This window comes from Acinetobacter sp. CAU_H_56 (genome assembly GCF_058599425.1).
Window position 1 is genome coordinate 402,856 of the sequence record NZ_CM178654.1, and the last position, 230,686, is coordinate 633,541.

At 43.7% G+C, this 230,686-nt stretch carries 223 protein-coding genes, 9 tRNA genes, 6 rRNA genes and 5 pseudogenes (1 of these 243 cut by a window edge); 129 read left to right on the forward strand and 114 right to left on the reverse strand.

What is annotated here, in order from left to right:
- From AC4MCC_RS01915 to hemF, 5 genes are all read right to left on the reverse strand, one after another.
- On the reverse strand, positions 1–150 hold the 5' portion of the coding sequence (locus AC4MCC_RS01915) for a cold-shock protein (RefSeq protein WP_004786992.1). 60 nt of this gene lie to the left of the window's left edge; the window shows 150 of its 210 coding nt (coding positions 1–150); its start codon is at positions 148–150; its stop codon lies off the left edge, out of view.
- A gap of 359 nt (positions 151–509) precedes the next feature.
- The gene (locus AC4MCC_RS01920) at positions 510–2,333 is read right to left on the reverse strand and encodes an acyl-CoA dehydrogenase C-terminal domain-containing protein (RefSeq protein ID WP_166135889.1); all 1,824 of its coding nucleotides are present in this window, start codon (positions 2,331–2,333) and stop codon (positions 510–512) included.
- 386 nt (positions 2,334–2,719) lie between these two features.
- On the reverse strand, positions 2,720–3,508 hold the full coding sequence (gene aroE / locus AC4MCC_RS01925) for a shikimate dehydrogenase (RefSeq protein WP_491876497.1): 789 nt from the start codon (positions 3,506–3,508) through the stop codon (positions 2,720–2,722).
- A gap of 98 nt (positions 3,509–3,606) precedes the next feature.
- The gene (locus tag AC4MCC_RS01930; protein WP_491885628.1) at positions 3,607–3,813 is read right to left on the reverse strand and encodes a hypothetical protein; all 207 of its coding nucleotides are present in this window, start codon (positions 3,811–3,813) and stop codon (positions 3,607–3,609) included.
- A gap of 150 nt (positions 3,814–3,963) precedes the next feature.
- A complete protein-coding gene (gene hemF, locus AC4MCC_RS01935; RefSeq protein WP_491885629.1) occupies positions 3,964–4,911 on the reverse strand; it encodes an oxygen-dependent coproporphyrinogen oxidase in 948 nt (315 codons plus the stop codon).
- A gap of 242 nt (positions 4,912–5,153) precedes the next feature.
- Here hemF and hemN point away from each other — a divergent pair, with 242 nt between their 5' ends.
- Positions 5,154–6,527: an oxygen-independent coproporphyrinogen III oxidase gene (gene hemN / locus AC4MCC_RS01940; RefSeq protein ID WP_491885630.1), complete on the forward strand. Its 1,374-nt coding sequence runs from the start codon at positions 5,154–5,156 to the stop codon at positions 6,525–6,527.
- A gap of 121 nt (positions 6,528–6,648) precedes the next feature.
- Here hemN and ribA read toward each other — a convergent pair whose 3' ends face one another.
- Positions 6,649–7,251 carry a GTP cyclohydrolase II gene (gene ribA, locus AC4MCC_RS01945; protein ID WP_004786979.1) on the reverse strand — a complete coding sequence of 201 codons (603 nt, stop codon included), beginning with the start codon at positions 7,249–7,251 and terminating at the stop codon, positions 6,649–6,651.
- A 311-nt stretch (positions 7,252–7,562) separates the two neighbouring features.
- Here ribA and dxs point away from each other — a divergent pair, with 311 nt between their 5' ends.
- The 8 genes from dxs (at position 7,563) to AC4MCC_RS01985 (ending at position 16,419) form a co-directional block, all read left to right on the forward strand.
- Positions 7,563–9,473 carry a 1-deoxy-D-xylulose-5-phosphate synthase gene (dxs, locus tag AC4MCC_RS01950; RefSeq protein WP_491885631.1) on the forward strand — a complete coding sequence of 637 codons (1,911 nt, stop codon included), beginning with the start codon at positions 7,563–7,565 and terminating at the stop codon, positions 9,471–9,473.
- A 114-nt stretch (positions 9,474–9,587) separates the two neighbouring features.
- On the forward strand, positions 9,588–10,418 hold the full coding sequence (locus AC4MCC_RS01955; protein ID WP_004786976.1) for an inositol monophosphatase family protein: 831 nt from the start codon (positions 9,588–9,590) through the stop codon (positions 10,416–10,418).
- 529 nt (positions 10,419–10,947) lie between these two features.
- Positions 10,948–12,780, forward strand: coding sequence for a DEAD/DEAH box helicase (locus AC4MCC_RS01960; RefSeq protein ID WP_180011177.1), 1,833 nt, complete (start codon positions 10,948–10,950; stop codon positions 12,778–12,780).
- Positions 12,781–13,190: 410 nt separating this feature from the next.
- Positions 13,191–14,009, forward strand: coding sequence for an ABC transporter ATP-binding protein (locus AC4MCC_RS01965; protein WP_159122639.1), 819 nt, complete (start codon positions 13,191–13,193; stop codon positions 14,007–14,009).
- Entirely contained in the window at positions 14,006–14,785 is a 780-nt protein-coding gene (gene mlaE, locus AC4MCC_RS01970; RefSeq protein WP_004786970.1) for a lipid asymmetry maintenance ABC transporter permease subunit MlaE, read from the forward strand. The genes AC4MCC_RS01965 and mlaE overlap by 4 nt, the downstream gene beginning before the upstream one ends.
- Positions 14,785–15,462 carry an outer membrane lipid asymmetry maintenance protein MlaD gene (gene mlaD, locus AC4MCC_RS01975; RefSeq protein WP_491885632.1) on the forward strand — a complete coding sequence of 226 codons (678 nt, stop codon included), beginning with the start codon at positions 14,785–14,787 and terminating at the stop codon, positions 15,460–15,462. The genes mlaE and mlaD overlap by 1 nt, the downstream gene beginning before the upstream one ends.
- Positions 15,463–15,480: 18 nt before the next feature.
- Positions 15,481–16,116 (forward strand): MlaC/ttg2D family ABC transporter substrate-binding protein, encoded by a 636-nt coding sequence (locus tag AC4MCC_RS01980; RefSeq protein WP_004786965.1) that lies wholly within the window; start codon positions 15,481–15,483, stop codon positions 16,114–16,116.
- Between the two features lie 12 nt (positions 16,117–16,128).
- Positions 16,129–16,419, forward strand: a complete 291-nt coding sequence (locus AC4MCC_RS01985) for an STAS domain-containing protein (RefSeq protein WP_491876502.1) — start codon at positions 16,129–16,131, stop codon at positions 16,417–16,419.
- Positions 16,420–16,768: 349 nt separating this feature from the next.
- On the opposite strand, the gene AC4MCC_RS01990 is transcribed toward AC4MCC_RS01985, so the two are convergent.
- Positions 16,769–17,782: a CorA family divalent cation transporter gene (locus AC4MCC_RS01990; protein ID WP_159122636.1), complete on the reverse strand. Its 1,014-nt coding sequence runs from the start codon at positions 17,780–17,782 to the stop codon at positions 16,769–16,771.
- Between the two features lie 152 nt (positions 17,783–17,934).
- On the opposite strand from AC4MCC_RS01990, the gene AC4MCC_RS01995 reads away from it, so the two are divergent.
- Both AC4MCC_RS01995 and AC4MCC_RS02000 read left to right on the forward strand, forming a co-directional pair.
- Complete coding sequence (locus AC4MCC_RS01995; RefSeq protein ID WP_180003288.1) at positions 17,935–18,525, forward strand: LOG family protein; 591 nt, start codon at positions 17,935–17,937, stop codon at positions 18,523–18,525.
- Positions 18,526–18,553: 28 nt separating this feature from the next.
- On the forward strand, positions 18,554–18,955 hold the full coding sequence (locus AC4MCC_RS02000; RefSeq protein ID WP_491885633.1) for an NUDIX hydrolase: 402 nt from the start codon (positions 18,554–18,556) through the stop codon (positions 18,953–18,955).
- 1 nt (position 18,956) lies between these two features.
- Here the strand turns inward: AC4MCC_RS02000 and AC4MCC_RS02005 are convergent, their stop codons facing one another.
- Positions 18,957–19,592: a ComF family protein gene (locus AC4MCC_RS02005; RefSeq protein ID WP_419374495.1), complete on the reverse strand. Its 636-nt coding sequence runs from the start codon at positions 19,590–19,592 to the stop codon at positions 18,957–18,959.
- The gene (gene recG / locus AC4MCC_RS02010; RefSeq protein ID WP_491876505.1) at positions 19,579–21,624 is read right to left on the reverse strand and encodes an ATP-dependent DNA helicase RecG; all 2,046 of its coding nucleotides are present in this window, start codon (positions 21,622–21,624) and stop codon (positions 19,579–19,581) included. The genes AC4MCC_RS02005 and recG overlap by 14 nt, the downstream gene beginning before the upstream one ends.
- Positions 21,625–21,657: 33 nt before the next feature.
- Here recG and AC4MCC_RS02015 point away from each other — a divergent pair, with 33 nt between their 5' ends.
- Complete coding sequence (locus tag AC4MCC_RS02015; RefSeq protein ID WP_491885634.1) at positions 21,658–22,455, forward strand: NAD(P)H-binding protein; 798 nt, start codon at positions 21,658–21,660, stop codon at positions 22,453–22,455.
- Positions 22,456–22,728: 273 nt separating this feature from the next.
- Here AC4MCC_RS02015 and plsB read toward each other — a convergent pair whose 3' ends face one another.
- Positions 22,729–25,296, reverse strand: a complete 2,568-nt coding sequence (plsB, locus tag AC4MCC_RS02020) for a glycerol-3-phosphate 1-O-acyltransferase PlsB (protein ID WP_419374492.1) — start codon at positions 25,294–25,296, stop codon at positions 22,729–22,731.
- Positions 25,297–25,578: 282 nt separating this feature from the next.
- Between plsB and AC4MCC_RS02025 the strand changes: the two genes are divergently transcribed.
- Both AC4MCC_RS02025 and AC4MCC_RS02030 read left to right on the forward strand, forming a co-directional pair.
- On the forward strand, positions 25,579–26,451 hold the full coding sequence (locus AC4MCC_RS02025) for an acyl-CoA thioesterase (protein WP_004786947.1): 873 nt from the start codon (positions 25,579–25,581) through the stop codon (positions 26,449–26,451).
- 144 nt (positions 26,452–26,595) lie between these two features.
- A complete protein-coding gene (locus AC4MCC_RS02030; RefSeq protein ID WP_491885635.1) occupies positions 26,596–27,834 on the forward strand; it encodes a dicarboxylate/amino acid:cation symporter in 1,239 nt (412 codons plus the stop codon).
- Here the strand turns inward: AC4MCC_RS02030 and AC4MCC_RS02035 are convergent.
- From AC4MCC_RS02035 to AC4MCC_RS02060, 6 genes are all read right to left on the reverse strand, one after another.
- Positions 27,831–28,265 (reverse strand): VOC family protein, encoded by a 435-nt coding sequence (locus AC4MCC_RS02035; RefSeq protein ID WP_491885636.1) that lies wholly within the window; start codon positions 28,263–28,265, stop codon positions 27,831–27,833. The genes AC4MCC_RS02030 and AC4MCC_RS02035 overlap by 4 nt on opposite strands.
- A gap of 97 nt (positions 28,266–28,362) precedes the next feature.
- The gene (locus tag AC4MCC_RS02040) at positions 28,363–29,307 is read right to left on the reverse strand and encodes a metal-dependent hydrolase (protein ID WP_491885637.1); all 945 of its coding nucleotides are present in this window, start codon (positions 29,305–29,307) and stop codon (positions 28,363–28,365) included.
- A 102-nt stretch (positions 29,308–29,409) separates the two neighbouring features.
- A complete protein-coding gene (yihA, locus tag AC4MCC_RS02045; RefSeq protein ID WP_034701440.1) occupies positions 29,410–30,327 on the reverse strand; it encodes a ribosome biogenesis GTP-binding protein YihA/YsxC in 918 nt (305 codons plus the stop codon).
- 93 nt (positions 30,328–30,420) lie between these two features.
- Positions 30,421–30,861 carry an RrF2 family transcriptional regulator gene (locus tag AC4MCC_RS02050; RefSeq protein WP_419364151.1) on the reverse strand — a complete coding sequence of 147 codons (441 nt, stop codon included), beginning with the start codon at positions 30,859–30,861 and terminating at the stop codon, positions 30,421–30,423.
- Between the two features lie 89 nt (positions 30,862–30,950).
- Positions 30,951–32,159 (reverse strand): NO-inducible flavohemoprotein, encoded by a 1,209-nt coding sequence (gene hmpA / locus AC4MCC_RS02055; protein ID WP_491880290.1) that lies wholly within the window; start codon positions 32,157–32,159, stop codon positions 30,951–30,953.
- Between the two features lie 152 nt (positions 32,160–32,311).
- Complete coding sequence (locus tag AC4MCC_RS02060; protein ID WP_491885638.1) at positions 32,312–33,862, reverse strand: helicase HerA-like domain-containing protein; 1,551 nt, start codon at positions 33,860–33,862, stop codon at positions 32,312–32,314.
- Positions 33,863–34,111: 249 nt separating this feature from the next.
- Between AC4MCC_RS02060 and AC4MCC_RS02065 the strand changes: the two genes are divergently transcribed.
- Entirely contained in the window at positions 34,112–35,812 is a 1,701-nt protein-coding gene (locus AC4MCC_RS02065) for a vWA domain-containing protein (RefSeq protein ID WP_228154820.1), read from the forward strand.
- A 56-nt stretch (positions 35,813–35,868) separates the two neighbouring features.
- Here the strand turns inward: AC4MCC_RS02065 and AC4MCC_RS02070 are convergent, their stop codons facing one another.
- Positions 35,869–37,056: a PLP-dependent transferase gene (locus AC4MCC_RS02070; protein WP_491885639.1), complete on the reverse strand. Its 1,188-nt coding sequence runs from the start codon at positions 37,054–37,056 to the stop codon at positions 35,869–35,871.
- A 162-nt stretch (positions 37,057–37,218) separates the two neighbouring features.
- On the opposite strand from AC4MCC_RS02070, the gene AC4MCC_RS02075 reads away from it, so the two are divergent.
- The 30 genes and pseudogenes from AC4MCC_RS02075 (at position 37,219) to AC4MCC_RS02220 (ending at position 53,483) form a co-directional block, all read left to right on the forward strand.
- Positions 37,219–37,953, forward strand: coding sequence for a type 1 glutamine amidotransferase (locus AC4MCC_RS02075; protein ID WP_180025508.1), 735 nt, complete (start codon positions 37,219–37,221; stop codon positions 37,951–37,953).
- A gap of 274 nt (positions 37,954–38,227) precedes the next feature.
- Positions 38,228–38,539 (forward strand): 30S ribosomal protein S10, encoded by a 312-nt coding sequence (gene rpsJ / locus AC4MCC_RS02080; RefSeq protein ID WP_000070912.1) that lies wholly within the window; start codon positions 38,228–38,230, stop codon positions 38,537–38,539.
- 60 nt (positions 38,540–38,599) lie between these two features.
- Entirely contained in the window at positions 38,600–39,238 is a 639-nt protein-coding gene (gene rplC / locus AC4MCC_RS02085) for a 50S ribosomal protein L3 (RefSeq protein ID WP_005233737.1), read from the forward strand.
- Positions 39,239–39,249: 11 nt separating this feature from the next.
- Positions 39,250–39,852, forward strand: a complete 603-nt coding sequence (rplD, locus tag AC4MCC_RS02090; RefSeq protein ID WP_004786925.1) for a 50S ribosomal protein L4 — start codon at positions 39,250–39,252, stop codon at positions 39,850–39,852.
- Positions 39,849–40,169 (forward strand): 50S ribosomal protein L23, encoded by a 321-nt coding sequence (gene rplW / locus AC4MCC_RS02095; protein WP_004786923.1) that lies wholly within the window; start codon positions 39,849–39,851, stop codon positions 40,167–40,169. The genes rplD and rplW overlap by 4 nt, the downstream gene beginning before the upstream one ends.
- 11 nt (positions 40,170–40,180) lie before the next feature.
- On the forward strand, positions 40,181–41,005 hold the full coding sequence (rplB, locus tag AC4MCC_RS02100) for a 50S ribosomal protein L2 (RefSeq protein ID WP_005233738.1): 825 nt from the start codon (positions 40,181–40,183) through the stop codon (positions 41,003–41,005).
- Between the two features lie 19 nt (positions 41,006–41,024).
- Positions 41,025–41,300, forward strand: coding sequence for a 30S ribosomal protein S19 (gene rpsS, locus AC4MCC_RS02105; protein ID WP_004673001.1), 276 nt, complete (start codon positions 41,025–41,027; stop codon positions 41,298–41,300).
- 11 nt (positions 41,301–41,311) lie between these two features.
- Positions 41,312–41,641 carry a 50S ribosomal protein L22 gene (gene rplV, locus AC4MCC_RS02110; protein WP_001982638.1) on the forward strand — a complete coding sequence of 110 codons (330 nt, stop codon included), beginning with the start codon at positions 41,312–41,314 and terminating at the stop codon, positions 41,639–41,641.
- A 1-nt stretch (position 41,642) separates the two neighbouring features.
- A pseudogene (gene rpsC, locus AC4MCC_RS02115) lies at positions 41,643–42,459 on the forward strand (30S ribosomal protein S3).
- A complete protein-coding gene (gene rplP / locus AC4MCC_RS02120) occupies positions 42,399–42,812 on the forward strand; it encodes a 50S ribosomal protein L16 (RefSeq protein WP_004786917.1) in 414 nt (137 codons plus the stop codon). The pseudogene rpsC and the gene rplP overlap by 61 nt, the downstream one beginning before the upstream one ends.
- Complete coding sequence (rpmC, locus tag AC4MCC_RS02125; protein WP_004786915.1) at positions 42,812–43,009, forward strand: 50S ribosomal protein L29; 198 nt, start codon at positions 42,812–42,814, stop codon at positions 43,007–43,009. The genes rplP and rpmC overlap by 1 nt, the downstream gene beginning before the upstream one ends.
- On the forward strand, positions 43,006–43,263 hold the full coding sequence (rpsQ, locus tag AC4MCC_RS02130; protein ID WP_004786913.1) for a 30S ribosomal protein S17: 258 nt from the start codon (positions 43,006–43,008) through the stop codon (positions 43,261–43,263). Before rpmC ends, rpsQ begins: the two co-directional genes overlap by 4 nt.
- A gap of 91 nt (positions 43,264–43,354) precedes the next feature.
- On the forward strand, positions 43,355–43,723 hold the full coding sequence (rplN, locus tag AC4MCC_RS02135; RefSeq protein ID WP_001982634.1) for a 50S ribosomal protein L14: 369 nt from the start codon (positions 43,355–43,357) through the stop codon (positions 43,721–43,723).
- 9 nt (positions 43,724–43,732) lie between these two features.
- Positions 43,733–44,050, forward strand: coding sequence for a 50S ribosomal protein L24 (rplX, locus tag AC4MCC_RS02140; RefSeq protein WP_004786911.1), 318 nt, complete (start codon positions 43,733–43,735; stop codon positions 44,048–44,050).
- A 16-nt stretch (positions 44,051–44,066) separates the two neighbouring features.
- Positions 44,067–44,603 (forward strand): 50S ribosomal protein L5, encoded by a 537-nt coding sequence (rplE, locus tag AC4MCC_RS02145; RefSeq protein WP_004786908.1) that lies wholly within the window; start codon positions 44,067–44,069, stop codon positions 44,601–44,603.
- Positions 44,604–44,612: 9 nt separating this feature from the next.
- Entirely contained in the window at positions 44,613–44,918 is a 306-nt protein-coding gene (gene rpsN / locus AC4MCC_RS02150; protein ID WP_004786907.1) for a 30S ribosomal protein S14, read from the forward strand.
- A gap of 12 nt (positions 44,919–44,930) precedes the next feature.
- The gene (gene rpsH / locus AC4MCC_RS02155) at positions 44,931–45,326 is read left to right on the forward strand and encodes a 30S ribosomal protein S8 (protein WP_004786905.1); all 396 of its coding nucleotides are present in this window, start codon (positions 44,931–44,933) and stop codon (positions 45,324–45,326) included.
- A 13-nt stretch (positions 45,327–45,339) separates the two neighbouring features.
- Positions 45,340–45,873, forward strand: coding sequence for a 50S ribosomal protein L6 (gene rplF, locus AC4MCC_RS02160; protein ID WP_004786903.1), 534 nt, complete (start codon positions 45,340–45,342; stop codon positions 45,871–45,873).
- Positions 45,874–45,887: 14 nt separating this feature from the next.
- Positions 45,888–46,238, forward strand: a complete 351-nt coding sequence (gene rplR, locus AC4MCC_RS02165) for a 50S ribosomal protein L18 (RefSeq protein ID WP_004281497.1) — start codon at positions 45,888–45,890, stop codon at positions 46,236–46,238.
- Positions 46,239–46,240: 2 nt separating this feature from the next.
- A complete protein-coding gene (gene rpsE / locus AC4MCC_RS02170; protein WP_004786901.1) occupies positions 46,241–46,738 on the forward strand; it encodes a 30S ribosomal protein S5 in 498 nt (165 codons plus the stop codon).
- A 6-nt stretch (positions 46,739–46,744) separates the two neighbouring features.
- Positions 46,745–46,921: a 50S ribosomal protein L30 gene (gene rpmD, locus AC4MCC_RS02175; RefSeq protein ID WP_004786899.1), complete on the forward strand. Its 177-nt coding sequence runs from the start codon at positions 46,745–46,747 to the stop codon at positions 46,919–46,921.
- A gap of 3 nt (positions 46,922–46,924) precedes the next feature.
- Entirely contained in the window at positions 46,925–47,365 is a 441-nt protein-coding gene (gene rplO, locus AC4MCC_RS02180) for a 50S ribosomal protein L15 (protein WP_004786897.1), read from the forward strand.
- Positions 47,366–47,410: 45 nt separating this feature from the next.
- The gene (gene secY, locus AC4MCC_RS02185) at positions 47,411–48,730 is read left to right on the forward strand and encodes a preprotein translocase subunit SecY (RefSeq protein ID WP_171065444.1); all 1,320 of its coding nucleotides are present in this window, start codon (positions 47,411–47,413) and stop codon (positions 48,728–48,730) included.
- Positions 48,731–48,750: 20 nt separating this feature from the next.
- Positions 48,751–48,867 (forward strand): 50S ribosomal protein L36, encoded by a 117-nt coding sequence (rpmJ, locus tag AC4MCC_RS02190; RefSeq protein ID WP_000867907.1) that lies wholly within the window; start codon positions 48,751–48,753, stop codon positions 48,865–48,867.
- 107 nt (positions 48,868–48,974) lie between these two features.
- Positions 48,975–49,331, forward strand: a complete 357-nt coding sequence (gene rpsM / locus AC4MCC_RS02195) for a 30S ribosomal protein S13 (RefSeq protein WP_180179429.1) — start codon at positions 48,975–48,977, stop codon at positions 49,329–49,331.
- Positions 49,332–49,350: 19 nt separating this feature from the next.
- Positions 49,351–49,737, forward strand: coding sequence for a 30S ribosomal protein S11 (gene rpsK, locus AC4MCC_RS02200; protein ID WP_001040166.1), 387 nt, complete (start codon positions 49,351–49,353; stop codon positions 49,735–49,737).
- A gap of 12 nt (positions 49,738–49,749) precedes the next feature.
- Complete coding sequence (rpsD, locus tag AC4MCC_RS02205; RefSeq protein ID WP_004786890.1) at positions 49,750–50,376, forward strand: 30S ribosomal protein S4; 627 nt, start codon at positions 49,750–49,752, stop codon at positions 50,374–50,376.
- A 16-nt stretch (positions 50,377–50,392) separates the two neighbouring features.
- Complete coding sequence (locus tag AC4MCC_RS02210) at positions 50,393–51,400, forward strand: DNA-directed RNA polymerase subunit alpha (protein ID WP_004786889.1); 1,008 nt, start codon at positions 50,393–50,395, stop codon at positions 51,398–51,400.
- An 18-nt stretch (positions 51,401–51,418) separates the two neighbouring features.
- Positions 51,419–51,784 carry a 50S ribosomal protein L17 gene (gene rplQ / locus AC4MCC_RS02215; protein WP_004786886.1) on the forward strand — a complete coding sequence of 122 codons (366 nt, stop codon included), beginning with the start codon at positions 51,419–51,421 and terminating at the stop codon, positions 51,782–51,784.
- Between the two features lie 208 nt (positions 51,785–51,992).
- Positions 51,993–53,483, forward strand: coding sequence for a flavin-containing monooxygenase (locus tag AC4MCC_RS02220; protein ID WP_491885640.1), 1,491 nt, complete (start codon positions 51,993–51,995; stop codon positions 53,481–53,483).
- Between the two features lie 53 nt (positions 53,484–53,536).
- On the opposite strand, the gene AC4MCC_RS02225 is transcribed toward AC4MCC_RS02220, so the two are convergent.
- A complete protein-coding gene (locus AC4MCC_RS02225; RefSeq protein WP_491880286.1) occupies positions 53,537–54,709 on the reverse strand; it encodes an acyl-CoA dehydrogenase family protein in 1,173 nt (390 codons plus the stop codon).
- A 182-nt stretch (positions 54,710–54,891) separates the two neighbouring features.
- On the opposite strand from AC4MCC_RS02225, the gene AC4MCC_RS02230 reads away from it, so the two are divergent.
- From AC4MCC_RS02230 to AC4MCC_RS02250, 5 genes are all read left to right on the forward strand, one after another.
- The gene (locus AC4MCC_RS02230) at positions 54,892–55,149 is read left to right on the forward strand and encodes an FAD assembly factor SdhE (RefSeq protein WP_034590267.1); all 258 of its coding nucleotides are present in this window, start codon (positions 54,892–54,894) and stop codon (positions 55,147–55,149) included.
- Positions 55,142–55,528, forward strand: a complete 387-nt coding sequence (locus tag AC4MCC_RS02235; RefSeq protein WP_104425690.1) for a hypothetical protein — start codon at positions 55,142–55,144, stop codon at positions 55,526–55,528. Before AC4MCC_RS02230 ends, AC4MCC_RS02235 begins: the two co-directional genes overlap by 8 nt.
- A gap of 545 nt (positions 55,529–56,073) precedes the next feature.
- The gene (locus tag AC4MCC_RS02240; RefSeq protein ID WP_419364172.1) at positions 56,074–57,114 is read left to right on the forward strand and encodes a hypothetical protein; all 1,041 of its coding nucleotides are present in this window, start codon (positions 56,074–56,076) and stop codon (positions 57,112–57,114) included.
- Positions 57,115–57,186: 72 nt separating this feature from the next.
- Complete coding sequence (gene rrtA / locus AC4MCC_RS02245) at positions 57,187–57,759, forward strand: rhombosortase (protein ID WP_005233757.1); 573 nt, start codon at positions 57,187–57,189, stop codon at positions 57,757–57,759.
- 177 nt (positions 57,760–57,936) lie between these two features.
- The gene (locus AC4MCC_RS02250) at positions 57,937–60,219 is read left to right on the forward strand and encodes a TRAP transporter large permease subunit (protein WP_419374481.1); all 2,283 of its coding nucleotides are present in this window, start codon (positions 57,937–57,939) and stop codon (positions 60,217–60,219) included.
- A 48-nt stretch (positions 60,220–60,267) separates the two neighbouring features.
- On the opposite strand, the gene AC4MCC_RS02255 is transcribed toward AC4MCC_RS02250, so the two are convergent.
- From AC4MCC_RS02255 to rnr, 6 genes are all read right to left on the reverse strand, one after another.
- Complete coding sequence (locus tag AC4MCC_RS02255; RefSeq protein WP_341120256.1) at positions 60,268–61,143, reverse strand: DMT family transporter; 876 nt, start codon at positions 61,141–61,143, stop codon at positions 60,268–60,270.
- Positions 61,144–61,203: 60 nt separating this feature from the next.
- Positions 61,204–61,623 carry a hypothetical protein gene (locus AC4MCC_RS02260; RefSeq protein ID WP_419364177.1) on the reverse strand — a complete coding sequence of 140 codons (420 nt, stop codon included), beginning with the start codon at positions 61,621–61,623 and terminating at the stop codon, positions 61,204–61,206.
- Positions 61,624–61,637: 14 nt separating this feature from the next.
- A complete protein-coding gene (locus tag AC4MCC_RS02265) occupies positions 61,638–61,850 on the reverse strand; it encodes a YheV family putative zinc ribbon protein (RefSeq protein ID WP_171064841.1) in 213 nt (70 codons plus the stop codon).
- 40 nt (positions 61,851–61,890) lie between these two features.
- Complete coding sequence (locus tag AC4MCC_RS02270) at positions 61,891–63,930, reverse strand: M3 family metallopeptidase (RefSeq protein ID WP_491876518.1); 2,040 nt, start codon at positions 63,928–63,930, stop codon at positions 61,891–61,893.
- A gap of 83 nt (positions 63,931–64,013) precedes the next feature.
- Entirely contained in the window at positions 64,014–64,595 is a 582-nt protein-coding gene (locus tag AC4MCC_RS02275) for a hypothetical protein (protein ID WP_419374479.1), read from the reverse strand.
- Between the two features lie 78 nt (positions 64,596–64,673).
- Positions 64,674–67,121, reverse strand: coding sequence for a ribonuclease R (rnr, locus tag AC4MCC_RS02280; protein ID WP_491885641.1), 2,448 nt, complete (start codon positions 67,119–67,121; stop codon positions 64,674–64,676).
- Positions 67,122–67,381: 260 nt separating this feature from the next.
- On the opposite strand from rnr, the gene AC4MCC_RS02285 reads away from it, so the two are divergent.
- The 5 genes from AC4MCC_RS02285 to AC4MCC_RS02305 all read left to right on the forward strand — a co-directional run bounded on the left by AC4MCC_RS02285 (position 67,382) and on the right by AC4MCC_RS02305 (position 68,716).
- A tRNA-Ser gene (locus AC4MCC_RS02285) sits at positions 67,382–67,471 on the forward strand.
- 13 nt (positions 67,472–67,484) lie between these two features.
- A tRNA-Arg gene (locus AC4MCC_RS02290) sits at positions 67,485–67,561 on the forward strand.
- 48 nt (positions 67,562–67,609) lie between these two features.
- Positions 67,610–67,686, forward strand: a tRNA-Arg gene (locus AC4MCC_RS02295).
- A gap of 117 nt (positions 67,687–67,803) precedes the next feature.
- Positions 67,804–68,409, forward strand: a complete 606-nt coding sequence (locus AC4MCC_RS02300; protein WP_491885642.1) for a dihydrofolate reductase family protein — start codon at positions 67,804–67,806, stop codon at positions 68,407–68,409.
- Positions 68,410–68,639: 230 nt separating this feature from the next.
- Positions 68,640–68,716: transfer RNA gene (locus AC4MCC_RS02305), tRNA-Arg, on the forward strand.
- 100 nt (positions 68,717–68,816) lie between these two features.
- On the opposite strand, the gene AC4MCC_RS02310 is transcribed toward AC4MCC_RS02305, so the two are convergent.
- Positions 68,817–70,118 carry an SRPBCC family protein gene (locus AC4MCC_RS02310; RefSeq protein ID WP_491885643.1) on the reverse strand — a complete coding sequence of 434 codons (1,302 nt, stop codon included), beginning with the start codon at positions 70,116–70,118 and terminating at the stop codon, positions 68,817–68,819.
- 160 nt (positions 70,119–70,278) lie between these two features.
- On the opposite strand from AC4MCC_RS02310, the gene AC4MCC_RS02315 reads away from it, so the two are divergent.
- The 3 genes and pseudogenes from AC4MCC_RS02315 to AC4MCC_RS02325 all read left to right on the forward strand — a co-directional run bounded on the left by AC4MCC_RS02315 (position 70,279) and on the right by AC4MCC_RS02325 (position 72,640).
- A complete protein-coding gene (locus AC4MCC_RS02315) occupies positions 70,279–70,776 on the forward strand; it encodes a YcxB family protein (protein ID WP_419364187.1) in 498 nt (165 codons plus the stop codon).
- A 26-nt stretch (positions 70,777–70,802) separates the two neighbouring features.
- Positions 70,803–71,444 (forward strand): fumarylacetoacetate hydrolase family protein, encoded by a 642-nt coding sequence (locus AC4MCC_RS02320; protein WP_491885644.1) that lies wholly within the window; start codon positions 70,803–70,805, stop codon positions 71,442–71,444.
- Between the two features lie 258 nt (positions 71,445–71,702).
- Positions 71,703–72,640, forward strand: a pseudogene (locus AC4MCC_RS02325) (DMT family transporter).
- 131 nt (positions 72,641–72,771) lie between these two features.
- Here the strand turns inward: AC4MCC_RS02325 and AC4MCC_RS02330 are convergent.
- On the reverse strand, positions 72,772–74,019 hold the full coding sequence (locus AC4MCC_RS02330) for a YihY family inner membrane protein (RefSeq protein ID WP_180104114.1): 1,248 nt from the start codon (positions 74,017–74,019) through the stop codon (positions 72,772–72,774).
- A gap of 114 nt (positions 74,020–74,133) precedes the next feature.
- On the opposite strand from AC4MCC_RS02330, the gene wrbA reads away from it, so the two are divergent.
- Positions 74,134–74,730 (forward strand): NAD(P)H:quinone oxidoreductase, encoded by a 597-nt coding sequence (gene wrbA / locus AC4MCC_RS02335; RefSeq protein ID WP_419364190.1) that lies wholly within the window; start codon positions 74,134–74,136, stop codon positions 74,728–74,730.
- A 50-nt stretch (positions 74,731–74,780) separates the two neighbouring features.
- Here the strand turns inward: wrbA and AC4MCC_RS02340 are convergent, their stop codons facing one another.
- Positions 74,781–75,188 carry a hypothetical protein gene (locus AC4MCC_RS02340; protein WP_491885645.1) on the reverse strand — a complete coding sequence of 136 codons (408 nt, stop codon included), beginning with the start codon at positions 75,186–75,188 and terminating at the stop codon, positions 74,781–74,783.
- A 533-nt stretch (positions 75,189–75,721) separates the two neighbouring features.
- Here AC4MCC_RS02340 and AC4MCC_RS02345 point away from each other — a divergent pair.
- Positions 75,722–76,252, forward strand: a pseudogene (locus tag AC4MCC_RS02345) (IS982 family transposase); the annotation flags it as partial.
- Here AC4MCC_RS02345 and AC4MCC_RS02350 read toward each other — a convergent pair.
- The 4 genes and pseudogenes from AC4MCC_RS02350 to AC4MCC_RS02365 all read right to left on the reverse strand — a co-directional run bounded on the left by AC4MCC_RS02350 (position 76,253) and on the right by AC4MCC_RS02365 (position 79,942).
- Positions 76,253–77,410: pseudogene (locus AC4MCC_RS02350) on the reverse strand (IS3 family transposase). It lies immediately after the preceding pseudogene.
- A 312-nt stretch (positions 77,411–77,722) separates the two neighbouring features.
- On the reverse strand, positions 77,723–78,298 hold the full coding sequence (locus AC4MCC_RS02355; protein WP_005233791.1) for a xanthine phosphoribosyltransferase: 576 nt from the start codon (positions 78,296–78,298) through the stop codon (positions 77,723–77,725).
- 90 nt (positions 78,299–78,388) lie between these two features.
- Positions 78,389–79,048: a DUF3108 domain-containing protein gene (locus AC4MCC_RS02360; protein WP_373686180.1), complete on the reverse strand. Its 660-nt coding sequence runs from the start codon at positions 79,046–79,048 to the stop codon at positions 78,389–78,391.
- A 207-nt stretch (positions 79,049–79,255) separates the two neighbouring features.
- A complete protein-coding gene (locus tag AC4MCC_RS02365; protein WP_491885646.1) occupies positions 79,256–79,942 on the reverse strand; it encodes a hypothetical protein in 687 nt (228 codons plus the stop codon).
- A 262-nt stretch (positions 79,943–80,204) separates the two neighbouring features.
- Between AC4MCC_RS02365 and AC4MCC_RS02370 the strand changes: the two genes are divergently transcribed.
- Positions 80,205–81,062, forward strand: coding sequence for an energy transducer TonB (locus tag AC4MCC_RS02370; protein ID WP_419364231.1), 858 nt, complete (start codon positions 80,205–80,207; stop codon positions 81,060–81,062).
- Here AC4MCC_RS02370 and AC4MCC_RS02375 read toward each other — a convergent pair.
- From AC4MCC_RS02375 to miaB, 5 genes and pseudogenes are all read right to left on the reverse strand, one after another.
- On the reverse strand, positions 81,059–81,460 hold the full coding sequence (locus tag AC4MCC_RS02375) for a hypothetical protein (protein WP_491876523.1): 402 nt from the start codon (positions 81,458–81,460) through the stop codon (positions 81,059–81,061). The two genes, AC4MCC_RS02370 and AC4MCC_RS02375, sit on opposite strands and share 4 nt — an antisense overlap.
- Before the next feature lie 158 nt (positions 81,461–81,618).
- A pseudogene (locus tag AC4MCC_RS02380) lies at positions 81,619–81,916 on the reverse strand (antibiotic biosynthesis monooxygenase family protein).
- Positions 81,917–82,008: 92 nt separating this feature from the next.
- Complete coding sequence (gene ybeY / locus AC4MCC_RS02385) at positions 82,009–82,491, reverse strand: rRNA maturation RNase YbeY (RefSeq protein ID WP_419374470.1); 483 nt, start codon at positions 82,489–82,491, stop codon at positions 82,009–82,011.
- 34 nt (positions 82,492–82,525) lie between these two features.
- Positions 82,526–83,602, reverse strand: coding sequence for a PhoH family protein (locus AC4MCC_RS02390; protein ID WP_004786823.1), 1,077 nt, complete (start codon positions 83,600–83,602; stop codon positions 82,526–82,528).
- Positions 83,603–83,640: 38 nt separating this feature from the next.
- Positions 83,641–85,098, reverse strand: a complete 1,458-nt coding sequence (gene miaB, locus AC4MCC_RS02395) for a tRNA (N6-isopentenyl adenosine(37)-C2)-methylthiotransferase MiaB (protein WP_419364202.1) — start codon at positions 85,096–85,098, stop codon at positions 83,641–83,643.
- A 334-nt stretch (positions 85,099–85,432) separates the two neighbouring features.
- On the opposite strand from miaB, the gene AC4MCC_RS02400 reads away from it, so the two are divergent.
- The 6 genes from AC4MCC_RS02400 (at position 85,433) to AC4MCC_RS02425 (ending at position 90,339) form a co-directional block, all read left to right on the forward strand.
- On the forward strand, positions 85,433–87,367 hold the full coding sequence (locus tag AC4MCC_RS02400) for a lytic transglycosylase domain-containing protein (protein ID WP_491885843.1): 1,935 nt from the start codon (positions 85,433–85,435) through the stop codon (positions 87,365–87,367).
- 34 nt (positions 87,368–87,401) lie between these two features.
- Positions 87,402–88,040 (forward strand): ribonuclease T2 family protein, encoded by a 639-nt coding sequence (locus tag AC4MCC_RS02405; protein WP_179992790.1) that lies wholly within the window; start codon positions 87,402–87,404, stop codon positions 88,038–88,040.
- 172 nt (positions 88,041–88,212) lie between these two features.
- A complete protein-coding gene (locus AC4MCC_RS02410) occupies positions 88,213–89,199 on the forward strand; it encodes a malate dehydrogenase (protein WP_491880277.1) in 987 nt (328 codons plus the stop codon).
- A gap of 159 nt (positions 89,200–89,358) precedes the next feature.
- Positions 89,359–89,637: a DUF2789 family protein gene (locus AC4MCC_RS02415; RefSeq protein ID WP_419374469.1), complete on the forward strand. Its 279-nt coding sequence runs from the start codon at positions 89,359–89,361 to the stop codon at positions 89,635–89,637.
- Between the two features lie 63 nt (positions 89,638–89,700).
- On the forward strand, positions 89,701–89,955 hold the full coding sequence (locus AC4MCC_RS02420; RefSeq protein ID WP_151205357.1) for a DUF2789 family protein: 255 nt from the start codon (positions 89,701–89,703) through the stop codon (positions 89,953–89,955).
- 117 nt (positions 89,956–90,072) lie between these two features.
- The gene (locus AC4MCC_RS02425) at positions 90,073–90,339 is read left to right on the forward strand and encodes a DUF2789 family protein (protein ID WP_419364207.1); all 267 of its coding nucleotides are present in this window, start codon (positions 90,073–90,075) and stop codon (positions 90,337–90,339) included.
- Positions 90,340–90,399: 60 nt separating this feature from the next.
- Here AC4MCC_RS02425 and AC4MCC_RS02430 read toward each other — a convergent pair whose 3' ends face one another.
- A complete protein-coding gene (locus tag AC4MCC_RS02430; protein WP_419364209.1) occupies positions 90,400–90,927 on the reverse strand; it encodes a hypothetical protein in 528 nt (175 codons plus the stop codon).
- Between the two features lie 60 nt (positions 90,928–90,987).
- Positions 90,988–91,590 carry a 2OG-Fe(II) oxygenase gene (locus AC4MCC_RS02435; protein WP_491885647.1) on the reverse strand — a complete coding sequence of 201 codons (603 nt, stop codon included), beginning with the start codon at positions 91,588–91,590 and terminating at the stop codon, positions 90,988–90,990.
- Between the two features lie 117 nt (positions 91,591–91,707).
- On the opposite strand from AC4MCC_RS02435, the gene AC4MCC_RS02440 reads away from it, so the two are divergent.
- From AC4MCC_RS02440 to rrf (AC4MCC_RS02475), 8 genes are all read left to right on the forward strand, one after another.
- Positions 91,708–92,565: a 23S rRNA (adenine(2030)-N(6))-methyltransferase RlmJ gene (locus tag AC4MCC_RS02440; protein WP_419364212.1), complete on the forward strand. Its 858-nt coding sequence runs from the start codon at positions 91,708–91,710 to the stop codon at positions 92,563–92,565.
- A 37-nt stretch (positions 92,566–92,602) separates the two neighbouring features.
- Positions 92,603–93,424 (forward strand): CDP-diacylglycerol--serine O-phosphatidyltransferase, encoded by an 822-nt coding sequence (gene pssA, locus AC4MCC_RS02445; RefSeq protein ID WP_005233819.1) that lies wholly within the window; start codon positions 92,603–92,605, stop codon positions 93,422–93,424.
- A 24-nt stretch (positions 93,425–93,448) separates the two neighbouring features.
- Positions 93,449–94,528 carry a DUF6670 family protein gene (locus AC4MCC_RS02450; RefSeq protein WP_491885648.1) on the forward strand — a complete coding sequence of 360 codons (1,080 nt, stop codon included), beginning with the start codon at positions 93,449–93,451 and terminating at the stop codon, positions 94,526–94,528.
- Positions 94,529–94,964: 436 nt separating this feature from the next.
- Positions 94,965–96,502: ribosomal RNA gene (locus AC4MCC_RS02455) — 16S ribosomal RNA — on the forward strand.
- A gap of 61 nt (positions 96,503–96,563) precedes the next feature.
- Positions 96,564–96,640, forward strand: a tRNA-Ile gene (locus AC4MCC_RS02460).
- Positions 96,641–96,706: 66 nt separating this feature from the next.
- Positions 96,707–96,782: transfer RNA gene (locus AC4MCC_RS02465), tRNA-Ala, on the forward strand.
- Positions 96,783–97,224: 442 nt separating this feature from the next.
- Positions 97,225–100,116 (forward strand): 23S ribosomal RNA (locus tag AC4MCC_RS02470).
- Between the two features lie 202 nt (positions 100,117–100,318).
- Positions 100,319–100,433: ribosomal RNA gene (rrf, locus tag AC4MCC_RS02475) — 5S ribosomal RNA — on the forward strand.
- The 16S, 23S and 5S rRNA genes sit together here with 2 tRNA genes alongside, the layout of an rRNA operon.
- Before the next feature lie 118 nt (positions 100,434–100,551).
- Here the strand turns inward: rrf (AC4MCC_RS02475) and AC4MCC_RS02480 are convergent.
- The 4 genes from AC4MCC_RS02480 to AC4MCC_RS02495 all read right to left on the reverse strand — a co-directional run bounded on the left by AC4MCC_RS02480 (position 100,552) and on the right by AC4MCC_RS02495 (position 104,162).
- Positions 100,552–101,940 (reverse strand): dihydrolipoyl dehydrogenase, encoded by a 1,389-nt coding sequence (locus tag AC4MCC_RS02480; RefSeq protein ID WP_491885649.1) that lies wholly within the window; start codon positions 101,938–101,940, stop codon positions 100,552–100,554.
- A gap of 82 nt (positions 101,941–102,022) precedes the next feature.
- Positions 102,023–103,213 carry a hypothetical protein gene (locus tag AC4MCC_RS02485; RefSeq protein WP_075168317.1) on the reverse strand — a complete coding sequence of 397 codons (1,191 nt, stop codon included), beginning with the start codon at positions 103,211–103,213 and terminating at the stop codon, positions 102,023–102,025.
- Between the two features lie 198 nt (positions 103,214–103,411).
- Positions 103,412–103,834 carry a protein tyrosine phosphatase family protein gene (locus tag AC4MCC_RS02490; protein ID WP_034598149.1) on the reverse strand — a complete coding sequence of 141 codons (423 nt, stop codon included), beginning with the start codon at positions 103,832–103,834 and terminating at the stop codon, positions 103,412–103,414.
- Positions 103,827–104,162, reverse strand: a complete 336-nt coding sequence (locus AC4MCC_RS02495) for a protein tyrosine phosphatase family protein (protein WP_491876530.1) — start codon at positions 104,160–104,162, stop codon at positions 103,827–103,829. The genes AC4MCC_RS02490 and AC4MCC_RS02495 overlap by 8 nt, the downstream gene beginning before the upstream one ends.
- Before the next feature lie 125 nt (positions 104,163–104,287).
- On the opposite strand from AC4MCC_RS02495, the gene AC4MCC_RS02500 reads away from it, so the two are divergent.
- From AC4MCC_RS02500 to AC4MCC_RS02510, 3 genes are all read left to right on the forward strand, one after another.
- Positions 104,288–105,184, forward strand: a complete 897-nt coding sequence (locus AC4MCC_RS02500) for an alpha/beta hydrolase (protein ID WP_491885650.1) — start codon at positions 104,288–104,290, stop codon at positions 105,182–105,184.
- Positions 105,185–105,619 carry a thioredoxin TrxC gene (trxC, locus tag AC4MCC_RS02505; protein ID WP_004783672.1) on the forward strand — a complete coding sequence of 145 codons (435 nt, stop codon included), beginning with the start codon at positions 105,185–105,187 and terminating at the stop codon, positions 105,617–105,619.
- Between the two features lie 75 nt (positions 105,620–105,694).
- Positions 105,695–106,066 (forward strand): acyl-CoA thioesterase, encoded by a 372-nt coding sequence (locus AC4MCC_RS02510; protein ID WP_171523022.1) that lies wholly within the window; start codon positions 105,695–105,697, stop codon positions 106,064–106,066.
- 58 nt (positions 106,067–106,124) lie between these two features.
- Here the strand turns inward: AC4MCC_RS02510 and AC4MCC_RS02515 are convergent, their stop codons facing one another.
- Both AC4MCC_RS02515 and AC4MCC_RS02520 read right to left on the reverse strand, forming a co-directional pair.
- Positions 106,125–106,628 carry a DUF4442 domain-containing protein gene (locus tag AC4MCC_RS02515; RefSeq protein ID WP_395526840.1) on the reverse strand — a complete coding sequence of 168 codons (504 nt, stop codon included), beginning with the start codon at positions 106,626–106,628 and terminating at the stop codon, positions 106,125–106,127.
- Positions 106,629–106,655: 27 nt separating this feature from the next.
- A complete protein-coding gene (locus AC4MCC_RS02520; RefSeq protein ID WP_004783667.1) occupies positions 106,656–107,144 on the reverse strand; it encodes a YajQ family cyclic di-GMP-binding protein in 489 nt (162 codons plus the stop codon).
- A 91-nt stretch (positions 107,145–107,235) separates the two neighbouring features.
- Here AC4MCC_RS02520 and AC4MCC_RS02525 point away from each other — a divergent pair, with 91 nt between their 5' ends.
- Complete coding sequence (locus AC4MCC_RS02525) at positions 107,236–107,550, forward strand: rhodanese-like domain-containing protein (protein WP_005233835.1); 315 nt, start codon at positions 107,236–107,238, stop codon at positions 107,548–107,550.
- A 150-nt stretch (positions 107,551–107,700) separates the two neighbouring features.
- Here the strand turns inward: AC4MCC_RS02525 and mnmC are convergent, their stop codons facing one another.
- Genes mnmC through AC4MCC_RS02545 form a run of 4 tightly spaced genes read right to left on the reverse strand, consistent with a single transcriptional unit; the run spans position 107,701 to position 111,105 of the window.
- On the reverse strand, positions 107,701–109,608 hold the full coding sequence (gene mnmC, locus AC4MCC_RS02530; RefSeq protein ID WP_491885651.1) for a bifunctional tRNA (5-methylaminomethyl-2-thiouridine)(34)-methyltransferase MnmC2/FAD-dependent 5-carboxymethylaminomethyl-2-thiouridine(34) oxidoreductase MnmC1: 1,908 nt from the start codon (positions 109,606–109,608) through the stop codon (positions 107,701–107,703).
- A gap of 39 nt (positions 109,609–109,647) precedes the next feature.
- Positions 109,648–110,157 carry an SH3 domain-containing protein gene (locus tag AC4MCC_RS02535; RefSeq protein ID WP_419365681.1) on the reverse strand — a complete coding sequence of 170 codons (510 nt, stop codon included), beginning with the start codon at positions 110,155–110,157 and terminating at the stop codon, positions 109,648–109,650.
- A gap of 5 nt (positions 110,158–110,162) precedes the next feature.
- Positions 110,163–110,465, reverse strand: coding sequence for a YciI family protein (locus AC4MCC_RS02540; protein WP_491885652.1), 303 nt, complete (start codon positions 110,463–110,465; stop codon positions 110,163–110,165).
- A 28-nt stretch (positions 110,466–110,493) separates the two neighbouring features.
- Entirely contained in the window at positions 110,494–111,105 is a 612-nt protein-coding gene (locus AC4MCC_RS02545; protein WP_491885653.1) for a septation protein IspZ, read from the reverse strand.
- Between the two features lie 44 nt (positions 111,106–111,149).
- On the opposite strand from AC4MCC_RS02545, the gene AC4MCC_RS02550 reads away from it, so the two are divergent.
- A complete protein-coding gene (locus AC4MCC_RS02550; protein WP_419375152.1) occupies positions 111,150–112,001 on the forward strand; it encodes a PHP domain-containing protein in 852 nt (283 codons plus the stop codon).
- A gap of 78 nt (positions 112,002–112,079) precedes the next feature.
- On the opposite strand, the gene AC4MCC_RS02555 is transcribed toward AC4MCC_RS02550, so the two are convergent.
- On the reverse strand, positions 112,080–112,991 hold the full coding sequence (locus tag AC4MCC_RS02555) for a bestrophin family protein (protein WP_419375151.1): 912 nt from the start codon (positions 112,989–112,991) through the stop codon (positions 112,080–112,082).
- A gap of 71 nt (positions 112,992–113,062) precedes the next feature.
- The gene (gene radC / locus AC4MCC_RS02560) at positions 113,063–113,758 is read right to left on the reverse strand and encodes a RadC family protein (RefSeq protein ID WP_491885654.1); all 696 of its coding nucleotides are present in this window, start codon (positions 113,756–113,758) and stop codon (positions 113,063–113,065) included.
- Positions 113,759–113,871: 113 nt separating this feature from the next.
- Between radC and coaBC the strand changes: the two genes are divergently transcribed.
- Together coaBC and AC4MCC_RS02570 are read left to right on the forward strand one after the other, a co-directional pair.
- Positions 113,872–115,146, forward strand: a complete 1,275-nt coding sequence (coaBC, locus tag AC4MCC_RS02565; RefSeq protein ID WP_419375149.1) for a bifunctional phosphopantothenoylcysteine decarboxylase/phosphopantothenate--cysteine ligase CoaBC — start codon at positions 113,872–113,874, stop codon at positions 115,144–115,146.
- A 221-nt stretch (positions 115,147–115,367) separates the two neighbouring features.
- The gene (locus AC4MCC_RS02570) at positions 115,368–115,880 is read left to right on the forward strand and encodes a hypothetical protein (RefSeq protein WP_313659511.1); all 513 of its coding nucleotides are present in this window, start codon (positions 115,368–115,370) and stop codon (positions 115,878–115,880) included.
- Positions 115,881–115,929: 49 nt separating this feature from the next.
- On the opposite strand, the gene dusA is transcribed toward AC4MCC_RS02570, so the two are convergent.
- A complete protein-coding gene (dusA, locus tag AC4MCC_RS02575; protein WP_419375147.1) occupies positions 115,930–116,952 on the reverse strand; it encodes a tRNA dihydrouridine(20/20a) synthase DusA in 1,023 nt (340 codons plus the stop codon).
- Between the two features lie 296 nt (positions 116,953–117,248).
- Between dusA and AC4MCC_RS02580 the strand changes: the two genes are divergently transcribed.
- Positions 117,249–117,893, forward strand: coding sequence for a hypothetical protein (locus tag AC4MCC_RS02580; protein ID WP_419375146.1), 645 nt, complete (start codon positions 117,249–117,251; stop codon positions 117,891–117,893).
- 6 nt (positions 117,894–117,899) lie between these two features.
- Here the strand turns inward: AC4MCC_RS02580 and AC4MCC_RS02585 are convergent, their stop codons facing one another.
- On the reverse strand, positions 117,900–119,087 hold the full coding sequence (locus AC4MCC_RS02585) for an MFS transporter (RefSeq protein ID WP_491876540.1): 1,188 nt from the start codon (positions 119,085–119,087) through the stop codon (positions 117,900–117,902).
- A gap of 968 nt (positions 119,088–120,055) precedes the next feature.
- Between AC4MCC_RS02585 and AC4MCC_RS02590 the strand changes: the two genes are divergently transcribed.
- From AC4MCC_RS02590 to AC4MCC_RS02600, 3 genes are read left to right on the forward strand one after another with little or no spacing between them, the layout of a single operon-like run.
- Complete coding sequence (locus AC4MCC_RS02590; RefSeq protein ID WP_491880267.1) at positions 120,056–121,183, forward strand: Re/Si-specific NAD(P)(+) transhydrogenase subunit alpha; 1,128 nt, start codon at positions 120,056–120,058, stop codon at positions 121,181–121,183.
- An 11-nt stretch (positions 121,184–121,194) separates the two neighbouring features.
- Positions 121,195–121,518: a proton-translocating transhydrogenase family protein gene (locus tag AC4MCC_RS02595; protein ID WP_004783638.1), complete on the forward strand. Its 324-nt coding sequence runs from the start codon at positions 121,195–121,197 to the stop codon at positions 121,516–121,518.
- A 3-nt stretch (positions 121,519–121,521) separates the two neighbouring features.
- Entirely contained in the window at positions 121,522–122,967 is a 1,446-nt protein-coding gene (locus tag AC4MCC_RS02600) for an NAD(P)(+) transhydrogenase (Re/Si-specific) subunit beta (RefSeq protein WP_159123084.1), read from the forward strand.
- Between the two features lie 319 nt (positions 122,968–123,286).
- On the opposite strand, the gene rsfS is transcribed toward AC4MCC_RS02600, so the two are convergent.
- The 5 genes from rsfS to AC4MCC_RS02625 all read right to left on the reverse strand — a co-directional run bounded on the left by rsfS (position 123,287) and on the right by AC4MCC_RS02625 (position 129,202).
- On the reverse strand, positions 123,287–123,688 hold the full coding sequence (gene rsfS / locus AC4MCC_RS02605) for a ribosome silencing factor (RefSeq protein ID WP_419365688.1): 402 nt from the start codon (positions 123,686–123,688) through the stop codon (positions 123,287–123,289).
- An 81-nt stretch (positions 123,689–123,769) separates the two neighbouring features.
- Positions 123,770–124,558, reverse strand: coding sequence for a hydroxypyruvate isomerase family protein (locus AC4MCC_RS02610; protein WP_419365689.1), 789 nt, complete (start codon positions 124,556–124,558; stop codon positions 123,770–123,772).
- A 41-nt stretch (positions 124,559–124,599) separates the two neighbouring features.
- Positions 124,600–125,466 carry an NAD(P)-dependent oxidoreductase gene (locus AC4MCC_RS02615; RefSeq protein WP_491885655.1) on the reverse strand — a complete coding sequence of 289 codons (867 nt, stop codon included), beginning with the start codon at positions 125,464–125,466 and terminating at the stop codon, positions 124,600–124,602.
- A gap of 36 nt (positions 125,467–125,502) precedes the next feature.
- Positions 125,503–126,291, reverse strand: coding sequence for a crotonase/enoyl-CoA hydratase family protein (locus AC4MCC_RS02620; RefSeq protein ID WP_419365691.1), 789 nt, complete (start codon positions 126,289–126,291; stop codon positions 125,503–125,505).
- 103 nt (positions 126,292–126,394) lie between these two features.
- Positions 126,395–129,202, reverse strand: a complete 2,808-nt coding sequence (locus tag AC4MCC_RS02625) for a GacS-like sensor histidine kinase (RefSeq protein ID WP_419375144.1) — start codon at positions 129,200–129,202, stop codon at positions 126,395–126,397.
- A gap of 331 nt (positions 129,203–129,533) precedes the next feature.
- On the opposite strand from AC4MCC_RS02625, the gene cysM reads away from it, so the two are divergent.
- The 5 genes from cysM (at position 129,534) to AC4MCC_RS02650 (ending at position 135,780) form a co-directional block, all read left to right on the forward strand.
- Positions 129,534–130,463 (forward strand): cysteine synthase CysM, encoded by a 930-nt coding sequence (cysM, locus tag AC4MCC_RS02630; RefSeq protein WP_034702431.1) that lies wholly within the window; start codon positions 129,534–129,536, stop codon positions 130,461–130,463.
- Between the two features lie 17 nt (positions 130,464–130,480).
- On the forward strand, positions 130,481–131,299 hold the full coding sequence (locus AC4MCC_RS02635; protein ID WP_179992986.1) for a 3'-5' exonuclease: 819 nt from the start codon (positions 130,481–130,483) through the stop codon (positions 131,297–131,299).
- A 6-nt stretch (positions 131,300–131,305) separates the two neighbouring features.
- The gene (gene rlmD / locus AC4MCC_RS02640; RefSeq protein WP_200228994.1) at positions 131,306–132,682 is read left to right on the forward strand and encodes a 23S rRNA (uracil(1939)-C(5))-methyltransferase RlmD; all 1,377 of its coding nucleotides are present in this window, start codon (positions 131,306–131,308) and stop codon (positions 132,680–132,682) included.
- Positions 132,683–132,726: 44 nt separating this feature from the next.
- The gene (locus AC4MCC_RS02645) at positions 132,727–135,036 is read left to right on the forward strand and encodes a RelA/SpoT family protein (protein WP_004783621.1); all 2,310 of its coding nucleotides are present in this window, start codon (positions 132,727–132,729) and stop codon (positions 135,034–135,036) included.
- A 93-nt stretch (positions 135,037–135,129) separates the two neighbouring features.
- Positions 135,130–135,780, forward strand: coding sequence for a hypothetical protein (locus AC4MCC_RS02650; RefSeq protein WP_491885656.1), 651 nt, complete (start codon positions 135,130–135,132; stop codon positions 135,778–135,780).
- A 55-nt stretch (positions 135,781–135,835) separates the two neighbouring features.
- Here the strand turns inward: AC4MCC_RS02650 and secF are convergent, their stop codons facing one another.
- From secF to queA, 8 genes are all read right to left on the reverse strand, one after another.
- A complete protein-coding gene (gene secF / locus AC4MCC_RS02655; protein ID WP_491885657.1) occupies positions 135,836–136,810 on the reverse strand; it encodes a protein translocase subunit SecF in 975 nt (324 codons plus the stop codon).
- Between the two features lie 7 nt (positions 136,811–136,817).
- On the reverse strand, positions 136,818–138,716 hold the full coding sequence (secD, locus tag AC4MCC_RS02660) for a protein translocase subunit SecD (protein WP_159123076.1): 1,899 nt from the start codon (positions 138,714–138,716) through the stop codon (positions 136,818–136,820).
- A 52-nt stretch (positions 138,717–138,768) separates the two neighbouring features.
- Entirely contained in the window at positions 138,769–139,098 is a 330-nt protein-coding gene (gene yajC / locus AC4MCC_RS02665; protein ID WP_004783613.1) for a preprotein translocase subunit YajC, read from the reverse strand.
- 100 nt (positions 139,099–139,198) lie between these two features.
- Positions 139,199–140,329, reverse strand: a complete 1,131-nt coding sequence (gene tgt, locus AC4MCC_RS02670) for a tRNA guanosine(34) transglycosylase Tgt (RefSeq protein WP_341121404.1) — start codon at positions 140,327–140,329, stop codon at positions 139,199–139,201.
- Positions 140,330–140,451: 122 nt separating this feature from the next.
- Positions 140,452–141,306: a hypothetical protein gene (locus AC4MCC_RS02675; protein ID WP_491876544.1), complete on the reverse strand. Its 855-nt coding sequence runs from the start codon at positions 141,304–141,306 to the stop codon at positions 140,452–140,454.
- A 110-nt stretch (positions 141,307–141,416) separates the two neighbouring features.
- Positions 141,417–141,986: a LemA family protein gene (locus AC4MCC_RS02680; RefSeq protein WP_419375139.1), complete on the reverse strand. Its 570-nt coding sequence runs from the start codon at positions 141,984–141,986 to the stop codon at positions 141,417–141,419.
- A gap of 25 nt (positions 141,987–142,011) precedes the next feature.
- The gene (locus tag AC4MCC_RS02685; protein WP_491885658.1) at positions 142,012–143,040 is read right to left on the reverse strand and encodes a hypothetical protein; all 1,029 of its coding nucleotides are present in this window, start codon (positions 143,038–143,040) and stop codon (positions 142,012–142,014) included.
- An 18-nt stretch (positions 143,041–143,058) separates the two neighbouring features.
- Complete coding sequence (queA, locus tag AC4MCC_RS02690) at positions 143,059–144,093, reverse strand: tRNA preQ1(34) S-adenosylmethionine ribosyltransferase-isomerase QueA (RefSeq protein ID WP_491885659.1); 1,035 nt, start codon at positions 144,091–144,093, stop codon at positions 143,059–143,061.
- A 167-nt stretch (positions 144,094–144,260) separates the two neighbouring features.
- Here queA and AC4MCC_RS02695 point away from each other — a divergent pair.
- A tRNA-Leu gene (locus AC4MCC_RS02695) sits at positions 144,261–144,347 on the forward strand.
- A 278-nt stretch (positions 144,348–144,625) separates the two neighbouring features.
- Here the strand turns inward: AC4MCC_RS02695 and AC4MCC_RS02700 are convergent.
- Complete coding sequence (locus AC4MCC_RS02700) at positions 144,626–146,269, reverse strand: acyl-CoA synthetase (protein WP_419375136.1); 1,644 nt, start codon at positions 146,267–146,269, stop codon at positions 144,626–144,628.
- 241 nt (positions 146,270–146,510) lie between these two features.
- Between AC4MCC_RS02700 and AC4MCC_RS02705 the strand changes: the two genes are divergently transcribed.
- The 4 genes from AC4MCC_RS02705 (at position 146,511) to infC (ending at position 151,680) form a co-directional block, all read left to right on the forward strand.
- Positions 146,511–147,794 (forward strand): D-arabinono-1,4-lactone oxidase, encoded by a 1,284-nt coding sequence (locus AC4MCC_RS02705; RefSeq protein WP_491885660.1) that lies wholly within the window; start codon positions 146,511–146,513, stop codon positions 147,792–147,794.
- A 12-nt stretch (positions 147,795–147,806) separates the two neighbouring features.
- Positions 147,807–148,973, forward strand: a complete 1,167-nt coding sequence (locus AC4MCC_RS02710) for an alanine racemase (RefSeq protein ID WP_491885661.1) — start codon at positions 147,807–147,809, stop codon at positions 148,971–148,973.
- Positions 148,974–149,200: 227 nt separating this feature from the next.
- Positions 149,201–151,123 carry a threonine--tRNA ligase gene (thrS, locus tag AC4MCC_RS02715; RefSeq protein ID WP_159123058.1) on the forward strand — a complete coding sequence of 641 codons (1,923 nt, stop codon included), beginning with the start codon at positions 149,201–149,203 and terminating at the stop codon, positions 151,121–151,123.
- A 5-nt stretch (positions 151,124–151,128) separates the two neighbouring features.
- Entirely contained in the window at positions 151,129–151,680 is a 552-nt protein-coding gene (gene infC / locus AC4MCC_RS02720; RefSeq protein ID WP_081400954.1) for a translation initiation factor IF-3, read from the forward strand.
- Positions 151,681–151,738: 58 nt separating this feature from the next.
- Here infC and AC4MCC_RS02725 read toward each other — a convergent pair whose 3' ends face one another.
- The 3 genes from AC4MCC_RS02725 to AC4MCC_RS02735 form a co-directional block, all read right to left on the reverse strand.
- Positions 151,739–152,098, reverse strand: coding sequence for an SPFH domain-containing protein (locus tag AC4MCC_RS02725; RefSeq protein WP_373687226.1), 360 nt, complete (start codon positions 152,096–152,098; stop codon positions 151,739–151,741).
- A gap of 261 nt (positions 152,099–152,359) precedes the next feature.
- Positions 152,360–152,911 (reverse strand): hypothetical protein, encoded by a 552-nt coding sequence (locus tag AC4MCC_RS02730; protein ID WP_491885662.1) that lies wholly within the window; start codon positions 152,909–152,911, stop codon positions 152,360–152,362.
- A 99-nt stretch (positions 152,912–153,010) separates the two neighbouring features.
- Entirely contained in the window at positions 153,011–153,475 is a 465-nt protein-coding gene (locus tag AC4MCC_RS02735; RefSeq protein WP_491885663.1) for an Hsp20 family protein, read from the reverse strand.
- Positions 153,476–153,785: 310 nt separating this feature from the next.
- On the opposite strand from AC4MCC_RS02735, the gene AC4MCC_RS02740 reads away from it, so the two are divergent.
- The 3 genes from AC4MCC_RS02740 (at position 153,786) to AC4MCC_RS02750 (ending at position 155,199) form a co-directional block, all read left to right on the forward strand.
- A complete protein-coding gene (locus AC4MCC_RS02740) occupies positions 153,786–154,406 on the forward strand; it encodes a glutathione S-transferase N-terminal domain-containing protein (protein WP_419365700.1) in 621 nt (206 codons plus the stop codon).
- A gap of 72 nt (positions 154,407–154,478) precedes the next feature.
- Positions 154,479–154,769, forward strand: coding sequence for a hypothetical protein (locus tag AC4MCC_RS02745; protein ID WP_159123055.1), 291 nt, complete (start codon positions 154,479–154,481; stop codon positions 154,767–154,769).
- A gap of 7 nt (positions 154,770–154,776) precedes the next feature.
- Positions 154,777–155,199 carry a YqaA family protein gene (locus AC4MCC_RS02750; protein ID WP_419365702.1) on the forward strand — a complete coding sequence of 141 codons (423 nt, stop codon included), beginning with the start codon at positions 154,777–154,779 and terminating at the stop codon, positions 155,197–155,199.
- Between the two features lie 92 nt (positions 155,200–155,291).
- Here AC4MCC_RS02750 and AC4MCC_RS02755 read toward each other — a convergent pair whose 3' ends face one another.
- A complete protein-coding gene (locus AC4MCC_RS02755; protein WP_491885664.1) occupies positions 155,292–156,545 on the reverse strand; it encodes an MFS transporter in 1,254 nt (417 codons plus the stop codon).
- A 230-nt stretch (positions 156,546–156,775) separates the two neighbouring features.
- On the opposite strand from AC4MCC_RS02755, the gene rpmI reads away from it, so the two are divergent.
- The gene (rpmI, locus tag AC4MCC_RS02760) at positions 156,776–156,970 is read left to right on the forward strand and encodes a 50S ribosomal protein L35 (RefSeq protein ID WP_004278281.1); all 195 of its coding nucleotides are present in this window, start codon (positions 156,776–156,778) and stop codon (positions 156,968–156,970) included.
- 11 nt (positions 156,971–156,981) lie between these two features.
- The gene (gene rplT, locus AC4MCC_RS02765; protein ID WP_004647525.1) at positions 156,982–157,341 is read left to right on the forward strand and encodes a 50S ribosomal protein L20; all 360 of its coding nucleotides are present in this window, start codon (positions 156,982–156,984) and stop codon (positions 157,339–157,341) included.
- A gap of 162 nt (positions 157,342–157,503) precedes the next feature.
- On the opposite strand, the gene AC4MCC_RS02770 is transcribed toward rplT, so the two are convergent.
- The gene (locus AC4MCC_RS02770) at positions 157,504–158,532 is read right to left on the reverse strand and encodes a hypothetical protein (RefSeq protein ID WP_419365704.1); all 1,029 of its coding nucleotides are present in this window, start codon (positions 158,530–158,532) and stop codon (positions 157,504–157,506) included.
- 159 nt (positions 158,533–158,691) lie between these two features.
- Here AC4MCC_RS02770 and pheS point away from each other — a divergent pair, with 159 nt between their 5' ends.
- The 3 genes from pheS (at position 158,692) to AC4MCC_RS02785 (ending at position 162,482) form a co-directional block, all read left to right on the forward strand.
- Positions 158,692–159,672: a phenylalanine--tRNA ligase subunit alpha gene (pheS, locus tag AC4MCC_RS02775; RefSeq protein ID WP_034703065.1), complete on the forward strand. Its 981-nt coding sequence runs from the start codon at positions 158,692–158,694 to the stop codon at positions 159,670–159,672.
- A gap of 135 nt (positions 159,673–159,807) precedes the next feature.
- Entirely contained in the window at positions 159,808–162,189 is a 2,382-nt protein-coding gene (gene pheT, locus AC4MCC_RS02780) for a phenylalanine--tRNA ligase subunit beta (RefSeq protein WP_419365705.1), read from the forward strand.
- Positions 162,186–162,482 (forward strand): integration host factor subunit alpha, encoded by a 297-nt coding sequence (locus AC4MCC_RS02785; protein WP_004783565.1) that lies wholly within the window; start codon positions 162,186–162,188, stop codon positions 162,480–162,482. The genes pheT and AC4MCC_RS02785 overlap by 4 nt, the downstream gene beginning before the upstream one ends.
- 88 nt (positions 162,483–162,570) lie before the next feature.
- On the opposite strand, the gene AC4MCC_RS02790 is transcribed toward AC4MCC_RS02785, so the two are convergent.
- The 3 genes from AC4MCC_RS02790 to trxA form a co-directional block, all read right to left on the reverse strand.
- Positions 162,571–162,858: a hypothetical protein gene (locus tag AC4MCC_RS02790; RefSeq protein ID WP_005233936.1), complete on the reverse strand. Its 288-nt coding sequence runs from the start codon at positions 162,856–162,858 to the stop codon at positions 162,571–162,573.
- A gap of 402 nt (positions 162,859–163,260) precedes the next feature.
- The gene (gene rho / locus AC4MCC_RS02795) at positions 163,261–164,529 is read right to left on the reverse strand and encodes a transcription termination factor Rho (RefSeq protein WP_004783562.1); all 1,269 of its coding nucleotides are present in this window, start codon (positions 164,527–164,529) and stop codon (positions 163,261–163,263) included.
- 321 nt (positions 164,530–164,850) lie between these two features.
- A complete protein-coding gene (trxA, locus tag AC4MCC_RS02800; RefSeq protein WP_005233946.1) occupies positions 164,851–165,177 on the reverse strand; it encodes a thioredoxin in 327 nt (108 codons plus the stop codon).
- Between the two features lie 261 nt (positions 165,178–165,438).
- Here trxA and ppx point away from each other — a divergent pair, with 261 nt between their 5' ends.
- The 5 genes from ppx to AC4MCC_RS02825 are packed head-to-tail and all read left to right on the forward strand — an operon-like array spanning position 165,439 to position 170,559.
- Complete coding sequence (gene ppx / locus AC4MCC_RS02805) at positions 165,439–166,959, forward strand: exopolyphosphatase (RefSeq protein WP_491876556.1); 1,521 nt, start codon at positions 165,439–165,441, stop codon at positions 166,957–166,959.
- 30 nt (positions 166,960–166,989) lie between these two features.
- Entirely contained in the window at positions 166,990–167,814 is an 825-nt protein-coding gene (locus tag AC4MCC_RS02810) for an acetyl-CoA carboxylase carboxyltransferase subunit alpha (RefSeq protein WP_004783557.1), read from the forward strand.
- Positions 167,751–169,124: a tRNA lysidine(34) synthetase TilS gene (tilS, locus tag AC4MCC_RS02815; RefSeq protein WP_491880252.1), complete on the forward strand. Its 1,374-nt coding sequence runs from the start codon at positions 167,751–167,753 to the stop codon at positions 169,122–169,124. The genes AC4MCC_RS02810 and tilS overlap by 64 nt, the downstream gene beginning before the upstream one ends.
- A 2-nt stretch (positions 169,125–169,126) precedes the next feature.
- Positions 169,127–169,957, forward strand: coding sequence for a pyrroline-5-carboxylate reductase (proC, locus tag AC4MCC_RS02820; RefSeq protein WP_419365707.1), 831 nt, complete (start codon positions 169,127–169,129; stop codon positions 169,955–169,957).
- 32 nt (positions 169,958–169,989) lie between these two features.
- Positions 169,990–170,559 (forward strand): YggT family protein, encoded by a 570-nt coding sequence (locus AC4MCC_RS02825; RefSeq protein ID WP_004783550.1) that lies wholly within the window; start codon positions 169,990–169,992, stop codon positions 170,557–170,559.
- A 148-nt stretch (positions 170,560–170,707) separates the two neighbouring features.
- Here AC4MCC_RS02825 and polA read toward each other — a convergent pair whose 3' ends face one another.
- Positions 170,708–173,473, reverse strand: a complete 2,766-nt coding sequence (gene polA / locus AC4MCC_RS02830; RefSeq protein WP_419365708.1) for a DNA polymerase I — start codon at positions 173,471–173,473, stop codon at positions 170,708–170,710.
- Positions 173,474–173,634: 161 nt separating this feature from the next.
- Here polA and AC4MCC_RS02835 point away from each other — a divergent pair, with 161 nt between their 5' ends.
- Complete coding sequence (locus tag AC4MCC_RS02835; RefSeq protein ID WP_491880251.1) at positions 173,635–176,340, forward strand: DUF2339 domain-containing protein; 2,706 nt, start codon at positions 173,635–173,637, stop codon at positions 176,338–176,340.
- 150 nt (positions 176,341–176,490) lie between these two features.
- Here AC4MCC_RS02835 and AC4MCC_RS02840 read toward each other — a convergent pair whose 3' ends face one another.
- Together AC4MCC_RS02840 and AC4MCC_RS02845 are read right to left on the reverse strand one after the other, a co-directional pair.
- Complete coding sequence (locus tag AC4MCC_RS02840; RefSeq protein WP_180015546.1) at positions 176,491–177,414, reverse strand: mechanosensitive ion channel family protein; 924 nt, start codon at positions 177,412–177,414, stop codon at positions 176,491–176,493.
- Between the two features lie 9 nt (positions 177,415–177,423).
- The gene (locus AC4MCC_RS02845; RefSeq protein ID WP_419365710.1) at positions 177,424–178,254 is read right to left on the reverse strand and encodes a DUF432 domain-containing protein; all 831 of its coding nucleotides are present in this window, start codon (positions 178,252–178,254) and stop codon (positions 177,424–177,426) included.
- A gap of 93 nt (positions 178,255–178,347) precedes the next feature.
- Between AC4MCC_RS02845 and gspE the strand changes: the two genes are divergently transcribed.
- Positions 178,348–179,835, forward strand: coding sequence for a type II secretion system ATPase GspE (gene gspE, locus AC4MCC_RS02850; RefSeq protein ID WP_491880250.1), 1,488 nt, complete (start codon positions 178,348–178,350; stop codon positions 179,833–179,835).
- Positions 179,836–180,008: 173 nt separating this feature from the next.
- On the opposite strand, the gene AC4MCC_RS02855 is transcribed toward gspE, so the two are convergent.
- From AC4MCC_RS02855 to AC4MCC_RS02875, 5 genes are all read right to left on the reverse strand, one after another.
- On the reverse strand, positions 180,009–180,434 hold the full coding sequence (locus tag AC4MCC_RS02855; protein ID WP_159123044.1) for an organic hydroperoxide resistance protein: 426 nt from the start codon (positions 180,432–180,434) through the stop codon (positions 180,009–180,011).
- A 118-nt stretch (positions 180,435–180,552) separates the two neighbouring features.
- Entirely contained in the window at positions 180,553–181,380 is an 828-nt protein-coding gene (locus AC4MCC_RS02860; protein WP_419365712.1) for a carbon-nitrogen hydrolase family protein, read from the reverse strand.
- Between the two features lie 20 nt (positions 181,381–181,400).
- The gene (gene gigB / locus AC4MCC_RS02865; RefSeq protein ID WP_004783532.1) at positions 181,401–181,919 is read right to left on the reverse strand and encodes an anti-anti-sigma factor GigB; all 519 of its coding nucleotides are present in this window, start codon (positions 181,917–181,919) and stop codon (positions 181,401–181,403) included.
- 112 nt (positions 181,920–182,031) lie between these two features.
- The gene (gigA, locus tag AC4MCC_RS02870; RefSeq protein ID WP_180011763.1) at positions 182,032–183,000 is read right to left on the reverse strand and encodes an RsbU family protein phosphatase GigA; all 969 of its coding nucleotides are present in this window, start codon (positions 182,998–183,000) and stop codon (positions 182,032–182,034) included.
- Between the two features lie 103 nt (positions 183,001–183,103).
- The gene (locus tag AC4MCC_RS02875; protein WP_180011765.1) at positions 183,104–184,021 is read right to left on the reverse strand and encodes an MlaA family lipoprotein; all 918 of its coding nucleotides are present in this window, start codon (positions 184,019–184,021) and stop codon (positions 183,104–183,106) included.
- A 545-nt stretch (positions 184,022–184,566) separates the two neighbouring features.
- On the opposite strand from AC4MCC_RS02875, the gene AC4MCC_RS02880 reads away from it, so the two are divergent.
- The 5 genes from AC4MCC_RS02880 (at position 184,567) to rrf (AC4MCC_RS02900) (ending at position 190,034) form a co-directional block, all read left to right on the forward strand.
- A 16S ribosomal RNA gene (locus tag AC4MCC_RS02880) occupies positions 184,567–186,104 on the forward strand.
- Positions 186,105–186,165: 61 nt separating this feature from the next.
- A tRNA-Ile gene (locus tag AC4MCC_RS02885) sits at positions 186,166–186,242 on the forward strand.
- Between the two features lie 45 nt (positions 186,243–186,287).
- Positions 186,288–186,363, forward strand: a tRNA-Ala gene (locus tag AC4MCC_RS02890).
- A 462-nt stretch (positions 186,364–186,825) separates the two neighbouring features.
- Positions 186,826–189,717 (forward strand): 23S ribosomal RNA (locus tag AC4MCC_RS02895).
- A gap of 202 nt (positions 189,718–189,919) precedes the next feature.
- A 5S ribosomal RNA gene (gene rrf, locus AC4MCC_RS02900) occupies positions 189,920–190,034 on the forward strand.
- A 109-nt stretch (positions 190,035–190,143) separates the two neighbouring features.
- Here rrf (AC4MCC_RS02900) and AC4MCC_RS02905 read toward each other — a convergent pair.
- From AC4MCC_RS02905 to rplM, 10 genes are all read right to left on the reverse strand, one after another.
- Positions 190,144–190,557, reverse strand: coding sequence for a roadblock/LC7 domain-containing protein (locus AC4MCC_RS02905; protein ID WP_419364734.1), 414 nt, complete (start codon positions 190,555–190,557; stop codon positions 190,144–190,146).
- A 10-nt stretch (positions 190,558–190,567) separates the two neighbouring features.
- Positions 190,568–191,110, reverse strand: a complete 543-nt coding sequence (locus AC4MCC_RS02910) for a GTP-binding protein (RefSeq protein ID WP_491880249.1) — start codon at positions 191,108–191,110, stop codon at positions 190,568–190,570.
- A gap of 14 nt (positions 191,111–191,124) precedes the next feature.
- On the reverse strand, positions 191,125–191,259 hold the full coding sequence (locus AC4MCC_RS02915) for a hypothetical protein (protein WP_419364730.1): 135 nt from the start codon (positions 191,257–191,259) through the stop codon (positions 191,125–191,127).
- 216 nt (positions 191,260–191,475) lie between these two features.
- Complete coding sequence (locus AC4MCC_RS02920) at positions 191,476–191,955, reverse strand: hypothetical protein (protein ID WP_491880248.1); 480 nt, start codon at positions 191,953–191,955, stop codon at positions 191,476–191,478.
- Between the two features lie 233 nt (positions 191,956–192,188).
- Entirely contained in the window at positions 192,189–192,515 is a 327-nt protein-coding gene (locus AC4MCC_RS02925) for a roadblock/LC7 domain-containing protein (protein WP_419364750.1), read from the reverse strand.
- 456 nt (positions 192,516–192,971) lie between these two features.
- The gene (locus tag AC4MCC_RS02930) at positions 192,972–193,619 is read right to left on the reverse strand and encodes a hypothetical protein (RefSeq protein ID WP_491885665.1); all 648 of its coding nucleotides are present in this window, start codon (positions 193,617–193,619) and stop codon (positions 192,972–192,974) included.
- 18 nt (positions 193,620–193,637) lie between these two features.
- Positions 193,638–194,066 carry a ClpXP protease specificity-enhancing factor gene (locus tag AC4MCC_RS02935; protein WP_491876565.1) on the reverse strand — a complete coding sequence of 143 codons (429 nt, stop codon included), beginning with the start codon at positions 194,064–194,066 and terminating at the stop codon, positions 193,638–193,640.
- Positions 194,059–194,727, reverse strand: a complete 669-nt coding sequence (locus AC4MCC_RS02940; protein WP_125279783.1) for a glutathione S-transferase N-terminal domain-containing protein — start codon at positions 194,725–194,727, stop codon at positions 194,059–194,061. Before AC4MCC_RS02940 ends, AC4MCC_RS02935 begins: the two co-directional genes overlap by 8 nt.
- Positions 194,728–195,062: 335 nt before the next feature.
- A complete protein-coding gene (rpsI, locus tag AC4MCC_RS02945) occupies positions 195,063–195,449 on the reverse strand; it encodes a 30S ribosomal protein S9 (RefSeq protein ID WP_004785251.1) in 387 nt (128 codons plus the stop codon).
- A 12-nt stretch (positions 195,450–195,461) separates the two neighbouring features.
- On the reverse strand, positions 195,462–195,890 hold the full coding sequence (rplM, locus tag AC4MCC_RS02950; RefSeq protein ID WP_004785249.1) for a 50S ribosomal protein L13: 429 nt from the start codon (positions 195,888–195,890) through the stop codon (positions 195,462–195,464).
- A gap of 535 nt (positions 195,891–196,425) precedes the next feature.
- Here rplM and pdxA point away from each other — a divergent pair.
- Genes pdxA through AC4MCC_RS02965 form a run of 3 tightly spaced genes read left to right on the forward strand, consistent with a single transcriptional unit; the run spans position 196,426 to position 199,088 of the window.
- Entirely contained in the window at positions 196,426–197,394 is a 969-nt protein-coding gene (pdxA, locus tag AC4MCC_RS02955; protein WP_491885666.1) for a 4-hydroxythreonine-4-phosphate dehydrogenase PdxA, read from the forward strand.
- A 30-nt stretch (positions 197,395–197,424) separates the two neighbouring features.
- On the forward strand, positions 197,425–198,237 hold the full coding sequence (gene rsmA, locus AC4MCC_RS02960) for a 16S rRNA (adenine(1518)-N(6)/adenine(1519)-N(6))-dimethyltransferase RsmA (protein WP_034704111.1): 813 nt from the start codon (positions 197,425–197,427) through the stop codon (positions 198,235–198,237).
- A 5-nt stretch (positions 198,238–198,242) separates the two neighbouring features.
- A complete protein-coding gene (locus AC4MCC_RS02965) occupies positions 198,243–199,088 on the forward strand; it encodes a symmetrical bis(5'-nucleosyl)-tetraphosphatase (RefSeq protein ID WP_491885667.1) in 846 nt (281 codons plus the stop codon).
- A gap of 56 nt (positions 199,089–199,144) precedes the next feature.
- Here the strand turns inward: AC4MCC_RS02965 and AC4MCC_RS02970 are convergent, their stop codons facing one another.
- From AC4MCC_RS02970 to AC4MCC_RS03005, 8 genes are all read right to left on the reverse strand, one after another.
- Complete coding sequence (locus tag AC4MCC_RS02970; RefSeq protein ID WP_179993345.1) at positions 199,145–199,591, reverse strand: DUF2147 domain-containing protein; 447 nt, start codon at positions 199,589–199,591, stop codon at positions 199,145–199,147.
- A gap of 141 nt (positions 199,592–199,732) precedes the next feature.
- Complete coding sequence (locus tag AC4MCC_RS02975; protein ID WP_004785238.1) at positions 199,733–200,182, reverse strand: DUF2147 domain-containing protein; 450 nt, start codon at positions 200,180–200,182, stop codon at positions 199,733–199,735.
- 60 nt (positions 200,183–200,242) lie between these two features.
- The gene (locus AC4MCC_RS02980; protein WP_159123658.1) at positions 200,243–200,413 is read right to left on the reverse strand and encodes a hypothetical protein; all 171 of its coding nucleotides are present in this window, start codon (positions 200,411–200,413) and stop codon (positions 200,243–200,245) included.
- A gap of 166 nt (positions 200,414–200,579) precedes the next feature.
- Positions 200,580–201,026, reverse strand: a complete 447-nt coding sequence (locus AC4MCC_RS02985; protein WP_284880625.1) for a DUF2147 domain-containing protein — start codon at positions 201,024–201,026, stop codon at positions 200,580–200,582.
- Between the two features lie 87 nt (positions 201,027–201,113).
- Positions 201,114–201,788 carry an LrgB family protein gene (locus AC4MCC_RS02990; RefSeq protein ID WP_159123660.1) on the reverse strand — a complete coding sequence of 225 codons (675 nt, stop codon included), beginning with the start codon at positions 201,786–201,788 and terminating at the stop codon, positions 201,114–201,116.
- 9 nt (positions 201,789–201,797) lie between these two features.
- Positions 201,798–202,169 (reverse strand): hypothetical protein, encoded by a 372-nt coding sequence (locus AC4MCC_RS02995; RefSeq protein WP_034704120.1) that lies wholly within the window; start codon positions 202,167–202,169, stop codon positions 201,798–201,800.
- Between the two features lie 34 nt (positions 202,170–202,203).
- Positions 202,204–203,544, reverse strand: coding sequence for a ribosome rescue GTPase HflX (gene hflX / locus AC4MCC_RS03000; protein WP_491885668.1), 1,341 nt, complete (start codon positions 203,542–203,544; stop codon positions 202,204–202,206).
- Between the two features lie 76 nt (positions 203,545–203,620).
- Entirely contained in the window at positions 203,621–203,752 is a 132-nt protein-coding gene (locus AC4MCC_RS03005; RefSeq protein WP_257220898.1) for a hypothetical protein, read from the reverse strand.
- Between the two features lie 190 nt (positions 203,753–203,942).
- Between AC4MCC_RS03005 and AC4MCC_RS03010 the strand changes: the two genes are divergently transcribed.
- On the forward strand, positions 203,943–204,752 hold the full coding sequence (locus AC4MCC_RS03010; RefSeq protein WP_419375259.1) for a lysophospholipid acyltransferase family protein: 810 nt from the start codon (positions 203,943–203,945) through the stop codon (positions 204,750–204,752).
- A 35-nt stretch (positions 204,753–204,787) separates the two neighbouring features.
- Here the strand turns inward: AC4MCC_RS03010 and AC4MCC_RS03015 are convergent, their stop codons facing one another.
- Positions 204,788–206,422, reverse strand: a complete 1,635-nt coding sequence (locus tag AC4MCC_RS03015) for a phospholipase D family protein (RefSeq protein ID WP_419375260.1) — start codon at positions 206,420–206,422, stop codon at positions 204,788–204,790.
- Between the two features lie 101 nt (positions 206,423–206,523).
- Between AC4MCC_RS03015 and AC4MCC_RS03020 the strand changes: the two genes are divergently transcribed.
- Positions 206,524–207,534 (forward strand): metallophosphoesterase, encoded by a 1,011-nt coding sequence (locus AC4MCC_RS03020; RefSeq protein WP_491880241.1) that lies wholly within the window; start codon positions 206,524–206,526, stop codon positions 207,532–207,534.
- A gap of 23 nt (positions 207,535–207,557) precedes the next feature.
- Here AC4MCC_RS03020 and AC4MCC_RS03025 read toward each other — a convergent pair whose 3' ends face one another.
- The 3 genes from AC4MCC_RS03025 to trhA form a co-directional block, all read right to left on the reverse strand.
- Positions 207,558–207,971 (reverse strand): hypothetical protein, encoded by a 414-nt coding sequence (locus AC4MCC_RS03025; RefSeq protein ID WP_491885669.1) that lies wholly within the window; start codon positions 207,969–207,971, stop codon positions 207,558–207,560.
- 142 nt (positions 207,972–208,113) lie between these two features.
- A complete protein-coding gene (locus AC4MCC_RS03030) occupies positions 208,114–209,430 on the reverse strand; it encodes an MFS transporter (protein WP_180003873.1) in 1,317 nt (438 codons plus the stop codon).
- Between the two features lie 142 nt (positions 209,431–209,572).
- Positions 209,573–210,217 (reverse strand): PAQR family membrane homeostasis protein TrhA, encoded by a 645-nt coding sequence (gene trhA, locus AC4MCC_RS03035; protein WP_034704133.1) that lies wholly within the window; start codon positions 210,215–210,217, stop codon positions 209,573–209,575.
- A gap of 101 nt (positions 210,218–210,318) precedes the next feature.
- Here trhA and AC4MCC_RS03040 point away from each other — a divergent pair, with 101 nt between their 5' ends.
- Positions 210,319–211,539 carry a class I SAM-dependent methyltransferase gene (locus tag AC4MCC_RS03040; RefSeq protein ID WP_491885670.1) on the forward strand — a complete coding sequence of 407 codons (1,221 nt, stop codon included), beginning with the start codon at positions 210,319–210,321 and terminating at the stop codon, positions 211,537–211,539.
- Entirely contained in the window at positions 211,533–211,970 is a 438-nt protein-coding gene (locus AC4MCC_RS03045; protein ID WP_491885671.1) for a GNAT family N-acetyltransferase, read from the forward strand. The genes AC4MCC_RS03040 and AC4MCC_RS03045 overlap by 7 nt, the downstream gene beginning before the upstream one ends.
- A gap of 54 nt (positions 211,971–212,024) precedes the next feature.
- Here the strand turns inward: AC4MCC_RS03045 and AC4MCC_RS03050 are convergent, their stop codons facing one another.
- Entirely contained in the window at positions 212,025–212,369 is a 345-nt protein-coding gene (locus AC4MCC_RS03050; protein WP_419364701.1) for a hypothetical protein, read from the reverse strand.
- Between the two features lie 241 nt (positions 212,370–212,610).
- On the opposite strand from AC4MCC_RS03050, the gene AC4MCC_RS03055 reads away from it, so the two are divergent.
- On the forward strand, positions 212,611–213,762 hold the full coding sequence (locus AC4MCC_RS03055) for an IS4-like element ISAbe18 family transposase (protein ID WP_058951619.1): 1,152 nt from the start codon (positions 212,611–212,613) through the stop codon (positions 213,760–213,762).
- Between the two features lie 50 nt (positions 213,763–213,812).
- On the opposite strand, the gene AC4MCC_RS03060 is transcribed toward AC4MCC_RS03055, so the two are convergent.
- From AC4MCC_RS03060 to AC4MCC_RS03070, 3 genes are all read right to left on the reverse strand, one after another.
- Entirely contained in the window at positions 213,813–215,945 is a 2,133-nt protein-coding gene (locus tag AC4MCC_RS03060; protein ID WP_491885672.1) for a 3-hydroxyacyl-CoA dehydrogenase NAD-binding domain-containing protein, read from the reverse strand.
- A 10-nt stretch (positions 215,946–215,955) separates the two neighbouring features.
- On the reverse strand, positions 215,956–217,161 hold the full coding sequence (locus AC4MCC_RS03065) for an acetyl-CoA C-acetyltransferase (protein ID WP_419364697.1): 1,206 nt from the start codon (positions 217,159–217,161) through the stop codon (positions 215,956–215,958).
- A 224-nt stretch (positions 217,162–217,385) separates the two neighbouring features.
- Positions 217,386–218,396, reverse strand: a complete 1,011-nt coding sequence (locus AC4MCC_RS03070; protein ID WP_004785199.1) for an AraC family transcriptional regulator — start codon at positions 218,394–218,396, stop codon at positions 217,386–217,388.
- A 213-nt stretch (positions 218,397–218,609) separates the two neighbouring features.
- Here AC4MCC_RS03070 and AC4MCC_RS03075 point away from each other — a divergent pair, with 213 nt between their 5' ends.
- From AC4MCC_RS03075 to AC4MCC_RS03085, 3 genes are all read left to right on the forward strand, one after another.
- Positions 218,610–219,734, forward strand: a complete 1,125-nt coding sequence (locus AC4MCC_RS03075; protein WP_491885673.1) for a CaiB/BaiF CoA transferase family protein — start codon at positions 218,610–218,612, stop codon at positions 219,732–219,734.
- Between the two features lie 226 nt (positions 219,735–219,960).
- Positions 219,961–221,604, forward strand: coding sequence for a nitrite/sulfite reductase (locus tag AC4MCC_RS03080; RefSeq protein ID WP_180003868.1), 1,644 nt, complete (start codon positions 219,961–219,963; stop codon positions 221,602–221,604).
- Positions 221,597–222,082, forward strand: coding sequence for a DUF934 domain-containing protein (locus AC4MCC_RS03085; RefSeq protein ID WP_491880235.1), 486 nt, complete (start codon positions 221,597–221,599; stop codon positions 222,080–222,082). The genes AC4MCC_RS03080 and AC4MCC_RS03085 overlap by 8 nt, the downstream gene beginning before the upstream one ends.
- A 52-nt stretch (positions 222,083–222,134) precedes the next feature.
- Here AC4MCC_RS03085 and AC4MCC_RS03090 read toward each other — a convergent pair whose 3' ends face one another.
- From AC4MCC_RS03090 to AC4MCC_RS03100, 3 genes are all read right to left on the reverse strand, one after another.
- Positions 222,135–222,590 (reverse strand): VOC family protein, encoded by a 456-nt coding sequence (locus tag AC4MCC_RS03090; RefSeq protein ID WP_159123676.1) that lies wholly within the window; start codon positions 222,588–222,590, stop codon positions 222,135–222,137.
- 185 nt (positions 222,591–222,775) lie between these two features.
- On the reverse strand, positions 222,776–223,951 hold the full coding sequence (locus tag AC4MCC_RS03095) for a thiolase family protein (RefSeq protein WP_166139143.1): 1,176 nt from the start codon (positions 223,949–223,951) through the stop codon (positions 222,776–222,778).
- Positions 223,952–224,063: 112 nt separating this feature from the next.
- The gene (locus AC4MCC_RS03100; RefSeq protein ID WP_491885674.1) at positions 224,064–224,585 is read right to left on the reverse strand and encodes a GspH/FimT family protein; all 522 of its coding nucleotides are present in this window, start codon (positions 224,583–224,585) and stop codon (positions 224,064–224,066) included.
- A 375-nt stretch (positions 224,586–224,960) separates the two neighbouring features.
- Between AC4MCC_RS03100 and omp38 the strand changes: the two genes are divergently transcribed.
- Entirely contained in the window at positions 224,961–226,031 is a 1,071-nt protein-coding gene (gene omp38 / locus AC4MCC_RS03105) for an outer membrane protein Omp38 (RefSeq protein ID WP_419364684.1), read from the forward strand.
- 104 nt (positions 226,032–226,135) lie between these two features.
- A complete protein-coding gene (locus tag AC4MCC_RS03110; RefSeq protein WP_419364682.1) occupies positions 226,136–226,669 on the forward strand; it encodes a cysteine peptidase family C39 domain-containing protein in 534 nt (177 codons plus the stop codon).
- Positions 226,670–226,724: 55 nt separating this feature from the next.
- Here the strand turns inward: AC4MCC_RS03110 and AC4MCC_RS03115 are convergent, their stop codons facing one another.
- From AC4MCC_RS03115 to AC4MCC_RS03125, 3 genes are all read right to left on the reverse strand, one after another.
- Positions 226,725–228,188: an amino acid permease gene (locus AC4MCC_RS03115; protein ID WP_419364680.1), complete on the reverse strand. Its 1,464-nt coding sequence runs from the start codon at positions 228,186–228,188 to the stop codon at positions 226,725–226,727.
- Positions 228,188–229,222: a methyltransferase gene (locus AC4MCC_RS03120; protein WP_419364678.1), complete on the reverse strand. Its 1,035-nt coding sequence runs from the start codon at positions 229,220–229,222 to the stop codon at positions 228,188–228,190. Before AC4MCC_RS03120 ends, AC4MCC_RS03115 begins: the two co-directional genes overlap by 1 nt.
- Positions 229,223–229,288: 66 nt before the next feature.
- Positions 229,289–230,659, reverse strand: a complete 1,371-nt coding sequence (locus tag AC4MCC_RS03125) for a uracil-xanthine permease family protein (protein ID WP_419364676.1) — start codon at positions 230,657–230,659, stop codon at positions 229,289–229,291.
- Between the last annotated feature and the right edge of the window lie 27 nt (positions 230,660–230,686).

Here is a 230,686-nt window from a genome sequence, read left to right on the forward strand (position 1 = left end):
AACCTTTTGGCCTTCAGCTAAAGTTTTGAAACCTGAACCTTGGATTTCGCTGAAGTGAGCGAAAACGTCTGGACCATTGTCTTGTTGAATGAAGCCAAAACCTTTAGTTTCGTTGAACCACTTTACTGTACCGGTAACTGTGTTAGACATAATATAACCTATTGAATCTTATGGATTTATAGTCAAAATTTCAGATGACTAGCTGTAACTTTGAAAAATAAAAAGGATGGAGCTTATTGATCTTTAAAACGAAGGTTTATGACTAAAACTGCGATACTTAAAAGAAGACTAACCAAAACAAGAATTTTTCTAGTTATCGCCATCATACCCTGTATTTATAGATATTCAAGTAAATTATATGGATTATTTAATAGGCGTCTGAAAATTATAGATATAAATTTGTGTAGTTTGTGTACGCAGCAGATTTTTCTTTGTATCAAGTCATCATGTTGACACATGAAAAAGAGCGCCGTAGCGCTCTTTTTAAAGCTAAAACCTAAACTTTTGACTTAGTAATCAAAGCTGAAATGTTCTGCTGCCAGTGAAGTCATGGTCTTTGATGGATTCACCATTGCTTCCGCATGGCCTTGGGCACGTGGCAATAAACGCTCAAAGTAGAAATCCGCAGTTTTGATCTTCGCTTTGTAGAACTCTGGAACTTCTGCACCATCACCAGCAACCAGTTTTGCTGAAGCAACCGCAGCTTGTTGTGCCCAGAAGTAAGCCATCATGACGTAACCCGAGAACATCAAGAAGTCCACAGAAGCAGAGGATACGATATCACGGTCTTTACGTGCTGCCAGCATGATACGTACAGTGAGTGCGTTCCACTGTGCACATAGCTTGGTCAGATCCCAGGCAAAACGGCGCATGTATTTATTGCGTGCATGCTGACCACAGAATTTCAGAATTTCAGCGGTGTAATCACGAATCACTTTACCTTTAGAGGTCAGCAGGACTTTACGGCCAATCAGGTCAAGCGCCTGAACGCCAGTCGTTCCTTCGTACAGGGTAGAGATACGTGAGTCACGAACGATTTGCTCCATGCCCCATTCTTTGATGTAACCATGACCACCAAATACTTGCATACCGTGGTTCGCTGCTTCATAACCCATTTCAGTCAGGAAGCCTTTCAGAATAGGGGTATAGAAACCTAAGTGATCATCCTGCTGTTCAAATTCAGCAGTATCACCACGCAGCAGGGCATCATTCATGTTATCTGCAATTTGTGCTGCATGATAGATCATGGCACGACCACCTTCAGCAATCGCTTTCTGGGTCAATAGCATACGGCGCACATCGGCATGGTGAATGATCGCATCCGCTACTTTTTCTGGATCTTTTTTGCCAGACAGGGCACGCATCGACATACGTTCTTTAGCATATGGCAATGCACCCTGGAACGATAATTCAGCATGACAGATACCTTGGATTGCGGTACCAATACGCGCGGTATTCATGAAGGTAAACATGGCATGCAAGCCTTTGTTTGGCTCGCCAATTAAATAACCTACTGCATTGTCAAAGTTCAGTACAGCGGTTGCAGAGGCGCGGATCCCCATCTTGTGTTCAATCGAACCACAGTTCACCGCATTGCGTTCACCGATACCACCATCTTCAGTAGCAATGAATTTCGGTACGATGAATAAAGAAATGCCTTTGGTGCCTTGTGGCGCATCTGGAAGACGTGCCAAAACGATGTGTACGATGTTTTCAGTTAAATCGTGTTCACCCGCAGAAATGAAGATTTTAGTGCCTGAAATGGCATAAGTACCATCAGCTTGTGGTTCAGCTTTAGTTTTTACCTGACCCAGGTCAGTACCACATTGTGGCTCAGTCAGACACATCGTACCTGACCAGGTACCTGCAACCAGATGCGGTAAATAGGTATTTTTCTGTTCATCAGTACCATACTGGATAATGGTATTGATACAGCCCACGCTCAAACCTGGATACATCTGGAAAGACCAGTTCGCTGTACCCATCATTTCTGATTTGATCAGGTTTAAAGACATCGGCAGGTTTTGACCGCCAAATTCCTCAGGATAAGACAGACCTTGCCAGCCACCTTGTACGAACTGATCATAAGCTTCCTTGAAGCCTTTCGGTGTACGTACTTCGCCATTTTCAAAATGACAGCCTTCTGCATCGCCGGTCTGGTTCAGCGGAGAAAGTACATTTTCACAGAAATCTGCCGCACCTTCTAGGATCATGTCTACCGTATCTGCATCGGCATATTCGCCATTTGACAGTTTTTGGTAATGTGCAGGGTAATCAAGCACTTCATTCATTAAGAAGCGAATATCACGTAAAGGAGCTTTATATGCTGGCATGCGTTTAATCCTGATTAAAATAGTTTTGGATTATCTGTATCGATTCTATGATTATTCACATTGGGGATAAAAAAACATTGATAAAGACAACAAATAAAAATGTCAGAAAAGCGAATCGAGAAGATCAGACAAGTTTAAAGATTAAATAAAGGAACTCTCCATCTTTAAATAAGGCACTTATATTGAAAAATGCTTATCTGTCTGGACTTTAATCAACATTTAGGGAGATTGTCTAGGGGGTTTTTTGTATGAATTGTACACGAATGTTAGGGTCTAATCATTGGATAAATCATGTCATTAAATCCAATTTAATTTTATTATTTTTAATGAAAGGAAAAGAGCGAACGGATTAATGGCTAACCCGTTCATCTCAAAAATATTCAGAATTAAAGAAAATCTTTCAACTCAGGTTTTACTCCGTTCCAGATATAAAAAGATTCAATGGCCTGACCGACTAGCATGCCGAAACCTTCAGAGGTAGGGATGCCACGGGCTTTGGCTTGATCCAGGAACGTGGACGGTTTGCCATAGGCCATTTCATAGGCATGTTTAAACTGTAGAGCTTCAGGTAGTACCAGCGCATCACCGCTAAGACTGGCAGAAGTCGCATTAATTACGATATCAAACTTACCGGCCAACTCAGTTAAGGCAATGGCTTGTAACTCCGCTTGAGGCACAGCGTCTTTTAGATCGGCAACCAGTTGTTCTGCACGTGACAAAGTACGGTTAGCAATGACAATCTTCTTCACACCGGCTTGTACCAATGGATAGATAACGCCACGGGTCGCACCGCCAGCACCAATAATCAGGATATCAGTATTTTCCAGAGTCCAGTCAAGAGCACGAATAGCCTCGACTAAGCCTTGTCCGTCAGTATTATCGCCATGCAGAATGCCATCTTTCATCCATAGGGTATTCACGGCTTTGGCGATTTTGGCGCGTTCGGTGAGGACTTGGCATTGGGCAAAGGCCTGTTCTTTGAAGGGCACAGTCACATTCATGCCAATACCGCCCTGAGCAAAAAATTCCTGGATATTGGTTGTGAAACCATCCAGTGGAGCAAGGCGTTTGGTATAGGTCAGATCGACCCCGGTTTTGGTAGCGAAAGCCTGATGCAGTTCAGGAGAGCGTGATTGTTCGATGGGGTTGCCAATAACGGCAAATTGCTTGCTCATTTCACCATATCCATGTGCAGAAATGGCCATTAATATACGTGAAAATGCAGGAGGGCTAAAGCCTGTCAGTAGTGAAAAGCAGGCTAAAGATTAAAGGTTTAAGAACTACAAATCTCAATAATATGTTCGACAAAAAGCAAGGCCATACTAAATAAGGTTCCGGCAAGCGTGAGGACACTCACAAAAATGGCAACTACATCTAAAATCAGGTTATGACTGATGACAGCGGTACTAATCGCACTAATACCCAGCGCCAGAAATAGCCAAAAGGCCAACGTAGCAGGATTAAGGTGAAGCTTAAACATTGTTATTTTTACCTAGCAGAATTTATCTTTATCAGAGTCAAGATTAAGGAGTAGATCCTGAAATATCTTTCTGAGTTGCAGTATAGAGGATTTATCCATTAAAAAAGCCCTCCATCTGAGGGCAATTTGTATTTAAATATTTTGATTGCTTTATTTTGTTTTTAATTCTGTTAACCAGTCATGCGGTTTAAGGTAATAATCGGTCAAGCATTTTTCTGCTGATCCTTCAGCCCATTCCGGGCGATATAACCAACCGGTAAGAGGTGGCAGGCTCACCAGAATTGATTCAATCCGGCCACCCGTCTGCAGGCCAAACAGTGTGCCACGGTCATATACCAGATTGTATTCCACATAACGGCCACGACGATACAGCTGGAAATCACGTTGTGCTTCAGTATAAGGCTTGTCTTGGTTACGCTGGAAAATTGGCAAAATGGCCTCTAAATAGCCATTGCCTACAGCCTGCATATACTGAAAACAGGTTTCAAAATCCCATTGATTCAAGTCATCAAAGAATAGGCCACCGACACCACGCTGCTCATCACGATGTTTTAGATAGAAATAATCATCGCACCATCTTTTATGTTCCGGATAAACCTCTTCGCCAAATGGAGCACAGAGATCATGCGCCGTCTGGTGCCATGAAAGCACATCTTCATCATTTGGATAGAAAGGGGTAAGGTCAAAACCGCCACCAAACCACCAGATCGGATCCTGACCTTCTTTTTCCGCCACAAATAAACGTACATTGGCATGTGACGTTGGAACATTCGGATTTTTAGGATGGATGACTAAAGATACACCCATGGCTTGAGCTTTGGCTCCGGCTATATTCGGATGACGTTCAGTGGCGGAAGCGGGCAGTTTGGAAATATTGATGTGAGAGAACATCACACCGCCTTTTTCAATCACCGTACCATTTTGCAGCACACGTGAACGGCCGCCGCCACCTTCAGGACGTTCCCAGTCATCAATCACAAATTCAGCTGTACCGCCACCGGCATGTTCCTGCTGTTCCAGCGCGGCACAAATACGGGCTTGCAGGTCGAGGAGAAAGTCGTGAACGCGTTGAATATCTGCAGAGGTAGGATGCTGCATCAGAACCCTCATAGGGAAATAAAAAGACTGCTTACATCAAAGCATAAAATGGCCTAAAAATTAAGGTGTTTTTCTGGATGCTCACCATCTGTAACAACATTCAACCTAATGTTTTAGAAGGATGTGTAGTGCATTAAATCCGACCAGACTACTAGGTTGAATTCTTTTTTTGAGCTCCGCACAATAACCTCAACAGCGCTCTATGCAGCGCATTAACCTGACTGATAAGGTGGTAGGCATTCATGACTGTGCAGGCAAATTCTCTCATTCAAAAATATAATGTCCCCGGTCCTCGCTACACCAGTTATCCAACCGTCCCTTATTGGGAAGAGTCAGGATTTTCACTAGAGCTTTGGAAGCAGACACTAAAACGTTCTTTTCAGGAGTCGAATGCGACTGAAGGAATCAGCCTGTATATCCATCTACCATTTTGTGAAAGTTTATGTACCTTTTGTGGCTGTCATAAACGGGTGACCAAACGTCATGAGGTCGAGCAGCCGTATATACAAGCTGTGCTGAAAGAATGGGATCTGTATTGTGAGTTATTAGAAGAAAAACCCGTCATCAAAGAAATTCATCTCGGCGGTGGGACACCAACGTTCTTTTCAATTGAACATTTAACCCAGCTCATTCAAGGCATTTTGTCCAAAGCCGAGATTGCAGCAGAACATGAATTCAGCTTCGAAGGTCACCCAAACAATACTACGCGTGAGCATTTGCAAGGCTTATATGACCTGGGCTTTCGTCGGGTCAGTTATGGCGTGCAGGATTATAATGAAACCGTACAAAAAGCCATTCACCGGATTCAGCCTTATGACAATGTCAAACAGGTCACCGAATGGGCGCGAGAAATTGGTTATGAATCGATTTCGCATGATCTGGTTTTTGGTCTGCCATTTCAAAGTCTGGAGGATGTCTTAAATACCATCGATCAGACCAATTCCCTATTACCAGACCGTCTGGCTCTATATAGCTATGCGCATGTGCCTTGGATTAAAGGGAATGGCCAGCGCGGTTTTAAAGATGCGGATGTACCGAAAGATGAGATCAAGCGTCAGTGCTATGAAGAGGGTAAGAAAAAGCTCTTGGCGCATGGTTATCATGAAATTGGTATGGATCATTTTGCGCTAGAAAAAGACAGCATGTACCAGTCCTTTCAATCTGGAACTTTGCACCGCAATTTTATGGGTTATACCGCGTCTAAAACTCAGGTGATGATCGGACTCGGAATCTCTTCGATTAGTGATAGCTGGTATAGCTTCGCACAGAATGTGAAAACCATTGAAGAATATTATGAACTGCTAGAGCAGCATCAGATTCCAGTGGTAAAAGGGCATATCCTGACTCAGGAAGACCTGATCATTCGTAAACATATCCTGAATCTGATGTGTAGTTTTACTACTTCATGGGAAAGTGGAGACATACAGTTTGCTGAAATTGATGAAGTGCTAAAGCAGCTGGTGGAAATGCAGCAGGATCAGCTAATCAAAATTGAAGACTCTTCAGTCACGATTTTGGAGAAAGGGAAACCATTTGTACGCAATATTTGCATGGCTTTTGATTTACGTTTAAAGCGTCGTATGCCAGAGAACCGGATTTTCTCAATGACGATTTAAGAATCCCTCTTAGGATCTTATAAATCCCTCCAAACCTCCCTTTAAAAAAGGGAGGCTTCCCTATACTTATACAAAAGGAAATTCCCCCTCTTTGAAAAAGAGGGGGCAGGGGGAGATTCTTTTAAAAATCTTCCTTCTGATACATATGCGCCATACGCTCATGCTTGGTTTTGAGGTATTGCTCATTGAATGGATTCAGACCCACAGTGAGTGGTACACGGTCCACTACATTAATGCCTTGCTCTTTCAGTGCATCAATTTTTAAAGGGTTATTGGTGATCAGGCGGACGGCTTTTACACCTAAGTGATCCAGCATGATGCTGCACATATCATATTGACGTGCATCTGCCGGTAAATTCAGCATCAGGTTGGCATCGACCGTATCATGTCCCTGGTCTTGCAAGGCGTATGCACGGATTTTATTGGTCAAGCCAATTCCGCGTCCTTCCTGACGTAAATAAAGAATGACACCGCGACCCACTTCATTAATCAGTTTTTGTGTTGCCTGGAGTTGAGGGCCACAGTCGCATTTTAATGAAGCAAAGGCATCACCGGTTAAACATTCAGAATGTACACGGACCAGCACAGGTTCATCACTTGGTTCTTCTAAGCCTTTAGAAAGAGCGACATGTTCTTCGCCAGTTTTAGGGTCTTGAAAAACAGTAATTTTAAATTCACCATGAGCGGTCGGTAATCTTGAAGTTGCGACAAATTCGATAGGCACAGCTGAACCCGTAAAATCCTAATAAAGTAGCTAAAGTATAGCGTAATGCTTAAACATTAGTAGAATTGCTCAGCTGAATTTATGAAGAACATTTTCTTTTTTGTAGAAAGCGAACGATAATAGTTGATAAATAGTAAGATTATTCAGGATAATCGTAGCCTGCAAATTTTTCACCCCGACGAGATCGCTGTTTAATATTGCATCGCTAGAAGCGTAGCTGAATTGAAGCTGCTACAATTCAACTATATGATCGGTTATTCCCCATTGACCTAGCTTAAGATTTTGCCAGGCTTTAGAAGGCTTTGCCATATATGCTGTATACAGAAATACCAACTCAACGCCCTGTAACACCGTTGCTTGATGCGATCGATCATCCTGAGCAACTGCGTGCACTCGAGCAAAGCCAGCTCACACAAGTGGCGGATGAGTTACGTCAATTCATTTTGTATGCTGCGGGTCAGAGTGGTGGACACTTTGGGGCCAATCTGGGTGTGATTGAGCTTACTGTCGCTTTACATTACTGCTTTAATACGCCACATGATCGCCTGATCTGGGATGTGGGTCATCAGGCTTATCCGCATAAGGCGTTGACCGGACGTCGTGAACAGCTCACTACAATCCGTGCCAAAGATGGTCTGGCCGCATTTCCGGCGCGTGAAGAATCCGAATTTGATACTTTTGGGGTAGGGCATTCATCTACCGCAATTTCTGCTGGTCTCGGCATGGCTTTGGCACGCCGTTATCAGAACAACCCGTGCGAAGTCGTATCAATCATTGGTGATGGTGCCATGACAGCAGGTATGGCCTTTGAAGCTATGAATGATGCTGTGGCACATCAGGCTGACCTGATGGTGGTTCTGAACGACAATGATATGTCGATTTCATGTAGTACTGGTGGTTTTGCCAAGCATCTCGCTGCAATTTGGGAGCGTGGCGAATTCGTCAATGTGACTGAAGATGGTGAGGCTTATGTACAGCCACATCCGGAATGGCTATATAACTCACGTTTACATCAGGCTGCAACTGATGCCGCAGATAACCTGTTTAAAGCCATTGGTTTTGACTACTTCGGTCCTTATGATGGCCATGATGTAAAACAGCTGGTACACGTCTTTAAAGCCTTGAAAAAACGTAAAGGCCCGCGCCTAATCCATATTTATACCAAAAAAGGTAAGGGCTTTGCGCCAGCAGAATGTGACCAGATTAAATACCACGCCATTAGTAAACTTAATGCAGTTGCAGCCCCTAATCCAGCACCGAAATATTCGGATGTATTTGGACAATGGTTATGTGATGAAGCAGCACAGGATAAACGCCTATTGGCGATTACTCCGGCAATGTGTGAAGGTTCAGGCATGGTGCAGTTTGCCAAAGAATATCCTGAACGTTTCTTTGATGTGGCCATTGCAGAACAGCATGCAGTGACGCTTGCCGCTGGTATGGCTTGTGAAGGTTTAAAACCGGTCGTCGCAATTTATTCAACTTTCCTGCAACGTGGATATGATCAGTTGGTCCATGATGTAGCGCTGCAAAATCTGGATGTGACGTTTGGGATCGATCGTGCCGGTCTGGTTGGTGAAGATGGTCCAACGCATGCCGGTGCCTATGACTATGCCTATATGCGTACCATTCCGAATCTGGTGATCATGGCACCAAAAGATGAGAATGAGTGCCGTCAAATGTTGCATACGGCTTATCTGTATCATGGTCCGGCAGCAGTACGTTATCCGCGCGGGAATGGACTGGGTGTTGAAATCCAGAAAACCATGACCGAGATGCAGATCGGTCAGGCAGAATTGTTGCTCAGTCTGAACGAACAATATGATGAATATATTTCAATTCTAGCGTTCGGTAGTCGGGTTCAAGCCGCCGTTGAAGCCGCTCAAGTATTTGCCAGCAAGCATGATGTGGGTGTACGCGTAGTGAATATGCGTTTCATCAAACCACTGGATACCAAAATGTTAAACCAGCTGGCCCATTCAACCAGTCTGTTTGTCACTGTGGAAGAACATGCAGTCATGGGTGGCGCAGGAAGTGCAGTGAATGAGTACCTGGCTGAAGTTCAGATAGTTAAACCAATCCTGAATCTAGGTTTAGCGGATAGCTTTATGGCACAAGCAACACATAGCCAGATGTTGCAGCAGGCAGGACTTGATAGCCAAGGCATTGAAAAATCAATCAATGAAGCCTGGTCAAAGCTAGGTCAAAGCGTCCTGTTATAAACTCTTAAAAAGTTTCGACACATTTTTTCCCAAAAAGCCCGGATATTTGCTAAAATATGCGGGCTTTTATGCATTATTCTTTATCAGTATCTTCAAATTTGTAGTGGGTGTTCAATGGAACCTATGGTGGTGATGGCTGCGCGTGCGGCTCAATTAGTTGGTCAAGAGCTTTTAAAAGCGCATCAAAATCGTCATAAACTCGATCTGCAAGTCGAAGAAAAAGGCATTGATGGTCCGGTAACGCGTGTAGATCGTTATCTGGAACAGTTGACCATCGATACTCTACGTAAAAGCTATAAAAATCACAGTTTCCTTGGTGAAGAATTTGGTCTGCAAGAAGGTAAAGGTCACGACGCTGATTGGTGTTGGGTGATCGATCCGCTTGATGGCACACTAAACTTTATCAACGGTTTTCCGCATTTCTGTATCTCTATCGCAGTTCAGCACAAAGGTGTAACTCAACACGGTGTTATTTATGACCCTGTGAAAGATGAGCTATTCTCTGCGAGCCGTGGTCGTGGTGCGATGCTGAACCAGCGCCGTATCCGTGTAAATGTTAAAGACAGTCTGAACAATACTTTCCTGGCAGTAGGCCATGCTTACCGTACTAAACGTAACGGTGAAGTAGTCTCTTATGCCAAGAATCATTTTGATGCATTGCTCAATGTAACTGAAGCAGGTGCACAATTCCGTCGTGGTGGTTCAGCTGCCCTGGATCTGGCTTATGTAGCTGCTGGTCGTCTTGATGGTTACTTCGAGCTTGGCTTGAAACCTTGGGATATTGCAGCAGGCGAGTTAATCGTGAAAGAAGCGGGTGGTACTGTGGTTGATGCGCGTGGTGGTAGCGATTCTATGGAAAATGGTCAAGTTTTGGCTTGTTCAATGAAAATGCTGAAACCTCTTATGCAAGCAGTTGTTCCTGCTTGGGGTGAGGCAGCGAAATAATCGGGTTTAACGCCGTAAATCGAATATTAAAAAGGTATCTCTCGGGATGCCTTTTTTATTTTTTGAAAATAATTACGAAATAAATATCTTCATATTTAGATGATTCACAGCCTTGATAAAAAGAAAATTGACCGGCTGGAGAATTAATTACATTTCTTTTCTTGGTTAAGTCTTAGAAATTGATGAAGAAATTAGCAGTTAAACAAAATAATCTGAAAAGCGGATGACTTTATGAATAATCCTGCTATAATCTGCGCACGCACTTAATTTCTGTTCGTTACCTGAACATTTCTCTTCTTATCATTGTGTATGCGCGTGCGGTCCAAAGAGAGGACGATATCTCGCGCCCCAATCGCTAAAGCGATTCCTTCAGGTTATGCCGTAATCATGCGTGCGTTATATCACATCGTCGTTACTCGGATCGCCGCTGAATCATCTCTTTTCAGCGTTTAATTGCTGTACCGCTTTTTGTCGATGTCCATTTGACTTTATTTTTAATGGAGCACCCAATTTCCGGGTGGAATACTCTATGAGCAAAACTTTTGCTGAATTTTCTTTGCATGAATCGTTACAACAAGCCCTTCAAGGCTTAGGTTTTACTACTCCGACTCCTGTACAAGAACAATCTATCCCTGCTGCACTAGAAGGTAAAGACCTTTTAGTATCTAGCCAGACAGGTTCGGGTAAAACCGCTGCGTTCCTTCTCCCAACTTTGAACGCACTTGCTAACCAAGATACTTTCGTACCATTTAAAGAACGTATGAAAGCGGTGACTCAACCAACTATTCTGGTGATTTCACCAACTCGTGAATTGGCACAACAAGTATGCCAAGACGCGATCGCATTTGTACGTCACATGAAAGGTGTTCGTATTGCTGCAATTATGGGTGGTATGCCATTTGGTAAACAAATCCAGCAGTTAAAAGGTGCACAGGTTGTTGTAGCAACTCCAGGCCGTTTACTTGATCTTGTTAACCGTCGTCAAATCAAACTTGACAAAGTTGACTCGCTGATCGTCGACGAAGCTGACCGTATGCTGGATCTTGGCTTCTCTGAAGACCTAGAAGCAATCGGTGACTTGGCTGCAAACCGTAAACAGACACTGATGTTCTCTGCAACTTTCGCTCCACGTATCATTACGCTTGCTGAACGCATGATGAATGAGCCAGAGCGTATTGCAATTGAAACTGGTCACTCTACCAATACTGACATTACCCAGACTTTACACTGGACTGATGGCTTTGAGCACAAGAAAAAACTTCTTACTCACTGGTTAAACGAAGAAGATGTTGATCAGGCAGTGGTCTTTGCTTCTACTCAAGAAGATACAGATATGCTGGCTGAAGAACTTGCTGAAGCAGGTTTATCAGTTGTTGCTCTACATGGTGCGATGCCACAAACCGTTCGTAACCGTCGTCTGCGCAGCATCCGTGAAGGTCGTGCAAAAATCCTGGTTGCAACTGACGTTGCAGCACGTGGTCTAGACGTACCGACAATCTCTCACGTGATCAACTTTGGTCTTCCTATGAAGAACGAAGACTATGTACACCGTATCGGTCGTACAGGTCGTGCGGGCCGTACCGGTAAAGCAATTACTTTAGCGACTTATCGTGAACGCGGTAAAATCCGTGCACTAGAAGACTTCCTTGAAGCTCGTCTAAATGTATCTGAAATTGAAGGTCTTGAGCCATCTCCACCTCCTGCACGCGGTAGCCGTGATGGCGCTGGTCGTGGTCGTGGCGGTCGTCGTGATGGCGGTCGTGGCTTCGGTGGTGGTCGTCGTTTCGAAGGCGAGAGCAATTTCAAACGTCGTGAAGGTGGTGATGACCGTCCACGTCGTAGCTTCGATGACAAACCTCGTGGCGAACGTCCTGCGTTCGGTGGCGAAGATCGTCCACGTCGTGACTTCAACAGCGATCGTCCACGTCGTGAAGGCGGTTTCGGTGATCGTCCACGTCGTGATTTCAATGAAGACCGTCCACGTCGCGAGTTTAATAATGATCGTCCACGTCGTGACTTTGGTGACCGTCCTCGTTTCGAAGGTAATGATGACAACCGCGGTAACCGTGTAGATTACAAACCACGTCGTGAAGGTTCTTTCGGTGATCGTCCAAAACGTGACTTCGGTGATCGTCCTGCTCCACGTCGTGAAGGTGGTTTCGGTGACCGTCCAAAACGTGATTTCGGTGACCGTCCAGCACGTCGCGAAGGTGGTTTCGGTGATCGTCCAGCACGTTCATTCGGTGATGACCGTCCAAAACGTGACTTCGGTGACCGTCCAGCGCGTCGCAACTTTGATGACAAGCCACGTGGCGAGCGTTCATTCGGTGAAGATCGTCCACGTCGTAAATTCAATGACTAATTGAATAACGTCTGTAATAAAAAAACCAGCCTGAGTGCTGGTTTTTTTATGCATTGATTTTTTGTTTTTTCAGCATAGAATGCCCACTTCGTCAACTTTTTCTGGATTTATGGTGATTCGTAATCTGAAAGCATCCTTGTATAGTCTTTCATATTATTGAAGGGGTACATGTCCTACATTGCGGTAACTTTGCTTTTATGCAATCTGATTTATTATGTATATCGTATTTTAAATGGATCATAGTCTGTTAAAATTGCGTCGAAATAAAATTTTTGATTACTAGAAATATATGGCCAGGCATGGAGCATTATGTTTTCCATGAACTTGACCCTTCATTTTCAAATGCTAACATGTTGAACTTCGTTCTTTTGTCATATGCATGCTGAAAAAATGCAGGAATAAACTCAGCTATGAAAAATCAAACAGCGCAGGATCCTCAGTCTTTGATTGAAGTCAAGAATTTGAGTTTCAAGCGGGGTGAGCGTGTAATTTATGACGATATCAGTTTAAACATTCGTCGTGGACAGATTACTGCCATTATGGGACCTTCCGGAACTGGTAAAACCACTTTATTAAGATTGATCGGTGGGCAACTGACGCCTGAACAGGGTCAGGTTTTACTGGACGGTAAAGATATTGCCAAGATGTCCCGTTCCGAGCTTTTTTCTGCACGTGCACGTATGGGGATGCTGTTTCAAAGTGGCGCTCTGTTTACCGACATGAGCGTCTATGAAAATGTTGCCTTTCCGATTCGTGCGCATACCAGATTGCCTGAACATCTGATTGCTGAAATCGTGGCTTTGAAACTCGAGTCAGTAGGACTACGTGGTGCAGAGCAAATGATGCCTTCAGAGTTGTCTGGCGGGATGAATCGCCGGGTGGCTTTAGCTCGCGCGATTGCACTGGATCCGGAACTGATCATGTACGATGAGCCTTTTGCCGGGCAGGATCCGATTGTGATGGGGGTTTTGACCCGGTTGATTCGCTCTCTACGTGAAGCACTGGATTTAACAACCATTATTGTTTCACATGATGTGGCAGAAACTTTATCGATTGCTGATTACATCTATGTGGTCGCAGAAGGCAAAATTCAGGGCGAGGGCACAGCAGAGGAATTGAAAAATCATCCTTCAGCCTTTGTACAGCAGTTCCTGACCGGTTCGGTTGAAGGCCCGGTAGATTATCAGTTTAGTCATCAGGCTTATTTAAGTGATGAGGTACGTTCATGAATGCCATTGCTGCCTTAGGTAGACGCGTTATTGAACGTGTTCAGGGGATTGGTGTTGCAACACTGATGCTGTTGCAAATTCTCTTTTCCATGCCGACCTGGCTTGGAGTAAAGCTGTTTGTTTATCAGATGTATCGGGTTGGGGTGCTGTCACTCTTGATTATTGCGGTATCTGGCCTGTTTATTGGTTCGGTACTCGGTTTGCAGATGTATACCATCCTGTCGACATTCGGTAGTGAAGCGATGCTTGGTACTGCAGTGGCTTTAACCCTGTTACGTGAATTAGCACCTGTGGTTGCTGCCTTACTATTTGCTGGTCGTGCCGGTTCTGCCTTAACTGCCGAAATTGGTCTGATGAAAGCAACCGAGCAATTATCCAGTATGGAAATGATTGGGGTCGATCCCTTAAAACGGGTGATTTCACCACGCCTTTGGGCCGGTATTTTTAGCTTGCCAATGCTCTCTGTAATCTTTGCTGCGGTCGGGATTATGGGCGGAAAAATGGTAGGTGTTGATTTTCTGGGTGCTGATGAAGGTGCATATTGGAGTGGCATGGAAAGTACCGTGCGATTCTATAAGGATGTCCTGAATGGCACCATTATCAAGAGTTTTGTTTTCGCATTAATTTGTACCTGGATCGCGGTTTATCAGGGTTATGCCTGTGAACCAACATCAGAAGGTATCGCAACTTCTACAACACGTACGGTCGTCTATTCTTCGCTGTGCGTATTAGGTTTTGATTTCGTGTTGACTGCGGTCATGTTCGGAGGTATTTAATGAAATCACGTACTAGTGAGCTGGCCGTTGGTGTTTTTGTCATTCTTTTCGGTATCGCCCTGTTCTTCCTAGCGATGCGTGTCAGCGGTCTGGTAGGCACCAATATTTCTGATAGCTATCAGATGACAGCGACTTTTGAAAATGTAAATGGCATCAAGCCACGCGCTAAAGTTGCTTTAAGTGGGGTAAAAGTCGGTCAGGTCGATAAAATTACACTTGATCCGGTGACCCGTTTAGCCACTGTTCATATGACACTGGATGGCTCTCTGACTTCTTTTAATGCCGAGCAGCTCAAGCAGGTTCAGCAGGAAGCATTGGAAGAGTTACGTTATAGTTCAGACTATACCGCAGCCGATCCTGCGCAACAAAAAACAATGGAAAAACAACTATTAGATAACATGAAATCCATCACCAATATTGATGAAGATGCTTACATTATGGTAGCAACAAATGGTTTATTGGGTGAAAAGTATCTGAAAATTATTCCAGGTGGCGGTCTGACTTACTTGAAACGTGGTGAGCAGATTGCGAACACTCAAGGCACCATGGAAATTGAAGATTTAGTGACGAAATTTATTACCGGTGGTGCCGGAAAATCGTCAGATAGTCAGGAAAGTGCCTCAGAAGAAGCTGCATTTTCAGAAACAATAGATGCAGAACCTGCATTTGTTGAATAACAGATTGAGGAGATTTGAGTGAAGACTTTAGTAAAACAAACGCTTGCTGCAAGCATTCTTTCAACAATGGTTGCTGGTACAGTGTTTGCTGCACCGTCTGAAGCCCCGCCTGCTTTTATTAAAAGAGTCGCAGACAATTTGATTGATCGTCTTAAAACCGATCATGCCAAATTACAGAATAATCCTGCGCTTGTGAAAACGATTGTTCGTCAGAATCTTGACCCGTATATCGATTCACAATCGTTTACCCGGATTGTGATGGGGACTTATGCGACCAATCAGTATAGTACTGCGGCGCAGCGTGCACAGTTTGAAAAGAACTTCCGTGAAACCCTGATTGAAAATTATGGTACGGCTTTCTCTAAGTTCAGTAACCAGACCTACAGCGTTCGTCCTTATAAGGCGACTAACAGCAAAAATCCTGTGGTGACTATCGACTTTAATAACAAAGGCGAGAAAATCCCGGTTGCTTTCCAGCTGGTTGATAAAGGTTCGCAATGGAAAATCCGTAACATTAACGTATCTGGGATTGACCTAGGTCTGCAGTTCCGTAACCAGTTTGCGGCTACAGTAAAACGTAATGGTGGTAACCTGGATAAAGCCATTGCTAACTTCAAGCCAGATGCTGAAGCGGCAATTGACAAGAAAAAATAAGATAGGTGAGCTGTGATTCAATTCAATAATCAGGAACTGCAGGTTTCAGGCAAGATTGACGCTGACAATGCGCAGAACTATTACTTAGATGGTCTGCGTGTCATTAAGTCACAGGACAAGTTTCCTGTGGTAGTTAATCTGGCTGGACTTGAGCAAGGTAGTACTTTGGCTTTGGCTGTTCTGGTGCGCTGGTTGCGCCAGACCCCGCAAGCACGAGGGCTACAGTTTAAAGCGGTTCCTGAGAAAATGATGAAGATCATTCAGGCCTGTCATTTGCAAGATGATTTACAGATCATTCAGTAAATAAAAAAGCACCGGAAGGTGCTTTTTTATTGCCGGTATATTTTAAAAAAGTTCCTCCCTTTCTCAAAGGGAGCTTAGGAGGGATTAGTTAATTAACCTCTCCCTAACCCTCTCCTGAAAGGAGAGGTAACTTGTATTTTAAAAAAGTGGAGAAATGGGTCTAGACTCGAACTTTAAGCAAATATTGGAAGTCTTTTCTCTCTGAGCGAGATTTAAAGCACTGCCTTAAATCTAAACACAAGAGAGTTAGAGAGGGTTAATTCTGACCTCACCCTTGTGCAGCAGTGCTGCTTATCACCTGAAAGGAGAGGGAAATTCCTCCCCTAATAAGGAGAAATTAGGAGGGATTCTAAATCCACTTCTTCCATCTAAAGTAAATCAATGGTCCAATCAGGAAGCCCATAATAATAATGTTCACCATCACAAAGCTCATCGAACCTTGAGCGAAAGGCAAGACATCAGTGTTCATCCCGTAAATACTGGCAATCAGCATGGGTGGCGCGAGCATACTCGGTAAAATCGAGAAGCGACGGATCGTATCATTCTGTTCAGTGTTAATGAATCCCGACGTGGTATCCAGCAAGAAGCGGACTTTCTGGAACAGGAAGGCATCGTGTTCGACCAGTGAGCGCACGTCTTCACTGAGTTCTCGAATATCCGCATCATAAATATGACTGCCTAAGGCACGTGGACGTGACAGAAAGGTAAGTACCCGGCGTAAATCGATCAGACAGAGCTGGGCTTTCCCAAGCATATCTTCCAGTTGGGCCAGACGGGTAATCATGTCATCCAGATCAAGGATCTGTTCACGATGCCGGTTATTCAGAACTTCGGTTGAGTATTTTTCCAGATCCTTATGTACATCTTCCAGAATATCAGCCAACTCATCCAGTTTGGCTTCGAGTAAACCCAGCAGAATCCAGGTTGGATCTTTATAGTCAATATCGTAATCATTGCGACGCGCACGGGCACGAAAGGCACGGAAAGCTACCAGCTTTTCACCGCGCAGGGTAAAGAGCCGGTCTTTATGCAAGATGAAAGCAACTGTCTGAACCGTTGCGAGGATGCTGGCATCATCCTCATGTTCACTTTCGACTTGATAATTTTTATTTTTCGTTAAGAAATAGGTACTGATGTGCAAAATACCGTCATCATCACGGTAAAATCGGGCACTCGAAGAAATATCTTCCAGAGATTTTAAAGTGGGCAGGTTTTGCTCATAGGCATCCAGAATCCATTGCTGTTCTTCCTGTGAAGGCGCAATTAAATCTATCCAAACCAGTTCCGGATGCAGGTCGAAATCACCATTGATGGTGGCATCTTCTAGGCTACCGCGCTCTGTGGCGTAAAAGGCTTCAAGCATGCTGTCTTTTCTCCCTTGCGCAGTATGTTAATCTAAATGCGTGTATTTTAGACAAGGAATTGAATAAAAACACTGATTGTGCAGTTATTTTTGAAAAAAAACTCTCAGGCGCTGCCTGCGTACTATATACCGGCAATGCAATGGTGAAAATGATGAATTCTATCGCAATTTTCTGTGGCTCAGCGCTAGGTTCTGAACCTGGTTATAAACAAATTGCTGAAAAGGTAGGCCAAGCCCTGGCAAAAAGACAGCAAACACTGATTTATGGTGGTGGTCGTTCCGGATTAATGGGCATTGTAGCAGATAGTGCCCTGGCTGCAGGGGGCGAGGTCATTGGTGTCATTCCAAGACCCTTGGTGAATCGTGAATTGGCGCATCCGCATATTACCAAGCTGTATGTGGTCGATAATATGCATGAGCGTAAGACCAAAATGTCAGAACTCTCCGATGGTTTCATTGCCATTCCGGGTGGGGCGGGAACACTCGAGGAAATTTTTGAACAATGGACTTGGGCACAGCTCGGGATTCATAAAAAGCCTTGTGCTTTTCTCAATGTCGATGGCTTTTATGATGATTTGCTTAAATTTATTCAGATGACTACAGATAAAGGTTTTACCAAGCCACGTTTTACTGAATCCCTGATCGTGAGTGATGACTTCGAAGAAATTTTGCAGAAATTTCAAGACTACCAGCCGCCTGAAGCAAAATGGGGTATGGTCGATCAGGAAGATCTCGTAAAATAAATACTTCCCATTTGATCGTTCCGAATTCATGAAAATTATTACCGTCGCAGCTGCCATTATTTTGAATTCAGATCAGCAGCTGCTGGTGGTTCGTAAGAAAAATACTGACTGTTTTATGCAAGTGGGTGGCAAGCTGGAACCAGATGAAGCACCTGAACAAACTATGCTACGTGAAATTAAGGAAGAAATTGGCTGTCAGGCTGAGATTCAGCAATTTATCGGGCGTTTTGAAACACAAACTGCCAACGAACCGGATTATCAACTGGTCAGTTATGTTTATCTGGTGCAATTAGATGGCGAACCACATATTGAAGCTGAGATCGCCGAGATGAAATGGGTGGACCTGGATCAGGAAGATGTGAAACTTGCACCTTTAACTACAGAAATTGTCATACCTTGGGTTAAAAAGAACTTACTGGCACAAGCCTGAGTTAAAGTTTGGCTCCTGCCAGACAGGCGGCATAAATCTGCTGACAGCCCAGTTTTTCCAGTTGCTGGCTTAAAGCTCGAATTGAGCTGCCAGTCGTAACCACATCATCAATAATTAAAACCTTACGATAACGGACTTTTGAAGAGGTAGTGACCCTGAACTGGGCTTCAATGTCTTCGATACGTTCCAAACGGCTTAAGCCTTTTTGTGAATGTTGCTTGAGTCGTTCAATGGGCTGCCAGACGGGAACTTGTAAGTGTTTGGCAACATGTTTGGCCAGTAATAGGGATTGATTATAGCCACGTTCAACCAGCCGTTCGGTTGAAATCGGCATAGGAACCACTGCACTGACTTTAGGAAATTGTAAGGTCAGTAATGCACCTGCCAATAAAGGTTCCAGATGCAGCTTTTGTTCATATTTAAATAATTGAATCAGGCGATCCATTGGGTAGGCATAGTCACACGCCACCTGAAACGGCATTTCCTGACGCTGAATAGTCTGATGTGCCCAAGGCAATTGTTGCCAGCAATCCTGACAAACAGAATGCAGATTTTGATAATCTGTCTGGCAAAGCTGACAAGGCTGTAAACGATTCAGCCAGTGTTTTCCCTGTTGGAGCAGCTTAAACATAGGCATAGCGTGGAGCCTCAGGTAACCAGCGTTTTAATAATGCATCCGCCTGTTTCGGATAATCTTTCAACATCTGCTGGGCGACATAATGCGCCTGATTCAGCAAGTGATCATCACGTTCCAGCTTGGCTACACGGAAACCCATATCACCGGTCTGTTTGGTTCCTAATAATTCACCCGGACCACGTAATTCCAGGTCTTTCTCGGCAATGATAAAACCATCATTGGTTTCGCGCATGATGCGTAGACGTTCCTGACCATTTTGTGACAATGGGTTTTTATAGAGCAGGGCACAGAAACTGGCTTTGGCACCACGACCCACCCGGCCACGCAGCTGATGTAGTTGTGACAGGCCGAGACGCTCGGCATTTTCAATCACCATAATGGAAGCATTCGGGACATCGACTCCGACTTCAATCACGGTAGTGGCAATCAGTAGCTGCAGTTTATTGTCTTTGAATTCCTGCATGACTGCCTGTTTTTCATCGGCTTTCATCTTGCCATGTACCAGACCGATATTCAGTTCAGGGAAGCGTTCCTTGATCTCGGCAAAGGTCGCTTCTGCGGCTTGAGCATCCAGCGTTTCAGACTGTTCTACCAAAGTACAGACCCAATAGGCCTGCTTACCTTCAGCACAATTCGTGGCAATACGTTGCAGAACTTCTTCACGGCGCTCCAGCGGAATAGTCACAGTCTGGATCGGGGTACGACCCGGTGGGAGTTCATCAATAATCGAAGTATCCAGATCCCCATAGGCTGACATGGCAAGCGTGCGTGGAATTGGCGTTGCGGTCATGACCAGTTGATGCGGTGACATACCATCCAAGCCTTTATTTCTCAAGGCTAAGCGTTGATCGACCCCAAAACGATGCTGCTCATCAATAATCACTAAGCCCAGTTTGGCAAACTCGACATTTTCCTGAAACAGGGCATGAGTTCCTACCACCAGATGCGCGCTGCCATCACGGATCACTTGCTCTGCTGCAGCACGCGCTTTACCTTTCTGCTTCCCGGAAAGCCAGGCAACATTTAAACCGAGTGGTTCGAACCAGCGCTTGAAGTTGAGGTAATGCTGTTCGGCCAGAATTTCAGTGGGTGCCATCAGCGCGACTTGCCATCCTTCTTCTAGGGCATGACAGGCTGCTACACCCGCAACCAAAGTCTTACCTGCACCCACATCACCCTGCACCAGACGTAGCATCGGTTTATTCTGCTTCAGGTCTAGGGCAATTTCTTTGGATACGCGTTTTTGTGCACCCGTCATTTCAAAAGGCAAACCGGCCAAAAGCTGTTTGGCATAGGTCTTACTTGGTGAAAATGAGGGAGCTTCAATCTGCTGAATAAAGGCACGCCGGGTCAGTAAACTGATTTGATGTGCCACCAGTTCCTCAAAAATCAGACGCTGCTGTGCCGGATGTGAGCCTTGGGTCAGCTGCAACATATTGGCATCCAGCGGCGGATGATGAATATATTCCAGTGCCTGTTTCAGGCCATAACCATTGCTAAATTTTTGTGGCAACAGTTCAGGTAAATCATCACTGTGCAGCTCTAGTGCCTGTTTAATATATTCCCGTAGCTTGGGCTGAGTCAGTCCTTCGGTTGCCGGATAGATCGAGGTGAGTTGGGTATGAGGCAAAGGTGTATGTTCAGTAATCACTTGCAGTTCTGGATGATACATTTCCAGACCACGGGCACCGACTCGCACTTCACCAAAGACTCTTAAACGGTTACCAAGCTTGCAGCGATCGGTAATGCCTTTATAAATATGATAAAAGCGCAAAGTGACTTTGCCAGAATCATCATCCAGTAACACCGCCATGGATTTACGTTTACCGGGTGGGAAATCAACCCCTTTCACGACACCTTCCAGCAAATAGCTGCGTCCCACCGTTAATTGATTCATGGGAATGATCGTGCTACGGTCTTCATAGTCACGTGGTAGATGAAAAAGCAAATCATCAGTATTAAAGATATTTAGTTTTTCGAGTAAAGCAGCGGCGGCATTGCCAACGCCTTGTAACTGATGGACTGCAGCCATGTCCCCTCAACCAGGTCTGTGATTCGGTGTCGAATGCATATTTTATTTATTGGTTATGGTAAAACATCCGAGCGGGTAGCTAAACAATTATTTGAGCAAGGTCATCAAATTAGCACAATTAGCCAAAGTCCCAAAACAGATTCATTCGCAACTCATCTGATTCAGGATGTACACACTCTAGATTTAAGTACAGTCGCTCCGATTGATTGGGTCTATGTGTTACTCAGTCCCAAACAGAGGGGTGTCGAAGCCTATCAGCATACTTATCTGGATTCGGTTCAGCCAATCGTTACTGCCTTGAAATCCCATCCGGTAAAAAGAATTGTGGTGGTGTCATCAACCCGGGTTTATGGACAGAATGCGGGTGAAAGCGTGAATGATGAAACTGAAATTCATCCGAATGATGCTCAAGGTGAAATTCTGCATCACATGGAACAGGTGTATCTCGCCGCTTATCCTGATCAATGTACCATTATCCGCCCAAGTGGGATTTATGGGACTTCTGTGGCACGTATGCAGAAAATGGCAGCATCGATGACCAGCTACCCAAATCTGCATTGGTCGAATCGGATTCATATTGAAGATTTATCACGTTTTCTAGCTCAGATGATTCACGTGGAACATCCTGATTCTTCATATATTTTGAGCAATAATCAGCCAAGACTTCTGCATGAAGTCCTGCAATGGTTCCAGCAGCAAATGGGTTTACCTATATTGAAAGTCGAAAGTGACAGGGTGACGGGTAAAAAGCTGTATGCCACCAGAATGGAAAAGATAGGGTTTGAATTAAAGCATCAGGACTGTTTTTTGGATTATTTGACGCTAATGTGATGATGAAATAAGCATGAGAAATAATCTCATGCTTATTTTTGTCTTATCGACCACCAGGACGTCGATCTGCGGCACGGTCACCACAAGATGAACCATCTTTTGCAGATTGCCAGCTGTGGTCGCAGTTGCCAGCAAAGCTAACAGCTGGAATAATAAGACAAATAGCTAAAAATAGTGACTTCATTAAAATACCCCCTAATTAGAAATTAGAGGGTATAGTTTAAAAAAATATTCGACAAATATTATTTAAAAAACTTTAGTCTAATAAATGATTTATTTCTTTTTCCGCTTTGCACGTTTCTTGGCCTGTTCAGCCGCAACCGCATCTAGTGCTTCTTTCAACTCTTCATCGGTAAAGGAGGTGATGTGATGCAGCATTTGTAGCTTCACTTCATCTAATACTAGATCTGCATACTGCGCAACATTGGTCAGCTGCTCATCATAGACAATGGCATTGTCATCGTTGGTACAAATATAGCCTTTTTGCGTCAGAACTTTGATAAAGCTTTGGAATAAGGCTTTGTCAAAAAATTCTGGTGAGTTGAATTCATACAGTACAGAAAGGCGTTGCCCCACCAGATGACTCAGTTCTTCTACCTGACGGGTTGAAATGTTGCCTGGGCCACGCTGAGTAATTAAAGCCAGCGTCATATAGTAACGTTCCAGACTTTGGGTCACTGGGGCGGCCAGAACTTCAAGCTGGTGATGCGCTTCAGTATTTGGTGCTGGCGCTACCAGATTTTCACCATCTTCACTGATCAGGTTGGTTGCAAGTAAAGCATCGATATAAGCATCAACATGTTGCTGAATTTCGTCTTCTTTCCATTTCAGGAATAGCTCAGCTTTCAGGAATGGATAGAGTGTACTGCTGGCATTGATCGCATCTTCACGGCGAATCATACCGTTGTGTTCTACCAGTGCTGCAATTAGAGACGGCAGTACAAAACTATGTACGATGTTGTTACGGAAATAGGTCAGCAATACGGCCTGATTATCTTCAATGGCAATGATATCGCCCAGAACGTGTTTCACCCGTTTAATTAGCTTGAGCTTCATTGCATAGGCAATAATCTCTTTACCTGAAAGTGAGGTAATTTGCATACGCTCATCATAAGGTAAAGCCACCAGCAGATTACGGTAGGTATCCAGCTGCTTGATACAGATTTCTTCGTCCAGCGTATGTTTCGGTGTTGCCAATAAAATAAGTGACAGCAGTGAAACCGGATTCACCACGACTGCACGGTTGATATTTTCCAGAATGGCTTGGGCGGAACTGTTGACTGCGTCGGATACCGGCTGCGGAATCGGATCATCATTCTTTTCAATTTTGATATGTTCTGCGCCGTGCTGTTTCAGGATGTCATCCAGAAATACCGGTTCACCGAAGTTCAGATGGACCTTACCAAAAATACGCTCAATTTTGCGCAAGGTTTTCAGAATGCCAAAAATAGATTCTGCTTCTTTCGGCTTGCCGTTCATTTCACCGACATAAGTACCGCCTTCCATCAGGCGTTCATAGCCGATATAAGTTGGAACGAAGACAATTGGCTTGGCCTTGCCACGTAAATGACCATGTACGGTCATCGCCAGCATGCCGGTTTTTGGTGGCAGCAGACGGCCAGTACGTGAACGGCCACCTTCGATAAAGTATTCCAGTGGAGTATTACGTGACAAAACGCTATACAGATATTCTTTAAATACAGTGGTATAGAGTGCATTACCGCGGAAGGTACGACGGATAAAGAAAGCACCGCCACCGCGTAAGATCTGACCCACAAATGGCATGTTCAGGTTATCGCCCGCTGCAATATATGGCACCATCAGGCCACGACGATAAATCACATAAGACAATAATAGGTAGTCGATATGACTGCGGTGACATGGTGTATAGACAATTTCATAATCTTTGGCCAGTTCACGCACGGTACTGAAATTATGCACTTCCACGCCGTCATAAAGCTGGGTCCATAAACGGGTCAGGGCTTTATCGGCAAAACGTACAGTCGAATGAGAATAATCTGATACGATTTCATTCAGATAACCAATCGCACGACGTTCTGCTTCCAGCATGCTGATTTTGCTGCGGATGCTTTCGTTACGAATAGCCGCTTGTACATCCGGCGATTTAATCAGGCCATGCATCACATTACGGCGATCTGACAGGTCAGGGCCGAGAATCACTTCACGCTGTGCATCCAGATAATCATTCAGACGGCTGACAATATAGGTCGCTGGTGCTGAATTTGGATAAGTTTCTTTGGCAAAGTCCATGAGGGCACGCAAAGATTGCGGCTCATGAAACTCCAAATAAGACTGGCGGCCATGCAGACCGATATTAACCAGCTGTTTGACCCGACTTGGCGTAGACCAGGTATCAGTAAATAACAGTTTAAACCAGGAATCTTCTTTTTCAGGATCACGACCCCAGAGCACAGTGACCGGTACCAGTTCCACGTCTAGTTCAGGATTTTTTTCCAGTACTTCAATCAGACGTAACAGACGTGGTGGAAAGGCATGTGGTGGTGAGCTAAGTAGATTATTCTCATCATGGTGCTGTAGGAATAGAACCGAAGCCTTTTCCTTACTGTCACCAATCTGTAGAGGGTCAAGCGCAGGCGGCATGTTTAAACGGCGAGTTTCCGCATCGACCACCAATGCATTACTGCGTGAATGATTCTGCAAGATATAACAGACGATTTTCTGCTGTGCTGCCGGAGTCTGGTCAGCAGTAGGAGTTGTCACTTCACTTGGTACTTCCCCAAGAACATGCGGGGTGACCACAAGATCAAGTAGCTTACTTGAAAGCTTGCGATACATTTGACCAAAGCCACTCTTGGACATAGTTACTCCTAATTTTACTGACCAAAACTACAGAATTTCTGAGGGAATTTATTTTGATTGATTATAAAAACAAACAATATGTCATTTTCTGACAAATTCAATCGAAGTGGTTCAATTTTAGCGCGAAAGCAGATGTTTTTCCTAGTAAGTTGCAAGAGCAGTTGACAGAACAGTCAATCAATCTTTAGAAGATTGCTTGGATTTTATGGCAGAATATTCAGAATAAATTGTATAGATTTATTTCTACACTTCTGGATCTTGCCAATATCACACAGGTTGCTTATGAATGCCTTAACACAGGAACTGGTCGAGCTGCTCAGTTTAGAAAAGTTAGAAGAAAATATTTTCCGGGGAATTAGCCGTAATCTGGTAGGCAAGCGCGTATTTGGTGGGCAGGTCTTGGGACAGGCCCTACGTGCTGCGTCTTATACTACAGATCGTCCTGCGCATTCATTGCATGCCTATTTCCTGTTTGGTGGAGATGTCAATGCACCGATCATTTATGAAGTGGATCGTATCCGTGATGGAAAAAGCTTTGTCAGCCGTCAGGTCCGCGCCATTCAGCATGGCCGTACCATTTTCATGTGTATGGTTTCTTTTGCGCATCAGGAAGAAGGCCTGAACTATCAGATTTCAGAACCTGAATATCCACCGGCAGAAAGTCTAAAAAATGAAGCGGAACTCACCCGGCAGATTATCGAATTTATTCCGGAAAACGTGCGTGCGTCTTTCATGCGTGACCGTCATGTCGAAATTCGCCCTGTAATGCCAGTGAATCCATTCCAGCCGCAACCGGAAGCGCCGAATTATGCGCACTATATCCGTACTCATGGAAAGATCGCTGCAGAAGTGGATGAGATTTCCCTGCATCAGGCGATTGCAGCTTTCTATTCAGACTTTACCTTAATGACCACGGCCCTTCGTCCGCATGGTTTAAGTTATCTGTCTCCAAGCTTGCAATGTGCCAGTATTGACCATGCCATGTATTTCCATAAACCATTCCGGGTAGATGAATGGATGTTATACGACATGGATGCTACTCAAAGTGCCAGTTCGCGTGGTCTGAACTTTGGCCGCATGTGGCAAAATGGTGAGCTGGTCTGCAGTACCACACAAGAAGGCTTGATCCGTTTACGTGAAATTGAAACCCAGTAAAGCATACTTTTAATTTAAATAAAGCCGGATTCCAGATCCGGCTTTATACATTTTTAAGTACGGCTCTTTATAAAAAATTACTCGATTCTCCAACACTTGCATGGCATAGTGCCCTTAAGATCAATATTAAAAATACATGTAAAAATGAGTTTAAATACGCAGATTTTGATTGCCGCCGTATTGGGGGTGCTGTTTGGATTTTTACTGACTTTATTTCCACAAAGCACATTTTTTGATGTCGGCCTGTACGGGATTGGAATCGCCAGCAGCCTTTTTATTGGTCTGCTGAAAATGATTTTGATCCCCCTGATTTTTACCTCAATCGTGGTTGGAGTGTCTAATCTGCAGGCGGGGGGACAGCTGAGTCGAACCTGGAAAATCACCCTATTATGCTGCGTGACCACCACCTCATTGGCACTGATTTTAGGGCTAACCTGTGCACATCTGTTTAATGTGGGGAGAGGTGTGGATGTGGTGATGTTTCAGGATGCCATGGCTCAGCATCAAACGCCTGATACTTTAACGCCGTCGTCTTTCTTTACTAATTTTATTCAGAATACCCTGATCAATCCCTTTAAGGCCTTTGCTGACGGTAATGTCCTAGCTGTTGTAATTTTTGCTCTGTTTATCGGTGTGGCTTTGGTCGCAGGTGGAGATAGCTTCCGTACTGTGCGTAAGCTCAGTCACCAGTTTTTTGACATCATGATGTTGATGATTGGCTGGATCATGAAACTGGCACCGATTGGGATTTTTGCACTACTCGCCAAGTTAATTGCCACTGAAGATATTTCAGTACTGAGCCGTTTGGCTGAGTTTGCGGCAGTCGTGACAGGCACCACAATTTTTCATGGGATAGTGGTGTTGCCGTTATTGCTATGGATCTTCGGAAAAATGAATCCGCTGACCTTTTTTAAAGGTACTCGTAGTGCATTAATTACTGCCTTTGCCACCAGCTCCAGTTCGGCAACCATGCCGATTTCTTTAAAATGCGCGCAGGAAAATCTGGGGGTACGTCCGCAAACAGCTGGTTTTGTGATTCCTCTTGGCACACAGCTGAATATGGATGGAACGGCACTTTATGAAGCTGCAGCAGCTTTGTTTATTGCTAATCTGATGGGGCTGGATCTAACCTTAGGTCAGCAGTTGGTGGTTTGTGCCACGGCAATGATTGCGTCCCTAGGTGCACCGGGCATTCCAAGTGCCGGCATGGTCACTATGATCATGGTACTGCAATCAGTGGGTTTACCTGCTGAAGCGATTGCGATTTTACTTCCGATTGACCGTCTACTCGATACGGTACGTACTGTAGTAAATGTACAGGGCGATATGATGATTAGTGTGGTGGTAGATCGACATACCCGCGAGCCTGAAGTGCCGATTTAATCTTTGTCTAATTCAGCTTTATCTAAGTCCGGATTCCAGACAATTTCCCAGAGATGACCATTGGGATCCTGAAAATAACCTGCATATCCGCCATAAAAGGTGGTGTGTGCAGGTTGAATAATTTTAGCGCCGGCACGTTCTGCCTGTGCCATTGCCTGATCGACTTCTAAGGGGCTATAAACATTATGTCCTAGCGTCATTTGCGTCGGACAGATTGGGCTTGGCTCCAGACCGGTATCTTGCTGAATACTACGCTGTGGCCATAGGGCAAGCTTAAGACCAGGTTGTAATTGAATAAGAGCCACCGTGCCATATTCAAATTCTTCACCTATGATTCCTTCACTGGGAAAACCCAGCCCATCACGGTAAAAGCATAATGAAGCTTCCAGATCGAGCACACCGAGGGTAATCACAGAAATCCGTGCTTGCATAACTCCCTCCTGATTATGATTGTTATATTTCTATCTTAGGATAGTTAAAAAGCAGGGGAGTGATCCCTGCTGTTAGAAATTGTAATAACAGGCAAGCTTAAGCAACTTTGAGAGTAGCGCGTTTGGCTGCCTGTGAATGGTTGAGATAATGCAGCGCATCATCGGTACTGCCCTCATGCACCGGATCATACCAAGGCATTAAATAACCGAGCTGTTGGGATACTAACCACAGCGGGTTGGGTAGAAGGCGGTTATCTAACTGGGAAATGCGCCACCATTCTTTCCAGATCCAGGGTTTATACACGGCAGGTTTAAGTGACTTAAAGCGTGGATCCTGTGCCATTAAATGTGCTGCACCATCGACCCAAAGGCCAATTACACCAATAATGACCACCACACTTAGATAATAACGGGCAATATAGCCGCCACCTAGGTGATGGTATAAATCAAAAGCCACACTACGATGCTCAATTTCTTCAGCACCATGCCATTTCACCAGATCCAGCATATTCGGATCAGCACCCAGACGTTCCCATTCAGTATTGTAGAGTGCGTATTTACCCAGGACACAGGTCATGTGTTCTACTGTCGCAATAATACCGAGGCGGAACAGATCCCATTGATGTTCTAAGATTTTAGGAATTTTGAGACCGAATGGCTGATCGGCGAGCAGCTTGTTAAATAGGAAATGCATGATGTCCAGATTGCGCTGGATATCAATCTGACGTTCAGATAAATATTCTTTATTGGCCGAATTATGTGCCTGGGCATGCATGGCTTCCTGACGGATAAACGCCTGTACATCATGCTTTAATTTTTTGTCAGTGATCTGGGGGAGGACTTTGTTATATAAACGGCAGAACCAGAGTTCACCTGCAGGTAGAATATTGTTAATTTCATTGACGAAGTAACTGGCAAAGGGCTGATCAGGAATCCAGTCGACTGGAGTATCCTGCCACTCAAAGCTGACTTTGCGAGGCTGGATAAAATAGGAAATGGAAGAGCCAATTCTTGTTGTTTTGAAGCGCGAAAGTAAAGACATGGTGTGAATCCATCACTGCTTGATCAAGACAGTATGAAAAAAATATCCCGAATTGCAGCAGGCAGTACGGGACATTCTTTTATCCGATGAAACACATTCGGCTTATTTTTGTGGATCCTGTTCGACAATCTCTGTTGGTTCGGCCTCTACAGGCGCGTCCAGATTATTCAGTTCACTGGCAGTAACTTCATGAGCACTGCCTGCTTCATCTTCATCTTCTAATAATTCAATTGGTTCATCAGCTTCGTTTAAATCATGCATAGAAGCTTCAGGAATGCTGTCCAGATCAAATTCAGGTGCTTGATTCAAAGTGAAGTTCAAACGGCCGCCCATCACACTGGCCAGTTCTTCCAAACCCTGCTTGTTTAGAGAAGAGAACAGCTGAATCGAGAAATCCAGCTTCATCTTTTTCAGTTTGGCTTTCACTTCTTGTAGCGCTTTCGAAGCAGGGCCACGGTTCAGCTTGTCGGCTTTGGTCAACAGGACATGTACGAATAATTTACGTGAATAGGCCCATTCCAGCATCATCACGTCAAAGTGTTGTAGCGGATGACGGATATCCATCAGCAGCACCAGACCTTGCAGGCTCTTACGGTGAATCAGATAGTTTTCCAGTTCTTTCTGCCAGACAATTTTCATGGCTTCTGGGACAGCTGCGTAGCCATAACCCGGCAAATCGACCAGACGCTGATCCGGATTGCCGAGGCTAAAGAAGTTGATCATCTGGGTACGGCCTGGTTTTTTGGACGCACGGGCCAACTGTTTCTGATTGGTCAGGGCATTGATGGCACTCGATTTACCCGCATTGGAACGGCCAGCAAAAGCTACCTCATAACCGGTATCTTCTACACACAAGCTGAGCTTGGGTGCACTCATCAGGAACTCAGCTTTGCGTAACCAGTTGAGGGCTTGTACCGAATATTCAGTAATGGCTGGATCGACCTTTTTTTCATAGCTGATCTTTTGCTTTGGGGCATTTGATGCCTTACTGTTTTTCGACTTTCCTCTGCTGTGATGCATGGCTCAACTTCAATGACTAATTATACAAGAAGCTATTATAAAGGAAGTCGGGCGGGCAAGCGAACTTTAGAATTGCCCCATAGAATAAGGGTATTAGAGATTGATCAGGCTAATCGGTGACTGGATGCTAAAATGTTCCTTGGTCGGTTCAACGACATCACCCAGAATATATTGATCGAGACTGGTATAGAACTGTTCCACAGCCTGATCCAGAATGCCTTTTAATCCGCAATTGGTACGTAGTACACAGGGTGGATCATTACATTCCACAATCTGGTTGTCACGTTGCAGAATACGCACAATCTGTCCGAGCTGAACTTGCAGGGCAGCCGGATTGAGACGGATTCCACCCCCTTTACCGCGAGAGGTAATGAGCCAGTCCTGTTTCGCCATAAAGTAGACGATTTTCATGGCATGGTTCTGCGAAATCTGTAAGCGCTCCGCCAGCTCGGCAATCGTATAAGGCAGATCGCGGGGTTGCGCAACATACATCAGTATGCGCAGCGCATAGTCAGTAAATTTATTCAGTTGCATGATAATACTGATGTTTTTGATGAAAAAAATTAGGGTTAGTCTAGCATACCAGACTAACCCTCTTTTTTTATTTTAAGCTGAAGAAGCAGTTAGTGGCGTACACCACCTGTGCCAAAGGCTTCGCTATGAATGTTCTCAGCAGGGATTCCGCGAGCGACGAGCGCCTTTTGCTGTTCAGCCATAAATGGCATTGGACCACACAGGTAATAGTCGGCATTTTCTGGAAGCAGGGCACGGTCAATTATGCTGAGATCCAGACGACCAGCAAAATCATAATCCTCACCCAGTTTGTCATTGGCATGTGGGAATTCGTATGCAGTCACTGTATGCAGACGTGGATATTTCGCTTTTAGCTCATGAATGTGCTGTTTCATCGCATGTACCTGTTTGCTACGGCAGGCATGGATGAAAGTCACAGGCTGTGGCATGTCCAGAGTCACCAGTTGGTTCAGCATAGCCACCATTGGAGTTAGACCTACACCGCCACTGATGAACACATTACGTTTGTTCGGATCGATCAGGTAGAAGTTGCCTGTTGGTGCAGAGACTTCAATTTCTGAACCTTCTGGCAGGCTGTGTAAAGTATTCGATACCCAGCCTGGAACCATGTCGCCTTTCTGATCTTCACGTTTCACGGAAATACGCAGGTAATCGGCTTGTGGGCAAGTCGACAGGGTATATTGGCGTGGCTGTTTTAGGTTCAGCTCAGGCACAAACACGCGTACAGAGATATATTGTCCAGCTTCATATTTCGGTAATGGGCCGCCGTCAACTGGAGCCAGGTAGAAGGAAGTGATTTCATCACTTTCTACGACTTTCTTGGCAATCTTGAAGTTGCGCCAGCCTAACCAGCTACCTTTAGTCTGTTCATGCTGATCATAGATCGCTTTTTCAGTTGCAATAAACAGGTCAGCCAGTTGACCGTATGCTGCAGCCCAAGCATCAATCAATGGATCATCCATAGAAATGTTCAATACTTCACTGATTGAATGCAACAGGTTTTCCCCAACAATACCGTAGTCCGGTGCCTTAATGTTTAGGCTTACGTGTTTATGTGCGATTAGCTCAACCACGGGTAACAGCACAGATGGATCTTCGATATTTTCAGCATAAGCCAGAACCGCACCTGCCAAGGCTTGTGCTTGAGCTCCACTACGTTGATGTCCCATGTTAAAGGTTTCTTTCAAATCAGGATTATTGCCTAGCATGCGGTTATAGAAATAACCAGTCAGGGCAACCCCATTTTCACGAAGAACAGGAACAGTGGCTTTTACAAGGTCAATTTGCTGTGGAGTCATAGCTGATCTCTCATGGCTGTTATTTATAAGATGTATTTAAAATACATCTTATAAAATGCTTTTACAATATAGTAAAAGCATAAAACCATAAAAAAATTATGGGATATGAAAATATCCCATAAAAATGATGTTTTCGATCGGAGAAAGGAAGGCTATTTGCGCCCGAAGAGAGAGCCTAATAGACCACGAACAATTTTCTGTCCGGTACTACCACCAAGACTACGTGCTGCACTTTTGGCAAAGGTACCCATAATATCCTGTGTAAGTTTTTCACGTTGCTTGGCTGCACGTTCAGCTTCTTTTTGCTGTTCACGTGCCAAACGTTCCTGTTCCTTGGCTTGCTGTTTAGCTAGAACTTCCTGTTCTTTGGCTTGTTGCTTGGCAAGTTCCGCGGCTTGAGCCTGCTGCTGACGTTCCAGTACTTTTTGCTGTAGCATCTCATGCGCACTGTCACGGTCAACTTCCTGCTCATAAATACCAGCCACGATACTTTGCTGCATGAGCACTTTACGTTCTTCAATTGAGATCGGACTAAAAGAAGAATGTGGTGGCATGATCCAGCCACGTTCCACAATTTGTGGTGTGCCTTTTTCATCCAGACAGCTAATCAGCGCTTCACCTACAGCAAGTTCAGTAATCGCTTCCTGCACTTTAAATTCTGGATTGGCACGGAAGGTATCTGCCGCCGTTTTGACTGCCTTCTGGTCTTTAGGAGTAAAAGCGCGTAAAGCATGCTGAATACGGTTGCCGAGTTGCCCTAATACGCTTTCAGGTAAGTCGAGTGGATTCTGGGTGACAAAGTAAATCCCGACACCTTTGGAGCGGATCAGACGCACCACCTGTTCAATCTTTTCCTGCAGGGCGGGGCTGGCATTATCAAAGAGTAAATGCGCTTCATCAAAGAAGAACACCAGTTTCGGTTTGTCCAGATCACCCACCTCTGGTAACTGTTCAAATAACTCTGACAGCATCCATAACAGGAAAGTGGCGTACAACTTCGGTGTGTTCATCAGCTTGTCGGCAGCCAGCAGATTGATATTGCCGCGGCCTTGGCTATCCGTTTGCAGGAAATCCATCAGGTCTAGTGCTGGCTCGCCAAAGAATTTATCCCCGCCTTGATCCGCAAGTGCCAATAAATTGCGTTGAATCGCACCGAGGCTGGCAGGCGATAGATTGCCATATTCCGCTTTAAAGTCTGCAGTATGTTCGCTGACATAACTCAGCATGGCTTTCAGGTCTTTAAAGTCGATCAGTAGCAGGCCCTGATCATCAGCAATCCGAAAGACGGCGGACAGTACTCCTTCTTGCGTGTCATTCAGGTTTAGGATACGGGCAAGGAGGAGTGGTCCAATTTCGGAAATCGTAGTACGGATCGGATGGCCTTGTTCACCAAACAGATCCCAGAATACGACCGGCGAAGCTTCAAAAGGAATTGAGTCAATATTCAGGCTTTTAATACGTTCATCAAACTTAGGATTACTTTCGCCTGGCTTGGCCAGGCTGGAAACATCTCCCTTGGCATCGGCAAGGAACACGGGTACACCAATGCGAGAAAAGCTTTCTGCCAAAACTTTCAAGGTTACCGTTTTGCCGGTTCCGGTCGCGCCGGCAATCAGTCCGTGACGGTTGGCAAGCTGTGAATGCAGCACAATATCTTGCGTGGTATCACTGGTTTTTTTAGCAATAATGATCGGTGTATTCATTAACTTGAAAACCTCTATATAAATTTTTGTCTTTTGGAATACTTAAATTTCCCTTATGCAGGGATTTGTGATTTAAGTCTCTTTTTTGGTTTATTGTGTTACATGTTAAGGTATTTTGACTTTATTGTTGAAATTGTATTCATTTTTTGTAATATTCACCATTCATTTTATTTTTAATAACATTATGAAAAATAAAATTTTAATTTAATAGCTTTTATTAAATAGTTTGAAAACGGTTAGAGGGTGTAAATGAAACTTAACAAACAATTATTAGCAATGTTAGTGGGAACATCTGTATTTTTAACGGCATGTGGTGGTGATTCAGATAGCTCAATATCTACAAAGCCTACTGATCCAGTTCCACCAGAACAGCCAGGCGAAACGCTTACTACTATTCAAGATGTTGCAACTGTAGTAAGTGAAAAGGCAAATATTGCAGTTTTTGGTGAAGTGAATCCTAAATATTTTACAGAGACAGCATTAACATCAGGTCGGACTGTTTTATTGTTAGATGATAATGTGACAAAAGCAGCTGGATTTGCTTCACAGGTTGATTTAACTGCTTCATCGGCACAGAATCAAGCGAAAGTGAGATCAGTTGTATTAAATCAAAATTTAGATGAATTTAGTAAATTCTATTTAGCTGCATTTACTAATGCTCTTATCCAGCAAAATGCAAAAGTCAATATTTTAACTAATCGTGTATCTACGAATGCTCAAGGTGAAGTGGTTAATGTAATCTTGGATATTGATTTTTCTAATGCCAATGAACTGACTAAAGTTCGTGACCTGTTGTTATCTGTATTAAATTCAAATTCATCTGTTACTACTCCTGTAGCCGTACAAGCAAGTGATAAAAAATTACGTCTCAATTTATCTTTTTGGCTTGCAAACCAATCAGGTTATATTTGGGGAAATACTTACGTAGCGAGTAATAGTGATCAAGTTAACCAAGTATATGGTGATTTGAATATTGCTAGTGCTTTAAGTAGCAATGCGGTTATTGAAGTGGCTACAGCAAAAGAAACTTTTACTCAAACAACACAATCTGCAAATGCGGTTGACATTTTATGGAATATTGATTCTTCAGGTTCAATGTCTGAAGAACAGCGTAACTTGGCTAATGGTGCTGCACAGTTCTTTAAATCATTGAATCAAGCAGGTGTAGATTATCGTTTAGCAGTGAATACGCAGGATGCGTATGCATGTAAGTCGCTTAGAACTTTAAAAGATAAAACGACTAATTTTATTGATAGAAATACACCAGATGCAGAGCAAGAGTGGGCTACCTTGGCTCAACCTGGAACTTATGATTCAGCTACTGAAACAGGTTTTTACTGCGTTCGTGAAGCAGATTTGACTGGTTTTGATCGTCCAAATGTGAAAAATTTAGTAGTGTTTGTTTCAGATGAGCCTGAAAATGAAACATATTGGCAGTACAGTCCTGTATATAGTAACTATACACGACGAGATTTTAATGATTATAAAAATTATTTCTTGTCTACAAACACTACCTACTTTTCGATTGTGGGTACATCTGATCATATCCGTCCAACTTTTGCAGATCCTACAACTTCTTGGAGTACATTGGGATTTGAATGTAATGGTCAAGGTGGATCTGCTGAAGGAGGAGGGCACTTTAAAGAGATTGCACGTTTGACTGGTGGGGCTTCTGCTTCAATTTGTGCTGATGCTACAAGCTGGAATGTGGTATTTGATGACATTATCCGTGTAGCAACTGGTCTTGCAAGTCAGTTTAGTTTAAAACAGGTACCAGTACCTTCAACTGTTAAGGTGACAGTAAATGGTCAGAATGTTGGGCGTGATACAACACATCGACAAGGCTTTGATCTAGTTTATAGTAATTCTGGAGTAAGCTTAGTATTTTATGGAACAGCTTTACCAAAAGCAGGAGAGACTGTTTCTGTAAGCTATGATTACTTTAAGTAAAGCGAAACGATAATGTAAAAAATTGGGCAATTTGCCCAATTTTTTTATGTCTATATTTAAGCTAAGACTTTTAAAGCCTGTTTAATATCCTGAATCAGATCTTCTGGATGTTCCAGTCCAATACAGAACCGCACCAGCAGGCCGTCTTTCAAATGTGAATGTTCCAGCACACGCATTTCTTTTAAGTTATATAACATGACCAGGCTGACAGGGCCACCCCAGCTAAAGCCAAGCTTAAACAGTTTTAAGCTGTCACAGAAATTGCGGATATCTTGCAGTTGATATTTGCTGTCAAAAATCACGCTGACCAGACCGGCACTGTGTCCTTGCTTGCAAATTTCTTTCCAGTATTCATGACCTGCGTTGTCAGTATCAGCCGGATGTAAGACCTGGACAAATTCTGGTTGCTGTTTGAGCCAGTGTAATAAGGTTAAGCAGCTTTGTGATTGATGTTCATATCGGAGTTGCATCGACGCCAGACTTCGTTGTACCTGAGCGACATCATCGCCTGATACAGAGATACCCTGAATGGTATGCGCACGGAACAATTTGTGATGCAGGTCTTTATCGCGGGTCACCACTGAACCCATCAGGATATCACCGCCACCACTTGGATATTTGGTCAGGGCATGCACAGTCATATCGACACTTATATGATCCTCACCAAAATCAAATGCATTAAAGGCAAGGCCTGCACCCCAGGTATTGTCCAGCGCAGTGAGGATGTTGTTCGCTTGGGCCTTCTTGACCAAGCGACTTAAATCAGGAAATTCTAAAGTCACGGAACCCGCCGCTTCAAGCCAAAGTAGTTTGGCTTTTTCCGAGGGCTGAAAAGTATCCGCATCTATCGCATTATAGACTTTGACTTGAATGCCATAGCGGGTTTCCAGGTTGCGTAGATGTTCCATGTTTGGACCATAGATATTATCCGCAACCCACACTTCATCGCCTTGGCTTAAAAAACAAGAATTCACGAGATTAATCGCGGATAAACCACTCGGTGCCAGCAAGCAATATTGACCGCCTTCGATCTGGGCAATGCTATCGCCTAAGGTAAATGTCGTCGGTGTACCATGCGTGCCATAGCTATAGTCATAGTCATCAGTCCAGTGGCGATTAAATAGGGCATCAGTATTGTTAAAGATGATGGTGGATGCACGAAACAGGGGAGGTTGAATACTGGAAATATATTGCGGGGCCTTTCGTGGTGCATGAATCAGCGCTGTTTGAGGATTTTTTTTCACGTGAATGCTCTTAAATGTAATCAAATATTGCTTTAGCTTAAGAGAATCTCATTATTGCTGCCAGTTATGTTGTGAAATGTTGAAAAAATTGACATTGCTAAAAAGTTGGCTTCATTTTTGCAAAACCTAAAATCAGAGAGCTACAACAAAAGGTTTAGGCGCATGAAGTCGCAGTTAAAAGTACATTATTTTCAGCATATTGCTGGCGAGGGTTTTGGTAGTTGTATTGATTTTTTAAAGCAGCATCAGGCGCAAATTACTGCGACTGAATTCTTTGCTTTACCCGTCGATCGTCCACTGGATATTGAAGCTTTGCCATCAGTCGATGAAGTTGATTTGCTGATCATCATGGGAGGCACCATGAGTGTCAATGATGAAGCGAATTATCCATGGCTCAAGATCGAAAAACGCTGGTTACGCCGTTATCTTTCCCACGGAAAACCAACGATTGGCCTATGTTTGGGTGGGCAGTTGATCGCCAATGCCTTGGGGGCGGCCGTCAGCCGTAACCAGGAACAGGAGCTGGGCTGGACCACGGTTCGCAAAGTCGCACATGTACCCGAGGATTGTTTTGTTTTGCCTGAACAGTTTGAAATCATGCAGTGGCATAGTGAAACCTTTGAGCTGCCTAAGGGAGCGATTCATCTGGCAGAAAATGAAGCCTGTCGTAATCAGATGTATCAACTCGGCAAGAATGTCTTGGGTTTCCAGTTTCATCCGGAAATCACCCCGGAAACTTTAAAGCTGTTTTTGGAAAATGAAGAAGAAATTTCACAATTTTCTGGAAAATATGTACAGGACATTCAACAACTGAAAAGAACAACCAAAAATAATTTTATTCAAGGAAATCAAATACTAAACCAAGCTATTCAGTATGTTTTGGAAAAAACAGCCTAGTGGGTAAAAAATAAACAATTGATTTCCCGAATAAATTGAAATACAGCAAGAAAAACTCTAAAAGGGATTTGCTTATGCAATAAACAATGGCTATAATAAGCGACCCTTCGATAGGAAGGGGGTTAACTGCGAAGAAAGTAGTTAACTATCGTTACAGTCGTGGCATCGATCACGACCTTAGTGATATTTCACTGCTCTTGACACTTGCCTTAAAATAGTGGGGTGAGATGCGTCAAGAGTGATTCTTTATATATTTGGCTTGGAGTTAACTGGTATGTCTAACCAGAGAATTCGTATCCGTCTTAAGTCTTTTGATCACCGTCTTATTGATCAATCAGCTCAAGAAATCGTAGAAACAGCAAAACGTACTGGCGCACAAGTTTGTGGTCCAATTCCAATGCCTACACGCATTGAACGTTTTAACGTTTTAACATCACCACACGTTAACAAAGATGCGCGTGACCAATACGAGATCCGCACTTACAAACGTTTGATCGACATCGTTCAACCTACAGACAAAACTGTAGATGCATTGATGAAGTTAGATCTTGCAGCTGGTGTTGATGTTCAGATCGCATTGGGTTAAGGCTTTCGGGTTAATTAACGCTCTAAGTTAATTAGGCCGCTTTTTTAGAGGTTTATGCACATGGCTATTGGTTTAGTCGGTCGCAAGTGCGGTATGACACGTATCTTTACAGATGCTGGTGTTTCTGTGCCTGTTACAGTGATTGAGGTTGATCCTAACCGCATCACTCAAATCAAAACGCTTGAAACTGATGGTTATCAAGCGATTCAAATCACTACTGGTGAACGTCGCGAATCTCGCGTAACTAACGCTCAGAAAGGTCACTTCGCGAAAGCTGGTGTTGCTGCTGGTCGTCTGGTTCAAGAATTCCGCGTTTCAGAAGCTGAGCTTGAAGGTCGTGAAGTTGGCGCTACTATCGGTGTAGATCTGTTCACAGTTGGTCAAATTGTTGACGTAACTGGTCAGTCTAAAGGTAAAGGTTTCCAGGGTGGTGTTAAGCGTTGGAACTTCCGTACTCAAGACGCTACTCACGGTAACTCTGTTTCTCACCGTGTTCTAGGTTCTACAGGTCAAAACCAGACTCCTGGTCGCGTGTTCAAAGGCAAAAAAATGGCTGGCCATTTAGGTGCTGAACGCGTAACTGTACAGGGTCTTGAAATTGTATCTATCGACGCAGAACGTTCAGTTCTAGTAGTTAAAGGTGCGATTCCTGGCGCTACTGGTGGCGACGTAACTGTTCGTCCTACGATCAAGGCCTGAGGGGAAATAACGTGAATTTAAATACTGTTTCCGGCTCTGCTGTTGAATTATCAGAAGTTGCGTTCGGTCGTGAATTTAATGAAGCTCTTGTACACCAAGTTGTTACAGCTTACTTAGCTGGTGGTCGTCAAGGTTCTAAAGCTCAGAAATCACGCGCAGACGTTTCTGGCGGTGGTAAAAAACCATTCCGTCAAAAAGGTACTGGCCGCGCTCGTGCTGGTTCTATTCGTAGCCCAATCTGGGTTGGCGGTGGTAAAACTTTTGCTGCTCGTCCACAAGACTGGTCTCAAAAAGTAAACCGTAAAATGTACCGCGGTGCTATGCAATGCATCCTGGCTGAACTTGTTCGTCAAGATCGCTTAGTTCTAGTTGAAGAGTTTGCTGTTGCAGCTCCAAAAACTAAAGAATTGCTTGCAAAACTTAACGACTTGAATGCTACTCGTGCATTGATCGTTACTGATGCTGTTGATGAGAACTTGTATCTAGCTGCTCGTAACCTTCCACACGTTGATGTGGTTGATGCGACTGCAATCGATCCTGTTAGCTTGATCGCGTTCGATAAAGTTGTTATGTCTGTAGCTGCTGCTAAGAAAATTGAGGTAGAACTCGGATGAACAACGAACGTTTATATCAAGTCCTGCAAGGACCTGTTTTCTCAGAAAAAGCACAAGTTTTAGGTGAAACTGCTGGTGTTCAAGTATTCAAAGTTGCACTTGATGCAAACAAACTTGAAATCAAAAAAGCAGTTGAACAATTGTTTGGTGTAGAAGTTGTTAAAGTTAACACTACGATCACTAAAGGTAAAACTAAACGCTTTGGTAAAACATTAGGACGTCGTTCTGATGTTAAAAAAGCATACGTCACCCTGAAAGCTGGCCAAGATGTTGAAATGGCTGACTTGGGCGATGCCGCTGAAAGCGCAGCGGAATAAGGACGAAAACTATGCCTATTCAAAAATGTAAGCCAACGTCTCCAGGACGTCGCTTTGTAGAGAAAGTGGTTCATGATCACCTTCACAAAGGCGCGCCTTATGCTCCACTAGTTGAAGCTAAAAAACGTACTGGCGGCCGTAATAACAACGGTCACATTACGACTCGTCACGTTGGTGGCGGTCACAAACAACACTACCGTTTAATCGACTTCAAACGTAACAAAGACGGCATCCCAGCTGTAGTTGAGCGTATTGAATACGATCCAAACCGTACTGCGCACATTGCGTTGTTGAAGTATGCTGACGGTGAACGTCGCTACATCATCGCGCCTAAAGGTTTGCGCGCTGGTGATTCAGTTCAATCTGGTAACGATGCTCCAATCCGTCCAGGTAACTGCTTGCCACTACGCAACATGCCTATCGGTTCTACTCTTCACAACATCGAACTTAAAATCGGTAAAGGCGCGCAGTTAGCTCGTTCAGCTGGTACTTCTGTTCAGTTGTTGGGTCGTGACGGTTCTTACGCTATCGTTCGTCTTCGTTCAGGCGAGATGCGTAAAATTCATGTTGAATGCCGCGCTGTGTTAGGTGAAGTATCTAACTCAGAAAGCAACCTTCGCTCACTAGGTAAAGCTGGTGCATCACGCTGGCGTGGTGTTCGTCCTACCGTTCGTGGTATGGCGATGAACCCAGTTGATCACCCACACGGTGGTGGTGAAGGGCGTAACAAAGGTATTCAACCTGTAAGCCCATGGGGTCAAAAAGCTAAAGGGTACAAAACACGTACCAACAAGCGTACGACTAAGATGATTATTCGCGACCGTCGCGTTAAGTAACAAGTAAAGGAATCTGACAATGCCTCGTTCTCTGAAAAAAGGCCCATTCGTCGATGCGCACTTGTTCGCTAAGGTTGAAGCGGCTATCGCGGCTAATAACCGTAAGCCGATCAAAACTTGGTCGCGTCGTTCGATGATCCTCCCGGATTTTGTTGGTTTAACAATTTCTGTACACAATGGCCGTAACCATGTTCCAGTGATCATCTCTGAACATATGGTTGGACACAAGCTTGGTGAATTTGCACCGACTCGTACCTACCGTGGTCACGGTGTTGACAAGAAATCTAAACGTTAATAGGTGCTATGATGGAAGTAACTGCTAAATTACGCGGTGCCGCTATCTCGGCACAAAAAGCTCGTTTGGTTGCAGATCTTATCCGCGGCAAATCTGTTGCGCACGCTCTTAACATCTTAAACTTCAGCAACAAAAAAGCTGCAGTATTGGTTAAGAAAGCGTTGGAATCTGCAATTGCAAACGCTGAACATAATAACAGTTTAGATGTAGACGACCTTAAAGTTTCTACGATCTACGTTGATGAAGGCATGAGCCTGAAACGTATTATGCCACGTGCTAAAGGCCGTGCAGATCGTATTACTAAGCGTACTTGTCACATCACCGTTAAGGTAGGGGTTTGATATGGGTCAGAAGGTTCATCCAATCGGTATCCGCCTAGGTGTTGTGAAACGTCATAACGCTAACTGGTATGCGAGTCCGAAACAATACGCTGAATACTTGCTTAAAGATTTGCAAGTTCGTGAGTTTTTAACTAAAAAACTTAAGAATGCAATGATCAGCAATATTCTTATCGAACGTCCAACAGGTGCTGCTAAAGTAACTATTAGCACTGCTCGTCCTGGTATCGTAATCGGTAAAAAAGGCGAAGACATTGAGAAATTACAACGCGAATTAACATCTATTATGGGTGTTCCTGCGCAAGTAAGTATCAACGAAATTGATCGTCCAGACTTAGACGCGCGTCTAGTTGCTGAAGCTATCGCTTCTCAATTGGAAAAACGTGTAATGTTCCGTCGTGCTATGAAGCGTGCGGTTCAAAACACTATGCGTGCTGGTGCGAAAGGTATCAAAGTAGAAGTTTCAGGCCGTTTAGGTGGTGCTGAGATTGCTCGTACTGAATGGTATCGTGAAGGTCGTGTACCTCTACATACTCTTCGTGCAGATATCGACTACGCGACTATGCGTGCTGAGACTACTTACGGTACGATTGGTGTTAAAGTTTGGATCTTCCGTGGCGAGATCTTGGGTGGCATGAAACAAGTCATGAACCCAGCTCCAGCTGAAGAACGTCCAGCTAAACGCGGTCGCGGTCGTGGTGAAGGTCAAGAGCGTCGTGGTCGTCGCAATGATCGTTCTGCTGAAAAAGGAGAATAATCCATGTTGCAACCTAAACGTACTAAATTCCGTAAGGTGCAAAAAGGCCGTAACACTGGTCTAGCTCACCGCGGTAGCTCAGTATCTTTTGGTACTATCGCACTTAAATCAATCGAACGTGGTCAAATGACTGCACGTCAAATTGAAGCAGCGCGTCGTACAATTAGCCGTCGTATTAAACGTGGTGGTAAAATCTTTATCCGTGTATTCCCGGACAAGCCAATTACTTCTAAACCACTTGAAGTGCGTATGGGTAAAGGTAAAGGTTCTGTGGAATACTGGGTTTGCCAAATCAAACCAGGTAAAGTCTTGTACGAAATTGATGGTGTTAACGAAGACCTAGCTCGCGAAGCGTTCACGCTTGCTGCTGCTAAACTTCCGTTTAAAACCACTATCGTGACTCGGACGGTAATGTAATGAAAACTAAAGATCTACGTGAAAAGTCGGTAGAAGAGTTGACAGCTTTGCTTGATGAGCAACAGCTAAACCAATTCCGTCTTCGTATGGCGAAAGCAACTGGTCAATTGGGTAAATCGCACGAAGTGCAATTGACTCGCAAGACTATTGCTCGTATCAAGACCCTCCTTACCGAAAAACAGGGGAACGGACAATGAGTGAAAATACAGTCCGCACGTTAACAGGCAAAGTAGTAAGCGACAAGATGGAAAAATCTATCGTTGTTCTTATCGAACGCCGTGTTCAACACCCGTTGTATGGCAAATCAATCCGCCGTTCAACAAAATTACATGCTCATGATGAGAACAACACAGCTAAAGTTGGCGACGTTGTAACCATTAAAGAAAGCCGCCCAATGTCTAAAACTAAGTCATGGACTTTAGTTGAAGTTGTTGAAGCAGCTGCTGAGTAATTAACGTTCTTGTTGCATCATCGGTCAATTTCGAGTACTCTTTGAGCCTTTCGAAATTGTGACCGGTGATGCTCGGTTTTGGAGTAGGGCAATGATTCAGACCGAAACTATGCTCGACGTAGCAGACAACAGTGGTGCTCGCCGCGTACAATGTATTAAAGTACTTGGTGGTTCACATCGTCGTTATGCTTCTGTTGGCGACATTATTAAAGTTACTGTAAAAGAAGCAATTCCACGCGCACGTGTTAAAAAAGGTGACGTGATGAATGCAGTAGTTGTACGTACAAAATTCGGTATCCGTCGTCCAGACGGTTCAGTGATTCGTTTCGACGATAACGCTGCTGTTATTTTGAACAACAACAAAGCGCCGATTGCAACTCGTATTTTCGGACCAGTGACTCGTGAACTTCGTACTGAACAGTTCATGAAAATTATTTCATTGGCTCCTGAAGTTCTATAAGAGGCGATCATGGCTAAGATTAAAAAAGGCGATCAAGTAATTGTGATCGCAGGTAAAGAAAAAGGCAAACAGGGTACTGTTCTGTCTGTTTCTAATGACCGCGTTAAGGTTGAAGGCCTTAACTTGGTGAAGAAGCATCAAAAGCCGAACCGTGTTACTGGCGCTGAAGGCGGCATCGTAACTCAAGAAGCTTCGCTTCACATTTCAAACGTGGCAATTTTTAATGCTACAACCCAAAAGGCTGACCGTGTTGGTTACCAAACGATTGATGGCGTGAAAACTCGCGTATTCAAATCTAATGGTGAATCAGTGGCGGTAGCGAAGTAATAGGTTGAAAAAGGCAATGGCCAGACTTAAAGCACGTTACAACGACGAACTTAAAGCTCAATTAAAAGAACAATTGGGAATTAAGAATGTGATGGAGATCCCTCGCATCACTAAAATCACTATCAACATGGGTGTTGGTGCAGCTTCTGCTGACAAGAAACTCCTTGATGGTGCTCTTTCTGATATGCAAGCTATCGCTGGTCAAAAACCAGTTCTTACGTTAGCTCGTAAATCTATCGCTGGTTTCAAAATCCGTGATGGTTGGCCGATTGGTTGTAAAGTTACTTTACGCGGCGAACGTATGTACGAATTCTTAGACCGTCTGATCTCGATTGCGATTCCTCGTATCCGTGACTTCCGTGGTTTCTCTGCGAAATCATTTGATGGTCGTGGTAACTACTCAATGGGTCTTAAAGAACAGATCATGTTCCCTGAGATCGATTTTGACAAGATTGACCGTATTCGTGGTATGGACATTACCATCACTACGACTGCTCGCACCGATGACGAAGGCCGTGCGCTAATGCGTGCATTCGGCTTCCCGTTCAAATAAGAGGTCGAAATGGCTAAGAAAAGTATGATTAATCGCGAATTGAAACGCGAAGCTACTGTTGCTAAATACGCTGCAAAACGTGCTGAATTAAAAGCAATCATTGCAAACGTAAATGCTTCAGATGAAGAACGTTTCGATGCGATGATGAAATTACAAGCATTACCACGTAATGCATCTCCAGTACGTCTACGTAACCGTTGTGGTTTAACTGGTCGTCCTCATGGTTACTTCCGTAAGTTCGGCTTAAGCCGTAACATGGTACGCGATAAAGTAATGCAAGGTGATGTACCTGGCGTTGTTAAGGCAAGCTGGTAAGGAGCACTATAAATGAGTATGCAAGATACCGTTGCCGACATGCTAACACGTGTTCGTAACGCACAAATGGCAAAGAAACAAACTGTTTCTATGCCTAATTCTAAGTTGAAAGTTGCGATTGCTAACGTACTTCAACAAGAAGGTTATATTTCAAACGTAGAAGTTGCTGAAGTTGAAGGCAAAGCAACTCTTACTTTGACTTTAAAATATTTTGAAGGCAAGCCAGTTATCGAAACTGTGAAACGCGTAAGCCGTCCAGGTCTACGTCAGTATCGCGGTAAAGATGCACTTCCAAGCGTTAAGCAAGGTTTAGGTATTGCAATTGTTTCTACAAGCAAAGGCATCATGACTGATCGCGCTGCACGTGCTGCAGGCGTTGGTGGTGAAGTTATTGCTTTTGTTTCTTAATAGGTGATTCCTCATGTCTCGTGTGGCTAAAGCCCCAGTAACTGTACCTAACGGTGTAACAGTTACTCAGAACGGCCGGCAGGTCGAAGTGAAAGGCAGCAAAGGTACATTGTCTTTCAACCTGCATGCGCTGGTCGAGCTAAAACAGGAAGACGGTACTCTAGTTATTGCTCCTAAAGCTGAATCTAAAGACGCTTGGATGCAAGCTGGTACTGCTCGCGCTGTGCTTAACAACCTTGTAAAAGGTGTAAGCGAAGGTTTCGAACGTAAGTTACAACTTATCGGTGTTGGTTATAAAGCTGCGGTTAAAGGTAACGTTGTTAACCTTAACCTTGGTTTCTCTCACCCGATCGACTATACGCTTCCTGAAGGTGTAACTGCTGAAACTCCAACTGCAACTGAAATCGTACTTAAATCTGCTGATAAAGCAGTTCTAGGTCAAGTCGCTGCAGATATCCGTGGTTACCGTCCACCAGAGCCTTATAAAGGTAAAGGTGTTCGTTATTCTGACGAAGTTGTACTTCGTAAAGAAGCTAAGAAGAAATAAGGCGCGAGGTTCTTATGAACGAAAAGAAACAATCCCGTTTGCGTCGTGCGAAAAGCACACGCTTGCACATCCGTGCATTGGGTGCGACTCGTTTGTGTGTAAACCGCACTCCGCGTCACATCTATGCTCAAGTTATCTCAGCAGATGGTGGCAAAGTATTAGCGCAAGCTTCTACTCTAGACGCTACTCTACGTGCGGGTACTACTGGTAACGTTGAAGCAGCTCAAAAAGTAGGTGCTTTAATCGCAGAACGCGCTAAAGCAGCTGGTGTTACTAAAGTTGCATTTGACCGTTCTGGTTTCAAATATCATGGTCGTATCAAAGCCTTGGCTGATGCTGCCCGTGAAAACGGCTTGGAGTTCTAATCATGGCTAAAGTTGAACAAAACGAAGGTCTTGTTGAAAAGCTGGTTGCCGTTGATCGTGTAGCCAAAGTTGTTAAGGGTGGTCGTATCTTCTCTTTCACAGCATTAACTGTTGTGGGTGATGGTAATGGTCGCGTAGGTTTTGGTCGTGGTAAAGCGCGTGAAGTTCCAGCTGCTATTTCTAAAGCACTTGAAGCTGCTCGTCGTAACATGATTACTGTTGACCTTGTTGATGGTACTGTTCAGCACCCTATCAATGCTCGTCACGGTGCAAGCCGCGTTTACATGCAACCTGCTTCTGAAGGTACTGGTGTAATTGCTGGCGGCGCGATGCGTGCAGTTTTAGAAGCTGTTGGCGTACGTAACGTATTAACTAAATGTTATGGCTCTACAAACGCTGCTAACGTAGTAAACGCGACTTTTAACGGTTTGCGTGATATGACTTCTCCTGAGAAAGTTGCTGCGAAACGTGGTTTAACAGTAGAACAAATTCAAGGGTAATCAATCATGAAAACGATTAAAGTTACCCAGACTAAATCTGCATCGCACCGCTTGAAAAATCACAAGCTGAGCCTGAAAGGTTTAGGTCTGCGTCGTATTGGTCATACTGTAGAAGTGCAAGATACGCCTTCTAACCGTGGTATGATCAACCAAGTCTACTATATGGTTAGTGTAGAGGAATAAGCCATGACTCTGCGTTTAAATACAATTGCACCGGCAGAAGGTGCTAAGCGTGACAACCTTCGTCTAGGCCGTGGTATCGGTTCTGGCGTTGGTAAGACTGGTGGTCGTGGTATCAAAGGTCAAAACTCACGTAAGAGCGGTGGTACTCGTCCAGGTTTCGAAGGTGGTCAAACTGCACTTTATCGTCGTTTGCCTAAATTCGGTTTCACTAGCCAATTGGCTTTGAAAACTGCTGAAGTACGTTTATCTGAGCTTGCTAAAGTTGAAGGCGACATCGTGTCTCTTGAAACTTTAAAAGCTGCGAACGTTGTACGTAAAGACATGACTCGTGCTCGTATCGTACTTTCTGGTGAAATTACTCGTGCATTCACTGTACAAGGTGTTGCATTGACTAAAGGCGCTAAAGCTGCTGTTGAAGCTGCTGGCGGTAAAGTCGAGGAGTAATCCCCAGTGTCTATGACTCCTAGTTCTTCAGGTCATGTCAACATGATGAAAGGCCAACCATTTCATGTGAAATACCGTGAAATTATTCGTCGAATGATGTTTCTCATTGGTGCGTTGTTGGTGTTTCGACTAGGAGCGCATATTCCAGTACCAGGGATTAATAATGCCGCGCTAGAAAATCTGTTTAATGCAAACCAAGGTACAATCCTTGGTTTGTTTAACATGTTTTCGGGTGGTGCATTAGAGCGAATGTCGATTCTTGCTTTAGGGATCATGCCATACATTTCTGCATCGATTATCGTGCAGTTGATGTCTACGGTGGTTCCTCAGCTCGAAGCTTTGAAAAAAGAAGGCGAGCAGGGCAAACGTAAGATTAACCAATACACACGACAAGGCACGCTGTTCCTTGCACTTGTGCAAGCAATTGGTATGTGTGCTGGCCTGATCAGCCAGGGAATTACCCTGACCTCTGGTCTGGCTTTTTATGTTCCTGCAGTAACCTCTTTGGTTGCGGGGACCATGTTCTTGATGTGGCTGGGTGAACAGATTACCGAGCGTGGGGTGGGCAATGGTATTTCCATGATCATCTTCGCAGGTATCGTTGCAGGATTGCCGACTTTAGTTATGCAGTCTCTAACTTCAGTGGATAATGGCCAGTCTAGTCTAATTGGACTAGCAATTTTTGGTCTGTTATCGATTGCTGTACTTGCAGCGATTGTGTTTATCGAGAAGGCGCAACGTCGTATTCCGGTGAACTATGCTCAAAAGCAGCAGGGACGTCGTGTATTTACTGCACAGCAAACGCATCTGCCATTAAAAATTAATATGGCGGGTGTAATTCCGGCAATTTTTGCTAGCTCTTTACTTTTGTTCCCAGCGAGCTTAGGTCAATGGGTTGGTAGTTCGGATCCAAGTGCAGGAATTATCAAGCGTAGTCTACAAGACTTGGCATTGGTGTTATCGCCTGGTCAGCCGTTGTATTTGGTGCTCTTTGGTGCGTTAATTATCTTTTTCTGTTACTTCTATACAGCACTGGTATTTAGTCCTAAAGAAGTGTCAGAGAACTTGAAACGCAGCGGAGCTTACGTGCCTGGTATTCGTCCAGGTGAGCAAACTGCTCGTTACTTAGATCATATTCTCAATCGTTTGACCTTTATTGGCGCGATATACATCACTGTCATCTGTTTAATGCCGATGATTCTGCAAAGCTCTTTTGGTATTCCATTTAGCTTGGGTGGAACATCGTTGCTGATCGTGGTAGTGGTGGTGATGGACTTTATGGCTCAGCTTCAAGCACATCTCACCTCGCACCAGTATGACAATCAAACGTTAATGAGAAAAACGACTGCTCATCCTAAGGGATAAGCGCACTTAGAGGTTTCATCATGAAAGTACAAGCTTCTGTAAAGAAAATTTGTGGTAGCTGTAAAGTTATCCGTCGTAATGGGGTTATCCGCGTAATTTGTAGCGCAGAACCTCGTCATAAGCAGCGTCAAGGTTAATCTGATCAAGACCTGTTGATTTCAGTAGGCGAATTGGGTTATTATCCGCCCCTCAAGATTTTTGTGGGGCGGTTGATTATCTCTACTGCCTTTTTGGAGAAAATTGAATGGCTCGTATTGCCGGTGTAAACATTCCGGATAACAAGCATGCTGTTATCTCTCTAACGTACATCTTTGGTATTGGTCGCCACACTGCTAAGTCAATCTTAGCTGCTGCGGGTATCGCACCGACTACTAAGATCCGTGAATTAGATGACGCTCAGCTTGATGCGATTCGTGCAGAAATTGCCAAGGTTCCGACCGAAGGTGATTTACGTCGCGAAATTTCCATGAACATTAAACGTTTAATGGATTTAGGCTGCTACCGCGGTCTTCGTCATCGTCGCAGCTTGCCTGTCCGTGGTCAACGCACCAAAACTAACGCACGTACCCGTAAAGGTCCGCGCAAACCAATTAAGAAATAAGATTTCTGGAAGCTAAAAGATGGCTAAAGATACTCGCACACGCAAGAAGGTCACTCGTACCGTCTCTGAAGGTGTTGCACACATTCACGCTTCTTTTAATAACACCATTGTGACTATTACCGATCGTCAAGGTAATGCACTGGCTTGGGCCACTTCAGGTGGACAAGGCTTCCGTGGATCACGTAAATCAACTCCGTTTGCTGCTCAGGTAGCTGCTGAAGTTGCTGGTAAAGCTGCTTTAGATTACGGTTTGAAAAACTTGGACGTCCTTGTGAAAGGTCCTGGTCCAGGTCGTGAGTCTGCGGTTCGTGCATTAGGTGCAGTGGGTTATAAAATTAACAGCATTACCGATGTGACTCCAATCCCTCACAACGGTTGCCGTCCACCTAAAAAACGTCGCGTGTAAGGAGAAACATTCATGGCTCGTTATATTGGTCCAAAATGCAAACTCTCTCGCCGCGAAGGGACAGACCTGCAATTAAAATCTGGCGTTAAACCATTTGACGTCAAAACTAAAAAACACGCTAAAGCTCCTGGTCAACATGGTGGAGCTCGTGGCGGTAAACAATCTGAGTACTCACTACAATTACGTGAAAAACAAAAAGTACGTCGTATGTACGGTGTTTTAGAGCGTCAATTTAGTAACTACTACAAAGAAGCTGCTCGTGTTAAAGGCGCAACTGGTGAAAACCTGTTGAAATTGCTTGAAAGCCGTCTTGATAACGTTGTTTATCGCATGGGTTTTGGTTCTACACGTGCAGAAGCTCGTCAGTTAGTATCTCACCGTTCAATCACTTTAAATGGCCGTCGCGTTAACATCGCGTCTATCCAAGTTAAAGCGGGTGACGTGATTGCAGTTCACGAAGGCGCTAAACAACAATTACGTATCAAAAACGCAATTGAATTAGCTGCTCAACGTGGCATTCCTTCTTGGATGGAAGTAGATCATTCTAAACTAGAAGGTACGTTCAAAGCTGCACCGGATCGTTCTGATTTACCTGCTGAAATCAACGAAAGCTTGATTGTAGAATTGTATTCTAAATAATCCTTGAGGTAGCAATATGACGCGTACTGCAAATGAGTTTCTAACTCCGCAAGCGATCAAGGTCGAAGCGGCAAGCGGGACCTCGGCAAAAGTTATTCTAGAACCCTTAGAGCGTGGCTTTGGTCATACTCTGGGCAATGCTTTACGTCGCATCCTTCTTTCTTCTTTACCTGGCGCTGCTGTGGTAGAAGTTGAGATTGAAGGTGTTGAGCACGAGTACAGTACTTTGGAAGGCTTGCAGCAGGACATCGTCGAGCTCTTGCTGAACCTAAAAGGATTGTCTATTAAGCTGTTCGATCAAAATGAAGCTTATTTAACATTAGAGAAACAAGGTCCAGGCGACGTAACTGCGGCTGACCTTCGTTTACCTCATAATGTTGAAGTGGTTAACCCTGAACACTTGATCGGCACGTTAAGTGCATCAGGCAATCTTAAGATGCGCCTGAAAGTGGCTCAAGGCCGTGGCTACGAGACTTCTGACTCACGTTTCCCAGAAGGCGAGACTCGCCCAGTGGGTCGTTTACAGTTAGATGCATCTTACAGCCCGATCAAACGTGTGTCTTACACAGTGGAAAACGCTCGTGTAGAACAACGTACTGACCTTGATAAACTGGTCATTGATCTTGAAACCAACGGTACAGTTGATCCTGAAGAAGCAATCCGTAAAGCGGCAACAATCTTGCAACAACAAATTGCAATCTTTGTTGATCTTCAGAAAGATCAAGCTCCTGTGGCTCAAGAACCTCGTGAAGAAGTTGATCCAATTTTGCTTCGTCCAGTAGATGATCTAGAGCTAACTGTTCGTTCTGCTAACTGTTTGAAAGCAGAAAACATTTACTACATTGGTGATCTTGTACAGCGTACTGAGGTTGAGTTACTTAAAACTCCTAACCTTGGTAAAAAATCGCTTACTGAGATCAAAGATGTTCTGGCTTCCAAAGGCTTACAACTCGGCATGCGTTTAGAGAACTGGCCACCAGCTAGTCTCCGTATGGACGATCGTTTCGCCTATCGTAGCCGTTAATTAAGTAGGACTATCACCATGCGTCATCGTAATAGTGGTGTGAAATTAGGCCGTACAAGCAGTCATCGTAAAGCGATGTTCCAAAACATGGCTAACTCTTTGTTCGAGCACGAGTTGATCAAAACAACTGTGCCTAAAGCTAAAGAATTACGTCGTGTTGCTGAGCCTTTAATCACTTTAGCTAAAGTCGATACAGTAGCAAACCGTCGTTTGGCGTTTGCTCGTACTCGTTCAGCTGCAACTGTTGGTAAATTATTTACCGTTCTTGGCCCTCGTTACAAAGAGCGTAACGGCGGTTATCTACGTGTTCTTAAAGCGGGCTTCCGTGCAGGTGATGCTGCACCGATGGCTTACGTTGAGCTAGTAGATCGCGAAGTTAACTAATTTCGTGTAGAGCAGCAAACGTTGTTCGAAAAGGTCGGTTGAATAAACCGGCCTTTTTTATTGTCTTGTGTTTACCCATTATCAGGCTGTTTAGAAATTTGTCCCGAAAAGATAAAAAAATAATCACTTTTATTCAAACTTGACATTGTGTATTGTCAATTTTGTGCTTTAATAAAAATATATGACAATGCTCAGGAAAAAGAAGAATATGGAAAAGCAAGTTGATATTTTAATTGTAGGCGCGGGGATCTCTGGAATCGGTCTAGCAGCCCATCTTTCTAAACATAGTCCTCAACGCTCATTTGAAATTATTGAACGTCGCGAAAGCTTTGGCGGTACATGGGACTTGTTTAAATATCCTGGCATCCGTTCAGATTCGGACATGTCGACTTTTGGTTTCAATTTTAAGCCTTGGAAAAAAGAAAGTGTATTGGCTTCCGGCTCGGCAATTAAAAATTATCTTGCAGAAGTGGTTCAAGAATTTAACTTGAGCTCAAAAATTCATTTTCAACATCGCGTCGTTAGTGCCAATTATGATTCAGCGACACGTAAATGGTCAGTCGTAGTTGAAAACGCTCAGGGCAAAAAGCAGACCTGGATCGCTAACTTCGTTCTTGGCTGTACTGGTTACTACAATTATGATCAAGGTTTCCAGCCGGAATTCCCGAATCAGGAAGCATTCAGAGGTACATTCATTCACCCGCAGCATTGGCCTGAAAATCTGGACTATAGCGGAAAAAAAGTGGTGATTATTGGCAGTGGTGCGACAGCGATTACCCTAGTTCCTGCCATGGTCAAAGGCGGAGCAGGACATGTGACCATGTTGCAACGTTCACCGACTTATATCGCGTCAGTTCCTTCGATTGACATGATTTACTCAAAGATGCGTAAATTATTGCCTGAAGATGTGGCTTATAAGCTGACCCGTGCGCGTAATATCGGTATGCAACGTGGTATCTATGCACTCGCACAAAAACAGCCAAAATTTCTGAAAACATTACTATTAAAATCTGTACAGTTCCAGCTGAAAGGGAAAGTGGATATGAAACACTTTACCCCGAATTATGAACCTTGGGATCAACGCCTATGTGTAGTGCCAGATGGTGACTTGTTCAAAATCCTACGTGAAGGTCATGCATCTGTAGAAACAGATCATATTGAGAAATTTACTGAAACCGGGATTCAGCTGAAATCAGGTAAACATCTGGATGCAGATATTATTGTGTCTGCCACCGGTTTAAATATTCAGATTCTGGGTGGTATTCAGGCCACGATGGACGGCAAGCCTTTAGATACGTCGAAGCATATGCTGTATCAAGGCGTCATGGTCAGTGATGTGCCAAATATGGCGCTGATTATTGGCTATATCAATGCTTCTTGGACATTGAAAGTGGACATTGCCGCAGAATATATCTGCCGTCTGCTCAATTATATGGATCAGCATGGCTATGATGAAGTGATTCCAGAAGGGGATGCTACTGAATTACTTGAAGATACGGTGATGGGAAGTTTAACTTCAGGCTATATTGCCCGTGCCGCAGATGTGATGCCGAAACAGGGTAAGCATGCGCCTTGGAAAGTATCCAATAATTATCTAGTGGACCGTAAAGAACTTAAAACTGCATCTTTTGAAGATGGAGTATTGAAATTCAAATCGAAATCTAATGCTGTACCAGTCAAGCCAAGATTGGTGTCTTAAGTATAGACATAGATAAAAGGAGTACCTGATGTACTCCTTTTTTATATTTCAAATTAGAGTGATCTGGAAATCAGTTCCTTCATGATTTCATTGGTTCCTGCATAAATACGGTTCGCACGATTATCCAGGTACGCTCGTGCAATCGGATATTCCAGCATATAGCCATAACCGCCATGCAGTTGCAGGCATTCATCAACCACTTTGCTATACAGTTCAGAAATTTTGTATTTCGCAGCTGCGGCAGCATCAACTCCCAATTCCTGATTAAGCTGTAGTTGCATACAACGGTCCAGATAAGCCCGGCAGATTTCAATTTCGGTACGCAATTCTGCCAGTTTAAAACGGGTATTTTGAAAAGCGCTGATCGGTTTGCCAAAGGCTTGACGTTCTTTGGTGTATTTCACCGTATGTGCGAATGCTGCTTCTGCCCCTGCCTGACATATGATGGCCACAATTAACCGTTCCCAAGCTAGTTCTTTCATCAGCATCATAAAACCCATGCCTTCCTGACCTAGCAGGTTTTCTTTAGGCACACGGACATTGTCAAAGAATAGTTCACAGGTATCCTGACCCTTCATGCCGATTTTATTTAAGGGTTTACCTTTACTAAATCCTGCACGATCTGCTTCGACTATAAATAAAGACAGATTGGCAGAACCTTTCTCGCTATGACCCGTCTTACATACCACAATTGCCATATCACAAAGATAGCCATTGGTAATGAATATCTTGGAACCATTAATCACATACTCATCATCCTCTAATACCGCACTGGTGCGTACTGCCTGCAGGTCTGAGCCAGTTCCGGGCTCAGTCATCGCAATTGCCGTGACCACTTCACCTGTAGCCATTTTCGGGAGCCATTGCTGCTTTTGTGCTTCATTGCCAAAGTTCAGAATATAATTTGCCACGATATCGGAGTGTAGAGAAAATCCTGTCGCAGAGTCGCCTGCATAGGCCTGTTCCTCGATCAGGATCATGCTGTATAAACGATCTACCCCTGAACCGCCATAAGCTTCAGGCATCGTGGCACACAGCAAACCAAGTTCACCGGCTTTATTCCAGAGCACACGATCGACATGTTGTTGCTGTTCATATTTTTCTGTATGAGGAATCACTTCCTTTTCATAAAATTTTCGGACCGTCTCACGAAAGGCTTCATGTTCATCATTGAATAGTTGACGTGGTAGCATGCTGGCCAATGGACGGATCGCGCTCGAATGCATCTTATAATTCCCTTATTGTGATGTTTTATTTAACTTAAGATAGAGCAGATAAGGGAGCAATGAGCTGAATGTTCAAATCTGGGGAATCTACTGATGCTTTTGGTCATTTGTATGAAATACCTCGAAATTCAGCAATGGCTTAAGGTAAACTACTCAGGTTTGTAACGAGTTGGGAAAATTCGATGACTGATGACATCACCTTAGAAGAGCGCAAAGTGATTTATCGCGCGCGTCGTGGCTTGAAAGAGATCGATGTATATTTTGATCCCTACGTGAAAAACTATTATCTCACTGCTGATCCCTTCGAAAAACAGATGTTTGCTGAGCTGGTTGCACAGGAAGATCCGGACCTGCTGGACTGGTTTATGGAAGTGTCTGAACCCCCACGCCCTGAATTAAAAGATTTTATCAAGAAGCTTAAATTTTACGTTCATGGATAATCGTTGTTTCAAGCTGAAACGCAGCAAGTGTGCGCTGGTGTTTCAGCTTTTTATTTTTGCTGTATTGATGTTCCTGCTGTATCAGTTATTGCCTATGGCGATTTGGCTGGTTTGTGGTGTCATCGGATTGGTCATCTACCAGTTGTTTTATCGTAAGACACCGCACATTGAGCAGTTTGAATATCTGGATGGACGTGAATGGTCGCTGACAGCAGCTGCGCAAGGCACACGGCGAGTGTTGATCAGTCACGTGATTGATCACCAAGCTTATATCGTGGTGTATTTCCAGCATGCAAAAGCACGTCCGTTGCTCATCTGGTGTGACCAGTTGCCTTTTAAACAATGGAAGTCTTTGAAAGTTTTGACAAAAATACTTTAATTGTCCGACAAATGATATTCCGAAATTTTAAATAAATTGATTAAAAATAAAGATTTATCCGCTAACCCCGCTAGAATTGTCAGACAAAAAATCACATTTCTCTGTAAAAACAATGAATTGTCTGACAATTTTTCAGCTGCTTTTTTTATAAGCAGGTACATTTAAGTCACCAACAGCGAACACAGGAGATCATGATGGAATTTCCAATGTGGATGTTTTTGATCGTTGCGATTGTGATGGCCCTGATCATAGGACGGCTGGGAACGGTGCTGAAGGACAAATTTTCACCTAAATAACAGATTTAAGCTCGAGAACTTATTTTCTTCTCGGCTTGCCAAGTTGATAAGTAGCATGTGCTGAACCGTCGCAATGCTACTTTTTTTTGCCCAAAATTTGGGATTTTATCTACTGCAGTCAATTGCAGCTGGGCAATTTAATGGCAAAGTGTCTGGTCTAAATTAGAGTAAATACTCTTTTATTCGTTATATGCTTCTGATATGTTTAGCAGAATAATGGACATAATCACAATTATAGAGGACAGGAAAATGTCGAGCGTCCGAAAAATATGCCAAGGTATGGCGACCATTGCAATAACAACAACAGTTCTAACAGGATGTTCTCAGGTCATTAAAACCGGTGCCAATGTGGCGCTGGGCTTCACTGAAAAGCATATTGTTCCACCAATCCTGGCCATGGATGATGCCGAGATGGTGTGTAATTCCGGGAATTCTTTAACACCAGCCATCATGTCGACCAAGGAAATGGGGGCTGATCCGACTCGTGTCGCGGTATTGATGTATTCTGCAGCGGGGATTTGTGCCGAGCAGAAAGCGCTGGATGCAGAGCTACGTTATCTGCGTGCTTCTAAAGTCAATCAGGTAACTGAGGCTCAGGATGCACGGATTGAGCAGAAACGCTGGGCTGCACTGGCCGCACAACGCCAGTATACAGGTTATCAGTTATTCCAGACCCGTTATGAGAAAAAATATAAAAAAGCGCTGGGTGAAGGCTGTCCACGCATGAACAGTGATATTGAACAGACAGTTTATCTGCTGGGCATGCTGAGTGGCTTACAAGCCATGACCAATGACATTAACTCGGGTGGGGCCGTACAAGTACCTAAAGATATTGCGGCTGTGGTCGAGCGTGGCATGACCTGTCTGGATAATACCAAATTCTGGGGCGCACCAATGGCAACTCGTGCTGTGATCTGGACTTTATTGCCAGGGGCAGGTGATGGGAAACCTGATCCTTACCAAACTCTGAAACAGTCAGTACAAATTGGTGAGCAAAAAGGTGTACGTTTATCACATGCCTTATATGCTGTAGCGGCACAGGCCAGTGGGGATGATGCCAAAATCCGTGATGCGTTAAGAACCTTTGATCAGGCACGTAGTGATGAGAAGCCGGTCAATCCTCAGTTTAAGCTGATCGACAGTATGGCTGCCATTATGGTGAATGGTATTTCTGACCGTTACTGGACTGAAAATACCGGTATTCGTAGTGCAGATGATGGCATGCAGACCTTCTGGGATGAAACTGATAATTCCTCAGAACTGGATGATCTGTTTAGCGCTGACCTATAATTTAATGAAAAATTAAGTGAATGATGCTCATAGAGGTCATTTTCAATATGCTGAAAGGAGTTCAAGGAGCCGATGCAAGATCAACATCTTCGACGAAAAATTATTTTTCTGGCGGCTTTTGTCTCTCTTTCAGCGAGTTTGCAAATCTTTAACGATGCTTTCATCTACTGGCAGGAAAGCCTGCTCGGGGAATTCTGGCGGCTCTGGACTGCGCACTGGGTGCATGTCGGCTGGGCCCATTATTTTCTGAATATTCTTGCCTTTATCTGTTTACCTTTCATTTTTCCCCGTGCATCTGTGTGGCATTTCGTCTCAATTCTTTTGATTCTGCCACCGTTGATCAGCCTGAGTTTTTATTTTTTCCTGCCAAATATTGAAGCATATGCAGGACTATCCGGGGTATTACATGGGGCCTATGTCGCAGTCGCCTGTGTGCATCTGCTTTATCAACGTGAACGTGGATTTGCCGTACTGGTATTATTTTTAATCTTTGCCAAACTAATTTGGGAAAATACCATTGGAAATCAGGAAACTGCACAACTTATTGGCAGTCCGGTACTGGTCGAAGCGCATTTATTAGGGGTGATCTGGGGAGTGGTAGTCGCATTGCTCTATATCTTGGGTAACTATGTTGGGGATAGCTGAAACTGTTGGCAGAAAAGACAAAAAGAAAAGATAAATTGTCATTTTTATTCTGCTGATTTTCATGCAGAGTCAAAATAGAAAATAATGATACTGACCCTTGTAAAGGAATTTTCGGGGCAGACAGGAAGACCAGCGCTTAAAAGAATGTAAGGCGCGAAAACAAGAATAGGAAAATACATGCACAACGATAATCAAAACAGATCGGGATTAGGTCTGTTACGTTATATCTGGACAGAGTGGATCTCGACCTTTGTCGTGCTCATCTTGCTCTTACTGACCTTGGTGATTGGAACCGGGGAAATGATTCATGGTCAGTTGCTGCGTATGGGCGAGCGTCTGTATGGTGACCCGGCAACAGGCATGCAGTATTCGTTTTTGCGTGCTGAACCGAAAGCGCCTCAATGTGATCGTAATATTAATGTCGATCAAAAAGTTCAGGAGCAGATGAAAGCAGATGCCGCCGATGAATATGCCGATTTCTTCGGTGTACGTTCTGAAGCGGATGTGCGTGCTGCAGTTATGCAGGCACAACAGGTCTGTGAAGAGTCTTACCAGTTCTATGACAAGGCGATGACGCATATTGAGGCGCATCCAAGTATTCGTGCCTATCGCAGTTTTGAAACTTCATTCTTTGGCATTTTCAAGTTCGGGACTGAAAACCGTGCCTTGCTACTGATCATCATGGTGGTATTTGCTGCAATCAGTGCGACATTAAAAACCCATCATATCGGTCTACGTAGCCCGGCCACCCGTATCGATTTCAAAGTCTATTCTGTGGCGATGCTGATCGCGAACAGTTTCCTGGTCTATTCTTCCTATAGCCAATATATGTCGGTGCTGAATTCCGGGGTGCCGATGGGAGACATGAAGTATGTCTATTGGCTATGGATGATTCTCTTTGGGACATTGACCCTGATCAGTCTGTACCAAGTCATTAAGCCACCTCAGGCGACCCGAGAAGGGGGCAGTTTCGGACTGGCTTTCTTAAGCATCCCACTGTATGCCTATATGGCTATCAGTACGGGGTTTAACTTTGTATTCTTGATGGATTACCCGATGGGTCAGGGTATCTATCTGGGGCAACTGGTTGAGTTTTCGAGTATCTTCCTGAATCTGGCCTTATTTATCTGGGCAGGTATGTTGCTGAAACAAACCCGTGTCGTAGACATGTTCCTGAATATCCTGCGTCCATGGAATCTGGCGCCAGAAACCTTGACCTGGTTAATCCTGCTAGCAGCTGCACTACCAACCGCTTATACCGGTGCATCCGGGATTTTCGTGATTGCTGCAGGTGCGATCATTTATAAGGAAGTGTGGAATGCCGGTGGTCGCCGTCAGTTTGCCTTGGCAGCAACTGCGATGTCCGGTTCACTCGGTGTGGTGCTTCGTCCATGTCTATTAATTGTTGTGGTGGCTTCACTGAACAAGGAAGTGACGACAGATATGCTGTATCACTACGGTGTCTATGTCTTCCTGCTCAGTTCAACATTGTTCCTGATCATTTCGCTATTCTTTGCTGAAAGCAAGTTCCGTATTGCTGCACCTGGTCTGGCGGCACCACAGTCTGCACGTGCCTTTGTAAATGTGATTCCTTATATCGTGATTTTCATCCTGATCTGGCTGTTCTACAAATATGCATTGTCTACAGATCTGAATGAATTTACTGCACCTGTCATGATGCCAGTGATTCTGTTGATGATCGTGCTATTTGATAAGTTACGTCATGAGCCTGCACCATTACCGCCAGTAGGGCATTGGGATGAAACCTTAACCACAACCTTAGGTTCAGGAAATACGCCTGCAATGGCGACCGCGGGTACAGCTATTAATGCTGAGTATCGTGAAGCAGACCATATTGAGCAGCAGGGCGGTGAGCTGGCTGTAAATCATGGCGTAAAACGTTCGACTGCTGGTGAAAGCCTGCGTCAAGTCGGCTTCTGGAAATCATTACACATTTCGACCAGTGAAACGGTTGGACACATTGGTGCGCTGGTGATTTTGATGGCACTATCTGTCAGTGTGGGCGGCCTACTGGAACGTATGGAAATTATGGAAGCGTTTCCGACAGATATTAGCAGTACCATTCTGGTGATTTCCATGATTGTTGGCCTGATGGTGTTCGTTGGCATGATCATGGACCCGTTCGGTGCGGTGATCCTGATTTCAGCAACGGTTGCACCAGTCGCCTATCAGTATGGAATTCATCCGGTGCATTTCTGGATGATTACCTTGATTGGTTTTGAGCTGGGTTATGTGACACCGCCAGTTGCCCTGAACCATCTGTTAGCAAGGCAATCTATTGGTGATGCGGAGGTAGCTGAAGCGGATGCAGAAGTTCGACATAAGTCCTTCTATTACCGTTACGAGCGCTGGATTTTACCAATGATCGTGTTGCTGCCAGCGATGCTGATCATTGCCTATGTGCCTTATGTATTTAAGCTCTTCGGCTGGTATCAGTAATTTAAACAAATAAAAAAAGTACCTTCGGGTGCTTTTTTTATTATGGTTTTAACGTAGCTTAAGCTTATTTTGTAAAACAGGACTGCAAAGTAAAATCCCACAAAATATCAGTCCTAGTCCGAGCAGGCTATAGAGATCCGGAACTTCCTGCCAGAATAAAAAGCCCCATAAGCCAGCAAAGAAAATCGCAATATAGTTCACTGGCCCAATCTGACCAGCAGGTGCTAGTTTATAAGCATTGGATAGAAATAACTGGCTGGTATTTGCTAATAAACCGGCTGCAATTAAATAACCGAGTTCAGTCAGAGTATAAGGACGCCAATGCCAGAACATTGGAACCATGGAAATCAGGGTGCCGATCAGACAGAAATAAAACACAATCCGTTCTGGTGGTTCGGTCTGAGTCAGTGCACGAACCGTGACAAAAGCCATAGCAGCCAGGAAGCTGGCACTCAAGCCAATCACAGACATCAGGTTAAATAAACCGGAATCAGGCTTAGCCACGCACAACACGCCAATGAAACCGATCGCAGCAGCCAGTAACATGCTTTGAGTAACTTTTTCTTTTAGAAACAGCCAGGCAATTAGTGGAATAAAAATCGGTGAGGAATAAGTGAAGACCATGGCATTAGAAAGCTTTAAATGTGCAATGGCATAGAAAAAGCCATACATCGCCGTCAAACCTGCGACAGAGCGCCAGGTGTGCATCCAGAGTTTTTCAGTTTTAAAAAAGCTAATGCCTTTATTGAAGATCAAAGGAAGAAAAATAAACAGGCCGACAAAATTCCGGAAAAATACCACAGTGGCATTGTCAACGGTGTGTGAGGCGAAGCGGATACAGACGCCCATGACTGAAAACAAAAAAGCGGAACAGGTCAGAAAGACAATTGCCTTAACCAGATGCGAGGGAGAGGCTACACTCATGAGGGAACTTAGCTAGAAAATCTGTGGATATTCTAGCTGAAAATCCCTAACTCATTCCGACTATTGTGCCAGTTGTGCTTCGAGTAACTTGATTTGTTCCTCTTTGAGTTTAATTAGTTCATCCGCATCACTATGCTGTTGTTTCAGGCTTTTTTCCTGCTCATTGAGCTGTTGCTGAATATCTTCCAGTTTGGCAATTTCTTCTTTCGCCAAAGTGGCATTTTCAGTGACTTCTTCTCTCATAATAGAGGCATCGACCAGAACATTTTCAGAAGTAGGCACAATTTCTTCTGGTTCAGGTTCTGCTTTAGGTGCGGCTTGTGTCACCGGTGCATGCATCAAGTCACCCTGATGTGCCGGTAATGTTTCATTTTGTGTGAGAAAAAACTGTGTAATTATTAAAACAGCAATAATCACAACAATTAATCCACTCACTATTCCCCATAAAAGTTTAGGATTTTGTCGATGATCTAGAGTCATTTAGGTTCCCGAAATTATTCTTTTGGCTGACGGGGTTTAAACTGAATCACACCAATTTCATCCGGAACGGCTGGTGACTCAGGTTCCTCGATATGGGTAGGACGGTTTTCTTCATACCCACATTCGATACATTCAATCCATTCAGCTTCACCAGAGGTCAGCATAACGATCCGATCCAACGCCTGACATTTAGGACATTTTGCGCCTGCAATGAAACGACGTTTGATAGCCATCATACTCACCCTGTGATTTACTTAAAAACGTAGTTTAAGCGTTTTTAGAGCGGTTCGTCCAACCTTGATGACGTAACAAAGCATCTATTTTTGGCTCGCGTCCGCGGAAATTGATAAATGCGTCAAGTGCTGTATCTTTTCCGCCAACTGCTAGAATTTTTTGTCTAAACTGCTTTCCGGTTTCAGTGTTAAAAATTCCTTCTTCTTCGAAGCGATCGAAGGCATCACTGGCCAAAACTTCTGCCCATTTATAAGAATAATAGCCCGCTGCATATCCACCCGCGAAGATATGACTGAAGCTGTGCTGGAACCGGTTATATGGTGTAGTGGGTAAAACGGCGTATTTTTCACGAATCTCGTTCAAGGTTGCCTGAATCTGTTCAGCATTCAATGCCGGATTGGCACGGTGAATGGTCAGGTCGAATAAAGCAAATTCCAGCTGACGCAAAGTCTGCATACCGGACTGGAAGAAACGAGCATCCAGCAAGGCTTTTAACAAGTCAGCAGGTAAAACTTCCTTGGTTTCGATATGTTCGCTGAGCAGGTTTAAACTGTCCTGATCCCAGGCCCAGAATTCCATAAACTGGCTTGGTAGTTCGACAGCATCCCAATCCACACCATGTGTACCAGCCACGGCAATATTGTCCACCTCTGTCAGCATATGATGCAGACCGTGACCAAATTCATGAAACAGGGTAATCACTTCATCATGAGTCAGTAGTGCAGGGCGGTTACCCACAGGTGGAGTAAAGTTTGCCACCATATAACAGATCGGTTTTTGCAATCCTTCAGCAATTTGCATGCGTGAACGGAAGCCACTCATCCAGGCACCGCCACGTTTGCCCTGACGTGCATAGAGGTCAAAATAGAAACCGCCAATCACTTCGCCTTGGTCTTCCAGTTCAAAATAACGCGCATCTGGATGCCAAACTGGCGCTTCACGTTCAACCACCTGAATGTCATATAAACGTTTCAGGATGCTGAACAGACCTTGCAAGATTTTTGGAGCCGGGAAGTAGGGTTTTAGCGATTCCTGAGACAGATTAAACTGCTGCATTTTCAGCTTTTCAGAATAGTAACTGCTGTCCCAAGGTTTTAATTCAGTAATACCATCTTCAGCAGCAATCGCTTTCAGTTCAGCCACTTCCTGTTCAGCAGGCGCACGGGCATGTTCCGCCAGATCACGCAGGAATTCATCCACAGCTTCGACATTTGGTGCCATTTTGCTGGCCAGTGAATATTCGGCATAATTATTAAAGCCTAAGAGTGCTGCCATTTCCTGACGTAATTTCAGGATTTCTTCCATGCTGGCTGTATTGTCAAATTCAGTCTGTTCGGACTGATCTGATGCGCGCGTGGTATAGGCTTTATAGAGCTCTTCACGCAGGCCACGATCTTCGGCATGAGTCATAATGGCCAAATAAGATGGAAAATCTAAAGTGGCAACCGGTTGATCCAGTTCACGTTGCTGGCCATATTGTTTTAACAGTTCAATATTGCTTTCAGACAGGCCAGCTAATTCTTCTTCCTTAAGCGGTCTGAAGTAAGCTTGAGTTGCATCCAGTACATGGTTGGAGAAATCTGAGGAAAGTTGTGACAAACGTGCAGAAATTTCTGCATAGCGTTTTTTTGCTTCACCCTCTAGAGCCACACCTGACAATTTAAAGTCACGTAGCGCCAGTTTAATTGCACTTTGCTGAGCTTCCGGCAGTTCATTGAAGACCGGTGCATCCTGTACATGTTGATAGGTTTGATAGAGCGCTGTGTGCTGGCCTAGCTGGGTATAGTAATCACTTAGGCCCGGTAATAATGCCTGATAGACATCACGGGTCTCATTGTTATTCATGACTGCGTTCAGATGCGACAAAACGCCCCAAGACTCGCTCATATTATTTTCTAGCGTATCAACCTGTTTCAGAACCGCAAGTTGTTCCTGGACAGTATCAGGTGTCTGGGTCAGTTCATTTAGAAATTGCAAACCTTGCTGAATGCAGTTTTCAATTTTTTGTTTAAGATCTGCCAGGGTAATCTGATCAAATTGTGGAACGGGTAAAGTTGCTTTTTCTAATGTCATGTCGTTTCTGCCGAAGTCATTTCCTATGTTAAATCTAGATGTAGGGCTTATTGGCAGGGAAATCAAGCATACGACGGTATTATTTATTCGACTTCAGACTGGATCCTGATCTCTTCAATCTCATGCACAATGCTGCCTAAAGGACTTGTAGTGAGTTTAAACTGTAGTTCAACGGACTTATTTTGATAAAGCAGAAACTCAGAAACTGATAACTCCATAACCGGTAAATGTCTATATTCTGTATCAAAGGAATAGGAGATATGATTTCGAACACCTTTGAATTTCACAGCCTGAGTAGTAATTGAAATACTGTTAGTTTCGCCTGTCAGCTTCGTATAAAGATATGGTGGATACATGGTCAGATTAATCCAAAGTGCTGAGATCATGGCCGAAGGAAAGATAAAAAGACTATAAAATTTGGGGCGCTTTCTGAAATTACGCCAATGATAAGGTGGAAACCATAAACCATGCTGTTTGAGTCTTATAAAATACAGCAATATTCCAATACATATGACACAGCTTATAATCAATGCAAAATAATTCGTAAGTGGCGTTGCTACAAAATTAAAATACTTGAGTGCAATAAAGTCACTGAGGATCAAAATTGTAAAAATTAGAATCGCATAGATATGCAAATGCTGTTTATTATTTGATGCAATAAGCATGATATTTTTTTAATCTTTATTTAACTGAATTATAAAATAAAAAGAGCGCCGTAGCGCCCTTTTTATGATCATCAGAAATTATTCAGTCTTGGCTTTTGCATTCGACTTTTTCTTTTTGATCTTGGCTTTTTTCTTTACTTTATCTTTAGCCTTTGCTTCAGACTTTCCTGCAGATTTTTTAGCAGGCTTTTTACTGTAGGAACTGGGCTTGGATTTGTCTTTTTTGCGTCGTATGGGCTGTTCTCCATCATCACTGGGCTGGGCTTTTTGCGCACGCTCATGATTATTGAAGACTTCCTCTTTTGCTTCCGGACGTGGTGCAGGTTTTTTTTCTGCGACACGTGGAGCACGGGCGCGAATTGGACGACCCGCATGAGTCAGTTGCTGGATCAGTTCAAAATCAATTTTGCGTTCTTCCAGATTGACTCCTGCAACCTTGATCTTGACTTCATCACCCAGACCGAAGATTTGACCGCGGTTCTGGCCGACCAGACTCTGGCTGCTTTGATCAAAGACAAAGAAGTCATCGCCCAACTGGCTCACATGCACCATACCATCGACATAGAGGTCTTTCAGTGTGACAAACAAACCAAATTCAGCCGTAGCACTGATAATTCCGACAAACTCTTCACCAAGATGCTGCTGCATATAGTGACATTTCAGCCAGGTCGTTACAGAACGAGATGCTTCATCGGCACGGCGTTCTGTTGCTGAGAAATGCTCACCGGCATCATCTAAAGAGGCACCTGAAATTGGATATGGCTTTTTATTCAGATGGGCTTTGATAGCACGATGTAATAACAGATCGGGGTAACGGCGAATTGGAGAGGTGAAGTGCGTATATGCTTCATAAGCCAGACCAAAGTGACCGGCATTGTCGGCACCGTAGTACGCCTGCATCATGGAACGCAATAACACGGCATGAATGCTTGGTGCATCAATCCGGTCTTTGGTCGCTTCAATCACTGCTTGATAATCGGCTTGAGTTGGCTGTTCCGGAAATGGCAGACCCAGCAGTTTCACGAAATCACGAACTTTCTGGATACGTGAGAACTCAGGTGGTTGATGCACCCGGTACAGCATCGGTATTTCATTTTTTAATGCATATTCGGCTGCTGCAACGTTGGCCAGCAACATACATTCTTCAATCAGCTTGTGCGCATCATTGCGGGTACGTGGCAGAATTTCATTAATACCGCCCAGCTCATCGAAGGTCATATAGGTTTCAATGGTTTCGAATTCCATTGCATTACGTTCAGCACGTAAGCCTTTTAGAATCTGATACAACTGGAACAGGGTGTTCAGTGATTTACGTACACTACGATCTTCAGTGATTGCTGTGCTATCACCTTCAAAATACTTCGCGACCTGGTCATAAGTCAGACGTGCCTTGGAATGCATCACTGAAGGGTAGAATTCATACCCGGTCACTCGGCCAGCTCGTGACAGTTTCAGGTCACAGACCATGCACAGACGGTCGACATTCGGATTTAATGAACACAGGCCATTAGAGAGTGCTTCAGGCAACATTGGTAAAACGAAGTGCGGGAAATACACGGATGTCCCACGTTCTTGCGCTTCATCATCCAGCGGTTTGCCCGGACGTACATAATGACTCACATCAGCAATTGCCACGACTACACGATAGCCACCGCCTGGACGTTTTTCTGCATAAACCGCATCATCAAAGTCACGTGCATCTTCACCGTCAATGGTGACAAGCGCTAAATCACGTAGATCGACACGGCCTTCACGGTCTTTGTCAGAAGGTTCTTTAAAACTTTCCGCTTCTTTCAAGACTTCTTCAGGAAATTCATACGGCAGGCCATATTCCAGAATCGTCTGTGGAATGATGATTTCGGTATCGGCTTTGTCTGCCATCGACTGCACAATATGGCCAGTCGCAAATTCTTCTTTGGTTGGGTAGGTGTCAATCGCCACGCGGATTGAATCGCCGACTTTGACCTTGGCATGCTCGATCAGCTCTTTTTCTAGAGTAATTGGCTGATGTGCATTTGGATTGGCTGGCTGAACAAAGTATTCACCTTCATATTCAGACACTTTACCAATGATCTGTTTGACACGATGCTGCAAGACTTCAGTAATAAAGCCCCAGGCTTTACCTTTGCGATCTACTGAGGTCTGACGGACTTTAACACGGTCACCATTAAAGACCTGACGCAATTCACGTTCAGGTAAGAGTAGGTCATCTTCACCTGAAATATTGGCTGTGCCGCTTCCCTTGGAGTTGATATATACCGTTGCTTCATGCTCAGGCTGTTCCGCCGCGATCTGGAACTTGTAGCCGTCTTTCATCAATTGCCCGTCACGTACCATCGCAATCAGACGATGGCTCAGGGCATCAATACTTTTTTGATCGGCAATTTCAAAATATTCCACCAGGTCAGCATGGGACAGGGCAGTTTTTTCTTCTATAGTTTCGAGAATCAGGGTACGGCTTGGAATAGGGTTGTCATAACGTTCGGCTTCAGCTTTTGCTTCAGGATCGACCCAATTTTTCATCATATCTTTAAAGTGTCCTTGGAGATAGGTTTAGCATAAGTCATGTCAGTGCAGACTGCACGTAAATGATTGCAATAATCTGTTTAAGTTTTCGATTTTTGGCTAATTTTAGATAACTGGAAATTTATCGGGTTTTTCAGGACTTAAATGACTAAAAATAGGGAAATTGTTTAAAAAGTATTTAAACGAGCAAAAATATGCAGTTTTTTTTCAAGCTGTGCTTGCAGTGCTATGCCGAAATTTGTATTATGGCGGCACGTTACGGTGAGATGGGTGAGTGGCTGAAACCACGTCCCTGCTAAGGACGCATACGGGTAACTGTATCGAGGGTTCGAATCCCTCTCTCACCGCCACTTTACTTATGTCGCGCTCATAGCTCAGCTGGATAGAGCACTTGGCTACGAACTAAGGGGTCGGGAGTTCGAATCTCTCTGAGCGCACCAATAAGTAAACCGGAAAATAACGCAGTCTATAAAGACGACACAAGTTACGCGCTCATAGCTCAGCTGGATAGAGCACTTGGCTACGAACTAAGGGGTCGGGAGTTCGAATCTCTCTGAGCGCACCAACTTGAACAATGAACCGCACATGTTGCGGTTTTTTTGTGCCTAAAATTTACAGAATCCGCCTGAATCACATGCTAAAAATAAATCCTAGATGACTCAATAAAAATAAGGGCAGCGTGATGAGAAAAATTATTGTCCAGGAATTTCTGACTCTAGATGGTGTCATGCAGGCACCCGGCGGCCCGGAAGAAGATACATCTGGTGGCTTTCCATATGGTGGTTGGGTGGCACCGTATTTTAATGCTGAACCCGATCCAGCATTTGATCACATCATGCAAAAATGGATGCAGTCCACGGATCTTCTGATTGGTAAGAATACCTTTCAGATTTTTGAACCTTACTGGCCGAAGCATGTTGAAGACTGGCCAGGAATTAATGAGGTGAATAAATATGTGTTATCCACTAGTTTGGATCACTCGGACTGGCAAAATACGATTTTTCTAAAAAGTATTGATGAGATCATTAACCTGAAGGCTTTAGGGAAGGGAGATATTCGGGTGTATGGCAGTGCCGCAGTGGCACAGGCGCTTTTTAAGCATGATCTTGTGGATGAACTTTATCTAATGACCTTTCCTATAATATTGGGCAGAGGAAAACGTCTATTTACTGAAGACTCTATGCCAGCAGCATTTGCACTGACAGATCATCAAGTGACTTCAAATGGCGTGGTATTGAGCTGTTATCAGCGGGCAGGCGAGGTTAAAACTGGCCTGGTTGGGGAATAGCTCCATTAGGCTGTGAGCATGAATATGAGGTAATTGAAAGATTAATTTAGCTAATCCTGAAATCTCGCCAAGTCTGGGTTATTGTTTTTAACTCTAAATCGGCAGGAATTTTCATCAAAAAAACTGAAATATTGCAGTATCGTTTAATTACTGTACGTTCGGTTATGATTTTATTAAAAAACACTTAACAAGTACTGAAAACTCTATATAATGCACTTCATCAAGACGTCGCGCTCATAGCTCAGCTGGATAGAGCACTTGGCTACGAACTAAGGGGTCGGGAGTTCGAATCTCTCTGAGCGCACCAATCTTGATAAAGAATTCTGAAAAAACCGCACATTGATGCGGTTTTTTTACGTCTTTAGTTTTTAATTTTTCATATAAAAAACCAATAATTAGAAATGAACTTAATATTTTAATTTCTGCTGTACTTTTAAGGCGTAGACGGTATTGCCACCAACAGCCGGCAACATGTCATGATAGGGAAGGCTGCGCATGGCTTTCAGTAAGAACGGTGCCTGATCATGAATTTTCATGGAACTGGTGATCTGGAATAGCGTTCCCTGAGATTGCGGCAAAAGCTTCATTCCACCTCGTACAAATTTTAAATCTCCGCCATTGGCATAGAACTGGTTTTGTAAGGTATTTGGCTGTTCAAAACGCATTTTAAAATTAAAGGGAATCTGAATGACGCCCAAGCCGACTGATACCTTGTAGTTGGCATCAATACTTTGCGGGTTGACTGGGTTCAGTTCCACTTTTTTGATTTGTCGTGGAAAGAGTTTCTGGCTGGCCTGAGCCGATAACCAGGGCTGCAGCTTCTCAGTCGGATGCGAGAAATATTGATAGGTGGTACTGAATCTTAGATTTTCTGAACTTTTACCGGCCTTGACCTGATAATTGGGCAAAATAAAGCTGACAGGCTGTCCTGATTTTTGACTGAGCTGGGCAATTTTCTGGGTTTGCTGATTACTGAGTTGGACTTGAGGCACTGCCGTATTTAAAGCTATGGCAGCAGGATATCTAAAACGCTGCTGTAAAGCTTCAAGCAGAAAGGCATTAGTGCCAGCAGGAATGCCGAGTTTGGCTTCCGGCAGGGCATTCAGGATCTTGCTAAATAGAAAACCTTGCGGCTGGTTTAGATCGCCCCATTGCGTCACCGTCACTAAGGTTTTATTGGGACCCAGTGCAAACCATTCTAGCTTTCCGGCCCCATAGGGAATTGGCGCATCCAGAATTAGTGTGCTGATACTGTTATTTTCCAGATGATGCTGCATTACCACAGTTTCTTTAAAGTTTAAGACTGGAATTGGGGTAGGAATATGTACTTGATATTTGACTTGCTGAATGCTCCCTTGCTGTTCAATCACTTTGGCGGATTTCAGGGTCGGAAACAGGCCAACATAATTCGGATAATGTTGCAGTAATTTTTCGACTTGTGCTTCGGATGCAGGCAAGACCACAGCCGCACTATAAAACTGGGATTTGCTGCTAGAAGCCGTTTTAAAAGTCGGTAAATGGGTTTTGCTGGCAGGATGTGCATAAATCAGGATACGCTCGCCAGTGAGTTCAGCCAGTTGCTGGGAATTGCCCTGAAATACATCAAGACTGCTTGGCAGATTAGGGGTCCATGGCGTTATTTTTGCGAAAGCCGGTGAGATTGCACATAAGGTACTACTCATCAGCAAATAGGGGATCAATCCTTTCATCCAATATCCTATTGTGTATTTTTTGTTTTAATGATGATTTATTTAAAACTAAATTTAGTTATTTCCAAAGCAAAGTTATGTAATTGATAGCATAAGCCATGAGTTTCAAGCATATTTTGATATAGTATGGATCAGGATTTTATATTTTTGATGTGATGCTATGACTGAGTCAGCACCAACTTTATCCACCCGTTATTATCTCACTTTAGAAGAATCTCAGGATGGATTTGCTCTGGCCACTTTTGGCAAAAAACAGATTTCACGCTTTCTGACGCCTTTGGTCAGTATCGGGATTATTATCTGGGGCTTTTCAATGGGACTGAATGGGGTTGGCCGTTATTATGTGGCATTGGGTGCCTTCTTCCTGATTTTACAGGGCATCATGCGCTACTGGTTCCTGCCGATGATGTTTAAGCGCCAGTTTGTAAAATATCAGTTTGGAAAAAGTGAACAGGGCATTGACCTGTTTCAGGACTATGCAGAAATTTTCAATAACGGACGTAGCAAGGTCGTGCATTATAATGAAGTACAAAGTTTTGCTGTCGGCAAGCTGACCTATATGCTGGAACTGAAAAACCGTACAGTGGTGATTGTGCCAAAACGTGCCTTTAAAGATGGTGCCGAGCAAAGCATTTTCGAAAATACCTTTAAGAAATAAGACAGATCAAGAACAGGAAAGAGATCATGAGTACACGTCCATCAAAAATTGTTTGTGTCGGTCGCAGTTATGCTGACCATGCCAAAGAGCTTGGAAATGCGGTACCTGATCGTCCTGTGCTGTTTATCAAGCCACCGAGTGCTTTGACATCACTGGATGCTGGTATTGAATGGAATCCAGACTGGGGCAACTGTCATTATGAGTGTGAACTAAGTTTGCGTATTGGCCGTACCTTAAGCAAGGAAAATGATCCTGCCAAAGTTTTGCAGGCAATTGGTGCTGTGACTTTAGGTCTGGATCTGACCTTACGTGATCTGCAGGATGATCTGAAGAAAAAAGGTCAACCTTGGGAACGGGCCAAAGCTTTTGATGGTTCTTGTGTACTCGCAGACTGGGTGCCAGTAGGTGATGTGATTGCTGACTGGAAAGATGTGCACTATAAGCTGGAGATCAATGATGAGCTGCGTCAAAAAGGCGATACAGCTTTATTGATTTTTGATATTGCGACTTTATTGGCCGACATCAGTCAAGTGTTCACACTGGAAGCAGGTGATGTGGTCATGACCGGTACACCAGCAGGAGTGGCAGCCTTACAATCGGGTGATCAGTTGAAAATGACCCTAAAAGGCCAAAATCAGGATTATGTCTGGACGACATTTGTAAAGTAAGACCGGATTTTTGAGATCAAGGAGCCGAAGGGCTCCTTTATTTTGTTTAGAAAAGTGTAATGAGCAAGGGATAATTTATCAGACTGATCAGGCACGGTTGCCATTCAGTTTCTAGATATAAATTGGATAGCGTCTAAATCGTTTTTTATGCATCACTCTTTTTGCCTGAATCACCCCATCGTGTGTCTATTTTGAAGTATATCTTCTACTTCTGAAAATTTTATTGTGTAGCGGCTCCAATCAAGAACAGGAATATATTTGAATCATCGTCAGGCACTAGATGTTAAAGCATCTGCCATTATGTTTGTACTATGTATGTTGTGGGTTTGCAGCAGGTCGTACTGAAATGGGCGGCCAGTGATATTTCTGCCCTGATGCAAATTGCATTACGTTCAGCCTTATCTGCACTTATGGTTTATCCTTTAATTCAGCAGAGTGTACGCCGTCAGCTTTGGAGTGCACGATACTTGTCTGCGGGTTTACTGGTGGGTGTGCTGTTTGCCGCTGAATTTTATCTGGTGGGTGAGGCGCTGCGTTATACCTCAGCTTCGCATACCATTGTCTTGCTCTATACCGCACCGATTTTTGTGGCTTTAGGCTTGCACTGGAAACTGCCAGCGGAACGTTTGTCTCATGTACAATGGAGCGGAATTTTCCTTGCTTTTAGCGGTATTGTAGTGAGTTTCGTGCTGCGTCCACAGACAGGATCTGCTCTACAACCTCATGCCTTATGGGGAGATTTTCTGGCATTACTGGCTGGTGTATTCTGGGCAGCCACGACCGTGAGTGTACGTCTGAGCTCGCTGGCTGAAGCACCTGCAACCCAGACCTTATTCTATCAATTGCTGATCGCTGGTATGGTGTTGTTGCCTTTGTCCTTTTTGACTGGGCAAGCCAGTATTCAATGGACAACTTTGTCGATTTCCAGCCTGATTTTTCATACGGTGGTGATTTCCTTTGCCAGTTATTTAATCTGGTTCTGGATGCTAAAACATTATCTGGCTTCACGTTTAGGGGTGTTTTCCTTTTTAACCCCAGTATTTGGCATGCTGTTTGGCGTATTGATTCTAAATGAACATATTGAGATTAACTTTATTGTTGGTACTTGTATGGTGATGTTGGGCGTGATTCTGGTGAGTTTACAGGGGTGGTTAAAGAAACCTGAGCCTCAGATCAAGACTCAGACATCTATATAAAAAACCGGTCAATGAAAATGACGACGCTTAGTTTTTGGAGAGGTATAGCTTAAATGACAGCAAGAACGATTATCTGCTGAAAATCAAATCAATCTACTTAAAAAAAATCCTCTCAAAAGAGAGGATTAAATTTATTTACTGCGGAACAGTTCTGATAATGGAAAATTGAGTTTTTCTTCCAGAAACTGATCAGTTTCATTCAATTTAGGTGAGAATTTTTGCATCCAAAGATCATCAGTATGCACATCAGTCAGATGCTGTTTGCGCGGCAATGGATAAGGAAGCTGTAGATAAAAATTCCAGAAGCTGACCTGATCCAGATCGCGTACCAGCACATATTCATTGTCATCTGTACGTTTAATCAGATTCTGTTTTTCAAACATGCTGACATAGCTTGGCCAGCGCCCAATTTCATCCCGTCCCAAAACTTCCAGTGCCTGTGCTTCACTGACACTTTCACCAGTTTTCTGCTTTTTATAAAACAGTTCTAATAGATCCAGTAACATGACGATCGGATGACGCTTATTGTCCTGTCCAGATTCGAATGCAGTCAGGGCATAGCTGATTTCCACGCCCAACAATACAATAATCCAGGACAGGTAAATCCAGAGCAGGAAAATAGGGACAGCTGCGAAAGCGCCGTAAACAATTTCATAACTGGTAAAGTTTGACATCAAAAAGCCGAACAGGTTTTTCAGCAGCTCAAATACGATGGCACTAAACAGGCCGGCAATAAAAGCAGATTTGAGCGGTACACTCCGATTGGGAATAGTCCAGTTCAGAATAAAAAAGCCAAGCACGGTCAGAGAAAAAGATATTACCCAGAGAATAAAGGCGCCATCCAGTTCATAACCGGCAAAGTTATTACTGAGAATATTCATGGAGGCTAAAGTAGAAGAAATCACAAAGGCGCTGCCCAGCAGAATTGGACCGAGTGAAATAATAGTCCAGTAACGCATAAAACCGATAATGCCACCGCGGGTTTCAGTCACACGCCAGATCCGGTTAAAGACCGTTTCGATGCTACTGAGCATCAGTACTGTGGTGATGAATAAGAAAAGAATACCGATAATAGTTAAATTGCTGGACTTCTCCGTGAAGGCATTGAGCGCTTTATCGAAAGCAATCGTTGTTTTAGGTAAAAAGTTACTATAAATCAGCTGTTGGAGCTGTTGTCGTGCCGGTTCCAATGCCCTGATTGAAGAGATAATGACCAGAAACACGGTCAGCATTGGAACTACAGCAAACAGGGTGGTATAGGTCAGTGAACCGGCCTGCTCACGACATCGGTCAGCCTCAAAACGCCGTAGTACAAATAAAATAAATTGAAACCAGTGTTTTTCATAAAAAGGTAACTTCTTTAAATATTCAACGATCATGCGCTTTCAATCTCAATTTTTTTATTCATCATGAATTTTCATTCTTCAGCTTACCCAAAAAAGTTGCGAAATACCGTATAGTTTTATTTTTTTTAAGTAATGAATAAGAACTTTATGCAACCTTATGTCCTTGTTTTATATTACAGCAAATATGGCTCAACCAAAGAAATGGCACATCTGATTGCGAATGGTGTTGAAGCAGCAGGGATGGCTGTAAAAATTCGCACTGTTCCAAATATTGCGACGGTGGTGAAAGAAGCAGAGCCGAGTATTCCGGCAGAAGGCGATATCTACTGTACTTTAGATGATCTTGCCCAGTGTGCTGCTTTGGCATTAGGTTCACCCACCCGCTTTGGGAATATGGCTTCAGAAATGAAATACTTCTGGGATCAGACCACCAGTTTATGGCTGAATGGCGCTTTGCATGGTAAGCCAGCCTGTGTTTTTACCGCGTCAGGCTCAATGCATGGCGGACAGGAAAGTACTTTACTGACGATGCTACCGCCATTGTTTCATCACGGTATGATGATCATGGGATTAAGCAATGCAACGCCAGCGCTGTCCAATACTAAAAGTGGTGGTACACCTTATGGTGCTAGTCATGTGAGTGGCCCGCGTCATGACCAAGGATTAAGCCAGGATGAGAAAATTTTATGTGAAGTACAGGGCAAACGTCTGGCCGAAGTTGCTTTAAAACTCCATCAGGCTTAAGGCTTTAATTAAAAAGGAAATGGAGAATCAGCTTCATTTCCTTGATTTTATTAATCTTCTTTTTGATCTTTTTGATCTTTTTGATCTTTTTGATCTTTTTGATCTTTTTGACTGAATCTATATTTGCAATTCAGACACTGATAATCCAGAAACAGATTGCGATCTACCGAAACACCTGCTTTTTTACCTAAGAAGTTTCCGACCACGCCTCCAGTAATGCCTACGCTGATTGCGCCTACGAAGGTTCCCACCGTGCCGCCTACAATTACCCCTAAAGGACCTGCGACCGTTCCAATGGCAGCGCCAATTGAAGCGCCAGAAGCTGCGCCACCCACTGTACCGGCCGTGGCACCGGCTGAGGTCATTAAAATACCACCAATTTTTTTCAAATTCTTTTCGTGATCGCGTAGCTCAATTTCCGTTGAACCACATTTAGGACATTGCATAGGATTTTCCATCAGCGATTAGTATTTATTCATTTTAAGCAAATGTGTGACATGGGATCTTACTTAGACCAGCAGCTATCCAACACATCCGGCTCAACAGTATGTAGGTTCTGAATATTGAAGTCAGGAACATTTCATACCAATTTGATTCTAGTGGAATTTTATTCAGAGAAGTTTAGCTGAGTTGTAAATACATGCATTTTCCACTTTTTATAATTTTTTGCTGGATGGGCCGAGTAATATGCGGGGCTAAAGTATCAATGCACTTTTTTTATGGGTTTTAGTCGAGCATTTCTTTGTTTGGATAGTTTTGAGCCGGGGCTAAATGTAAGAAGAAGTCCGTGGTCATGCGAGCTGATAAAGACAATTGGTATATTGATACGAAAAAATATCTATAGAACAGAATTTCTTTATAAATGCGTTTGAGGGTAATTGATTAATTATATTTTATTTAACCCGAATCGCGGATAAAAAATTGACTTGAAAAATAAGAGGACTAGAGCCATCAGTTGAGTTACCACACAAAACTTAAAACTCTAGTCCCGATGTTTAATAGTACCGAATTATTTTGCGTAATTGATGATTTCTTTCTTAAATTTGAAGCAACCTACTGGAATTTCCTTAAACAAAGTCGTCGTTTCTCCAGAGTCCGAACCGCTCACTTGAGTATCTCAGAAATCACTTTTATCGCGATCTGGTATAAATGTTCTCATTTCACTAATTTCAAAGCATTTTTCACATGGTTGAAACAGGATAAAAATCATTTATTTAAAAGCTTACCCTGTTACCAACGGATGATTCATCTGATTAATAGACATCAATTAGCTCTACACGCTTTACATGTGGCGCTAATGAAAGGCCAACGTACACAATATTTATGGATTGATTCAACAACTCTGCCAGTTTGTAAAAATCAACGTATTCAACGCCATAAATCATTAGTCCAAATTGCATCACGTGGTAGAAGCTCAATGGGCTGGTTTTATGGCTGTAAATTACATATTGTGATGAATCAATTTGGTGAAATTGCTTGTTCTACTTTATCCAATGGACATTTGGCTGATATCAAAATGATCCTAGACAGTATCGTGGACAATCGATCCCTCTAAACTTTTAATATATTTCTGTTCAAAGGCTTCTGGACTTAACCAACCGTTTGCAGAATGCCTTCTGACCCGATTGTAATAAATCTCAATATAGTCAAACAAGACCGCATTCGCCTCTTTTCGAGTGACAAACACACTGCCATGCACCACTTGGCCTTTCAATGTATGAAAGAAGCTTTCAGTCACGGCATTATCCCAACAGTTTCCTCGTCTAGACATACTTTGAATACAATCATTTGTCAGCAAGAGTGCTCTAAAATCACGACTACAGTACTGACTGCCTTGGTCCGAATGAACCATAACACCTGTTGGATAGCCCTGACGAGCCATTGAATAATGAAACGCATCACACACCAATTGGCGGTCTATTCGATGGCTGGTTTGCCATCCCACGATACGACGACTAAATAGATCCAGCATCACACATAAATACAGCCAACCTTGCTTGGTACGGATATAGGTAATATCCGTTGTCCAAACCTTGTTAGGCTGCATGACTGTAAATTGGCGATCTAACAAGTTTGGTGCTGTAGGCAAACGATGCTTTGAATCAGTCGTATACTTGTATTTACGTGCAATCTTGCTCCGTAGACCAAGTTTTTTTAGCATTCTTCCAACGGTTCGTTCGCTCATGGTGTACCCTAAATCATGCATGATGCTGCCAATATACGGCTTTTAAATCATTATATTTCTGCGCTGGATTGGCCTGGCGTTTTCGCCAGGCATAATAGCCTGAAGTGCTGACACCCAGGCATTTACAGGCAGAAGATACAGTGACTTCATTCACATCCAGATCTTGAATTACCGTGTACTTCTCTTGGCATGATCTGTCAGAAAGTACACATGCGCTTTTTTTAAGATGTCATTGGCTTCCCTGAGCTGTTTGACTTCTTTCTCTAATTCTAAAATCCGCTGTTGTTCTGGTGAAAGTTGGCGTTTGCTTGAACCCGCCGGATTGATTTCACGAATCCATTTATCCAATGTTGAATAACCAACACCTAATTTCTGGGCGATTGCAGCTAAAGATTCGTGCGAGTTTGAAAGTGCATAATCAATTGCTTGCTGTTTAAATTCAGGACTTGAGCAGCATTGCTGCGCAAGATAGCCATTTCTTGAATCTCCAAAGATTAAAGTTACGTTATCTTTAGAGGGACGTGCTGTCCATTATTTTGGCTAGGATCAGCCTAACTATTGGCAGATAGTTAGGCCTCTTATTTTATAATAATATCAGTTTAAATTGTTGTTATTTGTCGGATAATAAATTCTTAAGGCTTGAGCTGTATTGAAATTTCATAAGAAAAAGTCGAAGTACAACTATTTATATGCAGTCGAAAATAGATAGTTTTATAGCTATGTTTTAGTTATTCCTAACTAACCGAAATTAAAAAAATCCAATAAAAAAGAGTGCCGAAGCACCCTTTAAGATATTCATTTGTAAATTTAATCTCGAACAAATTCGACAGTACCATTCGCTAAAGATTTCACACGCGCTAGTGATTCAACGCGGTAACCTTTTTCAAGTAACAGGTCACGGCCTGGTTGGAATGATTTTTCAATCACAATCCCGATTCCTACCACTTCAGCATTCGCCTGATGAATCAAGTCAGCAAGACCAAGTGCTGCCTGACCATTTGCCAGGAAGTCATCGATCACTAAAACTTTATCAGTTGAGCTGATGTGTTTATTTGAAATGGCAATCGTGCTTTCAGTCTGTTTGGTAAATGAAAATACTTTAGAACGGTATAAATCATCTTTTAACGTGAGAGACTGGTATTTACGTGCAAAGATTACTGGAACACCAAGCTCCAAGCCTGCCATGACTGCAGGTGCAATACCCGATGCTTCAATAGTAATAATTTTGGTAATACCAGCATCTTTAAACAGACGCGCAAATTCCTGACCAATTTGCTGCATCATGATTGGATCAATTTGGTGATTTAAGAAAGAATCAACTTTCAAAACTTCTTCAGATAGAACGATACCTTCGGCTAAGATTTTCTGTTCTAGTGCGTGCACGGGAGAATCCTCAAGAGCAGGTGCTTTTTAAAGCAAAAGCGTATTGTAAAAAGCACCCAAAAAAAATCAAGCGAAATTCACCAAAAAACCTTAGTTCGTTTTACCGTTATAGCCGGTCAGCAGTAAACCGTAAGAGGTTTTCTTATCGACATGCGATACTTTAACTGGTAAGTAGTCCAGTTTCGGTGCTAACCAGAAAGTAGTTTCACGGCCTGGTTTGTTGTGTTTAATCACTACTTTAATGGTACTAAATGAACCATATTTGGTGCTCACCGTTTCTGTACCTTGTTTGACGAATTTACGGCCTTCTACCTCTTTGGCATCAGCAATGTAGTAATTCGATTTTAAACCACCATTTTTCAGGTCTTCACGAATCTGCAATTCAGCATTTAGCTCATCCAGTACATCTGCTCTCCAGGCAAAAGAACGTTTTTCATCATCCTTCTTGGTACTGATTGTTTTGCTAGACGGATTAAAGTTGATACTCATGGTATTGCTATGCACCAGAATCTTACTGGTACGGCTGAAACTGCTTGAACCAATCTTGCCATTATTAAAAGTGAAACGGCTGGTTTCAGTTGCCGAAGCTACACCACCTGCTTTAGCTGCAAAAACATAGGTCCAGTTATTACCAGATTTGCTCAAGGTACGGGTAGCAGAACCCATATTTTTTCCATTATAGCTAAACTGATAATTGGCCTGGAAGGGCGCCATGGCGAAGGTCTGGGTGGATAAACCAGTAAGTACCATTGCGGTAGTCAAGCCTGCAGTCACACCTAAAGTTTTGAATACAGTTTTCGCCATAAAAAATTGTCCTGTGTAATTTCAGATAAAATTGATCACTTTCCACTTTTTATTATTTGGTCAAAATATGGAAAATGAAGGGAGATTTTCAATAAAAATGTATATTTCATGTATTTACTGGTGTGTTTGTTTAGATGTTGAATTACACACAGTTTAAGTCGGTTCTTTCTGTTTGATCGGTGTGACTTTATTGTCATCCATGTCGTCTTCGTCCCATTTCTCTTCTTTTTCCTGAGAAAGCTTTCTGAACAGGGCCGCAAGATTCACATTACCGATTACCACCAGTTCAGCTTCACGAAGTACTGCATGGTTCACATGAACCTTACCTAGCGTCTCAATCACCGAGCGGTTTTTACCTAACCAGCGATTCAGATCCAGATGCAATAAATCATCTTTTACTTTAATGACGCCGAGTTTTTCCAGAATCATGCCAAGAGGGTCCTTATTCAGCACGCGCTGATAGAAAAACAGGGCAAAGCTAACACCCAGTTTATAAAAGACATTTGGATATTTAGCTTCAATCAACTGGGTATCACTGATCTGTTCAAATACGATGAGCTGCGTATTCTTATTCAGCTCCATTTGCACCAGTTTTAAATCAACCGATAAGGTCACATTCAGACCTTTATAGTCCAGCGTGGCATAAAGTCGTAACCAGTCATCATGCAGATCGGCATGCAGATCTTTCAGCATGGAAACATTGTCAGTAACAAAACGTTGAAATGTCGCATTCAGGAAAACTTGAGACAAAGGGAATTCGCGTTCATCCTCAATAAATCCTTCCGCCTTTTGATACGCCTGGCGAATTTTATTAGAAATATTGGAAATTAGCGTTTGCATCTTTAAGCATCCTGGCAATTATATGTTTTAATTCGAAGTGTATCTTGTCGAATTGTATAAAAAATACAAGAGTTTCAGCTTGCAGTTTAGCAAAATAAATAGCACCATTTTTAGGATTTTAGTTATGTAACGTTGAAGATTTGATGGGTTTGGCATTTTTAAAAGAAAAATGCAAAGCCGTTTATTTTTTAATTTTTAAAAATGCTGTTTGGGGGATGAACTCAAGTCTGGGTTCGTAGCGATGAGATCAACCATGATATTAATGCCTCTGGTCAAAGCCTGGTGGAAAGATCCAATTTTTAATAGCGCCGTATTTGCAGCTGTTATTTTGCACGTGATTTTTCTCACGCTGGAATTTGGTATACCACAAGATCAGGAGAGCATGACCAAAGAAATTGCAGTCAGTATTCGTCAAACTGATGAAAAAATTGAGCATGCAGATTTTCTGGCTCAAACTGACCAGCAAGGTTCAGGAAAATTTCGTGAAGCACATCGTATGTCGAGCGATATGCCTGCACCGTTGATGGAGCAAAAGACCGGAGAAGAGCAGCAAGAAAGTCCGGACATGTTGCAGCAACAGCGTGAATTAAGCTTTGAAGAAAAAGTACTGATGACGACTTTAAGCTGGCAAAAACAGGCGGAAGAAAATCAGCGCAAAAAAATGCAGGAACAGTTACAAAGTCAGTTTCAGGCCAAAGCCGCTATGGTAGCCAGTCTGGAAGCCCAATATCTGCAACGACAACAAAACTTCAGTCGTCAGCAAAAAATTAAAACCGTAGATGGCATCCAGTCCAAACAGGATGTTTCTGCGGCTTATCTGGAAAAATTCCGTCAAAAAGTAGAGTTCTATGGTAACCGCTATTATCCAGACGCGGCTAAACAGCAGAATCTGGCAGGAGAGGTGCGCTTGATGGTGATCCTGAACCAGAACGGCGGAATCCGTGCAATTCGCTTAATTGACAGTTCAGGGCATAGCTTGCTAGATGAAGCTGCAAAATCTTCAGTACGCAAGGCAGCACCGTTCGGAGCATTTGATGCCAAGATGTCGGATATTTCCGAGTTACGAATTATTCGAACCTGGCGATTTGATCCGGCTGAAGCAGAATTTGAGGTGCGTTAATCTGGACGCTTCGCCTGTATATAACTACCTTGCTGAGTTCCATCGTCCCAGACCACATTTAAATGATTTTCATCTATGGCTAGATATTTGGGAAATATCATCAAGTCCTGGTACTTTGGATCTGCTTTTAAGCCAATACACTCTTTATTTTGCCACCATGTTCCTTCGGCAAATTGATCCAGAGCACCATAGGCCAGATACCATTTAAAGGTACCATCTGCTTGCAGAAGCAACTCCGAACCTAATTCCATAACTCCGTTTAAATAATAATGACCTGCCCATGAGCTTTGGTTCTGTTGAAATTTGAGTTTTGGGCACATGGGAATTGAATGGGCATAAAGTGGCGAACACAGCCAAGGAGAGAAAATAAGTAATGCAGTCGAGAACAATCTTTTCATTACGTTCTCCTAAAATTTTTGAAGCACAGTTCTTCGTTAAAGTTCATTATGTGCTTATGTATTTCTGGAAGAAATCATGAATGCGTAAGCAGATATTTTTTTAAAACTCTGTATCTAAGAACAGATCAAGAAAAAGATAAATAAGGATCGATGAGTATTTAATTTAAATGTACATCATAGCGCCGTAAAACTTCACAGACTTCCACGCTGAAATATGTATACCAGCTATTTTTCCCTAGCTCTTGAGCAGCCTGATGTTCAGCATCTGCGCCAGGCGCGAATATCATGAAGACTGTTCCAGTAAGAAAGCGCAATTTCCTGAGTATCTTCGGTTAAAGCTTCAAAATACTGGCACTGAAATTGTGAAAGGGCTCTTTCTCTCATTCGCTGGGCTGTTTCAAAATAACACTGATCTAATTCTTTAATTTGCGCTTTGAAAATCACGACATATTGCATAGTAGTTTTTATTTTATTTCTTTAATTGAGTTTATTATGGAGTGAATAAAATGAAAAAAGCGAGCCTTGGCCCACTTTTTAATCATTGATTTTTAATCTCTTTCCAGATAAGGATTGGCAATACCCAGTTTGTCCAGAATCTCGATCTCAATACCTTCCATTTCTTCAGCATCTTCCTCTGAAGTTTCATGGTCATAACCCATCAGATGCAAAGTACCATGTACCAGCATATGGGTGAAATGGAGCAGTGCAGCTTTGTCCTGTTCAGCAGCTTCACGCAATACGACTGGAATACAAATCACCAGATCACCGATCGGGAAAGCATCCAGAACCTGTGCCATTTCATCTGGAAGTTCACTTGGAAAAGACAAGACATTGGTGGGTTTGTCCTTGCCGCGATATTCCAGATTGAGTTTATGACTTTCGTCATTATCGACACAGGCAATGCCAATTTCACAATCACTTTGAGTACCGATATGGCGCAAAGTGGTTTCTACAACTTTTTTAATATAGGCACGTTTCAGCACCAGTTCTGGTGACTGAAAGTCCTGTTGCAGGGAGAGACTAAGTTTCAACGTGAATCCTTAAAAATTAAATAACAATGCAGCTTTAATGCTGTGCATCAGCCGCAGCATCATTCTCAGCGATCAAGGCTTCCTGACGGGCTTTACGCTCGGCACGAGCCTCAGCGCTTAAACGCTGCTGTTCACTGTCCCAGCCTTCATAGGCTTCAACAATTTTCTGAACCAGCTGGTGACGCACGACGTCACGAGAATGGAAACGGGTAATATGAATTTCAGGAATTTTATCAATCACACGTAAGGCATGAGCCAGACCAGACTGCTGACCACGTGGTAAGTCCACCTGAGTCACGTCACCGGTAATCACTGCACGTGAACCAAAACCTAAACGGGTCAGGAACATCTTCATCTGTTCAGGTGTGGTGTTCTGGGCTTCATCCAGAATCACAAAAGAATGATTCAGAGTACGACCACGCATATAGGCGAGGGGTGCAACTTCAATAATCTGACGTTCGATCAGCTTGGCCACTTTCTCGAAACCAAGCATCTCATACAGGGCATCATAAAGGGGACGCAAATACGGATCGATCTTCTGGGTTAAATCCCCCGGCAGGAAGCCAAGTTTCTCACCTGCTTCAACTGCGGGACGAACCAGTAGGATACGCTGGATTTCATTACGCTCCAGCATATCTACAGCGGCTGCAACGGCGAGATAGGTTTTACCGGTACCTGCAGGGCCAATACCAAAGGAAATATCACTTTGCAGAATACGCTGTACATAACGTTTCTGGTTAGCACCGCGCGGGTTGATCCGACCTTTGCGCGTCTGCAGCCAGACATTGTCCAGACCGGTATGTTCCTGTTCTTCCAGGTTCTCCTGGAGTTCACGATCGGTCTGGCTACCTTGAATCATCATATGCAAGGTATCTGCACTGATCTGCTGGCTGTGTTCAGATTCTTCATGAAGACGTTGCAAGAGCATTTCGGCTCTCTCAACGGCATCGATTCCACCATCGATAAAGAAACTTTCACCTCGGTGGGAAATTTTGACGTCTAAACGTTGTTCAATTTGTTTCAAATGACCGTTATAGGCACCTAAGACGGCTTGTAAACGGTCCATCGAAATTCCAGGAAAAGCTACTGTACGTCGAATCGTTGCAGTCAAGAGTGTTCCTTTTAGAAGTGTACGTTATATGCTCTACATTACGCCACGTCAGGCTCAAGATTCAAGAGCTCACCGTAAACTAAATTTAAAGTTTTAATTTCGGTAATCTCGATCTCTGCAAAGCGTCCTACCCACGCTGCATCGCCAATAAAGGTGACATAACGGGTATTGTCTGCTGTACCGACCAGAACGTTCGGATCTTTATCAGAAACTTTCTCAACCAGTACACGTTGAACTGTACCGAGCATGGCATCTGTTTTACGGATACTCGACTGTTTAATCCAGTCCTGTACTTTGGCCAGACGTTCTTTTTTCACCTGTTCAGGGGTGGTATCTTCCAGCTCTGCGGCAGGGGTGCCCGGACGTTTTGAATAAACAAAACTATAAGAGTGGTCGAAATCTAGATCCTGAATAAACTGATAGGTTTCTTCAAAGTTTTCATCGGTTTCGCCCGGGAAGCCGATAATAAAGTCTGAAGATAAATGCATGTCTGGGCGAACTTTACGTAACTTCTCGATTTTCTCGATATACACATCAATGGTGTGGTTACGCTTCATCGCCTGCAATACATCATTGGAACCGCTTTGTACCGGCAGATGCAGATGTGACACCATCTGTGGCAGGTCACGGTAGCACTGGATCAGATCATCGTTGAATTCTAGTGGATGCGAAGTGGTATAGCGAATACGACCAATACCTGGAATTTCTGCAACCAAACGTAACAGATCGGCAAAAGTACAGATTTTTCCGTCGAAGGTCTCACCGCGATAACCATTCACGTTCTGACCGAGCAGCGAAATCTCACGCACGCCTTTTTCAGCCAGACCGGCAATTTCAGCCAAAACGTCATCTAATGGGCGCGATACTTCTTCGCCACGTGTATATGGAACTACACAGAAAGAACAGTATTTTGAACAGCCTTCCATGATCGAAACAAAGGCCTTATAACCTTCAACACGCGGTTCAGGCAGGAAGTCAAATTTCTCGATATCCGGGAATGAAATATCAACCAGTTTAATTTTTTCTTTTTTCGGTTTTTCGACCTGCTCGAAATGCTGGTCCAGCATTTGCGGTAAACGGTGCAGGGTTTGCGGCCCAAAAATCATGTCCACATAATTGGCACGTTTCTGGATATTGTCACCCTCCTGAGAAGCCACACATCCACCGACACCAATAATCAGGTCAGGATTTTTTTCTTTCAGCTTGCGCCAGCGGCCCAATTCTGAGAATACTTTTTCTTGTGCCTTTTCACGGATCGAACAGGTATTCATCAGCAGAATATCGGCTTCTTTAGGATCAGTGGTCAGCACATAGCCGTGGGAATCGCCCAGCAGATCTGCCATACGGTGACTGTCATACTCATTCATCTGACACCCTTGCGTTTCGATATACAGTTTTTTAACTGAACCATCGATGGCTGGGGTGTGCGCTGGCTGGGTAACAGTGTTTTCTGAGGCAGCTGGGGCACCATTCGGAATGAAGGTTTGAACCGTCATGTAGGCTCCTACAAGGTAATACGTCGAAAGAGTGAACGAATAACCTGCTTGCATAGACAAACGGGTAAATAAAAATTCAATTCACGTTCTGAAATCTTTAAAAGGCGCATATTTTAGCAGGAAAGTCGCTTAAACTTATAGCCTAAAATGCGGCTGGGAAAATATTGATTTATGGACAAAAAGTGTCTGAAAATTAATATTGTCTAATCATAAGGTTACATAAGTGAACAATACAGTGGGTTATAATTTTCCGGCTAACTCTTATGATAGGCAACAGGGGCTGGGCGAAAAATCGATGATAGAAGGCAAATTGATGTTTAAACACACTAAAAATATGAAGAAATATTATAAATTACTAAGCTTGAGTGTGGCGTGTCTCTGTTCAATGAGTGCGCAGGCAGCAGAAGAACAATTTAATGATGCCTTACGAGCAGCAAATGCTGGAAATATCGGACAATTACAACAATATCAGTCTGCCATGCAAAATGATGCCTTGGGCTATTATCCTGAATACTGGATTCTGAACCAGAATCTTGGCTCACAACCTGCCAGTCAAATTATCAGTTTCGCCCAACGTTATCCTCAGTCGGCTATGGCAGAAAAACTCGCAGCCGATTATGTCGAAGAAAAAGTCAAAATGGCTGACTTTGCTACTGCGCAACCCGTTCTGCAATATGTCACCAATGCCGATCCGGCTGAAGCCTGTGCAGTTGCACAAGTCCGTGCTAAAAGTGGCGATCAGCTGGTCTATGCTGAATTTAAAGATGTCTGGCTGACCACCAATTCTCAACCTGAGTCATGTACGGGCTTGGGGCGTATGATGTTATCCAGTCCGCTTATGACCAATGAAGACCGCCAGCAGCGTTTGTGGGTGCAATTGCGTGCTGGACAGTCTGGACAGGCGATTGCCACTGCACAAGGTTTAGGGCTTAACCTGTCTCTGGCTCAGCTCAATACGATTCAGGCCAATCCAACCAATTATTTATGGTCAGCCCCTAAAAGTACTGCGGCTGATCATGCCTATCTGATTTATGCGTTGGGACGTCTGGCAGATAGCGATCTTGATTCAGCAATGTCCATAGTGAAACGCACTGCTGAAGGCACGCCGGTACAAGTGCAGAAAACACTATTCAGAACTGTTGGTTATATTGGCGGCACTACGGTAATGAAGAATAACTTCAACCGTGAAGTGCTGAACTATCTGGATGCCAGCTATGGTTTGCCATTTAGTCCAGAAGAAGCCGAAATTTATGCCCGTCAGGCGATTCGTTTTAGTGCCTGGGAAAGTCTGATTCGTGCCATTGATGGCATGAGCGTGAACCAGAAACAGGAAGACCGCTGGCAATACTGGCTGGCGCGTGCCAGTGAACAGCGCACAGATCGCGCTTCAAAACAGGCAGCAGAAAGTATCTATAAAAAACTGGCGGTCGGTGAGGATTATCATAACCTGCTGGCACGGGATAGATTAGGCCAGTTAACGGCTTCTACCCCAAACTCAGCACAACCATCCAGTCAGGCCATGCAACGCCTGAACCAAGATATTCATTTCCGCCGTGCCTTTGTCTTGCGTAATATTAATGCGCCAGAGAATTATATTAACCGTGAATGGAACTGGGCAGTTCGTCAGGCTTATTTAAGAAAAGATGACGATTTACTGTTGGCAGCAGCTAAACGCGCGACGGATATGGGCTGGTATGACCGTGCCATTTATGCAGCGGATCGTACGGCGGACAAGCATAATTACAATTATCGTTATCCGATGCCACATCAGAATTATGTCGTGAGTCATAGCCGTAATGCCGGCATTGATGCTGCCTGGGCTTATGGTTTGATGCGTCAGGAAAGTCGGTTTAATACCGGTGCACGCTCTCATGTAGGGGCTGGTGGTTTGATGCAGATCATGCCGGACACCGCCAAACTGGTCGCTCGTCAAATGGGTGAGACTTATAACCCCGCAGCCTTAACCGATATGAACACCAATATCCGTTACGGAACTTACTATTTATCAACAATTCAGCGTCAATTGAGCAATAGTCCGGTACTGGCTACAGCAGGTTATAATGCCGGCCCGAACCGTGCCCGCCGTTGGCAACCCGAATTCCAAAGTATTGCTGCGGATCAATATACCGAGACTATTCCTTTATTGGAAACGCGAGATTATGTGAAACATGTCATGACGAACGCGACATATTACGGTATTTTATTGGGACAGGGCGCACAATCGGTCGGTAAGCGTATGCAAGCCATTCCGTTACGTAATACACCATAGCATTCAAGAAATCTAAGGGAAGGATAGTTTGTTGATCAAGGGAATAAGGGGTGCTCAAATTTCTGCTGGATGGGCTGCGCTTTTATTTTTAGCAGCAAGTCCAGCTGCCTTTGCACTGCCAACGGGTTATGTCATGGACATCCAGATGGTACCGGCACTTTGCAGTCTGGATCCGGCCTACAGTAAAAAAAGAAAATGTCTTGAAGGTTATTCCCTAAATATTTCTGGTCTCTATCCTCAAACCACATCGACACATTGCACTACTACCAGTTCTGCGAAGTTACCGCCTTTGCAGGCTAAGGTGGTGGCGCGTATCATGCCGGATGAAAATACCCGCGCATTACTCTGGCATAATATTGGCGGCTGTATTCCGATGAATGCCACGCAGTATTTTCGTACCGTGATCAATCATGCTGATCGTCTGAAAGTTCCTGAAGAACTCACCGAGCAGGAAAGTCATACCGTTTCCATTGATATGCTGCGTTCCAAATTTCTGAAAATCAATCCGCAACTGCCTTCAACAGCATTGCGCTTTAACTGCCATCAGACCCGCGCATCCAGCCTGCTGACCTCCATCCAGGTCTGTTACAACGCCAATGGTGGCTATAAAGGCTGTCCTGCAAACATTATTAATACATGCCCAAAAACTGTCACAATAAAAGGGACATACTAAGCTTTTTAGTCAAATTAATTTATATTTCCTATCATACTTTTGTTGAAATCCATTCTCTTTTACATGCATCTCGAAGAGGATTGGAGTACAATCTTTGCCGTTTATGATTATTAAGATTAGATAGAACAGCTATTTAATCATTATGACGATCCTCTCAATTGGAGATAATTACATGAAGCAACCTGTTCGCGTTGCCGTTACTGGCGCTGCTGGTCAAATTGGTTACAGCCTATTATTCCGTATCGCAAGCGGTGAAATGCTTGGTAAAGACCAACCAGTTATTCTTCAATTATTAGAAATTCCTGTTGAGAAAGCTCAGCAAGCGCTTAAAGGCGTAATGATGGAACTAGACGACTGTGCTTTCCCATTATTGGCGGGCATGATCGGTACTGATGATCCTAAAGTAGCTTTCAAAGATGCAGACTATGCTCTATTAGTTGGTTCACGTCCACGTGGTCCTGGTATGGAACGTGCTGACCTGCTTAAAGTAAACGGCGAAATCTTCATTGGTCAAGGCCAAGCACTGAACGAAGTTGCTAGCCGTGACGTTAAAGTTCTTGTTGTAGGTAACCCTGCGAACACTAACGCTTACATCGCAATGAAATCTGCTCCAGATCTTCCAGCGAAAAACTTCACAGCAATGTTGCGTCTTGACCACAACCGTGCGTTAACTCAACTTGCTCAAAAAGCGGGCGTTGCAGTTTCTGACATCGAAAACATGACTGTTTGGGGTAACCACTCTCCAACAATGTATGCTGACTACCGTTTTGCTAACGTAAACGGCGAAAGCTTAAAAGACAAAATCAACGATGCAGCTTGGAACAAAGACGTATTCCTTCCAACTGTTGGTAAACGTGGTGCTGCGATCATCGAAGCACGTGGCCTGTCTTCTGCTGCTTCTGCTGCAAACGCTGCAATCGACCATATGCGCGATTGGGCTCTTGGCACAAACGGCAAATGGGTAACTATGGGTATTCCTTCTGACGGTTCTTACGGCATCCCTGAAGGCGTAATGTTCGGTTTCCCTGTAACTACTGAAAACGGTGAATACAAAATCGTTCAAGGTCTTGAAATCGACGAATTCAGCCGTGAACGTATCAACGTGACACTGAACGAGCTTGAAGAAGAGCGCGCAGCAGTTGCTGACATGCTTAAATAATTTAATTTTTTAATTAAATTAAAAAGAAGGCACTCTAGTTAGGGTGCCTTTTTTATTGAACAAAAAATAACATCCTGTGAAGGAGAGACAACTGAGTTTGTTATATAGGCAGGCTAAGGTAGATACAAGCTCATAATTCAAAAGGGGGAGGTCATTCAGATGTTAGAACAACGCCCAACCTTCGAACTTTTTTTTGAACAATTAGGCCTGGACTCCAGTCCTGAAGCAATCGACGAATTTATTAATACCCATCAAATTGGCATGGATGTACCGCTACACAAAGCACCATTTTGGAGTAAGGCACAACATGACTTTTTGATCAGTCACTGGAAGAAAGATGATGACTGGGCCATATGGGTAGATGTGCTAAATGAGCAGTTACATACTGAAGCCGTGGGCTCAGGCTCCTGTAGCTTGCCCAGTGGTAATTCAAACTAAAGTTTTCAATCTGAACACCTTGATCATTTAACCAACTGATAAATCGAATAATGGAGTCTGCTTATGCTTATGGAACAACAGGTCACTCTGGAACTACTTTTTGAACAACTTGGTTTGCCGTCAGATGAGGCTTCGATCGAGCAATTTGCTAAAGATCATCAGCTCGATGCCAAAGTAGCTCTGCCAGATGCCGAATTCTGGAGTGAAGGACAGAGTGCCTTTTTACGTGAACACTGGCATCAGGATGATGAATGGATTGTCATTATTGACAAGTTAAATCAGTTGCTTCATGTAGAAAGTGATAAAGCAGCAGAATAAACTCCATCAGGTACAAAAAGAAACAACAAGCCTAGTCATTTGACTAGGCTTTTTTTATATTATGTTATAAGTTAGATATATAAATAACTACAAATTAACTGATATAAGGAGGGCGAGATGCTCGGAAGAATGCAACCGTCTTTGGAACTATTGTTTTCTCAACTCGGTCTACCGAATAGTCCAGCTGCCATTGAACTGTATATACGTACTCACCAGTTACCGGCTCATGTTTTTCTGCATGATGCGCCGTTTTGGAATAAAGCGCAGCGCTCATTATTAATCAGTCATCTGGTGCAAGATGATGACTGGGCGATTTGGGTAGATGAACTTAATCAGCAACTGCATATGGATGCGCAACATCCTAAGATTCTAAAGTCCGCTTAAACTTGATATCAAAAAAGCCTCATATTTATGAGGCTTTTTTGATGAAGGTCCTGGAGGTAATTAATGCATCCGGCGACGCAATAACTGAATAAACCAGTCCAATTGGCGGTATTCATCAAAAGCAGGATGTTGCTGTAACAGATCAAAGTCAAACACAGGCATCTTGCTGTATTTGTTCAGCCAATGACGGGTCATGGCAGGTTCTTTCTTGCTGGCAGACGCATAGGCCAGGAAGAAATAAATCTCCGCATGCTCATAATGGGTCATCGGTTTGAGAATCTGTTGGGTGATCAGGGCGAAATGCTTTTCCTGGGTCAGCTCAAAATAAATCATATACGCCTTGGCCAGATGCAAAGACAGATTAATATAAAGATCTAACGGAATTTCCTCAAAATCTACCCGGCCCTGTTCGAGCAAGACAATTGCTTCTTGCAGGAAATGCAGCTGTTCCTGGCGTATCTGGCTAATGGTCACCAGTTGCAAGCGAAGATCGGCGCGCTCAAGAGCCAATTCAGGAGTATTGCCGTTTAAAAACAGCTGATCAGTTTCACCGATACGGGCAATGATCTGTTGGGTGTTTGGTCGCATGAACGCCGTCCTCTAGTCTCAATAAGGGCTATATGAGGCTAAAAATAGAAATTTAAAGTTTTAAATCAGCTGATTGTCTGAACGCAGCCACGCAGTAATCGAAAGACGCTGCTGTTTGGACAGCAGAACCTCATGTAACAGATCACTTTGAAAGATGGCGATGCGGTTCGGTTTAGGCTGGATAATATGCCATTGATCATTTTTATCCTGCAGACGTAATTCGCCGCCCCAGTTATCTTGCCAATCATCATGCAGATAATAAACCGCAGAAATCATTCGGCCATTTTTGCCTTGAGGATTATCGCGATGCAGGGCATAGAACTCACCCGCGTTATAGCAGGCAAAATGGGCTTCCACATCTTTAATGCCTAAATAAAACGCGCGGTTTAAAATTTGAGAAAATTGTTGAAGGGTTTGAATGTGTCGGTGGGAAATTTGAAATTCAGGTTGTAACCAAAGAATATGATCACTACGGATGTTGTTAACGACACCATTTTGAATGGCTGCATTACGAAATTCGTTTAAGTGGCTTAAGCATTCTTGACTCACTGCATGTTGATATTCGCTAGAGTAAGCATCGTCAACAATACTAAAGCCATGTTGATCTAAATCATCTAAGATTTGATCAACATTCCAATCCCCTGGGATGATAACTGCTTCCATTTTTTCAATTCTCGATAGTGTGGTAAAAAAAGGTCCGCTATTTTAGTGCAATAATCGTTTCTGAACGAAATAGTTTTTCATGTTAAAATAGCAATTGATCTTAGGAATAATTGAAACATGAATTACCGTCACTCTTACCACGCAGGCAACTTTGCCGATGTCATGAAGCACGTTTTATTGCTTCAGTTGTTGACTCGACTGAATGCAAAAAACAAACCTTATCGCTATGTAGATACACATGGTGGTGCAGGTAAATATGATTTGTCGACTGCCGAAGCGCAAAAATCAGGTGAGTTTTTAAACGGTATTCATCGTCTTGTTAAGCTGGATGATTCGATCAAGCGTAATGCACCTGAAGGCGTACAACAATATCTAAAAATTGTTGAGAAAATGCGTGAAAACTTTGGTAAAGGTGCATATCCGGGTTCACCATGGTTTGCGCTGGAAGGCATGCGTGAAATTGACAAGGCCACTATTTTTGAAATGCAGCGAGATGTGTTCCAGCAGCTACGTCATAACATTTTTGACAAACGCGCCGGTCTGCATGAGCGTGATGCGTATGAAGGCTTACTCGCAGTCATTCCACCGAAAGAAAAACGTGGTTTGGTCATGATCGATCCGCCGTATGAGCTGGAGCGTAAAGACTTCCCTCAATTGGTTGAATTACTGGTTGCTGCTTATAAAAAATGGCCGACAGGCGTATTTGCAGTTTGGTACCCAATTAAAGACCGTGCCATGATTGAACGTTTCGAGAAGAAAATGTTCAAGACCGGGATTCGCCGTCAGTTGGTATGTGAAATCTGTGTATGGCCAGATGATACACCAGTGGGTTTAAATGGTTGTGGTTTACTGGTGATTAACCCACCTTGGAAGTTCTCTGAAGATGCAGACGAAGCGCTGCAATGGTTATTCCCGCATTTGCGTATGCAGGAAAATGGCGGTCATGCAGCAGTTCGTTGGTTAGTAGGCGAATAATATTTTAAAGATCGGGTCATAGTTAGGATCGACAAGAATGACAAGTACAAATAAGCCGGAACACGAATCTTCGAAAGATTTGCCATTTGATGGCATCACCTTCGAGGTGGAAGAGGTAGAGCATACCCAGGAAGGGCAAAGAGTTAAGCGTCGAGGTATCTATCTGTGGCCTAACCTGATTACAACCGCTGCGTTGTTATCAGGCTTTTACTCGATTATTGCCAGTATGAATGGCGAATTTCAGCAAGCTATTTATGCCATTTTCTTGGCAGCTTTATTTGATGGTCTCGATGGTCGTGTGGCACGTGCGATTGGGGCACAAAGTCCATTCGGTGAACAGTTCGACTCACTATCCGATATGCTGGCATTTGGGGTGGCACCGGCTATTTTGATGTATAGCTGGGGATTAAGTGATTTAGGCCGTATCGGGCTGGCGGCTTGTTTTGTCTATACGGCTTGTGCAGCTTTCCGCCTGGCACGCTTTAATGTTCAGATTGGCGTAGTGGATAAACGCTATTTTATTGGCGTTGCAAGTCCATTAGCAGCCGTCATTATTATTTCACTGGTCTGGGTAGGATTGGACTTCCCAGCTGTGTTTGATATTCGTGATTTTACTGTACAAATCATTAATGCTGCGATTATCGTAATCGTTGGCTTATTGATGATTTCTAATATCAAATACTATTCATTTAAAACCGTAGAGCGTAGACGGGTACCGTTTTTCGTGTTGCCGATCGCGGTGTTTATCTTTGCAGCGATGACTTATAATATTCCGGTAGGGATTCTCGTGATCTCTGTCATCTATGCTTTGTCTGGTTTCCTTACAACCTTTATGGCAAAAAGACAGAGTACCTTATAACAATATAAAAATAAGGAGTTTGAGATGCAGTTTCTTCAAGATTTTCTAGATCGTTCGAAACAGCTGAATCAGACTCCTGCTGTTTCCCAGCATAATCTTGCCTATCATGGGCCAAACCAGAAATATAAAATTATTCATCAGGGCCTGACGCTTCCTGATCTGCCTGCGCCACTACATTATCTTAATTTTCTTAGTATTATTGGTCAGCCTAATGCACCGATGTTGGCTAACCCGAGTGCTATTCAAACCAATGCACTGGATACAGCCACAGTAATCTGTAGTACCAGTCCGCATATGGCGGGACAATTAAATTGCTATTCAATCAAAAAGGATTGCAAGTTTCAGTATGGCCTGTTTCAGTTTCTGGATCGTGAAAAACTGACCGGCGACTTTCCGCATTTTCGTTTACAGCGTTTTGATTCTGAACTGAGCTTTGATCTCAGCATCCATACGACCAATCTGATTTCACACTTTACCCAAATGCGCTTTGCACTGGCTGATCATTGGTCTTTGCTCTGTTATTGTCAGGGAACTTTACATTATAAGGATCAGAAATACCTTATCGAGAGTTTGGGTAGTTTTGAATTTGCACGAAGCTTTAATTTTCCCTATTTACCTTTAGCCTTTCTGACCTATCAGATTATTAACCTGAGTGAAGGACGGCAATTATTACTGGCACAAATTCGGGATAGTCTGAACAGCATTGTGCAGTCACGCATCTATTTACGTGATCTAAAAAATATGACCAGTCAGATGTTCGATCAAAAAGTCTATTTCAAGGTACATCGGCTTTATCCGAGTGTAACTACCCCAAATGGGCAAAAGATGTATCTGCCACGTGAGTTTGAATGGTGCTATGAAGATGGCAAAGGAATGCAGATCTGGCTGCAGGGACAAAGCCGGGGAGATTTTAAATTTGGCCTGGCTGCGGGTTATGTCGGAAGTTTTAATTACGAAGTCAGAATTAATGGCGAGACTGAGCATGGGGAAGGGGGCTACTGTGAATATATAGATTGCCGCTCCTTGCGCTTTCAGGAACACAATAAAAAAGAGAAATTATTAAGTACATTGGCCAATCCTGTACCTTTAATGCTCAAAAAATAGGGAAAATCGGCATTTTTGTAGAAATAATAATCAACTGAAGTATTTTCTTAAAAATAGGGGTTGCGCTTGTTTGGGATTGGTCTATAATGCACATCCATCGGCGGTGATGAAGATTAAAACTTCTGATAAAACAGTAACTTAGCATGAAATGGTTGGGTTGGGTTTTAGAAAGAAAGTTTAAAAATAATTTTCATTACTGGTTGACTTTCTAGAGATAGAGAGTAATATAGCCGACCTAGCTTGCTACTGACGAGGTAGTAAGAAGATCATTAAGAGATTATGAAGAACAACTTGTGTGGATTTTTACTGATTGATTAATCGAAATTATTTTCATTGATTGAATGGTAGAAATTACTCGAAGTTTATTTGAGAAATATTTGTCAGAAAATTGATGAGCCAAGTTTAAGAGTTTTACTTATAAAACTCGAAATGATTTTAACTGAAGAGTTTGATCATGGCTCAGATTGAACGCTGGCGGCAGGCTTAACACATGCAAGTCGAGCGGGGATAGGGTGCTTGCACCTGATTCCTAGCGGCGGACGGGTGAGTAATGCTTAGGAATCTGCCTATTAGTGGGGGACAACGTTCCGAAAGGGACGCTAATACCGCATACGTCCTACGGGAGAAAGCAGGGGATCTTCGGACCTTGCGCTAATAGATGAGCCTAAGTCGGATTAGCTAGTTGGTGGGGTAAAGGCCTACCAAGGCGACGATCTGTAGCGGGTCTGAGAGGATGATCCGCCACACTGGGACTGAGACACGGCCCAGACTCCTACGGGAGGCAGCAGTGGGGAATATTGGACAATGGGGGCAACCCTGATCCAGCCATGCCGCGTGTGTGAAGAAGGCCTTTTGGTTGTAAAGCACTTTAAGCGAGGAGGAGGCTTACCTGGTTAATACCTGGGATAAGTGGACGTTACTCGCAGAATAAGCACCGGCTAACTCTGTGCCAGCAGCCGCGGTAATACAGAGGGTGCAAGCGTTAATCGGATTTACTGGGCGTAAAGCGCGCGTAGGTGGCTAATTAAGTCAAATGTGAAATCCCCGAGCTTAACTTGGGAATTGCATTCGATACTGGTTAGCTAGAGTATGGGAGAGGATGGTAGAATTCCAGGTGTAGCGGTGAAATGCGTAGAGATCTGGAGGAATACCGATGGCGAAGGCAGCCATCTGGCCTAATACTGACACTGAGGTGCGAAAGCATGGGGAGCAAACAGGATTAGATACCCTGGTAGTCCATGCCGTAAACGATGTCTACTAGCCGTTGGGGCCCTTGAGGCTTTAGTGGCGCAGCTAACGCGATAAGTAGACCGCCTGGGGAGTACGGTCGCAAGACTAAAACTCAAATGAATTGACGGGGGCCCGCACAAGCGGTGGAGCATGTGGTTTAATTCGATGCAACGCGAAGAACCTTACCTGGCCTTGACATACAGAGAACTTTCCAGAGATGGATTGGTGCCTTCGGGAACTCTGATACAGGTGCTGCATGGCTGTCGTCAGCTCGTGTCGTGAGATGTTGGGTTAAGTCCCGCAACGAGCGCAACCCTTTTCCTTATTTGCCAGCACTTCGGGTGGGAACTTTAAGGATACTGCCAGTGACAAACTGGAGGAAGGCGGGGACGACGTCAAGTCATCATGGCCCTTACGGCCAGGGCTACACACGTGCTACAATGGTCGGTACAAAGGGTTGCTACTGCGCGAGCAGATGCTAATCTCAAAAAGCCGATCGTAGTCCGGATCGCAGTCTGCAACTCGACTGCGTGAAGTCGGAATCGCTAGTAATCGCGGATCAGAATGCCGCGGTGAATACGTTCCCGGGCCTTGTACACACCGCCCGTCACACCATGGGAGTTTGTTGCACCAGAAGTAGGTAGTCTAACCTTAGGGAGGACGCTTACCACGGTGTGGCCGATGACTGGGGTGAAGTCGTAACAAGGTAGCCGTAGGGGAACCTGCGGCTGGATCACCTCCTTAACGAAAGATTGACGATTGGTAAGAATCCACAACAAGTTGTTCTTCATGACGATGTATCTGAGGGTCTGTAGCTCAGTTGGTTAGAGCACACGCTTGATAAGCGTGGGGTCACAAGTTCAAGTCTTGTCAGACCCACCACTACTGACGAAGCGTTAATTGCAGAGCGAACAGAAACGGAACGATACATTGACTTATTGATAAGCTGGGGACTTAGCTTAGTTGGTAGAGCGCCTGCTTTGCACGCAGGAGGTCAGGAGTTCGACTCTCCTAGTCTCCACCATACATTCTTCGAATGTATAAAGAACGAAGCTAAAATAAACAATCAAACGGTTGTTAGCCTAGTCCTTAAGCGATCAAGTGCGTAGATCCTAGAGATTAACAAGTAGAAGCGTTAAGATACGCACCACTTGATAATCTCTGTGATTTATCACAGTTTCTCGATCTGACGAAGACGAGAAAAATCATTAACAGAATATATTTGAGTTGAAATAATTTGTTCATACTCATGAAAGAGCGGAAACAAGAGATCGTAAGATTGACTGTTGAAGTGATTGAATGAGAACTAGCGAAATTAACTGAATCAAGCGTTTTGGTATATGAATCTAATTGAAGCTGTACGGTAGTTAAATCTACGAGACGCCAACTGTATGAGAGTGATGAGTAATCATCATAATCTGTTGCTCATCCTACTTGTAGGGATGAACGACTGTTTGGGGTTGTATAGTCAAGTAATTAAGTGCATGTGGTGGATGCCTTGGCAGTCAGAGGCGAAGAAAGACGTGATAGCCTGCGAAAAGCTCCGGGGAGGCGGCAAATATCCTGTGATCCGGAGATGTCTGAATGGGGAAACCCACCGGCTATAAGGTCGGTATCATAAACTGAATACATAGGTTTATGAGGCGAACGCGGAGAAGTGAAACATCTCAGTATCCGTAGGAAAAGAAATCAATTGAGATTCCCTCAGTAGCGGCGAGCGAAAGGGGAACAGCCCATTAAGTCATATCAGTTTTAGTGGAATGCTCTGGGAAGTGCAACCATAGTGGGTGATAGTCCTGTACACGAAAGGGCTGATATGATGATGTCGAGTAGGGCGAGGCACGTGAAACCTTGTCTGAATATAGGGGGACCATCCTCTAAGGCTAAATACTCCTGACTGACCGATAGTGAACCAGTACCGTGAGGGAAAGGCGAAAAGAACCCCTGTGAGGGGAGTGAAATAGATCCTGAAACCGCATGCATACAAGCAGTGGGAGCCACTTTGTGTGGTGACTGCGTACCTTTTGTATAATGGGTCAGCGACTTATATTCAGTAGCGAGGTTAACCGAATAGGGGAGCCGTAGAGAAATCGAGTCTTAATAGGGCGTTTAGTTGCTGGGTATAGACCCGAAACCGGGTGATCTATCCATGAGCAGGTTGAAGGTTGGGTAACACTAACTGGAGGACCGAACCCACTGTCGTTGAAAAGCCAGGGGATGACTTGTGGATAGGGGTGAAAGGCTAATCAAACTCGGTGATAGCTGGTTCTCCCCGAAAGCTATTTAGGTAGCGCCTCGGACGAATACCATTGGGGGTAGAGCACTGTTTCGGCTAGGGGGTCATCCCGACTTACCAAACCGATGCAAACTCCGAATACCAATGAGTACTATCCGGGAGACAGACTGCGGGTGCTAACGTCCGTAGTCAAGAGGAAAACAATCCAGACCGCCAGCTAAGGTCCCTAAATCATAGTTAAGTGGGAAACGATGTGGGAAGGCATAGACAGCTAGGAGGTTGGCTTAGAAGCAGCCACCCTTTAAAGAAAGCGTAATAGCTCACTAGTCGAGTCGGCCTGCGCGGAAGATGTAACGGGGCTAAAACTATGTACCGAAGCTGCGGATTTGCAATTTATTGCAAGTGGTAGGGGAGCGTTCTGTAAGCCGATGAAGGTGTGTTGAGAAGCATGCTGGAGGTATCAGAAGTGCGAATGCTGACGTGAGTAACGACAAAACGGGTGAAAAACCCGTTCGCTGAAAGACCAAGGGTTCCAGTCCAACGTTAATCGGGGCTGGGTGAGTCGACCCCTAAGGCGAGGCCGAGAGGCGTAGTCGATGGGAAATTGGTTAATATTCCAATACTTCAGTGTAATGCGATGAGAGGACGGAGAAGGTTAAGTCAGCCTGGCGTTGGTTGTCCAGGTGGAAGACAGTAGGCATGCATCTTAGGCAAATCCGGGGTGCTCTATGCTGAGAGTTGATAGCAAGCCAGTTTACTGGTGAAGTGGCTGATACCATACTTCCAGGAAAAGTCTCTAAGCTTCAGTTACACTGGAATCGTACCCGAAACCGACACAGGTGGTCAGGTCGAGTAGACCAAAGCGCTTGAGAGAACTCTGCTGAAGGAACTAGGCAAAATGGTACCGTAACTTCGGGAGAAGGTACGCTGCCGGCGGTGATAGGACTTGCTCCTTGAGCTGTTGGCAGCCTCAGAAACCAGGCCGCTGCAACTGTTTATTAAAAACATAGCACTCTGCAAACACGAAAGTGGACGTATAGGGTGTGATGCCTGCCCGGTGCTGGAAGGTTAATTGATGTGGTTAGCGCAAGCGAAGCTATTGATCGAAGCCCCAGTAAACGGCGGCCGTAACTATAACGGTCCTAAGGTAGCGAAATTCCTTGTCGGGTAAGTTCCGACCTGCACGAATGGCATAATGATGGCGGCGCTGTCTCCAGCAGAGGCTCAGTGAAATCGAATTCGCCGTGAAGATGCGGTGTACCCGCGGCTAGACGGAAAGACCCCGTGAACCTTTACTGCAGCTTGACATTGAACTTTGATCTTACTTGTGTAGGATAGGTGGGAGGCTTTGAAGTGGCGACGCTAGTTGCCATGGAGCCGTCCTTGAAATACCACCCTGGTAATATTGAGGTTCTAACTCTGCTCCATAATCTGGAGCGAGGACCATGTCTGGTGGGTAGTTTGACTGGGGCGGTCTCCTCCTAAAGAGTAACGGAGGAGTACGAAGGTGCGCTCAGCGTGGTCGGAAATCACGCGTAGAGTATAAAGGCAAAAGCGCGCTTAACTGCGAGACCCACAAGTCGAGCAGGTACGAAAGTAGGTCTTAGTGATCCGGTGGTTCTGTATGGAAGGGCCATCGCTCAACGGATAAAAGGTACTCTGGGGATAACAGGCTGATACCGCCCAAGAGTTCATATCGACGGCGGTGTTTGGCACCTCGATGTCGGCTCATCTCATCCTGGGGCTGAAGCAGGTCCCAAGGGTATGGCTGTTCGCCATTTAAAGAGGTACGCGAGCTGGGTTTAGAACGTCGTGAGACAGTTCGGTCCCTATCTACCGTGGGCGCTGGAAATTTGAGAGGATCTGCTCCTAGTACGAGAGGACCAGAGTGGACGAACCTCTGGTGTACCGGTTGTGACGCCAGTCGCATCGCCGGGTAGCTATGTTCGGAAGGGATAACCGCTGAAAGCATCTAAGCGGGAAGCCTACCTCAAGATAAGATTTCCCCGAGACTTTATGTCTCCTAAAGAGCCGTTGAAGACTACGACGTTGATAGGTTGGATGTGGAAGTGCAGTGATGCATGAAGCTGACCAATACTAATTGCTCGTGAGGCTTGACTATACAACACCCAAGCAGTTGTATATAAAGCATCAATTGATTTCATATTGATCTAACGATCAGACGAAACCTTGATTTAGTTAAGCTAATCGAACAAACTACTGCGACTCAGATACATCTGTTAATGCATTCTATTTGAAGAAAGCTAGGCAAACGAAGCGTAAGCAACGTAGATAAGACCATAGCGAGTAATCATACCAGTTGTGCTGGCGACCATAGCAAGAGTGAACCACCTGATCCCTTCCCGAACTCAGAAGTGAAACCTCTTAGCGCTGATGGTAGTGTGGGGTATCCCATGTGAGAGTAAGTCATCGCCAGCTCATTAATTCAAAATCCCCCTAGCTAAAAGCTAGGGGGATTTTTTTATGCGGGAAATTTGTGTGGGAAATAAAGATAAGTAGAATCAAAATGACAGTGAAATGAGAAAAATAGAGAAGATTAACCTTCCTCTTGATTTCTCAACTGTCGGCGAGCATGTTTTAAAGCCGTTCTTAAACCTTCTTCAAGCGTCGGATGATAGAAAGGCTTAGCAAGAAGTTCATCTAACGTTACCCCTTCATCAATCAGCCAAGCAAAAGTATGGGCAAAATGTTCGGCAGATTTTACAAAGAGTTCTGCACCTAATAATTGGCGTGTACGTTTATCAATATAAATTTCAACAGCACCCTTATTTTTAGCCAGAACCATCGCCCGACCTTGGCGCTCATAAGACATTTTTCCAATCACAAAGTCGATGTTCTTGTTTTTAAGCTGTTTATAGCTTTGGCCAGCAATTGCCATTTCCGGTTGACTAAACACAATACTCAGCGGTGTTAAGTCTTTTAAACTCTTCAGTTTTGGATAATTAAGGCAGTTATGCACTGCACCTCGGCCTTCATGGGCTGCTTCATGCTGAATGGGGGTAGAAGTATGTGCATCACCAACCACAAAAATTGGGTAATTTCCCAGTTGTTTGGTTTGTGGATCAATCGGTAGCTCTTTAAGATTACCAAATTGAGAGTCAATCTGTTGTAGATTCAGCGAATCTAAATGACTACGACGGCCGGTGGCCACCAATACATAATCAACCATAAGGTGCTGCGTTTGACCTTGCTCGATAAACTCAAGCTTGACCTGATTGCCTATCTTTCGCACGTTTTGCGGTAAGACTTCAAACTTAATCTTTAATTCATTGCTGAGAAGTTCTTGGGCGAGTTGTTGCAGATCAGGGCTGGTCAGGGCACCAACACGACGGCTTCGTGCGAATATTGTCGTTTCACAGCCCAACCTTTGCATGGCTTGAGCCAGCTCCAGTGCAATGACACCACTGCCAATCACGGCTAAAGATTTAGGGATGGCGTCTAGTTCAAAGATTTGATCTGAGGTAATCAGTCGTTCACCGAGCTGCTGCTTCCATTCAGCGTCATAGGTTGGGGTAGAGCCGACAGCCAGAATAAAGGCTTTGGCCTGATATTGCTGTTGGTTCACCTGTACGGTTTGAGCATCAATAAACTCTGCCTTGCCTTGAATTTTGTGTTGTGCATCCCAGCTTTCAACTTCTTTTAAAGTGGCCTGGGTGAAATGGTCACGTAAAGCGCGGACATGCGGCATCACCTGTGTGGTATCGACCTGGGCTTTGATGTTGAGACCAACTTTATCTGCTTCTTGCAAATCGTGTAGGCGATGTGCAGCAGAAATCAGCACTTTACTGGGCATACAGCCCACTCGGGCACAGGTCGTATCCCAGGAACCGTCATTAATAATAAGAATATTTTGTGTGTGCTTAATGGCTTCTTGATAAGCAGTGATTCCTGCTGTGCCTGCACCAATAGTAATAATGTCGTACATAGGAGCAATTTCAATAAAGAGAGATACTATCGAATATATAAAAAAACCCTCTATTTAGAGGGTTTAATTGCAATTTCTTACATTAAAATTTTATACCAGTTGGCTCGGTTAAAGTTGTGCTAATAGTTCCATTATTATTGGTAGATGTGCCCTTAAATGTAATATTATTGATCATGTGTTCAAAATTCAAAGTTCCACTAGTTTCATTTTTAAAGCTAAAAATATTTTTACCAGTTAAAGAGATGTTGCCAGTGAAAGATTGTATATTACGCTCAGGTATTTCATTCTCAACACGAGTGCCATCAATTGCTGTAATATTAACAAGCTTTAATTCTTTTTCACCATTATTTTTAATACGATAACTCGATGAGCTACTTAGATCACCTGGTGTAGAGTTGAAGATAAAGGATATAGGCTCGGCGAATGAAACATTTGCATTGTCATTTATAAGAACATTAAAACCAGAACCTTTTTCAAACATAAATAACTCACCATCTAAAGACGTCAAATCTTTATAAGTGCTAAAAGCTCCTGTAGTAACTTCTTTTTCAACGGGTAAGTCCGTTTCAGGGTCTATTTCTGTTGTTGTTACAGTAATTTTATAATCACTAGTCGACTCATTAATTAATACAAAGCGCTTTTGATGCTCTTGTTCGACCCATTTCTGTTTGAATGGATATGCAAAAGCCCCTGTGATTGTCACATCATGTAAGTTTTTATCTATATTCTCATTCTCAAAAATAAAAATACGTGTGGTGGCTTGGTATGCTTCTAGATTCGGAGTTATCCCATCATCTTCTAAGCGGATATTCTTTAGGTCATCGCGGGTAATTTCGAAGTCCCAATCATTATAAGCTGGTAATAAAGTTTTAATTTGATCGCCTGTGAATGAGTAACATGCACGATAATCGCTGGTACTTTTTTCAAAACATTTTTCACGATAGAATTCAGGAAAACTGGCAAGATTTACATCTCTAATAGCCAGAGTTAGTTGTAATGGCCCATGTGCAAAAGTATCTAGTGAGTGATCAATATAACCTTTGGTAGTATTTAAATCATTTGCATCATAATTACCAAATAAAAATTGTCCTTCACGTTTTAGAATCTCAAGTTGTTTTGTCGCAATTTCAACAGAGGTACTTGGTGGGGGAGTGGTATTATTAGATTCATTCGATGTAGCGCCACTATCATAATAGCCTTTACTTCCCCCTCCACCACATGCACTAATAAGTCCTGAGAGTGCTAAAATTAATGAGCCTTTAACTAAGTTCATAAAGTTCCCCTAATAAAAAATTATGTATAAGATTTATTTGTATTATGTAAAGATACCATAGAAAAAAAGACGCATATAGCGCCTTTCATGAGTTAACTTAATTAAATTGTCGTCCCCACACTCACCCCCACCGTTGGGCGGACATCCATAGAGCTACAACCTGCCAGTACACATGCACAAATCAGCATGATCCAGATTTTATTCATGTAATAACCCCTGATTTTTTGCCTGATTAAATAGGGCTGCCGAACGTGAACCACTACGACAGACCATTAAAATCGGTTTCGGCAGTTCGTTATAGTACTTCGCAAACTCCTGCACATCGGCCTGAGAAATTGCACCGCTGCTTACGGGTTGATAAATCACGCTAACCCGGGATTTCTCGGCAATGTCACGTAATTGATTCACTTTCACCGTGTTACCTGCTTCCTGATCAGGGCGGTTTACAATCACCGATTTAAACCCATCTTGCAGCAAGATCTTAAATTTCTCAGGTGTCATTTGCCCAGAAACACTAAGATTGGCATTTAACGCACGGCTAAAATCACTGGCAGCAACGCATAGGGAGGTCGTGGTCATTGAGAGCGCCAAAACCATCCCTATCCACAACGATTTAGTCATCTAACAGGTCCATTTGTTTGGCCAGCTGATATAAGTTATTTGAGCGGTTGCCGGTACGGCAGAACATCAGAACCGGTTTTGGTAATTCATTAAAGTGATTGGCAAAGGTACGGACATCCAACTCGGTAATTTGCCCAGCCACCACCGGTTGATAGACATAATCTAACCCTGCATTACGCGCTGCATCTTCAATTTGTGCGCTGGTCGGTTGTTCAGGGCCACCTTCCATATCTGGACGGTTATTGATAATTGATTTAAAACCTTTTTCAACTACTTGAGAGATATGTTCAGGACCAATTTGGCCAGCAAAGCCTACATTTTCGCTCATGATGTCACTCCATTATGTTATTTATCTTGATATGCTTTATGATAGCATTAAGCTGAAAACATGATGGCCTAGTTCTGAAAAATTTATAAACGATTACAACTATAAAATAACGCAATGGAGCGCGTATGTACGCCTATACAGTCGAACCACTGTATGTCAAAAGCGGTCAGGAAGTGATTGCTGCGGATTTCTATCGTCCTCAACAGATTGACAAACCAGCTGTGATCCTGATGGCTCATGGCCTGGCTGCTATACGTCATTTTAAACTGGTACAATATGCCCAACGTTTTGCCAGTGCAGGTTATGCGGTGGTTCTGTTTGATTATCGCTATTGGGGAGGCAGTACCGGGCGTCCGCGTGAATTGGTTTCAATCAGTGCTCAGCTTGAAGACTGGCGTACAATGATTCAGCATTTGCAGGCACGTAAATCCATTGATGCTAAACGGATTGTGTTATGGGGAACAGCATTGAGTGGCGGGCATGTACTGACATTGGCCGCAGAACTAAAAAATATTCAGGCGGTAATGGTACAGGTACCCTTTGTTGATGGTACAGAAAGTGCCAAACTTTATCCTTTGCAGCAATTGCCTAAAGCCCTGAAGATTTCCAGTCAGGACTATATGGGGGCAAAGGTAGGAATGGCGCCCAAGACCTTGCCGGTAGTTGATCGTCATGAACTCTGTTTTATGCCGACACAAGACAGTTATGAAGGGTATCTATCCATTGTGAATCCAGATTATTACTGGAGTGGTCATATCCCAGCCCGGGTATTCTTTAAATTAATGCGTTACCGTCCTATTCAGGAAGTCCGAAAAATCACTATTCCTGTCCTGTTTATTGCAGCACAACAAGACAGCCTGATTCCCATTGAAGCCAGTCGGGAAACCGCAACCAATATTGCACCATTTGTACAATATCATGAGTGGAATATGCGGCATTTTGATATTTATCATGGTGAATGGTTTGAAAAAGCAGTCTCGACCCAATTAGAATTCTTACATCAACATATTGGAGTGCGCTAGATGATCATTGTATGCCCGAATTGCCAGGCTAAAAATCGTGTGCCTGAAGAAAAATTAACGGCCGATCCAGCATGTGGTCAGTGTCATCAAGCTTTAGTTCCATTAGCGCCGATTGAGCTAAATGAACAGAACTTTAGTCAGTTTGTCACCCATAGTGATCTTCCCATCCTGATTGATCTATGGGCAGACTGGTGTGGTCCATGTAAAATGATGGCACCGCATTTTGCTGCTGTAGCAAAAGAAAATCCACAAGTGGTATTTGCTAAAATTGATACCGAAGCGAATCCACGATTAAGCTCAGCATTTAATGTACGTAGTATTCCGACGCTGGTTTTGATGAATAAAACCAATGAAATTGCTAGAATAAGCGGTGCATTACGTTCAAGCGAACTACAAAAGTGGCTTGATCAGCAGTTAAATAATGCTCAATCCTAATTTAAAAAGCCTGGAGTTCAAGTGACAGATTCTCATATTAAACCAGAGGGAGTACTTTCCCTGCAGACGATTGCAATGCCTGCGGATACCAACTGGAGTGGAGATGTATTTGGTGGCTGGATTGTTTCACAAATGGACTTGGCGGGAGCAATTCATGCAGAGCGCTTTAGTAAAGGACGCTGTGCAACGATTTCGATTAACCAGATGACCTTCCTGGTTCCTGTGAAAGTCGGCGATGTCATTAGCTGCTATACCAAAATTCTAAAAGTCGGTAATACTTCAATCCAGATGCAAATCGAAGTATGGGACAGTCATGATAACTCACGTGCACCTGTACGCGTGACTGAAGGGGTATTTACCTTTGTCGCAGTGGATGTCAAAGGCAATAAACGTCCAATTCCGGATGAAGCAAAACAGAAATTTGCAGAATCTCAGCAGAACTCATAATTCTTTAAATAAAAAATCCCAGATCAATGATCTGGGATTTTTTTTGTCTGTATTGAAATTAGCCTGGCTTCAACTGATTCTTGGCAATCCAAGCCCAGAGCATCTCGCATTGAATTGGTGCTTCACCAGATTCATCGCTTACGATTACTTGTACCAGTGTTTCACCTTTTTCTGAACTTTGCATCAATTGCTGCTGTTCAGGAGTCAACGTAGCCACCGCAGTCATGGCACCTTTGGTTGGACGCTTAAAGTCCACTTTTAGGCTTTTAATTAGAACCACTGCGCTATCAGGTACATTCATCGCAGTCACAAAGCCGGTTGCTGTTTCTGCCAGCAGTGCCATCGCACAGGCATGAATCTGACCGATATGGTTCTGCATGGCCTTATGATTGGCCATACTCACCACAACTTTGGATGCACTGACTTCCTGATAGCGAATCTTGGCAGAACCGACCATCGGAACCACTCGGCCAAAGGTCTTACTCAATAAAGCAGTACGTATACCTTGCGGTAATCTTGATGTCGCTTTGACCAGTTTGGTCAGTCGGTTGCTCTTTGCCATAATTCCATCTACAGACGTTGAGATATCTTAGTCTTTAAAGTTGTTGAACTGTAAAGGCAAACCGAATTGTTGTTCTTTCAGGAATGCCATGACTTGTTGCAAGGTATCGCGTTTTTTATCAGTCACACGAATCTTGTCGCCCTGAATTGAAGATTGCACTTTAATGCCGCTTTCTTTAATGGCCTTATTAATTTTTTTCGCCGTATCTGAGTCAAGGCCATCTTTAAGCTTGATCACCTGAACTACATTTTTGCCTGAAGCGGTCATTTTTTGTGGATCTAGTGCCTGAATATCTACTTTACGCTTGAAGAAATGGTTTTCCAGCATGGTATACACTTGCTCACATTGGAAATCACTTTCTGTGCTAATTTTAATTTCCTTGTTTTTTTCATTTAGTTCAATAGAAACATCCTGTCCACGGAAATCGAAGCGGGTTGCAATCTCTTTTTGGGTATTTTGAACTGCATGATTTACTTCAAAAATTTCTAATTCAGAAACAATATCGAAAGAAGGCATAGTTTAGACCTTTACAAAGGGAAAGAATATCTGAGATGCTAGGGATGTTTTCTTCATTTGCCAAGTGTTGTTTACATCAAAGGAGTGCGCAATGATCCGTAAACAAGAAATTACAACATTTGAGTTCCCAGAAAATGCTGTAATCTGGGATGTACGAGATGCAAGTGCTTATGCTGAAGCACACGTGAAAGGGGCGGTCAATCAGCCCATTAACGATCTTTCAGCAGATAGCCTGACTCAGGTGTCAGCGGATCAACCGATTTACATTTTATGTGGTGGTGGGAGTAAAGCTCCGCGTGCAGCTGAAAAGTTAGAGGGTTTTGACAGCTCACGTGAATATGTCATCCTGATGGGTGGTACTCGTGCTGCTCGTGATGCAGGTATGCCACTGGAACAAGGTGCATAATTGACCTTGTGAAAAAAAGCGCCTAAGGGCGCTTTTTTGTTGTCTAGATTTCTTCAAAGCCCCTTTTTTTAAAGAGGGGGTTAAACTCTTTCTAAAAATCTCTCCCTTGCGGAACAGTGTTCCTCACCCTTTATTAAAGGGAGGAGCTCTTTAATCTTGAGGCTTAAAATAAGGCTTCTTGGCTTTTACCTTCTTTTGAAAACGTGTCACGTCGAGTTTTTTTATCAAGTTTGAAGGTGCGGGGCAGGCTTCCCCTAAAATCTGGGCTGCCAGAATTTCACTACACAGTGGTGCGAACAGAAAACCTTTAGAGCCGAGACCCGCAAAACTGTAAACTTCTTGATCCACATTCATCTTACCGAGCAAGGGAAAATAATCCTGACTCTGTGCGCGTACCGCTGCTCGACCTTGCCAAGTTTCGGTAGATGGTAATAATTGTGCATATTCAGGAAAGACACTGTGGATAAGTTCATAATTATGCACATGATCTTCTACTAAGACTTCTGCATCATCCCGGCCTGGATAGAATGAAGCACCCAAAATCAGTTGTTCGGGATTGAGCTGCATACAGTAACCGCCGTAACTATAGGCTGTATCCTGATTTAAAGGCTGATCTTGATTATTGACCCAGCTGACCTGTCCGCGAATCGGTTTCAAGACTGGATAATTTTCAAAGAATTGCTGGGTATCACGTGCAGTACATACAACGATGTGATCAAACTTGCCTAAGAATTGCTGCTCTGCAAATAACTCAGGTTGAGTAGTAGTTTCAATACGGTTAATTTTAGCCTGTACATATTGAATAAGAGGATGCTGCAAAATTTCATCACGCAGTTGATGAGGTGAAACTGCGCCCGCTGCTAATAGTTTTAACGCTGGAAATTCAGTTTGAATCTCTTGGTCTGCGGCACTTTGAGCAGCAAGAATTTCTGCGGGATATTCATCTGCCAATCCTAAAAGCTGTTCAGGATTTTTTAAGGCAAGCTGATTGACCTGAATTGAGCGAAAAGCTTTAAATTTCTGATAATGATTTAAGGCATGCTGCCAAGCCACCGTCATCAGATGTTCAGCACTTTGCTCAACTGGACACAGTTTAGGATTGAGCAGGGCAAGGGGATTGCCGGAACCACCTGAAAGAGGCGCTGACTGGTCGTAAATCGTGACTTGATGACCACGCTGAGCGAATGCCCATGCTGCACTTAAACCTGCGATTCCAGCGCCAATCACAGCGATTTGACGAGGTCTGGTAGGACTCTCTAGGTCTGATTTAGTTTTTTTTTGAGTAATTTCTTGTTCTAAAGCCGTTTCACTGTCTTTATTTTCTTCAACAGGATTCCAGATCGCTTTCAGCATTTCACGTTTATGCCCAAATCCACGTGGACGGGAAATGGAGACTCCATGACGTTTTAAACCACGCTTTAAGACACCCGCAACACTGAAAGAAGCAAAAGTCGTTCCGGTCTCGGATAAGCGCACGATATTATTTAAAACATTTTCTTCCCACATGTCCGGATTGCACGAAGGCGCGAAGCCATCCAGAAACCAGGCATTAACTGGTGCAGTTTTTTCAATGACAGGAAAGACATCATGTGCATCTCCCAGCCACAGATCTAGACTGAAACGCTCTTCAGGAAAGTTAAGACGATGACAACCAGCAATCGGCATTGGATACTGGGAGATGAGTTGATCTGCGAGTGGTTTCAATTCTGGCCAGGCATTTAAGGCGCGGATTAAATCTGCTTTAGAAAGTGGAAATTTTTCTACTGAAATCGCATGCAGATGACTTTGATTATCCGGACGAACCTGTTGCCAGAGCTGCCATAAAGCCAGAATATTTAAACCCGTACCAAAACCCGTTTCGCCGACACAGAAATAAGCAAAAGGTTTTAAATCAGCCAGGCGGGTACTAAGGTCATTACCATTTAAAAAGACATGCCGGGTTTCCAGCAATCCATTGTCTTTGGAAAAATACACATCACCAAATTGCTTGGACACAGGCACATCAATGCCATCCACCAATTGCCAATCCAGATTGGCAGTTTGAATTGCATGCGACAAAACGGGTACAACCTTAAAGATATTCGGAAGGCTTATAGATTACCACTGACGGCGACGTTTGGTATAAACATAGCTCGCAATCAGAAAGCCAAGTAATACACCGACTGCCAAAGTTGCCGCGCCGTAGAGAAACATCTGGGCACTACGTTCACTTTGCAAGACCTGTACCTGAACCCCGAGATTGTCATTCTTGAGCTGCAATTCCTGATTTTGTGACAGGGCTTCCAGATTGGCTTTTTCCAATTGCTGTAGACGCGTTGCCTGATCTTTGACTAAAGCTTTGACTTTGGCATCTTGCTGGGCTTTCTGCTTGGCAATTTCTTCTGCAGTGAGCGGTTTTTTTTCAGTTGGCTGAACTGTCTGAGCTGTTGTCGCAACTGCTGGAATAATTCCAGCCTGCTGTGCAGAAGCACCCTGAGCAGGTGCTTGTGTGGTAACAGCTTGAACAGGAGTAGCTGCTGGCTGTGTAGCCGGGGCAGCAACTTCAACAGCCCAGGCAGAAGGAATCATGAAACAAAAGCCAATGAAACTGGCGGTAACAGCGCGCATGAACCTTATCCTTTAGGAAATGCTTTGTTAAATGGCTTCACATCAATATGCGCGTATACGCCTTCTTTCAGGAATGGCTCATCCTGTAACCATGCATCCAGTGTTTCACGACTGTCAAAATCAACGATGATGGTACTGCCATAGAAACCGGCTTGAGGATTGGCTGGATCTTTAGGCATGGCACCTGCAACAATCAGACGACCTTCAGCATCTAACTGTTCCAAACGTGCAAGATGTTGTGGACGAATCGCAAGGCGTTTTTCAACTGTACCTTCCTGGTCGGTACAGCTAACGACGAATAATGGCATGATGACTCTCTATCGTTTGTAGTTGGACTTATTCAGCTGTTCTAAAGTATTTGCGCAATACAATAAACTGAATAATGATAAAGGAAAACATCACAATCATGTCACCGAATGCAGTAAATTCGCCCCAATATTTTCCATCCATCCATAAATAGGCGAAGAAAGTATGCAGAAATGACATGAGAGTAAACATACCGACCCAGGCATAGTTTAATTTGAGCCAGCCTTTGGCACTCAAATTGAATACCGGTCCAAACAGACGCTGGATGAGTGGCTTCTTATCTTTGCTAAACCATGGCGATAATAGGAAGACACCAGCGAAAACCAGATTCAGTAATACAGCTTTAAGACGGATATAGAAATCGTCGCTGAGCATCAAGGTAATACCACCGAAGATCACCGTCATAAACAGAACGATCCATTGCTGTTTGTCCAGACGGAATTTTTGCATGACAAATAACACACCATAGACCACCAGCATGGAAATGATCAGACCCGTAGTTGCAACGAGAATATTGTTATTGTCGACACCCCCCGCAGAACCGATCAATTGTAAAAGTTGATGGTCAGTGTCTTTTGGATCTACAGTTTTATATAAATAAAAGAAAATAATGAGTGGCACAAAGTCTAAAAGTGCTTTCATGTTAGAGTATCTAAATCTGATCAAATAAATGTCATAGTATAGAGATGCACGGCGTAGATTTACATACACATAGTAATATTTCTGATGGAACTTTGAGTCCTCAGCAATTGGTCGAAGCGGCTGCGGGCAAATTCATCCATACTTTGGCCCTAACTGATCATGACACCATGGACGGTTTGGAGCTGGCTGAAGAAGCTGCCAAAAATCATGAGATTAAGATAATTTCTGGAGTCGAGATTTCCAGCCAGTGGTCACGTCCAGCGACCAAGAAAAATTATGGTGTACATATTGTGGCACTCAATGTTCAGAATCCTGAGCCGTTACAAAAAGCCCTCAATCAGCAGAAAATTATTCGTGCTGAACGCTCTAAGCAGATCTGTGATCTTCTGGTTCCTTTAATTGGTCAGGATATTTATGCTGACGTGATTGCCAAAGTTGACAATATTCCTGATCGGGTTACCCGAACCCATATTGCCAAAACGCTGGTAGAAAAAGGCATTGTGACCCGTCCCCAACAGGCCTTTGATAAATACATCAAGGAAGGTAAAAAGGCCTATGTCAAATTTGATGGTCTGGGTCTGGAAGAAACCATTCAGGTGATTCATGACAGCGGTGGCTTTGCCGTGTTGGCGCATCCGACCCGTTATGATTTATCCGCGACTAATATTCGTTATCTGATCGAGATCTTCGCCAAGTTTGGTGGAGATGCGGTTGAGTTGCCACCCGCTATTGATCCAAGTTCAACCCGTCAGATGATCGACCGGATGATTGCAGAGCAAGGCCTTAAAGTATCAATAGGAAGTGATTTTCATGGCGACAATATGCCTTGGGTTAAACTGGGCCAAGTCCCAAGCCTAAAACCGGGACAGGTTGGAATTTGGGAGAGTTTTGTTTAATGCGTTAAGCAGTAGTCGCAACACTGCTACCCATCCCAACGTGAAGGAATTCTCTCTTTTGATAAGAGAGATAATCTATTAAAGCAAATTATTATCTCGAGCCTGAATCGGCGGAGGTGTCGGTTTACCTAGAGTTCCCAAGAGTTCAATTTCAATAGTACGCACCATAGAATCAAGTGGTAAGTCATTGCTTTGGGTGCCAAAAGGCTCTTCGATTTCTGAACTTAAAGCGTCCAGTCCTAGGAAGGTATAAGCGAGAATGCCGACCAGAAAAGGAGTGAATAAACCTAATGTGGCACCAAGGCTAAACGGCAGAATAAAACAGAAGAAATAAACAGTACGGTTCAGCAGAACCGAATAAGCAAAAGGTAAGGGAGTTGTCGCAATCCGGTCACAACCTGTCTGCACAATACTGAGTTCCGCGACATGATTATTCATCTGCATATAAATGATGTCAGAGATTTCACCTTCTTTGAGAGCCTGCATCAGCTCCCATTGAATCAGGCTCAAGGTATATTGCGGTGCATTGGCCTGTTGATAGAGCTGGGTAATTGCCTGCTGGCTCATCCCACTGGTTTCCACCAGTTCAGTTGGATTGGCTGTCTGATGGCGTAGACGGTCACGCAGGACATTTGCGAAAACGATGACGTGCTGAATCACACGTTCACGACGGCCTTGAGACAACATCCGGCAGTCCCGGTCAAAATGACGTGCATTGGCAATCAGAATACCCCAGAGTTTACGTGCTTCCCACCAACGGTCGTAACAGGCAGTATTTTTAAATCCGAGAAAGATAGACAGTACTACGCCGATGAGGGTAAAGCCAACGAGAGGGAGTTCTGGAAAATGAAAGTAACCTACACGTGAAAAACCACCAATAATGGCTGAAATCAGCATGACCACGCCTAAAGGAGGTAAAACCTTAGGTAAAATCGTTCCTCGCCAGGAAAATAATAATTTAAAAACGTTCAGCTGGTCACGTACGATCATTTATTGGAATCATCACAATTTTTTTCATGATCTTCTTGAGTTGTAGCTGCTTTGTCAAGTGCTATTCCCCCTTAGACTTCAGGTTTGATGAGTTGCTGCTCAGCAAAGGAAAAACTGCCTTCCAGAGCAATGATGCAATGATCAATTAAACGGATATCGACCAGTCGACATGCCTGCTGAATCTGGCGGGTCAGATACAGGTCAGCTTTAGAAGGAGTGGCTTGGCCCAAGGGATGATTATGCGCAATCACAATTGAAGTTGCCTGTTGGGTAATCGCATATCTGAGCAACTGATTAATCGAAATATCACATGTATTCACAGAGCCATAAAACAGCTTTTTAAATGCAATTTTCCTTAAACTGGCGTCCAGACACAGGACCGCGAACACTTCCTGATTTTCACCCAATAATTCGAAACGTAAATAATCCCGCAGTCTTTTTGAATTACTTAATTCTAAGGCATCCTGCTTAAGATGCTCGGCAATATAACGCCGTCCTAATTCTTTAACCGCCATCAGTTGGGTATATTTACTGATGCCCATGCCATGAAACTGACTGACTTCTTTTAAAGGTGCATCGAGTAAAGCAGTTAAATGACCAAAATGTTGAATCAGTAGCCGTGCTAATTCTACGGCTGAATGCTGTTGTGAACCTGATCGGAGAAAAATGGCCAGCAGTTCTGCATCAGATAAACTTTCTGCCCCATATTGGATTAAACGTTCCCGCGGCCGTTCCAGTTCAGGCCAGTTTTTGATTGAAAATTGCATAGTTATTAGACTTATTTATTATGAATTATGAGTTTTCCCTGAAGCTGATCTCTTGGGAATGCAATTATTTAATGCTATTGTGAGCCCCACTGCAACAGAAAGGTAAGCTGTTCGTGAGCTTTGATCTAAGTGTAATTCCTCATAAAAATATCATTTTAGCAGTCACTGGCGGTATTGCTGCCTATAAAAGTGCCATTCTAGTTCGTCGTCTGAAAGATGCCGGGTTTAATGTGCGGGTTGTCATGACTCAAGGCGCACAGGCTTTCATTACTCCTTTGACCTTTCAAGCTTTGTCAGGCAATCCGGTACATACCGAGTTGCTGGATCCTGAAGCAGAAGCGGGCATGGGGCATATCGAGCTGGCACGTTGGGCTGATCTGTTATTGGTAGCGCCAGCCAGTTGCGACACGCTGGCAAAATTTGCTGCAGGTCTTGCAAATGATTTGCTCAGCACTTTGTATCTGGCAACCAATGCACCGGTCTGGGTCGCACCAGCTATGAACCAACAGATGTGGGCTGCCAAAGCGACACAGCGTAATCTGGCGACTTTAATTGATGATGGCGTGCATGTGATTATGCCGGATGCCGGTTCACAAGCTTGTGGTGATGTAGGCTTAGGCCGTATGCCGGAACCGGAAGATCTGGCACGTCAGGTCACAGAGTATTTCCATAAAGCTCAGCGCGCGATTGCAGAAAAATTTGGCATGCTGGCGGGTAAGCAAGTAACCATTACAGCTGGTCCGACTCGTGAAGCGATTGACCCGGTACGTTATATTTCCAACCACAGTACCGGGAAAATGGGCTTTGCATTAGCCGCGGCCTGTTATGCAGCTGGAGCGAATGTCACCCTGATTGCTGGTCCAGTGAGCCTAGATACACCAAATGGTGTCAAACGTAAAAATGTTTCTTCTGCAGTACAAATGTTGAATGAAAGTATGCAGATGCTTGAGCAGGGCTGTGACATCTTCATTGCGACCGCTGCAGTAGCTGATTATCGTGTCGCACAGGTAGCCGAGCATAAAATCAAGAAAGCAGGCGATGAGCTGAATGTCGCTTTAATAAAGAATCCGGATATTGTGGCGACCATCGCACAGCAGGAAAAACGTCCATTTATGGTAGGCTTTGCTGCAGAAACCCGAAATATTGAAGAATATGCAGCGGGTAAACTGGTGGCGAAAAAACTGGATATGATTGCCTGTAATGATGTTTCGCGTGCGGATATTGGCTTTGCATCCGATGAAAATGCCATGACGGTATTCTTTGCCGAACACTATCATCTGGATAAGCGTGATCTGGACAAGGCCTCTAAACAGGAAATTGCCCAGCAGTTGGTTGAAGCGATCCATGATGCCTTGCACCATGATCCTGCTGCAGAAGATGATTTTTAAGTTTTCAATGACGGTTAAAGCCCTGACTGATTCAGGGCTTTTTTATAGGGTTTTTACCATAAAGTTAAAAAGCCAGTACAACATAAAAATAAAAACGACTTTATAGACTAATGATTTATTTATTCATTTATTTAAAAAAAGTATAAAATGGATCACAGAATAATCCAAAGATGAAAAGTTTTACACATCTGTAAAGCAGTGAGAGAACACAAGGGGGCGGGATGAAAAAAATCATAATGATATTGATGATCGCCTGTCTGGCTGGATGCAGCTATTTTGTATCAATTGATGAACTGGCCAGAAATATTCAAGGACAAATGCAGCAAGAATTTAATGCCAATCCGAATTATCAGCATTATCGTCTGACTGTGGTAAATGTAAAAATCCGCCATCGCAAAGGCAATGAGTTTGACGCAGTTTCACATCTGAATTATCAGGGCAATGAATATCCCATTAACGTCAAAATTTCAAAGGTGAATGGTGGTTATAGCTGGGCTATTGAAGACGATGCTTTTGCCTTTATCGATGAAATCGAGATTGAAAAATATCGTCAGCAACTGGATCGTGAACTGGAACAGTTGGCCTCATCACTTGATGATCTGGAACCTGTGAATGAGCCTACCAGTATTGAGTTAGGGCCAGATGTCCGTCCAGTTACAGAACCTGTCCTGCAAGCGGCTTCCTATGATGAAGAACCGATTCCGGTGGGAAATATTACAGCCTATACCCACTAATTTTTATTTTAGGTCATTAAAAAGCACCGGATCTCGGTGCTTTTTGATTTTAAGGCTGAACTTGATGTTCACGCAGATAATCTTCAGTGCGCTGCATGGCTTCCTGAATATTCAATAATGCTGTTTCTACATCTTTTAGCGTTTTGGCATTGCCGCCACTTAAAGCCTGGCGCCATTTACGTGCACCTGGTAAGTTCTGAAATAAACCTAAAATATGACGGGTAATAATCGACAATGGTGCACCTTCAGCCATACGTTGGGCAATATAAGGCAGCATTTGTTGCATGATCTCAAAACGGTCTGGTGCTTCGAGATTCCATAGTTGACCCAGCTCAGCTAAAAGGTACGGGTTGTGATAGGCTTCGCGGCCAATCATCACGCCATCGACATGCTTGAGATGTTCAAGCGTTTCTGCATAAGTTTTAATTCCACCATTAATTTCAATGGTCAGTTCCGGACGGTCCTGCTTCAGACGGTAAACATCTTCATAGCGTAGTGGCGGAATTTCACGGTTTTCTTTAGGTGAAAGACCTTGGAGTAAAGCAATTCGGGCATGCACAATAAAGTTATCGCAACCGGTTTTGGCGACCGTATCCACAAAATGCAGCATCTCTTCATAAGAATGCATGTCATCAATACCAATGCGGTGTTTCACACTCACCGGAATATCAACGGCATTACGCATTGTATCAATACATTCTGCGACCAGATCAGGTTCGGCCATCAGGCAGGCACCGATTTTATTATTCTGTACCCGATCACTCGGACAGCCGACATTCAGGTTAACTTCGTTATATCCCCAGTCCTGAGCCATTTTAGTACAAGTTGCCAGATCTTGAGGATTTGAACCGCCGAGCTGTAACACAATTGGATGCTCTTCTTGATTGAAGTCCAGATGCCGTTTGGCATCGCCATGAATGATGGCGCCTGTCGTCACCATCTCGGTATATAAAATGACATTTGGATTAAACAGGCGCGCAAAGAAACGATAATCTTTGGTGGTCCAGTCCATCATCGGCGCAACACTGATGCGAGGTTGAAGTTTGTTTTCAATGGTGCTGAGATCAGTCATTCAAAATCACGCCTTAAATGAAATGGAAGAGAAATAGCAGTACTAGAATAAGCAGGAGTTGCTGGAAATCTGCTCAAAAAAAAGCAGTACTGCAAAAAGAGGGCGTAATACTAGCATAAAATTTGCATGACCAAAGGCTGAACTGCATGAGGATCTATAACTGTCATTCCAATAAAGATATTTAACAAGAGAAACTGTGGGAATTGAAAAAATAAACTCCCAGTCATTCTGCAATGCTATATTTTGAGATATTTAAGATTAAGATAAAGAAAACGAGATAAATAAGGAGAATAACGATGCTCATGTTGGAGGAGATTTATAAAAGCAAAAAACCTCAGCATTCAGACTATTTTAATTTACGGATTCAACGGGGACTTAGCTGGTTTAAAAAAGCATTAGAGCTGGATGAGGAACTAGAGTTTAAGTTTATTAGCCTGTGGATCAGTTTTAATTCGATTTATGCACAAGAAACAGAGGTTCGTCAGGATCAACAAAGCCTGCATCAATTTCTAGAAACTCTTTGTCAAAAAGATGTGGAACAAAAACTTCAGCATATTGTCTGGGAAAAATATAGCCAGCCAATTTCTGCGCTGCTGGATAGCCCTTATACCGATCAAGGTTTCTGGGATTATCGTCATCATAAAGTCAGTCTGGAAAGCTGTCGTGAAGCATTAGACCAGCAAAAACAAAAAATACAAAAGGCTGTACAGGAACAGAATTTAAGTGAAATCTTATTGGTGATTTTTAACCGTCTTTCCACCTTGCATTATCAGCTTATGCAGGGCGGTGCGACTTATCAAAGTTCATTTAATATAAAGCAGCTCCAAGACAGTTGCCGGGTTCTGGCCGGGTTGCTGCCCACTTTTATCTGCATTCTTTTGGAAAATGCAGCAACTTGGGATTCGGGTAAACCTTATTACCCAGTCGTACAAGTCAGCTAAATTTGTTTAAGCTTTTGCTCGATGCTGCTGCCATTGATCCATCAGCACGAACAGGATAGCGCATAGCGCCAAGCCAAGTCCAAACAGACAGGTCATGCTCCAGCCACCATGATGCCAGGCATATACCCCCAAGGCAGAACCACAGGCACCACCAATGAAATACAGCGTCATGTAAATAGAGTTCAGGCGTGATTTGGCATCCGGGCGCAAGCGGAAAATCACGTTCTGATTACAGCTATGAGTAATCGCCAGACCTAAATTAATCAGGGCATAACCCAGAATATAACTGAGCAGAGATACGCCACCAAAATATAAAAATAGCCAGCTTCCTGCCAGAATTGAACAGCCAATCCAGGTCAGGATCTTGATATAGCCACGATCCGCCCATTTGCCAATAACCTGAGTTGATAGCGCACCGAAAACACCAACTAAGGTTACTAAGCCCACCATCACATCAGATAGATGAAAAGGTTTTTGGGTCAGTAGCAGGGCAATGGTTGAAAACAGCATGCTCATGGCTGCAAAGGCACATGCACCAATCAGGGAGCGTAAGCCCAGTCGCGGTTCCTCACGCAGTAGCGTACCCATGGATTTAAAAATCGCTGCATAACTGATTCGCATACGCGGCATGCTGGGTAATTGTCCTTTTAAGTAAAAGCCCAAAACCAACAGTGCCATACTGCTGAGCGCATAAATGGTTTTCCAGTGAAACAGGTCTGAAAGCAATCCGGCAATACTGGTCGACAATAAGATACCGACTAATAAGCCACTCATGAGAAAACCGACCACTTCTCCGGTTTTTTCAGGTCGGACAGCCATCGTAGCTAAAGGAATCAGAATCTGGGCAGCAACAGAAAATAGCCCGGCAATAATAGTCCCCACCCAGAGCATCGGCAGGTTGACTGCTGTGGCACAGATCAGCAAACCTAAGGCGGCACCAAACATCAAAAAAGGAATGAGTCTGGACTTATTCAGCATGTCTCCCAAAGGCACAATAAACAGCAGGCCCAAGGCATAAGACACCTGCGCAAAGGTCACGGTCAGCGCCACTTGGGATTCTGGTACCTGATAATATTGCTGAATTGAGGAGATAAGCGGTTGGCAATAATAGTTTGCACCTGCACATAAACCACATGCGATCGCCATCAGCCATAACAGAGATTTATTTTGACTGATATCGAGAGGAGGAGTCATGGCAAGTACCTTAAGCTCAGGGAGAATTTTTATAAAGAACATCAAAGATGATGCGTAAGTTGCAGGCACTATAGGCGAAAACCCGTCAGGATAAAAGGAGAAAAATAGTGCAAAGTGCTCGAACTAATATAAGAGAAATGCCACAAAAAAGTACGTTTCTGAATTGAGAAGAGATGAAAATTCGCTAGAAATTTAACTTTTTCACTTAAGAAAATGTACGTGGAAGCGCTTTGTATTAAGTCATCTCATTTAAGACCAAGTGACAGAGATCAATCTGAATCAGTGATTGCCCAAAATTGGTGCAAAATGAAGAATTTGTAAATCTGACAGTGGACTGAGTATTAATATAATAAATGTTGCAGAATATTTTTTTCACCTATTTCAAGCAAGTCTTAAGACTTGAGCTGAATAAGTCAAATAAGTGAATCCCAAATCAATTTTTTCATCATCAATTCATATTTTTTATGAGTCAAAAATGAAAAAGTTATAGGAAAACAGTATTTTTAGTTCTTAAAAATGAACATTCCAAAGTAGATTAAATTTGTCAAAAAGGTCAAAAACAGAAAACTGCCCTAGAAAAGTGCCTTAATTTAGGCTTTATCAGTTCATTTAAAATAAAGATTTGCTAAGTAGAAAAAATGAAATATCTGTCAGAATGATCAATGTAACAAAATAAAACAAAAAGTAATCTAATAAAAAATAACCAGAAAAACAGTCATCGTTCAAGAGAATGAATATCGTTTATAAATTCAGCAAATCAAAATAATCAGGCTGAACTAATAAATGCTATATGACAGCATCATTTTTATGAATCGTCAGTTCAAAATATGGGTATTTATTAAATAAATAATAGGTAGTAATTTCTAGAAGTTTAATTAGAATCCAAAAATTCAACAAAAACACATCCTGAGGGGAAACACCGTAAATCACGGTGTTTACTTAAGAAAAAATTAGCTTGAGGGACGCTCATGCAGATTGGAATTCCAGCCGAAACTGTCGTCGGTGAAAATCGCGTCGCTGCGACGCCTGAGACAGTAAAGAAATTGATCAGCGCTGGTCATAGTGTGGTGATCGAACGTGGAGCAGGGGTTAAAGCTGCCTACATCGACAGTGCCTATGAGCAAGTTGGTGCCAAAATTACGGATGATGCCTACACCGGTAGCCAGATAGTTTTGAAAGTTCGTGCACCGAAGGGTGAGGAAATTCAAAAGCTGTCAGCTAACACCACGGTTGTAGCGATGTTTGACCCATACCGCAATACCGAGCTTGACCTATTCGCGGCACAGAATGTGTCTGCATTTGCTCTTGAGCTTTTGCCACGTACTTTGTCACGTGCGCAAAACATGGACGTATTGTCTTCTCAAGCGAACCTAGCAGGTTATAAATCAGTGCTTTTAGCTGCTGCTGAATATCAGCGCATGTTCCCGATGCTGATGACAGCGGCAGGTACGGTAAAACCGGCTCGTGTCGTGATCATGGGTGTCGGGGTAGCAGGACTTCAAGCGATTGCAACAGCGAAACGTCTGGGTGCAGTCGTAGAAGCAACTGACCTTCGTCCGACTGCCAAAGATCAGGTTGAGTCTTTGGGTGGTAAATGGCTAGACGTACCGATGTCTCCTGAAGAGCAGGCACGTGCTGATGAAGCAGCTAAAAACGGTTATGGCTGGATGCCAGGTGAACAGTACATCAAGGATCAGGCAGCGATTGTCGATAAAGCGGTATCGAATGCCGATATCGTGATTACCACTGCATTGTTACCAGGTCGTGATGCACCACGCTTAATCCGCGCTGAAACCGTAGCCAAGATGAAACCAGGCTCAGTGATTCTGGATATGGCAGTGGAATCAGGCGGTAACGTGGAAGGTTCTAAGTGCGGTGAAACTGTTGTGACTGAAAATGGTGTGAAGATTCTGGGTGTGCCAAATATTCCATCAACGGTGTCGACTGAAGCATCAGCGCTATATGCACGTAACGTCTATAACTTTGTTGAAACACTTTTTGATGCAGACAAGAACTTTGTCCTGAATCAGGAAGATGAAATTCAAAAAGCCCTACTTGTCACTCACGGCGGCCAAGTGCTGTTAAAACGTGGTTAAGGAGCAGACTCATGGTTGAAACAATTACGATTTTCGTCCTGGCCATCTTCGTGGGTTACTACGTGGTTTGGGGGGTAACACCAGCACTACATACGCCATTGATGGCGGTGACCAATGCCTTGTCTTCGATCATTATCGTGGGCGCAATGATTCAAACTGTTGGCCTGCCAATGGTGGGCGTTGAAGGCAGCGTGGATTTCCAGACCATTAACGTGGTGAGTGTACTGGGGGCAATCGCAGTATTTCTGGCGAGCATTAATATTTTCGGTGGCTTTGCCGTGACTGCACGTATGCTGGAAATGTTCAAACCTAAGCAAAAGAAAAAAGAGGGTTAAACCATGGAATTTATTCGAGAGTATGCGGATTGGTTCTACCTGATTGGCGCCGTTCTTTTTATCTTAACGCTACGTGGTTTGTCTGGTCCTAAAACTGCAATTGCAGGTAACCGCTACGGTATGATCGCCATGGCGATTGCTGTAGTGACCACATTCTTTGTTGCTGAAAATCCAGTAGTCTGGATGATTCTTGCAGCAATGGCTGCGGGTGCAGTGGTGGGTATTGCGCGTGCACGTACTGTACCAATGACCCAGATGCCAGAAACAGTAGCACTCATGCACTCACTGGTGGGTCTGGCTGCGGTACTGATTGCAGTTGCGGCAATTATCCATAACAACAAGCTGGTTGAATTGGGCCCGGACCTGTTAGCTGCAAATGGTGTGACTTTCCATGAAATGAGCAAGGTTCACCTGTTTGAACTGTTTGTGGGCTGTTTTGTGGGTGCGATTACCTTTACTGCTTCTGTATTTGCATACGGTAAGTTGGCTGCAAAGAAATGGGCAAAAACCATTTCAGGTGGCTGGGTAAAACCGGTTCAGGCTCTGATCTTTATTGCAATGCTGGCAGCAGGGATTCACTTCTTCCTGACAGGTAGCATGACATCTTTCTGGGCAATGACTGGTCTTGCACTGGCATTTGGCTGGGTATGGATTGCACCAGTAGGCGGCGGCGATATGCCGGTTGTGGTTTCGCTGTTGAACTCATTCTCAGGCTGGGCAGCAGCGGGAATTGGTTTCACACTGGAAAACAACATGCTGATCGTTGCGGGTTCGCTGGTTGGTTCTTCAGGTGCGATTCTGTCTTACATCATGTGTAAAGCGATGAACCGTTCGATCATCAATGTATTGTTTGGTGGTGCGATGGGTGGTGCAGCTGCGCCGACAGCAGCTGCGGGTGCACAAGTGCAACGTAACTACCGTTCAGGTTCTGCGGATGATGCTGGCTTCTTAATGTCGAATGCAGACAGCGTTGTCATTGTACCGGGTTATGGTATGGCACAAGGCCGTGCACAAAACGCAGTAAAAGAGCTGGCAAACTTGCTGAAAGAGCAGGGCGTGACTGTACGTTTTGCGATTCACCCGGTAGCTGGTCGTATGCCTGGTCATATGAACGTATTGCTTGCAGAAGCTGATGTTCCTTATGAAGATATTCTGGAAATGGACGAGATCAACTCAGACTTCCCGGCAACTGACGTAGTACTGGTTATTGGTGCAAACGACGTTGTAAACCCGGCTGCAAAAGACGATCCGAACTCACCGATCTACGGCATGCCAATTCTGGAAGCTCACAAGGCGCGTACCATCATGGTAATCAAGCGTTCTATGGCGACCGGTTATGCAGGTCTGGACAATGACTTGTTCTATAACGACAAGACCATGATGATTTTCGGTGATGCGAAGAAAGTTGTGGAAGATATGACTAAAGCGATTAATGGTACAGGTCACTAAGACTTTCCATTCGCTGAATCATCTTAAATCCTCCTTTTAAAAGGGGGATTTTTCCATTTAAATTACAGATAAATTCTCCTTCCTATATAAAAGCTGAATCGAAAAGAATTACAAAGTAAAATTAGCTATGGTGTTTTATTTTTAGAAAATTGGTCTGGATAAAATTGCAACAAAACGTTTAAAGAATAGGCTGAATGATTAAATCTGATCAAAAAACGAATTCATTAAAGTTTTTGACCCATAAATTTCTTTTTCGATTCAAGTTAAACAATATAAAAAAAGCGACCTACATAGGTCGCTTTTTTTGAATATTCGATATTTATGCTACAGAATCTGTAGGATTGCGCCATAGGCTTTCTAGATCATAGAATTTACGCGCTGTAGGCAGCATGCAGTGCACTACAACAAAACCTAGATCAATCAGGATCCATTCTGCATCACGTTCGCCTTCGATACCAAGCGGACGAAAACCTGCTTTACGTGCTTCTTCAGCAACATTATCTGCAAGTGATTTGATATGACGGGTTGATGTACCGCTTGCAATCACCATGGCATCTGCCACGTTACTGATGCTAGCAACATCAAGCTGAACAACTTCTTTAGCCTTTACATCTTCGAGGGCTGCATGTACAACTTTCAAGCATGCATTTACTGCTTGTGCATGAGAATTCATAGTGTGATCGTGAGAATTAGAAGCGCTGGGCGATGGTTCTAAATTCATAGGGAGTATAATTTCCTAACAATTATGCATGATCTAATATAGCGGTTTTAGCCCAAAATTTCAAATGCACCTTCCGCCGCTTTAGTCATACTCTGGGAAGAACTGTTCTTTCCAGTCAAAGGATTCTTCCGAAGTCCCCAGAGGTTTATATTCGGCTGCGACATAACCATTGTATTGGCTATTCTCTAACCATTGAAAAATCTCATAATATGGAATGGAAGCCGTATTTGGTTGATGACGCCCCGGGCAGTCTGCAAACTGGATATGACCAATCTCTGCAATATTTTCTTTTAAGGCTTCAAGTACATCTTCACCCATCATGGCCATATGATAACAGTCATATTGCATTTTCAAGGAAGGATGATTGACAGCTTCCAGCATCTCCTGAGCTTGAGCCACATTCTGAATCAGAAAGCGTGGCATATCCTGACCGTTGATCATTTCAAAAACCGGCTGAATCTGATAATCAGAGAGCATGGAGCAGGCAACTTTCAGATTACTCGCCAAGCTGTTCAGGCAAGGAAGCAGGTCACAATCCAGTGGCTGTTTGCCGGCCAGAATATTGACACTCGGCACATTCAAAGCAGTCGCATATTGAATGGATTGCTCTACGGCATGACGAAACTCGATTTCCTGTCCAGGGATGCCGGCCAGACCATGTCCACCTTGCATCAGATCGCCGGCAGGCACATTAATCAGGCAGATATCCAGATCATGCAACTGAAGCTGCTGCTGAATCTGCTCAATACTCAGTTCATAGGGAAACTGGATTTCCACATGTTTAAAACCATGCGCATGAGCCAAGGCAAAACGTTCTAACAGCGGTACTTCCGTAAAAATCATGGAAAGGTTAACGGCGAGTTTGGTCATGGGCTTTTCCTTGCTCAAGATAGAATATTGAAATCGAATATTTAACGGTCTACGTGCTTGATTACAGTGGCCAGATCGGCTTCTGCAAATCCGTCTTGCTGATGGGCTTTAAGTTGAGATAGGGCCTGGCTTGCCACAGGGATATCCAAAGATAAAGTAGCAGCCAGTTGCACCGCATTGTTCAGGTCTTTAGATAGTGTCTGCACTTTCCATTGCACGGGTTCAAAAGTCTGGCTGGCCATACGTGGGGCCAGAATCTGAAAAGGCTTGGAGTCAGCAAAACCACCGGCTAATGCAGGTGCTAGTAGGGCTGTATCCACACCGGCACGATCGGCCAGGGCCACTGCTTCAGCGATCAGGGTACTTTTCGCCGCTACAATCAGCTGGTTACAGATTTTAGTCGCCTGACCGGTTCCCGTATCACCCATGCGAGTGACACGTTGTGAAAGCACGGTATAGATGGGATCAAGTGCGGTAATAGTTTTTGCATCACCACCCGCGAAGATGACTAGCGTGCCTTGTTCTGCACCGGCTGTACCGCCAGACACAGGAGAGTCAATCCAGATCGCTTGTTTAGCTTGGGCCTGTTCAGCTAGAGTTTTGGTTTGATGTACAGAAAGGCTGGAAAAATCGACAATGATCTGACTAGCTACCAGATGTGGTTGAATCTGCCCAAAGACCGATTGCACTGCGGCATCATCTGCCAGACAGGTCAAAATAACCGGATAATCTGCAATTTGATCTAGAGATAGCGGAGTGGCTCCGAGGGCAAGCAAAGGATCGCAGGCACTGGCCGTACGGTTCCAGACTGCAACTTGAAAACCTGCTTCTAGCAAGCGGGTTACCATACGACTGCCCATGAGTCCCATACCTAAAAAGGCAATTTTGCTATCACGATCGAATTGCATCTTATCTCTCATCTTTTGATTTTGCTTCAGCTATAATTATCGATATTGACGTGGCACAAACTGCACATCCGGATTTTTATCCTTTTTACGTGCCAGTTGGCTGTTTTTACCGAGTAACAGTTTAAGTTGCCAGATTTTTTCCATACGCAGTGACTTTTTGGGTTTGTGTTCCATCGCATCCAGCACAAATTTAGAGGCCATCAAGGCATCTGGAGAGCGTTGTAACATTTCTTCAGCCAAAACCTGTGCTTTTGCTAATGGCTGTTCATCAACATGGGTGATCAGGCCAATTTCTTTGGCATAGGCACCTTCAAAAATACGTGCGGTTAAGGTCAGCTCTTTGGCTAGATCAATCCCGATCAGACCTTTGAGTGAACGCGTTAGTCCCATGTCTGGTACTAGGCCCCAACGAGTTTCCATAATTGACATTTTGGTCGCAGGGTGGGCGATCCGGATATCCGCAGCCAACGCAAGTTGCATACCTGCACCAAAGCAGAAACCTTCAATGGCTGCAATTACTGGGACAGGCAATTCCTGCCAGACCAGAAAAGCTTTCTGAAATAAGCTCTGTCCAGGACGGATCAGTTCCCAGGCCGCATAGGCACGATTTTTAGGATTGTTTAAATCGGCCAAGTCAATGCCGGCACTAAAGACCTGCGCTTCACCGGTTAAAATGACACAACGCACCGACTTGTCTTTTTTAATCCGGTTCGCAATCTGCACCAGTTCACGCAGCAGGGCAAAGCTCATGGCATTACGTTTGTCTGGACGGCTGAGAGTAACCGTGGCAATTCCATTATTTTTTTCAAAGCGCACAAGTGACATGGTATTCATCCTTAATTTTTTCTGTAAGCGAGCATAGCATGAGCGATCTGTGCTTGCATGACAGCGCAGTCATACAGATATGAGTGATTAAAACAGTAATTTTTTAACCACTATGTTTGTTTAAGATTTGCTGGGCTGCCTGTTCTACCTGCTCAATCACGGCTTTCAACTCATCTAGGTATTTCAGTACTTCCTGAACAAAACTGTCATCGGCTTTACGACGTTCCTTACGCAAGGTCGAGACAAACTGCTCAAAACTTCCGGTAACTTTTTGCAGAGTCGGTGTGCCGACATAACGGGTAGCACCATAGAGACGGTGTAAAACATGCTCCAGCTGCGGAAAATCTTCTAGCTCAATCAGTTGCTCAATCTCATCCAGCTCTTTTTCAAAACTGTCAACCAGCATGCTGAGCAGATCGACTGCCAGATCTTCTTTATTGGCTGCCAGTTGCAGGCTTTGTTGCCAATCCAGAATATTCGGATCCAGCGCATCAATGACATTGGCACGTTCCAGCACCGGAATCTTTTTAAAACTCTCAGTCGTCCAATGCGTCAGAATCTGCACGATCTGATCAATCTGAATAGGCTTGGTGACATAATCATCCATACCATTTTGCAACAGTTTTTGCTTCTCATCGGAAAGGGCATGTGCTGTCAGGGCAATAATCGGTAGACGCTGATGATTTTCGAAAGTTGATTCCAGTGAACGGATTGCACGGGTGGTATCGATACCGGACATCACTGGCATCTGAATGTCCATAAACACCAGATCAAAGGACGGCAGGCCCTGTTCATAACGGCTCTGGATGATATCAATCGCTTCCTGTCCGCTAATGGCTTTGGTTGTGGTGACATTCAGTTCGGCCAGCAATGCCTCCAGAACAATCAGGTTCGGCAGATGGTCATCAACGGCAAGGATATGCAGTCCCTGACCATTAAAGTCTTCATGCTGTTCCTGATCGAAGACGGGTTGATTACCAAGTAGCTGAATTAGGGCACTACGACTGAGTGGCTGATGCAGGGCGCGGGCACGATGATCATTCAGCATGTTCGGATCAAGCTGCATCTGATAACCATATACAGCCAGATGTCCCTGATAGCGAGAGCGAATCTCTGTCAGTAGAGCCTGGCTATCGCCACTATGGTCGACAATCAGCCAGGTATTCTCGATATTTTGTAAATGGTTCAGACGGCTGAACAGATCCAGAATGGACGTCGATTCAATATGTTTAACGCGATAATTTTCCAGATAATGTCTTAAGACATTCGCCGTTGCCGGGTGGGCAAGATAAGACACAACGGTCAGATCACTGAAATCCGGGTGCTCATGGATAATATCTTCATCCACCGGGAATTGGGCGGTAAACCAGAAGGTTGAGCCTTTTTCTGTTGGAGCGCGTTCCTGATTGTCTTCAAAGCCGATCTGACCATGCATCAGGTGAACCAGCTGTTTGGAAATGGCCAGTCCTAGACCTGTACCACCGAATTGGCGGGTGACCGAGGTGTCGCCTTGCGAGAAGGATTCAAACAGTTTTTTACGGTCAGTTCCGCTCAGGCCAATGCCGCTATCCTGAACGCTGAAATGCAGCAGACATTGTCCAATATCATCGTGCTCCATGCGTGCCCGAACAATGATTTCGCCGTCTGGAGTAAACTTGATCGCATTGGAAATCAGGTTGGTCAGAATCTGCTTGAAGCGTAGTACATCACCAATCACATGTTTTGGCACATTGTCTGCAAAATAGAACGCCATATCGATATGCTTCTGTGCAGCCAGTGGCGAGAGCATGTCCATCACATCAAAGATAGCTTCTTCCAGATCAAAAGGTGCAGTTTCCAGTTCCAGTTTGCCAGCATCGATCTTGGAGAAATCCAGTACATCATTGATTAGGGCCAGCAGATGCGCAGAAGATTTGCGGATGGTCTGCAAATACAGGCTTTGCTCATTGCTAAGATTGCCTTGACGCAGCAGCAGGTGAATAAAACCATCAATACTGTTTAAGGGTGTGCGTAATTCATGGGAAATATTGGCCAGAAACACCGACTTGGCCTGGTTGGCAGAGATCGCCTGGTCACGTGCTTGACGATAAGTAATATTTTGAACTTCTAAAGTATCTAGGGTACGGCGCAAATCGTCTTCAGTCTGTTCGGTATGCTCGCGCAATTCCAGAAAACTGAAATGCAGACGTTTCACCACATTGGCAATATCACGCTGCAAAAGACGCAGTTCACCGGTACTGTTAATCACCATGTGCTGATCTAGAGTGTCGGCATTCAGGCGTTGTAGCTGCATGCGAATCTCATACATCGGCGCAATCCAGCGACGAGAATAGAAATTCAGACATAACAACAACAGTAATAAGGTCAATAAGCCGGTCGCAATCAAAACGATCAGGACCCGGTAGCGGGCAATTTCTAAGGGTTGGTTGTCTAGTTCAATTGCCAGCCAGCCTGCATTCATGCCATTTTCATTTACTTTGACTGCATAAATATGATTGTTTTTATCTAATATCGGGCCAACAAAATTGCTATCTTTTTTAAAGTCCGGCCAAGGCGCTTGCTCCTGAAAACCAATGCCGAGTTTACTTTTGCCATTTTCATCCAGAATAGCCGCACGAACCAGATGCTTTTCATTCAGCATATTTTGCATGGCATCATGAGCCTGCTCATATTGCCATGGATATAGGCTCAGAATGTCCAGCGCATATTCAGAAGTGGCCTGAAAACGGGTCAGAATCGCAATGGCCATCTGCTTTTGCTGGGCACGGGCGGCATTGGAAGTTTCTGAAATGACCAGAGCAGCGCCGACACAGGCCAGAATAGTAATGGGTACAAAAATCAGTGCAATCAGCTGTCCATAAGCATGATTTAAGTGTAGGCGTTTAAACAGCTTTTTGTTGATATTTGACATGATTCAAGCAGTATTTTCCTTATGCTTTGCATATTAGCATGCTTTAAATCTACTGTTAAAATTTCAGCATTATTTTTCTAAAGCTCCAGATTAAGGCAGAAAATAAAAACTATTATGCTGAACAGTCATTATGGGTGTTTGAGCAAACCTTTTCAGGGGGAGAGGTGAGCTAAGTCACTGTCATGATTAAGGAGTTTTATCAAGCTAAAACGGGATGAATTGGCCATGCCGATCGTGATTTATACAGTTTTATGCAAAAGCACTGCTATAAATGGGTGCAGGGAAATGCATTTTTTCATACAATAGCCGCACCTCGATATAGGTGCAAATAATGAGTAATACCACCCCTGATTTTCAAGCAGACGAATTTTTACTGGACCATTATGTAGGCAAAACGCCACTAGTGCGTTTGCAGCGTCTGGCTAGTCACACTCAAGCCACAGTACTCGCAAAACTCGAAGGAAATAATCCGGCAGGCTCGGTCAAGGACCGTCCAGCGTATAACATGATCATGCAGGCGGAAAAGCGCGGACAGATCAAACCGGGTGATACCTTGATTGAGGCGACCAGCGGAAATACAGGGATTGCATTGGCAATGGTTGCGGCCATGCGCGGTTACAAGATGCAGCTGATTATGCCGAATAACATGAGTCAGGAACGTAAGGACGCGATGCGTGCTTATGGTGCTGAACTGATTGAAGTGACCAAAGAGCAGGGCATGGAAGGTGCACGTGATCTGGCCTTGCAAATGCAGGCTGAAGGTAAAGGTCTGGTGTTAAACCAGTTTGGTAACCCGGACAATGTCGAAGCGCATTACCTGACCACAGGTCCTGAAATCTGGCAGCAAACAGGCGGCAAGATTACTCACTTTGTCAGCTCAATGGGTACTACAGGTACGATCATGGGCGTATCTAAATATCTGAAAGAAATGAATCCGGATATTCAGATTGTGGGCCTGCAGCCATCTGATGGTTCTAGCATTGCCGGTATCCGTCGCTGGCCAGAAGAATATTTGCCAACAATTTTTGATCGTAGCCGTATCGACCGTATTATCGATATTCCACAGATTGAAGCGGAACGCACCATGCGTAAACTGGCGCAAAAAGAAGGCATCAGTGCCGGAACATCTTCTGGCGGTGCAGTTTGGGCATCGATCAAGCTTGCAGAAGAAAATCCGGATGCAGTGATTGTATGTATTATCTGTGACCGTGGTGACCGTTACCTGTCTACAGGCTTATTCTCTGTACAAGATCCTGAATAATTTTTGAGAAATCTTTTATGCGCCTGCCTGTTTTAACCTTCGATATTGAAACCCAAACCGATCTTAAATCAGGCGCGCATCTGTTTGGTCTGGATCTGCCCGAGGCTGATCTGGATCAGGCCCTGACCAAATTACGCCGTCAGGAATCAGGCTCGGACTTTCAGCGTCTGCCTTTGCATGAAATTGTCTGTATTTCTGGTTTATGGATGGATGAACAGGGCATGCGCCTGTTTTCTTTTAGCCGTGAACAGTACAGCGAAGCAGAAATTTTAAAAAAGTTCTTATCCATTTTTGACAAGCGTCATCCGACGCTAGTCAGTTGGAATGGCTCACAATTTGATCTGCCGGTTATTCTTTATCGGGCCATGTATCATGGTTTATCTGCCCCAAGTCTGTTCGATCAGGGCGAAATTGATACGCAAAAGCGTTATAATAACTACCAGAATCGTTACCATCAGCGTCATGTCGATTTGATGGATGTCATGGCCATGTTTCATGCCCGTCATTTTCAGAAACTGGATGATGTTGCTCATTTATTGGGTTATCCAGGCAAGCGTGGTGATGGTGGCTATCATGTACCTGAATATGTACGTAACCAGCAATGGAGCGAACTCACCAGCTATTGCGAAGGTGATGTGCTCAATACCTGGTTGGTCTATATTCGCTGGCTGTTGCTAAAAGGCCAGTTGATGTTGCCTGATTATCAGCATCTGGTGCAAAGTACGATTCAATATCTGCATACTCAGCCGCAACATGCAGATTTTTTATCAGTCTGGCGTGAAACCTCACAAAGAACTGAATTTACCCGTTTTGATTTTCCCATCTCCACATCCTAGGTTTTCATGAAACGTCGAGCACAACCACGTCCAGCACCGCAATCCGAGTATATTTTTCAGGTTGAATCACTCTCACATGAAGGACGTGGCATCGCTCACTATGGTTCACATCCGGATCACCCGCTTGAAAAGCATGGCAAGAAAGTTTTTATTCGATATGCCTTGCCGGGTGAAACCGTTCGTGCCCGCATTACCCGTGAAGTCAAAAAACTGGAAGAGGCGGATAGCCTTGAATTGCTCAGTGAGGCTTCCGAGATCAGGGTCAAACCTGTGTGTCCACACTTTGGCGTATGTGGCGGCTGCAATATGCAGCATATCCATCCAGATGCACAGATTGAACTTAAGCAGAATGTTCTGAAATCACATTTGCAGCATTTTGCCGGGATACAGCCTGAAGAATGGCTGTCACCGCTACGTTCACAACGTGAAGATTATCGTCGTAAAGCCCGGATTGGGGTGCGCTATCTGCCTCAAAAAGACAAGCTGGTGGTCGGTTTTCGTGAAAATCAGTCCAATAAGCTGACCTCGATTGACCGCTGCATGATTCTGGATCGCGAGTTTGGATCGGTTACACGTCTTAAACAATTGCTCCAAAGTCTCGATGGTCAGGCAGATATTGGTCATATAGAATTGGCTATGGGTGATCATGACATTGCGTTGCTTATTCGTGAAACTGCAGAATTATCGGTAACAGATGTCAACCGATTACGCCAATTTACGTTAGAGAAAGGTTGGCAGCTTTATTTGCAACCTGCAGGCCAAGATTATTTGAAGCGGATTGATGAGCCTGAACAGGTGGCACGCTTACACTATGGTCTTGATGACTTTGATGTGGAATTCGGTTTTAATCCATTGGACTTCACTCAGGTCAATTCAACGATCAATCCGCAGATGGTTCGCTTGGCATGTGATTTGCTTCAATTACAGCAGGGCGAACGAGTTCTGGATCTGTTTTGTGGATTAGGAAACTTTTCTTTGCCACTGGCGCGCTGTGTTGGTGCGTCTGGTCAGGTGGTTGCAGTTGAGGGGAGTGAGGAAATGGTGCAACGCGGTGCAGAAAATGCTAACAATAATGGTATTGCACAAGTTTCGTTCTATTCACAAGATTTAACCAAAGATTTTTCGCACCAGTCTTGGGCAAATCAAGGATTTGATGCATTATTAATCGACCCGCCACGCGCTGGAGCAGAAGAAGTCATGCATTATATTCCTCAGTTTGGTGCCAAAAGAATCGTTTATGTGTCATGTAATCCCGCTACGCTCGCAAGAGATGCAGGGCTACTGGTACAACAGGGTTATCAGCTAACGAAAGCCGGTGTGATGGATATGTTTACACATACCGGACATGTCGAGTCGATTGCCTTGTTCGAAAAAGAAAATTAAATAAACGATCAAAGAGATGATGTATCTAAAAGTAGGAGAAGGGTATGGTCACAGTACGTGAGCAACTGCCTGGGCGGCTCAATGAGTTGTCACAGGAGGCGACTGTAGAACATGCCGAACAAGCACAGCAGGATCTGACTGAATGGTTAGATCGGGTTCGTGGCATATTAGACGGGGCTCCCCTGAAGCAGCTCGAAGAAGTTGCCCGTTTAACCTTAGAAAAAGAGCTACAAAGTACGGTTCAGCATCGCTCTAATACCTTCTATACTGGTATTGAAATGGCGGATATTCTCGCGCATCTCTATGTCGATGAAGATACCTTATCCGCTGCCATGCTTTACCGCGCAGTACGTGAAGGCGTCATGCCACTGGCAGAAGTGCAGGAAAAATTCGGTGAACAGGTCTACAGTCTGGTCAAAGGCACGCTGTCCATGGGTAAGCTGTCTGAGCTGATTGAAAAAAATAAACGCCTGGAAGATCACTTTAATAATAACCAGCGTGAACATCTGTCTGGCATTTACAAGATGCTGATTTCAGTGACAGAAGATGTCCGCGTCGTGTTAATCAAGCTGGCAGAACGTACCTATGCACTGCGTGAGCTGGCCAATTCTTCACGTGAACGGCAAGAACGGGTCGCACGAGAAATCCTCACCATTTATTCTCCTCTAGCGCATCGTCTCGGGATTGCCCAGCTGAAATGGGAACTCGAAGATCTGGCCTTCCGCTATCTGGCGCCGGAACGCTATAAAGAAATCGCCTCTCTGCTGAATGAAAAGCGTCTGGAACGTGAACAATATATTCAGTTCGTGATTGATACATTGCGTGAAGAGCTGGCAGAACACGGCATTGAAGCTGAAATTAATGGCCGGGTGAAGCACATTTATTCGATCTATCGGAAAATGAAAAGCAAGAGCCTGAGCTTCGACCAGCTGTATGACATCCGTGCGCTGCGTGTACTGGTGAAAAGCGTACCTGAGTGTTATCACACGCTCGGGATCGTACATCAATTGTGGCGACATATTCCGCATCAGTTTGATGACTATATTACCAATCCGAAGGCCAATGGTTATCGCTCTTTACACACAGCTGTGATTGCGGAAAACAAGTCACTTGAAGTGCAGATTCGTACTTATACGATGCATGAAGAGGCTGAACTTGGCGTATGCTCACACTTCAACTATAAGGAAGGTTCGAAAAATACCGATACTTCCTTTAATCATCGTCTGCACTCCCTGCGTGCAGTGATTGAGCATTATCAAGAACGCAATGAAGCCAGCGCACATAAGGATGAAGAAGAGGAAGTTGAAAATTTTGAACACATTCAAGATTTTGAAGGCTTTGAAAAAATCTATGTGTTCAGCCGTGATGGTGATATTAAAGAGTTGCCGCGGGGTTCAACTGTGCTCGACTTTGCCTATCACGTGCATACGGAAGTCGGCAACAAATGCTATGCAGCCCGGGTCAACCAGCGCTATGTGCCTTTAACCTATGCCTTGAAAACTGGTGAACAGGTCGAGATTCTGACCAAGAAAGACCGTGAACCGAATCGGGACTGGTTGGTTAATTCACTGGGTTATATCAAGACTGCACGTGCCCGTGACAAGTTACGTCACTGGTTCCGTCAGCAGGATCGCAGTAAGAACCTGGAAGTGGGTCGTGAAATTCTGAATAAAGAATTGGCACGTCTGGCAATTCATCCAAAATCAATTGATCTGGGTGATTATTGCAACCATTTTAATGTGAAGAGTGGCGAAGATATTCTGATTGGTCTGGTGAATGGTGATATTAGCCTGCATGCCCTGATCAATCAGGTGAACCGTCATATGCATCTGGATCAGGATGAGCCTGAACTGGTGCTGAAACCCGCCTTGAATCCGCGTGCTAGCCATACCTTGTCTGCACATGGTATTCTGATTGATGGGCTGGATAACGTGGAACTGCATGTAGCCCAGTGCTGTCAGCCGGTACATGGTGAATCGATTGCGGGTTATATCACGTTGAATCGCGGTGTAAGCATCCATAAGGTAGCTTGTCCAGATTATGTACGCATGATCTCGCAAGAACCGGAACGTGCAGTAGAAGCCGACTGGGAAATGCAGCCGACTCGCGGTCAGAGCGTGCAGATTGTGGTGGAAGCCTATGACCGTCGTGGCCTGCTCAAAGATCTGACTCAGGTGATTTTCTCGGATCAGATCAATATCCGTCAGGTCAATACCATTTCTGAAGCAGATGGTATTGCCAATATGAAACTGCTGATCGAAGTCAAAGGTCTGGCTCAACTTTCCAAATTGCTGGCCCGTCTTGAACAGCAGCCGGGAATTATCAGTGCCCGCCGTCTGGTACAAGGTAACTGATTCTTTTTAGGTATGATTAGAAAAGCCCGCAATTCAATTGCGGGCTTTTTTGTTATAAGGTGTGCTGAAGAGGGAAAAGAGCAAATAATAAACATGAGTGCCACGGAAATATTTGAACTGAGAAGAAATAATCTGGCCAAAGTAATCGATCAGTTGATTGATAGCCAGCAGTTTAATAATGGCAAAGAGATTTGCGAGCACTTTGGTCTGTCTGCAGCCTATATTACCCAGCTACTGAACAGTAAGCGCCAGATTGGAGAGAAGGCTGCACGCGAGCTGGAACAGCAACTTGGTTTAGAAAGTTTAATATTGGATCGTGCTGAAGCACCTGTCATTGAAGTGGCATCTAGTCCTGCAAAAATGAATTTGTTCCAGATGCAGGTTGTTGAGCAGCAAGCCTTTAAAATGAAAGCCATAGACGCAGTAGAAAATCTTGTACCTTGGTTGAAATTGGAACCTCAGCATTATGCCATTCAGGTCACAGGACAGTATTATTTTCCGAGCCTAAAAGCAGGTTGGTGGTTGGTCTGTGATGAGCAAGCTGATTTACAGCCATCTGGCTTGATGTGTCTTTATTTAATTAATGGACTACAACTCATTGTGGAGCTGATTTCGGAAAACCAAGACAGCTATCAGATCCAAAGTCTGGATGAAAACCGCATGGTCAGTTTCCAGAAATCTGATGTAGCTAAAATCCACCCTGTGATTGCCATAGTGCCTCAGCATTCAATTTTCTTAAGATAGAAATAATTCAGCCCATCATAAGATGGGCTGAATAGCGAAATCGAAAATGTTAAGCTTATGGAAGCTGATTTTCGTCTTCAAACTCTGGTTTCACCTGAACAATAAAGTCCTGACGATTCAGACCGCGCCACAGGGCGAAGGCTGTACCAATATAGATCGAAGAATAGGTACCAACAAAGACACCCACAAACATCGCAATCGAGAACCATTTTAGACCAGCACCGCCCATGATCATCATGGCAACTACAACCAACAACAAGGTCACAGAAGTATGAATGGTACGGCGTAAGGTTTCAGTCAAGGCAATATTGATGATTTCAACAGGTTCAGCACCCCGGATCTTACGGAAGTTCTCACGAATACGGTCAGAGACCACGATGTTATCGTTGAGTGAGAAACCGATGATCGCCAGTAGTGCAGCCAGAACTGTAAGGTCAAATGGCCATTGCATCATGGCAAAGATACCGATGGTCACCACGATATCGTGGAACAATGACAGTACCGCACCCATCGCCAGTTTGAACTCAAAGCGGATGGTGACATAGACCAGCATCAGCAACAGGGCAAGGGCAACTGCACCTGCAGAACGCACATACAGCTCGTTACCGACCTGTCCACCGACTACATCGACCTTAGGTACCTGAGCCGCATTGCCTGGCAGCTGAACTGCTGCAGTAACGGCTTTGGTAAGGTCTTCTGCTTCAATATCTTCCTGTACCGGCATACGTACCATCAGGTCACGTTCCGAGCCCAGCGTCTGCACGACAGCATCATCAAAGCCAGCTTTGCTGAGTGCCTGAGTCACATCTTCCGATTTTACCGGATTGGTATAGTTCAGCTCCGCTGATACACCACCGGTAAAGTCCAGACCGAGGTTTAAGCCTTTGGTCGCAATAAAGAAGATGCTGGCGACCGTCAGGATGATAGAGAACACTGCCGCAGGCAATGCAACCTTCATAAAAGGAATCACGCGTTCGTCTTCAGGGCGACCGTACTGTTTCTGATTCAGTTGAGTATTTTCAGTCATCATCGATCTCCTAAATGCTCAACTTTTTCAAGTTACGTTTTTTGCCATAGATAATCTGTACGATCGCACGGGTTACGGTAATCGCCGTAAACATCGAGCAGACAATACCAATCATCAGGGTTACAGCAAAGCCTTTGATCGGACCAGTACCAATTGCGAACAGAATGAACGCGACCAGGAAGGTAGTTAAGTTCGAGTCGAAAATGGTGTTATAGGCTCGATCATAACCGGCCACAATAGCCTGTTTCGGCGAGGCCCCCCATTTCATTTCTTCCCGTATCCGCTCACAGATCAGTACGTTGGCATCGACCGCCATACCGATGGTAATTACGATACCGGCAATACCCGGCAAGGTAAGGGAAGCGCCAATCCATGACATTACTGTCAGAATCATTGCCAGGTTAACAACCAGCGCGAAGTTGGCAATTACACCGAATAGACGGAAGAATACGACCATCCAGATCGCTACCAAAATGAAGCCGATTTGAGTAGAGAGTACGCCTTTATCAATATTTTCCTGACCCAGACTTGGACCAATCACACGTTCTTCAACGAAATACATTGGAGCGGCCAGAGCACCAGCACGTAGCATCAGTGCAAGTTCAGAAGCTTCCTGAGGTGAGTCCAGACCGGTAATACGGAATTGAGAACCCAATACTGCCTGAATAGTTGCAGCGTTAATGACCACAGATTCAGTATATGGCGTACGCACTTCAGTTTGTGCACCAGTTGCCGGATCTTCTACGTAGCTGATCTTTTGCTTGTTCTCGATAAACAGTACCGCCATACGTTTGCCTACGGCATTACGTGTAGCATCTGCCATCAATTTACCGCCAGCGCTGTCCAGCGTAATATTAACTTCAGCACCGCCAGTATCCTGACTAAAGCCAGAGGATGCATTTTGTACACGTTCACCGGTCAAAATACGGTTACGGTTTAGCAATAACTGACGACCACTGTCCAGAGATTCATAAGCAAATGCCTGAGTACCTGCTGGAGCTGTACCACTTAATTGGCCAGTATAAGGATCGATATATTGATCATTCAGATCAGACACCAGACGGAATTCCAGGTTCGCCGTACGGCCCAAGACACGTTTTGCTTCTGCGGTATCCTGTACACCCGGAAGTTCAACCACAATACGGTTGCTACCTTGAGTTTGTACCAGTGCTTCAGCCACACCTAACTCGTTAATACGGTTACGTAAAGTAGTTAAGTTCTGGTTCACCGCATAAGATTCGATTTCCTGCTTACGCGTATCGGTATAGTTGAGGCGTAAAGTCGAACCAGTTTCAGTCGCCACTGCCTGCTGATTGAATTCATTGCCATTACGGCGCAAGAAATCCATCACGGCGGCACGATCATCATTATTGGCAAACTGCACAACAATGGTGTTATTGCTTAAATTCAGGCTATTGAATTTAAGGTTATTATCACGCAGCTGACGACGTAGGTCAGTTGCAGAGGTGTCCATGCGCTGTGCAATCGCCTTATCCATATCCACTTCGAGCAGGAAGTGAACACCACCACGTAAGTCCAGACCCAGTTTCATTGGTTTGGCACCAATTTTCTGTAGCCATTCTGGGGTGGTTGGAGCAAGGTTAAGTGCTACGACGTATTCATCACCTAAACCACGGCGTAAAGCTTCTTTGGCTTTCAGCTGCGCTTCACTTGAATTTACACGTAATAAAGCAGCGTTATTACTAAAGCTATTGTCGTGAGTTGCAATATTTTCAGTTGTTAAAATCTGCTCTGCTTTTTGTACGATGCCTGCGTCAATCTGAGTACCGGCTTTGGCACCCGAAATCTGTACAGCAGGTTCATCTGGATACAAACTTGGCAGGGCATATAAAGTACTGACCACCAGGACAACCAGGATCAGCACATATTTCCATGCTGGGTAACGCATTCGTTTTCTTCTTAAAATGAAAAAGTCGTGCGGGGAGCACGACTAATTTTGATTAAATGTTATTTAAAGTGCCTTCAGGCAGAACTGAGATCACACTCGCACGTTGAACTTTGACTTCTACACCGCGGCTCAGCTCAACGACTGCGAAATCACCTTCAATTTTAGTGATTTTGCCCATTAAGCCGCCTGCAAAAACGACTTCGCTGCCTACGCCAAGGCTGTCAACCAGAGCACGGTGCTCTTTGGCACGTTTTGATTGAGGGCGCCAGATCAAGAAATAGAAGATTGCAACAAAAACCGCAATCATCAAAAGGTTAGCCATCAAGCTTGGTTGTTGTGCAGCTTCACCTGCAGCGTGAGCAGTCGAAATAAATAGGCTCATTTCATTTTCCTAAAATAAAAAACTGGTGATCAACTTGATAATAAATTGACATATTCTTGCAATTTACCCTGTCTTTTTCCTCAGCGCAAATGCTGAAAGATTAATCTTGTGGACAAGGTGGAACTTCCAGGCCACGACGAGCGTAAAAGTCCTGAACAAATTCATCAAAAGTTCCGTTATCCAGCGCATTGCGGATATCTTCGGTAAAACGCTGGTAATAACGCAGGTTATGGATGGTACCGAGCATAGAACCCAGCATTTCTCCACATTTCTCTAAATGGAACAGATAAGCGCGGGTAAAGTTCTGACAGGTATAGCAGTCGCAATGTGGATCAAGCGGGCTTTGATCATGACGGTATTGGCTATTACGGATACGCACCAAACCATCAGTCACGAAATAATGACCGTTACGTGCATTTCGGGTTGGCATGACGCAGTCGAACATGTCTACACCGCGACGGATGCCTTCAACGATATCTTCTGGCTTACCCACACCCATCAGGTAGCGCGGTTTATTTTCCGGCATTTTGTTCGGAAGATAATCCAGTACCTTGATCATTTCTTCTTTTGGTTCGCCAACGGACAGACCGCCAATCGCATAACCATCGAAGTCAATCTCAAGCAGGCCTTTTAAGGATTCATCGCGCAGGTCTTCATACATCCCGCCCTGAATAATCCCGAACAGGGCATTTTTATTGTTGAGCTCATCATGATGATGTTTCTTGCAGCGCTCAGCCCAGCGTAAAGACAGTTGCAAAGATTTTTGCGCTTCTTCATGGGTTGCAGGATAAGGCGTACATTCATCAAAAATCATCACAATGTCAGAGTTCAGCGTGTGCTGAATTTCCATCGAAATTTCAGGTGAAAGAAAAACTTTTGAACCATCGATCGGGGAGCGGAAGGTCACGCCTTTTTCTTCAATCTTGCGCATTGCACCCAGACTGAAGACCTGGAAGCCGCCTGAGTCAGTCAGAATCGGTTTATTCCATTTCATGAAACCGTGCAGGCCACCATGCTGCTTGATGACTTCAAGGCCCGGGCGCAGGTACAAGTGAAAGGTATTACCGAGGATAATCTGCGCTTTAATGCCTTCAACATCACGTGGCAACATGCCTTTAACCGTGCCATAAGTACCAACTGGCATAAAGACGGGTGTCTCTACTATGCCATGTTCAAGCGTTAAACGACCACGACGGGCACGACCCGACTGACCTAATTTTTCAAACTTCATAAGAGTTCCAAATCAAGGCGAAAAAACAGTTCGCTGATTATTAATGCGAATTAAAGGGCGCTATTTTCCTTGATTCTGACCTTAAACGCCAGCATTGTAGAGAATTCACTCTGTAATTTTATTTATCGATGAATAAAGGAAATATCAAGTGAAAGGGGTGAATTTGCAGAAAACTGCTGTAAACGCTGCATGATTTCTTCCCGGCTCAAGGCACAGCTACCATCAGGTTCAGCCGCCATGGCAGCAATATGCAGGATCAGTTTCTGGATATAGATATTGCTGTCGATAAAATAAGATTCCAGCGTCAGTAAATAGGCATCCTGCGCCACTTGTAGATAGTCATAAGGCTCCATCGCCAGCATTTGTTCCAGGTCAATCAGGATGTCTTTGTCATTCTGCGAGAGTTTTAAACGCTTATTGACTGTCGGTTGAGACAAGGTCTGTCTGGAAGCTAAAAAGTCTTGCAATAAGCGACTGTCAGAATTGAGTTCAAGTGCAGATTGGTATTCACATTCGGGTTGGGTCGGAACGCTGAGAAAAAAGATAATCGAACCTAGATCCAGACCATAAGCTTCAGAAAGTCGATGTTTGGCTTGCTTAAAAGTTTCTAGCAATAACTCCAAGTGAGTAGCGGGAAGCTGTTTTTGCTGGGCTAAGACAGGATGGCCAAAACTATGCTGGGTTTTAAAATACTCTGCCAGCAAGGCTTTAACAGGTATAAGCTCGGATTGAGGAGAGCTCTGGCTTCTATAGCGCCATTTTCGCACATTCCAGCGATCCCGTTCGGCCAGATATTGCTGTGAATCTTCAGGGTCCTGAAAAATGCTACGTTCTGTGGAAATCGCCAGATCATCCAGCAGCAAAAATTCATCAAAGACCAGACTACAGGCATAGATTTCATCATCCTGATAACGGTCATACAGCTGATAAAATTCCTTGACCAGCGTCTGTTGCAAGTGTTCTAAATAATCCAGCATGATTTTTTATTCTTTTTATTGGATTTTATAAGTGTATTGCTTTATCTCTCGCTATTTCATCATAAGCCAATGTATTGCAAATCAAAAACTATAAAATGTAATGATTTTTCTCAGTGAAAGTTCGGACGATAGTCAAAGTTCTGACTCACGGTCTGGTCACGGAAAGGGCGTACGGCTTTCTTTCTGAGGAACATGTTATTGATAATATTGTGCGGGAAAATCTGGATCTGGTTATTGAAGAGTTCGACATTGCGGTTGTAGATGGTGATCGCAGCACCGACATTTTCATTCTGTTCTTCAATTTCATTCATCATTTTCAGGTAAATATTATTGGCTTTCAGTTCAGGGTAGTTTTCAATCACCACATTCAGGCTGCGCATCAGTTCTTTATTCAGGTTTTCAACCCGTTGTAACTGGGCAATATCGGCATCCTGAATATTCAGGTTCATAATGTTCTGGCGCAGTTCAGTAACTTTCTCTAAAGTCCCTTTTTCAAAACTGGAATATTGCTCAACCAGAGGTTGCAGACCATCCAGGATTTTTAGTTTTTGCCGCTCATAGCTAGCGACATCGGACCATGCACGAATAGTGGAGTTATGATGGCGCACAATGCTGTTACGAATCATGATAATGGCAATAATGACCAGAAGCGGGATAATGACAAAAACAAAAAATCCCATAAGAATAGTCCCCAGGAAAAAATAATTATTTTAAAAATTGCGTCAGATCAGTATGTAACTTTTCCAATTCTATTAATTTAAACGTTCTGAGATGGCCACGCAATGTGGAAATATCGCTAATTATGTCGTGTTTACTGGATACCTCAAATAAATCATGTGGTCCCAGATAACAGAGCATATGGCTCTCCGGGTGAAACAATAAATCGCCCTGACGCTGTTCAAAAAAGTCCGCCAGTCGAAGTACAAAACCAGGCGTGAGCAGTTTCGCCATTTGCATCGGATCGCTGCCAAAGAAATTTAATTTCTGGTTGGTGCGAATGTCGCTACTGTGCCAGGGATGAGCATACGGATAATGAAATTTCTTTCTGGAGGTAGTCACGGCTAGCCCCTGAATCTGAACATCAAAAACAAATACCCCCCAAAGGTCTTTATGTACCTGGGTCAGTTTGACCGGTTGACCTTCCTTATTGCGTACCTGAACTTCATGCACATAATGATATTGAAAGACCAGAACCTGATGTTGTTGACCATCTTCATCTTCCCAGACAGTGCTGGCATAGCGTGAAATTTCATTACTCAGAGAGCCTTGATTAAATACCGGGAACAGACGTTTTAAATGGCTAATAAAATGTAGGGGATTGAGCGGAATCGAGATATGTTGTGGCTGCTTCTGAAAAGCCAGCTGGTATTTTTTGGCGAGCGCCTCATCTTCCAGATAGCGAATGACTTCATCCAGTGGCTTTCGATGTTCATAGCTGATATAAGCCCAGAATACCAGTAGGCATCCAAAGAAAACACCGATTTGCATCCAGATATTAGCAGGCGCTACAAAGATGCAGCCAATCAAAAAGAGTCCGATTCCGGCTAGGGCAAACGGTAAATTATTTTCAAATTTTAAGCTAATTGGGCCGTTCCATGGATGCAAGCCATCCAATAATTCCTGATGGCTTTTGGCCTGACGACCCAGATCCCAGAGCCGGGCGATATTGCGAAACACTACTTCATTTTTCTTACGTCGAATATGAATGGAGTGCTGCACAGACTCGATCGGCATGGGGAGGGTTCCTGCTGATTATTGCGCTTGATCAATCAGCATGGCATCGCCATAACTGAAGAAGCGGTATTTGCTTTCAACCGCGTGTTTGTAAGCATTCAGGATGTTTTCGCGGTTAGATAGAGCTGAAACCAGCATGAGTAGGGTAGATTCCGGTAAATGGAAGTTGGTAATCAGACGATCCACTACTTTGAACTCATAACCCGGATAGATGAAGATTTGAGTATCACCGGTCCAGCCTTTCAGTTCACCACCATTGGCCTGAGCCGCACTTTCGGTCGCACGGGTTGCGGTCGTACCCACAGCAATTACTTTATTACCGCGTGCTTTGGTGGCTTTGATCAGCTCTATGGATTCATCCGATACCTGACACCATTCGCTGTGCATAATATGGTTTTCGATATCATTGGTACGAACCGGCAGGAATGTACCAGCTCCCACATGTAAGGTCACAAAGGTTTTCTGAATGCCTTTTTCTTCCAGTTTCTTCAGCAACTCTTCATCAAAGTGCAGGGAAGCGGTAGGAGCAGCAACACTGGCCAGTTTAGTCGGATCATTGAAGACAGTCTGATAACGAACCGTATCAATTTCTTCGGCTTCACGATTGAAATAAGGCGGAATTGGCAGTGCGCCGTATTTATCCAGCACATCCAGAATCGGCTGAGAAAACTCGACAATAAACAGATTTTCATGACGGCCTTGAACGGTGACTTTGACTTCATCTGGACCAATAAATAATTCTGCACCGGCTTTGGGTGTATTGCTGGCCTTGATATGACAGTGCGCAATGAACTGATCCATCATACGCTCAACCAGTACTTCAACTGCACCACCAGAGGCACGTTTACCTTTCAGGCGCGCTTTCATCACTTTGGTATCGTTCAGAACCAGCAAGTCGCCTTCATTCAATAAATCCAGTATATCGGTGAACTGGTGATCATGATATTGGCCTTGTGCATCAAGGTGTAACAGGCGAGAAGCACTACGTTGTTCAAGAGGATAGCGAGCAATCAGCTCATCAGGGAGATCGAAACTAAAATCAGAAAGTTGCATGACAATTTACGATAAAAAAACTGCGACTAGTATAAACTTTTTTCTTTTTTATGGCGGGAATTGCTCGATTATAAAACAAAAAAATAAGAATTGTTTTAAAATTAGGCAAATGTGTTTTTTCTGCGTTGACAAGTTTTTGAAACAGAGTAATATAGCCGTCATCCACTCCCGAGGTGGTGAAATTGGTAGACGCGGCGGACTCAAAATCCGCTGTCAGAGATGACGTGTCGGTTCGAGTCCGACCCTCGGGACCAAGATTCTGAAGAACCCCAAGCATATTAAGTCTTGGGGTTTTTTATTGCCTAAAAATAAGCATGTGGATGTGAACCTCATTGATTGATTGCATTCTTTATCTTTAGTTTTGTAAGGCATCTTTCAGAATAAGTACCTTAATCAGCACTTTAAATTCAGCTACTTAAATAAATGAATTGCCTTTATTCTGAATATAAAAAAGCCCCACTCACCAAATTTTTCTTTTTCACTATCAAAAATAAAATTCAGGAGTGGAGCTAGATACCACAGTCTTAATAAATTAAGAAAATTCACCCGTTGAGCGTTCTTTGGCCCAGTCACGCAGGATAAATTTCTGCAATTTCCCGGTTGAAGTTTTTGGAATCTCGGTAATCACTACATCTTTAGGTACTTTAAAACGCGCCAGATGTTGCTTGCAGAATTCGATAATCTCTTCGGCTGTGGCAGTTTGTCCTGCTTTCAGTTCGATAAAAGCACATGGCACTTCCTGCCAGCGTGGGTCTGGTTTTGCCACCACGGCTGCCGTAAGAATAGCAGGATGCTGATAGAGCACTTCTTCCACTTCTAGCGATGAAATGTTTTCACCACCTGAAATAATCACGTCCTTAGAGCGGTCGGTAATTTTCGCATAACCATCAGGTTGGCATACTGCTAGATCGCCAGTATGGAACCAGCCACCGGCAAAGGCTTCTGCAGTTGCTTCCGGATTCTTTAAATAACCTTTCATGACGATGTTGCCACGGAACATGATTTCACCCATGGTCTGACCATCATGTGGCACTTCCTGCATAGTGTCAGGATCAAGTACTTTCATGCCATCTTGCAATGGATATGGTACACCTTGACGAGAATGCAGTTGTGCCTGCTCCTGAATTGAAAGATCTGACCAGCCTGCCTGAGATGCACAGAGCGCAGAAGGACCATAGGTCTCAGTTAGACCATAGACGTGAGTCACATTGATGCCGATATTACGCATGCCCTCAATGATTGCAGCAGGAGGTGCAGCACCGGCTACCATCACTTCGACACGATGATCAAACTTGGTCTTTTTCTCTTCAGGGGTATTAATCAGCATCGATAGTACAATGGGTGCGCCACAGAAATAATCCACTTTATGTTCAGAAATGAGTTTAAAGATCAGTTCCGGATCAACCTTGCGTAAGCAGACATTCGTACCGCCATTGGCTGCCATAGTCCAGGCAAAACACCAGCCATTACAGTGGAACAGCGGTAAGGTCCATAAGTAAGTGGCACGCGGCATCATGCCACAAGCAATGATATTACTGGCTGCATTAATATAGGCGCCACGGTGATGGTAAACTACGCCTTTCGGATTGCCTGTGGTTCCAGAAGTGTAGTTCAGGCTGATTGCATTCCACTCATCATCCGGTAAATGCCATTCAAAATTGGCATCGCCTTGAGCCAGCCAGTCTTCATATTCAATTTGGCCGATACGGGTATCTTCACCCTCGAATTCTTCATCAGCCACATCAATCACATAAATGTCCTGCTGTGGAACGAGTGCCAAAGCTTCTGTTGCAACTGCGGAAAATTCTGGATCGACCAGCAGTACTTTGGTCTCAGCATGTTCCAGCATGAACGCCAATGTTTTGGCATCCAGACGGGTATTTAAGGTATTCAGGACCGCACCCGCCATTGGCACAGCAAAGTGTGCTTCGATCATCGCAGGTACGTTTGGCAGCAAAACTGAAACGGTATCATTTTTACCGATGCCTAAATTCTGGAGCTGGTGGGCAAACTGACGGCAACGATTGTATTTTTCACGCCAAGTAATACGACGCTTACCATGAATGATCGCGTTTTGATTCGGGTAGATATAAGCCGCGCGATCGAGATAGCGTAAAGGTGACAGCGCTACAAAATTGGCAGGGGTGCGCGGTAATTCATCGTATGCCTTAACCATTGTAAAACTCCGTTCTATATTTATTTTTCATATCCTGTTAAAAAAGATATGCAATTCTTGGAAGTCTTGCAGTTATGCTTTAGTCGAGTGCAAATGTATAATTTTAAAAATTTAAATAATTGAATATTAATAAAATTATTTTTAAGCACTGATTTTTTTGAACCTATGGGTTCCCATATTTGCCTTTTTAGGTATTTTACTCTAAATGGGTGTTAAAAATAGCCTCAGCCAAGGAATAATAATGAAAATACAACAGGCGGATGCAACATGGCACAACTGGTCAGGAAGCCAGTACAGTTCTCCTCAAATTTTTGAGCCTAAAGAAATTAATGAATTGCAAAATCTGGTGAAGTCACATGCGCAGATTCGTGTGGTGGGTGCAGGACATTCATTCAGTGCGCTAGCCAAAACCGATGAGGTATTGATTAGTCTGGATCATTTCAAAGGCGTGATAGATGCAAATGAAGCGACAGCTCAATGTACTGTACAGGCAGGAACGAGATTATATGAGTTGGGTGAATATCTAGCCCCTCTTAATCAGGCTTTGATCAACCAAGGTGATATTGATCAGCAAAGTCTGGCGGGTGCAATCTCGACCGGTACGCATGGCACGGGAATTGATTTACCGTGTCTATCTGCTTTCGTTCAAGGCTTTGAATTACTGACTGCAGATGGCGAATTATTGCAATGTGATGAGCAGCAAAATACGGAAATTTTTCAGGCAGGGCGGGTAGCACTGGGCAGTCTCGGAATACTCACCAAAATCACCCTGCAAAATCGGCCGCGTTATAAATTAAAAGAACAGATCCGGTTGTGTCCATTAAAAGACATATTTTCCAATATCGATCAATGGAAACATCAGCATCGGCATATTGAGTTTTGGGCATTTTTACATGCTGATCAGGTCATGCTGAAAACACTAGATGAAACGGATGAATGCATTCAGCCGAGAAAAGAAAGCTGGCCATCAGAAGACAGTTTATTGATGTTGTGCTCTGAATTGACACGGTTATTGCCGTTTACCAATCCTTATCTGCAAAAGCTGCTCGGTGTTTTTGTCAAACCGACCTGTTTTGTGGATTGGTCCAGTCAGATTTTCCCCACACCGCGTAATACCCGATTTAATGAAATGGAATACCAGATTCCGGTCGAACTAGGCTTGCAGTGTCTGGAAGAAGTGCTGCATTGTTTAAGGCAGCATCGTGTGCCGATGTTCTTTCCGATCGAGTTTCGTTATGTCAAAGCGGATGATATCTGGCTTAGTCCGTTCTATCAGCGGGATTCAGTTTCAATTTCTATCCATCAGTTTCATAAGCAGGATTATCATGTCATTTTTAATCTAATTGAACCGATTTTTCAGAAATATCAGGGGCGACCGCATTGGGGCAAATTGCATAGCATGCATGCTGCATCACTGCGCGATTTATATCCAAAATGGCCTGAATTTATAGCGCTACGTCAGCAGCTGGATCCGCAGCAAAAATGGCTGAATTCCTACTTGAAACAACTGTTTCTGGCTAAGTAGCAGGAGTAGAAGATGCGATCAACTTATTTTCAGCAACTGACTCAAGACCTAAAACAGCTGGGTACAGGTACACCACAACTGATTCTCGATTTGGCGCAATATCAGAATAATCTGAATGTTGTGCAGTCAAAGCTCCCTGTGCAATTAAAGCCACGTCTGGTGGTGAAATCCCTGGCCAGTACCGAGTTGCTTCAATTCGCTAGTGAAAAGTTGAATACCCAGCGTTTTATGGTATTTCATCTGCCACATCTTCAGGAAATTATCGGAGCATTTCAACAAGCCGACATTCTGCTCGGTAAGCCAATGCCGGTTCATGCAGTGCAGCGCTTTTATCAAAGCTTGTTTGGTCAAAAGGGCTTAAATCTTCAAGTAAATATTCAATGGCTGATCGATAGTCAGGCACGGCTGGAGCAGTATCTGCAACTCGCCCAAAACCTGAATTTCTGCCTGAATATAAATATTGAAATTGATGTGGGGCTGCATCGCGGAGGAGTAAGCAGTCAGGAACAGTTTGTAGCCCTACTCAAGCTGATTCAGCAGCATCCTCTGAATCTAAAATTTTCCGGATTAATGGGCTATGATGCGCATGTAGCCAAACTGCCAAAGATTCTCAAAAGACTTGAAAAAAGTTATCAGCAATCACAGCAGATTTATCAACAATTCAAGATGACGCTGCAGCAATTTCCTGATTTATGGCATGAAAACCTATGTTTTAATGGTGGCGGCAGTCCGACCTTTATGCAGCATTGCCAGCAGAGTGTTTGTAATGATCTGGCTTTTGGTTCCATGCTACTTAAACCCAGCGATTTCGATCTGGACAATCTCTCTGCTTTAAAATCTGCCTTGTGGATCGCCACTCCGATTTTAAAAGTGCTGCCTTATAGCCAGATTCCTGGACTGGAAATGCTGAATCATCTACCACATCAGCATAAAGCGCTATTTGTGTATGGTGGCTACTGGCAGGCGGACTATTATTTTCCAGAAAAAAGCCAGCCGCATGTTTTATATGGACGCAGTAGCAATCAGGAAATGGTTCTGGTACCGAAATCTTGCGAACTGAAAGTTGATGATTATGTGTTTTTAAGACCAACTCAAAGTGAAGCCATCATTCCCCAGTTTTCTCAATTATATGTCTATGCTGAAAGGCAATTTGAAGCGTGGCAAACCTTTAGAGAATAAATAATTTTTGAGAGAATAATGATCTTAACTCATTGCGGCTCAAAAGAACTTTTTGGTGATAAATCCTATTTTTATTAGGGAAAAGGTTTAATCATTGGCCCAAGCCGTGTAAAATTCTAGGCGATTTTTTATTTATCCACCGTTTTTATCTTTTGAGGTTCTCCCTCGATCATAATCTCGCGGTGACATGCTCCATGGTACGGGGCATCACTCCTTAAGGATTTCATATGCCAATTATCACTTTGCCAAATGGCGATCAAAAACAATTTGATCACGCCGTATCTGTGATGGAAGTTGCTCAAAGCATCGGTCCTGGTCTTGCAAAAAATACCGTTGCAGGTCGTGTAAACGATCGTCTAGTGGACGCGTGCGATCTGATTACTGAAGACGCAACCTTACACATCATCACGCCTAAAGATGAAGAAGGTGTCGAAATTATTCGTCACTCTTGCGCACACTTGGTGGGTCATGCCGTTAAGCAATTGTTCCCAGAAGCAAAGATGGTCATTGGTCCAGTCATTGAAGAAGGTTTCTACTATGACATCTGGATGCCACGTCCATTTACTTTAGATGACATGGCTGCGATTGAAGAGCGTATGAAAAAGCTCATCGATCAAGACTATGACGTCGTGAAAAAAATGACTCCACGTGATGAAGTGATTGCAGAATTCACAGCCCGTGGTGAAGAATACAAATTGCGCCTGATCGCAGATATGCCTGAAGAAACTCAAATGGGCCTGTACTACCATCAGGACTATCTGGATATGTGCCGTGGTCCGCACGTACCAAATACCAAATTCTTAAAATCATTCAAGCTGACTAAAATCTCTGGTGCTTACTGGCGCGGTGATGCGAAGAATGAACAGCTACAACGGATCTATGGTACAGCTTGGGCGGATAAGAAACAGCTCGCAGCTTATATCAAGCGTATTGAAGAAGCTGAAAAACGCGATCACCGTAAAATTGGTAAAGCCTTAGACTTGTTCCATATGCAGGAAGAAGCACCAGGTATGGTGTTCTGGCATCCAAACGGCTGGACCATTTACCAAGTGCTTGAACAATACATGCGTAAAGTTCAGCAAGAAAATGGTTACCTTGAAATCCGTACACCACAAGTGGTGGATTTCACGCTTTGGGAAAAATCAGGTCACGCAGCGAACTATGCTGAAAACATGTTTACGACTCATTCAGAGAACCGTAACTACGCCGTGAAACCGATGAACTGTCCTTGTCACGTGCAAGTGTTCAACCAGGGCTTAAAATCATATCGTGATCTTCCAATCCGTTTAGCGGAGTTTGGTTCATGTCACCGTAACGAGCCATCGGGTTCTTTACACGGCATCATGCGTGTACGTGGTTTTACCCAAGATGATGCGCATATTTTCTGTACTAAAGAACAAATCGGTACTGAAGTTGCAGACTTTATCAAATTGACACTAGACGTATACAAAGATTTTGGCTTTGAAGAAGTACAAATGAAGTTATCTACACGTCCTGAAAAACGTGTGGGTGATGATGCACTTTGGGATATGGCAGAAAAATCTTTGGCAGATGCTTTAGATGCTGCTGGCCTAGATTGGGATTTACAACCAGGTGAAGGTGCATTCTACGGTCCGAAGATCGAATTCTCATTGAAAGACTGCTTAGGCCGAATCTGGCAGTGTGGTACCATTCAATGTGACTTCAACCTTCCAGAACGTCTGGATGCCTCTTATGTCACTGAGGATAACGATCGTGATCAGCCTGTAATGTTGCATCGTGCAATTCTTGGCAGTTTTGAACGTTTTATTGGTATACTGATTGAGCACTACGCGGGCTTTATGCCACCTTGGTTATCACCAGTGCAAGCGTGTGTCATGAATATTACTGATGCTCAAGCTGAGGCTTGTGAGTCAGTCGTCGCGAAACTTAAAGAAAACGGAATTCGTGCAATTTCTGACTTGAGAAATGAGAAAATCGGCTTTAAGATTCGTGAACGTACTTTAGAGCGTATTCCTTACTTATTGGTACTTGGGGACCGTGAGGTAGAGGAAGGTACTGTGAATGTCCGTACCCGCTCAGGAAAAAATTTGGGTACTATGTCAATCGATGCTTTCGTTGACTTAGTAAAAGCAGCCGTTGCCGAACGCGGCCGGTACATTGTGGAGTAACAGCGATTAAACAGCCTGACCGTAATCAACAGGGCGGTAATAAATCAAACCGTCCTGCCTTGAATGATGAAATTCGTGCTAAAGAAGTTCGTCTTGTAGACGAAAATGGTGAGCAAAAAGGTATTGTAAGCCTTGCGGAAGCATTGCGCGCAGCAGAAAATGTTGAGCTTGATCTTGTTGAGATCGTAGCCAATGCTGAGCCACCTGTTTGCAAAATCATGGACTTCAATAAGCATTTGTTTGATCTGAAACAAAAGCAGAAAGAAGCGAAGAAAAAACAACATCAAGTCCAGGTGAAAGAAATCAAGCTACGTCCTGCGACAGATGTAGGTGATTACAACGTAAAATTACGTGCAATCATCAAATTCCTTGAAGAAGGAAACAAGGTAAAAATTACCCTGCGTTTCCGTGGTCGTGAAATGGCTCACCAACAACTGGGTCTGGCTCAACTGCAAAAAGTTGAAGCAGACGTCGTTGAATATGGTGTAGTTGAACAAGCGCCAAAAATGGAAGGTCGTCAAATGGGTATGCTGCTTGGTCCTAAAAAGAAAAAGTAAGCATCTCTTGATGAAAAAAGCCCTGCATTTGCAGGGCTTTTTTTATAAATTTAATCTTTTATTGAGCAGGGTAGGATTTTCCTGCTTCTACAATCGGAATATTGGCTTCAGTGGGTACATAAATTATTTGTTGAATACGGCCTTCACGCAGAGCTTCACCAAATGCACCAATAAATTCCTGCTTGCGATACTCAGGATAATCTTTAGCTGCCTGCCCAACGAGTTTAATAGCTTCTGCACGCAGTTTGGCACTTTCCAGTTCCGCTTTTGCAACTTGCACTTGAATCATTTTGGATTGTTCTGCTTCAGCCAATGCTGCCTGACCATCCATACCTTGTTTCCAAACTTTATAATGTGGCCAGCCAAACAATAGCAGTAAAATGACAATCAATAAAAAGAAGAGCAAGCTCAATAGCATGAATGGACTCAGGGCGTTGCGACGGACATAATTCATGGTGCACCTACGGCAGATTTTTTTATCTATGGTATTTATTGAATGTTTTATTCTGTTTCAGAAAAGCATAGCCGAAATTTTATGTAAATCAACTATATGTGGTGATAGGGGAAAGTCCCAACCAGAACACCATTTTTTAATAACTGCTTTTTATCCTTTGAAATCTGATGAGATAAATTTCTTTCAGCTTAAACTTCATGATTAAAATTGCTTTTGAATCAGCCTTTATGATCTTAAATTCCAAGCACTGTACATGGCTTGAATAATTTCCTTGGCTTGCTGGCGGGAAAACATCGATAAATGAATCCGGAATAATCTTAAACAGAGTCGGTCGCGCCAACTGGGCTGACAAAGAATAAAATCGAGAGTGCCATCCCGCTGATTAATTTGATGAGCGGGAAGTCTGGTTAGCCAACGTTTGGTACGGGCTTTAATTGAATCATATTGAGGATTGATAAAGCTATAATGGACGGCTTCACGATATAAACACAGGCTGATCCGGTAACCTGCCAAAGTGTAATAAATTGTCCGCGAGGTGATTTTTAGTTTAATGCTATATACCAAGAGCGATAGCATCAGGAAACCCAGCATATAGCCATAAAAGCTTGGAGACTCCTGCCATAAAAATACCAATCCTCGAATAAAACTGGAAGGAGGATCTGGAGTATGAAGGTATAAGGTCATCATAATCCCAACGGGATAGCAAAGGAGGAGAAGTCCCATGTGTTTCATCGTCTGGGCACTTTGATGAAACAGAATAATATCTGATGTGTTCATATTATTATTTTTATAAGGAGTAAAAATTGAACACTTTCAAGCTTAAGGATTCTGTCCTAAAAAAGAAAGACCCATTCGGGTCTTTCTTTTAGCGGGGGATTAGCTTTGTTGCTCGTTAGATTCATTTTTTTCAGCTAACAGCTTTTTGCCAATCGGAATCTGACGAGGCAATTTTTCTTCCGGCACATTGCGCTGCAATTCAATTTTCAATAAACCATTTTCAAATTCAGCTTGTTGTACCTCTATATGTTCATCCAGACGTAAAGACAGTTTGAATGAACGATGGGCGATGCCTTTATGCAGGAATTCCACAGTAGTATCTGAATTTTCTTCCACCGCTTTACCGCTAATGGTCAGAACCTGATTTTCCAGATTGATCTCTAGCTGGTCTTCATTGAATCCGGCAGCAGAAACCACAATGCGGTAATTGTTGTCGCCGGTTTTTTCAATGTTGTAATGCGGATAGTTCGGTGCCTCACTTTGCATTGCATAATCAAAAAGGTCATTAAAGCGGTCAAAACCGATACTACGACGGAATAGTGGGCTAAGACTGAAATTGCTCATTGATCTTACCTCCTGATCTCAGAAAAGTTTTTTAAACAACATGCAATTCTTCAATATGAACTCAGTGATTAGAAACAATCTCCTGAATAGATCATTGCTCTATTTCTAATATAGGATTGAGGCGAAGCTTTTCAAGCCTCAAGATTTAAAAATATTTGAACCCATCTTGGGCTAAAAATAATGCTTTGAATTTAGCGATTTTACTGCTGAATCTATAACAAAATATGCGGAAGTAAGGCTTTAAATCATGCTATAACTAGATCAAATTTCAATAATGTCATGTAAAAACGAAAAGGTAACAGGTAATAACATGATTGATCTCTATTATTGGGGAACGCCCAATGGCCATAAAATTACCATCGCATTAGAAGAAATGGGCTTGGAGTATAAAATTTTCCCGATCAATATTCTGGAAAATGACCAGTTTCAACCTGATTTTTTACGTATCTCTCCAAATAACAAAATTCCTGCGATTGTGGATCAGGATGGCCCGCGTGGTGAACCGATTTCAGTCTTTGAATCTGGCGCGATTCTGCAATATTTGGGTCGTAAAACCGGCCTGTTTTATCCGGATGATGAGCAGCAACGTGTTGAAGTTGAGCAATGGCTAATGTGGCAAATGGGTGGCTTGGGTCCGATGCTGGGGCAGAATCATCACTTTAGTCGTTTTGCCCCTGAGCGTATCCCATATGCTACTGATCGTTATGTCAATGAAACCAAGCGTCTATACGGGGTTCTGAACAAACAGCTGATTGGTCAGAAATATGTAGCTGGTGAGTATTCGATTGCGGATATGGCTATTTTGCCATGGGTGTTACGTCACGAATGGCAGCAAATTGATCTGGCTGATTATCCGGAAATACAGGAATATGTGACCCGCCTGACTGCGCGTCCAGCGGTTCAAAGAGCATTAGCAATACAGGTCAGATAAGTCTGGCCTTTGTGCTAAACTAGATAAAAGTAGATTAAACCACCTTTGGGTGGTTTTTTATTGGGTGAGTATATGAAAGATTTTTTCCTGAACTTTACTAAAATCGTGGAAACGAATCCTCGAATTTACTGGAGTATTATTTTCGGTATCGCAGCTTGTCTGCTGCTGTTCGTTGCTGAAATTGTGCATGTGGATCAGGTGATCAGTGCCTTGAATACCAAAGATCGTCAGATTTTAAATACAGCTCTTGAGCCGATTACCCAGAAATATCAATGGTCACGTATTTTGGTCATGGTTATGGCTATAGTCTGGGCTAATTGGGAATATCTTAAAGCCAAGAAAAAACTGGGTTTAAGCCGTTAGTCTCGGGATGTCCCTGTTTCTGCTCTTTCTTGCCGCTTTTGGTGCAGCCACTTTATTACCGCTGCAGTCGGAAGCGGTTTTGCTGGGTTTATTATGGCAAGGGAGCTATTCGGCGGCCTTGCTCATCATGATCGCAAGTGCTGGAAATATCTTGGGTTCCTGTGTGAATTGGTATCTGGGATTCAAGATTGAACAATATAAGCATAAAAAGTGGTTTCCAGTCTCTGAGCAGCAGATGCTTAAAGCTCAACGTACTTATCAGAAATATGGTTATTGGTCATTATTGCTGAGCTGGGTGCCGATTATTGGCGATCCAATTACGTTAATTGCCGGCTTGCTCAAGGAAAATTTTACCCGTTTTATCTTGATAGTCAGTATTGCCAAAATTGGACGTTATCTGTTTGTCTATTGGGCGTATGCGATGTTTTAAAAAAAGAGGCATAAAGCCTCTTTTTATTTGTATTCATCATTAGCGCGCAGGATTTTCCTGATTAAAGATCCTACGTGCATCAGAACTAAAAATTACTTTTCAGTCCCTTTGGTAATATCAACTCCAAACAGATCCTTGGTTCTCGCCCAGCTGATGGCAACCACCAGTAGGGTCGTGCTGCCACCAAACACTGTAGCCATAATCGTGCCCATATATTTCGCAGCCAGACCAGACTCAAAAGCACCCAGTTCATTACTGGATGAGACAAACATGCCGTTTACTGCAGCAACCCGACCACGCATATTATCGGGTGGGTAAATCTGTAAAATCGTCTGGCGAATCACTACTGAAATACTGTCACATGCACCAGTCATGGCAAGAGCAAACAGAGATAGCCACATCGAGTTGGAAAAAGCGAATAGCAAGGTAAAGACACCGAAACCTGCGACTGCAAGCAGCATATTACGCCAGGCATGTTGCGTAGGCGGAAAGCGGGTTAGGGCAATCATGGTTATCAGTGCGCCAATGGACGGGGCAGCCCGTAAATACCCCAAACCTTCCGGGCCAACCTTTAAAATATCCTCTGCAAAAATCGGTAAGAGGGCAATCACCCCACCAAACAGTACCGAAACCAGATCTAGGGAAATCGACCACAGTACAATTTTGCTGTTCCAGATAAAACGGAAACCATCGCCCAGACTATGCAGGACATTTTCAGTTTCAATTTTAGGAAAATCGCGCTTTTGCAGTAAGTTAATCAGAATAAAACAGATGCTGACCAGTACTGCGACAGTTAGAAGACTGGTTTCCCGACCTAAAAATGCCAGCATAAAACCACCGAGCATCGGCCCGATAATTACACCACTTTGCCAGCCAATTGTGGTCCAAGTTGCACCATTGGCATAGAGTGCACGTGGAATCAGAAAGGGTTTCAGTGAAGTTGCTGAAGGATTATAAAAGCCACGAATGGTACCCAGACAGAAAATGACGGCATAAATTCCCCAAGACAATTGACTGGTGCTGAGGTTTCCCAAGCCGTGATAATGAAACAGTGACCAGAGAATGAGAGGCATCGGAATGGCAAAAAATAAACAGATTTTCATAATAGTCTGCTTATTAAAACGATCCGCGACATATCCACCCCATAAGGAAAGGGAAATAAAAGGAATGGCTTCTGCCAGACCAATCAGTCCTAAGGTTAGCGGGTCTTTGGTAATCTGATATAGAGAATAGGCAACAATAATTTCCTGAATCAGAATGGCTAAAGTCAGGCAAAACTGATTTAAGGTGACAATAGAAAAGTCTCGGTAACGGAGTGCGGCAAACGCATCGGACTGAATGTGCATAAAAAGCTGCAACTGAAAAAATTGACAAATTATAAAGTGATATCGCAAGCAGTATATAAATTCATCATTCAATTCTTATCGTAAAAAATGCTAAGTTTGCAGATTCATCAAGAAAAAAAGACTAGTGCTTTTGTTTTAAGCAAAGATGCATTAGAATATCGGCTCCCTTACCTGCAGGGCGTTCTTGCAATGGTGCAGACGTGCCGAACAGGTGTTCAAAAGAGGTTGTTATGCCTAAGATGAAAACTCGCCGTGGTGCAGCTAAACGCTTCAAAGCGACTGCTAACGGTTTTAAGCGTAAACAAGCGTTCAAACGCCACATTTTGACCAAAAAATCTGCTAAGCGTATTCGTCAATTGCGCGGCTGTGTAATGGTTCACGTAAGTGACGTTGCTTCAGTTCGTCGTATGTGCCCGTACATCTAAGGAGATTATAAATGGCTCGTGTAAAACGTGGTGTACAGGCTCATCGCCGTCACAAAAAAATTCTTGCTCGCGCTAAAGGTTACTATGGTGCTCGTTCACGCGTTTACCGCGTAGCGTTCCAAGCGGTAATCAAAGCTGGTCAATACGCTTACCGTGACCGTCGTCAGAAGAAACGTCAATTCCGTGCTCTATGGATTGCGCGTATCAACGCTGGTGCACGTCAAAACGGTTTATCGTACAGCCGTATGATCGCTGGCTTGAAAAAAGCTCAGGTTATCATCGACCGTCGCGTACTTGCTGACATCGCTATGCATGACGCAGTTGCGTTTGCAGCTCTAGCTTCTAAAGCTAAAGATGCGTTGGCTGCATAAGTCTTTATGACTTAGAAAAAAGACCGCTAAAAGCGGTCTTTTTTTTATGCTTAAATAAAATCAGTGGGATCTTTGATTTTTTAAATCATTTATTTATTGATTTGGTGGAGATTAATTCTCCACCAAGCCAAAGTGATTATTTATTATAGACAATATATTTTATTAAAGCCCGAAATAGTAGCCAATCAGACAGATCACAATCGTGATCAGAATCAGTTTGATCACACTTGAAGCACCGGTTTTATGATGACTTTGTGGTCGTTCAGCTTTAGAGACTTTAACCGCGCGATCTTCAGTATTCATGCCCGCAAAAGGATCAGGCGCCACTTTAGGAGTGAGTTGTGCAGTTTTATAATGATTGGCCACTTTCACAATAAACTTGGCACTGATTTCATCGATTTTTTGTGCAAAGTGGCGCAGATTTAATTGCTGCTCTGGATTCAGTACCTGACCATCATCGTTATAAGGGTGTTGAATCTTCGTCTGAATAAAATCACTTAATGCATCCAGACGGTACAAGGTCTGATGAGCATAATCAGATGAATAATCCGTTGGTATTAAAGCAAGATGACTCGGATTTTCTGCATGAGACTGAATCGTTGGGGTAGTACCGTAATAAGGCAAACCAGTATAAGCAGGCTCAGTGAATCCTTGAGCTAAATGATGTTCAAATAATTCCTGTTCGGTATAGGTATGAATATCATCCCAGTTTGGTTGTACCAGATCAGCATCAATTCTTTTGGCCAGTTTATTATTCAGTTCATAACGCCAGAATACTTCATGACGTAAAGGCGACTGTTGGGCTTCCGGTGCTTCATAATCATTATCAGCGGTATACCATTCAGCCAGTTCCTTACCGATCATCCAGGCGGTTTTACCTTGAGCATGATGACTGATAATCACATGAGCCAAAGGAACCAGTTCGACATTGGCATTAGGGTTATTTTCATCTTCCAGTAAATGTGAAGAATGCAGACTAATACGACGAACCCCTTGTTTTTTCAGTCCTTCTAGCCAGATTTGAAAGTGCTGTGCCAGTAAATGCTGGGAAATCAGATCACGGAAAGTTAAATGGTGCTGATTAAAAATGGAGTGATTCAGCCAGCGGCTGAAACTGAGATCCTGAGTTAAAAACTCATTGCCATAAGTGACGAGGGTCAGTTGCTGTTTCCAAATTTGATCGAGTGCCATAGTGATTTGATCTGATTGATATTATGTTTATCTTATACTTTTTATAATTCATGATGCTATTCTAATTTTCATTAAAAGCGCACTTCATCAACTCGCCTAAAAACTGTTAGAATATGGGGTTTTTAAAAATATTTCTAACCTGTTGCTTTGAGAGTTACTATGTCACTGGAAGCCCTGACCACTGAAGCGCTCGCTGCGATTGCAGCAGCTCAAGACCTTGCTGCACTTGATCAAGTACGAGTGCAATTTACGGGGAAAAAAAGCCAGCTCGCGGAACAATCTAAGTCGCTGGGGAAAATGGATCCTGAACAACGTAAAGCGTTCGGGGCACAAATTCATGCAGTTCGTGAAGCCATCACTAGTGCTTTGACACAACGTCAGGCTGAACTGCAAAAAGCTGCACTAGAGCAAAAGCTTGCTAGTGAAACAATTGATATTACCTTGCCCGGTCGTGGCCAACAGGTGGGCAGCATCCACCCAGTGACCCAAGTACAAGAACGTATCTGTCAATTCTTTACCAAAGCAGGTTTCACAGTAGCGACTGGTCCAGAAGTTGAAGATGACTATCACAACTTCGAAGCATTGAATATTCCAGGCCATCACCCTGCACGTGCCATGCATGACACTTTCTACTTTGATGTAAACCATCTATTGCGTACGCATACTTCAGGTGTGCAGATTCGTACCATGGAAACCCAGCAGCCACCAATTCGTATCGTGTGCCCAGGCCGTGTATACCGTTGTGACTCTGACCAGACACATTCACCAATGTTCCATCAGATCGAAGGCTTATACGTTGCTGAAAATACCAGCTTTGCTGAATTAAAAGGTTTATTGGTAAACCTGCTAAACGAATTCTTCGAAAAAGATTTGAAAGTGCGTTTCCGTCCGTCTTATTTCCCGTTCACTGAGCCAAGTGCTGAAGTGGACATTATGGATGAGCGTGGCAAATGGTTAGAAGTTTTGGGTTGCGGTATGGTGCATCCAAATGTACTTCGCGCTGCGGGCATTGATCCAGACAAATACAAAGGCTTTGCATTTGGTTTAGGTGTAGAACGTTTTGCAATGTTGCGTTATGGCATTAATGACCTGCGTATGTTCTATCAAAACGATGTGCGTTTCTTACGCCAGTTTGCTTAAAACTTTTATTTAATCCTCTCCTAACCTCTCCTTTAAAAAAGGAGAGGGACTCTGAGAAAAGATAGGAGTTCTCCCCCTTTGAAAAAGGGGGAGTCAGAGGGGGATTCTAGAGATTGAAATTACAGGTTTTTATAAATGAAAATTAGCGAAAATTGGCTGCGCACATGGGTTAACCCAGCCATCGATAGCGAAAAACTGTCTGACCAGTTGACTATGCTTGGTCTTGAAGTGGATGAAATTGCACCTGCGGCAAAACCGTTTACAGGTGTGGTTGTTGGTGAAGTCCTGACAGTCGAACAGCATCCGGATGCAGACCGTTTACGTGTTACCACTGTAAACATTGGTTCAGGTGAGCCTTTGCAAATCGTGTGTGGTGCACCTAACGTACGTGCCGGTATGAAAGCGCCCGTAGCCACTATCGGTGCAGTATTACCAGGCGATTTTAAAATCAAGAAAGGCAAACTGCGTGGTGTTGAATCACAAGGTATGCTATGTGGCGCTTCAGAAATCGATCTTGAAGACAAAATTGATGGTCTGTTAGAGCTTCCTGCAGATGCACCAGTCGGTGTAAATGTTCGTGAATATTTAGACCTTGATGACAACGTGATTGATATCAGCATCACCCCGAACCGTGGTGACTGTTTCAGCATTCGCGGGATCGCACGTGAAATTGGTGTGATTAACCAGTTGCCGGTAACTCCATCTGAAATTAAAGAAGTAGCTGCAACCATCGCCGATCAAAAGCAAGTCGTTGTTGAAACTGAAGGTTGTCCACGTTACCTCGGTCGTGTGATCAAAAACGTCAATACCAAAGCACCAACCCCTGAGTGGATGGAACGAGCTTTAGTACGTGCTGGCATCCGTCAACACAGCATTTTGGTCGATATCACTAACTATGTATTAATGGAACTGGGTCAACCTCTGCATGCATTTGATGGTGGCAAGGTTCAGGGTTCAGTGCATGTACGTCAAGCCAAAGCAGGTGAAAAACTTGTTCTGCTTAACGAACAGGAAGTTGAACTGCAAGACGACGTGATGGTGATCGCAGATGCTGAAAAAGCATTAGCGATTGCAGGGATTATGGGGGGCTTGTCTTCATCAGTAACTGATGAAACTACTGAAATCTTCCTAGAATCAGCATTCTTCGCGCCATTGCATATTGCTGGCCGTGCCCGTCGTTTCGGTCTACATACTGATGCGTCACAACGTTATGAACGTGGTGTCGATTTCGAATTGCCTATGATTGCAATGCATCGTGCTTCTCAGTTGATTGCTGAGCTTGCAGGCGGTGAGTTTGGTCCAATTATTGTAGCTGAAAAAACAGAGCTGTTACCAAAGCGTGAAGCGATTGAGTTAGAACAAGCGCAGGTCGATCAACTATTAGGTTATACAGTTGAATCAGATTTCATTACAGATGCTTTAACGCGTTTAGGCTGTAGCGTCACTGTAAAAGCTGAAGGTCAGTGGTCAGTGGTTCCTCCGTCACACCGTTATGACATGGCAATTTACCAAGACCTGATTGAAGAAGTTGCCCGTATTCACGGTTATGACAATATTCAAATCAGCTTGCCTGTGATCGATGTGAAACTGGCGAAATATGAAGACCAATTCGAACTGACTCAGCTTCGTCAAACAGCCGTAACCTTGGGTTATCAGGAAGCGATCAGCTTCAGTTTTGCCGACCTGAAACTGGAAAAACAGTTAAATCCAGAAGTCAATCCATTAGCTTTGGCGAACCCAATTTCAAGCGATTTGGCGGTGATGCGTTCAACTTTACTGTCTAGCCTGATTCCATGCGTACAGTACAACGTTAACCGTCAGCAGAACCGTGTACGTTTCTTCGAACTCGGTTTGCGATTTGATTATCAGGATGCGGCTTCAATTCATGATCTGAAACAGATTCCAACTTTTGCCTTGATTGCTACTGGTTCACGTACGCCTGAAACTTGGCATGGTAAAGCGCAGTCAATGGATTTCTTTGACTTCAAAGGTGATATTGAGGAAATTCTGGCAGCTGCGCGTCTGAATGTGGAATATGTACGTTCTGAACGTAGCTGGTTACATCCTGGTCAATCTGCTGAAATTTTAGTGAATGGTCAGTCAATTGGTTATTTAGGTCGTTTACATCCCTCACTTGAAGACGAGCTCGATTTGGCGACGACTTGGGTCGCTGAATTAGATCAATCGGCTGTTTTGCAAACTTATGTATCTAATTTTACAGAATTATCACGTTTTCCATCGGTTCGACGTGATATTGCGCTTTTAATTAGTGATAAGATTAATGTTAGCGAAATTCAGGGACTTATCGAAAAAACAGGTGGAGAGCTTCTAGGCTCGACATGGTTGTTCGATGTGTACACTGGACAAGGAGTAGAAGAAGGGAAACGCTCACTGGCATTTGCACTTCTCTGGCAGCATCCAAGCCGTACACTGGAAGATGCTGAAATTAAATCAGGTATGGATAATATCCTTCAGGTGTTGGAAAACACTTACCAAGCGACATTGAGGGCTTCATGACAGCATTAACAAAAGCAGAAATGGCTGATCATTTAAGTGAGCTCACGAGTTTAAACCGTCGTGAAGCTAAACAAATGGTCGAGTTGTTTTTCGACGAGATTAGCCAAGCGCTAATCTCGGGCGAACAAGTAAAATTATCGGGTTTCGGTAACTTTGAGTTACGTGATAAGCGCCAACGTCCAGGCCGTAACCCGAAGACGGGTGAAGAGATTCCGATTTCTGCACGCCGTGTTGTTACGTTCCGCGCGGGGCAGAAGTTCCGTCAACGTGTGGGGAATGAGCAGATCAATTGATCTGCTTTTTTTATACCTAAAATTTTTATTTATTACATAAAAAAAGAGAGCCAAAGGCTCTCTTTTTTGTACTGAATAATCGTAAAGATTATTGAGCAGCAGCTTCAGAAGCAGCAGTAGCGTCAGCAGCAGCGTCAGTAGCAACAGCAGCAGCAGCGTCAGCTTCAGCAACAGCAGCAGCGTCAGAAGCAGCAACTTCAGAAGTAGCTTCTACAGCAGCAGCGTCAGCAGCAGCTTCAGCTTCAGAAGCAGCTTCTACAGCTTCAGAAGCAGCTTGGTTAGCGTCAGCAGCAGCGTCGTCAGCTTTTTTAGCACAACCAACGAAAGCTAAAGTAGTAGCAACTGCAGCAGCAATAGCGATTTTTTTGAATAACATGGCATCACTCTCTAAAAAATTGAGATTAAAAAAAACCAAAGTCAGGCTGTAATATGCTTTTATTATTCCTAATAGTGTTAGGGACTAACAACGCAGGAGCAGTCTAACTGGTCTGCAAATATGCTATCACTGCGCATTTTTAATTGCTACTAGGGGAACATCAAAAACAGTGAAAAAACGATAAAAATTAAGGGTTTTTTAACAGAAAATAACAATTAATTGAAAGATATAGATTGGAGAAAGGCTTATTAAGCTTATAAAAATTATACAGTTATTTATCTGTTTATTTTAATAATCAAAAACTTAAAAATAAGTTTACAGATATCTCAGTACATTGTTTCATTGTGTAACATACGTCAACCATAAAAAAGGCCACCTTGAATGGTGACCTTTCCGATAATTTTAGTTCGATGCTTTGCGTTTCATCTGATCGAAGAAATCATCATTGGTCTTGGTTTCTTTCATACGATCCAGCAGGAATTCCATCGCAACCAGTTCATCTTGGGTATGCAGGAGTTTGCGTAGAATCCAAACTTTACGCAGTTTGTCTTCGGACATCAAACGTTCTTCACGACGCGTACCTGATTTCTTGATATTCATCGCAGGGAAAACACGTTTTTCCGCAATACGGCGATCTAGCGTGATTTCCTGGTTACCTGTACCTTTGAATTCTTCATAGATCACTTCATCCATCTTACTGCCGGTTTCAATCAGAGCAGTAGAAATGATAGTAAGAGAACCACCTTCCTCGATATTACGTGCCGCACCAAAGAAACGTTTTGGACGTTCAAGTGCATGTGCATCTACACCACCAGTTAATACCTTACCTGATGAAGGAATCACAGTGTTATATGCACGCGCCAGACGGGTAATCGAATCCAGCAGGATGACTACATCTTTCTTGTGTTCAACCAGACGTTTGGCTTTTTCAATCACCATCTCAGCCACTTGAACGTGACGGGCAGGTGATTCATCAAAGGTAGAAGCGACCACTTCACCGCGAACGGTACGTTCCATTTCGGTGACTTCTTCAGGACGTTCATCAATCAGAAGGACAATCAGGAAACATTCAGGGTTATTCCGAACAATCGATTGAGCGATGTTCTGTAATAGCATGGTTTTACCAGCTTTCGGTGGTGCAACGATAATTGAACGTTGACCTTTACCAATTGGAGCAACCAGATCGACCACACGTGCAGTTAAATCTTCAGTCGTACCATTACCAAGTTCCATCACTAATTGTTCAGTAGGGAACAATGGAGTCAAGTTTTCGAACAAGATCTTGTTACGTGAATTTTCCGGGGTATCGTAGTTAATCTGATTGACTTTAAGCAAAGCAAAATAACGCTCACCTTCTTTAGGCGGACGAATGGTTCCCGTAATGGTGTCACCGGTACGCAGGTTAAAGCGACGAATTTGTGATGGGCTGACATAGATATCGTCAGGACCTGCCAAATAAGAGCCTGCTGCAGAGCGTAAGAAGCCAAAACCATCTGACAAAATTTCTAGAACGCCATCACCAAAAATCTCTTCACCATTCATCGCATGGCGTTTTAAGATGGCAAAAATAATGTCTTGCTTACGGTTACGAGCCATACCTTCAAGGCCCATAAACTCGGCAATCTTGATGAGTTCGCCAATCGGTTTTTTCTTGAGTTCGGTTAAATTCATAGGTGGTCAGATAGAATCAAAGTTCTAAGGTATAGGTTAGAAAGGGAGTAACATTCGGCCGCATATAAGCATTCAAACGAAAGCAATTGAATTTGCACAAGAACAATTCAGAGGTCTGTTTGATTGTTTCAAAGAGAAATGTGAAAACAATTTCTATTGCCGAGCGGCATGTTATGTAATGTGTCTTGTAAGAAACTGACAGGATTTAGCATCCTTTATCTCTTGAAGTTGAAATATAAGAGAGAAACAGGTTTTTGTCAATTTATAGACGAAAAAAATACGCAACCTTTGGTCGCGTATTTTTACTATAGCATTTTATGCTTAGATGTTTTGATCAATAAATGCAGTCAATTTAGATTTTGGTGCTGCACCGACTTGAGTCGCTACGACTTCACCATTTTTAAACATCAATAAAGCTGGAATGTTGCGGATATTGAAATTCACAGCAGTTTGTTCGCAAGATGTTACGTCAACTTTGACAATTTTCACTTTGCCTTGGTATTCATCAGCCAATACTTCAAGTACAGGGGCAATAGCTTTACATGGCGCACACCAGCCAGCCCAGAAATCAACCAGTACAGGAACGTCTGATTGAAGAACGTCTGCTTCGAAGTTTGCGTCAGTAGTGTTTACGATGTTGCCAGACATGGAGTGCTCCAGAATTAATTTTATAAAGATAACTATAATTATTAGTATTACATAGCCATCTTTAACAATGTAGGGGAATCTGTAAATTTTCAAGCTTTAATGTTGTTTTGTCTAATGGATGATCACGATAGTCACCATCGCCTCATACAATTGTCCTATAAATGAAAAAAATAATTACGCGAAATTGTCCTGACAAATGGCTTTTAAATTGCATGGTTGTGAATTACTCTAAGCACAATTCTTAAAAGGTTTATTTCTAGAATGTCTGATTTTTTGATTGATGAAGAATTACTCGCAGCCATCGATATGGGATCAAACAGTTTTCATTTGGCGATTGCCCGGGTGGATCATGGCGAAGTGAAAAAAGTCGCATCAATGTCAGAAAAGGTTCAGCTTGCAGCGGGGCTAGATGAAAATAAAAATTTGACTGAAGCCGCGCAGCAGCGTGGTTTGGCTTGTCTGGCCCGTTTTGTCGGACGCTTGGGATCGGTACAACCGAACCGTTTACGGATTGTGGCAACGAATGCTTTGCGTCAGGCCAAAAATGGTCATGAATTTATTCAGAAAGCAGCTGAAATTTTACCAAAACCGATTGAAATTATTGCTGGTCGTGAAGAAGCACGTCTAATTTATCTCGGTGTGTCACATACCATGGCTAATACTGGTCGTCGTCTAGTAGTAGATATCGGTGGTGGTTCGACTGAACTCATCATTGGGGAAGAATTCGAACCCATTCATACCGAATCTGTGCAGATGGGTTGTGTGACTTTTACCAAGAAATTCTTTGCTGATGGTGAAATTACCCATAAAGCCTTTGATAAGGCAGTGACTGCGGCACGTAAAGAAATTTCAGGCATTGCCAATACTTATAAATCTGCCGGTTGGGATGCGGTGGTTGGTTCGAGTGGTACGATTAAGGCTTGCCGTCAGATCTGTGTCAACATGGGCTGGAGCAATGATAAAGAGCAGCTCACCCGTGAAGGTTTGGAAAAACTCAAAGACAAATTATTCAAATATAAACATGTTTCGGACATGGAATTTGAAGGTCTGAAAGATGACCGCCGTGCAGTTTTGCCTGCAGGAATTGCCATTTTATATGCGGTATTTGATGTGTTGAATATTCCGTATCTGGTGTATTCAGATGGCGCATTGCGTGAAGGCGTGATGTATGACCTCTTGGGTCGTTTCAAGCATGAGGATATCCGTGATCGTTCAGTCCATGCCTTGATTGGTCGTTATAATGCCGATGCCAAGCAGGCCGAACGTGTAGTGCAGACTGCACAAAAACTGTTTGATGATGTAGCAGGTGATCTTGGCCTGTATAGCGAGGACAGTGATTTACTTCGTCGTGCAGCTTATTTGCATGAAATCGGTTTGGCGATCAGTCATAGTGGTTATCACCGCCACGGTGCCTATTTATTGCAACATTCTGACATTGCCGGTTTTTCGCAGGTAGATCAGAATTATTTGTCACATTTGGTCGCACATCATCGCCGTAAATTGCGCGCTGATGCCAAGCATGATGTGATGAAAGTCGGCGGAACTAAACTTTTACAGCTGTGTTTGCTGTTACGTCTGGCGGTTTTGGTCAATCACAGCCGTAGCGATGAGATGCTTCCTGCCATTGAACTTAAGGTCAAGAATGCGCAACAATGGCAGCTCAGCATTTCTGGTGATGCCAAACAATGGCCATTACTGATTGCTGAACTGCATGATGAACAGGTGCAGTTTAAAAATTGGGAGATCGAGCTCTCGGTTCAATCTGAACAATTTGTTAATTAATACCTTTATAGGGATGAAAACGGTTGACCTATGAAAAATAAAGCTACCCCATCAAAAGCATGGACGACAGTACAGATTGCTCGTCATCCGGAACGTCCACAATTTCTGGACTATGTAGGTGAAATATTCACTGAATTTGATGCTTTGCATGGCGACCGTCTCTATGGTGATGATGGCGCAATGATCGGTGGTCTGGCACGTTTCGATGGACAACCAGTGATGATCGTGGGTCAGCACCGTGGTCGTAGTACCCGTGAAAAATTACAGCATAATTTTGGCATGAGTAACCCGGAAGGTTACCGTAAGGCTCAGCGTCTGTTAGATATGGCGGAACGTTTTAATCTGCCAGTCTTTACCTTTATTGATACCATGGGTGCTTACCCAGGTGTGGGTGCAGAAGAGCGTGGTCAGGCTGAAGCGATTGCGTCAAGTTTGGCACAACTTTCTAATCTGAAAGTGCCTGTAATTGCCACTGTTCTGGGTGAAGGCGGTTCCGGTGGTGCACTTGGGATTGGTGTGGCAGATCGTGTGGTGATGCTCTCTCACAGTATTTATTCAGTGATTTCACCAGAAGGCTGTGCCTCAATTCTGTGGAAAACTGCAGAAAAAGCCGAACAGGCCAGTGAAGCTTTGGCATTGACTGCAGAAAAATTGCAAAAGATGGGCATTGTTGAATACGTCGTTGATGAAGGTGAAGGTGCACATCTGGATCCGGATGAAGTCATGTACCAACTGAAAGCAGTCCTGAAAGAAGCTTTAAATGAACTGCAAGCAATGGAACCACAAGCACGATGCGAAGCACGTTACCAGCGTTTAATGAAGTTTGGCAGCGACAATTTAGGTCTGGCATCTTAAAGCAACTGCAGGAATTTCCTGTAGAAACAAAATTTTTAATCGGATGCAGTGGCGGCGTGGATTCTATGCTGTTGCTGCATCTGATGTTTTTTTTGTGCCCGGAAAAAATCCGCGCGATCTATGTTGATCATCAACTGCAAAGTGTTAGTGCTGAATGGGGCACTTTTGTCCAGCATCAGTGTCAGCAACTAAATATTCCTTGCATCATTCAGCCCGTCCATATTGCCAGTGGTAATCTGGAATCTCAGGCTCGCCAATCGCGTTATCAAGCTTATCTACAGCATCTCCAACCTAATGAAATTCTGGTCTTGGCTCACCATCAGCAGGATCAGGCAGAGACTTTGATGTTGCGCTTACTTTCTGGGGCAGGGATTGATGGTCTGGCTGCGATGAAAGCGATCGATATCCGCCACGATTTAACCATTTGGCGGCCACTGCTGGATATTTCCCGTGAGCAGATTTGCCAATGGGCAGCAGATTTAAATATCCAGAATATTGAAGATCCGACCAATCAGGATACTCATTATGATAGGGCTTGGGCACGTCAGGTGCTATGGCCAGTATTAAGTCATCGTTACCCGAAAATGCAATCTGCCTTGGCACGTACTAGTGAACTGATGCAGGATGCACAAAATATTCTGCAAGAAGTATTGGAGCAGGATCTGAAACTCTGTGGTAACGACGAAATTCTCAATTTATCTCCTCTCTCAAGTTTATCCAAAGCACGGCAGCGCCAGTTACTCTCGGTCTGGATGAAAGGCAAGGGACAATATCGTCCCTCTCTGGACATGGTGGAGCGTGTACAGGCCGAAGTAATCGAAGCGAAACCAGATGCTCAGGCAGCGCTACATTGGTCGGGTTATTACTATGTGCGTTATCAGCAGCAGTTGCATCGACTAAAAGCTGAAGTTTATCTGGCTGACCAACAGCTAAACGTAGCCGAACAGCAGATCATTTTACAGAATAAAGATCAGATTCATCTTCCTTCTGGTCAATTCGGGATTCAAAGGGCTGAGATAGGATTATCTCCCACTTTATTAGGACAACCCTTGTATTTGCGGCAACGGAAGGGGGGTGAAAAAATTCATCTCTATGGCCGGGTGGGGCACTGGCCGCTCAAAAAAGCCATTCAGGAAGCGCAAATATTTCCCTGGACTCGGCATACTATTCAAATATTAAGCACAGATAATGTTATGCTAGGCGTGTTTACACCTAAAGGATTTTGGTTAGCTCAATCTGCATATTGTGAAGCAGGGGGGTGGCTACCCATTTCGGTTTCTTCAACTTTAGAATTCAACGACGAGCATTAAACATGAGTGCAGCTTTAAATTGTAATATTAGTTTTATTGGTGGCGGTAATATGGCTCAAGCCTTGATCGGCGGGCTGATTTCGCAGGGGTTGCCAGCAACGCGTATTACAGTTTCTGATCCGGTTGAGAAAGTACGCTTACTTCTTGCAGAAAAAGCAGTGAATGTCACCGATGATAATATTGCTGCTATTAAAGATGCAGATATCGTCCTGTTTGCAGTCAAACCACAGGTTTTAGCTGGTGTGTTAAAACCACTTCAAGGTTTACTTGATGGCAAGCTGGTGATTTCAATCGTTGCGGGTGCCGAGATTGCAACACTATCTGCGCTATTGGGCACTGACCGTATTGTCCGTGTGATGCCGAATACACCCGCACTGGTACAGACAGGTGCACATGGTTTATTTGCTAATGAAGAAGTGGGTGCAGAAGACCGTGAGCTGGCGAGTCAGGTTTTGGCTTCTACCGGCCTGACAATTTGGGTAAACTCAGAAGTTCAGATTGATGCCGTAACTGCTGTGTCTGGTTCAGGACCTGCTTATTTCTTCTATATGATGGAAAGCATGATTCGTGCAGGCAAGAATTTAGGTCTGGATGAAAAAGTAGCCACTGCATTGACATTGCAAACTGCTTTGGGGGCAGCGCAAATGGCGATCACCAGTTCTAATACACCAGCAGAGCTGCGTAAGAATGTCACATCTCCGAATGGTACAACTCAAGCGGCATTGGAAGTGTTTGATCGCGCGCAGATTTCTCAGAATATTCAGGCAGCGCTTGCTGCTGCGCAAAAACGTAGTCAGGAACTGGCCCAAGAGCTCAGTGACAATAGCAAATAATCTATCAGTTTAATTTTTAGGAACGTTCAAGTATGGGTGCAAATTCTGCGCTAATTTTTGGCATTATCATTAACGTCGCGATTTTGCTCGTATTCTTCCGCTTTTTAATGCAATTGGCCGCGGTGAGTCCTTATAATCCTGTCGTTCTATCTACTGTCAAAGCGACTAAAATTGTAGATGTGTTTGGGCGTATTTTCCCAACCGCAGGTAAAGGCCGGGTGAATACTGCTGCACTGGCACTTTTAGTCGTGCTGTATTTGCTGAAAATTTTTGGCATCATGTATTTGTCCGGGGGAATGCCAAATGGTCCAATCCATTTGCTTATTCTAACCTTCGTCACCATGATGCAGGATTTGATCCGCTTCTGTCGTTACCTGATTTTTGCAACGATTATTTTGAGCTGGGTGGTGATGTTTACGCAATCCCGCTCACCTTATATTGAAGTGGTTCAAGAACTTGCAGAACCATTATTAGCACCGTTCCGCCGTATCATGCCGAATATGGGAATGATCGATCTGTCTCCAATTCTGGCAATTTTGGCACTGATCGTAATTGAAATGATTATGAACCAGGTGGCAATTGTGTTGCTAACCGGTCTTTAATCAGATTCCAAATCAAAAGGACACTTAGGCGTCCTTTTTTATTTCAAGAAAATTCCCTCTCCTTGTAGGAGAGGGTTAGGGTGAGGTCTATAAATTTAAATAACCTCCATCCCAACCTTCCTCCTAAAAGGAGGAAGGACCTTTAGTATTAATGCGCTTCATCCCAGTTCATGCCTTTACCGACTTCCACGACCAGAGGCACAGAGATTTCAATCACAGATTGCATCACTTCAGCCAGTTGAGGTGCCAGTTCATCTGCAATCGCTTCATCAACTTCGAATACCAGTTCATCGTGCACTTGTAGCAGCATTTTGGCTTGATCTTTAGGTAGCATTTTATCAACCTCAATCATTGCCATTTTAATGATGTCTGCAGCCGAACCTTGTAATGGTGCATTAATCGCAGCACGTTCAGCGGCTTTGCGGACCATCATGTTACGGGCATCGATATCAGGTGTGTATAAACGGCGGCCTAGAATGGTTTCAACGAAGCCTTGTTCCAATGCCACCTGACGGGTACGCTGCATATATTCATAAATCCCCGGATAACGACGGAAATACTGTTTGATATATTCCTGGGATTCCTGACGAGTAAAACCTAACTGACGAGTCAGGCCAAATTCAGACATGCCATAGAGCAGACCGAAGTTCACGGCTTTAGCCTGACGACGCTGATCATTGGTTACTTCTTCGAGCGGGATGCCCAGAACTTCAGCTGCGGTACGGCGATGTACGTCCTGTCCATGGTTAAAGGCATCTACTAGCGCATCATCCTGAGATAAATGTGCCATCAGACGCAATTCAATCTGTGAATAATCGGCTGCGAGTAAGACACGACCTTCGGGCGCAATAAAGGCCTTACGAATCTGACGTCCGATTTCCGCACGAATTGGAATGTTCTGCAAGTTTGGATCAGTAGACGATAAACGGCCAGTGGCTGTGAGTGCCTGATGATAACTGGTATGTACACGATGAGTCTCATTATTGGCCTGCTTGCATAGACCATCGGTATAGGTGCTTTTCAGTTTGGACAGACCGCGATATTCTAGAATCAGTTCAGCAATCGGGTGTTCCAGCTTTTCCAGTACACTTTCACTGGTGCTGTACTGACCGGTAGAGGTCTTTTTGCCACCTTTCAGGCCCAGTTTGTCAAACAGAACTTCACCGACCTGTTTAGGAGAGCTGACATTAAACGCTTCACCGGCTATTTCAGTGATCTGATTTTCTAGATTCTGCATGGTTTGGGCAAACTCACAACCGAGTTGATCCAGGAAAGCCAGATCCAGTCGGATGCCATTTTCTTCCATGCTGGTCAGCACACGGGCTACAGGCATTTCAATATTGTGCAGGATATTGACCAGTTCAGGATAAGCCTGCAGTCTTTTGCTCAGTACTTCAAACAGACGATAGGTCACATGCGCATCTTCTGAGGCATAGTGTGCTGCGGTTTCGATCTCGATTTTATTGAAAGTTTTCTGTTTGGCGCCTTTACCTGCCACCTGTTCATAGGTCGTGGTTAAGTGGCTTAAGTACAGACGGGCTACATCATCCATGCCATGACGGGTGGCAACCGAGTTGAGCACATAAGAAGCCAGCATAGTATCAAAATACCAGCCTGCTAGATGAATGCCGTGATTTTCCAGAACATGCGCATCATATTTCAGGTGGTGGCCAATTTTCTGAATGGCTTCATTTTCTAGAATCGGTTTGATCTGAGCCAGAATTTCTTCACGATTGAGCTGTTCTGGAGCACCTTCATAATCATGTGCTAGCGGTACGTAATAGGCATCCTGTGCATCAAAAGCCACCGAAAAACCAACAATCTGTGCAATACGATAATCCAGACTGGTGGTTTCAGTATCAAAAGCAAAGCGTTTTTCAGTATTTAAACGTTCAAACAGCTTGTCCCAATCTTCCTGAGTTAATACAGTATGATACGTCGCTTCTCCAAGCTGATCATTATCACTGCTCAGTGTTGCCTGCTGGTCATCGGCTTCCTGAGGTTCAGGTGCTGCTTTAGCAGTAATCGATTGAGTAGCCTGTTTATAATTACGGTTGTTTGGATTATTCGGATGATCTAGGGATTGCAGCTGGTTACGGAATTCCAGTTCGGTATACAGATTACGCAAAGCTTCTACATTTGGATCCTGAAGTTTCAGGTCATCATAAGTGAAGCTTAAATCCAGATCGCAAATGATGCTGGCCAACTGATGATCCAGTGCAATGCCATCGGTATTGTCTTTAATATTCTGACCAACTTTACCTTTGATCTTGTCGACATTTTCCAGAATGCCACCAATCGAGCCATATTCATTGAGTAATTTGGCTGCTGTTTTCGCCCCGATCCCAGGCACACCCATAATGCCATCTGAGGCATCGCCCATTAGGGTCAGGTAGTCAATGATCTGGTTTGGCCATACGCCAAACTTTTCAAAAACCCCATCAACATCCATCGGTTTTTCTTTGAAGCTGTCTTCCAAGGTCACTTTATCAGTCACCAGCTGTGCCATATCTTTATCACCGGTTGAAATCAGCACCTGATGACCTAAAGCTTCAGCGCGTTTAGCCAGTGTACCAATGATGTCATCGGCTTCCGCACCTGGCAGCATATGCAGGGGGATGCCCAAAGCGCGAATCAAGGCATGTAGGTATGGAATTTGCTGTGACAGTTCTTCCGGCATGCTTGGACGGTCACCTTTATAAATAGGTGATAGCTCGTGACGGAAAGTCGGTTCAGGCGTGTCGAAAATTACCGCCATATGTGTTGGCTGGGTACGGCGCATTAGTTTTTGAATAGCAGAAATCGCACCACGAATTGCATTGGTGTGCAGGCCGGTTGACGTGGTTAATGGTGGTAGTGCATGAAAGGCACGAAATAAAAAGTAAGAGCCATCGACCAAGACAAATGGTGGCATGTAATCAATTCCTTATTCAAAAAACAGTTTTATTGTACGTGATTTTTACTGCACTCGCAGGGGCAAGTCGGTTTCTACAGCTTAGCGAATATCGGGTGAAGATGAAATAAGCAGTACAAGCTGTTGTATGATGACATGGTTAAGGAACGAGAACGAGAAGAATGACGGCAGGGCAAAATGAATTGCGTATGATCTGGCTGATTAGTCTGGTGATTGTAGGGATAAGTGCATGGTATCTGGAATTGCAGATCGTGACTTATCTCACTGGTCTGGGTTTTCTGATCAGCGTGATGCAATATATCAGTGCCATTGAAGCGCCCGTGCGGGATCTGGCAGCACCGATGCAGGTGATTGTGCCAGCCAATTCTAAAATACCACTGTATATTTCTTCTATTATCGCCGTTGTCGGAGGCGTGACTGAGCTTAACTGGCTGATGGGGATTGGTATTACCGCCTGGATTTTCTTTCTATTACGCTGGCTACAACGTTTGGAACGTAATATTGTCCAGTTGCAATCTCGTTACCGGTCAGCAGATCAGACACATCCAGAAATCACTCAACCAGATATTCCTTTACCTATTGCTGCTCAAGCTAGTCCAGAGCAACCACAATTGCTGGCTCAGATCCAACAATGGATTTTTCGTGGAAATCCGGTTCTCAAAGCCGCGATCACGATTCTGGTCATTGGGATTATTTTATTACTCCGTTTTGCAACAGAGCACTGGCAGCTGAGCCTGGCGGTAAAATTAGGACTGGTCGCTTTATCTGCTGTTGTTGTGACTGGATTGGGTTATACCCTGATCGCTAAAAACCGTAGTTTTGGTCTGGCACTGGAAGGCTTGGGATTAGGGGCACTATTTCTGACCTTGTTCTTTGCTTATTACAACCTGGTGATTGCTACGTTGCCACTCGCAGCTCTGGTGTTCTTGGTCATTTTGGCAATTACGCTGTACTTAAGCTTGAAACAGGAAAGTATTGAACTGGCAGTCATGGCCTTATTCATTGCCTATCTGGCGCCGTTTACCTTGCCGACCCGGGATGCTTCTGCGGTTGAGTTCATCAGTTATTATCTGCTGATTAATATCGGCGTGCTGTTACTCAGCAGTTTGCGGCCCTGGAAAATCCTGAACCAGATTGCCTTTCTGGTCACAGTCATAGTAGGTGGGATGTATAGCCTGATTCATGGTCATACATACGAGCGTTATACCATGACAGCTCTGATTCTGGCACATAGTGCGGTATTCATCTGGCTGGGCTTTCGTTTTAGCCAGTTACTGGCCAAGCAGGATCTTTCGCGTTTTCGTTTAAAACCAGTTCTAGATCTTGCCTTGATTTTCGCTGCACCGATTACCGCCTATATTTTCCTGTATCTGATTCATTTCAATCAGCCTGATCAGAAGCTTTGGCAAGCCGGGCTTAGTCTGTTATTTGCCGGGATATTTGCAATCTGTTGGACTTTAGTGCGTCGCAGAGAAAGTATTCAGGTCATTTCTCAAAGTTATCTGAGCCTGATGTTGATCTTTCTGGCTTTGGTTCCACCCATTTTATTGACAGAGCAGTGGAGCGTAGTCGGTTGGGCGGTTGAAGGAGTCCTGATTTATCTCTGGGCATTGGAAAAGAATATTCGGGTTGCGCATTACCTGAGTATGGGACTGCTGATCATGGCAGGTTTCAGTAGTGTTTACTATCTGATTGAGCTTAATCCCACACCGCGGAAAATTTTCTGGATTCTCAGCTTCTGTTATGTCGCCGTCGTCTTCCTTAGTCAGCTTAAAGCCAAATACCGCCAGCAGCTCAATAGCTTAAGTATCAGTTTTCTGAGTATTCTCAGTTTTGCTGCGACTTTGATGTTGTTTGCCTTGCTTGAAGATGAATTTGCTCATGAGCAGGCCTATATTTATAGCTTATTTAGTCTTGCACTAGGTTATACGGTTCTAAGTGAAATCATACAGCGCAAGCATCAGGAATGGTGCTGGTTATTGCCAAAGTGGAGTGGGCTTACGCCATTGGTGATCATTGCGATTTTGCTGGCTGTTGATCATAGCGAAAATGGGATTCTGGTCTGGCCAAGTGCTTTGGAGCGTGGAATCTTTGTACTTTCATCATTATTACTGGCTGCTTTATGGCTAAGACCGGTGAAAGGGATTGATTTATCCAAAGAGTGGATGAGCTTTGGGGTATTTGCCAGTCTGGCATTGGCCAGTGTATGCCTAATACCGAGCATGCCTTATCTTAGTATGGTAATTCTGCCTCTGGTATTCTGGTTCTGGTGTTACCGACAAAAAGAAAATTCAGAGTGGCGCTTACTCTGGCAAAGTAAAAACTGTTTAGTATTAATGGGGACTTGGTTAATAAGCTCACAGCTGTTTAACCAGCAAGCTTTTCAATATTACTGGTTACCTCTATTCAATCCATTTGACCTAATCAGTCTGGCCATGCTTGCCAGTTTCCTATGGATGCTGTTGCAGCAGATTCGGGCAGGACACGATCGCGGTATGATGTCTGTACTGATGGTGCTAAGTCTGTTATGGCTATCGAGCTATATTGTATTACGGGCTCTACATATCTATCTGCAAACACCATTCAATAGTCTGGAATTGTGGAGTAATGCCACAGTACAGTTAAGCCTGACGATTCTTTGGGTATTGCTGGCTTGGGCAACCATGTGGACCGCCACCCTGAAAAGGCTTAAACCGATGTGGATATTAGGGGGGAGTATTCTGGTCATTGTCAGCTTGAAGCTGGTGTTATTCGACCTGTCTCATACCGGTACACTGACACGCGTAATTTCATTCTTGCTGGCCGGTGGGGTGATGCTACTGATTGCGTATATTGCACCGATGCCGGAGGGGGAGAAGAGGGTTTGAATCTAAATTACTAGATTTGAGTATTAATTTAATCTCCCCAAATCCTGAACGAGCTTAAAGCACTGCTTTAAGCGATGTGTAAGAGAAAGACAGGCTTTTTATGACAGTTCCTCCCTTAGTAAAGGGAGGTGAGGAGGAATTTAAAAAAAGTTATTTTAAATCCGGCTCTCTCTTCAGCTCCTTCTCATTGGCATATTGATCAATATCTTCATTTTCCAGTGGACGAGCCAATGGATGATCAACAAAGCCCATTTTTGGTACCGGAATTTCAATCTGGTTATCGAGAAAGCCATTTCGAATCCGTTCCTGCATTTCATCGCGGACTTTTAGATAATTTTCCTGCTGACACCAAATCGCAAACAAAAGTTCAATCGAAGATTCACGGAAGGCGGTGACTGTGACTGCAGGCTTTGGATCGGCCAGAACAAGTGGATATTTATTGGCAACATCCAGCAGTACTTCACGCACCTTGATGATGTCTTCATGAAAATTAATAGCCAAGGTAATCGGAATACGCCGGATTGGAAACTTGGACAGGTTATGTACCGGAGCCCGAATCAGTTGTTCGTTCGGCAAACGTACATAGATATTATCTTGGGTAAGCAGTTTGACCGAGAGCAGATCAATCGAAATCACTTCACCTTCAACGGTATGTCCACGAATCAGTGTAATCTGAATGGTATCACCGACCTCAAAAGATCCTTCACCAATCAGGAAGATACCGCTGATCAGGTTGGATGCAGAGGTTTGGGATGCGAAACCCAGTGCGACGGTTAAAATACCTGCTGCACCGAGAAAGACACTGAGTTTAAATCCGGCTTCCTTCAAACTCGCCATCACAAACAGCAGGAAAATAAAGTAGAAAATCCCGCGGCGCCAGACCATTTGCTGATGCGCATTAAAGCGTATACCAATAGTACGGATAAAAGCATTCGAAAAAAAACGTGCGATCAGGAAACCAATAAAACACAGCACAACCGCGACGACAATTTCAGTCAGGCGATCGGTATTAATATTGGTAAATACTCCCTTGAGACTGTTGGTGACTTCGGTTGGAATATTCGAATTTGGCATCACACGCTCTTAGAAAAATGAATCAAACATATTAAATAAATTTCCCGCCGGATCACGCGGTGGGTGTAAATAATCCACTTCACCCGCATTGGGCGGAGTACGGTTTTCCACCCGGATACGGGGTGGGCGATCCAGACCTTCATGCAAAACCTTAATCTGCGAGGTCCACAGACGTTCAGTGCTGGCACTATAAAAGAGAGGTAATGCAGGTACTGGAACATTCATACGATCGAAACGTAGTTGCTTGTGACTGGTATTATGAAATTCAATTGGAGTCACAGCACGGAATGCACGAGGACGTAATTGTTCTAGCTCGGTTCTTCCGTCGACTGCGGTAGCATAGCAAATTTCACCGGAACGGTGATTGGGCCCAAACCAGGTGTCTTTTGGTAAAATCACTGGAAGATCAAAAATTGGTTCACGTTGACCTTCGACAAAACCGGCAATCCATAGCGGGGTGCTGATATAGAGCGTTCCACGTTGTCCGGCTGGAATATAAATCGGATCAACCGGTTTAATCACCACAGAGCGATTCGCCAGACGAGGCATAAGCTGTAACTTGCTTTGGGTAGATTTGAACATATAACGTTCAATTTTCACTGGGGTCGGAAATGCAAACAGTGGATCACTGATCTGATGCCATTGCTGTTCATAATCGTACTGAACCGTCGGGCGATAATATTCTAGCCGCCATTCCTGTAAACCCCGGGTCAAACGAAAGAGTAGTGAGCCAAATTGCCAGGCCTTGGACTCGTTAATTTCAAAACTTTGCTCTCCCCACCATTGAATTCTGGGAGACTGCAGGTTCAATTCCTCTTGATCTAGGGGCAATGTTGGCATCCTTTCTTGCTAAATCTTTGAAAACATACTTCACGCTGTCATATGCTTAGAGTACACTCAATTTAAATTTTTTCATCATTATTATAATCTGCGATGCAAGTACTGAAACAATTACAAATCCCGTATAGCTTTGCGAAACGTCATGGTGTGCTGTTGCGTTATGAGGGAGATCAGGCTTTTATTGTCCGTCGTGACAATACGTCTATGCTTGCATTACAGGAAGCACGCCGTTTGCTGGGTCATCCGGCTCAGTATCAACATTGTACAGAACAAGAATTCAATCAGTTACTCAGTTCCAGTTTTGCCGGCGATAGCGGTGAGTCACAGCAGGTGGCTGCCGGTCTGGAAGATCATCCTGATTTATTAAGCCTTGCCGATTCGGTTCCTGAAGCCGAAGACCTGATGGATCAGGAAGATGATGCGCCTATTGTCCGTCTGATCAATGCCTTGTTGTCGGAAGCGATCCGTGTTGGCGCCTCAGATATCCATGTGGAATCTTTCGAAAAACGACTTTCCGTACGCTTGCGTGTCGATGGGCAGTTGCGTGAAATTGTGCAGCCACGTCGTGAGCTGGCGCCATTACTGGTATCACGGATCAAGGTCATGGCCAAGCTGGACATTGCAGAAAAACGTATTCCTCAGGATGGACGTATTTCCTTGCGTCTGGCAGGTCGTGAAGTCGATGTCCGTGTTTCGACCTTGCCATCCTCTTATGGGGAGCGGGTGGTGATGCGTTTGCTGGACAAGCAGGCTGGCCGTCTGAATATGACTCATCTGGGCTTGATGAATAATGATTATGATCGACTCAAGACCTTGGTGCATCGTCCTCATGGTATTATTCTGGTGACTGGACCTACCGGTTCGGGTAAGACCACTACCTTATATGCAGCACTTTCTGATCTGAATGATGGTTCCAAAAATATTCTGACTGCTGAAGATCCAGTAGAATATCAGTTAGAAGGGATTGGTCAGACTCAGGTAAATACCAAAGTCGATATGACCTTTGCCCGTGCCTTAAAAGCCATGTTGCGTCAGGATCCGGATGTGGTCATGGTGGGGGAAATCCGTGATTTGGAAACTGCAGAAATTGCAGTTCAGGCCTCACTGACAGGTCACCTGGTATTATCAACGCTGCATACCAATACTGCGATTGGTGCAGTGACCCGTCTGAAAGACATGGGAATTGAGCCATTCTTGCTATCAAGCTCTTTAATTGGGGTAGTTGCTCAGCGTCTGGTACGTACCTTATGTCCGCATTGTGCGACCTGGAAGGATGCAGATGCATTTGAACAGAATCTGTTTGAACATATTGAGCATCCACAGGAGTTGAGATTACCTCAACTGCACGGTTGTGAACGCTGTGGGAATACCGGCTTTAGTGGACGTACTGCCATTTATGAAATTGTACCGGTTGATGAACATATGCGTCGTCTAATTCATAGTAATGCGGCTGAATATGAGCTGGAAACCTATGCACGTCAGCAATCAGGTTCAATTCGCGATGATGGTTTACGTAAAGTGCTGGCTGGGAAAACGACCATTGAAGAAGTTCTGCGTGTAACCAATGAGGCGGCAGAGTAAATTTTTATTCGATGGGATAGGAAGGCACTGTTTTCTTAAATAAATATCTCAAATGATCATTTTTCTATTAAATAGCATAAAGCAATTTTGATCAAAATTTTATAAGAATGATCAGCTCTATCCTGAAATGACTTCTGATTTTTCAGGATAGAGAGTGGAATGCTTATGTAGACTTAGGTGATGACATTCAAAGTAACATCAATATTGTTTCGGGTTGCATTTGAGTAAGGACAAACGATGTGTGCGGCATCGACCAGTTTTTGTGCTTCTTCCTGTTCCATTCCTTCTAAATGAACATTTAAAGTCACTTCAATACCAAAACCGGTAGGAATTGGGCCAATGCCAACTTCACCTTCAATATAGGCATCTTTGCTAATATTGATTTTATCCCTGTTGGCAACAAACTTCATGGCACCTAAAAAACAGGCTGAATAACCTGCAGCGAACAATTGTTCAGGATTGGTCCCGCCACCTGGGCCACCCATTTCCTTAGGCACTGCCAGTTTCACATCCAGAATCTGATCGTCAGAGGTTGCACGGCCATCTCGACCGCCTGTAGCTTTGGCACGTGCGGTATATACTGCTTTTTCTAATGACATGAGAGTATTTCCTGCTTGTTCTTTTATGGAACTTCTATGCTCCATAATTTCTAGGGAAGAATAAGCAGGGATTTTGTTAATTTATGCAAGCGAATGAGAATGCGGTAAAAAGTCTGACTTAAGAGAACTTTAGTAGCTTGCGATGCTGCATGAGTGGCATAGACTCACGCACTTTGGCCTGCCCAGTCAAATCAAAATCAACCGTAATAATCTGTGCGCCTTCCGCATGCACCATATCGAGAAGTTGACCACGGCTGTTTGTGGCAGCGGCATGTCCCCAAGTTTGACGTTTTTCACCATGCCAACCCTGTTGAGCAGCACCGAGAACTGTGCATTGGGTATCCATAGCACGTGCTTGCAATAATAATTGCCAGTGCATTTGGCCAGTGGTGTAAGTAAAGGCAGATGGTGCAGTTAAAATATTCGCGCTTTGGGCACGTAAATGAAGCGCAAGTTCAGGGAATCGCAGGTCATAGCAAACCATCATGCCAATATTGCCAAAAGGTGTTTTCGCAACGACGACATCAGTACCTGGTTCAAAAAATTGGGATTCCTGATAGCCACCCACAGCATCACCGACCTGTACATCAAAGAGGTGAATTTTGTCATAGCGGGCTTCAGTTTTTTCTGGGCTAATACATAGGCTTACGGTTCGAACCCGGCCATCTTCAATAATCGAACCATCAGGACGATAAGGACAGGGTAATGTCCCCGCGATAATCCAGATCTGATATTGATGCGCCAGTTGTTCCAGACGTTGTTGAATGCTCTCGAACTGAGCAGCAGTTTCGCGCTGCTTACCAGCAGCAAAACAGACGAAATTTTCAGGAAAGACAATAAGTTCAGCGCCTTTTGCTTTACTTTGTTGAATTAATGATTCGATGGTCATGAAATTTTGCTCAATTTCATTTTGGGAATTCATTTGTGCAACAGAAAGTAAAGTCATAGGGATTCCTTATTGTGTGTTCATACCTTTTGTTCAGACACTTGATCTAGATTATCTTGTTCTTTTTGCAACTGTTTGACCAAGGGCTCAAACATATTCTGGTTGCTCTGATTTAACCGCATTAAAGTCTTGTGTGCATCCAGAACAGTTTTCAACATTGCCTGATGCGTCACATGTTCTTCCATAAGTTTACGGGTACATACATTTGAATCACCGCAGTAATCCAAAATGACAAAGACCTGCCCCAAGCCCATACTGTTGGCCAGAGTCGTGATATCAGAGTTAGTCGACAACATCACCGCCTGGATCTTATGGAGCTGCTTAAGTTTAAGTCCTAATTTTGCTAGGACACCCAGTACAGTGCTGTCAATAAAGCTGGTTTCAGTCAGATCAACAATTGCGCCAACAACGTTGTCCTGCTGCTCAAGTTTGTTCAGTAATTTGTCTAGACTAATACAAGATTGGGCCCGCACTTCGCCGATAAGCTTAAAAATATGCGTTCCATTCAAGCTTGCATATTCAACATGACCTGTTGACATATAAATGCCATTTGCAGAGAAGGATATTAAATTATCCCATAGGGTCTATAGATACTCAAGTAGCTGAAAGTCGCAATCAAATTAAGTGCTTATAAAGCTTGTGATTATACTGCTATTTCACTCTTATAAAGCTGAGAATGGCAATATCGTCGGCAACATGTTCGGGTGCTTCGAAGGATTCGTTCTGTAAATGATGCAATAATTGGGAAAACTGTTCATTCAGACCGCCGCTAAATGGCTCCAATGCCCCATCTGAACAGATAATGAAACGTGCATTGCGGCTGAGGATATACTCATTTTCTTCTACCTCAAGGTCTTCAGTCAGGCCTAGAGGAAAACTGCTGGATGACAGGATTTTCGGTTCCTGATTCGGTTCAAAGATAATTGGAGGAGGATAGTGACCAGCACTGGACCATTTCAAGACATGGCTTTCCAGGTTCAGAATTCCGGCAATCATGGTGATATGCTTTTCGATATTTTCCTGAACCAGCATCCCGTTCAGCTTCTTGATCAGCTCACGAGGTGTTTTCGAACGTCCATGAAAGGCTGCCATCCAGGACGTTAATAAACTGCTGGTAACGCCATGACCAGAAACATCTGCAAGATAGAAAATGACTTCTTTATCGCTGATTTTCCAGTAATCGTACCAATCGCCAGATAAATAGGCAGAAGGCTGAAAATAGGTTTCAACCGCATAATTGGTCAATTCAATTTCATTCGGTAGCAAACGTTTTTGTAACTCTGCCGCTGAAGGAAGATCACGACTATCCTGATTACGCTTATATTGCGCATCAATTTTTTGTAATGCGATATCGGGTTGTTCAGGCAGTTTATTCCAGATCCAGCCTGCCAAAGCGCCTTGTTCCCAAGCTTGTGCCAAGGCTGTTCCTTCATTTTTCAGCGCTAATACTACAGTCGGAAGGTTCCACTTGTATTTCAGATAATCATGTACATCTGCAATGGCAATAATCGTTGCATCGTACAACTCGTGATCTTCCAGCTTGATTACTTGAACATGCGGAAGCTTCTCAAGCACTTGATCTAAATAAGGAATATCGCGAGTAGGTTGAATGAAATACATAGACAGGTAGTTCGATCCTGGAATGAGTTATAAGATGTACTATAACAAGCAAATGATTGCTAGCGAACAGTTTTCGCTAGCAAATCAACATTGAGCTTTGGTTTCAAAGGTCATCACTAGAAGATTCAGTCTCATTTTCATCGAAAGATTCATCCTCAAGATTTTCATCATCAAAGTCATCTTCAAGGAATAAAGATTCCTGTTCCAGACCTTTTTTCTGGGCGATCATATAATTAGTGCGTTGCAAATAAATATCGCGAATTTGTGCATAACGATCACCTGTTAACACACCTTCAATATCAAGTAATTCTGCACGATTATCAATTGCACGCCAGAATTGATCACCCCAATACAAGCCTTCATCATCTTCAAGAATATATTTCTGTGGACGGGTCTGGCTATCGACTGCCATACCGAAAGTATCACGCACAGAACTTGGGCCCAGGAACGGTAACATCACATAAGGGCCAGAAGGTACACCATAATAACCTAGTGTGATCCCGAACTTTTCATCTTCATGATCCAGTCCCAGACGCCGGGCAGGATCTGCCAGACCTAAAGTGGTTAAAGTATTAATGGTAAAACGACCCAAAGATTTTGCTGCACGAGCAGGCCGGCCCTGAATCAACTGGTTTACCGCATTCCATGGTTCACCTAAATTGCTACGGAACTGGGTATAGCTGCCGCGCACATCTTGAGGAACCTTTTCCTGATACTGAACCGCAATGGGGCGAACGACTGCCTGATCGATTGCATCATTAAATTGATAGACCTTTCTATTCCAGCCCTGGAAAGGATCTTTAACTTCTTCAGCCTGTGCGGCACTAGCATCGACTTTTAGCTGGGTTTGCAGATGACTCACCTTGGAAGATATTTTTTCTCTGAGTGGAACCGTAGCAGTAGTAGCAGAAGATTCAGTTTCTATTTCAGTCTGTTCAGCCTGAGTAGTGTCTTCAGCAAAAATTAATGGGCTAGAGGCCAAAGAAAATAAGCATAAAGATAAATAAATAGAGCGATGCATAAGGAAACCCCAAAGCCTTGTTCTGAGTATAGTGGCGTTGTTTAATCCGGAATAATAAACTGTATTACTAGGAATAGGCGTAATTTAAGCAAAATTGTATAATAAATGAATAAAAACTTCATAAAAGGCTAAAAATTAGACATGCGGTAAGATTTATTTGAAAAAGGTATTGCAAGCCCCCTGAAATACTGTAGAATGCACATCCATCGGCGGTGATGAAGATTAAAACTTCTGATAAAACAGTAACTTAGCATGAAATGGTTGAGTTAGGTTTTAGAAAGAAAGTTTAAAAATAATTTTCATTACTGGTTGACTTTCTAGAGATAGAGAGTAATATAGCCGACCTAGCTTGCTACTGACGAAGTAGCAAGAAGATCATTAAGAGATTATGAAGAACAACTTGTGTGGATTTTTACTGGTTGATTGATCGAAATTATTTTCATTGATTGAATGGTAGAAATTACTCGAAGTTTATTTGAGAAATATTTGTCAGAAAATTGATGAGCCAAGTTTAAGAGTTTTACTTATAAAACTCGAAATGATTTTAACTGAAGAGTTTGATCATGGCTCAGATTGAACGCTGGCGGCAGGCTTAACACATGCAAGTCGAGCGGGGATAGGGTGCTTGCACCTGATTCCTAGCGGCGGACGGGTGAGTAATGCTTAGGAATCTGCCTATTAGTGGGGGACAACGTTCCGAAAGGGACGCTAATACCGCATACGTCCTACGGGAGAAAGCAGGGGATCTTCGGACCTTGCGCTAATAGATGAGCCTAAGTCGGATTAGCTAGTTGGTGGGGTAAAGGCCTACCAAGGCGACGATCTGTAGCGGGTCTGAGAGGATGATCCGCCACACTGGGACTGAGACACGGCCCAGACTCCTACGGGAGGCAGCAGTGGGGAATATTGGACAATGGAGGCAACTCTGATCCAGCCATGCCGCGTGTGTGAAGAAGGCCTTTTGGTTGTAAAGCACTTTAAGCGAGGAGGAGGCTTACCTGGTTAATACCTGGGATAAGTGGACGTTACTCGCAGAATAAGCACCGGCTAACTCTGTGCCAGCAGCCGCGGTAATACAGAGGGTGCAAGCGTTAATCGGATTTACTGGGCGTAAAGCGCGCGTAGGTGGCTAATTAAGTCAAATGTGAAATCCCCGAGCTTAACTTGGGAATTGCATTCGATACTGGTTAGCTAGAGTATGGGAGAGGATGGTAGAATTCCAGGTGTAGCGGTGAAATGCGTAGAGATCTGGAGGAATACCGATGGCGAAGGCAGCCATCTGGCCTAATACTGACACTGAGGTGCGAAAGCATGGGGAGCAAACAGGATTAGATACCCTGGTAGTCCATGCCGTAAACGATGTCTACTAGCCGTTGGGGCCCTTGAGGCTTTAGTGGCGCAGCTAACGCGATAAGTAGACCGCCTGGGGAGTACGGTCGCAAGACTAAAACTCAAATGAATTGACGGGGGCCCGCACAAGCGGTGGAGCATGTGGTTTAATTCGATGCAACGCGAAGAACCTTACCTGGCCTTGACATACAGAGAACTTTCCAGAGATGGATTGGTGCCTTCGGGAACTCTGATACAGGTGCTGCATGGCTGTCGTCAGCTCGTGTCGTGAGATGTTGGGTTAAGTCCCGCAACGAGCGCAACCCTTTTCCTTATTTGCCAGCACTTCGGGTGGGAACTTTAAGGATACTGCCAGTGACAAACTGGAGGAAGGCGGGGACGACGTCAAGTCATCATGGCCCTTACGGCCAGGGCTACACACGTGCTACAATGGTCGGTACAAAGGGTTGCTACTGCGCGAGCAGATGCTAATCTCAAAAAGCCGATCGTAGTCCGGATCGCAGTCTGCAACTCGACTGCGTGAAGTCGGAATCGCTAGTAATCGCGGATCAGAATGCCGCGGTGAATACGTTCCCGGGCCTTGTACACACCGCCCGTCACACCATGGGAGTTTGTTGCACCAGAAGTAGGTAGTCTAACCTTAGGGAGGACGCTTACCACGGTGTGGCCGATGACTGGGGTGAAGTCGTAACAAGGTAGCCGTAGGGGAACCTGCGGCTGGATCACCTCCTTAACGAAAGATTGACGATTGGTAAGAATCCACAACAAGTTGTTCTTCATGACGATGTATCTGAGGGTCTGTAGCTCAGTTGGTTAGAGCACACGCTTGATAAGCGTGGGGTCACAAGTTCAAGTCTTGTCAGACCCACCATCTGCCAGAAAACAGAAAATCAGAACATTGACTTATTGATAAGCTGGGGACTTAGCTTAGTTGGTAGAGCGCCTGCTTTGCACGCAGGAGGTCAGGAGTTCGACTCTCCTAGTCTCCACCAGAATACTTTTTAAAGCACTGCTTTTAAAAAGTATGCAAGATAAGATCACGAAGTGATCGCGTAGTTGTCTTGGAGGTTAAGCCTTAGTCAAACGGTTTGATAGCTTATAGAGCTTAGTAAGAAAGCGGCGTATAATGCGCGGCATTGTTATTAACCTCTGTGATTTATCACAGTAATGCAGTCCGACGAGGATGCATTAAATCATTAACAGAATATATTTGAGTTGAAATAATTTGTTCATACTCATGAAAGAGCGGAAACAAGAGATCGCAAGATTGATTGTTGAAGTGATTGAATGAGAACTAGCGAAATTAACTGAATCAAGCGTTTTGGTATATGAATCTAATTGAAGCTGTACGGTAGTTAAATCTACGAGATGCCAACTGTATGAGAGTGATGAGTAATCATCACAATCTGTTGCTCATCCTACTTGTAGGGATGAACGACTGTTTGGGGTTGTATAGTCAAGTAATTAAGTGCATGTGGTGGATGCCTTGGCAGTCAGAGGCGAAGAAAGACGTGATAGCCTGCGAAAAGCTCCGGGGAGGCGGCAAATATCCTGTGATCCGGAGATGTCTGAATGGGGAAACCCACCGGCTATAAGGTCGGTATCATAAACTGAATACATAGGTTTATGAGGCGAACGCGGAGAAGTGAAACATCTCAGTATCCGTAGGAAAAGAAATCAATTGAGATTCCCTCAGTAGCGGCGAGCGAAAGGGGAACAGCCCATTAAGTCATATCAGTTTTAGTGGAATGCTCTGGGAAGTGCAACCATAGTGGGTGATAGTCCTGTACACGAAAGGGCTGATATGATGATGTCGAGTAGGGCGAGGCACGTGAAACCTTGTCTGAATATAGGGGGACCATCCTCTAAGGCTAAATACTCCTGACTGACCGATAGTGAACCAGTACCGTGAGGGAAAGGCGAAAAGAACCCCTGTGAGGGGAGTGAAATAGATCCTGAAACCGCATGCATACAAGCAGTGGGAGCCACTTTGTGTGGTGACTGCGTACCTTTTGTATAATGGGTCAGCGACTTATATTCAGTAGCGAGGTTAACCGAATAGGGGAGCCGTAGAGAAATCGAGTCTTAATAGGGCGTTTAGTTGCTGGGTATAGACCCGAAACCGGGTGATCTATCCATGAGCAGGTTGAAGGTTGGGTAACACTAACTGGAGGACCGAACCCACTGTCGTTGAAAAGCCAGGGGATGACTTGTGGATAGGGGTGAAAGGCTAATCAAACTCGGTGATAGCTGGTTCTCCCCGAAAGCTATTTAGGTAGCGCCTCGGACGAATACCATTGGGGGTAGAGCACTGTTTCGGCTAGGGGGTCATCCCGACTTACCAAACCGATGCAAACTCCGAATACCAATGAGTACTATCCGGGAGACAGACTGCGGGTGCTAACGTCCGTAGTCAAGAGGAAAACAATCCAGACCGCCAGCTAAGGTCCCTAAATCATAGTTAAGTGGGAAACGATGTGGGAAGGCATAGACAGCTAGGAGGTTGGCTTAGAAGCAGCCACCCTTTAAAGAAAGCGTAATAGCTCACTAGTCGAGTCGGCCTGCGCGGAAGATGTAACGGGGCTAAAACTATGTACCGAAGCTGCGGATTTGCAATTTATTGCAAGTGGTAGGGGAGCGTTCTGTAAGCCGATGAAGGTGTGTTGAGAAGCATGCTGGAGGTATCAGAAGTGCGAATGCTGACGTGAGTAACGACAAAACGGGTGAAAAACCCGTTCGCTGAAAGACCAAGGGTTCCAGTCCAACGTTAATCGGGGCTGGGTGAGTCGACCCCTAAGGCGAGGCCGAGAGGCGTAGTCGATGGGAAATTGGTTAATATTCCAATACTTCAGTGTAATGCGATGAGAGGACGGAGAAGGTTAAGTCAGCCTGGCGTTGGTTGTCCAGGTGGAAGACAGTAGGCATGCATCTTAGGCAAATCCGGGGTGCTCTATGCTGAGAGTTGATAGCAAGCCAGTTTACTGGTGAAGTGGCTGATACCATACTTCCAGGAAAAGTCTCTAAGCTTCAGTTACACTGGAATCGTACCCGAAACCGACACAGGTGGTCAGGTCGAGTAGACCAAAGCGCTTGAGAGAACTCTGCTGAAGGAACTAGGCAAAATGGTACCGTAACTTCGGGAGAAGGTACGCTGCCGGCGGTGATAGGACTTGCTCCTTGAGCTGTTGGCAGCCTCAGAAACCAGGCCGCTGCAACTGTTTATTAAAAACATAGCACTCTGCAAACACGAAAGTGGACGTATAGGGTGTGATGCCTGCCCGGTGCTGGAAGGTTAATTGATGTGGTTAGCGCAAGCGAAGCTATTGATCGAAGCCCCAGTAAACGGCGGCCGTAACTATAACGGTCCTAAGGTAGCGAAATTCCTTGTCGGGTAAGTTCCGACCTGCACGAATGGCATAATGATGGCGGCGCTGTCTCCAGCAGAGGCTCAGTGAAATCGAATTCGCCGTGAAGATGCGGTGTACCCGCGGCTAGACGGAAAGACCCCGTGAACCTTTACTGCAGCTTGACATTGAACTTTGATCTTACTTGTGTAGGATAGGTGGGAGGCTTTGAAGTGGCGACGCTAGTTGCCATGGAGCCGTCCTTGAAATACCACCCTGGTAATATTGAGGTTCTAACTCTGCTCCCTGATCGGGAGCGAGGACCATGTCTGGTGGGTAGTTTGACTGGGGCGGTCTCCTCCTAAAGAGTAACGGAGGAGTACGAAGGTGCGCTCAGCGTGGTCGGAAATCACGCGTAGAGTATAAAGGCAAAAGCGCGCTTAACTGCGAGACCCACAAGTCGAGCAGGTACGAAAGTAGGTCTTAGTGATCCGGTGGTTCTGTATGGAAGGGCCATCGCTCAACGGATAAAAGGTACTCTGGGGATAACAGGCTGATACCGCCCAAGAGTTCATATCGACGGCGGTGTTTGGCACCTCGATGTCGGCTCATCTCATCCTGGGGCTGAAGCAGGTCCCAAGGGTATGGCTGTTCGCCATTTAAAGAGGTACGCGAGCTGGGTTTAGAACGTCGTGAGACAGTTCGGTCCCTATCTACCGTGGGCGCTGGAAATTTGAGAGGATCTGCTCCTAGTACGAGAGGACCAGAGTGGACGAACCTCTGGTGTACCGGTTGTGACGCCAGTCGCATCGCCGGGTAGCTATGTTCGGAAGGGATAACCGCTGAAAGCATCTAAGCGGGAAGCCTACCTCAAGATAAGATTTCCCCGAGACTTTATGTCTCCTAAAGAGCCGTTGAAGACTACGACGTTGATAGGTTGGATGTGGAAGTGCAGTGATGCATGAAGCTGACCAATACTAATTGCTCGTGAGGCTTGACTATACAACACCCAAGCAGTTGTATATAAAGCATCAATTGATTTCATATTGATCTAACGATCAGACGAAGCCTTGATTTAGTTAAGCTAATCGAACAAACTACTGCGACTCAGATACATCTGTTAATGCATTCTATTTGAAGAAAGCTAGGCAAACGAAGCGCAAGCAACGTAAATAAGACCATAGCGAGTAAGCATACCAGTTGTGCTGGCGACCATAGCAAGAGTGAACCACCTGATCCCTTCCCGAACTCAGAAGTGAAACCTCTTAGCGCTGATGGTAGTGTGGGGTTACCCATGTGAGAGTAAGTCATCGCCAGCTCATTATTCCAAAAGCCCTCTGCTCACGCAGGGGGCTTTTTTTATGCGTGGGATTAAGATGAAATAGAAATAGGCTTAAATAAATTTAAGCCTATTATAAATCTAGTTATTTATTGATCTGCAGCGATAATAGACTGTGTTGCATTCTTTAGCATATACAATGCCTGACCCAATAAAATGTCTTTTTCAGCCAAAGTAACCAGAATAAGAGGATGTTTCGGTGCTGCAATTGCTGTCAAAATGGCTTTACCATTTTCTGCATCCAAAGTAATGCTCTGACAGCCAGTAAGATGGATCTCTTTAGTAAACGCAGAAACCATCGCTAAAATCGAGCTGCTCACAGCAGCCAGCTTGCTGTTGTTATAGTTGTCTTTCTTATGAATTGTGGCCAATTCAAACCCATCTGTTGAGCAGACCATTACATAATATACGCCACGAACATTACTAATGATCTCCTGAATTTGCTGTTTGGCATGCTGAACGAGGGCTTCTGGGGCTTGACGTCTTTCTTGTATAGTGAGCATGCTTTAATCCTTAGCTCATGAGGTTATGGTTGACTTCGATTGAAGTAATGAGGGCTTCTAAGAGAAGTAAGATGTCGTCTTTTTGACGAGCATCTACAAAAAAGAGAGGGGTATAGAGATCCTGCTGGATCAGCCAGTCCTTATAAATCTGGGTAAAATGAGGGCTTTCAAGATCACTATGCGTAATCCCAATGGCAATATTATTGGTATATTCCTGGAATACTTCTATATAACTTTCTAGTTCCTGGATCGGGTCACTCACTGTATGATCAATGAGAATAATAGCACCTAGTGCGCCTTGACAGATGACAGGCCAGATAAAGTCAAAGCGGCTTTGTCCTGGCGTCCCATATAGGCCAATTTTGGTTCCATCTTCTAAGGTGATCTCACCATAATCGATTCCTACCGTGGTTTCCATTTTTGAATGACTGCGGTCGTCAGTATTCAGTGCCTCAGTGAGTAGCACTGGTATATCTGATAAGGAACATATCGCGGCTGTTTTACCTGCGCCCATGGAGCCCGCAAAAACGATTTTATATTGTTGTAAAATCATAAGTATTTACTTTATTAAAATCCAAATTTAAATCTTAGCTTTCCAAAAAAGCTTTTAATGAAACTTTGCTGTTCTGTACTTTCAACTGGCTCAGTGGTGCGATAGCGACTTTCCCAAGCATTAATTTTTTCAATATTTCCTGAAGCCATACTGGCCGCGATAAATTGTTGAAGTGTAAGTAAGGAAATCGCATGTTGTTCAGCAATTTTTGAAATCTTAGCGCCTTGGATAAAGCAGGCGGATATCTGAAAAATACGTTTTTTATGCAGCGGATGAGCCGGCTTTGGCCAGTAATGAATTTTGTAGTGACCATCTTCAGGCGCGATCTGAGCAAAACTAGGCGAGTTCCAGAAAAAATTCCATAACTAGTCCTGTAGAATCTGTGTTTCTCTACGTGTCACTTTTAAAAGGTCACTAGTGGATGCGAAGTCATATTGAAAAGAAAAGTCTGTGCCCGTTTCAGCTCGGTCTTTGTTTAACCAGGCCAGGTTTTTTGCTGAGTCAATAATGGCAATGGTGCCATGCCGGTCATAGAGATGTAATTTACCTTTTTCAGGATGCAGCATCTCTTTAAAAAAGTTAATCGTGTAGGGATGGTCAGAAGATTCCTGGCTCTGAACGGGGGCTGAAAATATAGGTTCTTCTATTTCTGAGCTAATTTCTGAATTTAGGACGTTTTGCTCAAACCAGTGCTTGAGATTTTGTGTATTTTGCAGGGGTAAAGCGAGCGTATTATTTATAATTTGGTTCGAATATTGCGCATTTTTAGAGATGCATAAATAAGAGCATTTTTGGTTTTTGAGAACACGTTGAATCCCCTCTGTTTCAAGAAAGTATTCATACACCAGCAGGCAATCGAGATGAGGATCGGAAGCAGTGTTCCATTGCAGGATAAAATGGTCAGGAGTGATGTGTTGTAAAGTTTTTTTAGTTCATCTGCATCGTGAATACTTAAACCTGCTATTCCAATATGAATATAATGCCTATGCATTTTAAGTCTCGATTAAAGTTTATATTTTATTGGGTGAAGCGCATAAGGATTCCCTTTATTGCATGAAATAAAGGGGAAAACTGTGTGTTAGCTGAAGTCTAAACCTTGTTCAAAAGATTTAAGTTCATGACGAGCCATAGCCAGGTTTGCTTTAGAACGATCCAGTACAAGATACAGGAATACATTGTTATTCTTTTCGAGTGGGCGAATGAGGTGATATTGCTTGCCCAGCGTAATCAGAATATCTTCAATCGAGTCATTCAGGTTTAATGAATTCTCTACACGGCGTTTTGCGCGAACCACTTCTGTATTGCCGGCTGCTGCAAGTTCAAGATCGATATTGCCACCACCTTGAGTTGCTAAAGCCAAGCCGCTTTCACCATCAGCTAATGCTGCAGCAACGAAACCATCAATGTCTGTAAGTGTATCTTAGGTTACCTTAGCCATCATTATTTCCCTGTTATAAGAATAGTTGATGCGATAGTTGTATTTAATGAAGTTCGAATATTATCTTTTTCATTCAAATTCATTATAAAAATGGGGGAGTAAATTACAATTAAAATAAAAACCATATAAAATTTAATGGTTTACTTTATGTTTTAATTTTTAACTTGTACTTTTTAATTATGTGATGCGTTTATATTTTTATTTAAGGATATGTGAAGTGATTTTGTGATTATTTTTTGATCTATAATCTCACCTTAATCTAAAAGATGTAACAAAATATTTTAAATAGATTATGGAACTAATTAGGTAAAAATTTCAGTTAAAAAAAATAGATTCACTTCATTCCCCTGATAAATTTAAAGAATAAAAAAAGCCAATATCTCATTGGCTTTTAGTAAAACTGAATTTTTGAGGTTGAAGTATTTATGCAAATACGCGTAATACTGCTTCAATCAGTACCCAAAGAATCGCAAGCGCAACTACTGGCTCAACGATTTTTGCCCAGGTTGGTACTTCTACAACAGCAACTTCTTCAACATCATGATGCTGGATATTTTGATGAACCATTTGGCTAAACTCCTTCATTGATGCTTCTAATGATAGCTCTTCTTCATGAATTGGTTTAGAGCCTTTGAGTTCTGTTAGGTTATTTGTTGTCCAAACCCAATCATCTGCCTGTCCAGACAAATGTTCAATTTGTCCTTTCAGCAGCTCTTGGATACTGGTCTGATTATGATTGCCAGTATCATGTAACTGCTTCAATTCAGTCAGCTGAAAATGGAAAATTTCAGACGTGAGCTTTTCCAGCTCAGGTTTTGGTAAAGTTGACTTGTTTTCCACTCGGGTAGTCAGGTGACGGGCAATTTCCAGAATATAGAGTTCATCTGGGTGTTTGATTTCATTATAAATTTTTTGCGGATTATTGCGCCATTCGCTAATCAGTTTGCCTAAAGTGAGAGCATTGATTTCTGAAATATATTTACGTTTTTCTTCTTTTGTATAGCCTTGTAGAAGCTCAGGCTTTTGAGTTTCTATCTGTTCAACAAAATATTGTACTAAATCAAAAGCCATTCACTTACTCCATTATTTTTAATCTAATAACCTTAGGGTTGGTTTTTTCTTTGCGGGTTCAGGCTGTTCTTCAGTGCTTGATTTTAAAGCATCTTCATCATTTTGTGTATGCTCATATTCATTTGGATCAAAGAATAACCCTTGACCGTTTTCACGTGCATAGACCCCGAGAACTGCTGCCATCGGTACATAGATATCACGTGATACGCCACCAAAACGTGCTGAGAAGGTGATGGCTTCATTATCCATATTCAGCGCATGAACTGCATGCGGCACAATATTCAGGACAATCTGGCCATCTTTAATAAACTGCTCGGGTACCATGGTATTTGGACGTGTAGCATCGACCAGCAGATAAGGCGTCATATTGTTATCGCAAATCCACTCATAGATTGCACGTGCCATATAGGGACGGGTAGGACTTAAGTTGAATTCTTGTTCAGACATGATGTTTCTCTACAGGTTTGATTTGCTCTTGGTAGCGGTTTTTTTCCTGCAAAGTCATGGATTTTGCAAATGCAGGACGGCTAAAAACTCGCTGGCAATATAAATAAATTGGACGACATTGTTGTCGAGGTAATTCTACTCCCATGCTTTTAAGTCGAATGAAAATGGGAGCCAGCATGCAATCCAAGATGCTGAATTGTTCCGACATAAAGTAAGGGAAATGCTGGAACAGGGGCGTTAATGAAATCAGGATATCATGCAACTGTTTCTGAGCCTTCACTTTGGCTGCAGCATCCAAGGTATCTGGGTGGCATAGCATGATATCGGCCAGTTTGAGCCAGTCATTTTCAAAACGCCAGATATATTGCCGCTGTTCCGCACGTGGCATCGGTGCATCTGCATAGAGCTTGTTCTGGCGGTAACGATCGTCAATATATTCGGAAATGATGCTGGTATTGAATAATTTTAAATCATTTTCAATCAGCATGGGCAGCTGGTTATAAGGATTGAGGCTGGCCAGATCTTCATCATCGCTATCGACCAGGATCAGGTTATATTTAATCTGCTTTTCAGCAAGTACGTAGCGAATCCAATGGGAACGAAAGTCATCGGCATGGCTATATAAGGTGAGTCCTTGAAGTGGCGCGCTTTCGACTGACATAAATCCTGATTAAGTTCTAATGAATAAACTAGGATACTAAAAATCAACCTAAAAAGCACGAAGCATAAAAAGCCAATTGGACTAAGGCAGGGTAGAGTAGAGAAAAAAAATGAAAGGAGCAGAACAACATGATCATGAATTTCGGCTTAATCATCCTGTTTATTATCATCGGTGTTGCGAATTATTATCTGACCAAATCCTTCTGGTGTCATGAAGGAGTATGGGGTAAGGATGTGCATGAACAATGACAATAAAAATAATATTAAGTGGTCATTTTCAAGTCATAAAAAACCCTGGAATAAACCAGGGTTTTTTTGTCCGATCCGGTAAACGAATTAACGTTTAGAGAATTGAGGACGTTTACGAGCTTTACGTAAACCAAGTTTCTTACGTTCAACTTCACGAGCATCACGAGTAACGAAACCAGCTTGACGAAGAGCAGGTTTAAGAGTTTCGTCAGAAGCGATCAGTGCACGAGTAATACCGTGACGGATAGCGCCTGCTTGACCACCGATACCACCACCAGCAACAGTGATGTAAAGGTCATACTTCTCAGTTGCTTCAAGAAGCTCTAGAGGTTGACGAACAACCATACGAGCAGTCTCACGACCGAAGTATTGTTCTAAAGAACGGTTGTTGATTACGAGTTTACCAGTACCAGCAGATAGGAAAACACGTGCAGTTGCGGTCTTACGGCGACCTGTACCATAGTTAGTAGCCATGTGCTGTATCCCTTAGATGTCCAAAACTTGTGGCTGTTGAGCAGTATGTGGATGCTCAGTACCAGCGTACACTTTCATTTTTTTGATCATTGCATAACCAAGAGGACCTTTTGGCAACATGCCTTTTACAGCGCGTTGGAAAATTTCTTCTGGTTTGTGAGCAACTAATTTTTCAAAATTAGTTTCACGAATACCACCAGGGAAACCAGTATGGCGATAGTATTTCTTGTCAAGTGATTTGTTACCAGTCACTTGAACTTGCTCAGCATTGATAACAACGATGTAATCACCAGTGTCAACGTGAGGAGTATAAGAAGTTTTATGCTTACCGCGTAAACGACGAGCGATTTCAGTCGCGAGACGACCTAAAGTTTTGCCAGAAGCATCAACAACGTACCAGTCGTGTTGAACTTCAGCTGGCTTAGCGCTGAGAGTTTTCATTAAACCACTACCTATTATAGTTGGTTTGGACTATGGAAGCTGTCCAAACAAAAGGAGACCGAATTCTACCCGAAAGCCGGGAGAACCACAATGAAAATATAAAATTTCAAGCGCTGTATTTTACAACGTCTTTCAATAAATGACCAGTAGGATTTTTAGCCTATAAACACATATGATTAATCATTAAATAATAAAACGGACCTAAGACTAGGGGCACATCTTTGTATGAATGGATTCACTTGTTTTTTAATATGTATTTCTTGAACAAATGGCCCGTCTTCGATTCTGCTTAGGTTTGCTTTCTAAACTTGAGGCAATCTTCCTTGAAAATGCCAAAAGCTAAACATGTCGAGTGTTGAGATGATTGCCTGAAACTCTTTATAGGGTTCATTGACGTCAGTCCGGTTTTATCTTTCTTTAAGATAATGAGAAATGTACAGGATTATTTGAATAAACATCATCTAAACCTTTATCTAAAACTTTCCCTGTGAAATTTGTACTAAAATAAGGACAATTGATAATACAGAAGAAAGTCATGCTGCCTTTATATATTACCAGTGGTGAACCTGCCGGAATTGGTCCAGACATTTGCCTGAGTCTGGCGGATCGTATTGATGAGCGTCCATTGGTAGTACTTGCCGATAAGGAAATGCTCCGTCAACGGGCGCAGCAGTTAAAACTTCTGGTTGAACTGATTGAATATACAGGGCAAACGACTTCTTCAGAAAAAGGTCAGCTTTATGTTGAGCACGTACCTTTAAAAGAACCAGTAGTACTAGGTCAGCTAAATAGCCATAATGCCGCTTATGTACTGGAGCAGCTACGCCGTTCAGCTGAATATGCTATGACGAATAAAAGCGTGGGTGTAGCGACTGCACCTGTGCAGAAGTCAGTCATTAATGATGCTGGGATTCATTTCAGTGGTCATACCGAGTATTACCAGGAATTTGCGGGTGTGCCTCGCGTGGTGATGATGCTAGCGACTAAAACTTTACGTGTAGCCCTTGCAACCACACATCTTCCACTTCGTGCAGTCGCTGATGCCATTACGCCTGAACGACTGCATCAAGTGATTGATATCCTGATTCATGACCTGAAATCCAAATTCAAAATTGAACATCCGCATATTCTGGTCTGCGGTTTAAATCCACACGCAGGTGAGGGCGGTTATCTGGGGATGGAAGAGATTGAAGTGATCAATCCTGCGCTTGAAAGCTATCGCGCTCAGGGTATCAATATGAGCCTGAGCCTGCCTGCAGATACTTTATTTACCCCTGAAAATTTGAAAGATGCCGATGCTGTTCTGGCGATGTATCACGATCAGGGTTTACCTGTGTTAAAATCTCAGGGCTTTGGTGAAGCCATCAATATTACTTTGGGCTTACCGTTTATCCGAACTTCTGTCGATCACGGCACAGCACTCTCCCTCGCAGGTACAGGCCTTGCGAAAAGCTCAAGCTTACATGTGGCTGTGGATTTGGCGCTGGATTTAGCGCGTCAATGATCTCGTCTTTATTACACGTTGGAAATGTCTATGTATCAGATTAATGCCTTAAACCCAAAAGATGAAGGGCATCACACGCGTAAGCGTTTTGGTCAAAACTTTTTACATGACCAACGTGTCATTGCTAAAATTGTGCGTTCGGTAAATCCGCGTGCAGGCGAAAATATTGTTGAAATTGGTCCGGGTCTGGCTGCTTTGACATCACCTTTAATTGGTGAATGTGATGCCTTGACTGTACTTGAGCTGGACCGTGACTTGGCCGCTGGTTTGCCGGGTCGTGTGCCGCATCCTGAACGTTTAACCATTATTGAAACAGATGCGCTGAAATACGATTTCACCAATTTGTTTGAAGAAGGTCGTCCGTTACGTGTAGTCGGAAACCTGCCTTATAACATTTCGACACCACTGTTGTTCCATCTCCTGGAATTTGGTGACAAAGTGAAAGACATGCATTTCATGCTGCAAAAAGAGGTGGTCGATCGTATTACAGCTTCACCGAACACCAAAGAATATGGTCGTTTGTCGGTGATGATCCAGTATTACTGCAAACCGACTTTTCTGTTTGAAGTGCCGCCAGGTTCTTTTAATCCGCCACCAAAAGTGACATCTGCCGTGTTCCGTTTGGAGCCATATGATGTAAAACCGATCGTGGCAAAAAATGAAAAAGCTTTGGCTCGTCTGGTATCGCATGTATTTACCCAGCGCCGTAAGACTTTGCGTAATAGCCTGAAAGGGATGCTGGTTGAAGATGGTTTTGAAAAGGCAGGTGTGGATCCAATGGCACGTCCAGAGACACTATCACTTGCCCAATTTGTGGCTTTATCTGATCAAATGGTAGCTTAAAAATAATGACCCGCACTGTTCGATACAATTATGTGATTGGTGATGTACAAGGCTGTTTTGAAGCCTTGAAGGCACTGCTGAAAGAAATCCGTTTTGATCCTGATCAGGACTTTGTCTGGTTTGCTGGTGATCTGGTGGCTAGAGGGGAAAACTCGCTGGGTACATTACGCTTCATTAAAAAGCTTGTCGATAATGGCGTGGCGGCAACAGTGCTGGGTAATCATGACCTGACTTTGCTGGCTTATGCACGCGGTATTAAGCCGATTAAAGACAAGGATAATGTCCGTGATGTGATTGATGCGATCGACAGTGATGAGTTAATTGACTGGATCCGTAAACAGCCGATGTGTCTGTTTCCGAATGAACAGACGGTACTGACCCATGCCGGTATTCCCAATATCTGGGATGCAGCCAAGACGGCTGAATTGGCTAAAGAAGTAGAAGCCATTATTGCCCATGATGATTTTGAGGTGGTGGATACTTTCTTAAAGGAAATGTTTGGGAAAGAGCCTACACTCTGGTCAGATGAATTAGAAGGTCATGAGCGTACACGCTGTATCGTGAATTACCTGACCCGGATGCGTTTAACTGATGCAGAAGGGCGTCTGGAATATAGTTTTAAAGATTCACTGGATGATCCGATGCCAGAAGGTTTTAAGCCCTGGTTTGAATTTGAATCGAAAACTGCAGCAACCCATCAAATTGTATTTGGACACTGGGCCGCCTTACAGGGTAAAACCATTTCTGGGCGAATTCAGAATGTCGATGGTGGCTGTGTCTGGGGTAATCAGTTGATGGCTTATCGACTGGAAGACCAGCAAATGTTTGCCGTCGATAATCCGGTATTTTAAAATATTCGAAGCTCAAAAAAGCCACGTTGAACGTGGCTTTTTTATTGTGCTGATGATTAGTCTGCGCGAATCCAGGTCTGGTTGCGGCCTAGAACTGAAACACCCACACTGGCACGTAGCGTTAAACGCTTGCCGGTATTGTTTAGACGAACCTTGGCATCATAAATTTTACCTGCCAATGGATCAATGACACGACCTTTTTCATAATTTTTGGTGCCTTCAACGTGTTTCAGGCCTTTTAGAATAGTCATGCCTAAAATCGGTTGATCGGTATAAGGGGCTGGACATTTATTACATTTTTCGCGTGGTGTATAACCTGGACGTGGCGTGATTTTCACAATCTTGCCCGAGTAAGTATTATTCGCTTCTTTTTCGATGACAATGATGGCTTTTGCTGCTCCAGTTTTATCATCAATCTGCTGCCAGGTTCCGCTAATATCTTGAGCCCACAGGTTCATCATGAATCCTGTAGTCAATGTGGCAAGGAGTATCTTCTTTAACATATCCATCATTCCAAAGAACTTTTCATTATTGCCCGCACATGTTAGGAAGATTGCACAAATAGTCAATAAATAATTAAAAATCATGGAATTAAATTTATAAAAAAAGCTGCCTGTTTGGCAGCTTTGAGAAAAAGTGTGAACTTATTCCTGACGGATCCAGGTCTGGCTACGGCCTAAAGCAGAAACACCCACATAACCACGTAGGGTTAAACGTTTGCCGTTGCTGCTTAGACGAACCTTGGCATCGTAAATTTTACCTGCCAATGGATCAATCACACGACCTTTTTCATAATTCACGCTATCACCGACCTGTTTTAAACCTGTCAGTACGTCCATCCCCAAGATCGGCTGATTGGTATAAGGAGCAGGACATTTATTACAGGTTTTTTGCGGGGTATAGCCTGGGCGAGGCGTTACTTTGACAATTTTCCCGGCATAAGTACCATTGCTGTCCTGACGGATTTCAATCAGTGCTTTTGGTGAACCAGTCTTATCATCGATTTGTTGCCATGTCCCGGTCAAGTCTTGTGCATAAATGGTCCCAGTCATGAATGTAGCAATGAGCATTAATCCTAATTTAGATTTATTCATTTATATTTATCCTTTTTTCATAGATGAAACAAACTATCCCAAACACAAGCGTGTGGTTTTTTAATTTTGGTTGATTTTAGAGTAATGAGCGTTGCAGATCGCTCGGTCAATCTGCTTTAAGCCTGTTGATTCCCCATGACAGAAACCTGTCGATGTTAATTGCTTTGTTACTGAATTTTCAGTAAAAGCAGAGAAATTCAGTAAGATCTTTAACATGGTAATGTCTTGCATTCTATCTCCTTATATTGCGCATCAAAATCCGTTTGATGCTAAGCCTGTTAAAGCAAATGAATCTAATATTTATATGCATGTTTTATATTGTATAAAAAAAGCATCTGTCTAATATTGATACAACTTAATGCATGAAAATGCAAGCTTCTGTGCACTAAGTCATGAATTAATCTTGTTTAATCCAAGTCTGGCTGCGTCCCAAGGCTGAAACACCTACATAACCACGTAGGGTTAGACGTTTGCCATTGGCACTTAATTTAGCTTTGGTGTTGTAAATATTGCCGGATAAAGGGTCAATCAGTTTACCTTGAGAGAAATTATTATTGCCTGCATCCTTTAAGCCGGTGAGTACATCCAGACCAAGAATCGGTTTATTGGTATAAGGTGCAGGGCAGGAAACACAGGTTTCGCGCGGTGTATAGCCAGGACGAGGCGTAATCTTGGTAATTTTGGCAGTATAAACACCATTTGAAGTTTCACGAATTTCCAGAATCGCTTTAGCTGATCCTGTTTTATCGTCAATACTTCTCCAGGTGCCTGAAATATCGGAAGCGAAAGCCAGATGACTGAAAAAGGTCAGGGCTAAAAAGGATAATAATTGAACCTTTTTCATAGGTCTGTTCCTGAGTGAAAAATTCTTTATTTCCCTATAGTAAGAATAGTTTCATTCAGAAACAAACGTTAAATATTGATTGATGAGTCACATTTTTTGCAGATAAAGTATAAAAGTTGGCAACCAGATCGCAGTAAAAACGGCATTCACTGCCATGCCAAACGTAGCATAACGTCCGGCAACACTGCCACGCTGCCAGGCTTGAGCTGTACCAATCGCATGTGCTGCTAGACCTAGAGCCAGACCTGAAGCACGCTCATCATTGATATGTCGTAAAATAAATGGTGAAAATGCTGCACCAATTACGCCAGACAAAATGACGATCAGAATGGCCAGACTAACAGGTGCCTCCAGTAAGGTCGCAATATTAATTGCAATTGGTGTCGTGACTGCACGGGTGGCAAAGGCCATGATGTCGCCAGAAGACATATGTAGTAAATAGGCGAGACCCATCGGTAAGGCGACCGCACTGATACTGGCAAAAACCAGAATTCCGACAATAGCTTTCAGTGGCAGGTCATCATAACGCATGGCGGCTAGCGGAATCGCCAGTGCAACTGTGACATAACCAAGCAAATGGTTAAACAGTGGATTGACCTCATCCATATAATGCTCATAAGGAATACCCAGCACCAATAAAATCACCAGCACCAGGAACATGCTAAACACAATCACAGGAATTTGCGGAATAACACGATTGCAGGGTTTGGCAAGCAGATAAGCAATTAAGGTAATCGCAAAGCCATAAAGAACAGAAAACATGTGCGACTCCTATAACCAGCGTTTTGCCATTTTGGCGTAGATCCAAAGAGGGAGCAGAGTACTCAGGCATAACACCAGCATAAAGGCCGGAATTTTTTGTCCCATATGCATCAACATAATTAGCGCGCCTGCACTAATCGGTAAAAAAGCGAAGGCACTTTCTTTCATCAGCTTGTTATTAGTATCCACCAGACGCGCTGGAATTTTGCCAAAATAGCGCCAGGCAAATAAGGTGACTAGCAGGCTGATGAGTCCGACCAGGTTGCCCAATTCAGGATGATCTAGCTGGGTCATTAGCCAGACTGAAGCTTCACGAAATACAATAATTAAGAGGAGAGTGCTGATCCATGCTGGCCAGTCAATATGTTTTATCCAGTTCATTGGTGATGTCATTTAAAAGTTTACTTATCAAGTTTTACTCGATCTTACGCTGGATTTCAAACTCTTCAAGTGGACGCTGGAATTGAAGTGCTTGAGATCCCAGAATTTCTTCTATCGGTAAATGTGCCTGTTTGATTAGTTGTTCCAGCTTCGGAGGCGCAATCCGCACATCGATATGTAACTGACCTTCATCATCATAATGTTCGGACTGAATCACGTTCAGCGCATAAAGTTGATTGCGCAGTTTGCCATAGGCAGGTTTCAATACCAGTTCAAAGTGCTGAACCTGACCCATTAATGCTTCATGCACTGCTTTGCGTAATAGATCCAGCCCTTCACCACTATGTGCTGAAACATAGACCCGTTCAGGCTGACCGGGCTGGCGGTAAATGATTTTGGCATCTTCACCGCTACAGTCGATTTTATTATAAACCCTTAGAACCGGAACATCGGCACCAATTTCCTTGAGCACCTTTTCAACGGCTTCAATTTGTTCAAGCATTTCCGGACTGCTGGAATCAATCACATGCAAAAGCAGGGTGGCTTCAACGGTTTCTTCCAGAGTTGCTTTAAAAGATTCGACCAGTGAATGCGAAAGATTACGCACAAAGCCTACCGTATCTGCCAGTACCAGATTACCGACGCCGTCCCATTGCAGGCGTCTTAAAGTTGGATCCAGAGTCGCAAATAGTTGGTCTGCTGCATAAACCTCGCTATCGGCCAGAATATTGAATAAGGTAGATTTTCCCGCATTGGTATAACCTACTAAAGACACGGTTGGAACAGCCGCTTTTTGGCGTGCAACACGGCCCTGAATACGGGTTTGACGGACTTTTTCTATTTTGGCTTTAAGCTGTCCCATGCGGATACGCAATAAACGGCGATCTGTTTCTAGTAAAGTTTCACCTGGACCGCGCAGACCGATCCCACCTTTCTGGCTATCCAGATTGGTGCGGCTACGAACCAGTCGTGAAGACAGATGCTGTAACTGTGCCAGTTCAACTTGCAGTTTCCCTTCATAGGTACGGGCACGCTGCGCAAAGATATCGAGGATGAGTTCGGTACGATCGACCACCCGGCAATGCACCACATTTTCTAGGTTACGTGCCTGGGCAGGTGTCAGCGCATGATCGAAGATAACCAGATTGGCATCCAGTTCTTTGACTCGTTCAGCAATTTCTTCTGCTTTTCCTGAACCCACAAAGAATTTGGCATCCGGTTTTAAGCGTTGAACAAAAAGATGTTCCAGAATTTCGGCATTTGCAGATTGAGCTAACAGATGAAACTCTTCAGCATCAAGGTCATCCAGCATTTGTACGCTCACACTGATCAGTATGACGCGTTCTTTTCCCTGATGTTGCTCAAAATATTCCACTCAGGCCAATCTCCAGTTGAAAACTTCATTTTAGTTGAAAATGAACTTTACAGATACTGAAATAGCGGGCTTTGTTTTAGAGTGCCGTGACAAACAGTTGTGCAAGTGTTACGAGCAACACCGTATATAACAGGGTGCCACCCAAGATATAGCTTAATACTTTTAAGGGTCGAATCATCTCAGCTGATTTCACTGTTTCATCTTGCATGATGAGCATCCTTTTTTAATCTAATATTTCGATTGATTTATTTTATTTAATTCATTTAATGAATTTAAATTGAAAATATAGATGTACTTGGTCGTTTTTTATTATCAATGCAAGTTGGACATGAACAGTATAAAATGGGTTTAATTCGTGGATATTCCCTGTATCTTGTTTAGGATTTAGTGATCTTTTTATGAACTCGACTGTACAAAATCAATCACCTGAGATACAAGGTTTTGCAAAATTCTTTCTTTATACAAGAAAAACGACTTCTGCATTAGCAGCTATTAGTCAAGGGTTTTATCTGGTTTATCGTCATGGTTTGTATAAAGACCCGAATAACCCGAACAATACCCGATATGTGCAGTATTTCTGTCGTCAGTTGTGCAAGGTATTTAATATTGAGGTTCAGGTCCATGGCGTAATTCCACGTGAGCCGGCATTATGGGTGAGCAATCATGTATCCTGGCTGGATATCGCCGTTTTGGGTTCAGGCGCGCGAGTGTTTTTTCTGGCCAAAGCTGAAATTGAAAATTGGCCAATTTTGGGCAAGCTGGCTAAAGGCGGTGGCACCTTATTTATCAAGCGTGGTTCAGGAGATTCAGTCAGAATCCGTGAACAGATTACCGGCTTCCTGAAACAGAATATTCCGGTCCTGTTTTTTCCTGAAGCGACCACATCTGATGGACGCTCAATTAAAAAAATTTATGGTCGTATTCTCGGTGCGGCAATCGAAGCGCAACGTCCGGTACAAATCTGCCTGATCTGCTATGTGAATCAGCAGGGTGAGCTGGATATGGTGGCGCCTTTTATTGGGAATATCAGTTTTGCCAAGCATGTACAGAATGTTCTGGAAATGCCTAAAGTCACGGCTCATTTGATGGCCTTGCCGGCAATTGCGACCGAAGGGCATACAGTAGAAAGCCTGACTGCACTGGTGCATGAAAATATGCTGGAGGGTTTGCAAAGGTTGCAAGCCAAAGTAATAAAAAAGCCTCATTAAGAGGCTTTTTTATTAGAAATACTCCGAGATATTCATTACATAAAACCTTCGATCGGGAGTATCGACAGGAATTTTATTGAGGCTTTTTGATACCACTTCATTCCCGGCTCTTTTTTAAAGGTCTTTGTTTCACCTTTGGCATTGCGGATTTTCCAGTTAATGTTCTGGTTGGCATCCAGAACCAGCTTATAGGCATACTTGCTTAAATTCTTGTCCATGGTTTCATGTACTGCACGGGCCAGATTAGGACTATTTAGCAATACGCCAATTTCAGTATTTAAATAAGCTGAGCGTGGATCGAAATTAAAAGAACCGATAAATACCTGTTTCTGGTCAATGGCCATCAGTTTGGCATGCAGGCTGGAACGGCTCAGGCCTTTTAAGCTGACCTTCGCTTTTTGTGCCAGTTCTTCAGTATTGGCATTCAGGTTGTCGGCATCTGGCGCGGCCAAAAACTCATAGAGTTTTACATCATTTTCTAGCAGTTCCTGACGATATTTGGCATAAAAGGCATGGACCAGCGGCACGTCATTGGCCTTATAAGAGTTGGTGAGTACACGAACTTTGACATCTTCTGAAGCCAATTTCTTGAGACGTTCTGCGCCCTGTTTTTCCGGTACAAAATAGGCCGACACGATATCCACACTTTCTTCCGGTTTTTCCAGATGCTGTAATAACTGGAAGTTCAAGTGATCTTCAGTTTTAGCCTTTGACTTGATTTTACTTGGTGGATCTTTGACGACCTCAGCTTCTACCCAATCAAGTTGAATGTTGTGTTCCAGCCATTTATCGAAAGCCTGTGAACGATTGGCCAGATTCAGGTAGTTCTGGATTGCAGTATCATGGCTATATTCTTCCAGCTGCTGTTTCAGGCTCGGGAAACGAAGTCCGTGATGACGAGGATTAACAATCTGACGAACTGGATAGGCATAATCATCATTCCAGTATTCATCAAAAGAATGAATAATTTCATCAGAAGCGGCACCGACCAGCATCACATCTACATCAGAAAACTGATAACTGTCACTAACGTTATAATACTGGTTACTCATGTTACGGCCGCCAATCAGGGCAATCTGATTATCGGCAATAAAGCTTTTGTTATGCATGCGGCGGTTGATCCGTTTTAGATCCAGCAGCATATCCATGGCACGGTATTTACGGAAACGGTAGGGGTTATACAGTTTGACCTCAATATTCTGGTGCTGATCTAGTGCCAGATAAATACCTTCCATTTTCTTGGCATTGTTGTCGTCCATCAGTAGACGGACTTTTACGCCACGATCTGCCGCCTGAATGAGGGCATGCAGAGCCAGTGCACCAATACGGTCGTTATCCCAGATGTAATATTGCAGGTCCAGACTGCGTTCTGCTTTATTAATCAGCTGGATACGTGCAGCGAGTGCTTCGAGCGGATCTGGCAACACGTGATAACCGGTCAGGCCAATATTCTGCCGACGTAAGGGCTCAACAATCTGGGCCAGACTGGTTTGCGAGGTATCCGTTTCAAATGCCATTCGGCTAGGTTGTTCGGTTTGCGGAGGCAGCGTACTGCAAGCAGGAATGCCGAGTACCAGGCTGCAGCTCAGTAAAATGCCAGCTTTATAGCGATAAGCTTTTGATAAGCCAGAAGGTTTTGAATGAGCGGAAGCGTGGGGAGCATTTACCATAAACATCAAAGACTGAAAAATTTGGATTGAGTATAATTGCCAGCTATGAAAAGATAAATATAAAGCCACTAATCAGCTCCTCGACTCGACAAGGCAAATCTATGTGGGATACCAGTTCCGTACTTTTTTATTTTTATCTAGGCATGGCCATTCTTGCTGTTTGGGCAGTGTATCAGGCCTGGTCGAGTCAGTCGCGTACAGAAACCATTCATCCCTTTAAAGCGTTTTGTCACCTGCTGGCTTTCTATCTGGCCTATTTGCTGATTCCGCTGGTGTTCTTCAGTATTTATGCAGGATGGATGGGCTACTATTCGATTCATGAGTCTATTTTTATTTTCGTGATTAGTGCCGTACTCAGTTATGCGCGTTTTATCGAGCCGCATTTGATTAGGGTCGAAACCACGCCTTATCAAATCAATCCTCAACAGAAACTTAAAAAACCGGTACGGATTGCCCTGATTGCAGATTTACATATTGGCCTGTTTTCCGGACATGAACGTCAGCTAAGACAGATTGTACATAAGCTGAATCATCTGAAACCAGACTTGGTGGTGGTCGCAGGGGACTGGACCTATGAACCTGAAAATAAACTGGCTCAGGAGCTGGCGATCTTAAAAGAAATTCATGCGCCGGTATATTCGGTGACAGGGAATCATGATGAACAGTATCCTGGCCCGCCTATTCAGGAATTGCTTCGTTATGCGCTGGAAGTGAATCAGGTCATGGACATTGAAGGGCAGATTGTCGAGTTTGATGAATTTCGTCTGTTAGGAGTAGGGGATCTTTGGGCTGGAAAAACCGATATGCGTGCAATGCCGGATCTGCCTCAAGACAAACCTTGGGTGATTCTGTCACATAATCCAGATACCGTGGATATGGTGCCGAAATTGCCCACACGACCACTGATGCTTTCTGGGCATACGCATGGCGGACAGGTCGAGTTACCTTGGCTGACGGATTATGTGATGAAAAAGGTTTCCATTCTGGGCCATAAAAAAGGCTTGTACCGGCATGAACATGCAGATGTATTTGTGACCGTAGGAACGGGTATGGTGGGGGTGCCATTCCGTTTTCGCGTACCACCAACCATTGATATTATTGAACTGGTCTAAAAAAACAGATTTATTCACTGCTGTTAAAGCAGTAACCAGAGCACAATAATAATCAGTAAAATAACGGCTGCGGTGATCCAGATTTTCTTTTCAATCTCACGCCCAGGCACACGTTTGCCGACTTGTTGTGCAGCTACCTCAGTATCTTTGGCGATGCTCAGGTTGGGATGATCTGGAACTTCCAAAGGTGTAGTTACCACCGGAATATTTTCATCAGCATCATCAGTAAAGCGAGGGCCAATATTGCCTTCATTGTCCCGATTCAGCGCCAGATCATGCTCACGGACAATTTCATCAATGACCTGTATCGCCTGTGATTCATCTAAAGCTGTATGCGTCCGGATATAGCGAATGGCGTCCAGTTTTTTATCATCCTCTAGCAGAATCACAATATCCACCAGCTGTTCTTGAGTAAGTTGCTCAATAAGATCCTGCATCACTTTGCCTCATTCTCTGGCTTTATTTATTTGATTGTTCCCGAAATATCCGCAAAGAAGTAGCAAGTTTTTGTTGTGAAATCATAAAAAAGCCAGCATGAACTGCTGGCTTTGATTGAGATGACTTAATCTGTCAAGATCCTTAGATCTGATTGTTTACATCATCATTTTTAGTTTCACGGATCAGCAAGAATGCAAGCAATGACAGGATAGATGCTGCTGTGAGGTAATAACCTACTGCAGACAAGCCATAAGTTGTTGCCAGTTTTGTTGCAATCAATGGCGCGAAAGATGCACCAAAAATACCTGCCAGGTTAAAGGTCAGGGCAGAACCGGTATAACGTACTGAAGTCGGGAAGATTTCAGACAATACAGTACCAATCGGACCATAAGTTAGACCCATGATCGCTAGGCCGATACATAAGAAGAAGAACACAACCAGCGTACTGCCTGATTCAAGCATATCAGCAAAGAAAATACCGAAAATAGCAGAGACCACACATACTGCGATTGAAGTTGTCTTACGACCGAATTTTTCTGCAAGAACTGCTGAAAGTGGAATGAACGCGGCAAAGCACAGAGTTGCAACTAATTGCAACTGAAGGAATTCTTCACGTGTATAGCCGAGCTGTTTGGTACCCCATTGCAACGCGAATACAGTGGTCAGGTAGAACACCACGAATGTGCAGATCGCAGCGATGGTACCCAATACCAGCATTTTAGAATGCTTTTTGAATACTTCGAAAAAGGGTACATTCACTTCTTTCTGCTTTTTCAACACGTTCTGGAATGCAGGAGTTTCATGCAATTTCAAGCGAATCCATAAACCCATAATCACCAGTAGGGCACTAGAGATAAATGGAATACGCCAGCCCCATTGCATGAACTCTGCTTCAGACATGAATGCGCCAAGCGTCAAGAATGAGCCTGTCGCCAGAATGAAGCCAATTGGTGCACCAAGTTGCGGGAACATACCATACCAGGCACGTTTGCCTTCTGGCGCATTTTCAGTTGCCAGTAGAACCGCACCTGACCATTCACCACCCAAACCAAGGCCTTGGCCTAAACGGCAAAGGGCCAGCAATAATGGCGCAGCAATACCGATTTGTGCATAAGTTGGCAATAAACCAATGGCAACGGTAGAAAGACCCATGGTCAGTAAAGCAGCGACCAGTGTCGCTTTACGTCCGATCCGGTCTCCCAGGTGACCAAAGAGTGCAGCGCCGATTGGACGGGCAATAAAGGCAATCGCAAAGGTTGCCAGCGACTGAATAGTCGCAGTCATAGGATCTGTACTTGTAGGGAAGAACAGATAAGGGAAAATAATAACGGCAGCTGTGGCATAAATATAGAAATCGAAGAACTCGATTGTAGTGCCTACTAAACTTGCTGTTAAAACACGAAATTTTGAATTGGTTGCTGTAGTTTCTGTTACAGCGATAGAATCTGAAGACGCCATGAATAACCTTACACTTACTAAAAATAAAAAACTTAGTTTTAAAAGCGTAATCTTTTTAAAAAAGGCGTAATTTTTTAAAAAAACAACTGCAATCTTCTCGTTTCAACTCGCTCAGGGTCACTGAAATGGAGAAATGAGATGATTAAATCACGTAAAGATAGATAGACAGAAAATGTGATCCTGCGCCTATCAATACAAAAATGTGCCAGATAGCGTGGGTATATCTTACTCTTTTTAAAGCGTAAAACAATGCACCTACAGTGTATGCTAAGCCACCAATGATCAGAAAGGTTAAAGATTGAGCACTTAAGTACTGCTGCATATCGTCCATAACCAGTAGTGCAAGCCATCCCATGACCAGATAAGCGACCAAAGAAAGTTTCTGGAAACGGTTGATGAAAATGAACTTGAATAGTGTTCCAAGTACAGCAATCACCCACAAAGCAATCAGTAAATACTGCGCTTTGGCTGTTGGAATCGCAATCGACAGAAACGGAGTATAGGTACCTGCAATCAGGTAGTAAATTGCCGTATGATCAACTTTTTTGTAAAAATAGCGTCGGTCTGCAGCAGTGGACATATGGTAGAGCATCGAAGCGGAAAATAGCAGAATCATGCTGAAAGCATAAACCCAAAGGCCGATCCATTGTCCTGTACTCAAATAAGAGCCTTTAATAATCAATAAAATACCAGCAATCAAAGCCAGCGCAGCACCGAGGCCATGACTAATATAATTAATCCGTTCCTCATTGTGATCATAATCTGGAACTAGGGGAGCATTCTGCATGATTGTCATTCTTTTTAAATATACACTTGTATAATAATTCAATTTTGCTTTTAAGTTAAGAACAATTAAACTTGAGCAGCAATTCATATCAGGTTTTTCTTATGTCGACATCGACTTCTCTCTCGGTTCAGGAACAACAATTCTTGGAGGCTTTTCAGCAAGCCTGTGAAACTGATCATTTTGATCGTCTGATCTTGAGTCAGTATAAAGGTGAACTTGAACAATTGGAGAAAATGACCTTTAGAGTCATTTCGCTCAATGAGCAGAAAGTCTTGAGCTGTGTCTATCGATACAAGACTCAGGATGTCACCAAAAACTATCCCTTGAATGAAGCCTTGACTCAAGTAACGGAATTATTGGCCTGTTGCAAGCAAGCTAACCTGTTTACCGATCAGGAAGAATTACAGCTGAAGAAAAATAAGAAAAAGGCCATGCTGACACGAAGTAAAGCTAAACCAGTCTCTACAAAAGCAAAAGCCGAACAAGGCCATGACCGGATCAAGCAGCGTTATGTCGATCAGGACAGTGTATTCCTACAGCATTTAGGAATTACGGATCAGCAAGGTCAGATCATTCCGAGCATGGCACGTAAATGGAAACAGATTAATAAATTTGTCGAGATTTTCTCAGGTGCACTGGCTCAAATCCAGCCGCAGGGACAAGGATTACGTATCGTTGATTTTGGTTCAGGTAAGGGATATTTAACCTGTGCGCTGTATGACTATATGCAAAAACATGGCCAGACGCCGTATGTCACCGGCGTAGAGCTAAATCCGAAAATGGTCGAGTTCTGTCAGAATGTTGCACAGCAATCCGGTTTTAATCAGCTGGATTTCTTCCAGGGTGATGTGCGTACCTATGAACCGGAACGTCTGGATGTAATGATCGCTCTGCATGCCTGTGATGTAGCGACCGATTTTGCGATCCATAGCGGTATACGCCTGAATGCACAAATCATCATGTGCGCTCCATGCTGTCATAAAGAGTTAAGACCGCAATTACAGAGTCCGAAAGTGCTGTCGCCAATGTTGCAGTTTGGCATCCATGCTGGGCAGCAAGCCGAAATGTTGACGGATACCATTCGTGCCTTATTGCTTAAGGCTTATGGTTATGAAACCAAGGTCTTTGAATTTGTGGCCCTAGAACACACCAGTAAAAATAAAATGATTCTGGCGACCAAACGGAAGGATTATGAACAGCCAGACCAGGTTGTTCTCGCCCAGATTCAGGCATTGAAAGAGATGTATGGAATTCAAAAACATTCACTGGAATTGTTATTGAATGACCAATGGGATCAGCAGGGAATTGGCTCTAAATGCTAGACAACAAAAATCTTAAAATCGTGTCAGGCAGCTGGGAAAAGTTAGCTCAAGATGCAAAAAAAATTCGTGAAGCTGTGTTTATTCAGGAACAGCATATTGCTCCCGAAGATGAATGGGATGCTGAGGATGCAATCTCTACGCATTTTGTGGCTTATTTACAGGATCAACCCGTCGCGACTGCACGCTTATTAAAGAATCATAGTATTGGTCGTGTAGCTGTGTTGCGGTTGGCACGTGGTACAGGCATCGGCCAAAAGATCATGCAGACTGTGATTGATCAGGCCAAGGCAGAGCAACGTAAATTCGTAAAGCTTTCTTCACAGGTACATGCGATTGGCTTTTATCAGAACTTGGGTTTTGATGTGCGGGGTGAAGAATATCTGGATTGCGGCATTCCACATATAGATATGTATCTCAGCTTAAAAGACTAAAAAAATAAAAAAGCGAGGAAAACCTCGCTTTTTTAAATTTGATCTTGGAACTGTTTAGTGACCATGAGCCGTATTTTCGTCATGGCTAGCATTGTCCATTTGTGCATGTTCTTCAGTAGACATATTGTGCTCTTCCGCACTCGTCTGATGAGATGAAGAGGTAGCCTGACGAGCTTCACGGTCAGCCTGTGCTTTGGCTAAAGCTTCTGGAGACATCGCAGGTGCATTCTTAAAAGCATGCTGCTGGGTATTTTCTTTCTTTTGCTGGCTTGGCATGTAGTCTGGTTCATTACTGACCGCAAGCCAGAAAAACAACATAAATAATCCACCTAAAATACAGAAGATAATCAGTGCTTTCCAACCCCAAGGTGATTTTTCAGGTGAACTGTGATCAGTCATATGCATGTACCCATCGTGGATGTCTAACTCATGTAACTTTATAACATAAATTGCCTGGAAAGCAGATCAAAATCTGTCATTGATTGAATTCGATAGACTTCGAGAGTTTATCGCGTCGCAATAAAAAAAGAGGAGTTAAGCTCCCACTGCTGTCCCATAGTTTGCTTTAAATAAAAAAACCTGAGTCCTAACAGTTAAAATATGAGTGCAAACAAACACTTTAACGACCAGGATTCAGGTTTTGTCACATCAGAATACCGTATTTCATGAGCTAATTAAACCTGTTGTGCGACAGGATTTTGAACAACTTGCTAAAGTACACCATGTTGGACAGAAATTTAGAGCAGCTTCCCGGTGGGATCAGTTTATTGCCATATTGATGTCTCAATTCTCTTGTAGGCAAAGTCTGAGAGATATTCAATCCAATTTGGAGTGCCAACAGGAAAAGCTAAGTCATCTCGGAGCAAAGTCTATTCCCCGAAGCACGCTGGCACGAATCAATGAGCAGCAGCCTGCTGCCTTGTATCAACAGCTATTTTACAAGTTGCTTAAATACTATGAACACTCAAAAGTCGCTCATAAATTTCGCTTTAAGAATCCCTTGTATTCCTTGGATGCCAGTCATATTGACCTGTCGCTTTCCTTATGTGAATGGGCCAAAGTTCACGACTCAAAAGCCAGCATGAAACTCAGTATAGGATTGAATCACAGCAATGATATTCCTGAGTTTGTTGCAGTTGAAAATGGCAAAGAAAATGACATGGTACAAGGCCGCAAATTCCAGTTTCCTGCTGGCAGCATTGTAGTTTTTGATAAAGGCTATGTCGATTACCAATGGTATGCAAATCTGACTGCTCAAAACATTGGATTTGTCACACGTTTTAGGCCTAAATCTGTGTATCAGGTGATCCAGCAACATCCAGTGCTTGAATCCAAAGGTATTCTAAAAGATGAAACCATTCAGCTGAATAGCGCACATGCCCTAAAAAGAAAAGCCCCAGTGTTAAGAAGAATTGAATATAGAGATCAGCAAAGTGGCAAGCACTTTAGCTTTCTCAGCAATAACTTTCATTTAGCCGCCTCCACCATTGCGGCGATTTATAAAGATCGTTGGAAAGTTGAGCTGTTCTTTAAGGCGATTAAGCAGAATCTCAAATTAAAAGCGTTTCTAGGCCGCAGCAGGAACGCAATTCAGACACAAATCTGGATTGCGATGATCGCCTATTTATTGGTGAGTTTCGCTCAACATTTAGGAAAAACAGGTTGGACAGTTCAACGTTTACTCAGAATAATTCAAGTGAATTTGTTTGAAAGAAGAACTTTAAAAGCTTTATTTTCACCCGATAAAATACCCATAAAACAAGAGGAAGCTCATTTGAGCTTCCTCTTGTGAAAAATTGTGGGACAGCAATGGTCAAGCTCCTCTTTTTTTAGATTCAGTTTTTAAAAGCGCTGACCTTCAGCAACTTTCTGTTTGAGTAACTGTGGCGCTTTGAAACGTTCGCCATATTTATGTTCCAGGATTTCAGCACGATTCAAGGCCTTGGTTAAACCATACTGGTTCAAGAACTGCACAGCACCTCCCGTCCAGGCAGCAAAACCAATTCCAAAGATTGAACCAATATTGGCATCGACCACTGACTCCAGCACACCTTCTTCCAGACAGCGTACGGTATCCAGCGCTTGAACAAACAGGAAGCGGTCTATCATTTCCTGTTCAGAAATATCCACTTCTTTATACCAGTGCTCCAAGCCAGACCACAGCTGCTTTTTGCCACCTTCAGGATAATCATAAAAACCTGCACCAGCAGCTTTGCCTTTACGGTTAAACTCATGAATCATGGTTTGTATCACGGCATCCGCATCGGTGCTTGGACGTTCTTTGCCTTGTGCAGCCAGAGCCTTACGGCTTTCTGCAGCCACATGCTCAGAAAGTGTTAGAGAGACTTCATCCTGAATAGCAAGTGGTCCGACTGGCATACCGGCTTTCAGCGCAGCCATTTCGATACGGGCTGGATGCACACCTTCGGCAAGCAAACGTAATCCTTCCTGTACAAAGGTACCAAAGACACGGCTAGTAAAGAAGCCACGACTGTCATTCACTACAATCGGTAGCTTGCCAATCTGCTGCACAAAGTCAAATGCTTTAGCCAGTGTTTCTGCTGAAGTATTTTTCCCCTTAATGATCTCGACCAGTTGCATTTTGTCGACTGGGCTAAAGAAATGCAGACCGATAAAATTCGCCTGATTTTGAGAGGCTTGGGCCAAGTCACTGATGGGTAGAGTCGAGGTATTGGATGCCATTACACCGTTGGCTGATAAATATTGCTCTACTTCCTGAGTAACTTTGGCTTTGAGTTCCTGATTTTCAAATACTGCTTCAATGATCAGGTCACAGCCTTGCAAATCTGCTGCTTCTGTCGTGGTTTGAATCAGACTTAAAATTTGGTCACGTTTTTCGGCCGTTGAGCGGCCTTGAGCCACTTTTTTATCCAGTAATTTCTGGCTATAGGCTTTGCCTTTTTCAGCAGCTTCGACCGAAATATCTTTTAGTACCACCTGAATACCTTTGCTGGCAGTGACATAGGCAATACCTGCACCCATCATGCCTGCACCCAAAATACCTACTTTAGTGGCTTTCCATGGCGCAAAGTCTTTAGGACGGCTGGCACCCGACTTGATGGCATTCATGCCATGCCAGAATGTACCGATCATGTTCTTGGAAATCTGACCGGTCGCGAGATAGGTGAAATAACGCGACTCAATTCTCAATGCAGTATCAACATCAACCTGAGCGCCTTCAACCGCAGCGGAGAGAATGGATTCCGGTGCTGGATAGCAACCCTTGGTTTTATCACGCAACATCGCAGGAGCAATAGCCAGCATCTGCGCAACGGCAGGTGAAGAAGGAGAGCCCCCCGGAATTTTGTAACCTTTTACATCGAAAGGCTGTTGGGAGTGCGGATGTTGTTTAATCCAGGCTACAGATTTTTCAAGTAATTCATCTAGCGATTCAGCTGTGTCATGTACCAGTCCCAAAGACTTGGCTTTTTCTACACCGAACTGTTTGCCTTCCATCAGCAAAGCTAAGGCATTTTGCAGGCCTAGCAGACGAACCATACGGACAATACCACCACCGCCTGGCAGCAAGCCTAAAGTGACTTCAGGTAAACCAAACTTAGTCTTGGCATCATTCAGGGCAATACGATGATGGGCACATAAAGCGATTTCCCAACCACCACCGAGTGCGGTGCCATTTAAAGCTGCCACCACAGGAATGCCACGCGTTTCGATATAGCGTAATTTGGCTTTCATGTCTTCAATCATATTGAAGAATTCAGTGGCATGTTCAGGCGTCGCCTGAATCAGCTCATCCAGATCACCGCCAGCAAAGAATGTTTTTTTCGCTGAACGGAAAATAATTCCGGCAATCTGTTCATCAGCCTGTAACTGGGCAACGACTTCTTCCAGAGCCGCGCGAAAGTCGGCATTCATGGTATTGGCGGACTGGTTCGGAGAATCGAAGGTCAGAATGACAATGTGATCTTCAGTTTTTTGATATTGAATTGCGCTCATGCTGATCTCCTTATACCAACTCAATAATGGTTGCGATGCCCATACCACCACCCACACACAGGGTAGCCAGTCCACGTTTCTTAGCTTGACGTTCCAATTCGTCCAGTAAAGTGCCTAGAATCATGGCACCGGTCGCACCGAGTGGATGTCCCATGGCAATGGCACCACCATTGACATTGACTTTGGCAGGATCAACTTTCATTTCATTGATAAAGCGCATCACCACAGCAGCGAAAGCTTCATTGACTTCAAACAGATCGATGTCATCAATGGTGAGTCCAGCTTTGGCTAAAGCCTTACGTGCAGCCGGGGCAGGGCCGGTCAGCATAATGGTTGGATCGGCACCAACCAGTGCCGTTGCCAATACCTTGGCGCGTGGCTTGAGATTTTGCTGTTGGACTGCCTGTTCGGAGGCAAGTAATACGACTGCTGCACCATCCACAATGCCTGAAGAATTACCCGCATGGTGTACATGGTTTACAGAGCCTACTTCCGGATATTTCAGTAGAGCGATAGCATCAAAGCCCATCTGGCCCATCGTTGCAAAACTTGGCTTTAATGCACTTAAGCCTTCTGCAGTTGTTGTCGGTTTAATGAATTCATCTTTGTCTAGAATCACGACGCCAGCTTTATCTTTCACTGGAATAATAGATTTATTGAAATGACCATTCGCTTGGGCTGCTGCCGCTTTCTTTTGTGATTGCTCGGCGAATTGATCTACATCTGTACGACTATAACCATCAATGGTCGCGATCAGGTCAGCCCCGATGCCTTGTGGAATAAAATCGCAAGCCATATTGGTTTCAGGATCTAATGCCCACGGGCCGCCATCAGAACCCATCGGAACGCGAGACATGGATTCAACACCACCCGCAACAACCAGATCTTCCCAACCAGAACGGACTTTTTGTGCTGCCAGATTTACAGCTTCCAGACCCGAAGCACAGAAACGGTTGATCTGAACGCCAGCCACATCATTGTCCCAGCCTGCGGCAATTGCAGCAGTTTTGGCAATGTCTGCACCCTGATCACCGATTGGAGTCACACAGCCCAGCACAATATCATCCACCTGAGATGTATCCAGGTTATGGCGTTCTTTCAGTTCATTTAAGAGCGTAGTCAGTAAACTAATTGGTTTAACTTCATGTAATGATCCGTCTTTTTTTCCCTTTCCGCGTGGCGTGCGAATGGCATCAATAATATAGGCCTCGCTCATACAATATCCTTTTCTTGCTTTACTGAAATTGTTCTAATGCTTCGAGTGTAATGATTAAATCTTGAAGTGCAATGACGAGAACGGACCAGATCATTTGAGCAATTTGGTCAGTCTTGATGGATTAAAAAGCAGGCATAAAAAAGCCCAAGTCTGGAGCTTGGGCTAGGGGCTTGTAGCGCTTAATAAACGATACTTTTCAAGTATACAATTTTATAGCAAGGTTTTTAATGGTAACCGTGTAACTGACGGTATAGGCCTGGTGTTACCCCTGTCCATTTTTTGAAAGCACGGTGGAAAGTACTGGTTTCACTAAAGCCGACCTGTTGTGCAACATCTTCCAGAGTCAGATCCGGATTAAGCAATAAATGAATTGCGGCATCACGGCGCAGTGCATCTTTTACGCCCTGATAGCTCTTGCCTTCGGCAGCAAGACGGCGACGCAGGGTTTGTGGGGATAGATAGAGCATCGATGCAACATCGTTTAAGGTCGGCATTTCTTCACCGATCTGGCTCTTCAATACATCCCGGATCCGCGAAGTCAGCGAGTTGGTATTTTTAAATTTAACTAGAAGTTGAGCAGGTGCTGCTTTCAGGAATTCTTCCAGAGTTTCTTCATTCTGGCGAATTGGCAAATCCAGATAATCCGCTGCAAAGGTAATTTCAGTACGCGGCATATCGAACTGCATCACAGGTGCAAAGAACAGCGCATCGTATTCATCTGCATGCGCAGGGCGAGGGTAACTGAAATGTACACGTTCCAGCGGCAGACGACGTTCAATTAACCACGATGCCAGACCATGCCAGATCATCAGCATGCTTTCGGTAATAAAGTGTTCCGGATCCATCGAATTTGGAATCAGAGGAACCAGACGCGCTTCATGCTTGTCACGCTCCAGGGTTACAGACCAGTCGTCACCAAAGAGTTTGTAGAATTGAGAAGAAAGCTCGAGTGCATCGCCCAGCGTTTTGGCATGGATGATCAACTGGCACATAATCGCGAAAGTGCCCAGACGACGCGGCTGTTTGTCAAAACCGACATGTTCGTCCTGAGTCACCATCCAGAGCATCTTGATAAAACGGGTATATTGTTCAGGCGAAATACGGGCCTTCGGCTGATGCAGAAGCTCGGCTTCAATCCCAACGTGAGACAATAAAGTATCGACATCCATGCCCAGGCGCTTAACGCCATATAAGGCTGCATTGACGAAATGGATACTGATCGTATCACGACTCATGTTTAATCCTTCAGTCTCTTTAATGTTCACTAATATTTGACCTAAATGACAAAAAATAAAAAATCAATGGCAATTTACAAGAATCCAATTACCATTTTCTTACATGTTAAATTGCCGAAACTATCAAGGTAAATGGCTGAACATGACATTGTTTTTGGGCATTTATGTTCTTATGATGAGACAAAAAGCGATATAAATAGAGTAATAACTCCAATGTCATATGCATTAAAAGGTTTGAAAATATTAGATTTTTCTACACTATTACCCGGTCCATTTGCCACATTATATCTTGCAGACATGGGTGCAGAAGTTGTGCATATTGAATCACCCACACGTCCTGATCTGGTGCGTTTAATGCCACCTTTTGCACATGGACAGGCCACAACGCATAATTATCTGAACCGAAACAAACATTCTGTCGCACTGGATTTAAAGAATCCCCAGCATATTGAACAGATCAAATCCCGAATTGCAGATTATGACATTGTGGTCGAACAATTTCGTCCAGGTGTGATGCAACGGCTTGGCCTGGATTATCCAACACTCAGTGCGCTCAATCCACGCTTAATCTATTGCTCGATTACTGGTTATGGTCAGACTGGCCCTTATAAAGATCGGGCAGGGCATGATATTAACTATTTGGCTTTATCTGGGATTGCCGGACATAGTGGCCGGATCGAAAGCGGACCACCGGCAATGGGAATCCAGATTGCCGATGTCGCGGGTGGCTCTATGCATGCGCTGGTTGCCATTCTGGCAGCGGTGATTGAGCGGCAGAGCAGTGGTCAAGGACAATATATTGATATTTCCATGACCGATTGCGCGGCGACATTAAATAATATGGCAGCTTCTGCCAGTTTGGCGGGTAATCAGCATCAGCAGATAGAATCCGGTTACTTAAATGGCGGTACCTTTTATGACTATTATCAGACTCAGGATGATCGCTATTTATCAGTAGGCAGTCTGGAGCCTCAATTCATGCAAGGTCTGGCACAGTTGCTGGATTTGCCGATCATTCTGGAAAAAGGAACTTCTTTCGCACCTGAAGATCATGCTTTAGTGAAACAGGCGATTCGCGATAAAATCAGATCCCAACCTTTATCTCACTGGCAAGCCCTATTTTCTCAGGCAGATTTCTGTGTCGAACCAGTACTAAAGCTTGATGAAGCCCTGCATTCTGAACTGGCGCAGCAACGTGAATGGGTGGTACAGGTGCCTGTTAAAGCTGATCAGCGGGAGCAAACTGAAGCTCAACTGGCTTGTCCAATCAAGTTTTCAAGATCAACTATGCGATATCAATTTATTGGTCAGGCTTTAGGCGAAACCAAAGAGTGGTAATTGAATGACTTTCTTATTTTGGTTTATGAAAAAAACTGCTAAAGATTTAATAAATAAATCATTCACGTTAAAAATCAGAGGAAGCTGATCTAAAGCTTTATATCATTGAAAGATTGCTAGGCTTATCAATAAAATCGCTATGAAATATGTATAAAAAGCATTTTATTGATAGATTCAATGTCGTTATCCTTGCCGACGATATAATAGAAACTACTAGCTGTACGCCATGTATTTATATACTGATTTCGATCAGCAACTGATTAATGAACGTGTTGCACAGTTCCGTGACCAAACGGAACGTTATTTAGCGGGCAAATTGACGGAAGATGAATACCGTCCGCTCCGCCTTCAAAATGGTCTTTATGTACAACGTTATGCGCCAATGTTGCGTATTGCGGTGCCTTATGGCCTGATGAATTCTAAACAACTTCGTAAAGTGGCTGATCTGGCGAAAGAGTATGATCGTGGCTATGCACACGTTTCAACCCGTCAGAATATCCAGTTTAACTGGCCTGCACTAGAGAACGTGCCTGATATGCTGGCTGAACTGGCAACCGTGCAAATGCATGCGATCCAGACTTCAGGGAACTGTATCCGTAATACTACCACCGACCAGTATGCAGGTGTGGTGGCAGGTGAAATTGCAGATCCACGTCCAACTTGTGAATTGATCCGTCAATGGTCAACTTTCCACCCGGAATTTGCTTTCTTGCCACGTAAGTTCAAGATTGCGGTATCTGCGCTGGAAGAGATTGACCGTGCGGCAACTTCATTCCACGATATCGGTGTTTATATTGTGAAAAATGAAGCAGGCGAAATCGGCTATAAAATTAAAGTCGGTGGAGGTTTGGGGCGTACGCCAGTAATTGGTAGTTTTATTCGTGACTTCCTGCCACGTGAAGACCTGATTGCTTATCTTGAAGCGGTACTACGTGTCTATAACCTGCACGGCCGTCGCGACAACAAATATAAGGCGCGTATCAAAATCTTGGTAAAAGCTCTGACGCCTGAAGTCTTTGCTGAGAAAGTTGAAGCCGAATTTGCACATACTGTTAAAACGTTAAAGATTGATGCTGAAACGCTGGCGAAAATGGATGAAAACTTTACTCCATTTGATTACCAAGATTATGCGGATGAAGACTTCACTGAACTGTTTGCCCAGTATCCGAAGTTTAAGCAATGGTTCAACATCAATACCAATGCACATAAAGTGAAAGGTTATCGTATTGTCACGATTTCACTGAAACGTGCGGGTATTGCACCGGGTGATATGACCACTGAAGAGATGAACCTGATTGCAGACCTTGCCGACAAGTACACCTTTGGTGAACTGCGTACGACCCATGAACAAAACATTGCGCTGGTAGATGTACCACAAAAAGACCTGTTCGAATTGTGGCAGACGCTGGATCAGCATAACCTGGCACGTGCGCATATCGGTTTCTTGACTGATATTATCTGCTGTCCAGGCGGTGACTTCTGCTCACTAGCAAATGCGAAATCTATTCCAATTTCTGAAGCAATTTCACGCCGTTTTGATGATCTGGATACCATTTACAACTTGGGTAAACTGGACCTGAACATTTCAGGTTGTATGAATGCCTGTGGTCATCACCACGTGGGTAACATCGGTATCTTGGGTGTAGACAAAAAAGGTGCTGAATTCTACCAGATCACTTTAGGTGGTAATGCAGATCATGATGCCTCTATTGGCGATATTCTTGGACCATCATTTGCTGCAGAAGTGGTGCCAGATATCGTAGAAGAAATTCTGAATACTTATCTTGACTTGCGTCAGGATGGTGAAGAGTTTATCGATACTTATCGTCGTGTCGGCATTCAACCATTCAAGGAGCGCGCATATGCTTAATACCGCACTACAAGTGCTCTCTAAAGATGGCACAATTGCAGATAACACTTACCAGCTAATTGGTGAAGATGGTGTATTGCCACAGGGTGATGTAGTTCTGACTGTGGATCAGTTAGACCAGATTGCCAATATTTCTGGTAAAAAAGCATTGTACTTAACGGTTGATGCTTCACCTGAAACTAATGAATTTCCGCTTGAGCAACTTGATGCGATTTTGATTGAGTTTGCAGGTTTTAATGATGGTCGTGGTTATTCATTTGCTGCATTGCTTCGCCGTCAAGGTTTCCAGGGTGAGCTGCGTGCGACTGGTGATGTGTTCAAAGATGTCTTGAACTACATGAAGCGTTCTGGTTTCGATACTTTTGTCATTAAAGAAGGTAAAGATATTCAGGAAGCCGCTGCAGGTTTGGGTGATTTCACTAATCCGTACCAAGCTTCAACAGCAGTACCAACACCGAATTATCAAACTGGGGCTTAATTCGCCTTCAACTAAAAAAGCCTCCATCTGGAGGCTTTTTTGTATTTAAATCTTAGGGTGCATGTTCTTCAAGTAGGCAGTTAATCATCCATTGCACTCCGAATTGATCCGTAAAGGCACTATAAAGTGCACCCCAAAAGGTTTTTTCTAAAGGCATTTCGATTTGACCATTCACCGATAAAGCTTCATAGAGTCGTTTGGCTTCATCCTGTTCACTGGCACTTAAAATAATCGCAATATAGTGATTAGTACCCTTACTAAATACTGGTGTATTTTCAGTACAGAGTTTGTCATTGATATCAGAGCCCATGAGCTCTGTGTATTCATTAATTGGAAGTGAGATATGCAAAATCAGATTTTTTTCTTCATCTGATAAATCAATTCCTTGCTGTCCAGGCGTATCTCCATAACGGGTTAGACTAGAAAATTCGCCACCGAACACTGAACGATAAAAGGTAAAGGCAGCTTCGGTTTCACCCTGAAAATTAAGATAGTGATTAAGTCGCATGCAGGCTTCCTTTTCTTGTTTTGAATCCCTTTAATTTACGCCTTGAATTGAATTTGATTGATAAAGAAGCTTTATGAAAATGTAAGTAAAAGAATTTACTTTATAGATGGATTATAAAAAATGAAATATTTATAAAATAAAAAGAGGGCTATAAAAGCCCTCTCTGTTACTTGATTATAAAAGAGTTAGATCAGTTCGATTGCGACCGCAGTTGCTTCACCACCGCCAATACATAGCGCAGCGATACCACGTTTACCACCTGTGCGTTTCAAAGCATGAATCAAGGTCAGGATAATACGTGAACCTGTAGAACCAACCGGGTGACCGAGTGCACATGCACCACCGTTGATGTTGACTTTTTCAGGATCAAGTTTGAACTCATCCATTGGACACATGGTGACCATGGCAAACGCTTCATTGATTTCCCAAAGGTCAACTTCCTCAGCTTTCCAGCCAGTTTTATCCAGAACTTTCTGAATCGCACCCACTGGCGCAATCGTGAATTCAGATGGATGCTGGGAGTTTGAAGCATAAGCGATGATTTTAGCCAAAGGCGCTAAACCTTTAGCCGCCGCATTGTCGCTTGAAGTCAGCACAAGGGCAGAGGCACCGTCTGAAATTGAGCTGGCATTTGCTGCCGTAATTGTCCCGTCTTTTGCAAAAGCAGGACGTAAAGTGGGAATCTTGTCAATATTGGCATTGAAAGGCTGTTCGTCCTTATCAACGACCACATCACCTTTACGGGTGGAAACAGTGACTGGTACGATTTCATCAGCAAAGTAGCCTTCATTGACTGCAGTTTGAGCACGTTTCAGTGAACGGATTGCAAATTCATCCATCTGTTCACGTGTATAGCCTTTGCTATTTGCCATATCTTGAGCAAATGAGCCCATCAGGCGACCAGTTTCAGCATCTTCCAGGCCATCCAGGAACATATGATCCTTGATTTCACCATGACCCATACGGAAACCGCCACGCGCTTTTGGTAATACATATGGCGCATTGGTCATGGATTCCATACCACCAGCAACTACATAAGTTGCAGAACCTGCCTTAATCATATCTGCCGCTTGCATGACTGCTTTCATGCCTGAACCACATAATTTATTAATGGTGACGGCACCGGTAGAATCAGGCAGACCTGCTTTGCGCATTGCTTGACGAGCAGGGCCTTGTTTTAAACCTGCCGGGAGTACACAACCCATAATGACTTCTTCAATATCGGTTGGCTGCAAGCCTGAACGCGCAATCGCTTCTTTGATGGTGGCAGCGCCCAGTTCAGGTGCAGTAACGCTAGCTAGGCTGCCTTGGAAGCCGCCCATCGCTGTACGTGCGCCATTGACAATTACGATGTCAGTCATTGTTATATCTCCCTATAAGTTTTGATCATTTTTTCTCGAACCTAAGCAGTATATTGAAAAAAGTACAGGATTAAAGTCCTAATATGGATAAATCATAGACTCTAGGGTTTTGTTAACAGGAGGTCATATGTTCGATCCGGATATGTCCCATTTTATTCAAAACAATACGTTGCTGAGATGCAAGGTGAGTAGAACAATAATAAAAGCTGCCATTCGATCCAATAGGTAAAGCCGTCTGGGCTTGATAAGTTACGTTCGGCATACTTAAAGCACCTCGCCAACTCAAGTTACCGTATTTAAGATTAAGTTGTTCAATGTGTAAAATTTGTTCGTCATTGTCGACTTGACGATTACGGTTTTTATCAATAAATACCAGCAAATTTTTATTCCATTGGTTTGCTTGACAGGTTAATGAATCTTGACTGGGACAAATCACAATATTCTGGTGAAACACAGCTGCCTGGCTGCGTGCATAACGATTGGTTGCTGTAAGTTTCATCGGAATATTTTTAGCTTCCTGCTTGGATAGATAATCATGAAAGTAAGGCAAGGCAATGGTGATCACAATTGCGATAAGGGCAATACAGATAATTAACTCAACAATAGTGAACGCTCTTGTTATCTTTTTATACATAGAGTTACCTGATTTATATATTATTTTTATTTGAAACATGCTATTAATTGTGCGTTTTTTATGCTTAATTGAGCGAGTAAGCAATGCCTTACTCAAAATTCAAAAAGGCGCTTAAAAATAAATTGGCAATGACAATAGGCGATTCACAACAAAAAATTGAGTAAAAAATTACTGAATTACAACGGAAATTGTAAGTAATTTTGTCAATAATTTACTTGATTAGATTAATCAAGCACTTGGAAAAATAATAAAGTGTTTGTATGATGCGCAGTGAATAGCTTAAAAATAACACTGGGGTAAAAAAAGCCTATCTCAGAATGGCCTATTAGAAGGCTTGAGCTTGAACAACAATTGTTATCTCTGGAGGATAAATCCATGAAAATGAGTCGTATTGCTTTAGCAATGCTTGTAGCTGCTCCTTTTGCTGCTGCAAACGCAGGCGTAACTGTTACTCCATTAATGTTAGGTTATACTTGGCAAGACACCCAACACAACAATGGCGGTAATGACGGTGAATTATTAGCACCAACTCAAGGTGAAATTCAAGACGATTTATTCGTTGGTGCTGCGATCGGTGTTGAATTAACTCCATGGTTAGGTTTTGAAGCTGAATATAGCCAGGTGAAAGGCGATGTAGATTATGCAGCTCCTGGTGCAGAATACAAAGGCCAGAACATTGCAGGTAACTTCTATGCAACTTCTGATGTGTTCACTGGCAACTATGACAGCAAAATCAAGCCATATGCATTGTTAGGTGCTGGTCATTACAAATATAAATTTGATGATGTGCCGCGTGGTGGACGTGGTGATGAAGAAGAAGGTACACTAGGTAATGCTGGTATCGGTGCATTCTGGCACATCAACGATGCTTTAGCGCTACGTACTGAAGCTCGTGGTACTTACCACTTCGACGAAAAATTCTGGAACTATACAGCACTTGCTGGTCTTAACGTAGTTCTAGGTGGCCGTTTGAAACCAGCTGCTGACGTTGTAGAAGTTGCTCCAGTTGAGCCAGTTGCTCCAGTTGCTCCAGCTCCACAAGAGTTGACTGAAGACCTGAACATGGAACTTCGTGTGTTCTTTGATACGAATAAATCAAACATCAAAGACCAATACAAACCAGAAATCGCGAAAGTTGCTGAGAAGCTAGTTGAATATCCAAACGCAACTGCTCGTATCGAAGGTCACACAGACAGCACTGGTCCACGTGCATTGAACGAACGTTTATCTCTAGCTCGTGCTAACTCTGTTAAATCTGCACTTGTTAACGAATACAACGTAGATGCATCTCGTTTGTCTACTCAAGGTTTCGCTTGGGATCAACCGATTGCTGACAACAACACTAAAGAAGGTCGTGCTATGAACCGTCGTGTATTCGCGACAATCACTGGTAGCCGTACTGTTCTAGCTGAACAACCAGTTGCAGACCAACCAGCTGCTCAATAATTCGTTATTGAACACTGATTAAAAAAAAGCGACTCTTTGAGTCGCTTTTTTTATGGCTGTTTTTTGCATACACTTGCTGCTCGAAACTGATTTTGAGTTAAAGCATGAGCATAGAACTCCCTCAAGACTTACAAAGTCTGGAAGCTAATAGTGGTATTTATGCGATCTGGATGATTTTTCATCATTATGGAATGGATCTGCATATTCCTGATTTAGTGCAATTGACACAGCATAATAATGAGATGGGAGCTTCAAGTATTGCGCTCGCTGTTGCACTTAAAACACTAGGGCTCGATGTTGAATTTTTTACAGAAACTGATCCTGATAAACAGCCCCTTGAAATCCAGTTTTATCAAAAAGCCCAAGAACTCAAAATGCCTGTTCATGAATATCCACTTTCTTATACAGATATTCAAAAATCAGTGGATAAAGGCCATTTTGTAATCGTGTTCTACGACACGCTTGAAGGGGTGGGGAACCATTCATTAATTTATGAAATCAATGAAAAAGAGATCAGTTTCTTTGATAGTTTTAATGCTATGTCTAAAGAAGTTTTCGAACAGCAGCGTCGAGTAGAAGGTATTTGTCAGCAAGTCATCGTGATTGATGATCGTAATTTTGTCATGCGTCATAGCTGATTTCAGAATATAAAAAAGCAGCTAGTTGAGCTGCTTTTTTAATAAAGGTGAGAACTTAGTCTTTTTCAATATTCATCGGTCGAACATCCATCTCCTGATAGGAAACCAGTTTGGTTTTATATTTCCACTTATAACCTAGCCAGATCACCAGGAATAATAAAATACCGATATAAGTAGAAAGGACAGCCAACCACTCACCATCTAGAACAGCTTGATAATTCTGACCTAGAACGACAATTGAGCAAAGGATGAAGGCAAACCAAGGCGCGAACGGGAAGAATTTAGCTCTATAGGCCAGACCTTCTAGTTGATAGCCTTGAGCTAAATAACCTTTACGGAAGCGGTAATGTGAGATCGCAATCCCGAGCCAGACAATGAAGCCACACATACCTGACATATTCAGCAACCAGTTAAACACTTCCTGCTCGCCAAAGAATGTGGTCAAGAAGCATAATGCTGCAATCGCCGTGGTCGCATACAGGGCATTCATCGGTACGCCGCGTGGATCCAGATGGGCAAACAGCTTAGGCGCACTGCCTTTACGCGCCATATCGAACAGCATACGGGTCGAAGAATACATGCCTGAGTTACCCGCAGACAGAATCGCAGTCAGAATGACCGCATTCATCATGCTGGCTGCAAAAGCAAAACCCGCTTTCTCATACAATAAGGTGAATGGAGAAAGGGCAACATCTTCTGTTGCAGCTGCCTGTAATAGACGTGGATCATTATAGGCAACCAATGTCCCGATAATGAAAATACACACGATATAGAACAGCAGGATTCGCCAGAAGATCTGCTTGATTGCGACTGGAATGGTTTTTTGCGGATCTTTAGATTCACCAGCAGCCACACCAACCATCTCGGTTCCCTGAAATGAGAATCCGGCAATCATGGCAACACCAATCAAGGCTTGGAAACCGCCTACAAAAGGCGCTTCACCTACGCTCCAGTTTGCAAATGCCGAAACACCTGGTGTGAGCATGATCTTGGCAATCATCCAGATCCCGATGATGATAAAGGCAATAATTGCCAGAACTTTCACCAATGAGAAGAAGAATTCTGACTCACCAAAACCTTTAACTGTCAGGGCGTTAATCCCAAAGATCACAGCGAGGAAGATCGCGCTCCAGTAAAAGCCCGGAATATCAGGAAACCAGAATTTCATAATAAACTGTACGGCAACCAGTTCAAAGGCAACGGTAATCGCCCAGTTGTACCAGTAGTTCCAGCCTAAAGCGAAACCGAAACCACCTTCGACATATTTGGTACCGTAGGTAAAGAATGCGCCCGAGGTCGGATTATGAGTCGCAAGTTCTCCCAGACTGGTCATCAAGAAATAAATCATTACGCCAATCAGGGCATAGGCGAGGAGTGCGCCCCCCGGGCCTGCGCTGGCAATGGTCGCACCTGAGGCCAGGAATAAACCTGTACCGATAGACCCGCCAATCGCGATCATATTGAGATGACGAGCACCAAGCTTACGCTGCAGCTGCACGCTGTTCTGAGTTTCGCTCATCATGATTCCTTAGCATTTTTTTGAGTGCTGGCAAAGAGCACTTTAAAACCTTGTTGATCAGTTTTGACTGTACATTGGCCAAAACTTTGTTCAATTAAAATTGGATAATTTAAGAAGCGGTTTGCCACAATCCACAATTCACCGCCAGACTTAAGGTGGCGACGCGAAGTTTTGCATAAAGTTTCGCTGGCCGCATAGTTGGTCTGGATTCCCTGATGGAAAGGGGGATTGCTGACAATGGCATGTAAAAAAAGCGGTGCATCTTCAATACCTGATACAGCTTTAATTTCCAGCTGCTGAGGACTGAGCTGATTTTTCTCAAATGTCATTCGGGTAGAAGCCAAGGCAAAGGCATCTACGTCCAGAGCAAAAATACGGTTCTCAGGATTCAGTTTAGCTAAATAAGCACTGATCACACCTGCGCCACAGCCAAAGTCGGCAATCTTGCCTGAGGTCACTTGAGATAAATAGGGTAAGAACACCGCTGTTCCTACATCCAGATGATCCTGACTGAATACACCTGGAAGTGCACAAATCTGCAAATCACCTTTTGGTGTGGCCACTGTATAGGTCTGTGCCCAATCTACCAACGCTTTTGCTTCGACCGTGCAGTCTAGAGTCAATTGCCACAATTGGCAATGTCGTGCGCTGTCGAGCTTGATGAGTTTACCATAAGCCTGTAGCTGCTTTGCCGCACGCTCTACACCACCTTTCTTTTCACCCACCAGAAAAACACTGCTGCCTTGTTTTAATCGGGCTGCAATATTGTGAATCAGATAATTCAATAATTCTTTTGATTTAGGTACGAAAATAACCGCCTGATCAAATTCCTGATCAGGAAATTCTGCGCCGAAATGAACCTGGGCCTGCTGTGACTGGAAATATTGAAAATCATTATAATTCCATGTCCAAACAAAGGGCTGGATAGATTCACCACATTCAGCAAGAAGCTCATCGGTCGGTGCATTCACCAGCAATACGCGACCAGACAAATAATCATATTGTCTTAATAAAACTTCGCTTTTAGGATCCATAGATCTCTCTCCAATAGAAAAAACACTGTCCGAGTCCAACTCAGACAGTGTTCTTTGGACATGAAATTACTTCTTTACTTCAGGAAGTACAATATTCAATATGAGGGCTGCAATACCGCCTGTCGCAACACCGGAACTAAAGATGTTACGGAATAATTCAGGAAGATGTTCCAGAATCTGAGGTACCTGCGCAACACCCAGGCCAAGTGCAAGCGAGATTGCAATGATCAGCAGGGCACGACGGTCTAAGTGAATACCAGACAGGATATTAATCCCAGATGCAGCGACTGCACCGAACATCACCATCACTGCGCCACCAAGCACAGCCTGAGGAACAGCTTGGATCACACCGGCCACTGCTGGAAGTAAACCCAAAATCACAAGCAGAGCAGCAATCCAGATACCGACATAACGGCTGGCGACACCAGTCAATTGAATCACACCATTGTTTTGCGCAAATACAGAACTTGGGAAAGTATTAAATAAGCCTGCAAGTAGGGAGTTAGCACCATTTACCAATACACCACCTTTAATGCGATTCATCCAGGTTTGACCATCGACTGGCTGATTCGATAATTTTGATGTTGCGGTAATATCACCAATCGCTTCTAGTGAAGTCACCAGGTAAATGAATGCCATTGGAATGAATAAGCTCCATGAGAAGCTTAAACCAAAATGCATTGGGGTTGGAATCTGAACCAGAGGTGCATCTTTTAAACCATCAAAGTTGAGATGACCCATAAAGCCGGCAAGGATATAACCCACAACCAGTGCAATCAGAATTGCTGAGCTTTTTACCCAGGTAATACGCACACGGTTCAGTAGAATAATCAGTGCCAGAACGGTACATGACATGATCAGGTTATCTGCATTGGCGAAAGTTTTGTCACTCATGGCTTGATAACCACCACCCATGCTGATCAAACCTTCTTTGATCAAGGTTAAACCAATCAATAGAACTACAATACCCGTTACTAATGGAGTAATCAGTTTCTTCACCCATGGCAAAATGCGTGACACGCCCATTTCAATAAATGAACCTGCAATCACTACACCAAAGATCGAAGCCATCACCGCTTCTACAGGCGTGCCTGCGGCGACCATCGCTGAACCGATCCCGATGATTGGGCCAATAAAGTTGAAACTTGTACCCTGAACAATCAGCAAGCCTGCACCAAAGGGACCCACTTTCTTGGATTGTAAGAAAGTTGCAATACCAGAGATCACCAAAGACATGGACAAGATCATGTTGGTGTCTTCTTTAGACACACCCAATGCCAGACAGATCAGTAAACCTGGCGTTACAATTGGGACAATAATGGCCAATAAATGCTGGAATGCGGCTAAAAATGCGATAAACGGTTTAGGACGATCTTCAAGGCCGTAGACAAGGTCAAGTTGATCTTTAGAAGGAGGAGATTGATTAAAATCAGACATGTGTCAATGCAAATTAAGGCTGGGTGG

Bases quoted from the DNA above. Each gene is read 5' to 3' on its own strand.
- hemF (WP_491885629.1), bottom strand. From the start codon at position 4,911: ATGCAGCATCCTACCTCTGCAGATATTCAACGCGTTCACGACTTTCTC.
- pssA (WP_005233819.1), top strand. From the start codon at position 92,603: ATGACAAGTACAAATAAGCCGGAACACGAATCTTCGAAAGATTTGCCA.
- AC4MCC_RS02735 (WP_491885663.1), bottom strand. From the start codon at position 153,475: ATGAGCAATTTCAGTCTTAGCCCACTATTCCGTCGTAGTATCGGTTTT.
- AC4MCC_RS02625 (WP_419375144.1), bottom strand. From the start codon at position 129,202: ATGTCAAATATCAACAAAAAGCTGTTTAAACGCCTACACTTAAATCAT.
- recG (WP_491876505.1), bottom strand. From the start codon at position 21,624: ATGGCTGCAGTCCATCAGTTACAAGGCGTTGGCAATGCCGCCGCTGCT.
- AC4MCC_RS02440 (WP_419364212.1), top strand. From the start codon at position 91,708: ATGAATTACCGTCACTCTTACCACGCAGGCAACTTTGCCGATGTCATG.
- AC4MCC_RS02360 (WP_373686180.1), bottom strand. From the start codon at position 79,048: ATGGTACTTACTGGTTTATCCACCCAGACCTTCGCCATGGCGCCCTTC.
- AC4MCC_RS02480 (WP_491885649.1), bottom strand. From the start codon at position 101,940: ATGTACGACATTATTACTATTGGTGCAGGCACAGCAGGAATCACTGCT.
- AC4MCC_RS02330 (WP_180104114.1), bottom strand. From the start codon at position 74,019: ATGATCGTTGAATATTTAAAGAAGTTACCTTTTTATGAAAAACACTGG.
- AC4MCC_RS01960 (WP_180011177.1), top strand. From the start codon at position 10,948: ATGAGCAAAACTTTTGCTGAATTTTCTTTGCATGAATCGTTACAACAA.
- omp38 (WP_419364684.1), top strand. From the start codon at position 224,961: ATGAAAATGAGTCGTATTGCTTTAGCAATGCTTGTAGCTGCTCCTTTT.
- AC4MCC_RS02840 (WP_180015546.1), bottom strand. From the start codon at position 177,414: ATGCCAAATTCGAATATTCCAACCGAAGTCACCAACAGTCTCAAGGGA.
- AC4MCC_RS03030 (WP_180003873.1), bottom strand. From the start codon at position 209,430: ATGGCGTCTTCAGATTCTATCGCTGTAACAGAAACTACAGCAACCAAT.
- AC4MCC_RS02590 (WP_491880267.1), top strand. From the start codon at position 120,056: ATGCAGATTGGAATTCCAGCCGAAACTGTCGTCGGTGAAAATCGCGTC.
- AC4MCC_RS03110 (WP_419364682.1), top strand. From the start codon at position 226,136: ATGAGCATAGAACTCCCTCAAGACTTACAAAGTCTGGAAGCTAATAGT.
- AC4MCC_RS03065 (WP_419364697.1), bottom strand. From the start codon at position 217,161: ATGAGCGAGGCCTATATTATTGATGCCATTCGCACGCCACGCGGAAAG.
- AC4MCC_RS02835 (WP_491880251.1), top strand. From the start codon at position 173,635: ATGACGGCAGGGCAAAATGAATTGCGTATGATCTGGCTGATTAGTCTG.
- wrbA (WP_419364190.1), top strand. From the start codon at position 74,134: ATGCAACCTTATGTCCTTGTTTTATATTACAGCAAATATGGCTCAACC.
- AC4MCC_RS03075 (WP_491885673.1), top strand. From the start codon at position 218,610: ATGTCATATGCATTAAAAGGTTTGAAAATATTAGATTTTTCTACACTA.
- AC4MCC_RS02400 (WP_491885843.1), top strand. From the start codon at position 85,433: ATGAAGAAATATTATAAATTACTAAGCTTGAGTGTGGCGTGTCTCTGT.
- rpmI (WP_004278281.1), top strand. From the start codon at position 156,776: ATGCCTAAGATGAAAACTCGCCGTGGTGCAGCTAAACGCTTCAAAGCG.
- secY (WP_171065444.1), top strand. From the start codon at position 47,411: ATGAAAGGCCAACCATTTCATGTGAAATACCGTGAAATTATTCGTCGA.
- rlmD (WP_200228994.1), top strand. From the start codon at position 131,306: ATGAAACGTCGAGCACAACCACGTCCAGCACCGCAATCCGAGTATATT.
- AC4MCC_RS02750 (WP_419365702.1), top strand. From the start codon at position 154,777: ATGTCCCTGTTTCTGCTCTTTCTTGCCGCTTTTGGTGCAGCCACTTTA.
- rpmJ (WP_000867907.1), top strand. From the start codon at position 48,751: ATGAAAGTACAAGCTTCTGTAAAGAAAATTTGTGGTAGCTGTAAAGTT.
- AC4MCC_RS02930 (WP_491885665.1), bottom strand. From the start codon at position 193,619: ATGGCTTTTGATTTAGTACAATATTTTGTTGAACAGATAGAAACTCAA.
- AC4MCC_RS02255 (WP_341120256.1), bottom strand. From the start codon at position 61,143: ATGAGTGTAGCCTCTCCCTCGCATCTGGTTAAGGCAATTGTCTTTCTG.
- AC4MCC_RS02700 (WP_419375136.1), bottom strand. From the start codon at position 146,269: ATGGTTAAGGCATACGATGAATTACCGCGCACCCCTGCCAATTTTGTA.
- AC4MCC_RS02705 (WP_491885660.1), top strand. From the start codon at position 146,511: ATGAAAATACAACAGGCGGATGCAACATGGCACAACTGGTCAGGAAGC.
- AC4MCC_RS02000 (WP_491885633.1), top strand. From the start codon at position 18,554: ATGAAAATTATTACCGTCGCAGCTGCCATTATTTTGAATTCAGATCAG.
- AC4MCC_RS02320 (WP_491885644.1), top strand. From the start codon at position 70,803: ATGAGTACACGTCCATCAAAAATTGTTTGTGTCGGTCGCAGTTATGCT.
- rnr (WP_491885641.1), bottom strand. From the start codon at position 67,121: ATGATGAAAAATTGGGTCGATCCTGAAGCAAAAGCTGAAGCCGAACGT.
- rplO (WP_004786897.1), top strand. From the start codon at position 46,925: ATGACTCTGCGTTTAAATACAATTGCACCGGCAGAAGGTGCTAAGCGT.
- AC4MCC_RS03005 (WP_257220898.1), bottom strand. From the start codon at position 203,752: ATGCAAGATGAAACAGTGAAATCAGCTGAGATGATTCGACCCTTAAAA.
- AC4MCC_RS02570 (WP_313659511.1), top strand. From the start codon at position 115,368: ATGAAAAAAATCATAATGATATTGATGATCGCCTGTCTGGCTGGATGC.
- AC4MCC_RS02730 (WP_491885662.1), bottom strand. From the start codon at position 152,911: ATGAACACATCAGATATTATTCTGTTTCATCAAAGTGCCCAGACGATG.
- AC4MCC_RS02770 (WP_419365704.1), bottom strand. From the start codon at position 158,532: ATGGCACTCGATCAAATTTGGAAACAGCAACTGACCCTCGTCACTTAT.
- AC4MCC_RS02450 (WP_491885648.1), top strand. From the start codon at position 93,449: ATGCAGTTTCTTCAAGATTTTCTAGATCGTTCGAAACAGCTGAATCAG.
- AC4MCC_RS03020 (WP_491880241.1), top strand. From the start codon at position 206,524: ATGTGGGATACCAGTTCCGTACTTTTTTATTTTTATCTAGGCATGGCC.
- AC4MCC_RS03115 (WP_419364680.1), bottom strand. From the start codon at position 228,188: ATGAGCGAAACTCAGAACAGCGTGCAGCTGCAGCGTAAGCTTGGTGCT.
- rsmA (WP_034704111.1), top strand. From the start codon at position 197,425: ATGTATCAGATTAATGCCTTAAACCCAAAAGATGAAGGGCATCACACG.
- rplB (WP_005233738.1), top strand. From the start codon at position 40,181: ATGCCTATTCAAAAATGTAAGCCAACGTCTCCAGGACGTCGCTTTGTA.
- rpsJ (WP_000070912.1), top strand. From the start codon at position 38,228: ATGTCTAACCAGAGAATTCGTATCCGTCTTAAGTCTTTTGATCACCGT.
- rplT (WP_004647525.1), top strand. From the start codon at position 156,982: ATGGCTCGTGTAAAACGTGGTGTACAGGCTCATCGCCGTCACAAAAAA.
- AC4MCC_RS02235 (WP_104425690.1), top strand. From the start codon at position 55,142: ATGGATAATCGTTGTTTCAAGCTGAAACGCAGCAAGTGTGCGCTGGTG.
- AC4MCC_RS01995 (WP_180003288.1), top strand. From the start codon at position 17,935: ATGAATTCTATCGCAATTTTCTGTGGCTCAGCGCTAGGTTCTGAACCT.
- AC4MCC_RS02650 (WP_491885656.1), top strand. From the start codon at position 135,130: ATGAGTGCCACGGAAATATTTGAACTGAGAAGAAATAATCTGGCCAAA.
- rrtA (WP_005233757.1), top strand. From the start codon at position 57,187: ATGCAAGATCAACATCTTCGACGAAAAATTATTTTTCTGGCGGCTTTT.
- AC4MCC_RS02710 (WP_491885661.1), top strand. From the start codon at position 147,807: ATGCGATCAACTTATTTTCAGCAACTGACTCAAGACCTAAAACAGCTG.
- rpsN (WP_004786907.1), top strand. From the start codon at position 44,613: ATGGCTAAGAAAAGTATGATTAATCGCGAATTGAAACGCGAAGCTACT.
- AC4MCC_RS02300 (WP_491885642.1), top strand. From the start codon at position 67,804: ATGAGAAAAATTATTGTCCAGGAATTTCTGACTCTAGATGGTGTCATG.
- miaB (WP_419364202.1), bottom strand. From the start codon at position 85,098: ATGACGGTTCAAACCTTCATTCCGAATGGTGCCCCAGCTGCCTCAGAA.
- ppx (WP_491876556.1), top strand. From the start codon at position 165,439: ATGTCTGATTTTTTGATTGATGAAGAATTACTCGCAGCCATCGATATG.
- rplQ (WP_004786886.1), top strand. From the start codon at position 51,419: ATGCGTCATCGTAATAGTGGTGTGAAATTAGGCCGTACAAGCAGTCAT.
- AC4MCC_RS02985 (WP_284880625.1), bottom strand. From the start codon at position 201,026: ATGAAAAAGGTTCAATTATTATCCTTTTTAGCCCTGACCTTTTTCAGT.
- AC4MCC_RS02965 (WP_491885667.1), top strand. From the start codon at position 198,243: ATGACCCGCACTGTTCGATACAATTATGTGATTGGTGATGTACAAGGC.
- AC4MCC_RS03070 (WP_004785199.1), bottom strand. From the start codon at position 218,396: ATGAGTCGTGATACGATCAGTATCCATTTCGTCAATGCAGCCTTATAT.
- mlaE (WP_004786970.1), top strand. From the start codon at position 14,006: ATGAATGCCATTGCTGCCTTAGGTAGACGCGTTATTGAACGTGTTCAG.
- AC4MCC_RS02610 (WP_419365689.1), bottom strand. From the start codon at position 124,558: ATGACCAAACTCGCCGTTAACCTTTCCATGATTTTTACGGAAGTACCG.
- gigB (WP_004783532.1), bottom strand. From the start codon at position 181,919: ATGTCAACAGGTCATGTTGAATATGCAAGCTTGAATGGAACGCATATT.
- AC4MCC_RS02275 (WP_419374479.1), bottom strand. From the start codon at position 64,595: ATGCTTATTGCATCAAATAATAAACAGCATTTGCATATCTATGCGATT.
- aroE (WP_491876497.1), bottom strand. From the start codon at position 3,508: ATGAGCAAGCAATTTGCCGTTATTGGCAACCCCATCGAACAATCACGC.
- AC4MCC_RS02015 (WP_491885634.1), top strand. From the start codon at position 21,658: ATGCATATTTTATTTATTGGTTATGGTAAAACATCCGAGCGGGTAGCT.
- AC4MCC_RS02620 (WP_419365691.1), bottom strand. From the start codon at position 126,291: ATGTCACTTGTGCGCTTTGAAAAAAATAATGGAATTGCCACGGTTACT.
- mlaD (WP_491885632.1), top strand. From the start codon at position 14,785: ATGAAATCACGTACTAGTGAGCTGGCCGTTGGTGTTTTTGTCATTCTT.
- gspE (WP_491880250.1), top strand. From the start codon at position 178,348: ATGCAAGTACTGAAACAATTACAAATCCCGTATAGCTTTGCGAAACGT.
- AC4MCC_RS03025 (WP_491885669.1), bottom strand. From the start codon at position 207,971: ATGCAGGATCTTATTGAGCAACTTACTCAAGAACAGCTGGTGGATATT.
- AC4MCC_RS03060 (WP_491885672.1), bottom strand. From the start codon at position 215,945: ATGAGCGCAATTCAATATCAAAAAACTGAAGATCACATTGTCATTCTG.
- AC4MCC_RS02635 (WP_179992986.1), top strand. From the start codon at position 130,481: ATGCGCCTGCCTGTTTTAACCTTCGATATTGAAACCCAAACCGATCTT.
- rpsS (WP_004673001.1), top strand. From the start codon at position 41,025: ATGCCTCGTTCTCTGAAAAAAGGCCCATTCGTCGATGCGCACTTGTTC.
- polA (WP_419365708.1), bottom strand. From the start codon at position 173,473: ATGCCACCATTTGTCTTGGTCGATGGCTCTTACTTTTTATTTCGTGCC.
- AC4MCC_RS02905 (WP_419364734.1), bottom strand. From the start codon at position 190,557: ATGCTCACTATACAAGAAAGACGTCAAGCCCCAGAAGCCCTCGTTCAG.
- AC4MCC_RS02075 (WP_180025508.1), top strand. From the start codon at position 37,219: ATGAAGTCGCAGTTAAAAGTACATTATTTTCAGCATATTGCTGGCGAG.
- dxs (WP_491885631.1), top strand. From the start codon at position 7,563: ATGCTGTATACAGAAATACCAACTCAACGCCCTGTAACACCGTTGCTT.
- AC4MCC_RS02680 (WP_419375139.1), bottom strand. From the start codon at position 141,986: ATGGGATTTTTTGTTTTTGTCATTATCCCGCTTCTGGTCATTATTGCC.
- AC4MCC_RS02230 (WP_034590267.1), top strand. From the start codon at position 54,892: ATGACTGATGACATCACCTTAGAAGAGCGCAAAGTGATTTATCGCGCG.
- hemN (WP_491885630.1), top strand. From the start codon at position 5,154: ATGACTGTGCAGGCAAATTCTCTCATTCAAAAATATAATGTCCCCGGT.
- AC4MCC_RS03010 (WP_419375259.1), top strand. From the start codon at position 203,943: ATGAACTCGACTGTACAAAATCAATCACCTGAGATACAAGGTTTTGCA.
- AC4MCC_RS02995 (WP_034704120.1), bottom strand. From the start codon at position 202,169: ATGAACTGGATAAAACATATTGACTGGCCAGCATGGATCAGCACTCTC.
- AC4MCC_RS01990 (WP_159122636.1), bottom strand. From the start codon at position 17,782: ATGCTTGAAGCCTTTTACGCCACAGAGCGCGGTAGCCTAGAAGATGCC.
- AC4MCC_RS02685 (WP_491885658.1), bottom strand. From the start codon at position 143,040: ATGCCGATCGAGTCTGTGCAGCACTCCATTCATATTCGACGTAAGAAA.
- AC4MCC_RS03045 (WP_491885671.1), top strand. From the start codon at position 211,533: ATGCTAGACAACAAAAATCTTAAAATCGTGTCAGGCAGCTGGGAAAAG.
- gigA (WP_180011763.1), bottom strand. From the start codon at position 183,000: ATGTATTTCATTCAACCTACTCGCGATATTCCTTATTTAGATCAAGTG.
- proC (WP_419365707.1), top strand. From the start codon at position 169,127: ATGAGTGCAGCTTTAAATTGTAATATTAGTTTTATTGGTGGCGGTAAT.
- AC4MCC_RS02745 (WP_159123055.1), top strand. From the start codon at position 154,479: ATGAAAGATTTTTTCCTGAACTTTACTAAAATCGTGGAAACGAATCCT.
- AC4MCC_RS02485 (WP_075168317.1), bottom strand. From the start codon at position 103,213: ATGAACTTAGTTAAAGGCTCATTAATTTTAGCACTCTCAGGACTTATT.
- AC4MCC_RS02410 (WP_491880277.1), top strand. From the start codon at position 88,213: ATGAAGCAACCTGTTCGCGTTGCCGTTACTGGCGCTGCTGGTCAAATT.
- rplF (WP_004786903.1), top strand. From the start codon at position 45,340: ATGTCTCGTGTGGCTAAAGCCCCAGTAACTGTACCTAACGGTGTAACA.
- AC4MCC_RS02060 (WP_491885638.1), bottom strand. From the start codon at position 33,862: ATGAATACACCGATCATTATTGCTAAAAAAACCAGTGATACCACGCAA.
- AC4MCC_RS03080 (WP_180003868.1), top strand. From the start codon at position 219,961: ATGTATTTATATACTGATTTCGATCAGCAACTGATTAATGAACGTGTT.
- rpsK (WP_001040166.1), top strand. From the start codon at position 49,351: ATGGCTAAAGATACTCGCACACGCAAGAAGGTCACTCGTACCGTCTCT.
- pheS (WP_034703065.1), top strand. From the start codon at position 158,692: ATGTCACTGGAAGCCCTGACCACTGAAGCGCTCGCTGCGATTGCAGCA.
- AC4MCC_RS02675 (WP_491876544.1), bottom strand. From the start codon at position 141,306: ATGCTGGATTATTTAGAACACTTGCAACAGACGCTGGTCAAGGAATTT.
- AC4MCC_RS02225 (WP_491880286.1), bottom strand. From the start codon at position 54,709: ATGCATTCGAGCGCGATCCGTCCATTGGCCAGCATGCTACCACGTCAA.
- AC4MCC_RS01965 (WP_159122639.1), top strand. From the start codon at position 13,191: ATGAAAAATCAAACAGCGCAGGATCCTCAGTCTTTGATTGAAGTCAAG.
- AC4MCC_RS03120 (WP_419364678.1), bottom strand. From the start codon at position 229,222: ATGGATCCTAAAAGCGAAGTTTTATTAAGACAATATGATTATTTGTCT.
- AC4MCC_RS02035 (WP_491885636.1), bottom strand. From the start codon at position 28,265: ATGCAAGCACGGATTTCTGTGATTACCCTCGGTGTGCTCGATCTGGAA.
- AC4MCC_RS03100 (WP_491885674.1), bottom strand. From the start codon at position 224,585: ATGTATAAAAAGATAACAAGAGCGTTCACTATTGTTGAGTTAATTATC.
- AC4MCC_RS02520 (WP_004783667.1), bottom strand. From the start codon at position 107,144: ATGCCTTCTTTCGATATTGTTTCTGAATTAGAAATTTTTGAAGTAAAT.
- AC4MCC_RS03085 (WP_491880235.1), top strand. From the start codon at position 221,597: ATGCTTAATACCGCACTACAAGTGCTCTCTAAAGATGGCACAATTGCA.
- AC4MCC_RS02970 (WP_179993345.1), bottom strand. From the start codon at position 199,591: ATGTTAAAGAAGATACTCCTTGCCACATTGACTACAGGATTCATGATG.
- AC4MCC_RS02510 (WP_171523022.1), top strand. From the start codon at position 105,695: ATGCCTGCGGATACCAACTGGAGTGGAGATGTATTTGGTGGCTGGATT.
- AC4MCC_RS02270 (WP_491876518.1), bottom strand. From the start codon at position 63,930: ATGACATTAGAAAAAGCAACTTTACCCGTTCCACAATTTGATCAGATT.
- AC4MCC_RS02500 (WP_491885650.1), top strand. From the start codon at position 104,288: ATGTACGCCTATACAGTCGAACCACTGTATGTCAAAAGCGGTCAGGAA.
- AC4MCC_RS02990 (WP_159123660.1), bottom strand. From the start codon at position 201,788: ATGTTTTCTGTTCTTTATGGCTTTGCGATTACCTTAATTGCTTATCTG.
- AC4MCC_RS02790 (WP_005233936.1), bottom strand. From the start codon at position 162,858: ATGTTATTCAAAAAAATCGCTATTGCTGCTGCAGTTGCTACTACTTTA.
- AC4MCC_RS02910 (WP_491880249.1), bottom strand. From the start codon at position 191,110: ATGATTTTACAACAATATAAAATCGTTTTTGCGGGCTCCATGGGCGCA.
- AC4MCC_RS02310 (WP_491885643.1), bottom strand. From the start codon at position 70,118: ATGAAAGGATTGATCCCCTATTTGCTGATGAGTAGTACCTTATGTGCA.
- tilS (WP_491880252.1), top strand. From the start codon at position 167,751: ATGCGAAGCACGTTACCAGCGTTTAATGAAGTTTGGCAGCGACAATTT.
- AC4MCC_RS02525 (WP_005233835.1), top strand. From the start codon at position 107,236: ATGATCCGTAAACAAGAAATTACAACATTTGAGTTCCCAGAAAATGCT.
- AC4MCC_RS01955 (WP_004786976.1), top strand. From the start codon at position 9,588: ATGGAACCTATGGTGGTGATGGCTGCGCGTGCGGCTCAATTAGTTGGT.
- AC4MCC_RS02595 (WP_004783638.1), top strand. From the start codon at position 121,195: ATGGTTGAAACAATTACGATTTTCGTCCTGGCCATCTTCGTGGGTTAC.
- rplN (WP_001982634.1), top strand. From the start codon at position 43,355: ATGATTCAGACCGAAACTATGCTCGACGTAGCAGACAACAGTGGTGCT.
- AC4MCC_RS03125 (WP_419364676.1), bottom strand. From the start codon at position 230,659: ATGTCTGATTTTAATCAATCTCCTCCTTCTAAAGATCAACTTGACCTT.
- AC4MCC_RS02600 (WP_159123084.1), top strand. From the start codon at position 121,522: ATGGAATTTATTCGAGAGTATGCGGATTGGTTCTACCTGATTGGCGCC.
- tgt (WP_341121404.1), bottom strand. From the start codon at position 140,329: ATGAAGTTTGAAAAATTAGGTCAGTCGGGTCGTGCCCGTCGTGGTCGT.
- AC4MCC_RS02540 (WP_491885652.1), bottom strand. From the start codon at position 110,465: ATGCCATTATTCGTCGTTAGCTGTACCGACCAGGAAGGTACAGTTGAA.
- AC4MCC_RS03015 (WP_419375260.1), bottom strand. From the start codon at position 206,422: ATGGTAAATGCTCCCCACGCTTCCGCTCATTCAAAACCTTCTGGCTTA.
- rplM (WP_004785249.1), bottom strand. From the start codon at position 195,890: ATGAAAACTCTCAGCGCTAAGCCAGCTGAAGTTCAACACGACTGGTAC.
- AC4MCC_RS02250 (WP_419374481.1), top strand. From the start codon at position 57,937: ATGCACAACGATAATCAAAACAGATCGGGATTAGGTCTGTTACGTTAT.
- secF (WP_491885657.1), bottom strand. From the start codon at position 136,810: ATGATGACTGAAAATACTCAACTGAATCAGAAACAGTACGGTCGCCCT.
- AC4MCC_RS02825 (WP_004783550.1), top strand. From the start codon at position 169,990: ATGGGTGCAAATTCTGCGCTAATTTTTGGCATTATCATTAACGTCGCG.
- AC4MCC_RS02515 (WP_395526840.1), bottom strand. From the start codon at position 106,628: ATGGCAAAGAGCAACCGACTGACCAAACTGGTCAAAGCGACATCAAGA.
- AC4MCC_RS02725 (WP_373687226.1), bottom strand. From the start codon at position 152,098: ATGCTATTGAGCTTGCTCTTCTTTTTATTGATTGTCATTTTACTGCTA.
- AC4MCC_RS02555 (WP_419375151.1), bottom strand. From the start codon at position 112,991: ATGATCGTACGTGACCAGCTGAACGTTTTTAAATTATTATTTTCCTGG.
- trxC (WP_004783672.1), top strand. From the start codon at position 105,185: ATGATCATTGTATGCCCGAATTGCCAGGCTAAAAATCGTGTGCCTGAA.
- AC4MCC_RS02415 (WP_419374469.1), top strand. From the start codon at position 89,359: ATGTTAGAACAACGCCCAACCTTCGAACTTTTTTTTGAACAATTAGGC.
- AC4MCC_RS02810 (WP_004783557.1), top strand. From the start codon at position 166,990: ATGAAAAATAAAGCTACCCCATCAAAAGCATGGACGACAGTACAGATT.
- AC4MCC_RS02585 (WP_491876540.1), bottom strand. From the start codon at position 119,087: ATGACTCCTCCTCTCGATATCAGTCAAAATAAATCTCTGTTATGGCTG.
- AC4MCC_RS02935 (WP_491876565.1), bottom strand. From the start codon at position 194,066: ATGTCTGAACAAGAATTCAACTTAAGTCCTACCCGTCCCTATATGGCA.
- rplC (WP_005233737.1), top strand. From the start codon at position 38,600: ATGGCTATTGGTTTAGTCGGTCGCAAGTGCGGTATGACACGTATCTTT.
- cysM (WP_034702431.1), top strand. From the start codon at position 129,534: ATGAGTAATACCACCCCTGATTTTCAAGCAGACGAATTTTTACTGGAC.
- queA (WP_491885659.1), bottom strand. From the start codon at position 144,093: ATGCAACTTTCTGATTTTAGTTTCGATCTCCCTGATGAGCTGATTGCT.
- trhA (WP_034704133.1), bottom strand. From the start codon at position 210,217: ATGCAGAATGCTCCCCTAGTTCCAGATTATGATCACAATGAGGAACGG.
- rplV (WP_001982638.1), top strand. From the start codon at position 41,312: ATGGAAGTAACTGCTAAATTACGCGGTGCCGCTATCTCGGCACAAAAA.
- AC4MCC_RS02365 (WP_491885646.1), bottom strand. From the start codon at position 79,942: ATGCAAACGCTAATTTCCAATATTTCTAATAAAATTCGCCAGGCGTAT.
- AC4MCC_RS01920 (WP_166135889.1), bottom strand. From the start codon at position 2,333: ATGCCAGCATATAAAGCTCCTTTACGTGATATTCGCTTCTTAATGAAT.
- AC4MCC_RS02370 (WP_419364231.1), top strand. From the start codon at position 80,205: ATGCCTCTGGTCAAAGCCTGGTGGAAAGATCCAATTTTTAATAGCGCC.
- AC4MCC_RS02375 (WP_491876523.1), bottom strand. From the start codon at position 81,460: ATGAAAAGATTGTTCTCGACTGCATTACTTATTTTCTCTCCTTGGCTG.
- AC4MCC_RS03095 (WP_166139143.1), bottom strand. From the start codon at position 223,951: ATGACTGACATCGTAATTGTCAATGGCGCACGTACAGCGATGGGCGGC.
- AC4MCC_RS03040 (WP_491885670.1), top strand. From the start codon at position 210,319: ATGTCGACATCGACTTCTCTCTCGGTTCAGGAACAACAATTCTTGGAG.
- AC4MCC_RS02490 (WP_034598149.1), bottom strand. From the start codon at position 103,834: ATGACTAAATCGTTGTGGATAGGGATGGTTTTGGCGCTCTCAATGACC.
- AC4MCC_RS02545 (WP_491885653.1), bottom strand. From the start codon at position 111,105: ATGAAAGCACTTTTAGACTTTGTGCCACTCATTATTTTCTTTTATTTA.
- AC4MCC_RS02025 (WP_004786947.1), top strand. From the start codon at position 25,579: ATGAATGCCTTAACACAGGAACTGGTCGAGCTGCTCAGTTTAGAAAAG.
- AC4MCC_RS01930 (WP_491885628.1), bottom strand. From the start codon at position 3,813: ATGTTTAAGCTTCACCTTAATCCTGCTACGTTGGCCTTTTGGCTATTT.
- AC4MCC_RS02430 (WP_419364209.1), bottom strand. From the start codon at position 90,927: ATGCGACCAAACACCCAACAGATCATTGCCCGTATCGGTGAAACTGAT.
- rpsH (WP_004786905.1), top strand. From the start codon at position 44,931: ATGAGTATGCAAGATACCGTTGCCGACATGCTAACACGTGTTCGTAAC.
- AC4MCC_RS02340 (WP_491885645.1), bottom strand. From the start codon at position 75,188: ATGGAAAATCCTATGCAATGTCCTAAATGTGGTTCAACGGAAATTGAG.
- yajC (WP_004783613.1), bottom strand. From the start codon at position 139,098: ATGAGCCTATTTATTTCGACTGCTCACGCTGCAGGTGAAGCTGCACAA.
- rplW (WP_004786923.1), top strand. From the start codon at position 39,849: ATGAACAACGAACGTTTATATCAAGTCCTGCAAGGACCTGTTTTCTCA.
- AC4MCC_RS02065 (WP_228154820.1), top strand. From the start codon at position 34,112: ATGAAACTTAACAAACAATTATTAGCAATGTTAGTGGGAACATCTGTA.
- AC4MCC_RS02875 (WP_180011765.1), bottom strand. From the start codon at position 184,021: ATGCATCGCTCTATTTATTTATCTTTATGCTTATTTTCTTTGGCCTCT.
- trxA (WP_005233946.1), bottom strand. From the start codon at position 165,177: ATGTCTGGCAACATCGTAAACACTACTGACGCAAACTTCGAAGCAGAC.
- AC4MCC_RS02495 (WP_491876530.1), bottom strand. From the start codon at position 104,162: ATGAGCGAAAATGTAGGCTTTGCTGGCCAAATTGGTCCTGAACATATC.
- rplE (WP_004786908.1), top strand. From the start codon at position 44,067: ATGGCCAGACTTAAAGCACGTTACAACGACGAACTTAAAGCTCAATTA.
- rpsE (WP_004786901.1), top strand. From the start codon at position 46,241: ATGGCTAAAGTTGAACAAAACGAAGGTCTTGTTGAAAAGCTGGTTGCC.
- rpmD (WP_004786899.1), top strand. From the start codon at position 46,745: ATGAAAACGATTAAAGTTACCCAGACTAAATCTGCATCGCACCGCTTG.
- AC4MCC_RS02755 (WP_491885664.1), bottom strand. From the start codon at position 156,545: ATGCACATTCAGTCCGATGCGTTTGCCGCACTCCGTTACCGAGACTTT.
- thrS (WP_159123058.1), top strand. From the start codon at position 149,201: ATGCCAATTATCACTTTGCCAAATGGCGATCAAAAACAATTTGATCAC.
- AC4MCC_RS02425 (WP_419364207.1), top strand. From the start codon at position 90,073: ATGCTCGGAAGAATGCAACCGTCTTTGGAACTATTGTTTTCTCAACTC.
- AC4MCC_RS02420 (WP_151205357.1), top strand. From the start codon at position 89,701: ATGCTTATGGAACAACAGGTCACTCTGGAACTACTTTTTGAACAACTT.
- AC4MCC_RS02740 (WP_419365700.1), top strand. From the start codon at position 153,786: ATGATTGATCTCTATTATTGGGGAACGCCCAATGGCCATAAAATTACC.
- plsB (WP_419374492.1), bottom strand. From the start codon at position 25,296: ATGTCCAAGAGTGGCTTTGGTCAAATGTATCGCAAGCTTTCAAGTAAG.
- AC4MCC_RS02845 (WP_419365710.1), bottom strand. From the start codon at position 178,254: ATGCCAACATTGCCCCTAGATCAAGAGGAATTGAACCTGCAGTCTCCC.
- dusA (WP_419375147.1), bottom strand. From the start codon at position 116,952: ATGACTGATCTCAGCACCATTGAAAACAAACTTCAACCTCGCATCAGT.
- rpsM (WP_180179429.1), top strand. From the start codon at position 48,975: ATGGCTCGTATTGCCGGTGTAAACATTCCGGATAACAAGCATGCTGTT.
- rplP (WP_004786917.1), top strand. From the start codon at position 42,399: ATGTTGCAACCTAAACGTACTAAATTCCGTAAGGTGCAAAAAGGCCGT.
- AC4MCC_RS02050 (WP_419364151.1), bottom strand. From the start codon at position 30,861: ATGCAACTGAATAAATTTACTGACTATGCGCTGCGCATACTGATGTAT.
- rplX (WP_004786911.1), top strand. From the start codon at position 43,733: ATGGCTAAGATTAAAAAAGGCGATCAAGTAATTGTGATCGCAGGTAAA.
- AC4MCC_RS02315 (WP_419364187.1), top strand. From the start codon at position 70,279: ATGACTGAGTCAGCACCAACTTTATCCACCCGTTATTATCTCACTTTA.
- pdxA (WP_491885666.1), top strand. From the start codon at position 196,426: ATGCTGCCTTTATATATTACCAGTGGTGAACCTGCCGGAATTGGTCCA.
- rpsI (WP_004785251.1), bottom strand. From the start codon at position 195,449: ATGGCTACTAACTATGGTACAGGTCGCCGTAAGACCGCAACTGCACGT.
- AC4MCC_RS02210 (WP_004786889.1), top strand. From the start codon at position 50,393: ATGACGCGTACTGCAAATGAGTTTCTAACTCCGCAAGCGATCAAGGTC.
- AC4MCC_RS02940 (WP_125279783.1), bottom strand. From the start codon at position 194,727: ATGTCAGTCGAAAGCGCGCCACTTCAAGGACTCACCTTATATAGCCAT.
- AC4MCC_RS02005 (WP_419374495.1), bottom strand. From the start codon at position 19,592: ATGCCTATGTTTAAGCTGCTCCAACAGGGAAAACACTGGCTGAATCGT.
- AC4MCC_RS02030 (WP_491885635.1), top strand. From the start codon at position 26,596: ATGAGTTTAAATACGCAGATTTTGATTGCCGCCGTATTGGGGGTGCTG.
- secD (WP_159123076.1), bottom strand. From the start codon at position 138,716: ATGCGTTACCCAGCATGGAAATATGTGCTGATCCTGGTTGTCCTGGTG.
- AC4MCC_RS02240 (WP_419364172.1), top strand. From the start codon at position 56,074: ATGTCGAGCGTCCGAAAAATATGCCAAGGTATGGCGACCATTGCAATA.
- AC4MCC_RS02615 (WP_491885655.1), bottom strand. From the start codon at position 125,466: ATGCAATTCGATCGTGATAGCAAAATTGCCTTTTTAGGTATGGGACTC.
- AC4MCC_RS02550 (WP_419375152.1), top strand. From the start codon at position 111,150: ATGCACGGCGTAGATTTACATACACATAGTAATATTTCTGATGGAACT.
- rho (WP_004783562.1), bottom strand. From the start codon at position 164,529: ATGAATTTAACCGAACTCAAGAAAAAACCGATTGGCGAACTCATCAAG.
- AC4MCC_RS02220 (WP_491885640.1), top strand. From the start codon at position 51,993: ATGGAAAAGCAAGTTGATATTTTAATTGTAGGCGCGGGGATCTCTGGA.
- rpsQ (WP_004786913.1), top strand. From the start codon at position 43,006: ATGAGTGAAAATACAGTCCGCACGTTAACAGGCAAAGTAGTAAGCGAC.
- AC4MCC_RS02855 (WP_159123044.1), bottom strand. From the start codon at position 180,434: ATGTCATTAGAAAAAGCAGTATATACCGCACGTGCCAAAGCTACAGGC.
- rpmC (WP_004786915.1), top strand. From the start codon at position 42,812: ATGAAAACTAAAGATCTACGTGAAAAGTCGGTAGAAGAGTTGACAGCT.
- rsfS (WP_419365688.1), bottom strand. From the start codon at position 123,688: ATGAATTTAGAACCATCGCCCAGCGCTTCTAATTCTCACGATCACACT.
- AC4MCC_RS02860 (WP_419365712.1), bottom strand. From the start codon at position 181,380: ATGACTTTACTTTCTGTTGCACAAATGAATTCCCAAAATGAAATTGAG.
- AC4MCC_RS02040 (WP_491885637.1), bottom strand. From the start codon at position 29,307: ATGTCTTTACTTTCGCGCTTCAAAACAACAAGAATTGGCTCTTCCATT.
- AC4MCC_RS02580 (WP_419375146.1), top strand. From the start codon at position 117,249: ATGCTCATGTTGGAGGAGATTTATAAAAGCAAAAAACCTCAGCATTCA.
- AC4MCC_RS02975 (WP_004785238.1), bottom strand. From the start codon at position 200,182: ATGAATAAATCTAAATTAGGATTAATGCTCATTGCTACATTCATGACT.
- AC4MCC_RS02980 (WP_159123658.1), bottom strand. From the start codon at position 200,413: ATGCAAGACATTACCATGTTAAAGATCTTACTGAATTTCTCTGCTTTT.
- rplR (WP_004281497.1), top strand. From the start codon at position 45,888: ATGAACGAAAAGAAACAATCCCGTTTGCGTCGTGCGAAAAGCACACGC.
- AC4MCC_RS02915 (WP_419364730.1), bottom strand. From the start codon at position 191,259: ATGGCTTCAGGAAATATTGAAAAAATTAATGCTTGGGAAAGTCGCTAT.
- AC4MCC_RS03090 (WP_159123676.1), bottom strand. From the start codon at position 222,590: ATGCGACTTAATCACTATCTTAATTTTCAGGGTGAAACCGAAGCTGCC.
- radC (WP_491885654.1), bottom strand. From the start codon at position 113,758: ATGCAATTTTCAATCAAAAACTGGCCTGAACTGGAACGGCCGCGGGAA.
- AC4MCC_RS02535 (WP_419365681.1), bottom strand. From the start codon at position 110,157: ATGCGCGCTGTTACCGCCAGTTTCATTGGCTTTTGTTTCATGATTCCT.
- AC4MCC_RS02785 (WP_004783565.1), top strand. From the start codon at position 162,186: ATGACAGCATTAACAAAAGCAGAAATGGCTGATCATTTAAGTGAGCTC.
- AC4MCC_RS02435 (WP_491885647.1), bottom strand. From the start codon at position 91,590: ATGGAAGCAGTTATCATCCCAGGGGATTGGAATGTTGATCAAATCTTA.
- yihA (WP_034701440.1), bottom strand. From the start codon at position 30,327: ATGCATCACAGCAGAGGAAAGTCGAAAAACAGTAAGGCATCAAATGCC.
- AC4MCC_RS02645 (WP_004783621.1), top strand. From the start codon at position 132,727: ATGGTCACAGTACGTGAGCAACTGCCTGGGCGGCTCAATGAGTTGTCA.
- AC4MCC_RS03050 (WP_419364701.1), bottom strand. From the start codon at position 212,369: ATGACTGATCACAGTTCACCTGAAAAATCACCTTGGGGTTGGAAAGCA.
- rpsD (WP_004786890.1), top strand. From the start codon at position 49,750: ATGGCTCGTTATATTGGTCCAAAATGCAAACTCTCTCGCCGCGAAGGG.
- AC4MCC_RS02260 (WP_419364177.1), bottom strand. From the start codon at position 61,623: ATGACTCTAGATCATCGACAAAATCCTAAACTTTTATGGGGAATAGTG.
- pheT (WP_419365705.1), top strand. From the start codon at position 159,808: ATGAAAATTAGCGAAAATTGGCTGCGCACATGGGTTAACCCAGCCATC.
- hmpA (WP_491880290.1), bottom strand. From the start codon at position 32,159: ATGACTCCACAGCAAATTGACCTTGTAAAAGCCACTGTTCCTGTTCTT.